At 70.5% G+C, this 224,132-nt stretch carries 205 protein-coding genes and 3 pseudogenes (2 of these 208 only partly in view); 107 read left to right on the forward strand and 101 right to left on the reverse strand.

Going from position 1 to position 224,132, the window contains the following annotated elements; translation table 11 throughout:
• Together ABZ840_RS00285 and ABZ840_RS00290 are read right to left on the reverse strand one after the other, a co-directional pair.
• Positions 1-673, reverse strand: partial view of a sugar ABC transporter permease gene (locus ABZ840_RS00285; protein ID WP_361550808.1) — the 5' portion only. It extends 221 nt beyond the left edge of the window; the window shows 673 of its 894 coding nt (coding positions 1-673); its start codon is at positions 671-673; the stop codon falls past the left edge of the window.
• Between the two features lie 41 nt (positions 674-714).
• Positions 715-2,022, reverse strand: coding sequence for an extracellular solute-binding protein (locus tag ABZ840_RS00290; RefSeq protein ID WP_361550811.1), 1,308 nt, complete (start codon positions 2,020-2,022; stop codon positions 715-717).
• 141 nt (positions 2,023-2,163) lie between these two features.
• On the opposite strand from ABZ840_RS00290, the gene ABZ840_RS00295 reads away from it, so the two are divergent.
• Complete coding sequence (locus ABZ840_RS00295; protein WP_361550814.1) at positions 2,164-3,264, forward strand: LacI family DNA-binding transcriptional regulator; 1,101 nt, start codon at positions 2,164-2,166, stop codon at positions 3,262-3,264.
• Between the two features lie 66 nt (positions 3,265-3,330).
• Complete coding sequence (locus tag ABZ840_RS00300) at positions 3,331-3,621, forward strand: hypothetical protein (RefSeq protein WP_361550817.1); 291 nt, start codon at positions 3,331-3,333, stop codon at positions 3,619-3,621.
• 124 nt (positions 3,622-3,745) lie between these two features.
• On the opposite strand, the gene ABZ840_RS00305 is transcribed toward ABZ840_RS00300, so the two are convergent.
• Entirely contained in the window at positions 3,746-5,920 is a 2,175-nt protein-coding gene (locus ABZ840_RS00305) for an MMPL family transporter (RefSeq protein ID WP_361550820.1), read from the reverse strand.
• A 130-nt stretch (positions 5,921-6,050) separates the two neighbouring features.
• Positions 6,051-6,599, reverse strand: coding sequence for a helix-turn-helix domain-containing protein (locus ABZ840_RS00310; RefSeq protein ID WP_361550823.1), 549 nt, complete (start codon positions 6,597-6,599; stop codon positions 6,051-6,053).
• A gap of 560 nt (positions 6,600-7,159) precedes the next feature.
• Here ABZ840_RS00310 and ABZ840_RS00315 point away from each other — a divergent pair.
• Together ABZ840_RS00315 and ABZ840_RS00320 are read left to right on the forward strand one after the other, a co-directional pair.
• Positions 7,160-7,444: a hypothetical protein gene (locus ABZ840_RS00315; protein ID WP_361550826.1), complete on the forward strand. Its 285-nt coding sequence runs from the start codon at positions 7,160-7,162 to the stop codon at positions 7,442-7,444.
• Between the two features lie 293 nt (positions 7,445-7,737).
• Entirely contained in the window at positions 7,738-8,580 is an 843-nt protein-coding gene (locus ABZ840_RS00320) for a phosphotransferase (RefSeq protein ID WP_361550829.1), read from the forward strand.
• Positions 8,581-8,597: 17 nt separating this feature from the next.
• On the opposite strand, the gene ABZ840_RS00325 is transcribed toward ABZ840_RS00320, so the two are convergent.
• From ABZ840_RS00325 to ABZ840_RS00335, 3 genes are all read right to left on the reverse strand, one after another.
• Entirely contained in the window at positions 8,598-9,266 is a 669-nt protein-coding gene (locus ABZ840_RS00325; protein WP_361550832.1) for an O-methyltransferase, read from the reverse strand.
• Between the two features lie 80 nt (positions 9,267-9,346).
• Positions 9,347-9,646, reverse strand: coding sequence for a hypothetical protein (locus ABZ840_RS00330; RefSeq protein WP_361550835.1), 300 nt, complete (start codon positions 9,644-9,646; stop codon positions 9,347-9,349).
• A gap of 194 nt (positions 9,647-9,840) precedes the next feature.
• Positions 9,841-10,788 (reverse strand): SDR family oxidoreductase, encoded by a 948-nt coding sequence (locus ABZ840_RS00335; RefSeq protein ID WP_361550838.1) that lies wholly within the window; start codon positions 10,786-10,788, stop codon positions 9,841-9,843.
• A 126-nt stretch (positions 10,789-10,914) separates the two neighbouring features.
• On the opposite strand from ABZ840_RS00335, the gene ABZ840_RS00340 reads away from it, so the two are divergent.
• A complete protein-coding gene (locus ABZ840_RS00340; protein WP_361550841.1) occupies positions 10,915-11,469 on the forward strand; it encodes a TetR family transcriptional regulator in 555 nt (184 codons plus the stop codon).
• A 33-nt stretch (positions 11,470-11,502) separates the two neighbouring features.
• Here ABZ840_RS00340 and ABZ840_RS00345 read toward each other — a convergent pair whose 3' ends face one another.
• Entirely contained in the window at positions 11,503-12,498 is a 996-nt protein-coding gene (locus ABZ840_RS00345) for a hypothetical protein (protein WP_361550844.1), read from the reverse strand.
• A 180-nt stretch (positions 12,499-12,678) separates the two neighbouring features.
• The gene (locus tag ABZ840_RS00350; protein WP_361550847.1) at positions 12,679-13,152 is read right to left on the reverse strand and encodes a hypothetical protein; all 474 of its coding nucleotides are present in this window, start codon (positions 13,150-13,152) and stop codon (positions 12,679-12,681) included.
• A 275-nt stretch (positions 13,153-13,427) separates the two neighbouring features.
• Between ABZ840_RS00350 and ABZ840_RS00355 the strand changes: the two genes are divergently transcribed.
• Complete coding sequence (locus ABZ840_RS00355; protein ID WP_361550850.1) at positions 13,428-14,393, forward strand: helix-turn-helix transcriptional regulator; 966 nt, start codon at positions 13,428-13,430, stop codon at positions 14,391-14,393.
• A gap of 393 nt (positions 14,394-14,786) precedes the next feature.
• The gene (locus tag ABZ840_RS00360; protein ID WP_361550853.1) at positions 14,787-15,524 is read left to right on the forward strand and encodes a GAF and ANTAR domain-containing protein; all 738 of its coding nucleotides are present in this window, start codon (positions 14,787-14,789) and stop codon (positions 15,522-15,524) included.
• A gap of 78 nt (positions 15,525-15,602) precedes the next feature.
• Here ABZ840_RS00360 and ABZ840_RS00365 read toward each other — a convergent pair whose 3' ends face one another.
• Entirely contained in the window at positions 15,603-16,190 is a 588-nt protein-coding gene (locus ABZ840_RS00365) for a TetR/AcrR family transcriptional regulator (RefSeq protein WP_361550855.1), read from the reverse strand.
• Between the two features lie 107 nt (positions 16,191-16,297).
• On the opposite strand from ABZ840_RS00365, the gene ABZ840_RS00370 reads away from it, so the two are divergent.
• Positions 16,298-16,684 (forward strand): nuclear transport factor 2 family protein, encoded by a 387-nt coding sequence (locus ABZ840_RS00370; RefSeq protein ID WP_361550858.1) that lies wholly within the window; start codon positions 16,298-16,300, stop codon positions 16,682-16,684.
• 21 nt (positions 16,685-16,705) lie between these two features.
• Here ABZ840_RS00370 and ABZ840_RS00375 read toward each other — a convergent pair whose 3' ends face one another.
• A complete protein-coding gene (locus ABZ840_RS00375) occupies positions 16,706-17,953 on the reverse strand; it encodes a cyclopropane-fatty-acyl-phospholipid synthase family protein (RefSeq protein WP_361550861.1) in 1,248 nt (415 codons plus the stop codon).
• A gap of 259 nt (positions 17,954-18,212) precedes the next feature.
• Here ABZ840_RS00375 and ABZ840_RS00380 point away from each other — a divergent pair, with 259 nt between their 5' ends.
• Both ABZ840_RS00380 and ABZ840_RS00385 read left to right on the forward strand, forming a co-directional pair.
• Entirely contained in the window at positions 18,213-18,803 is a 591-nt protein-coding gene (locus tag ABZ840_RS00380; protein WP_361550864.1) for a sigma-70 family RNA polymerase sigma factor, read from the forward strand.
• Entirely contained in the window at positions 18,800-19,543 is a 744-nt protein-coding gene (locus tag ABZ840_RS00385) for an anti-sigma factor (RefSeq protein ID WP_361550867.1), read from the forward strand. The genes ABZ840_RS00380 and ABZ840_RS00385 overlap by 4 nt, the downstream gene beginning before the upstream one ends.
• Positions 19,544-19,643: 100 nt before the next feature.
• Here ABZ840_RS00385 and ABZ840_RS00390 read toward each other — a convergent pair whose 3' ends face one another.
• From ABZ840_RS00390 to ABZ840_RS00440, 11 genes are all read right to left on the reverse strand, one after another.
• Positions 19,644-20,498, reverse strand: a complete 855-nt coding sequence (locus tag ABZ840_RS00390; RefSeq protein WP_361550870.1) for a DUF1295 domain-containing protein — start codon at positions 20,496-20,498, stop codon at positions 19,644-19,646.
• Positions 20,495-21,748 carry a cyclopropane-fatty-acyl-phospholipid synthase family protein gene (locus ABZ840_RS00395; protein WP_361550873.1) on the reverse strand — a complete coding sequence of 418 codons (1,254 nt, stop codon included), beginning with the start codon at positions 21,746-21,748 and terminating at the stop codon, positions 20,495-20,497. Before ABZ840_RS00395 ends, ABZ840_RS00390 begins: the two co-directional genes overlap by 4 nt.
• Complete coding sequence (locus tag ABZ840_RS00400) at positions 21,745-22,494, reverse strand: DUF1365 domain-containing protein (RefSeq protein ID WP_361552272.1); 750 nt, start codon at positions 22,492-22,494, stop codon at positions 21,745-21,747. Before ABZ840_RS00400 ends, ABZ840_RS00395 begins: the two co-directional genes overlap by 4 nt.
• 62 nt (positions 22,495-22,556) lie before the next feature.
• The gene (locus ABZ840_RS00405; RefSeq protein WP_361550876.1) at positions 22,557-23,813 is read right to left on the reverse strand and encodes an FAD-dependent oxidoreductase; all 1,257 of its coding nucleotides are present in this window, start codon (positions 23,811-23,813) and stop codon (positions 22,557-22,559) included.
• 228 nt (positions 23,814-24,041) lie between these two features.
• The gene (locus ABZ840_RS00410) at positions 24,042-24,686 is read right to left on the reverse strand and encodes a fasciclin domain-containing protein (protein ID WP_361550879.1); all 645 of its coding nucleotides are present in this window, start codon (positions 24,684-24,686) and stop codon (positions 24,042-24,044) included.
• Positions 24,687-24,772: 86 nt separating this feature from the next.
• Positions 24,773-26,365, reverse strand: coding sequence for a molybdopterin-dependent oxidoreductase (locus ABZ840_RS00415; RefSeq protein ID WP_361550882.1), 1,593 nt, complete (start codon positions 26,363-26,365; stop codon positions 24,773-24,775).
• A gap of 86 nt (positions 26,366-26,451) precedes the next feature.
• Positions 26,452-27,459, reverse strand: coding sequence for a GNAT family N-acetyltransferase (locus tag ABZ840_RS00420; protein WP_361550885.1), 1,008 nt, complete (start codon positions 27,457-27,459; stop codon positions 26,452-26,454).
• A 134-nt stretch (positions 27,460-27,593) separates the two neighbouring features.
• On the reverse strand, positions 27,594-29,297 hold the full coding sequence (locus ABZ840_RS00425) for a glycoside hydrolase family 13 protein (protein ID WP_361550888.1): 1,704 nt from the start codon (positions 29,295-29,297) through the stop codon (positions 27,594-27,596).
• A gap of 100 nt (positions 29,298-29,397) precedes the next feature.
• The gene (locus tag ABZ840_RS00430; protein WP_361550891.1) at positions 29,398-30,207 is read right to left on the reverse strand and encodes a carbohydrate ABC transporter permease; all 810 of its coding nucleotides are present in this window, start codon (positions 30,205-30,207) and stop codon (positions 29,398-29,400) included.
• Between the two features lie 35 nt (positions 30,208-30,242).
• Positions 30,243-31,172, reverse strand: a complete 930-nt coding sequence (locus ABZ840_RS00435; RefSeq protein ID WP_361550894.1) for a sugar ABC transporter permease — start codon at positions 31,170-31,172, stop codon at positions 30,243-30,245.
• On the reverse strand, positions 31,169-32,503 hold the full coding sequence (locus tag ABZ840_RS00440; protein ID WP_361550896.1) for an extracellular solute-binding protein: 1,335 nt from the start codon (positions 32,501-32,503) through the stop codon (positions 31,169-31,171). Before ABZ840_RS00440 ends, ABZ840_RS00435 begins: the two co-directional genes overlap by 4 nt.
• Positions 32,504-32,783: 280 nt before the next feature.
• Between ABZ840_RS00440 and ABZ840_RS00445 the strand changes: the two genes are divergently transcribed.
• Complete coding sequence (locus tag ABZ840_RS00445) at positions 32,784-33,818, forward strand: LacI family DNA-binding transcriptional regulator (RefSeq protein ID WP_361550897.1); 1,035 nt, start codon at positions 32,784-32,786, stop codon at positions 33,816-33,818.
• Positions 33,819-33,885: 67 nt separating this feature from the next.
• On the opposite strand, the gene ABZ840_RS00450 is transcribed toward ABZ840_RS00445, so the two are convergent.
• From ABZ840_RS00450 to ABZ840_RS00460, 3 genes are all read right to left on the reverse strand, one after another.
• A complete protein-coding gene (locus ABZ840_RS00450; RefSeq protein WP_361550898.1) occupies positions 33,886-34,254 on the reverse strand; it encodes a DoxX family protein in 369 nt (122 codons plus the stop codon).
• Positions 34,251-34,856, reverse strand: coding sequence for a TetR/AcrR family transcriptional regulator (locus ABZ840_RS00455; RefSeq protein WP_361550899.1), 606 nt, complete (start codon positions 34,854-34,856; stop codon positions 34,251-34,253). Before ABZ840_RS00455 ends, ABZ840_RS00450 begins: the two co-directional genes overlap by 4 nt.
• A 64-nt stretch (positions 34,857-34,920) precedes the next feature.
• The gene (locus tag ABZ840_RS00460; RefSeq protein WP_361550902.1) at positions 34,921-35,898 is read right to left on the reverse strand and encodes a LysR substrate-binding domain-containing protein; all 978 of its coding nucleotides are present in this window, start codon (positions 35,896-35,898) and stop codon (positions 34,921-34,923) included.
• 141 nt (positions 35,899-36,039) lie between these two features.
• Here ABZ840_RS00460 and ABZ840_RS00465 point away from each other — a divergent pair, with 141 nt between their 5' ends.
• Positions 36,040-36,933 (forward strand): EamA family transporter, encoded by an 894-nt coding sequence (locus ABZ840_RS00465; protein WP_361550905.1) that lies wholly within the window; start codon positions 36,040-36,042, stop codon positions 36,931-36,933.
• A 57-nt stretch (positions 36,934-36,990) separates the two neighbouring features.
• Here ABZ840_RS00465 and ABZ840_RS00470 read toward each other — a convergent pair whose 3' ends face one another.
• Positions 36,991-37,449, reverse strand: coding sequence for an Lrp/AsnC family transcriptional regulator (locus ABZ840_RS00470; RefSeq protein WP_361550908.1), 459 nt, complete (start codon positions 37,447-37,449; stop codon positions 36,991-36,993).
• Between the two features lie 62 nt (positions 37,450-37,511).
• Here ABZ840_RS00470 and ABZ840_RS00475 point away from each other — a divergent pair, with 62 nt between their 5' ends.
• Complete coding sequence (locus tag ABZ840_RS00475; RefSeq protein WP_361550911.1) at positions 37,512-38,258, forward strand: AzlC family ABC transporter permease; 747 nt, start codon at positions 37,512-37,514, stop codon at positions 38,256-38,258.
• A complete protein-coding gene (locus ABZ840_RS00480; RefSeq protein ID WP_361550914.1) occupies positions 38,251-38,580 on the forward strand; it encodes an AzlD domain-containing protein in 330 nt (109 codons plus the stop codon). The genes ABZ840_RS00475 and ABZ840_RS00480 overlap by 8 nt, the downstream gene beginning before the upstream one ends.
• A gap of 57 nt (positions 38,581-38,637) precedes the next feature.
• Here the strand turns inward: ABZ840_RS00480 and ABZ840_RS00485 are convergent, their stop codons facing one another.
• The gene (locus ABZ840_RS00485) at positions 38,638-39,588 is read right to left on the reverse strand and encodes an amidohydrolase family protein (protein WP_361550917.1); all 951 of its coding nucleotides are present in this window, start codon (positions 39,586-39,588) and stop codon (positions 38,638-38,640) included.
• 58 nt (positions 39,589-39,646) lie between these two features.
• Between ABZ840_RS00485 and ABZ840_RS00490 the strand changes: the two genes are divergently transcribed.
• A complete protein-coding gene (locus tag ABZ840_RS00490) occupies positions 39,647-40,150 on the forward strand; it encodes a MarR family transcriptional regulator (RefSeq protein WP_361550920.1) in 504 nt (167 codons plus the stop codon).
• Between the two features lie 123 nt (positions 40,151-40,273).
• On the opposite strand, the gene ABZ840_RS00495 is transcribed toward ABZ840_RS00490, so the two are convergent.
• Positions 40,274-41,029 carry a DUF4232 domain-containing protein gene (locus tag ABZ840_RS00495; protein WP_361550923.1) on the reverse strand — a complete coding sequence of 252 codons (756 nt, stop codon included), beginning with the start codon at positions 41,027-41,029 and terminating at the stop codon, positions 40,274-40,276.
• Between the two features lie 205 nt (positions 41,030-41,234).
• Between ABZ840_RS00495 and ABZ840_RS00500 the strand changes: the two genes are divergently transcribed.
• Positions 41,235-42,635: a helix-turn-helix transcriptional regulator gene (locus tag ABZ840_RS00500; protein WP_361550926.1), complete on the forward strand. Its 1,401-nt coding sequence runs from the start codon at positions 41,235-41,237 to the stop codon at positions 42,633-42,635.
• A gap of 18 nt (positions 42,636-42,653) precedes the next feature.
• Here ABZ840_RS00500 and ABZ840_RS00505 read toward each other — a convergent pair whose 3' ends face one another.
• Together ABZ840_RS00505 and ABZ840_RS00510 are read right to left on the reverse strand one after the other, a co-directional pair.
• Positions 42,654-43,424 carry a response regulator gene (locus ABZ840_RS00505; RefSeq protein WP_361550928.1) on the reverse strand — a complete coding sequence of 257 codons (771 nt, stop codon included), beginning with the start codon at positions 43,422-43,424 and terminating at the stop codon, positions 42,654-42,656.
• Positions 43,421-45,319 carry a sensor histidine kinase gene (locus ABZ840_RS00510; RefSeq protein ID WP_361550931.1) on the reverse strand — a complete coding sequence of 633 codons (1,899 nt, stop codon included), beginning with the start codon at positions 45,317-45,319 and terminating at the stop codon, positions 43,421-43,423. Before ABZ840_RS00510 ends, ABZ840_RS00505 begins: the two co-directional genes overlap by 4 nt.
• Positions 45,320-45,605: 286 nt before the next feature.
• Here ABZ840_RS00510 and ABZ840_RS00515 point away from each other — a divergent pair, with 286 nt between their 5' ends.
• Both ABZ840_RS00515 and ABZ840_RS00520 read left to right on the forward strand, forming a co-directional pair.
• Entirely contained in the window at positions 45,606-47,057 is a 1,452-nt protein-coding gene (locus tag ABZ840_RS00515) for a gluconate:H+ symporter (RefSeq protein WP_361550934.1), read from the forward strand.
• Positions 47,058-47,225: 168 nt separating this feature from the next.
• The gene (locus ABZ840_RS00520) at positions 47,226-47,918 is read left to right on the forward strand and encodes a class I SAM-dependent methyltransferase (protein ID WP_361552275.1); all 693 of its coding nucleotides are present in this window, start codon (positions 47,226-47,228) and stop codon (positions 47,916-47,918) included.
• A gap of 177 nt (positions 47,919-48,095) precedes the next feature.
• On the opposite strand, the pseudogene ABZ840_RS00525 reads toward ABZ840_RS00520, so the two are convergent.
• Positions 48,096-48,986, reverse strand: a pseudogene (locus ABZ840_RS00525) (DPP IV N-terminal domain-containing protein); the annotation flags it as partial.
• Positions 48,987-49,077: 91 nt separating this feature from the next.
• Positions 49,078-49,749: a DUF4097 family beta strand repeat-containing protein gene (locus ABZ840_RS00530; RefSeq protein ID WP_361550937.1), complete on the reverse strand. Its 672-nt coding sequence runs from the start codon at positions 49,747-49,749 to the stop codon at positions 49,078-49,080.
• Positions 49,750-49,984: 235 nt separating this feature from the next.
• Between ABZ840_RS00530 and ABZ840_RS00535 the strand changes: the two genes are divergently transcribed.
• Positions 49,985-50,740: a helix-turn-helix domain-containing protein gene (locus tag ABZ840_RS00535; RefSeq protein ID WP_361550940.1), complete on the forward strand. Its 756-nt coding sequence runs from the start codon at positions 49,985-49,987 to the stop codon at positions 50,738-50,740.
• Between the two features lie 94 nt (positions 50,741-50,834).
• Positions 50,835-51,269 carry a glutaredoxin domain-containing protein gene (locus tag ABZ840_RS00540; RefSeq protein ID WP_361550943.1) on the forward strand — a complete coding sequence of 145 codons (435 nt, stop codon included), beginning with the start codon at positions 50,835-50,837 and terminating at the stop codon, positions 51,267-51,269.
• Between the two features lie 250 nt (positions 51,270-51,519).
• Here ABZ840_RS00540 and ABZ840_RS00545 read toward each other — a convergent pair whose 3' ends face one another.
• The 4 genes from ABZ840_RS00545 to ABZ840_RS00560 all read right to left on the reverse strand — a co-directional run bounded on the left by ABZ840_RS00545 (position 51,520) and on the right by ABZ840_RS00560 (position 54,731).
• A complete protein-coding gene (locus ABZ840_RS00545; protein ID WP_361550946.1) occupies positions 51,520-52,344 on the reverse strand; it encodes a class I SAM-dependent methyltransferase in 825 nt (274 codons plus the stop codon).
• Between the two features lie 78 nt (positions 52,345-52,422).
• Positions 52,423-53,067, reverse strand: coding sequence for a LysE family translocator (locus ABZ840_RS00550; RefSeq protein WP_361550949.1), 645 nt, complete (start codon positions 53,065-53,067; stop codon positions 52,423-52,425).
• A gap of 81 nt (positions 53,068-53,148) precedes the next feature.
• Positions 53,149-54,066: an aldo/keto reductase gene (locus ABZ840_RS00555; RefSeq protein WP_361550952.1), complete on the reverse strand. Its 918-nt coding sequence runs from the start codon at positions 54,064-54,066 to the stop codon at positions 53,149-53,151.
• A gap of 104 nt (positions 54,067-54,170) precedes the next feature.
• Entirely contained in the window at positions 54,171-54,731 is a 561-nt protein-coding gene (locus ABZ840_RS00560; RefSeq protein ID WP_361550955.1) for a putative immunity protein, read from the reverse strand.
• Between the two features lie 785 nt (positions 54,732-55,516).
• Between ABZ840_RS00560 and ABZ840_RS00565 the strand changes: the two genes are divergently transcribed.
• A complete protein-coding gene (locus tag ABZ840_RS00565) occupies positions 55,517-55,801 on the forward strand; it encodes a hypothetical protein (protein WP_361550958.1) in 285 nt (94 codons plus the stop codon).
• A 115-nt stretch (positions 55,802-55,916) separates the two neighbouring features.
• Here ABZ840_RS00565 and ABZ840_RS00570 read toward each other — a convergent pair whose 3' ends face one another.
• Positions 55,917-56,501, reverse strand: coding sequence for an XRE family transcriptional regulator (locus ABZ840_RS00570; protein WP_361550961.1), 585 nt, complete (start codon positions 56,499-56,501; stop codon positions 55,917-55,919).
• Between the two features lie 165 nt (positions 56,502-56,666).
• On the opposite strand from ABZ840_RS00570, the gene ABZ840_RS00575 reads away from it, so the two are divergent.
• The 5 genes and pseudogenes from ABZ840_RS00575 to ABZ840_RS00595 all read left to right on the forward strand — a co-directional run bounded on the left by ABZ840_RS00575 (position 56,667) and on the right by ABZ840_RS00595 (position 61,124).
• Complete coding sequence (locus tag ABZ840_RS00575) at positions 56,667-57,503, forward strand: DMT family transporter (RefSeq protein ID WP_361550964.1); 837 nt, start codon at positions 56,667-56,669, stop codon at positions 57,501-57,503.
• Between the two features lie 96 nt (positions 57,504-57,599).
• Positions 57,600-58,307 (forward strand): annotated as a pseudogene (locus ABZ840_RS00580) (phenylalanine--tRNA ligase beta subunit-related protein).
• Between the two features lie 126 nt (positions 58,308-58,433).
• Positions 58,434-59,327: a dihydrodipicolinate synthase family protein gene (locus ABZ840_RS00585; protein WP_361550967.1), complete on the forward strand. Its 894-nt coding sequence runs from the start codon at positions 58,434-58,436 to the stop codon at positions 59,325-59,327.
• Positions 59,328-59,400: 73 nt separating this feature from the next.
• Positions 59,401-60,012, forward strand: coding sequence for a TetR/AcrR family transcriptional regulator (locus ABZ840_RS00590; RefSeq protein ID WP_361550970.1), 612 nt, complete (start codon positions 59,401-59,403; stop codon positions 60,010-60,012).
• Positions 60,009-61,124 (forward strand): DMT family transporter, encoded by a 1,116-nt coding sequence (locus ABZ840_RS00595; RefSeq protein WP_361550973.1) that lies wholly within the window; start codon positions 60,009-60,011, stop codon positions 61,122-61,124. The genes ABZ840_RS00590 and ABZ840_RS00595 overlap by 4 nt, the downstream gene beginning before the upstream one ends.
• On the opposite strand, the gene ABZ840_RS00600 is transcribed toward ABZ840_RS00595, so the two are convergent.
• The 4 genes from ABZ840_RS00600 to ABZ840_RS00615 form a co-directional block, all read right to left on the reverse strand.
• Complete coding sequence (locus tag ABZ840_RS00600) at positions 61,072-61,740, reverse strand: class I SAM-dependent methyltransferase (protein ID WP_361550976.1); 669 nt, start codon at positions 61,738-61,740, stop codon at positions 61,072-61,074. The two genes, ABZ840_RS00595 and ABZ840_RS00600, sit on opposite strands and share 53 nt — an antisense overlap.
• Positions 61,741-61,877: 137 nt before the next feature.
• Positions 61,878-63,233 (reverse strand): S41 family peptidase, encoded by a 1,356-nt coding sequence (locus ABZ840_RS00605; RefSeq protein WP_361552278.1) that lies wholly within the window; start codon positions 63,231-63,233, stop codon positions 61,878-61,880.
• A 248-nt stretch (positions 63,234-63,481) separates the two neighbouring features.
• Positions 63,482-64,651 carry a serine hydrolase domain-containing protein gene (locus tag ABZ840_RS00610; RefSeq protein ID WP_361550979.1) on the reverse strand — a complete coding sequence of 390 codons (1,170 nt, stop codon included), beginning with the start codon at positions 64,649-64,651 and terminating at the stop codon, positions 63,482-63,484.
• Between the two features lie 264 nt (positions 64,652-64,915).
• Complete coding sequence (locus ABZ840_RS00615) at positions 64,916-68,059, reverse strand: BTAD domain-containing putative transcriptional regulator (protein ID WP_361550982.1); 3,144 nt, start codon at positions 68,057-68,059, stop codon at positions 64,916-64,918.
• A gap of 205 nt (positions 68,060-68,264) precedes the next feature.
• On the opposite strand from ABZ840_RS00615, the gene ABZ840_RS00620 reads away from it, so the two are divergent.
• On the forward strand, positions 68,265-68,753 hold the full coding sequence (locus ABZ840_RS00620) for a glutathione peroxidase (protein WP_361550985.1): 489 nt from the start codon (positions 68,265-68,267) through the stop codon (positions 68,751-68,753).
• 26 nt (positions 68,754-68,779) lie between these two features.
• On the opposite strand, the gene ABZ840_RS00625 is transcribed toward ABZ840_RS00620, so the two are convergent.
• The gene (locus ABZ840_RS00625) at positions 68,780-69,448 is read right to left on the reverse strand and encodes a TetR/AcrR family transcriptional regulator (protein ID WP_361552281.1); all 669 of its coding nucleotides are present in this window, start codon (positions 69,446-69,448) and stop codon (positions 68,780-68,782) included.
• A gap of 186 nt (positions 69,449-69,634) precedes the next feature.
• On the opposite strand from ABZ840_RS00625, the gene ABZ840_RS00630 reads away from it, so the two are divergent.
• Together ABZ840_RS00630 and ABZ840_RS00635 are read left to right on the forward strand one after the other, a co-directional pair.
• On the forward strand, positions 69,635-70,309 hold the full coding sequence (locus ABZ840_RS00630) for an SRPBCC family protein (protein ID WP_361550988.1): 675 nt from the start codon (positions 69,635-69,637) through the stop codon (positions 70,307-70,309).
• A 70-nt stretch (positions 70,310-70,379) separates the two neighbouring features.
• Positions 70,380-71,204, forward strand: a complete 825-nt coding sequence (locus ABZ840_RS00635; RefSeq protein WP_361550991.1) for an SDR family oxidoreductase — start codon at positions 70,380-70,382, stop codon at positions 71,202-71,204.
• Positions 71,205-71,287: 83 nt separating this feature from the next.
• Here ABZ840_RS00635 and ABZ840_RS00640 read toward each other — a convergent pair whose 3' ends face one another.
• Positions 71,288-72,553, reverse strand: coding sequence for an MFS transporter (locus ABZ840_RS00640; RefSeq protein ID WP_361550994.1), 1,266 nt, complete (start codon positions 72,551-72,553; stop codon positions 71,288-71,290).
• A 191-nt stretch (positions 72,554-72,744) separates the two neighbouring features.
• On the opposite strand from ABZ840_RS00640, the gene ABZ840_RS00645 reads away from it, so the two are divergent.
• On the forward strand, positions 72,745-75,948 hold the full coding sequence (locus ABZ840_RS00645; RefSeq protein WP_361550997.1) for an amino acid adenylation domain-containing protein: 3,204 nt from the start codon (positions 72,745-72,747) through the stop codon (positions 75,946-75,948).
• Between the two features lie 77 nt (positions 75,949-76,025).
• Here the strand turns inward: ABZ840_RS00645 and ABZ840_RS00650 are convergent, their stop codons facing one another.
• A complete protein-coding gene (locus tag ABZ840_RS00650) occupies positions 76,026-76,919 on the reverse strand; it encodes an alpha/beta hydrolase (protein WP_361551000.1) in 894 nt (297 codons plus the stop codon).
• A gap of 79 nt (positions 76,920-76,998) precedes the next feature.
• Positions 76,999-80,187 (reverse strand): amino acid adenylation domain-containing protein, encoded by a 3,189-nt coding sequence (locus tag ABZ840_RS00655; RefSeq protein WP_361551003.1) that lies wholly within the window; start codon positions 80,185-80,187, stop codon positions 76,999-77,001.
• 309 nt (positions 80,188-80,496) lie between these two features.
• On the opposite strand from ABZ840_RS00655, the gene ABZ840_RS00660 reads away from it, so the two are divergent.
• The 13 genes from ABZ840_RS00660 to ABZ840_RS00720 all read left to right on the forward strand — a co-directional run bounded on the left by ABZ840_RS00660 (position 80,497) and on the right by ABZ840_RS00720 (position 98,526).
• The gene (locus tag ABZ840_RS00660) at positions 80,497-82,302 is read left to right on the forward strand and encodes a condensation domain-containing protein (RefSeq protein ID WP_361551006.1); all 1,806 of its coding nucleotides are present in this window, start codon (positions 80,497-80,499) and stop codon (positions 82,300-82,302) included.
• On the forward strand, positions 82,299-83,087 hold the full coding sequence (locus tag ABZ840_RS00665) for an alpha/beta fold hydrolase (RefSeq protein WP_361551009.1): 789 nt from the start codon (positions 82,299-82,301) through the stop codon (positions 83,085-83,087). The genes ABZ840_RS00660 and ABZ840_RS00665 overlap by 4 nt, the downstream gene beginning before the upstream one ends.
• Positions 83,087-84,112 carry a TauD/TfdA family dioxygenase gene (locus tag ABZ840_RS00670; protein WP_361551012.1) on the forward strand — a complete coding sequence of 342 codons (1,026 nt, stop codon included), beginning with the start codon at positions 83,087-83,089 and terminating at the stop codon, positions 84,110-84,112. The genes ABZ840_RS00665 and ABZ840_RS00670 overlap by 1 nt, the downstream gene beginning before the upstream one ends.
• 34 nt (positions 84,113-84,146) lie before the next feature.
• Entirely contained in the window at positions 84,147-85,784 is a 1,638-nt protein-coding gene (locus ABZ840_RS00675) for a PhpK family radical SAM P-methyltransferase (protein WP_361551015.1), read from the forward strand.
• Positions 85,781-87,562, forward strand: coding sequence for a non-ribosomal peptide synthetase (locus ABZ840_RS00680; protein ID WP_361551018.1), 1,782 nt, complete (start codon positions 85,781-85,783; stop codon positions 87,560-87,562). The genes ABZ840_RS00675 and ABZ840_RS00680 overlap by 4 nt, the downstream gene beginning before the upstream one ends.
• Positions 87,559-90,834, forward strand: a complete 3,276-nt coding sequence (locus ABZ840_RS00685) for an amino acid adenylation domain-containing protein (protein ID WP_361551020.1) — start codon at positions 87,559-87,561, stop codon at positions 90,832-90,834. Before ABZ840_RS00680 ends, ABZ840_RS00685 begins: the two co-directional genes overlap by 4 nt.
• A gap of 32 nt (positions 90,835-90,866) precedes the next feature.
• A complete protein-coding gene (locus ABZ840_RS00690; protein ID WP_361551023.1) occupies positions 90,867-91,583 on the forward strand; it encodes an alpha/beta fold hydrolase in 717 nt (238 codons plus the stop codon).
• Positions 91,580-94,402 carry an amino acid adenylation domain-containing protein gene (locus ABZ840_RS00695; protein ID WP_361551026.1) on the forward strand — a complete coding sequence of 941 codons (2,823 nt, stop codon included), beginning with the start codon at positions 91,580-91,582 and terminating at the stop codon, positions 94,400-94,402. The genes ABZ840_RS00690 and ABZ840_RS00695 overlap by 4 nt, the downstream gene beginning before the upstream one ends.
• A gap of 84 nt (positions 94,403-94,486) precedes the next feature.
• Entirely contained in the window at positions 94,487-94,699 is a 213-nt protein-coding gene (locus ABZ840_RS00700; protein ID WP_361551029.1) for an MbtH family NRPS accessory protein, read from the forward strand.
• Between the two features lie 12 nt (positions 94,700-94,711).
• Positions 94,712-95,479: an FkbM family methyltransferase gene (locus tag ABZ840_RS00705; RefSeq protein WP_361552284.1), complete on the forward strand. Its 768-nt coding sequence runs from the start codon at positions 94,712-94,714 to the stop codon at positions 95,477-95,479.
• Between the two features lie 2 nt (positions 95,480-95,481).
• Complete coding sequence (locus tag ABZ840_RS00710; protein WP_361551032.1) at positions 95,482-96,699, forward strand: cytochrome P450; 1,218 nt, start codon at positions 95,482-95,484, stop codon at positions 96,697-96,699.
• 205 nt (positions 96,700-96,904) lie between these two features.
• Positions 96,905-97,312, forward strand: coding sequence for a YciI family protein (locus tag ABZ840_RS00715; protein WP_361551035.1), 408 nt, complete (start codon positions 96,905-96,907; stop codon positions 97,310-97,312).
• Positions 97,313-97,377: 65 nt separating this feature from the next.
• On the forward strand, positions 97,378-98,526 hold the full coding sequence (locus ABZ840_RS00720) for a DUF6596 domain-containing protein (RefSeq protein WP_361552287.1): 1,149 nt from the start codon (positions 97,378-97,380) through the stop codon (positions 98,524-98,526).
• A gap of 40 nt (positions 98,527-98,566) precedes the next feature.
• Here the strand turns inward: ABZ840_RS00720 and ABZ840_RS00725 are convergent, their stop codons facing one another.
• The 3 genes from ABZ840_RS00725 to ABZ840_RS00735 all read right to left on the reverse strand — a co-directional run bounded on the left by ABZ840_RS00725 (position 98,567) and on the right by ABZ840_RS00735 (position 100,518).
• Positions 98,567-98,728 carry a hypothetical protein gene (locus ABZ840_RS00725; protein WP_361551038.1) on the reverse strand — a complete coding sequence of 54 codons (162 nt, stop codon included), beginning with the start codon at positions 98,726-98,728 and terminating at the stop codon, positions 98,567-98,569.
• Between the two features lie 192 nt (positions 98,729-98,920).
• Positions 98,921-99,709: a MerR family transcriptional regulator gene (locus ABZ840_RS00730; RefSeq protein WP_361551041.1), complete on the reverse strand. Its 789-nt coding sequence runs from the start codon at positions 99,707-99,709 to the stop codon at positions 98,921-98,923.
• Between the two features lie 23 nt (positions 99,710-99,732).
• The gene (locus tag ABZ840_RS00735) at positions 99,733-100,518 is read right to left on the reverse strand and encodes an alpha/beta fold hydrolase (protein WP_361551044.1); all 786 of its coding nucleotides are present in this window, start codon (positions 100,516-100,518) and stop codon (positions 99,733-99,735) included.
• 120 nt (positions 100,519-100,638) lie between these two features.
• Here ABZ840_RS00735 and ABZ840_RS00740 point away from each other — a divergent pair, with 120 nt between their 5' ends.
• Both ABZ840_RS00740 and ABZ840_RS00745 read left to right on the forward strand, forming a co-directional pair.
• Positions 100,639-101,031: a hypothetical protein gene (locus ABZ840_RS00740; protein WP_361551047.1), complete on the forward strand. Its 393-nt coding sequence runs from the start codon at positions 100,639-100,641 to the stop codon at positions 101,029-101,031.
• Between the two features lie 258 nt (positions 101,032-101,289).
• Positions 101,290-101,664 carry a hypothetical protein gene (locus ABZ840_RS00745; RefSeq protein WP_361551050.1) on the forward strand — a complete coding sequence of 125 codons (375 nt, stop codon included), beginning with the start codon at positions 101,290-101,292 and terminating at the stop codon, positions 101,662-101,664.
• A 390-nt stretch (positions 101,665-102,054) separates the two neighbouring features.
• Here the strand turns inward: ABZ840_RS00745 and ABZ840_RS00750 are convergent, their stop codons facing one another.
• Together ABZ840_RS00750 and ABZ840_RS00755 are read right to left on the reverse strand one after the other, a co-directional pair.
• Positions 102,055-102,444, reverse strand: a complete 390-nt coding sequence (locus ABZ840_RS00750) for a RidA family protein (RefSeq protein WP_361551052.1) — start codon at positions 102,442-102,444, stop codon at positions 102,055-102,057.
• Between the two features lie 68 nt (positions 102,445-102,512).
• Positions 102,513-103,400 (reverse strand): LysR family transcriptional regulator, encoded by an 888-nt coding sequence (locus tag ABZ840_RS00755; RefSeq protein ID WP_361551055.1) that lies wholly within the window; start codon positions 103,398-103,400, stop codon positions 102,513-102,515.
• Between the two features lie 109 nt (positions 103,401-103,509).
• Between ABZ840_RS00755 and ABZ840_RS00760 the strand changes: the two genes are divergently transcribed.
• A complete protein-coding gene (locus ABZ840_RS00760; protein ID WP_361551057.1) occupies positions 103,510-104,439 on the forward strand; it encodes a PhzF family phenazine biosynthesis isomerase in 930 nt (309 codons plus the stop codon).
• 87 nt (positions 104,440-104,526) lie between these two features.
• A complete protein-coding gene (locus ABZ840_RS00765) occupies positions 104,527-104,976 on the forward strand; it encodes a nuclear transport factor 2 family protein (protein ID WP_361551059.1) in 450 nt (149 codons plus the stop codon).
• 36 nt (positions 104,977-105,012) lie between these two features.
• Here the strand turns inward: ABZ840_RS00765 and ABZ840_RS00770 are convergent, their stop codons facing one another.
• Entirely contained in the window at positions 105,013-105,555 is a 543-nt protein-coding gene (locus tag ABZ840_RS00770) for a kinase (protein ID WP_361552290.1), read from the reverse strand.
• Positions 105,556-105,927: 372 nt separating this feature from the next.
• On the opposite strand from ABZ840_RS00770, the gene ABZ840_RS00775 reads away from it, so the two are divergent.
• Positions 105,928-106,545 carry a GNAT family N-acetyltransferase gene (locus tag ABZ840_RS00775; RefSeq protein WP_361551062.1) on the forward strand — a complete coding sequence of 206 codons (618 nt, stop codon included), beginning with the start codon at positions 105,928-105,930 and terminating at the stop codon, positions 106,543-106,545.
• Positions 106,546-106,579: 34 nt separating this feature from the next.
• Here ABZ840_RS00775 and ABZ840_RS00780 read toward each other — a convergent pair whose 3' ends face one another.
• Together ABZ840_RS00780 and ABZ840_RS00785 are read right to left on the reverse strand one after the other, a co-directional pair.
• Positions 106,580-107,512, reverse strand: a complete 933-nt coding sequence (locus ABZ840_RS00780) for a mechanosensitive ion channel family protein (protein WP_361551065.1) — start codon at positions 107,510-107,512, stop codon at positions 106,580-106,582.
• 370 nt (positions 107,513-107,882) lie between these two features.
• On the reverse strand, positions 107,883-108,152 hold the full coding sequence (locus ABZ840_RS00785) for a hypothetical protein (protein WP_361551068.1): 270 nt from the start codon (positions 108,150-108,152) through the stop codon (positions 107,883-107,885).
• A gap of 408 nt (positions 108,153-108,560) precedes the next feature.
• On the opposite strand from ABZ840_RS00785, the gene ABZ840_RS00790 reads away from it, so the two are divergent.
• Entirely contained in the window at positions 108,561-109,214 is a 654-nt protein-coding gene (locus tag ABZ840_RS00790; protein ID WP_361551071.1) for an ATP-dependent endonuclease, read from the forward strand.
• 92 nt (positions 109,215-109,306) lie between these two features.
• On the opposite strand, the gene ABZ840_RS00795 is transcribed toward ABZ840_RS00790, so the two are convergent.
• Positions 109,307-110,470, reverse strand: coding sequence for a lactate 2-monooxygenase (locus ABZ840_RS00795; protein ID WP_361551074.1), 1,164 nt, complete (start codon positions 110,468-110,470; stop codon positions 109,307-109,309).
• A gap of 118 nt (positions 110,471-110,588) precedes the next feature.
• On the opposite strand from ABZ840_RS00795, the gene ABZ840_RS00800 reads away from it, so the two are divergent.
• From ABZ840_RS00800 to ABZ840_RS00820, 5 genes are all read left to right on the forward strand, one after another.
• Complete coding sequence (locus ABZ840_RS00800; protein ID WP_361551077.1) at positions 110,589-111,638, forward strand: Lrp/AsnC family transcriptional regulator; 1,050 nt, start codon at positions 110,589-110,591, stop codon at positions 111,636-111,638.
• 494 nt (positions 111,639-112,132) lie between these two features.
• On the forward strand, positions 112,133-113,716 hold the full coding sequence (locus ABZ840_RS00805) for a tetratricopeptide repeat protein (protein WP_361551080.1): 1,584 nt from the start codon (positions 112,133-112,135) through the stop codon (positions 113,714-113,716).
• Positions 113,717-113,735: 19 nt separating this feature from the next.
• Entirely contained in the window at positions 113,736-115,007 is a 1,272-nt protein-coding gene (locus ABZ840_RS00810; RefSeq protein WP_361551083.1) for an MFS transporter, read from the forward strand.
• Positions 114,994-116,859: a prolyl oligopeptidase family serine peptidase gene (locus tag ABZ840_RS00815; protein WP_361551086.1), complete on the forward strand. Its 1,866-nt coding sequence runs from the start codon at positions 114,994-114,996 to the stop codon at positions 116,857-116,859. The genes ABZ840_RS00810 and ABZ840_RS00815 overlap by 14 nt, the downstream gene beginning before the upstream one ends.
• A 207-nt stretch (positions 116,860-117,066) precedes the next feature.
• Positions 117,067-117,441 carry a VOC family protein gene (locus tag ABZ840_RS00820; RefSeq protein WP_361551089.1) on the forward strand — a complete coding sequence of 125 codons (375 nt, stop codon included), beginning with the start codon at positions 117,067-117,069 and terminating at the stop codon, positions 117,439-117,441.
• Positions 117,442-117,515: 74 nt separating this feature from the next.
• Here the strand turns inward: ABZ840_RS00820 and ABZ840_RS00825 are convergent, their stop codons facing one another.
• Both ABZ840_RS00825 and ABZ840_RS00830 read right to left on the reverse strand, forming a co-directional pair.
• Positions 117,516-117,836: a hypothetical protein gene (locus tag ABZ840_RS00825; protein WP_361552293.1), complete on the reverse strand. Its 321-nt coding sequence runs from the start codon at positions 117,834-117,836 to the stop codon at positions 117,516-117,518.
• Positions 117,837-117,966: 130 nt separating this feature from the next.
• Positions 117,967-118,713, reverse strand: a complete 747-nt coding sequence (locus tag ABZ840_RS00830) for an SDR family oxidoreductase (protein WP_361551092.1) — start codon at positions 118,711-118,713, stop codon at positions 117,967-117,969.
• A 265-nt stretch (positions 118,714-118,978) separates the two neighbouring features.
• Here ABZ840_RS00830 and ABZ840_RS00835 point away from each other — a divergent pair, with 265 nt between their 5' ends.
• Together ABZ840_RS00835 and ABZ840_RS00840 are read left to right on the forward strand one after the other, a co-directional pair.
• The gene (locus tag ABZ840_RS00835) at positions 118,979-120,193 is read left to right on the forward strand and encodes a low temperature requirement protein A (RefSeq protein ID WP_361551094.1); all 1,215 of its coding nucleotides are present in this window, start codon (positions 118,979-118,981) and stop codon (positions 120,191-120,193) included.
• Positions 120,194-120,654: 461 nt separating this feature from the next.
• Positions 120,655-121,944, forward strand: coding sequence for a hypothetical protein (locus tag ABZ840_RS00840; RefSeq protein ID WP_361551097.1), 1,290 nt, complete (start codon positions 120,655-120,657; stop codon positions 121,942-121,944).
• A gap of 43 nt (positions 121,945-121,987) precedes the next feature.
• On the opposite strand, the gene ABZ840_RS00845 is transcribed toward ABZ840_RS00840, so the two are convergent.
• From ABZ840_RS00845 to ABZ840_RS00855, 3 genes are all read right to left on the reverse strand, one after another.
• On the reverse strand, positions 121,988-122,281 hold the full coding sequence (locus ABZ840_RS00845) for a hypothetical protein (protein ID WP_361551100.1): 294 nt from the start codon (positions 122,279-122,281) through the stop codon (positions 121,988-121,990).
• A complete protein-coding gene (locus ABZ840_RS00850; RefSeq protein WP_361551103.1) occupies positions 122,278-122,553 on the reverse strand; it encodes a hypothetical protein in 276 nt (91 codons plus the stop codon). The genes ABZ840_RS00845 and ABZ840_RS00850 overlap by 4 nt, the downstream gene beginning before the upstream one ends.
• A gap of 200 nt (positions 122,554-122,753) precedes the next feature.
• A complete protein-coding gene (locus ABZ840_RS00855) occupies positions 122,754-123,185 on the reverse strand; it encodes a nuclear transport factor 2 family protein (protein ID WP_361552296.1) in 432 nt (143 codons plus the stop codon).
• Positions 123,186-123,329: 144 nt separating this feature from the next.
• Here ABZ840_RS00855 and ABZ840_RS00860 point away from each other — a divergent pair, with 144 nt between their 5' ends.
• Positions 123,330-123,899, forward strand: coding sequence for a PadR family transcriptional regulator (locus ABZ840_RS00860; protein ID WP_361551106.1), 570 nt, complete (start codon positions 123,330-123,332; stop codon positions 123,897-123,899).
• A gap of 13 nt (positions 123,900-123,912) precedes the next feature.
• Here ABZ840_RS00860 and ABZ840_RS00865 read toward each other — a convergent pair whose 3' ends face one another.
• Positions 123,913-124,602, reverse strand: a complete 690-nt coding sequence (locus ABZ840_RS00865) for an FCD domain-containing protein (RefSeq protein ID WP_361551109.1) — start codon at positions 124,600-124,602, stop codon at positions 123,913-123,915.
• Positions 124,603-125,029: 427 nt separating this feature from the next.
• Here ABZ840_RS00865 and ABZ840_RS00870 point away from each other — a divergent pair, with 427 nt between their 5' ends.
• The 5 genes from ABZ840_RS00870 to ABZ840_RS00890 all read left to right on the forward strand — a co-directional run bounded on the left by ABZ840_RS00870 (position 125,030) and on the right by ABZ840_RS00890 (position 129,341).
• Positions 125,030-126,787 carry a 2-isopropylmalate synthase gene (locus ABZ840_RS00870; protein ID WP_361552299.1) on the forward strand — a complete coding sequence of 586 codons (1,758 nt, stop codon included), beginning with the start codon at positions 125,030-125,032 and terminating at the stop codon, positions 126,785-126,787.
• Between the two features lie 113 nt (positions 126,788-126,900).
• A complete protein-coding gene (locus ABZ840_RS00875; RefSeq protein ID WP_361551112.1) occupies positions 126,901-127,194 on the forward strand; it encodes a metalloregulator ArsR/SmtB family transcription factor in 294 nt (97 codons plus the stop codon).
• Positions 127,191-127,577, forward strand: coding sequence for a VOC family protein (locus tag ABZ840_RS00880; protein ID WP_361551115.1), 387 nt, complete (start codon positions 127,191-127,193; stop codon positions 127,575-127,577). The genes ABZ840_RS00875 and ABZ840_RS00880 overlap by 4 nt, the downstream gene beginning before the upstream one ends.
• A gap of 191 nt (positions 127,578-127,768) precedes the next feature.
• Complete coding sequence (locus tag ABZ840_RS00885) at positions 127,769-128,281, forward strand: hypothetical protein (protein ID WP_361551118.1); 513 nt, start codon at positions 127,769-127,771, stop codon at positions 128,279-128,281.
• A 100-nt stretch (positions 128,282-128,381) separates the two neighbouring features.
• The gene (locus tag ABZ840_RS00890; protein WP_361551121.1) at positions 128,382-129,341 is read left to right on the forward strand and encodes a hypothetical protein; all 960 of its coding nucleotides are present in this window, start codon (positions 128,382-128,384) and stop codon (positions 129,339-129,341) included.
• Positions 129,342-129,508: 167 nt separating this feature from the next.
• On the opposite strand, the gene ABZ840_RS00895 is transcribed toward ABZ840_RS00890, so the two are convergent.
• Genes ABZ840_RS00895 through ABZ840_RS00910 form a run of 4 tightly spaced genes read right to left on the reverse strand, consistent with a single transcriptional unit; the run spans position 129,509 to position 134,906 of the window.
• A complete protein-coding gene (locus ABZ840_RS00895; RefSeq protein ID WP_361551124.1) occupies positions 129,509-130,921 on the reverse strand; it encodes an MFS transporter in 1,413 nt (470 codons plus the stop codon).
• Positions 130,922-130,941: 20 nt separating this feature from the next.
• Positions 130,942-132,627 (reverse strand): amidohydrolase, encoded by a 1,686-nt coding sequence (locus ABZ840_RS00900; protein WP_361551127.1) that lies wholly within the window; start codon positions 132,625-132,627, stop codon positions 130,942-130,944.
• Positions 132,628-132,642: 15 nt separating this feature from the next.
• Positions 132,643-134,331: an urease subunit alpha gene (locus ABZ840_RS00905; protein WP_361551130.1), complete on the reverse strand. Its 1,689-nt coding sequence runs from the start codon at positions 134,329-134,331 to the stop codon at positions 132,643-132,645.
• Positions 134,328-134,906 carry an urease subunit gamma gene (locus ABZ840_RS00910; protein WP_361551133.1) on the reverse strand — a complete coding sequence of 193 codons (579 nt, stop codon included), beginning with the start codon at positions 134,904-134,906 and terminating at the stop codon, positions 134,328-134,330. The genes ABZ840_RS00905 and ABZ840_RS00910 overlap by 4 nt, the downstream gene beginning before the upstream one ends.
• Positions 134,907-135,034: 128 nt before the next feature.
• Between ABZ840_RS00910 and ABZ840_RS00915 the strand changes: the two genes are divergently transcribed.
• The 7 genes from ABZ840_RS00915 (at position 135,035) to ABZ840_RS00945 (ending at position 142,030) form a co-directional block, all read left to right on the forward strand.
• Positions 135,035-136,255, forward strand: coding sequence for a helix-turn-helix domain-containing protein (locus tag ABZ840_RS00915; RefSeq protein ID WP_361551136.1), 1,221 nt, complete (start codon positions 135,035-135,037; stop codon positions 136,253-136,255).
• Positions 136,256-136,290: 35 nt separating this feature from the next.
• The gene (locus ABZ840_RS00920) at positions 136,291-136,761 is read left to right on the forward strand and encodes a hypothetical protein (protein WP_361551139.1); all 471 of its coding nucleotides are present in this window, start codon (positions 136,291-136,293) and stop codon (positions 136,759-136,761) included.
• Positions 136,758-137,240: a MerR family transcriptional regulator gene (locus ABZ840_RS00925; protein WP_361551142.1), complete on the forward strand. Its 483-nt coding sequence runs from the start codon at positions 136,758-136,760 to the stop codon at positions 137,238-137,240. Before ABZ840_RS00920 ends, ABZ840_RS00925 begins: the two co-directional genes overlap by 4 nt.
• Before the next feature lie 5 nt (positions 137,241-137,245).
• A complete protein-coding gene (locus ABZ840_RS00930; RefSeq protein WP_361551145.1) occupies positions 137,246-137,656 on the forward strand; it encodes an ACT domain-containing protein in 411 nt (136 codons plus the stop codon).
• 187 nt (positions 137,657-137,843) lie between these two features.
• A complete protein-coding gene (locus tag ABZ840_RS00935; RefSeq protein WP_361551148.1) occupies positions 137,844-140,582 on the forward strand; it encodes a SpoIIE family protein phosphatase in 2,739 nt (912 codons plus the stop codon).
• Between the two features lie 144 nt (positions 140,583-140,726).
• Positions 140,727-141,593 (forward strand): ribonuclease BN, encoded by an 867-nt coding sequence (locus ABZ840_RS00940; protein WP_361551151.1) that lies wholly within the window; start codon positions 140,727-140,729, stop codon positions 141,591-141,593.
• A 167-nt stretch (positions 141,594-141,760) separates the two neighbouring features.
• On the forward strand, positions 141,761-142,030 hold the full coding sequence (locus ABZ840_RS00945; protein WP_361551154.1) for a hypothetical protein: 270 nt from the start codon (positions 141,761-141,763) through the stop codon (positions 142,028-142,030).
• A 35-nt stretch (positions 142,031-142,065) separates the two neighbouring features.
• Here ABZ840_RS00945 and ABZ840_RS00950 read toward each other — a convergent pair whose 3' ends face one another.
• The 5 genes from ABZ840_RS00950 to ABZ840_RS00970 all read right to left on the reverse strand — a co-directional run bounded on the left by ABZ840_RS00950 (position 142,066) and on the right by ABZ840_RS00970 (position 150,342).
• A complete protein-coding gene (locus ABZ840_RS00950; RefSeq protein ID WP_361551157.1) occupies positions 142,066-144,402 on the reverse strand; it encodes a LuxR C-terminal-related transcriptional regulator in 2,337 nt (778 codons plus the stop codon).
• A 761-nt stretch (positions 144,403-145,163) separates the two neighbouring features.
• Positions 145,164-146,129, reverse strand: coding sequence for an alpha/beta hydrolase (locus ABZ840_RS00955; protein ID WP_361552302.1), 966 nt, complete (start codon positions 146,127-146,129; stop codon positions 145,164-145,166).
• A gap of 210 nt (positions 146,130-146,339) precedes the next feature.
• Positions 146,340-147,998, reverse strand: coding sequence for an ATP-binding cassette domain-containing protein (locus ABZ840_RS00960; protein WP_361551160.1), 1,659 nt, complete (start codon positions 147,996-147,998; stop codon positions 146,340-146,342).
• Between the two features lie 484 nt (positions 147,999-148,482).
• Positions 148,483-149,928: an argininosuccinate synthase gene (gene argG, locus ABZ840_RS00965; RefSeq protein ID WP_361551163.1), complete on the reverse strand. Its 1,446-nt coding sequence runs from the start codon at positions 149,926-149,928 to the stop codon at positions 148,483-148,485.
• 99 nt (positions 149,929-150,027) lie between these two features.
• The gene (locus tag ABZ840_RS00970) at positions 150,028-150,342 is read right to left on the reverse strand and encodes an SMR family transporter (RefSeq protein ID WP_361551166.1); all 315 of its coding nucleotides are present in this window, start codon (positions 150,340-150,342) and stop codon (positions 150,028-150,030) included.
• A 229-nt stretch (positions 150,343-150,571) separates the two neighbouring features.
• On the opposite strand from ABZ840_RS00970, the gene ABZ840_RS00975 reads away from it, so the two are divergent.
• The 3 genes from ABZ840_RS00975 (at position 150,572) to ABZ840_RS00985 (ending at position 153,356) form a co-directional block, all read left to right on the forward strand.
• Positions 150,572-151,291, forward strand: a complete 720-nt coding sequence (locus ABZ840_RS00975; protein WP_361551169.1) for a GPP34 family phosphoprotein — start codon at positions 150,572-150,574, stop codon at positions 151,289-151,291.
• 367 nt (positions 151,292-151,658) lie between these two features.
• Positions 151,659-152,816, forward strand: coding sequence for a selina-4(15),7(11)-diene synthase (locus tag ABZ840_RS00980; RefSeq protein WP_361551172.1), 1,158 nt, complete (start codon positions 151,659-151,661; stop codon positions 152,814-152,816).
• Positions 152,817-152,945: 129 nt separating this feature from the next.
• Complete coding sequence (locus tag ABZ840_RS00985) at positions 152,946-153,356, forward strand: RidA family protein (protein ID WP_361551175.1); 411 nt, start codon at positions 152,946-152,948, stop codon at positions 153,354-153,356.
• Here the strand turns inward: ABZ840_RS00985 and ABZ840_RS00990 are convergent.
• A pseudogene (locus tag ABZ840_RS00990) lies at positions 153,311-154,304 on the reverse strand (SDR family NAD(P)-dependent oxidoreductase). The gene ABZ840_RS00985 and the pseudogene ABZ840_RS00990 sit on opposite strands and share 46 nt — an antisense overlap.
• A gap of 181 nt (positions 154,305-154,485) precedes the next feature.
• Positions 154,486-155,094 (reverse strand): helix-turn-helix domain-containing protein, encoded by a 609-nt coding sequence (locus ABZ840_RS00995; protein WP_361551178.1) that lies wholly within the window; start codon positions 155,092-155,094, stop codon positions 154,486-154,488.
• A gap of 129 nt (positions 155,095-155,223) precedes the next feature.
• On the opposite strand from ABZ840_RS00995, the gene ABZ840_RS01000 reads away from it, so the two are divergent.
• From ABZ840_RS01000 to ABZ840_RS01015, 4 genes are all read left to right on the forward strand, one after another.
• Entirely contained in the window at positions 155,224-155,625 is a 402-nt protein-coding gene (locus tag ABZ840_RS01000) for a DUF4345 domain-containing protein (RefSeq protein ID WP_361551181.1), read from the forward strand.
• Between the two features lie 81 nt (positions 155,626-155,706).
• Complete coding sequence (locus ABZ840_RS01005) at positions 155,707-156,627, forward strand: GNAT family N-acetyltransferase (protein ID WP_361551184.1); 921 nt, start codon at positions 155,707-155,709, stop codon at positions 156,625-156,627.
• 147 nt (positions 156,628-156,774) lie between these two features.
• Positions 156,775-158,226 carry a glyceraldehyde-3-phosphate dehydrogenase gene (locus ABZ840_RS01010; RefSeq protein ID WP_361551187.1) on the forward strand — a complete coding sequence of 484 codons (1,452 nt, stop codon included), beginning with the start codon at positions 156,775-156,777 and terminating at the stop codon, positions 158,224-158,226.
• Positions 158,227-158,427: 201 nt separating this feature from the next.
• Positions 158,428-159,132: a restriction endonuclease gene (locus ABZ840_RS01015; RefSeq protein WP_361551190.1), complete on the forward strand. Its 705-nt coding sequence runs from the start codon at positions 158,428-158,430 to the stop codon at positions 159,130-159,132.
• A gap of 6 nt (positions 159,133-159,138) precedes the next feature.
• On the opposite strand, the gene ABZ840_RS01020 is transcribed toward ABZ840_RS01015, so the two are convergent.
• Positions 159,139-160,233, reverse strand: a complete 1,095-nt coding sequence (locus ABZ840_RS01020) for a M20 family metallopeptidase (RefSeq protein ID WP_361552305.1) — start codon at positions 160,231-160,233, stop codon at positions 159,139-159,141.
• A 282-nt stretch (positions 160,234-160,515) separates the two neighbouring features.
• Here ABZ840_RS01020 and ABZ840_RS01025 point away from each other — a divergent pair, with 282 nt between their 5' ends.
• The 7 genes from ABZ840_RS01025 (at position 160,516) to ABZ840_RS01055 (ending at position 170,737) form a co-directional block, all read left to right on the forward strand.
• Positions 160,516-163,065: a hypothetical protein gene (locus ABZ840_RS01025; protein ID WP_361551193.1), complete on the forward strand. Its 2,550-nt coding sequence runs from the start codon at positions 160,516-160,518 to the stop codon at positions 163,063-163,065.
• Between the two features lie 126 nt (positions 163,066-163,191).
• A complete protein-coding gene (locus ABZ840_RS01030; RefSeq protein WP_361551196.1) occupies positions 163,192-164,367 on the forward strand; it encodes a substrate-binding domain-containing protein in 1,176 nt (391 codons plus the stop codon).
• A gap of 140 nt (positions 164,368-164,507) precedes the next feature.
• Complete coding sequence (locus tag ABZ840_RS01035) at positions 164,508-165,839, forward strand: sugar ABC transporter substrate-binding protein (protein WP_361551199.1); 1,332 nt, start codon at positions 164,508-164,510, stop codon at positions 165,837-165,839.
• 26 nt (positions 165,840-165,865) lie between these two features.
• The gene (locus tag ABZ840_RS01040; protein ID WP_361551203.1) at positions 165,866-166,849 is read left to right on the forward strand and encodes a sugar ABC transporter permease; all 984 of its coding nucleotides are present in this window, start codon (positions 165,866-165,868) and stop codon (positions 166,847-166,849) included.
• Positions 166,846-167,706, forward strand: coding sequence for a carbohydrate ABC transporter permease (locus ABZ840_RS01045; protein WP_361551206.1), 861 nt, complete (start codon positions 166,846-166,848; stop codon positions 167,704-167,706). The genes ABZ840_RS01040 and ABZ840_RS01045 overlap by 4 nt, the downstream gene beginning before the upstream one ends.
• A gap of 29 nt (positions 167,707-167,735) precedes the next feature.
• Positions 167,736-168,755: a hydroxyacid dehydrogenase gene (locus ABZ840_RS01050; protein ID WP_361551209.1), complete on the forward strand. Its 1,020-nt coding sequence runs from the start codon at positions 167,736-167,738 to the stop codon at positions 168,753-168,755.
• Complete coding sequence (locus ABZ840_RS01055; RefSeq protein WP_361551212.1) at positions 168,752-170,737, forward strand: DUF2264 domain-containing protein; 1,986 nt, start codon at positions 168,752-168,754, stop codon at positions 170,735-170,737. Before ABZ840_RS01050 ends, ABZ840_RS01055 begins: the two co-directional genes overlap by 4 nt.
• Positions 170,738-170,945: 208 nt before the next feature.
• Here ABZ840_RS01055 and ABZ840_RS01060 read toward each other — a convergent pair whose 3' ends face one another.
• Positions 170,946-171,185 carry a DUF5133 domain-containing protein gene (locus ABZ840_RS01060; protein ID WP_361551215.1) on the reverse strand — a complete coding sequence of 80 codons (240 nt, stop codon included), beginning with the start codon at positions 171,183-171,185 and terminating at the stop codon, positions 170,946-170,948.
• A 293-nt stretch (positions 171,186-171,478) separates the two neighbouring features.
• Here ABZ840_RS01060 and ABZ840_RS01065 point away from each other — a divergent pair, with 293 nt between their 5' ends.
• Positions 171,479-172,303: an RNA polymerase sigma factor SigF gene (locus tag ABZ840_RS01065; protein WP_361552308.1), complete on the forward strand. Its 825-nt coding sequence runs from the start codon at positions 171,479-171,481 to the stop codon at positions 172,301-172,303.
• Between the two features lie 138 nt (positions 172,304-172,441).
• Here ABZ840_RS01065 and ABZ840_RS01070 read toward each other — a convergent pair whose 3' ends face one another.
• On the reverse strand, positions 172,442-173,737 hold the full coding sequence (locus ABZ840_RS01070; RefSeq protein ID WP_361551218.1) for an aromatic acid exporter family protein: 1,296 nt from the start codon (positions 173,735-173,737) through the stop codon (positions 172,442-172,444).
• A gap of 353 nt (positions 173,738-174,090) precedes the next feature.
• Here ABZ840_RS01070 and ABZ840_RS01075 point away from each other — a divergent pair, with 353 nt between their 5' ends.
• The gene (locus ABZ840_RS01075; protein ID WP_361551221.1) at positions 174,091-174,816 is read left to right on the forward strand and encodes a L,D-transpeptidase family protein; all 726 of its coding nucleotides are present in this window, start codon (positions 174,091-174,093) and stop codon (positions 174,814-174,816) included.
• A gap of 161 nt (positions 174,817-174,977) precedes the next feature.
• On the opposite strand, the gene ABZ840_RS01080 is transcribed toward ABZ840_RS01075, so the two are convergent.
• Positions 174,978-176,267, reverse strand: coding sequence for an MFS transporter (locus ABZ840_RS01080; protein WP_361551224.1), 1,290 nt, complete (start codon positions 176,265-176,267; stop codon positions 174,978-174,980).
• Between the two features lie 60 nt (positions 176,268-176,327).
• Here ABZ840_RS01080 and ABZ840_RS01085 point away from each other — a divergent pair, with 60 nt between their 5' ends.
• Entirely contained in the window at positions 176,328-177,077 is a 750-nt protein-coding gene (locus ABZ840_RS01085; protein ID WP_361551227.1) for a helix-turn-helix transcriptional regulator, read from the forward strand.
• Positions 177,078-177,126: 49 nt separating this feature from the next.
• On the opposite strand, the gene ABZ840_RS01090 is transcribed toward ABZ840_RS01085, so the two are convergent.
• Positions 177,127-178,590 (reverse strand): aromatic amino acid ammonia-lyase, encoded by a 1,464-nt coding sequence (locus ABZ840_RS01090; RefSeq protein ID WP_361551230.1) that lies wholly within the window; start codon positions 178,588-178,590, stop codon positions 177,127-177,129.
• Between the two features lie 167 nt (positions 178,591-178,757).
• Here ABZ840_RS01090 and ABZ840_RS01095 point away from each other — a divergent pair, with 167 nt between their 5' ends.
• Positions 178,758-180,149 carry an MFS transporter gene (locus tag ABZ840_RS01095; RefSeq protein ID WP_361551233.1) on the forward strand — a complete coding sequence of 464 codons (1,392 nt, stop codon included), beginning with the start codon at positions 178,758-178,760 and terminating at the stop codon, positions 180,147-180,149.
• A 7-nt stretch (positions 180,150-180,156) separates the two neighbouring features.
• On the opposite strand, the gene ABZ840_RS01100 is transcribed toward ABZ840_RS01095, so the two are convergent.
• Positions 180,157-180,930: an SUMF1/EgtB/PvdO family nonheme iron enzyme gene (locus tag ABZ840_RS01100; protein WP_361551236.1), complete on the reverse strand. Its 774-nt coding sequence runs from the start codon at positions 180,928-180,930 to the stop codon at positions 180,157-180,159.
• A gap of 360 nt (positions 180,931-181,290) precedes the next feature.
• On the opposite strand from ABZ840_RS01100, the gene ABZ840_RS01105 reads away from it, so the two are divergent.
• Entirely contained in the window at positions 181,291-181,962 is a 672-nt protein-coding gene (locus ABZ840_RS01105) for a hypothetical protein (RefSeq protein ID WP_361551239.1), read from the forward strand.
• Between the two features lie 49 nt (positions 181,963-182,011).
• On the opposite strand, the gene ABZ840_RS01110 is transcribed toward ABZ840_RS01105, so the two are convergent.
• Together ABZ840_RS01110 and ABZ840_RS01115 are read right to left on the reverse strand one after the other, a co-directional pair.
• On the reverse strand, positions 182,012-182,452 hold the full coding sequence (locus tag ABZ840_RS01110; protein WP_361552311.1) for a DUF2267 domain-containing protein: 441 nt from the start codon (positions 182,450-182,452) through the stop codon (positions 182,012-182,014).
• 157 nt (positions 182,453-182,609) lie between these two features.
• Positions 182,610-183,041, reverse strand: a complete 432-nt coding sequence (locus ABZ840_RS01115) for an Hsp20/alpha crystallin family protein (RefSeq protein ID WP_361551242.1) — start codon at positions 183,039-183,041, stop codon at positions 182,610-182,612.
• Between the two features lie 183 nt (positions 183,042-183,224).
• On the opposite strand from ABZ840_RS01115, the gene ABZ840_RS01120 reads away from it, so the two are divergent.
• Positions 183,225-183,878, forward strand: a complete 654-nt coding sequence (locus tag ABZ840_RS01120; RefSeq protein ID WP_361551245.1) for a type III effector protein — start codon at positions 183,225-183,227, stop codon at positions 183,876-183,878.
• Between the two features lie 78 nt (positions 183,879-183,956).
• On the opposite strand, the gene ABZ840_RS01125 is transcribed toward ABZ840_RS01120, so the two are convergent.
• Genes ABZ840_RS01125 through ABZ840_RS01135 form a run of 3 tightly spaced genes read right to left on the reverse strand, consistent with a single transcriptional unit; the run spans position 183,957 to position 186,220 of the window.
• On the reverse strand, positions 183,957-184,535 hold the full coding sequence (locus ABZ840_RS01125; RefSeq protein WP_361551248.1) for a TetR/AcrR family transcriptional regulator: 579 nt from the start codon (positions 184,533-184,535) through the stop codon (positions 183,957-183,959).
• A gap of 51 nt (positions 184,536-184,586) precedes the next feature.
• Positions 184,587-186,023, reverse strand: coding sequence for an amidase (locus ABZ840_RS01130; protein WP_361551251.1), 1,437 nt, complete (start codon positions 186,021-186,023; stop codon positions 184,587-184,589).
• Between the two features lie 5 nt (positions 186,024-186,028).
• Positions 186,029-186,220, reverse strand: coding sequence for a hypothetical protein (locus tag ABZ840_RS01135; protein ID WP_361551254.1), 192 nt, complete (start codon positions 186,218-186,220; stop codon positions 186,029-186,031).
• A gap of 294 nt (positions 186,221-186,514) precedes the next feature.
• Here ABZ840_RS01135 and ABZ840_RS01140 point away from each other — a divergent pair, with 294 nt between their 5' ends.
• Both ABZ840_RS01140 and ABZ840_RS01145 read left to right on the forward strand, forming a co-directional pair.
• The gene (locus ABZ840_RS01140; protein WP_361551257.1) at positions 186,515-187,402 is read left to right on the forward strand and encodes an MBL fold metallo-hydrolase; all 888 of its coding nucleotides are present in this window, start codon (positions 186,515-186,517) and stop codon (positions 187,400-187,402) included.
• 168 nt (positions 187,403-187,570) lie between these two features.
• Positions 187,571-188,179 carry a dihydrofolate reductase family protein gene (locus ABZ840_RS01145; protein WP_361551260.1) on the forward strand — a complete coding sequence of 203 codons (609 nt, stop codon included), beginning with the start codon at positions 187,571-187,573 and terminating at the stop codon, positions 188,177-188,179.
• Positions 188,180-188,223: 44 nt separating this feature from the next.
• Here ABZ840_RS01145 and ABZ840_RS01150 read toward each other — a convergent pair whose 3' ends face one another.
• Entirely contained in the window at positions 188,224-188,991 is a 768-nt protein-coding gene (locus ABZ840_RS01150; RefSeq protein WP_361551263.1) for a methyltransferase domain-containing protein, read from the reverse strand.
• A 157-nt stretch (positions 188,992-189,148) separates the two neighbouring features.
• Between ABZ840_RS01150 and ABZ840_RS01155 the strand changes: the two genes are divergently transcribed.
• Positions 189,149-189,664, forward strand: a complete 516-nt coding sequence (locus ABZ840_RS01155; RefSeq protein WP_361551266.1) for a hypothetical protein — start codon at positions 189,149-189,151, stop codon at positions 189,662-189,664.
• Positions 189,665-189,693: 29 nt separating this feature from the next.
• On the opposite strand, the gene ABZ840_RS01160 is transcribed toward ABZ840_RS01155, so the two are convergent.
• From ABZ840_RS01160 to ABZ840_RS01170, 3 genes are all read right to left on the reverse strand, one after another.
• Positions 189,694-190,527, reverse strand: coding sequence for an aldo/keto reductase (locus ABZ840_RS01160; protein ID WP_361551269.1), 834 nt, complete (start codon positions 190,525-190,527; stop codon positions 189,694-189,696).
• A gap of 151 nt (positions 190,528-190,678) precedes the next feature.
• Positions 190,679-191,473, reverse strand: a complete 795-nt coding sequence (locus ABZ840_RS01165) for an SDR family oxidoreductase (protein WP_361551272.1) — start codon at positions 191,471-191,473, stop codon at positions 190,679-190,681.
• Between the two features lie 252 nt (positions 191,474-191,725).
• Positions 191,726-192,679 (reverse strand): LysR family transcriptional regulator, encoded by a 954-nt coding sequence (locus tag ABZ840_RS01170; RefSeq protein WP_361551275.1) that lies wholly within the window; start codon positions 192,677-192,679, stop codon positions 191,726-191,728.
• A 172-nt stretch (positions 192,680-192,851) separates the two neighbouring features.
• On the opposite strand from ABZ840_RS01170, the gene ABZ840_RS01175 reads away from it, so the two are divergent.
• Positions 192,852-193,973, forward strand: a complete 1,122-nt coding sequence (locus ABZ840_RS01175; protein ID WP_361551278.1) for a PrpF domain-containing protein — start codon at positions 192,852-192,854, stop codon at positions 193,971-193,973.
• A gap of 136 nt (positions 193,974-194,109) precedes the next feature.
• Positions 194,110-195,363: an SLC13 family permease gene (locus tag ABZ840_RS01180; protein WP_361551281.1), complete on the forward strand. Its 1,254-nt coding sequence runs from the start codon at positions 194,110-194,112 to the stop codon at positions 195,361-195,363.
• A 36-nt stretch (positions 195,364-195,399) separates the two neighbouring features.
• Here the strand turns inward: ABZ840_RS01180 and ABZ840_RS01185 are convergent, their stop codons facing one another.
• On the reverse strand, positions 195,400-195,816 hold the full coding sequence (locus ABZ840_RS01185) for a helix-turn-helix domain-containing protein (protein WP_361551284.1): 417 nt from the start codon (positions 195,814-195,816) through the stop codon (positions 195,400-195,402).
• Positions 195,817-195,976: 160 nt separating this feature from the next.
• Between ABZ840_RS01185 and ABZ840_RS01190 the strand changes: the two genes are divergently transcribed.
• The gene (locus tag ABZ840_RS01190; protein ID WP_361552314.1) at positions 195,977-196,873 is read left to right on the forward strand and encodes an NADP-dependent oxidoreductase; all 897 of its coding nucleotides are present in this window, start codon (positions 195,977-195,979) and stop codon (positions 196,871-196,873) included.
• A 259-nt stretch (positions 196,874-197,132) separates the two neighbouring features.
• Positions 197,133-198,587: an NADP-dependent phosphogluconate dehydrogenase gene (gene gndA / locus ABZ840_RS01195; protein WP_361551287.1), complete on the forward strand. Its 1,455-nt coding sequence runs from the start codon at positions 197,133-197,135 to the stop codon at positions 198,585-198,587.
• A 41-nt stretch (positions 198,588-198,628) separates the two neighbouring features.
• On the opposite strand, the gene ABZ840_RS01200 is transcribed toward gndA, so the two are convergent.
• A complete protein-coding gene (locus ABZ840_RS01200) occupies positions 198,629-199,138 on the reverse strand; it encodes an aminotransferase class I/II-fold pyridoxal phosphate-dependent enzyme (protein ID WP_361551290.1) in 510 nt (169 codons plus the stop codon).
• Between the two features lie 147 nt (positions 199,139-199,285).
• Between ABZ840_RS01200 and ABZ840_RS01205 the strand changes: the two genes are divergently transcribed.
• Entirely contained in the window at positions 199,286-200,086 is an 801-nt protein-coding gene (locus ABZ840_RS01205) for a hypothetical protein (RefSeq protein ID WP_361551293.1), read from the forward strand.
• Here ABZ840_RS01205 and ABZ840_RS01210 read toward each other — a convergent pair.
• Complete coding sequence (locus tag ABZ840_RS01210; RefSeq protein WP_361551296.1) at positions 200,013-200,780, reverse strand: DeoR/GlpR family DNA-binding transcription regulator; 768 nt, start codon at positions 200,778-200,780, stop codon at positions 200,013-200,015. The two genes, ABZ840_RS01205 and ABZ840_RS01210, sit on opposite strands and share 74 nt — an antisense overlap.
• Positions 200,781-200,852: 72 nt before the next feature.
• Between ABZ840_RS01210 and ABZ840_RS01215 the strand changes: the two genes are divergently transcribed.
• The gene (locus ABZ840_RS01215; protein ID WP_361551299.1) at positions 200,853-202,124 is read left to right on the forward strand and encodes an MFS transporter; all 1,272 of its coding nucleotides are present in this window, start codon (positions 200,853-200,855) and stop codon (positions 202,122-202,124) included.
• Between the two features lie 82 nt (positions 202,125-202,206).
• Here ABZ840_RS01215 and eno read toward each other — a convergent pair whose 3' ends face one another.
• On the reverse strand, positions 202,207-203,490 hold the full coding sequence (eno, locus tag ABZ840_RS01220; RefSeq protein ID WP_361551302.1) for a phosphopyruvate hydratase: 1,284 nt from the start codon (positions 203,488-203,490) through the stop codon (positions 202,207-202,209).
• 166 nt (positions 203,491-203,656) lie between these two features.
• Between eno and ABZ840_RS01225 the strand changes: the two genes are divergently transcribed.
• A complete protein-coding gene (locus tag ABZ840_RS01225; RefSeq protein ID WP_361551305.1) occupies positions 203,657-204,079 on the forward strand; it encodes a MarR family transcriptional regulator in 423 nt (140 codons plus the stop codon).
• Positions 204,080-204,204: 125 nt separating this feature from the next.
• On the opposite strand, the gene ABZ840_RS01230 is transcribed toward ABZ840_RS01225, so the two are convergent.
• From ABZ840_RS01230 to ABZ840_RS01240, 3 genes are all read right to left on the reverse strand, one after another.
• Complete coding sequence (locus tag ABZ840_RS01230) at positions 204,205-205,476, reverse strand: aminotransferase class I/II-fold pyridoxal phosphate-dependent enzyme (RefSeq protein ID WP_361551308.1); 1,272 nt, start codon at positions 205,474-205,476, stop codon at positions 204,205-204,207.
• A gap of 166 nt (positions 205,477-205,642) precedes the next feature.
• Entirely contained in the window at positions 205,643-206,296 is a 654-nt protein-coding gene (locus tag ABZ840_RS01235) for a response regulator transcription factor (protein WP_361551311.1), read from the reverse strand.
• Positions 206,297-206,327: 31 nt separating this feature from the next.
• The gene (locus tag ABZ840_RS01240; protein WP_361552317.1) at positions 206,328-207,482 is read right to left on the reverse strand and encodes a sensor histidine kinase; all 1,155 of its coding nucleotides are present in this window, start codon (positions 207,480-207,482) and stop codon (positions 206,328-206,330) included.
• A gap of 291 nt (positions 207,483-207,773) precedes the next feature.
• Between ABZ840_RS01240 and ABZ840_RS01245 the strand changes: the two genes are divergently transcribed.
• On the forward strand, positions 207,774-208,331 hold the full coding sequence (locus ABZ840_RS01245) for a heme-binding protein (protein ID WP_361552320.1): 558 nt from the start codon (positions 207,774-207,776) through the stop codon (positions 208,329-208,331).
• A 64-nt stretch (positions 208,332-208,395) separates the two neighbouring features.
• Here ABZ840_RS01245 and ABZ840_RS01250 read toward each other — a convergent pair whose 3' ends face one another.
• Positions 208,396-208,920, reverse strand: coding sequence for a nucleoside deaminase (locus ABZ840_RS01250; RefSeq protein WP_361551314.1), 525 nt, complete (start codon positions 208,918-208,920; stop codon positions 208,396-208,398).
• Between the two features lie 159 nt (positions 208,921-209,079).
• Positions 209,080-209,712 carry a GntR family transcriptional regulator gene (locus tag ABZ840_RS01255; protein WP_361552323.1) on the reverse strand — a complete coding sequence of 211 codons (633 nt, stop codon included), beginning with the start codon at positions 209,710-209,712 and terminating at the stop codon, positions 209,080-209,082.
• A 600-nt stretch (positions 209,713-210,312) separates the two neighbouring features.
• Between ABZ840_RS01255 and ABZ840_RS01260 the strand changes: the two genes are divergently transcribed.
• The gene (locus ABZ840_RS01260; protein ID WP_361552326.1) at positions 210,313-210,894 is read left to right on the forward strand and encodes an ankyrin repeat domain-containing protein; all 582 of its coding nucleotides are present in this window, start codon (positions 210,313-210,315) and stop codon (positions 210,892-210,894) included.
• Between the two features lie 100 nt (positions 210,895-210,994).
• Here the strand turns inward: ABZ840_RS01260 and ABZ840_RS01265 are convergent, their stop codons facing one another.
• Positions 210,995-211,492, reverse strand: a complete 498-nt coding sequence (locus ABZ840_RS01265; RefSeq protein WP_361551317.1) for a nucleoside deaminase — start codon at positions 211,490-211,492, stop codon at positions 210,995-210,997.
• A 143-nt stretch (positions 211,493-211,635) separates the two neighbouring features.
• On the opposite strand from ABZ840_RS01265, the gene cynR reads away from it, so the two are divergent.
• Together cynR and ABZ840_RS01275 are read left to right on the forward strand one after the other, a co-directional pair.
• A complete protein-coding gene (gene cynR / locus ABZ840_RS01270; RefSeq protein ID WP_361551320.1) occupies positions 211,636-212,550 on the forward strand; it encodes a transcriptional regulator CynR in 915 nt (304 codons plus the stop codon).
• Between the two features lie 122 nt (positions 212,551-212,672).
• Positions 212,673-213,506 (forward strand): NAD(P)H-binding protein, encoded by an 834-nt coding sequence (locus tag ABZ840_RS01275; protein WP_361551323.1) that lies wholly within the window; start codon positions 212,673-212,675, stop codon positions 213,504-213,506.
• 30 nt (positions 213,507-213,536) lie between these two features.
• Here the strand turns inward: ABZ840_RS01275 and ABZ840_RS01280 are convergent, their stop codons facing one another.
• Positions 213,537-214,850 carry a multidrug effflux MFS transporter gene (locus ABZ840_RS01280; RefSeq protein ID WP_361551326.1) on the reverse strand — a complete coding sequence of 438 codons (1,314 nt, stop codon included), beginning with the start codon at positions 214,848-214,850 and terminating at the stop codon, positions 213,537-213,539.
• A gap of 77 nt (positions 214,851-214,927) precedes the next feature.
• Here ABZ840_RS01280 and ABZ840_RS01285 point away from each other — a divergent pair, with 77 nt between their 5' ends.
• The 3 genes from ABZ840_RS01285 (at position 214,928) to ABZ840_RS01295 (ending at position 219,540) form a co-directional block, all read left to right on the forward strand.
• The gene (locus ABZ840_RS01285) at positions 214,928-215,467 is read left to right on the forward strand and encodes a MarR family transcriptional regulator (protein WP_361551329.1); all 540 of its coding nucleotides are present in this window, start codon (positions 214,928-214,930) and stop codon (positions 215,465-215,467) included.
• 29 nt (positions 215,468-215,496) lie between these two features.
• Positions 215,497-216,246 carry an Asp/Glu racemase gene (locus ABZ840_RS01290; protein ID WP_361551332.1) on the forward strand — a complete coding sequence of 250 codons (750 nt, stop codon included), beginning with the start codon at positions 215,497-215,499 and terminating at the stop codon, positions 216,244-216,246.
• A gap of 159 nt (positions 216,247-216,405) precedes the next feature.
• Positions 216,406-219,540, forward strand: a complete 3,135-nt coding sequence (locus tag ABZ840_RS01295; RefSeq protein WP_361551335.1) for a glycoside hydrolase family 2 TIM barrel-domain containing protein — start codon at positions 216,406-216,408, stop codon at positions 219,538-219,540.
• Here ABZ840_RS01295 and ABZ840_RS01300 read toward each other — a convergent pair.
• On the reverse strand, positions 219,537-220,418 hold the full coding sequence (locus ABZ840_RS01300; protein WP_361551337.1) for a LysR family transcriptional regulator: 882 nt from the start codon (positions 220,416-220,418) through the stop codon (positions 219,537-219,539). The two genes, ABZ840_RS01295 and ABZ840_RS01300, sit on opposite strands and share 4 nt — an antisense overlap.
• Before the next feature lie 171 nt (positions 220,419-220,589).
• On the opposite strand from ABZ840_RS01300, the gene ABZ840_RS01305 reads away from it, so the two are divergent.
• Positions 220,590-221,453 (forward strand): EamA family transporter, encoded by an 864-nt coding sequence (locus ABZ840_RS01305; RefSeq protein ID WP_361552329.1) that lies wholly within the window; start codon positions 220,590-220,592, stop codon positions 221,451-221,453.
• A gap of 11 nt (positions 221,454-221,464) precedes the next feature.
• Here the strand turns inward: ABZ840_RS01305 and sbnA are convergent, their stop codons facing one another.
• The 3 genes in view from sbnA to ABZ840_RS01320 are tightly spaced (at most 52 nt apart) and all read right to left on the reverse strand, a layout consistent with a single transcriptional unit that may run on beyond the window.
• Positions 221,465-222,451: a 2,3-diaminopropionate biosynthesis protein SbnA gene (gene sbnA, locus ABZ840_RS01310; RefSeq protein ID WP_361551340.1), complete on the reverse strand. Its 987-nt coding sequence runs from the start codon at positions 222,449-222,451 to the stop codon at positions 221,465-221,467.
• 52 nt (positions 222,452-222,503) lie between these two features.
• Positions 222,504-223,574 carry a 2,3-diaminopropionate biosynthesis protein SbnB gene (sbnB, locus tag ABZ840_RS01315; protein WP_361551343.1) on the reverse strand — a complete coding sequence of 357 codons (1,071 nt, stop codon included), beginning with the start codon at positions 223,572-223,574 and terminating at the stop codon, positions 222,504-222,506.
• Positions 223,571-224,132 carry the 3' portion of a TauD/TfdA family dioxygenase gene (locus tag ABZ840_RS01320; RefSeq protein ID WP_361551346.1) on the reverse strand. It continues 440 nt past the right edge of the window, so only the last 562 of its 1,002 coding nucleotides appear in the window; its start codon lies off the right edge, out of view — the gene reads right to left on this strand; it ends in the stop codon at positions 223,571-223,573. The genes sbnB and ABZ840_RS01320 overlap by 4 nt, the downstream gene beginning before the upstream one ends.

Here is a 224,132-nt window from a genome sequence, read left to right on the forward strand (position 1 = left end):
GGCCGCCCACCACCATCAGGATCATGGACGTGATGATGCTGTTGCGCAGCTGCGGCAGGGTGATGTGGAAGAACTGCCGTACCCTCCCGGCGCCGTCTATCTGCGCGGCCTGATAGAGGACCCGAGGCACCGCGCGGGCCGCACCCTGGTAGATGAGCGTGTGCAGCGGTGTGAACTGCCAGGCGCTCACGAAGGTGAGGACGCCGATGGCGCTGCTCTGTACGCCGAAGAGGTTGCCATCGCCGAACAGCCATTCGGCGTGTGCGGGCACACCGAAGTTGGGGTCGAGGACGGCGCGCCACAGTACGGACACGGCCGCGGCCGACAGCAGCAGCGGGACGAAGTAGATGGCGGAGAGGATGGCCCGGTTGCGCTGGTGGCCCGCCGCCCAGACGCCGAGCAGGATGCTCAGCGGTGTCTGTACGGCGACGCCGAGCCCGGTGAGCAGGACGCTCAGCCAGAGGCTCTTGAGCATGACGGGGTCCTCGAACAGCTTGCTCCAATTGTCCAGCCCGGTGAATCGCGGGGCGCTCAGCCCGTCCCAGTGGGCGAAGGAGAGCACGGCGACCAGTACGAGCGGGAGGAGCGCGAAGAGGCCGAAGAAGACGGCGGCGGGTGCTGCCCAGGCGAAGCCCGGCCGGCTGACGCCGGTGGCGGTGGGGGCGGGGGTCATGAGAGGGGGTCCATGGGGGTCCAAGTCGAGGCGAGACGGGATCAGTTCGTGGGAAGGGCCTGCATGGCCTTGATGAACCCGTCCTCGTCCAGCCCGCCGTTGAGGAACTGCTGGACGGCCTGGTGCATGCCGACGGTCGCCGTCTGCGGGTACGCCTGGTCCCAGGAGAGCTGGAAGGCGGGCGCCTTCTCGACGTGTTCGTACTGGTAGCGGGCGAAGTCCGGGTCGGCGGCGGTGTCGAGGAACTTCTCGGTGGTCGTGGTGGTGGGCAGGTTGCCGATGCCGAGCTGCGCCTTCACGAACTCGTCCGAGTACTGGAGCTTCAGGAACTCCGCGACCGCCTCCGGGTGCTTGGTCTTCTTCAGCACCGAGTAGAAGTTGTTGGTGTTGCCGACGAGATTGTCCGCATCGCCCTTGCCCCCGTCGACGGACGGGAAGGTGCCGTAGCCGAGATCCTTTGCGGCGAAGTCGGGGTGGCTGTCCTGCTGGGTGGAGTACTCCCACGAGCCCATCAGCTCGAATCCGGCCTTCCCCGTGGCCAGGAGGGTGGGCGAGCCCTGGTCGGTGAACTTCACCGAGTCGTAGTGCGTGCCGAAGGCTCCGGCGTCCCGCAGGTCCTTGAGCATCCCGAGGGCCCTCTTGCTGTCGGCGCTCGCCCAGGCGTCCTTGTCCCCGCCCAGCGCCTTCTGGAAGAGCCCGGGTCCGGCCACCCGGTCGTAGAGGTACTCGAACCACATGAGCGTGGGCCACTTGTCGCCGCCGCCCAGGGCGATCGGCGTGACGCCCTTCGCCTTGAGGGCGCGCACCGCGGCCAGCAGGTCCTCCCACGTCCTGGGCGGTTCGACACCGGCGTCGCGGAGGACCTTCTTGTTGTGGAACAGCAGCACGGGCTGGGTGCCGCGCATGGGGATGCCGTACGGCTTCCCGTTCACCTCCGCGCTGTCGAAAACGGCGGGGAGGAACTTCTCCTTCAGGTCCGGGTCCTTGCTGACGAAGCCGTCCAGCGGCATCAGAAGGCCGGCGTCGACGAAGGGCTTGATGCTGCCGCCGCCCCAGTTGAAGAAGACGTCCGGGGCCTGCTCGCTGTTGATGATGGTCTGCAGCTTCGCCTGGTAGTCGGCGCCCGGAATGGTCTCCAGGACGGCCTTCACCTTCGATGTCTTGTTGAAGGTGGCGATGATCCGCTTCTCCACCTTGTTCGCGCTGTCGCCGTAGACCAGTACGTGGATCTTGCCGTCGTCCCTGCCCGCCGACTCGGCGCCCCCGCCGCATGCCGACAGGGTGAGCGTCAGGGTCAGCGCCGCACCGCCGACAGTGGCGTTCCGCAGCAACCGGGTACGTCGTCTCATCGCCCCCACCTTTCGAAACTTTTTCGACACTAATTCCGAAACTTGATGGGTCGGGACGCTAGGACTCCCCGCTCCAGCGGGTCAACCCTCGGTAGGCGAGTTATCAACTCGTGACGCTGCGCGCGGGGTTGCCGGTGCTCTATGCTCCTCACCATGCGCGATGACGAGGAGTCGGGCCGTGTCACCCTGGCCCAAGTGGCCGAACAGGCCGGGGTTTCCCTCTCGACAGTTTCGAAAGTCCTGAACGGGCGGCAGGACGTCGCCGCCCCGACCAGGCTCAAAGTGGAACGTCTGCTGGAGGCACACGCCTACCGGCGTACGACCCGCTCGGCTCAGGAGGCGCCGCTGATCGAGCTGGTCTTCCACGAGCTGGACAGCATCTGGGCGATGGAACTGATCCGCGGAGTGGAGAACGTGGCCAAGGCGCACCAGGCCGCCGTGGTCCTCACCGAAAGCGGAACCCGGCAGGCCCCCGGCCCCGACTGGATCGAAGGGGTGCTCCAGCGCCGGCCGCTCGGCGTGGTCCTGGTCTTCTCCGCCCTGCCTGCCGAGGTCAAGGAGCAGTTGCGCTCGCGCGCCATACCCTTCGTCATCATCGACCCCGCCGGCGATCCCGACCCCGACGTACCCTCGGTGGGCTCGGCCAACTGGAGCGGCGGGCTCGCGGCCACTCGGCATCTCATCGAGTCCGGCCACCGCCGCATCGGCATCATCACCGGCCCCGAGGACATGCTCTGCTCGCTGGCGCGCCTGGACGGCTACCGCTCGGCGATGAGCATGGCGGGCCTGGAGATCGATCCCGATCTCGTCCTGTACGGCGACTTCCACGTCGAGGGCGGCTACGACGGGGCCATGAGACTGCTGTCACTCCCCCGGCCACCGACCGCCCTCTTCGCCGGCAGTGACCTCCAGGCCCTCGGCGCGCTGGAAGCCGCCCGCGTCAGCGGCCTGCGCGTACCGCACGACCTGTCCGTGGTCGGCTACGACGACGTCCCCGTCGCCCGCTGGTCCAGCCCCGCCCTGACCACCATCCACCAGCCCCTGCGGCACATGGCCGAGGAGGCGACTCAGATGCTGCTGCGCATACGGGCCCAAGAGCCGGTCACGACAAGGCTCGAACTGGCCACCAGCCTTGTCGTCAGGAACAGCACGGCCCCGCCACGAGACGGTGGCGCCGAAGGCGAGGGCGAAGGCGCGGGCGCAGGCGAGGGCGCAGGCAACTGCGAAGTCGACGACGACTGACCTCAGTGAAGAGAGCCGGGGGGCCGGCACGGTAGCCACCACCGTGAGGCGGCTACCGTGCCGCCCATGACCCACGACATCCCCTCCCGGACTCCGCTGACCTTCGAGGAGGAGGTCCGCGCCCGGACCGCCTTCGCCGACTTCCTCGTACGCGAACTGGCCGCACGCGGCACAGTGCGCTTCCCCGCACACGAACCGGAGGAGCGCCGCCGCCTGCTGGACCTCGTGCCCGCCCTCAGCAACGCGCTGGGCACCGAGGTCGACTGCACACCGGAGGACGTCACGGCCATGCGCTTCACCGTCCGCACTGTCCGGGCCGTCCAGGCCGGCCACGACCAGGCACTCGACCGGCCCTGAAAAGGCGCGTGCCCTCGCGGTGAGCGGTGCTGCGCTCACCACGAGGGCGGTCCTTCAGGAGCGGGCCGTCACGAGTAGGCCGTCACGAGTAGGCCGTACGGTGACGGTGGCCTGCTGCCGGTCCTCAGACCCGTACGTCCTCCCGTTCGCGCTGCGCCGGCACGGTCCGCTCCAGCAGCTTCTCGCCCTCGATGTCGAGGTTGGGCAGGGCCCGCTGCAGCGGACGGGGCAGCCACCAGGCGGCGCGGCCGAGAAGCGCCATCACCGCCGGGACCAGGGTCATCCGCACGATGAAGGCGTCCACCAGGACACCCACGGCCAGTGCGAAGCCGATCGACTTGATGATCGGGTCCTCCATGAACACGAACCCGCCGAACACCGATGCCATGATCAGGGCAGCGGCGGTGACCACGCGCCCGTTGTAACCCATGCCGTTGACGGTGGCCTGGGAGGCCTCGGCGCCGTGCACGTAGTCCTCACGCATGCGGGAGACGAGGAAGACCTCGTAGTCCATGGCCAGGCCGAAGAGGATGCCGATGAGGAGGATCGGCAGGAAGCTCACCAGCGGTCCCGAGGTGTCGAGGCCGACGAGCCCGGCGAGGTGGCCCTGCTGGAACACCGCGACGGTGATGCCGAACGTGGCTCCGACGGTGAGCAGGAAGCCCAGTGCCGCCTTGAGGGGCACCAGGATGGAGCGGAAGACGAGCATCAGCAGCAGGATGGACAGGCCGACCACCAGCAGCAGGTAGACCGGCATGGCGTCCGCCAACTGCTCCGACACGTCGATGCCCAGCGCCGTCATACCGGTCAGGGAGACCTCGGCGCCCTTGACGCCCGCTACGTGGTCGCGGATGTCGTGCACCACGTCCTCGGTGCCGGCAGCGGTGGGCCCCTCCTTGGGGATGACCGCCAGCAGTGCGGTGGTGCCCTCCTTGTTGAGCTGCGGCGGAGCGACCGCGAGCACCCCGTCGGTGCTCTGGATCTTCGCTGCGACCTGCTTGACCGCGGCACCCGTCGACGCGGCGTCGTCGCCGGAGACGACCGCCATCAGCCGGCCGTTGAAGCCCGCCCCGAAGCCCTCGCTGGTGAGGTCGTACGCCTTGCGCGCCGGCGAGTCGCTCGCCGCGGTGCTCGCGTCGGGCAGTGCCAGTCGCATGTCCTGGGTCGGCAGCGCGAGGGCACCGAGGCCCACGACCCCCACCAGGAGCAGCGGGATGCGCGCGCGGAGGACGGTGCGGCCCCAGCGGAAGCCGAACGCTTCCTTGGTGCTGCTGGTGCTGCTGGTGCTGCCGCTCGCCTCGCCGTTGCGCTGCTTGCGCGGCAGCACCCGGTGCCCCACGAAGCCGAGGACTGCCGGCAGCAGGGTGAGGGCCACCAGTACGGCGACTGCGACGGTGCCGGCGGCGGCCAGGCCCATGACGGTGAGGAAGGGGATGCCGACCACGGCGAGGCCCGCCAGGGCGATCACCACGGTGGCACCGGCGAAGACGACGGCGGAACCGGCGGTCCCGGCGGCGCGGCCCGCGGCCTCCTCGGGCTCCGCGCCCTCGGCGAGGAAGTGACGGTAGCGGGAGGTGATGAAGAGCGAGTAGTCGATGCCGACGGCCAGCCCGAGCATCAGCGCCAGGATGGGCGCGGTGCTGGTGAGTTCGATGACGCCGCTCAATGCGTACAGGCCCGCCATGCCGGCGCCAACGCCGATGAGGGCGTTGAGCAAGGTCATGCCGGCGGCCACAAGCGAGCCGAAGGTGATGACCAGCACCACGGCCGCCACCAGGACGCCGAGCACCTCGGTGGAGCCGACCTCCACCTTGTTGGTCATCACCTCGCCGCCGTGCTCGACCTGGAGGCCCTTGACGTCGGCGCCGGCCTTCTCGAACTCGGCCCGCTGAGCGTCGGTGACTTCCTGGGCGCCGCTGTCGAACTGGACCTGCACCAGGGCGTACCGGCCGTCCGGGGATATCGACTTGGCCTTGAAGGGATCGACGGCCGCGGTGACGCCGTCCACCTGTGCGGCCTGCTCGACCACCGGGGCGACATCGGTGGGCTTGAGCTTCTCACCCTTGGGGGCGGCGATGACGATCGAACCGGTACCGCCGCTGGCCTGCGGGAACTCCTTCTTGAGGGAGTCCATGGCCCGCTGTGACTCGGTGCCCGGCATCTTGAACTGGTCGGTGGTCGAGCCGCTGAAGGCCGCTGCCGCGCCGCCCAACAGGGCGAGCAGCAGCAGCCAGAGCGCGACGACGCGCCCGCGGCGGCGGAAGGAGAACCGGCCTAGCCGGTGCAGCAAGGTCGCCATTGCAGAAGGTATCTCTCTGTTGCAGGTTCACCGGGGTGGTGGTCGAGCTGTTAGAGGTTCATACGGGGTGGTGGTCGGGCTCTCGCAGATTCATGCGGGGTGATGGTCGTTCATTGGGGGTGGTGGTCGTTCATTGGGGGTGGTGGTCGAGCGCCCGCAGGGCGCTGCGGATCATCTGGGTGCGCAGCGTCTCCTGCGGCACCGGAACATCGCTGGCGCTGGTCACGAAGACCGCACCGATCACCATCCAGGCACCCACCACAGCCTCAGGCTCCTCGCTGTGTCCGGCCAACGCCGTCAGCAGCCGCTCGGTGAGACCGGGGACGCCGGAGAGCGCGGAGTTGTTCAGCATCTCGGGAAGGTCGCTGAACAGGAGCTTGACCTCACGCCGGTATCGCAGTGCGAGGTCCACATAGCCGGTCACGGCAGGCTCCACCGCCTGCTCCCCCGTCAGGCCCATCAGGTCCTGGTCGAGTTGGGCCAGTGCCTGGCCGGCGGGCGTCAGCAACTCGGTGAGTATCGCGTCCTTGCTGGCGAAGTGGTACAGCAGCGAAGCCTTGGAGCAGCCCACCTCGGAAGCGATGTCATGGAGCGACGTCCCCCGGTACCCGTGGATGACGAACAGCCCGAGCGCCGCCTCCAGGATGTGCCCGCGCAACGCGGATGCAGTCCGTGCCATGACCCAACAGTAACTGTCCGATCGGTCAGACCTGACCGATCGGACAGCTTCCCGCTGTGGCCTTCACCACCCCGGCCCAATCGAAGGCATCCCATTGCGCAACCGAATGCACCCCAGGCTCGGATGGCCGACCTCAGCGGAAACGGCGCTTCCGACGCCTGCTCAACGGCTGAGATCTATGCTGTGACCTGCGACGGCTTGTGACCTGCGACGGCTGGAGCATTCATGACCGAGATGATCGACATGCCCGACTTACGGAAGGCGCACGACACCGCTCGCGCGATCGCCACAGCTGCCCTCGGACGAGACCCCGGCCCCATGACCACCGCCGAGAGCAGCTCCCATCACGTCTACGTTGGCTCGCACGCGGTCGTGAAGCTCATCGGCGTGGACGACCACTCGCGCCTGAACCGCGAGATCGCACTCGCACCCCACCTGCCCACCGGCCTCACCACCACGCTCCTCGGCAGCGGGCTCCACCAGCTGGATACGCACGACATCCGTTACGCCTGCTACGCCCGCGCGCCTGGGGACGGCCCCCCGGCATCGGCATGCCTGGCGTGGGCAATGCGGCCGCACGCTCGTTGGCGGAGGAGGCAGTTCAGCAGCTCACTCGACTGCACAGCTGGGTGCCCGAGAGTGACATCGAACAGGTGCTGAGAAAACCTCTCGACCATGGCGGCTTCACCGGCCAGACTGCGCTCCATGCCGAAATGGAGGACCTCGCCGCCCTGGACCGGCACGTGACCGTACCCCGCCCGCTGCTCGACGGCTTGGCGGCGATCGCGAAACGCGCGCCGCTGTACGCACAAACCGCCGTCCCGGTGCACGCGGACTGCCATTAGGACAACTGGCTCGTATGCGATCTGAGCGTGACGCCCCTGCTGAACTTCGAGTGGGCCCGCTTCGGCGAACCGGCCGACGACTGGTTCTTCTTGGCCCGGTTCAGCGGCCCCCACATGGAGACCGTTCTCGACGTCATCTCCCGGGCGGCGACGAGCTCACCGGAAACCCTCCGAGCAGAATGTGAGAACTCGTCGTCGGGCGCTACTGGTGGCGCGAGGCCCGGTAATTCCAGAGGCCCGGTAATTCCAGCCGCAGCAAGTGATTCAACAATGAGGGACAACGGGAGAACGGTATGGAGCCATGGGAACTCCGCCGCGCGGTTGCGGCAGGCCGAGCAACCGCTTTGGAGCTGGGCCTTCAGGTCGACGAGGTCACCGTCGTCCACAACTCGGACCGCGTCGCGCTCCGCTTGACTCCTTGCGACGTTTTGGCGCGGGTCGCCCCTTCGGCGCATCTGACTGATTCCGAGTTTGAAGTAGAGGTCGCCCACCATCTCGCCCAAGTCGACGCTCCAGTGGCTGAGCTCGACCCACGGGTAGAGCCTCGAGTCCATCTGCGTGACGCCTTCGCCATTTCACTCTGGACCTACTACGAACCTCTGGGCTCAGAGATCGCGCCGGCCGACTACGCGGACGTGTTCATGCGGCATCATGCCGCCCTGCGCCGGATCGACCTGAACGCACCACATTTCACCGATCGAATCGCCGTCGCACTCGGAGAGGTGAACGACCGGGAGCGCTCCCCCGACCTCCCCGACGCCGACCGTGAACTCCTGAGCAACACGCTGGGTGGGCTGAGCGCCGCGATCGGCATCGACAAGGCGGGCGACCAGTTGCTGCACGGTGAGCCGCATCCGGGCAACCTCCTGAATACGAGGAGAGGGCCACTCTTCGTGGACCTCGCCACAGCCTGCCGTGGGCCGATCGAGTTCGACCTGGCCCATGCCCCCGAGGAGGTGGGGGAACACTATGCGGGGGCTGACCACGACCTGATTCATCGATGCCGCGCCCTGAACTGGGCGATGTTCTCGGCCTGGCGCTGGCGCCGGGACGACCAAATGCCTGACCGGGACCGATGCAGAGCAGAAGGGCTCAACCAGGTTCGTGCTGCACTCGATCGCTCCGGACTGAGCTGACTCGCATCGGACAGCTCCTAGGCGATGACTCGCGCCAGGGAGAATCCGTCGTAACCCTTGCTGCCCACCGTCTGCAGCGCGGTGGCCGACAGTTTCGGGTGCTCGGCCATGAGTTCCAGGAAGCGGCGCGTCCCCTGCACCCCTGCGTCGGTGCTGTGGGCGTCGGCGACTTTGCCGCCGCGGACGACGTTGTCACCGATGATGACGCTGCCGGGCCGGGTGAGCTTCAACGACCAATCGAGGTAATGCGGATTGTTGGGTTTGTCGGCGTCGATGAAGACGAAGTCGAAGGGCTCGGCGCCCTCGGCCACGAGGTCGGCGAGGCTGTCGAGCGCCGGGCCGACGCGGATTTCAGTACGGTCCGCGAGGCCGGCGCGGGCGAGATTGGTACGGGCGACCTCGGCGTGGCGGGCGTCGTATTCCAACGTGACAAGGCGGCCGTCGGCGGGCAGGGCGCGGCCGAGCCAAATGGTGCTGTAGCCGCCGAGGGTGCCGATCTCCAGGATGCGGCGGGCGCCTTGCATCTGGGCAAGAAGATGCAGCAGCTTGCCCTGATTCGGGGCCACGTTGATATGGGGCAGGCCGGCGGCGTCGCTGTCGCGCAGGGCGGCTTCCAGTACCTCATCGGCGGGTGCGAGCAGGGAAGTGAAGTAATCGTCGACTGCGGTCCACTGCTGCTGGGACATGGATTCCTTTCACTTGCTCAGTCAGCTTCGCAAAGAAAGCTAGCAGAAGGGCGGGGAGTGCTTGGGGTGATCGGGGGCGATCACCCTGGCTCCTGCTTCTGATGCGCCTTCGGGTGCAGAAGGTAGTGGTACATCACGCTCGCGCACTTGTCGCGGCTTCGGTAGGCGACATCGTCGGTGAGTTGCAGGTCCGGCGAGATTTCCTTGATTGCGCCGTCAGAGTTGGTGTAGAGCGGATGCCATAGGAGTTCGACAGCAGGGTTGAGTTCCTGGATGATGCGCAGCTGCGGGATCTCTTGCGCGATCAGAACGCTGTCCAGCGCTCGCGCCTTCCTCCCGCTCCTGCACTCGACTCGACCACCTTCCGAGGCGTTCGCCATCCCTGTCTTCCTGGTCTTCCTAGCAGGACACCTGGGACTTTCCAAGAAGCGAAAGGGCATGAGTGTTTGCCCAGTTGGACGTACGAGCAACCCTCAAGAACACGGCTGCGGCACGTTACGTTCCACTGGGGCACACCGTTTCGGAGTAGCCAGCTCGGAACGGCCGGCACTGCCGACGCTGTCTCCTACTCAGGTCACTGGCGGAAGTAGTGCCCCTTGTCGATGTCCTCCAGAAGGCCCGGCTGGGTCGGCTGCCAGTCGAACTGCTCGCGGGTGAGCGCGCTGGAGGCCGGCTGGTCGGCGGCCATCACCATGGTCAGCCAGCCGAAGTGGTCCTGCGCCTCCTCTACCGGGATGGAGACCACCGGCAGGTTCAGGTGGCGGCCGATGACCTCGGCGATGTCGCGCAGGGCCACGCCCTCATCGGCGACGGCGTGCAGCGTCGAGCCCGCCGGAGCCGACTCCAGCGCCACGCGGAACATGTGCGCGGAGTCGAGGCGGTGCACGGCCGGCCAGCGGTTGGTGCCGTCGCCGTAGTAGCCGGCCGTACCTTTGTCGCGGGCGGCCTGGATCCAGGTCGCGATGAAGCCGTGGTCGCCTTCGCCGTGATTGGTGCGCGGCAGCCGTACGACGGAGGAGCGGACGCCGCGGTCGGCGAGGCCGAGCACGTACTCGGCGGTGGCCATGCGGACCACCATGCCGGCGGCCTCGGGCGGTACGACGTCGAGGGGCGGCAGGTCGTGCCCGTCGCGCTCGGTCGCCACGCGGCCGGCCGCCACGGGCGTGCCGGAGGCGAGGACGAACGGCTTGCCGGTGTCGGCCAGCGGTGCCGCCATCGCCTCGACGGCGGTGCGGTCCGCTTCGGCGGCGGCCATGAAATCACCCTGCGCGAAGGCGACCTCGTGGTCGAACGCCAGGTGGATCACGCCGTCCGCCTCGGCGGCCGCCGCACGCAGCGTGTCGAGGTCTTCGAGCGAGCCGCGGACCACCTCGGCTCCGGCCTTGGCAAGGGCGTCGGCGGATGCTTCCGAACGAGCGAGCCCCACCACTTGGTGGCCCCCGTCGATGTGGCCCCCGTCGATCAGGGCGGGGACGACGGCGGAGCCGATCCAGCCGGATGCACCGGTAACGAAAACACGCATGGGAAAAGCCTCCTCATTCAGTCACTGTCAGTGCCGCCGGGCAGACGGCACCCATCGAGACGATGACAGTCACTGACATCAGGCTAGCAGTGATGTCAGGGGCTGACATCACGTACGATCCGAGCCATGGGTAGATGGGAGCCGAACGCGCGCGGACGCCTGGAGCAGGCGGCACTTGAGCTGTACAGCGAGCGCGGGTACGACACGACCACCGTGAGGGAGATCGCCGAACGCGCCGGCCTCACGGAGCGGACCTTCTTCCGGCACTTCGCCGACAAGCGCGAGGTGCTGTTCGGCGGGACTGCCCTGCAGGACGGTCTGGTCGCCGCCCTCGCCGAGGTCCCGGACGACGCGGCGCCGCTGGACGCGGTGGCCGTCACGCTGGAAGCGACCGCGGGGCAGTTCGATGAGCGCCGTGAGCTCGTCCGGCGGCGGCAGGCCGTCATCGCCGCCCACGCCGAACTCCAGGAGCGCGAGCTGATCAAGCTCGCCGCGATCGCTGCCGCGCTCACCGGGGCCCTGCGCGACCGCGGCACCGCGGAACCGGCCGCCGGCCTCGCGGCCGAGACGGGCGTGGCCGTCTTCAAGGTCGCGTACGAGCGCTGGCTCGCCGACCCGGACGAGCACAGCTTCGCCCAGCACCTCCGCGATGCGTTCGATGCGCTGAAGGCGCTGACCTAGGCGGTTTTGTTGACGCGATCGCCTCCGTCTGTGTCAGGCCTTGGCGTTGACGTTGGCCGACAGACGATTCGTCATGTCCTTGTAGGCCGGGCCCGCCTGGTCGTTGCTCTCGTCGTGCATGCGTAGCAGGTACGTGTACATCGCTGCCACGCACTTGTCCCTGCTGGTGTACTGGGCGTCGTCGGCGAGGCGGAGGTCCGGAGTGATCTCGTGGATCTTGCCGTCGGGCGTGGTGTACAGCGGGTGCCAGACCAACTCGACGTTCGGGTTGAGCTTCTGGAGCTTGCGCAGCTGCGGGATCTCCTGTTTGACCAGCACGCTCGAGGGGTCGTACGCGCGCATGAACACGTGCACCGGGCCGGTTGCGTGACTGACGTAGGCGACGGAAAGGGCGTTCCACAGCTTGCCCTGCAGCCTCCAGTCGGAGTGCAGCTCCAACTGGTCCACCACCGCTCCCAGCGGGCTGAACTCCAGCGGCGCGTGGCCCTTGGACTTGGCGTACTTGCTGGTGTCGAAGCCGCCGGACCACAGGGCCATGGAGCCCTGTCCGATCTTCAATTTGTGGCCGAGGAAGGCGACCAGCTCCTTGAACCAGGTGTTGGACGCGCGCAGCTTGCTGGCGGACTGCTTGCTGAGCGAAGGATCGGCGGACTGCTGGTTCAGGTCACTCTGCTCGCGCAGGCCGCCGAGGATGAGCTGCCAGGCCGTCTCCGTCTCGGCCTCGGCGCACCCGGCCGTCTGCATCAGGCTCTGGAACACCGGCCATTCCGGGTGCTGTTCGGCCTTGCCCGCGTAGTGCTCCGTCGGCGCGTTCGCCGAGGGTTTGCGCCGCTGGACGGGCGCGGCGGCGCCGGCGGAAAGAGCGCGCATGACGGCCGTGTTACCGGCGGTGCGCTGCAGCGCGGTGACCGCCGCGGGGGTCAGTCGGCCCTTTTCGGCCGGGGGCGAGGTCTGTGCGGGCGGCTCGGGCTTGCAGGACGGCGCGGTGCGCTGCGGCGTGGCGTGCGTGTGCGGTGCGCGGTCATGCATGTGTGCCTCTGCCCCTCGGTCGCGGAGAGGCACAGAGTAGTGCGGCGATTCGGCTGCGGGTAAGCGTCGTCGGGGCACGACTGTCTGCCCGCACGACGGCTGCGCGTGACCCCGCTCGCACACCCGCGCCTCACGGCCCCGTCCACGCCCCCCGATCCAGCCTGATCCAAGCGAAAGACCTCAGTTGGTGATCGTGATGGACCGGAACAGTTCGCGAGCGCGCTCGCAGAATTCTTCGATATCCGTGGTGTTCGGCTCGTCCCCGGCCGCCATCATCCGGGCCTGGAGCTGTTCGGCGCGGAGTCCGCCGTAGCGGGACCGCACCTCCGCGGTTACGGGCTGGACCGCGATGTGCAGGTGCTTGCGCGCGTCGTGGCCGTGCGACCACACGCAGACGTACGTCTGTTCAGGCCGGCACAGCGTTTCGACGACATGAGCGGTATCGCGCAGCAATGGGCCGAGCTCCGCCGCTGCCGTGTCGTCGAGTTCCGCGACGGCCACGACGTGCTCCCGCGGGCCGACGATCAGAGTGCCGAGGTTCATCGGGCCGACGACGTGGTTGACCACCCAGGCGGTGGTTTCGTGCAGTACTCCGCCGGGCAACTCCCGGCGTCCGGCGAGGAGATCGCAGCCAAGGCACCCCGTCACATCCATGCGTACCAGCCTATACAGGGCCCGCAGCCGGCCGGCGGGGCATCGCGCAGCGGGCGGGCAGCCTGCGGGGCGACGCTGGTCGTCCCGGCTGTTACGGGAGTTTACGGAAAGTCATCCGCTGGACCTTCCGGCGGGGCATAACGTGGATATGTCGACGTTGCCCGACGGGCAAGAAAGAAATTGGCCGCTGGAGGGAGGCGGTCGTGTCCCTCCTCGCACTCCCGTCATCACACGTCACACACCACACGCTCCCTGACTGATCGATGGATATCGCGATGGAAACGTTCGATTTCGACAGCGATGATTTGGAGCTCACCGAGGAGTTCCTCAGCACGGCCTACACCAGAATGCAGATCGGCGGTGACGCCGAACGGACCCGGGCGCAGGTTTCACGCGGTGTCGTGGGGCCGGTCAGCGTGGATCAGCTCGAGTTCGACTACGACATGAGTCACGACGCCAACGTCCTGGACAAGATCTGTCTGGGCAGCCTGCAGTCCGGCACCATCGTCCGCCAGTTCTTCCCCGACGGGGAGGAGGGCTCCTTCGGTCCCGGGGACGTGTTCGTGTACACGCCGGAGGGCCACAGGTATGCCGGTGTCATCCGGAGTGCCCGCTACAACCTCATCATGTTCGACCCTCATCTGCTGACCAGGGTGGCCGCCACGGTTCCCGGCCGGAGGCCCGAACCGGTACGGCTGACCGGCGACCGGCCGGTGTCGTCGGCCGCCGCCCGGCACCTGCAGCACACGATCGCCTACCTGCGCGACGGTGTCTGCAACGACCCGGTCGCGCGCGACCAGCCACTGATCGCCTCGACCGCCTCCCAGTGCCTGGCGGCCAGCGTGCTGAACACGTTCCCCCATACCGCGCTGACCGACCCCACCATCGATGACCGCAACGACGCGCACCCGGCCACCGTCCGCCGCGCCGTCGCGTTCATCGACGAGCACGCGCACACCGATATCAGCGTGGCCGACATCGCCGTAGCCGCCCACGTCAGCATCCGCACCGTGCAGTGCGCGTTCCGGCGTCACCTGGGCACCACCCCCATGGGCTACGTGCGCCGGGTCCGCCTCGCCCACGCCCACGCCGACCTGCTGGCGGCCGACCCGACGGGCGATGTCACGGTCACCGCCGTCGCCACACGGTGGGGCTTCTTCCAGACCGGCCGGTTCGCTGCCGCCTACCGCACCGCGTACGGCTGTCTGCCGCACGAGACTCTCCTGCGCCGCGGTGCGTGATCTTCGCCGGGAGTGACGGGTGCCCCCGATCCGAGGCTGAGGGGCCGCCGGTCACTCCCGGTGGGTGGGCCGCCGGGCTGCGTTTTCTGTACAACCGTCAGCGCCAGGCGCGTTTTCTGCATGGCATGTCCCTGCGCTGCGGGGCTTGACTTGGAGCGTGAAGCAGACGCCGGACGTGGCCGCTCCCGCCGGGGGCCGGTGCCGCCGGCGGACGGACATGGTCATGGCCCGCACCGCGCGCACTCGCCGCAACGCCTCTCAGCCCGCCATACCGTCAGCGAACGAGCCCGGGTGTGGGAGTCGAGCGCCACGGGCCATTCCGACGGCCGTGCTGGTTGATCGGGCGGGGCGAGGAACGTGGCAGTGAGCCCCCAAGAATCGAAGGACTTCCCGATGCCTACCACGGACCGTGAAACGTTGGTAGCTGAAGCCGTGCTCGACCTGGCCACCCGCACGTACGAGTGTGACGTACTGGACCTCCTGCACGACCTCACGGCGTACATGGTCAGCCTCCTGGGCGTACGTGCGGCAGGGGCGACGATCTCGAACGAGGCAGGAAAGGTGGACTACCTCACCGCCTCCGACGAGATGTGCAGGCAACTGGAGGAAGAGCAGCTCGAACTGGATGAGGGCCCTTGTGTGGACAGCACGCGCAGCGGCACCGTACTGGCCCCGGTCGCGTTGCACCCCGCAGGCCCCGTCGTACAACGCTGGCCACGTTTCGCCCCTCGTGCGCTGAGCCTCGGCATCACGAGCGCCGCCGCCGTACCGCTGCGCGCCGGCGAGCACACGGTCGGTGCGGTGAATCTGATGAGTACGGCCCCCTTTCCGCTGACGGAGCGGGACTTGCGTCTGGCACAGACGCTGGCCGATGCCTTTGGGGCCTGGTTGCGCCATCGGCAGGTGCTGCGCACCAAGGACGAGATCGTCAGGCAACTGCAGAGGGCGCTGGAGACCCGCATCGTGATCGAACAGGCCAAGGGTGTGCTGGCGTCGCGACTGGGGATCGGCGTGGACGAGGCCTTCGTGCGGCTGCGTTGCCACGCCCGCGCGCGACAGCAGAAACTCAGCGACCTCGCCAGTCGCATCGCACAGGGTGCCATGCCGTGCGGACTCGACGTGGCACCCTGACGCACGCCGGTGTTCCTCCAGGTACCTGCAGGGGGGGCGCCGTTCGCCGGGAGGCTCGGAGTCGGTGTACGGGGACGCTCAGTGCGACGGGATCGCGTCGCAGAGTTCGTCGCAGAGTTCTGCGACGAGGCGTCGTGCGTAGTTCTCGCCCGTCTCCGGGATCGAGAAGACCACCCGGAAGTAGAGGGGGGCCACCACGCGGTCCAGCACTCGGTCCAGTCCGGGGGTGTCCTCGCCCCGCCGGGCCGCGGCGTCCAAGGCGGCCTGGAACCGGGTGCTGACGCGCTGCAAGCACTCGCTCAGTCCGGCCCGGCGGTCATCCACGTCCGGCGCCACTTCGGCGCGGAAGAACGCCACGCCTCCTGGGCGGGACAGATCGGTGAGCGTCCACACCGCCGCCCGTTCCAGATCCGCTCGGAGGTCTCCGAGCAGCTCCGGGGTCGCCTCGTCCGCGCGCTGGGCAGCGACATCCGCCAAGAGGGCGGCGGTTGTCCCCCAACGGCGATAGACCGAACTGGGGTTGACGCCCGCGCGGCGCGCCACCGCGGGGAGGGTCACCTTGTCGGCGCCGATTTCCTGCACCAGGTCGACCGTCGCCCGGTGTACGGCAGCGCGTACACGGGCGCTCCGGCCTCCGGGGCGGCTGTCTTTGCTTTTGGCGGGCATCCTTCCATCTTAAAGCAAAGAATTGCGCTTTAAGGGTGACCCTCGCTAGCCTGCTTAAGGCAAAGACCTTTGCTTTAAAGCTTCGGCAAAGCTCCCGTGGAGGAAACATGTCCCAGTACGAGGCCGCCCACCAGCTCGGCGAGAGGTTCCACGCCTTCCTCACCGCCGGTGACTGGGACGGCATCCGGACGCTGCTCACCGATGACGCCACCTGGACGCTCCCCGGCGACAACACCATCTCCGGTACGGCCGACGGCGCTGACGCGGTGGTCGAGCGGGCGAAGAAGATCGCCTCCTACGGCCTCCGCTTCGAGTTGCTGCACATCCTGGTCAGCCGCGAGAACATGGCCTTGTCCCTGCACAACACCGCCCGCCGGGGTGACGTGCGGCTGGACGAGTACCTGTCCACGGTCTGCCGGCTGCGCGACGGGAAGGTCGCGGGTATCGAGACCTACCTGTCCGATGTCGCCGGTATGAACGCGTTCTTCGTCTGAGGCGCGCGCCCCGCTCTCCCCTCACGTGCCCTCGTCCGGGCGTACGGCAAGGAACTGGTCGACGCCCATGCGGCGTTCCTCGAAGGCGAGTCCTCCGCCTGCGAGGTACAGCCGCCAGACACGCGCGGTTTCCTCGCCGACGAGGGCGACGAACTCGGGCCAGTGCTCTTCCAGGGTGTCGTGCCAGGCCCGGACGGTGCGGACGTAGTGCTCGCGCAGCGATTCCACCGTACGTACTTCCAGGCCGGCGCCTTCCAGCAGGCCGATGGTCTCCCCCATGGGGCGCATGTGCATGTCCGGTGCGATGTACGTCTCGATGAACGCTCCCCCGCCCGGCGCCTGCCTGCCCCGCGACATCTGCTGGACCAGCACCCTGCCGCGCGGGCGCAGCGCCCGGTGCAGCAAGGCCGCGAAGGCGGGGTACTCGGCGTCGCCCACGTGCTCGCCCATTTCCACGGTCGCCACCGCGTCGTACGCCCCGCCCTCGATGTCGCGGTAGTCGCGGCACTGGACGTCGACCAGGTCCGCCAGACCCCGGTTCCTGGCCTGCTCGCGTACGTGGTCGGCCTGTTCCCGGGCGAGGGTGACCGCGGTGACCTCGACCGTGTACCGCTCGGCGGCGTACAGGGTGAGCGAGCCCCAGCCGCAGCCGATGTCCAGCAGCCGGTCGCCGGGGCCCAGTGCGAGCTTGCGGCAGATGAGGTCGAGCTTGTCGCGCTGGGCGTCGGCAGCGGTGTACGCCGGATCTTCGCTGGTCCAGACGGCGCAGGAGTAGGCCATGGTCTCGTCCAGCAGCAGGGCGTAGAAGTCGTTGGACAGGTCGTAGTGGTGGCTGATGGCCGCGCGGTCGCGGCGCTTGCTGTGGAGTTCGCCGCGCAGGCGCGCCCGGGACGCCGGGGCAGGCGGTGGCGGGCCGAGCGCGCCCAGGGCCAGTGCGGTGGCGGCGGCGCGTGCCCGGTCGGTGAGACCGAGGCGGGGCGCTCGCAGGCCCCGGTCACGGGCGGCCTGCCACATGGTCCGCAGTCCGTCGGTCAGGTCTCCCTCGATGTCGAGGTCGCCGGTGAGGTACGCCTCGGCCAGGCCGAGCTCGCCGGGCTGCCACAGCAGGCGGCGCAGCGCGCGCCGGCGTCGTACGACGACGACCGGGGCGTCCAGTGGGCCGGCCTCGCTGCCGTCCCAGGTACGCAACCGCAGCGGCAGGGGGCCTCCGAGGGCTTTCTCCACGAGCGGGAGCAGGCGCTGCGCGGCGCCCCGGGTGACTGACGGCATGGGGATGCTGCCTCCTCGATGTGCGGCGTTCGTCTACTCATTCGGAGCCACGGGCGTCGCGGATGGGTCATCAGCCCCGGCCGTCCTGACTGTCTCGGCCGTCCCGCCCCCGCCCCGATCCCCCGGTCGTCGGTTTTCGCGACCAATCCAGTCACGTCGCGGCTCCGAAGCAATGACGTGGGAGACATCTGCGTGTCCGGATGGCCGGACGGCCGGGCACGGCGGTGTGATGTGAGGCGGCACCGAGCGAAGGAGCGCAATGGGAGCGCCAGAGGTACGGGGAGGGCCGGGGTCCCGGCCGGCGGGGCACGACGCGGAGGCGTTGCTGGCCGCGGTCGCGCTCGGTGACCAGGAGGCGTTCGGGCTGCTGTACGACGTGGTGAGTGGGCCTGTGCTGGGTCTGGTGACGCGGGTGCTGCGGGATCCCGGGCAGTCCGAGGAGGTCACCCAGGAGGTGCTGGTGGAGGTCTGGCGCACCGCGGCCCGCTTCCGCCCGGACAAGGGCAGTGCGATGACGTGGGTGCTGACGATGGCACACCGGCGGGCGGTGGACCGGGTACGGGCGTCGCAGGCCAGGACCGAGCGGGAGAACAAGGCGGCGCTGCTGGAGCGGACGCCGGCCTACGACGAGGTGAGTGAGCAGGTGGAGGCGCGGCTGGAGGGCCAGCGGGTACGCCGTTGTCTGGGCGCGCTCACCGAGCGGCAGCGTGAATCGGTGACGCTGGCCTATTACCGCGGCCTGACCTACCGGGAGGTGGCGCAGCTGCTGGCGTTGCCGCTGGGGACGGTGAAGACTCGGCTGCGGGACGGGTTGATCCGGCTGCGCGACTGCCTGGGGGTGACGGCATGAACGACGCCGACCTGCACACGGCGACGGGCGCCTACGCGCTCAATGCGCTCCCGGACGACGAGCGTGTTCAGTTCGAGCGGCACCTGCGGGAGTGCGCGGCCTGCCGGCAGGAGGTCGCGGAGCTGACCGCCACGGCCGCGCGGCTGGGGCAGGCCGTGGCCGCGGTGCCGCCGGCGGAGCTGAAGGGCCGCGTACTGCAGCGCATCGCCACGGTGCGTCAGGAGCCGCCCGCGGTGGGCGGTGACCGCTTCTCCGGGCGGTCCTGGCGGCGCTCGCTGCCGCGGCTGGCGCTGGCCGCGTGTCTTGCCGCCGCCGCGGCGTTCGGTGGTATCGCCGTCTGGCAGCACCAGGAGGCCGAGGAGGCGCGCTCGGCGGCCCAGCAGCAGGCGGCGGAGCTGGCGGCAGTGCTGGCCGCGCCCGATGCCCGCGCGTCGACCGGCAAGCTGGGTGACGGCGGCACCGGTACGGTCGTGGTCTCCCAGACGCGGAACCGTGCGGCCTTCGTCGCCTCCGGCCTGGCCGACCTGCCCGGCGGCAAGGTGTATCAGCTGTGGTTCAACGACGGCGGGACGATGCGTTCGGCCGGTACGTTCAGCGCCGCGCGGGGTGCGGCCGCCACGTTGCTGGACGGGGACGTCGGCAAGGCCTCCGGCATGGGGGTGACGGTGGAGCCGGCCGGCGGCTCCCGGGAGCCCACGACCCGGCCGATCGCGCTGATGGACTTCCCCGCCCGGACCTGACGCGCGGACGCGCGAAGTGGCGGACGGAGGGACGCCGGCGCACTGCCGCCGGCGTCCCTCCGGCCGCCCGCCACTCCCCCGCCTGTGACTCCCCCGTCCGTCACTTCCGTGCGCGGGGTGGCAGGGGGAAGAATCCGCTGGTGCGGGCCGCGTACTCGGCGTAGCCCGGACGCTCCGCCATGTGCCGCTCCAGCAGGGCCTTGCCGCTGCCTCGGGTCAGCAGGAAGGTCATGACCACGGGTGAGAGGACGGTGGCGGCGGCCACCGCGAGGTCTCCGCAGGCGAAGAGGAACAGTCCCCACCAGACGCAGAAGTCCCCGAAGTAGTTGGGGTGCCGGGTCCACGCCCACAGGCCACGGTCCATGATCTTTCCCCGGTTGGCCGGGTCCGCGGTGAAGCGTGCGAGCTGGTGGTCGCCGACGGCTTCGAAGAACAGGCCGACCAGCCACAGGACCACCCCGGCCGCGATGAGCGCGTACGGCGCTCCGCGGACGTACTGTGCGGCCTGGACGGGCAGGGAGACCAGCCAGACGAGGGCGGCCTGCAACAGGTAGACCATGCGGAAGGCGTAGGCGTTGCGGTTGCCGGGCGCCTTGGCCAGCATCTTCTCGTACCGCGGGTCCTCGCCCTTGCCCCGGCCGCGCCGGGCGATGTGGCCGGCCAGCCGCAGCCCCCAGATCACCGTGAGCGCGGTGACCAGCAGCCGCGGGCCGGCGTCGCCCTCGCCGGCCGACATGCCGTACGTGGTCAGGGCCACCGCGGCGAACGCCAGGCCCCAGGCGATGTCCACGATCCGGTGCAGGCCCCGGCGCAGTGCCACGGCGAACGTGACGAGCAGGACCGCGAGTGCCGCGCCGGCCGCCACCGCCAGGTTGAGGGCGAAGGCGCTCCAGGGGAAGGCGTCCGGGGCGCCCGCGGCGTGCAGGAGGAAGGCGGGTGTGGTCGGGTCGCTCATCGGCGAAGCCCTTCGTGGGTCAGTCGGAGTTGGTGCACGTCGATGTAGCCGGCGCGGAAGCCGGCCTCGGAGTAGGCGAGGTAGAAGGTCCACATCCGGCGGAACACGGAGTCGAACCCCAGCTCGGCCACCTCGCCTTCCCGGGCCGTGAAGCGTTCGCGCCACAGCCGGAGGGTCTCGGCGTAGTGCGCTCCGTAGGGCGTGCAGTCCGTGACGCGCAGTCCGGCGGCTCGGGCGTGGTCCTCGATGGCCGTCAGGGAGGGCAGCATGCCGCCGGGGAAGATGTACTTCTGGATCCAGGTGTGGGTGTTGCGGGTCGCCCGCATCCGGTCGTGGGGCATGGTGATCGCCTGCAGGGCGATGCGGCCGCCGGGCCGCAGCCGCCCGGCGAGCGTGGCGAAGTACTGGGGCCAGTACTCCGCGCCGACCGCCTCGATCATCTCCACGCTGACGACGGCGTCGAACCGTCCACGTACATCGCGGTAGTCGCACAGCTCGACGGTGGCGCGTTCCTCGTGCCCGGCCGCGCGGATGCGCGCCAGCGCCAGGTCCCGCTGCTCGGCCGAGAGGGTGACCGAGTGGACGTGGCAGCCGCGCTCGGCGGCGCGGACGGCCAGCTCGCCCCAACCGGTGCCGATCTCCAGCAGCCGGGTGCCGGGTCCCGCGCCGGCCAGGTCCAGCAGCCGGTCGATCTTCTCGTGCTGTGCCTCGGCCAGCCCTTCCCAACGGGCGGGCAGGGCATCGAAGACGGCCGCGGAATAGGTGAGGGTGTCGTCCAGGAAGAGGGCGAAGAGGTCGTTGGAGAGGTCGTAGTGGTGGTGGATGTTGGCCCGTGCCCCCTCGGGAGTGTTGCGCCGGCCGGCCGGCTGCCGCAACGCCCAGAAGCGGCGCAGGCGTTGCAGTGGCGCGGGGACGAGGGTGGTGACGTGGTCGGCGAAGACGCGTACCACTCCCACCAGGTCCTCGGCTTCCCACTCCCCCGCCATGTAGGACTCCCCGAAGCCGGTCAGGCCGCGGGCGGCGGTGCGTCGGAAGAAGGCGTCGGGGGCCCGTACGGTGAACACCGGTCCGCCGAGGCCGAGTTGTTCGTGGGCGCCCAGGTGCACGGTGAGCGGCAGTCGGGCCAAGGCATGGCGTACGAGGCGCTCGCCCACGTCTCTGCGGGCGGTGGAGCAGGGCGGCAGCGCGGCGACATCGGGCCATCGCCGGGGGTCGACGGCCGCGGCGGTGGGGAGGGCGGAGAGGGTCACTGCATACCTTCCTGGAGGTCGTGCGGAGGGCAGGGCTGAACGGGCAGGCCACGTCGCCACAGCCGGATGCCGTGGAAGCGGATGCCGAGGGAGACGGCGGCGGTGGACCAGGGGTGACGGGCGGCGGCGCGGAGCAGGTCGGCGGTGCCGGCGGGGCGGCGGACGCCGCGTACGGTGGCGGTCAGCAGGTGGGAGCCCTCGATTTCGAGCCGCACGCTGAGGTCGAGCCGCTCGCCGGGGACGGGCAGCCGCATCCGGTATGCGCCGTCGACGCCGAAGAACGGCGACACGTAGAACTCCTTGTCCGTCCGGCTGCCCTGCTCGGCCGTCCGTGGTTCGAGCAGGTAGCAGTGGCGCTGGCCGTAGGTGTTGTGCACCTCGGCCACCACGCACCGCAGAGCGCCGTCCGGGGTGTGGCACCAGTACACGGACAATGGGTTGAAGACATGGCCGAACACCCGGGCGTGCGCCAGCATCAGCACCGGGCCGCCGCGGAGTTCCACACCGCGCGCGGCAAGGAACGCCTCGAGCCCGTCCCGGATCGTGTACCGGGCGTCCTTGGCGTCCTTGGCGTCCTTGCGGCTGCCGCCCGCGAAGTGGTCACGGGCCTCGAAGCGGGCCAGCGGACGCAGAATCCGGGGCAACCGGGGCAGGGCATCGAGGTCCACCAGCCACAGGTAGGTGCGCTGCCGGAAGGCATAGCGCCGCGGCCGGGTGCGGACGTGCGTGATGAGGCTGGGATACAGCGCCGGGGTGCGGGCAGCGACGCCGCTCGGCCGGCCGGCGGTGCGCGCCGCAGATGCAGTACTCACCACTCCACCCCCAGGGCCCGGGCAGCCGCGACGCCGGAGCGGCAGCCGTCCTCGTGGAATCCCCAGCCGTGGTACGCGCCCGCATACGCGGTGACCGGGCCGCTCAAACCGGGCAGCCGGCGCTGGGCGGCGACGGACTCGGGCGTGTAAACGGGGTGCTCGTAGGTCATACGGGCCAGCACCCGGTCCTGTGCGACACGCTCGCCGCCGTTGAGCGTGACGACGTACCGCTCGGGCGCGTCCAGCCGCTGGAGCCGGTTCATGTCGTAGCTGACCAGCACCTGATCGGCACCGGCCCGGCACGAGGGCATCAGGTAGTTCCACGAGGAGGCGGTCGACGCGCGGCGTGGCAGGAGAGAGGTGTCGGTGTGCAGCAGCGTGGCGTTGCGCGAGTAGCGGAAGGCTCCCAGTACCGCCTGCTCGTCGTCGGTGGGGTCCGCGAGCAGGCGCAGTGCCTGGTCGGGGTGGACGGCGATCACCACGGAGTCGTAGCGAGCGGTGGTGCCGTCCTCGGTGGTGATCCGCACGCCGTCGCCGGTCCGGCTGACGGCCCGCACCGGTGCGGAGGTGTGGACCGTGTCGAGTTGCTTGGCGACGCGCTCGACGTACGCACGGGAACCGCCCGTCACCGTGCGCCAGGTGGGCGAGCCGCCGGTGGAGAGCATGCCGTGGTGCGCCAGGAACCGGAAGAGGTAACGCGCCGGGTAGCGCAGGGCCGTCGTGGCATCGCACGACCACACGGCCGAGACCAGCGGCGTGAGGAAGTGCGAGATGAAGTAGGGCGAGAAGCGGCCCTCGGCGACGAAGGCGGCCAGCGTCCGGTCGTGCTGGACATCGTCGTCGAGCAGCCGGCGGGCTCGTGCGTGGAAGCGCGGCACCTCGGCCAGCAGCCGCAGGTAGCGTCCGCTCACCGCGTTGCGAGGGCGGCCGAAGAGCCCGCGCGGGCCGCGGGCGCCGGCGTATTCCAGGCCGCAGCCCGCGCACCGCACCGACATGCTCATCTCGGATTCCTGGGTCGCCACCCCCAGCTCGTCGAAGAGTCTCAGCAGGTGGGGGTAGGTGCGCGCGTTGTGCACGATGAATCCCGAGTCCACCTGGTGCACCCGGCCGTCGGACGAGGCCAGGTCGTGGGTGTGGGCGTGGCCGCCCAGCCGGTCCGCCGCCTCGTACAGCGTCACCTCATGGGCGTCGCGGAGCACGTAGGCGGCTGTCAGGCCTGCTATTCCGCTGCCCACCACCGCGGTGCGCACCATCGGCATCCGTCTCCTCCAAGGCCACGGCGGCACCGGATGCACCGCCTGTTCACCCGGGATTCGGAGCGGACGGCCGGACGGATTGGTCGCCTCGTCGCAGCAGTGCGGCCGGGCGGGCGCCCCGCGCAAGGGCGTCCGCCCGGCACCGGCCGGTGCATCACTGCGTCGGCGGTCGAGGACTCATTTCGTCGACGGCCGAGGCCCGCACTTCTTCGACAGCACAGGCCCTCACTTCGTCGGCATCAGCACGTTGTCGACGATGTAGACGGTGGCGTTCGCAGTGGGCACGTTGCCGCAGACCACGTTCGAGACGTCGTTGACCTTGTACGACGTGCCGGAACCGGAGGTGGTGAGCTTGCTCTTCTCCAGCGTCGGGTAGCTGCCGTTCTCCAGCTGCTGCGGAGTGAGCTTCTGGCCGACGACGTGGTACGTCAGGATCTTGGTCAGCATCTCCTTGTCGTTCATGACCTTGTTCAGCTGGTCCTTGGGCAGCTTGTCGAACGCGTCGTTGGTCGGCGCGAAGACGGTGATGTTCTCGGCGTTGTTCAGGGTGTCGACCAGACCGGCCTTCTTCACCGCGGAGACCAGGGTGGACAGTGCGGGGTTGTTCGACGCGGCGGTGGCCACCGGGTCCTGGGCCATGCCGTCGAAGCTGCCCTTGCCCTCCTTGGGGACGGTGGAACAGGCCGGACCGAAGGGTCCTGCCATCGGATCCATGGACTTGCTCGTGGATCCCTTGGGCGCGGAGGAGGAGCCGGAGTCCGACGCCTTCTCTTTGCCGCCGTCGTCGCTGGAGCAGGCGGCCAGTGCGACGGGGAGGACCGCTGCCGCGGTGACGGCGAGGACGGTACGGCGCATACGCAGAGTGTTCATGATGCTCTTCTCCTGAAGGGAAGTGGTGGGTGGTACGGAGGTGTACGTGGACTGGCCTCAAGGGCCGCCCTCAGGGGCTGTTCGGGTCAGGTCACGGTGACCACCACCGAGTGGTGACCGGACGCCCCGTCAGGAATGGGGCGGGCCCGTGCGGTGGTCTGGGTGGCGCCGGTGCGGTCGGTGGCGCGAACGTGGAGCGTGTGGGTGCCGGGCTTGGCCGGCCACTGCCACATCCACTGCCGCCAGGTGTCGACCGGGCCTTGCGCGGCGAGCTGTGCCTCCTGCCAGCCGCCGCCGTCCACCCGTACTTCGACCCGTTCGATGCCCTTGTGCTGTGCCCAGGCCACGCCGGCGACCACGACGGTTCCAGCCTTCAGCGAGGCGAACGGCCTGGGCGTGTCGATCCGCGACGCGGTCTTGATCGGCGCCTTGCGCGCCCACTTCCGCTCGACCCAGTACGTGTCGTACGCCGCGAAGGTGGTCAGCTCCAGCTCCTGGAGCCACTTGCACGCCGAGACGTAGCCGTACAGGCCGGGCACCAACATGCGCACGGGGAAGCCGTGCTCGAAGGGCAGGGGCTCGCCATTCATGCCCACGGCGAGCATCGCGTCGCGGCCGTCCATGACCGTCTCCACCGGCGTGCCCAGGGTCATGCCGTCCACCGACCGGGCCACCAGTTGGTCGGCGCGCCCGCCTTGGGAGGGCGGCCGTACGCCTGCTTCCCGCAACACCTCGGCCAGCGGTACGCCGAGCCAGCGGGCCGAGCCGACGTACGGGCCGCCGACCTCGTTGGAGACGCAGGTCATGGTGATGTCCCGCTCGATCAGCCGGCGCCGCGACAGGTCGTCGAAGTCCAGCGTGAGGGGGTTACGCACCCCCTGGCCGTGGATGCGCAGCCGCCACTTTCCGGCGTCCAGGCGCGGCACCGTCAGGGCAGTGTCGACGCGGTAGAAGTCCCGGGTGGGTGTGCGGTACGGCGTCAGGCCGGGGAGCTTCAGGTCCACCCCGCGCGGCAGGCGCGGCGCCGGAGAGCCGGGGGCCGGCAGCCTGATCGCCGCACGGCTCGCCTCGGCATCGACGGCCGCCGAGGCATTGAGCCGCCACCCCCACAGCCCGGCACCGGTCGAGAAGGCGGTGACGGCACCGGCCGCGACCAGGAAGTCTCTGCGTCCCGGCGCCGTGGCCTCAGGTGCTTCCCCGGCAGCACTCCCGCCCTGCGCCTCCCCCTCCGCCGACAGCCGCCCGAGGAGCACGTACAGCACTGCTGCTCCTGCCACGGCTCCCGCCAGCGACGGCACCGCGTCGACGACACCCGCCGCGTCCGGCCGCCCTGTCGCGGCGGCGCCCCCGACGATGCCGAAGATCAGCACACCGGCCGATGCCCGCCGCCGGTACCGCAGGCCCAGCAGCCCCAGAGCGGCGGCGAGGACGGCGAGTACGCCGAGGATGCCCAGCTGCAGCACCAGCTTGTCGTTGGTCCCGAACTGGCGGATCGCCCAGTCCTTCACCGCGGCCGGGGTTTGGTCGATGACCGCGCCGCCGACCGCCGTGACCGGGCTCGCTGCCGGCCGTACGGCGACGGACACCAGTTCCGCCACGGCCAGCGCCGCGTAACCGGCGACCAGCCCGCCCAGCGCAGCGAGGATCCGGCGCTCGCGCACTCCGTTTCGCTCGTTCACACCCCTTGTTCGGAGCGGCACCGGCGCCGGATTGGTCCTCCGTCACCCCGAATCGGCCAGGGGCCGGCGAGGCGACGACCGGGGTGTCAGGAGGGGCGCGCCGCCTCCAGCGGACGGGCGTAGGTGACGGACTCGCGTTCCACCACGAACCCCGACTCCTCGTAGAAGCCCAGCGCGCCCGAGGGGTTGGCGGTGTCCACGGTCAGCGACACCGAGTCGTACCCGGCGTCGCGCGCCGCGCGGAGCACTTCCCTCAGCAGGGCCGGTGCCGCACCGCGGCCGCGGTAGGCCCGCCGGGTTCCCAGGTAGCCGACGTGGCAGTCCCGGCTGCCCGTTACGGCCGTCTCCGCCGTGCTCTCCTCCGCCAGGAGGTACGCCGCCACCTCCGCGCCCGCCACCAGCAGCCGCGACATCGCGGGCCGGAATGCCTTGGCTCCGGTGACCCAGGTGCGCCAGTCGGTCGCGTCGAACGGGGTGAAGTTCCAGTGGTCGCGGAACGCGTCGTTGTGCGCGAGCCGGGTGGCCTCCGCGTACGCGGCGTCGTACGGCACGAGGCGGGTGCCCTCGGGGGCCGGGCGGGGCTCGGGGCGGCCGCTGCCGGCCAGCGGCTGCTTCATGTCGAACCACCAGCGGGTCGGCGTGTACCCGCGCCGCGCGGCGAGCTTCTTCAGGTCCTCCTGCCCGGCCATCCCTTCGAGCAGCAGCTCACCCTTCATGGCCGACAGCTCCGCGTCCGCCGCGTGCCGGGCCTGGGCGCGGGCCTCCAGCCAGGCGACGAGCCGGTTGCCGATGCCGCGGTGCCGCCAGTCGGGATGGACCGCAGCGTCCCCGTGGAAGCGCGCCACGTCCACCGCTCCGTGCGGTGTGTGCAGCACGGCGTACGCGGCCAGGTGCGGGCCGTCCCACAGCCCCAGGCTGTCCTCTTCCGGCTCCAGCTTGGGGTCGGACAGCACCTCCAGCAGTTCCTCGGCATCGGCGTGCTCGCCGGTCGCGTCGACGCGCTCGACTGCCTGCTGAAGCTCCAGCCAGGCCGGGACACAGTCCTTGCTCAGAGGCCGGGCCTCCAGGCTCTCCGCGGGAACCTGACCTCCCATGTCGACCGCTCCTTTCACCTGGTCGCGCCTGTCCTGGGACCTCACTCTTACAAGATCCCCGGGACGGCGCGACCGGGTAAACGCCCGCCGGCTCCGGCGTCGCTTCGCCGGGCCCCGGAGCGACGCCGGGTCTCTCAGCGCTCGCCGCGCAGCCAGACCGTGGTGTCCGGGGGCAGCAGGCCGTCGGTCAGCTCTCCGCTGGTGAGGAGGGTTTCGCCGGCGGGCAGGGGTACGGGCCGGCCGGAGAGGTTGGCGAGGCACTGCCAGCCCGTGGAGCGGGCGAAGTGGACGAGGTCGGCGGTGCCGTCTCCGGCCGGGCCGTCCGCCGCCGTCTCGTCCGGGGCCGAGAGCCATTCGAGCGACTCGTCGCCCTGCAGCTCGCGCCGGAGCCGCAGGGCCGCGCGGTACAGCTCCAGTGTGGAGCCCTCGACGCCGTCCTGGGCGGCCGCCGACAGCTCACCGAAGACGGGCGGCTGCGGCAGCCAGGCCCCGCCGGACCCGAATCCGTACGAAGTGCCCTCCGGGGTCCACGGCAGCGGCACCCGGCAGCCGTCCCGGCCCTTGCGGGTGTGCCCGGTGTTCTCCCACACCGGGTCCTGCAGCGCCTCGGCGGGCAGGTCGGCGACCTCCGGCAGGCCCAGTTCCTCGCCCTGGTAGACGTAGGAGGAGCCCGGCAGCGCCAGCATCAGCAGGGTCGCGGCGCGGGCCCGGCGCAGCCCCAGCTCCGGGTCGGGGGCCGGGTCCTTGCCGCCGCTCAGCAGCCAGGCGTCGGTGTCGGTGCCGAGGGGCAGTGCGTACCGGGAGGCGTGCCGTACGACGTCGTGGTTGGAGAGCACCCAGGTCGCCGAGGCGCCCGCGGCGGCGGCCGTGGCCAGCGACTCGGTGATGACCTTGCGGAGCGTACGGGCCGTCCACTCCGCCTGGAGGTACTCGAAGTTGAAGGCCTGCCCCAGCTCGTCGGGGCGGGTGTAGAGGACGCGCCGGGAGTTCTTCACCCAGGCCTCGGCGACCGCCATCCGCGGCGGGGTGTAGGAGTCCAGGACGAGCCGCCAGTCCCGGTAGATCTCGTGCACCTCGTCCCGGTCCCAGTGCGGGTGGGTGCCGTCCGGCAGCAGGTCGTGGTCGCCCTTGAACTGGTTCTCGCCCATGTCCCGCAGCGGCTCGGCGAGGTCCTTGGCCAGCCCGTGTGCCACGTCGATGCGGAAGCCGTCCACCCCGCGGTCGGACCAGAAGCGCAGTGTGCGCCGGAAGTCCTCGCGCACCTCTTCGTTGCTCCAGTCCAGGTCCGGCTGCTCGGGTGCGAAGAGGTGCAGGTACCACTGCCCGTCCGGCACCCGCTGCCAGGCGCTGCCGCCGAACCGCGAGACCCAGTCCGAGGGCGGCAGCTCACCGTGCTCGCCGCGCCCTTCGCGGAAGACGTACCGGGCGCGGGTCGCCGAACCGGGCGGCGACGCCAGCGCCTCCTGGAACCACACGTGCTGGTCCGAGGTGTGGTTCGGCACCAGGTCCACCAGTACTTTCAGGCCCAGCCGGTGCGCCTCGGTGACCATCGCGTCGAAGTCGGCGAGGGTGCCAAGCCGCGGGTCCACGTCGCGGAAGTCGGCCACGTCGTATCCGCCGTCGGCCAGTTCGGACGGGTAGAAGGGGCTCAGCCACAGCGCGTCCACGCCGAGGGTCGCGAGGTGCGGCAGCCGGCCGGTGAGGCCGGGCAGGTCGCCGATGCCGTCACCGTCGCTGTCGGCGAAGCTGCGCGGATAGACCTGGTAGATGACGGCCTGCCGCCACCAGTCGGGGTCCTGCGAGGAGGAGTCGAGGGAGGACGGGGCGTTGGTGGTCACGGGTGCTCCTTCGCGGTGCGGATCGGATGCCTCGACGGGCGGGAGGCCTGGTGCGAATCGGAGGACTGCTGCGGATCGGGCGAGAAGAGTGGCGTGCCGGTCATCCCTTGACCGCGCCGTCGGTCAGCCCGGACAGTACGGCGCGCCGGAAGATCAGGACGAGGAGGGCGATCGGCACCGTCGCGGCCATCGCCCCGGCGAAGATCGTCCCGTACGGGATCTCGTACTGGCTGCTGAAGAGGGCGATGCCCACCGGCACGGTCCGGTAGGAGTCCTCGCTGTTGAACGTGAGCGCCATCAGGAACTCCGTCCAGGTGGCGGTGAAGGTGAACACCCCGGCCGTGAACAGTGCGGGCCGGGCCTGCGGCAGGATCACCGACAGCAGTGTGCGGGTCGGCCCCGCGCCGTCCACCGTCGCCGCCTCCTCCAGCTCGTACGGGATGCTCAGCAGCGAGTTGCGGAGGATCCAGATCGCGAACGGCAGGTGGAAGGCGGTGTACGGGATGATCAGGCCCCAGTAGCTGTTGAGCAGGTCCAGTTCGCGTTCGACCAGGTACAGCGGGGTGACCACCGCGATGGTCGGGAAGACGGAGATCATCAGCAGTACGGTCATCACGGGGCCGCGCCCGCGCATGGGTGTGCGGGCCAACGCGTAGCCGGCGAACAGTCCGAGCCCGAGGACGATGGCGGTGGCGCTGACGGCCACCACCGCGCTGTTGAGCAGGTAGCGGTCGAATCCCGCGAAGCCCAGCGCCTGGCGGTAGTTGGCGAGCGTGGGGTGGAGCGGTACGGGGGTCGGCGGCAGGGCGCCGTTCTCCCGTGCCGTCTTGAACGACGTCACCGCCATCCAGAGCAACGGCAGCGCGGTCACGGCGACCAGTACCAGCGCCCCGAGGTTCACCACGTTCACGTACCGGCGCACTCCCGTGCGCCTGCGGCCGCGCCTCATGCCGCACCCCCTTCGTCGACCTGGTTGCGGAACATCCGCAGACACAGCAGGCAGCACACGATGACCAGCACGCCCGTACTCGTGGCGATCGCCGCGCCCATGCCGATGTCGAGGTTCTGGAAGAGCGTCTTGTAGCCGAGCACGGCGAGGGACTGGGTGGCCGTGCCGGGACCGCCCTGGGTGAGCACGAACGGCAGGTCGAAGATCCCGAACGCCTGGAGGACGCGGAACAGTACCGCCACCGACACCACCGGTCGCAGTGCGGGCAGCACGATGTTCCAGAAGGTGCTCCACGCGCCCGCGCCGTCCACCTCGGCCGCCTCGTACCGCTCCTGCGGGATGCGCACCAGCCCGGCCAGGATGATCACCGCGACGAACGGCGTGGTCTTCCAGATGTCCGCGACGGCCATACCGGTGATCGCGGGTACGGGCGTGCCGAGGATGACCGGCGGCTGGTCGAGGACCAGCCCGAACAGCCAGGTCACGGCGCCGAAAGTGGCGTCGTAGAGGAAGTCCCACAGCTGCGCCGAAACCACCGTGATCAGCGACCAGGGGATGAGCAGCAGCGCGAGGATCCAGCCGCGTCCGGCCTCCAGCCGGTCCAGCAGTATCGCCACCGCGATGCCGAGGGCGATCTCCACGGCCACCGTCACCAGTGTGTATCCGACCGTGAAGGCCAGCGCCTCCAGCCAGACCGGACTGGCCAGCATCGTCGTGTAGTTGCCGAGCGTCCATTCCTCGACGCGGAGGCCGCCGAAGGTGAAGCGGACCTTGCTGAAGCTGAGGACGACGGAGTAGAGGATGGGGAAGATCGTCACCAGCGCGATCACCACGAGCGCCGGGGTGGTGTAGAGCCAGCCGGTACGGGCGCGTCGCTTCGCGAGGCCCACCGGAGGACGCCCTGTCGCCGAAGGGGTGTCCGTCACAGCGCCTCCCCGCGCAGCGCTGCCCGGAGGTCACCGCGGGCGCGGGCCAGTGCCTGCCGGACGCTCGTACCGCCGCTGAGCACTTCATTGACCGGTGTGAACACCGCCTTGCTGACCATGGGGTACTCCGGGGTCCGGGTCGGCCGGGCGACCAGCCGTACGTCGCGGGCGAGCGCGAAAGCGGGGTTGGCAGAGCGCGCGACGGCCTTGCCGTGCAGCTGGGACAGCAACGGCGGCAGAACGGCCGCCTCGCGGGCGAGGATCGACTGCCCCTCCTCCTCGGCGAGGAAGCGGGCGAACGCCAGGGCCGCGCCGAGGTTGCGGGAGTGCGGGTTGAGGTAGTTGCACCAGCCGCCCAGGCAGCTGCGGCCGCCCGTGCCGCCCTCGAAGCCGGGCCGTCGCATCACCCCGATCTTCCCCGCCACCTGCGAGGACGCCGGATTGTCCGCCACTCCCCAGGCGTACAGCCAGTTGCGCAGGAACACCGACCGGCCGCTGGTGAAAGCATCCAGGCTGTCCTGCTCGACGAAGGTCGTCACCGAGGACGGAGTGACCCCGCGGGTGATCAGTTCGCGCAGGTACGACAGGGCCCGCACCCCCGCGGGACCGTCGAAGGTGACCTTGCGGGCATCGGGGGAAAGGATGCTGCCGCCCGCGTCGGCGACCAGCTCCGCGACGTTCGCGGTCAGCCCCTCGTACACCGTGCCCTGCCAGACGAAGCCGAAGTCGGCGTCGCCCGCCCGCTGGATCTTCGTGGCGGTGGTCGCCAGCTCCTCCCATGAACCGGGCGGCCGCAGCCCGTGCTTGTGCAGCAGATCCGTGCGGTAGTACAGGAACGCCTCGTCGAGGTAGAGAGGAAAGGCATACACCTGGCCCTGGTACGTCAGGGCCCGGACCAGCTCCTCGGGATAGCGCTGCCAGTAGCCCTTCGGCAGCAGCGGATCCAACGCCAGCGCCAGCGAGTTCTCCGCGAACTGGGCCGGCCAGGCCAGGTCGCCCATGTACACGTCCGGCGACGGGCTGCCGCTCGCCACCTGTGTGGTGAGAGCCGCGCGGGCCACGTCCGTGGTCGGCGGCGAGGCGATCAGCCGCACCGTGATGTTGCGGTACTTCCGGCGAAAGGCACTGATGAGGACGGGCCGCAGGTCACTGCCGTCGCGGGCCGCGACCCGGCCGGCCCACCAGCGGATGGTGACCGGGCCGCGCGGTACGTCGGTGGCGTGCGAGAGGTCCGGCCCGCGGGCCGCGGCACGTCCGCAGCCGGTCGCGGCGGCCAGCGGGACGGCGGCCCCGGCGGTGGTTCTGAGGAGTGATCTGCGGCTCAATGGCATGACGATGCGCTCCTGACCGAGGGAGAACGCCGAGGGGAGGGCGATGAGGGAAGGGCGCGCTGAAGCGTAGCCCCTTGGGGGGGGTGCTCCTGACAACGCTTGCACGCTAGGGACGGCCTCAGGGGCTGTCAATGGCGCGCGCAGCAACTGGGGAAGGCGTCCTCTCGCACGAAGAAGCAGGCAGATTGGCCGAGTTGCCGCGGATTGCCGGACCCCTCCCGGTGATAACGCTGTCACCGGTCGGGTCCATGTGCGCTACACCTGTGCTACATTCCGGGGCATGCCTCCAGCGCAACGCCACCCCACCATGGCCGACGTGGCCGAACGGGCGGGGGTCTCGGTCTCCACGGTCTCGCGGACCCTGCGCGGCCTCTCCACCGTCTCGGACGAAGCCAGGACGAGGGTGGAGGCGGCAGCCGGCGAGCTGTCCTTCGTGATCTCCCGGCAGGCGTCCAGCCTGGTCACCGGGAAGACCGGTACGGTCGCCGTGCTCGCGCCCACGCTCGGCTCGTGGTTCGTCGGACAGGTGCTGCGCGGCCTGAGCGAGATACTGCGCGACGCAGGCCTGGACCTGAAGGTCTACAGCGTCGGCGACCTCGCCGAACGCGCCGCCTTCTTCGACCGCCTGCCGGCCCGCCGCAACGCCGACGCGCTGCTGGTCATCTCCTTCGACCTGACCGAGGAGGAGTTCGCCCGGCTGGACGGGCTGGGCGTCCCGGTGGTGTACGTCAGCCAGCACGCACCGGGCCGGGCCAGTGTGTACGTCGAGGACGTCGCGGCGGCCCGCGGCGGCACCCGCTACCTGCGCGGGCTCGGCCACCGCCGGATCGGCTTCGTCCGTGCCGCCCCCGACTCCGGCTTCACGTGCAGTTCGCGCACCCGCCTGTTCGGCTACCGCGAGGCGCTGACCGAAGCGGCGCTCCCCTACGACGAGGACCTGGTGGTCGCCACTTCCCGCGGCCGGCGCGCCACTTCCGAGGCCGTCGGGCAACTGCTGTGCCTGGCCGACCCGCCGACCGCGGTGTTCGCCGAGACCGACGAAATCGCCATCGAGGTGCTGTCGGTGCTGCGCTCCTCCGGCATCGCCGTACCCGACCGCCTGTCCGTCCTCGGCTTCGACGACCACGACCACGCGCAGTGGCTGGACCTCACCACCATCGCCCAGCCCGCCACCGAGGTCGGCCGCGCCGCCGGCACCCTCGCCCACACCCTCATCGACGACCCGACCGCCGACCCGGCACACCACGTCGTACTGCCGACACACCTGATACCGCGAGGCAGTACGGGCCCGCCCCCGGAGTCGGAGCCGGAGTGAGGTGCTGCTGTCCCGACAACCCCCGTTCGCCAGGACAGCACCACCGCACCGGCCCGCACCGACGCGCTCAAAGCCCAGGAACGACATAGGACACGATGAGCGCGAGCGTAGAGAGTGCGAGCATGCCGAGACAGTTGAGCCAGAACTCCGACTTCAGGAAACGGGCTCGGATGTGCGCGACGGCCGCCGCGAGGAAGTAGCAGATCACGCCGGCGTTGGCAGCCACGCCGATGCCGGCCACGTAGATTCCGGTGATGAGCCCCGCGGCCGCGAGAAGCTTGATCACGACGAGCGTCCACCACCAGTCCTCGGGGAACCTGACCCCTTCGAAACAGGCACGGATGAAGGCCGGCGGGCGGATGGACATGGCAGCGTCCCCGGCAAGGATGCACGCGAGCACTGCCTGCGGCCACCACGGGTCGGGAAGCACGGTCACGTCTGCTCGCTTTCCTGGTTCTCGGTGAGGAATTCCACGACGGAGACGAGCTCTTCGACGGGCCCGTTCAGGTCGTCCCCTCCGGCCCCTGCCCCGACGAAAAGAGTGCCGAGGTAGGCGAGGTGGATCGCGGTCGCGCCACGAGCGGCGGCATCCGGAGCGAAACCGCCGCGCGCGAGGACGTCACTGATCTCGCGCCGCAGCACCGCGGCGAGTTCATGGAAGACACCCGCCTCGTGTTTGCCGGTCACAAGGGCCGCCGCGTACTGGCGGGCGAGCCCGGGGTCGCTGGAGAAGAGAGCGACGAACGGCTCGAACAGGGCAAGGATCTCATCGACAAGACGCCCGTGGGCAGCGGCAGTTCGGCGCAATTCACCGTCCTCCGCTCGCGCCGCTTGCAGGGCCGAGATACGCCGGTCAAACAGTTCGACCAGGATCGCCGCCTTGTCCCCCACCGCCATCACGGTGCCGACGCTCACGCCCGCATCCGTGGCAATCTCCCGGATGGTGGTGGTCTCGAACCCGCGGGCAGCGAACAGCTGCTCCGCCGCGCCCAACACTCGCTCGCGGGTGGCTTCCCGCTGCTCGCCGCGCGAGGTCATGCCGCCCGCAAATGAACACGTTCACTGAACATGTTCAGACCGTAGTGCGGTGGGCTCGTCCACGTCAACTACGAGTCCCCCTACCGTCGTCGGCAGCGCCTCGCCCCGAACCCTCATGTCCCACCTGCGAGTCGTCGAGCCGTACGGCGCGGGTGGCGGCGTCCCGTAGCGCCACCAGCCCGCGGGCGATGCTGTCCTGACCCTCACTGCCGCGGCGTACGCAGGTCAGAACGCGGCGTGCGGGCCTGGGGTCGCCATGCACCGGTACGCGCACCACGGCCGGGTGGCCCGAGGTGGACACCAGGCGCGGCACCAGGCAGACCCCGAGACCGTGGGAGACCAGCGACAGCACTGCCTGCCACTCGTCGGCGTGGTGGGTCATGCGGGGTGCGAACCCTGCCGCGGTGCACAGCGCCCGCGTCAGCCGCTCCTGGTCGTGGTGTGCGGATATCCACTCCTCCGTGGCGGCATCCAGGAGGGTGACACCGGCGCGACCGGCGAGGGGATGCCCGGCGGGTACCACCAGGTCCTGCAGCTCATCGAGCAACGGCTCCTGGACGAACCGGGGGTCGTCCAGCGCCGGGCTGTCCGCCAGCGGCGTCAGCACGGCGATGTCCAGCTGCCCGGCCAGCAGCCACTGGAAGCTCTCGGCGGTGTCGGTCTCGCTGAGGCGTGTTTCGACCGGCTCGTCCGCCGCCCGCAACTCCTCCGCGACGGGTGCCAGCAGGGCCCCGACACTGGACGCGAAACCACCGATCCGCAGTGTGCGGTAGGGGCCGGCGGCATGCCGGCCGAGGTCGGCCCTGACCCGTTCCCACTGTGCGTACAGCTCGTCGGCGTGGCCGAGCAGCACGTGCCCGGCGTCGGTGATGCGTACCTCACGGCCCTCACGCCGCAGCAGGTCGACACCCACCTCGCCGGCGAGCTGACGGAGCTGCTGGGAGACGGCGGACGGCGACAGGTTGAGCGCCGCGGCGGTGGCGGTGACCGTTCCCTGGTCATGCAGGACACGCAGGGTCTGAAGGAGTCTCAGGTCAATCATGCGTCAATCATGCGGGCATTCAACCATCCGGTGTGACCGCACGATTCCCTGCGGAAATCTGCGATGGACCCGCATGGTTGAGAGCGGCAGGCTGGCCTCATGGCTGGACGTCACGACGCCCTCGTGAGGGCGGATACCGTCATGCCGGAACCGCGCGAGCGCCATGTGCGCAGCGTTCCGGCACCCGCGTTCGTGCTGGCGAGTGTGTGCAGTGTTCAAGTGGGCCAAGCCCTCGGCAAAGGGCTCTTCGGCACCGTCGGTAGCCCGTGGGGAGTCGTCGCGCTCCGGCTGTCCTTCGCCGCGGCCATACTGCTGGCGGTGTGGCGCCCCCGCCTGCCCGCGCAACGCGGCGACCTCCTCCTGATCCTCGCGTTCGGCACCGCGATAGCCGGCATGAATCTGGTGTACCCGGCGATGCGTTACCTGCCCCTCGGCGCGGCGGTGACGATCCAGCTCACCGGTCCCCTCGTGGTCTCGCTCCTCGCCGTACGCCGCTGGCGCGACGCCGCCTGGGGGCTCCTGGCGGTCCTCGGCCTCGTCCTCTTCACCGATCCCGGCTCCGCCCGTTCCCTCCCCCTCGCCGGGGTGGTCTTCGCGGTGGCGTCCGCCGTCTCCATGGGGACGTACCTGGTTCTCAGCCGACGGGTCGGTGCGCGCCTGCCCGGTGGCGGGCCGCTGGCCCTGGCTGTCGCCTGGGCCGCACTGCTCACCCTGCCGGCCGGCGTGGCCTCCAGCGGCACCCGTCTCCTGTCCCCCGAAGCCCTCGCCACCGGGCTGGGCGTGGCCGTCCTCTCGGCAGCGGTGCCCTACTCCCTGGAGTTCACAGCGCTCCGGCGACTCCCGGCAGGCGTCGTCGGTGTGCTGCAGAGCCTGGAGCCCGTGGTGGCCGGCCTGGCGGGGATGGCCCTCCTGGCGGAGACGCTCACGGTGCCGCAGTGGGCGGCGGTCGGCTGCATCAGCCTCGCCTCGATCGGCACCGTCACCGGCGCCAACCGGAGAGGGGGCAGAGGGACACGAAGGAGGGTTTCCCTCTAGCGGGCTGCGCTGCTGCTGCGCAGGCGGTGGCCTTCCCCTTCGCAGCCGGCTCGGCGTTCAGCCGTCCGCCTTGATGGTTTTCATGGTGAGGTGCGATTCCAGACGCAGTACCGCGGGCAGGCCGCTGAGCTTTCCGGTCATGAAGCTTTCGTAGGTGGCGTGGTCGGCGACGGCGACCCGGAGGAAATAGTCCGGGCGGCCGTACATCCGCCGGAACTCGATGACCTCCTCGTAGGAGGCCACGGTGGCCTCGAAGTCCTGGACGGTCTTGCGGTCCTGGGCGTAGATCTCGACGTCGATGAGCACCTCCAGCTCGCGGCCCAGCGCCGCGGGATCGATGACGGCCCGGTAGCCGGCGATGATGCCCGCCTCCTCCAGGCGCTTGACCCGGCGCAGGCAGGGCGGAGGGGTCAGGCCGACTCGTTTGGCCAGCTCGACGTTGGACAGCCGCCCGTCCTGACTGAGGTGCAACACAATTTCTTGGTCTACGGCATCCAGTGCGCTTTCATTGCTCATCTGAAGATCATAAGCCCTTGATCGGCAACCAAATAAGGCGATCACTTTCCTAAAATGTCGGCATGCGAATAAGTCCCACCCTTGCTGACGCGCCTCAGCCCGCCGCCGCTCCCCCGCCGCCGGAACGGTCGGCGGCGCGGGCCGCTTTCCGGGACTGCGCGTCGGTGGGCCTGGGCATGCTGCCGCTCGGCCTCGCCTTCGGAGCGCTCGTGATCCAGTCGGGGCTCGACTGGTGGTGGGCAGGGCTGTCCGCGGCGTTGATCTACGGCGGCTCGTTCGAGTTCCTGCTCATCGGCATGGTGACCGCCGTCGCGCCGCTGGCCTCCATCGCCGTGGCGGCCTTCCTGGTGCAGGCGCGGCACGTCTTCTACACCCTGTCGTTCCCCCTGCACCGCGTACAGGGCCGCCTCGCCAAGACGTACAGCACCTTCGCGCTCACCGACGAGGCGTACGCGCTGACCTCCACCAAGCAGTCCCGGGGTTGGTCCAGCCGGCGCATTCTGTGGCTCCAGTTCTTCATGCACCTGTACTGGGCCGGCAGCGCGGTCACCGGAGCACTGGTCGGCTCCCTCATCCCCGACAGCGTCACCGGGCTGGACTTCGCACTGACCGCGCTGTTCGCCGTGCTCGCCCTGGACGCCGTCCGCGACCTGCGCGGCGACCTGCCCACCCCCGTGCTCGCAGCCCTCTGCGCACTGGCCGCCCGGCTGCTCTTCCCTCACGAGATGCTGCTGGCCGCCTTCGCCTTGTTCGCCGCCGGACTCCTGGCACGCCACCTCGCCACCCGCAGGAAGCCCACTCATGCCTGACACCAGCTACGCCGTCGTCGCGATCCTCGTCACCGCCGCCGTCACCTGGTCCCTGCGTGCCCTGCCGTTCGCCGTCCTGGCCCCACTGCGGGCCAGCACCACCGTGCAGTACCTCAGCACCCGTATGCCCGCCGGCGTGATGGTGATCCTGGTCGTCTACTGCCTGCGCGACCTCCCCATCACGCAGTCGCGCGCCATCGCCCCACTGGCGGCCCTGGCCGTCACGATCGGCCTGCACCTGTGGCGCCGCAACGCCCTGTTGAGCATCCTCGCCGGCACGGCCGTACACGTGGCGCTGGCCAGCACCGTCTTCGCCCACTGAGCCGGACACCACCGCCACCGGCCTCCCCTGCCGGCCCCGGCCCACCAGGGCGACGCGTCAGCCGGCGAGGCGGGGGAAGAGCACCTCGGCGTTGCCGCGATTGATGGCGTCGGCCTGGCCGGGAGCGTAGTCCGGGTAGGTCTCCAGGTAGTGGTTGTAATACGAGCCGGCGTCCTGGGGCGCGAAGGGCCAGTCGCTCCCGTACAGGACATGGCCGGGCTCGGCGAAGGCGAGCAGGGCCGGCAGGGCGCTGGGGCTGGCGGACAGTGCGGTGTCGAAGTAGAACCGCTTGAGGTCGCGCAGGATGTCCTCCTCGCTGCGGTCCGGGGCGACGACGGTGGAGGTCAGCCCCGAGAAGCGGTAGGCGGCGTACGGGAGGAAGCCGCCACCGTGGGAGAGGATCACCCGCACGTTGCAGTACCGGTCCATGACGCCGTTCAGCACCAGGTTGAGTGCGGTGCGCGTGGTGTCGAAGACGTAGTCGGCGAGCGGGGCGGGGGTGCCGGGCAGCAGGGGCATCGGCGGCTGGGCGGGGTGCACGAAGACGTTGGCGTTGCGGCGGTCGAGTTCGGCCCACAGCGGCTCGAAGTCGGGGTCGCCCAGGTAGCGGCCGTGGACGCTGGACATCAGCACGACACCGTCGGCGCCCAGCGTGTCGAGCGCGTGGACGGCCTCCGCCACGGCGGCGTCCACGTCGGGCAGCGGGATGCTGGCGAAGTGGCCGAAGCGGTCGGGGTGGTCCTTGACGACTTCGGCGCCGTACTCGTTGACGGCGCGGGCGAGAGCGCCGGCGTCCCGGTCGGTGTCGAGGTGGACGCCGGGCGCGGTGACGGACAGGACGCCGGCGGCGATGCCCTGCTGGTCCATCATCGCGATCGCGCCGCTCGGGCTCCACGCCGGGATGGCCCAGCCGCCGGAGTCCAGGCCGCGCGCGGCGAGGGCCGCGGCCCAGACCGGCGGAACGATGTGCTGGTGGACGTCGATGCGGGCGGGAAGGGCGAAGGCCATGATTCCGAGCCTCCTAATCATTAGCTTGCTAATAAATACATTGAGTAAGCTAACAATCATGCGAGACACAAGCAAGCGCCGAGGTGAGGACCAGCGGAGCCCCGCCCCCGACGGGGAAGGCATCGAGGAGCTGGCGCGCGCCGCTGACCAGCTCTTTTACGCGATGCGTCGCTCACGCGCCGCCACCGTCGGCCAGGCAGCGGCCGGGCTGTCCATGGCCCAGGTGGCCCTGCTGGATCCGCTGACCGAAGACACCCGGGGCGAGGGACTGCCGGTCGGCAGGCTCGCCGCGGGCGCCGAGGTCAGCGTCCCCACCGCCACCCGCATGCTCAAACAGCTCGAAGCCGGCGGCGTGGTCACGCGGCGCCGCTCCGCGCACGACGAGCGCCAGGTGCTGATCCGCCTCACCGACGAGGGCGCCGACCGCCTGGCGGCAATGCGGGCGGAACTGCGGGGACGCCAGTTCCAGGCCCTGTCGCACTTCACCCCGCAGGAACGCCGCGACCTCACGGCGCAGTTGCACCGGCTCGCGAGCATCATCGGCGAAACCGCTTCCCGCTGATCGGCGAACCCACTTCGTGCTGATCGGCGAAACCACTTCACGCTGAGGGCGCCGACGCGGCTCGTCCCCGTACCGGCCCATGCCCGCTATGCCCGCCCATGCCCGCTCATCCCGGCAGTGGTGTCACCACATGATGGCGTCGTCCATCGACTGCTGCCAGTAGGTGACCTTGAGGGAGTCGTCGATGTAGACACCCTTGGCGGGCAGTGCGGGGTGGGCGCCCGTACCGACGCTCTCATTGCCGGAGCGGCCGTGGAAGTAGACGGTCAGGGACTTCTCGGTACGGCCGTGCTTGCCGCTGCCGTCGGTGGGCGACAGGTTGACGGAGGCGTAGCCGGACTCGCCCGGCTCCAGCGTGACGACGGCCTGCGGCTTCGAGTCCTCGATGACCGGCGGCACCGACTGGGCCTCGCCGAAGCGGACTGCCGGGTACTGGTAGAGGAAGCACCTCTTGCTTCCGGTGTTGGTGACCGTCAGCAGCATGTGGTTCACAGGACGCTTCAGCGGGGCGGCGACCGTCCTGGTGTTGGAGCCCTGGCAGGTGACGGCCTTGCCGGCAGCCGTACCGGAACTGCCGGTACCGGCCTTGTCGTTCTTCGATGCCGCAGGAACGTCCGTGGCCTGCTTCGAACCGGCGGATGCGGACTTGGCGTCGTCGTCGGAGGACGAGGACGAAGACGAGGAGGAGGACGAGGCGGAGGACGAGGCGGAGCCCGGCTCCGTGCCGGTGGTGGGAGAGGCGAGCGAGGCGGCGCCTGCTGGCGCGCCCTCGGTCTGTACGCCCGACCCGTCGTTGCACGCGGTCAGGGAGAGGGTGGCGAACGCGACGGTCGCGGCGGCGGTCAGCAGGCGGGTGCGGGAGATACGGACGCTGGACATACGAGTGGGCCCCTTCGGCGGTGCGGTGGGTGTGGTGCTTGGATGACCGCAGCTTGTGGGGTGATCCGTCCCAAGCGCCACGAAGAGCGGGCAGTTGGGGACGCTGGAACGCGAAAACGGGCTGTGACCAGGGGAAACGGGAAGGGTCTGGAACGCGGGAATGGGACGTGCCGGGCCGTTCGGGGGAAGGGGAAGGGGAAGAGCAGTGTCAGGGGCAACAGGGTCCGCGGGAGCGACGGGAACCGCCGGGGAGGCGGAGGCGTTCGCGGAGCTGCTGCGGGGGTTCAAGGAGCGTTCGGGGCTGAGTTACGGGGCGCTCGCCAAGCGGCTGCACATGAGCACGTCGACGCTGCACCGCTACTGCAACGGCAGCGCGGTGCCGACCGACTACGCGCCGGCCGAGCGGCTCGCCCGGATGTGCCGGGCGAGCCCTGAGGAATTGGTCGAGCTGCACCGGCGGTGGATCCTGGCGGATGCGGCGCGGGGACGAAAGGTGCTCCCCGTATCCGCGGCAAGTCCCCTATCCGCCGCGAGTGAGGAGCCGGTCGTCGAACCGGAGAGCGGGAGCACTGTGTCCGCTGCCTCCTCCGAACCCTCCGCTGCCTCCGGCCCCTCTGACTCCTCCGATTCCTCCGCTGCTTCCGGTGCCTCGGCCGCTTCCGCTGATTCCGCTGATTCCGCTTCCGAGCGGCCTCGGCGGCGGCGCACCGCGCTTGTCGCTTCCGTCGCCGCGGCCGCGGTGCTGGGCGCCGGCGCGCTCGCCCTGGCCCTGCCGCCCTCGGGCGGTGACGGCGGCGGCGGTGACCAGAAAGCCGCCGGGGCCGCCACCCCGACCACCGACACCAGTTCCGCGCCCGGAAGCGGTGACGGCCGCCGCACGAAGGACAAGCGGCCGTCCGCCTCGGCGTCCTCCTCCCCGTCCCGGAACGGAAAGACCGACAAGCCTTCCGACTCGGCGGCAAAGGCCCCCGCGCACAAGGGCGGTGGCGCCGCCGGGGACACGGACGGCGTACCGGTCAACGTCGCCACCCGCCCGTACGTCTACGACACCCCGTGCAGCCAGCACTTCCTCGTCGACAGCGAGCCCGAGCAGGTCGGCCCGCCGGCCGGCGAGCAGGACGCGCCTCGCTGGGCCGCCGCCTACGGCGCGGTCTCCTCCGGGGAACAGCGCGTCGCCCTCACCGTGCAGGGCACCGGAAAGGACACCGTCGTCCTGGAGGCACTGCACGTACGAGTCGTCGCGAAGGGCGCCCCGCTCGCCTGGAACGACTACTCGATGGGCGTCGGCTGCGGTGGCAACGTCGGCACCAAATCGTTCGACATCGACCTCGACAACGGCAGCCCGCACGTCACCGTCAAGAACGGCCAGCGCGACTTCCCGTACAAGGTCAGCGAGTCCGACCCGGAGGTCTTCTACGTCAGCGCCCACACCAAGGCGCACGATGTCCGCTGGGACCTGGCCCTGGACTGGTCCAGCGGCGACCGCCACGGCACCGTGCACATCAACAACAAGGGCGCCCCGTTCCGCACCAGCGCCGACGCCGGACGCCCGGGCTACGACTACCCGCTGGGCGGCAGCGAGTGGATCGAGCGGGAGGAGCAATAGTCGCTTGGAGCAGGACTGTCACAGGTGGTGATACTCCTGCTCCGGGCGGCCCGCCGCGCCGTAGCGGAGGCGCATGCGCAGCCGGCCGCGTGTGACGAGGTCGGCGAGGTAACGCTGTGCCGTGGCGCGTGAGACGCCGATCTGGGCGGCGACCTCGCCGGCGGAGAGCGGGGCGCCCGAGCTGTCCACGGCGGCCAGGACCAGTTCCCTGGTCACGGTCTGCGCGGCGGCCTGCCGGTTGCGGCTCGCGCGCGGGCTCCTGAGTGCGTCGAAGGCGTTGTCGATCACGTTCTGGTCGAGCATCTCCGCGTCCGTCAGCTGCCGGAACCGGGCGTACCCGCGCAGCTTTTCGGAGAGCAGTCGCGGCGGGAACGGCTTGATCAGGTACGCGAGCGCGCCCGCCGACAGCGCCTTGCGGACGGTTTCGCCCTCGGCCGCGGCGCTGAGGACGAACACGTCGCAGGAGAGCTCGGCCATCAGCTCGATGCCGGAGCGGTCGGGGAGATAGCGGTCCACCAGCGCGAGGTCGACGGGGTGCGTGGACGCTTCCTCCAGCGCCGCGCGCGCGGAGTGCGCAGTACCCACGACGGTGAAGCCGGGGGTCTCGGCGACCAACGACGCGTGCAGATCGGCGACGCGGAAGTCGTCGTCGACGACCAGTACGGAGAAGGGGGCTCGCCGTTCCTCACGTTCCCGGTGAACTCTGCGGTCCTGGTCCTCACGGTGGGCGTGGTCTTCGCGGCGGTCGTGGTCTTGGTGCCGGCTGTGGTCTTCGCGGTGGTCGTTCATGTCCGGTCTTTCGCGGGCAGGGTGTCGGGGTGGCGTACGACGTGGGGCAGGCGGGCTACGAAGACGGCGCCGCCGGTGACCCGGTCGTGCTCACCGGGCAGGTCGGTGGCCTCGGCACCTTCGGCGGTCTCGGAGGCGGTCGGCGGGCCGCCAGGGTCCGTGAGCCGGATGTCTCCCCCGCGGCCCCGCGCGATCTGCCGGATGAGGGAGAGGCCCACGCCTCGCCCGCCGGGCGCCGACGCATGGTCCTTCGTCGAGATCCCCTCCTCGAACAGGGTGCCGGCCAGCTCGGCCGGTACGCCGTCGCCGCTGTCGGCCACCGTGATGTGCAGGTCCGATTCCACCGTCATCAGCTCCACCTCGACGCGCGGCGGGCGGCGGGTCCCGTCGCGGGCGGCGTCGAGGGCATTGTCGATCAGGTTGCCGAGCACGGTGGTGAGGTCGACGCGTGCCGTCACCGGCCCGTCCACCCAGGTGGCGCCGCCGAGCAGCAGCGTCACCCCGAGTTCGCGCGCCTGGGCGGCCTTCGCCGACAGGATGGCGCTCAGGTACGGATCCTTGACCGTGTCCAGGCCGGGGAGTGCGGCGCCGGGGGCTTCGAGTGGGCCACTGCCGCCGGTGTCGCCGATGTCGCCAGGGCCAATGCTGGTGGCGGTGCCAGTGCTGGTACCGCCACTCCCGCCGGTGCCGAGCAGGCTGTCGATGTAGTCCGCGGCCTGTTCGGTGTGCCCCTGGTGCAGCAGCCCGGACAGGACGTGCAGGCGGTTGGCGAACTCGTGCCGCTGCGCACGCAACGCCGAACTCATCGTCTGTACGGCGTCGAGCTGGCGGGTCAGGGATTCGACGTCGGTGCGGTCCTTGACGGTCAGCAGTGTGCCGAGGTCGAGGCCGTCCCGTTCGACCCGGCGGGCCGAGACCACCAGCACCCGCTCCCCCACCACAGCCATGACGGGGCGCCCTTCGGGTTCGCTGACCACCTCCAGAACGCGCGGGGTGAGCCCCAGCCGGTCGAGCCGGGTGCCGGGCTCGGCCGGAGTACCCAGCAGTCGGCGTACCTCGTCGTTGGCGACCGTCACCCGCCCGTACCCATCCACGGCGAGCACGCCCTCCCCGATGCCATGGACCACCGCCTCCTGCTCCTGGACCAGGCCCGCGAGCTCTTCGGGCTCCAGGCCGAGGGTGAGCCGTTTCCAGCGCCGGGCGAGCAGGACCGAGGCTCCGATGCCCAGCAGCAGCGCGGCCACGAGCCAGCCGACGCCGCCCCACAGCACTCGGGCGGCCTGGGCATGGACGGCGGCCACGGAGACGCCCACGTTCGCCTCGCCGACGACACGGGACAAGCCGGGGGCGCGTACCGGCACCTTGGCGACCACCTCCTCGCCGAGGTGCGCGCGGTGCACGGCGAGTTCCTCGCGCCCGGACAGCGCCCGGGAGGGGGCCGTACTCACCTTCTTGCCCAGCTCGGAGACGTCGGGGTGGGCGAGCCGGATGCCCCGGTCGTCGGTGACCACGACGAACAGCGATCCGGTGCTCTTCCTGACCGTCTCGGCCCGTTTGCGTACCGCGTTCGCTGCGAGTGTTGTGCTGCTTTCGTGTGCGGCGCCCTGCCCCGGACGGTCGTTGGTTCTGGAGTACCGGGCGGCCCCGGCCCGTACGGTCGGCTCCGAAGCCACGGTACGGGCGATGGCGAGGGCCCGCTGCTGGTACTGGCGGACGAGCCGCTGGTCGGTGTCGTACGCGAAGGCGCCGAAGGCCGAGGCGAGGACGGCCACGACGACCACGCATTGCAGGAGCAGCATCCGGGTCCGCAGCCGTACGCGCAGTCTCGGGTGGCGGCCGGGGCCCGGCACCGGTGACCGGGACCGGCGACGGGAGCGGAACGGGTAGTGCTTCACCGGCCCCACGGTAGACGCGAGCGGAATCCACCCGTCCGGCGGCCGCGGCCTCCGGCCCGACAGGCTGTAGCCGAGCACACCGCCGAGCACGCCGCCGTGCACACAATGAGCAGAAGTGGCAGAACGCGGCTATCGCGGGCTGTGCACGAATTCTGGAGCGCCGCCGCGACGGCCGATAGCTTCCCGCAGGTCAGACGGAACGTGATCAGCAGGAGAAGCGAATGACAACACGCCGCGCAGAGCCGCGCGCGAGTGCTGCACGCACCCACGCCGAGGGGGCGCCCAAATGGTGACGACGCATACCTGGACGCTGCTGATCACGCTCGCGGGTGCCATCGTGGCCCTGATCGTGCTGATCAATTCCCGGCTGAAGTTCCACCCGTTCATCGCCCTGATGCTGGTCTCCATCGTGGTGGCCGTGGTGTCGGGCGAGTCCACCGAGCAGATCGCCGAGTCGATCGAGAAGGGCGCCGGCGGCATCCTCGGCGACGTCGGCATCACCCTCGCCTTCGGTGCGATGCTCGGCAAACTGCTCGCGGCCTCGGGCGCCACGGACAGGATCGCCCGGGCCATCATCGACCGCGCGGGAGAACGCTCGCTCCCCTGGTACATGGCGGGCGCCGCATTCGTCATCGGCATCCCGATGTTCTTCGAGATCGGGCTCATCGTGCTGCTGCCGCTGATCTTCAGCGTGGCGCAGCGGCTGCGTGCCAGTGGAAAGCACACCGGCTCGCCGTACGTACTGCTCGCCACCCCGGCCATCGCGGCGCTCGCGACGCTGCACGGGATGGTGCCGCCGCATCCGGGTCCGCTGATCGCCGTGGAGGGCCTGCACGCCGGCCTCGGCACCACGATTCTCATCGGCCTCGTGTGCGCGATACCGACGGTCATCGTGGCGGGCCCACTGTACGGGCGGTGGGTCGCACCGCGCCTGGCGGTCGACCCGGACCGGGAGCTGGTCGCCCAGTTCACCGGCGGCGCTTCCACGTCCACATCCGATCGGCCCGAGGAGTCCTTGGCTCAGGGGGACGACCGCTCCTCTCAGGGGGACGACCGGTCCTCGCACCAGAACGGCGTCCCGGTGGGCCGGGCGCTGGCGGCCGTACTCGTACCGGCCGTCCTGATGCTGCTCCGTACCCTCGGCGAGCTGACCCTCGGCGAGTCGTCCGCGCTGCGCCATGTGCTGGACTTCGCGGGCGAGCCGGTGATCGCGATGTTCGCCGGCTTCCTCTTCGCGCTGTTCGTGCTCGGTTACCGACGTGGTACGTCGCCGGAGGCCACGCGTCAGGCGCTCACGGACAGCATCAAGTCCGTGGCGGGCATTCTGCTGATCATCGCCGGTGGCGGCACGTTCAACCAGGTACTGGAGGACTCCGGCATCGGCAAGGCCATCGAATCGGTGGCCTCCGGCGCCCATCTCAACCTGCTCGTCCTGGGCTGGCTGCTGGCCCTGCTGCTGTCGTTCACGACGGGCTCCGCAACCGTGGGCATCGTCGCGGCGACCGGCATCCTGACTCCCATGGCGCAGCACATGAGCAGCGTCGAGACCTCCCTGCTCGTGGTGGCGATCGGCGCCGGTTCGATCGGCCTGAACTACGTCAATCACGCGGGTTTCTGGCTGGTCAAGGAGTCCTTCGGAATGACGCTCGGCCAGGCGACGAAGTCACACACCATGATCCAGACCATGGTCAGCGTCTGCGGCCTCCTAATGGCCCTCCTCATCTCCGTGTTCGTCTGAATCTCCGTGTTCGCCTGACCCCCGCGGTCAGATCGGCATGCTGCCTTTCCCAATGGCTCAATGGCCCAATGGCTCAATGGCCCAATGGCTCATCAGCCCAACGGCTCGACGGCGGGACGGCCCGGCAAGTCGCGGGAACGGTCACGGCGCGTGAGCCGTTGGAAGGGCATGGAGCTGAAGATGCGAGCGGGGCATCAGGCGACGGGGCCTGGCGCGATAACTCCTGACGGCTGTGCGGTGGAGCTGTATGCGCGGCTTCCCATCGGGCCCGAGCCCGACGTGATCGCCGCGGCGGTGCCGGCGGGGGCACACATCCTCGAACTGGGCTGTGGCGTGGGGCGAATGACCCACCCACTCCTGGAGCGGGGCTTCACGGTAACGGCCGTGGACGAGTCCCCGGAGATGCTGGAGCGGGTCCGCGGGGCGCGCACGATATGCAGCCCGATCGAGGACCTCGATCTCGGTGAGACGTACGACGTGGTGATGCTGGCGTCGTTCCTCGTCCACGCCGGGAGCGTCGAGGAACGGCAGGCCCTGCTGCGCACCTGCGTGCGGCATGTCGCTCCGACCGGCTGTGTGCTGATTCAGCGGGAGGGCGAGGACTGGCATACCGACGTCCCTCGTGAGCGCGTCGACCCCGCCGGCTTCACCGTCCGGATCGTGTCCTCCGAGCCGGTCGGTGACGGGGTGCGCTCGGTGCATGCGGAGTACGAGTTCCCGGACGCCGGCTGGACCCAGACGTTCCTCTCCCGGCCCCTGACGAAGGATCAGTTCGAGGAGGCACTGGCGGAGGCAGGCCTGAGGGTGGACGCGTACCTGACGGAGGACCGGATATGGGTCCGCGCGATTCCTTCGGATTGACGCACTGGAGTCCACCGCCCACCGTCCCACCGCCCCTCCGGCAGCTCCGGCAGCTCCGGCAGCTCCGGCAGCCGGCATGGTGACGATGTGGTCCAGCACGTCATCCGTGACCTTGGCGAAGCCGGCTCCGTCCATGCCGACCCGGCACACCGTACGCCGGTACGGATCCTGGTCGCGGGGACGGCTGAGGTAGTAGACGGCCGAGCCGTCCGGAGCCCACCATGCCCACTTGCTCGTGATCGGCGACAGCACCGGCATGAGCAGCGGCTCGGCCTGTACGCGGACCACCGTGCCCGCGGCGACGTCCAGCACGACCAGTTCGGCCTGCGGAATGCTCTCGTCCCCCGCGTAGGCGTACCGCTGGGTGTGCAGGTGGGGCGCGCCGCCGTCGGGCGGCCTGGCCTCCACGAGGTGGGTCTGCTGGACGCGGCGCTCATCGGTCCGATGCGCCAGCACCTTCGTCGAGTCGGGCGACCAGGCCACAGCGGGCGGCAGGTGCGGCAGACCGATCTTGCGCAGCAGGGTGGGGTTGCTCGTGGATTCCGGGCCGGAACCGTACTGGTAGCCGGGCTCTCCGTCCGTGGTCAGCGCCCATTCGCGGCCGTCGGACAGCGAGCGCGCCCACAGGTGGTGCCCCCGCTGGGACACCGCCACCTTCTTGTCGGGTGACAACACCTCCAGCGGGTTGCCCGGCGGTATGAACTCGGCCCGTTCGCAGGTGTAGCTGTCCAGGCAGCAGCGCCAGTGCTCGCCGAACGCGTCGAACTCCACGGCTTTCCCGGCCAGTTCGATGGCCATGAAGGGCAAGCTCTCGGGGTCGGCCCGCTGCCCGGATGCGGCGGTCAGCGCGGCGGCGAGCAGGGCATGATCGAAGGCCGGCTCGCGGGTCCCCGCTGCCGGGTCGACCAGGACGAACCGTCCGCCGACACCATTGCTCACCGCGTACCAGAAGCGGGCACCACCATCGATCCACTGCGGCCTGACCCTGTCGCCGACGACGAGCTCGCCGGGGCGGGCGGGGCGGCGGAGGAGTTGCTCCGCCGCCTGGTAGTCCTGAGTGGAGCTCATTGTCGTTGCCCTTCCTCGGTGTCGCTTATGGGCACGGTGGCGCCAACACGGCAGTGGCGGCGAGGGAATGGAAGAGCTCAGGTGAGGGCGCTCAGAGGCTGCGGGCGGTGACGTTGCCGTAGGCGGTGGTCGCGTGGATGTTCAGCCCGGCGGCGGGACCGTCAGTGTTGTTGAGCGTGTTGTGGATCCGGCCGTAGGCGGTGCCGGCGTCCAGAACCGCGGAGACTCCGCGGGCGGCGCCGATGAAGATCTCGCCGTGCTCGGTGCGCAGCGTGACCTTGCCGCGTACGGCTTCGGCGATGTGGAGGTCGCCCTTCTGGCTGCTGATCTCGGCGGGGCCGCCCAGCCGGCCGACGGAGATGTCACCGGCGAGAAGGGCGAGGCGGGCGCCTTCGGTCTCGTCGAGCTTGACCGATCCGTGCGCGCCTTCGAAGGTGACGTCGCCGAGCCGTCCCACGCCCCGGAACTCGGCACTGGCCGCCTTCGCCTCGATGCGGGAGCCGGCGGGCAGTTGGACGGTCACTTCGACGGCTCCGGGGTTACCGAGGCTCCGGCCCTGCGCCGCCGGGGATTCGATCCGCAGAACGCCGTCGCCGTACGCGACCTCGACCCGCTCCGCCGCCTTCACGTCACGGCTCTTCGAGGCGTCGGCGGGCAAAACCTCGACCGCGGTGTCGGCCCGGTCCGCAGCGACGAACCGGATGCGTCCCGCGGGGATGTCGAGAACGGCGGAGATCGGGGTGGGGGTGTCGAACTTCTGCATGGTGCCCTCCTGCAACTCGGCCCGTATTCGGATCGTTTCTGATGTACGAAACGCTACGTTGCATTCACGACCCCGGCAATAGATTTGTTGCACCAATCCTCCATTCCTCCAGCTAGACGCCATACATTTGTTGCAATGGCTTAAACGTTAACGCAACTCACGGCGTCCGTGCGTTGCAACAACTTGAAGGTGAACGCTATGGTGAGGGCACTCACGGAGCACGAAGGAGATTGCGATGCCGGGCGGCAGGCTCACCCAGCAGGAACGTCAGCAGATCGCGCTGGGGCTGGCCGACGGCCTCGCGTACGCCGAGATCGCCAGAGGCCTTGACCGTCCGACCTCGACCGTCACGCGCGAGGTGATGCGCAACGGCGGCCCCACCGCCTACCGCGCCGACCTGGCCCACCGCGCCACCGAACGCCGCGCCCACCGGCGCAGGCGGGCCACGCCCCGCGACGCGGAGACACCTCCGCAGGTACACGGACGCGACGCCGAGGCGGTGCGCGAGTACGAGGAGGTGTTCACCACCGTCCTCATGGCTTCGGGCCTGCCCAAGATGATGGCCCGAGTGCTGTCCTGCCTCACCATCACCGACGCCGGCAGCCTGACCGCATCTGAACTCGTCCGGCGCCTGCAGGTCAGTCCGGCGTCCGTCTCCAAAGCCATCGCCTATCTCGACAGTCAGGGGCTGATCCGCCGGGAACGCGACGCGTCCCGCCGCGAGCGCTACGTCGTCGACGACGACGTCTGGTACCAGTCGATGATGGCCAGCGCCCGTGCGACCGCCCACCTCGTCGATATCGCTCGGCAAGGTGTCGGCGTCCTCGGCGCCGACACCCCGGCCGCCACCCGCCTGGAGAACATCGCCCGCTTCAACGACTTCGTCTCCGAGAGCATCGCCCGCGCCGCGGAGCAGGCCCGCGAGATCCTCCACACCAAACCCGAGACTCCCTCGGACGGCACCACCGAAACAGGTGAAGAACGCGGATAGGCCCCGCCGAACGCACAGTCAACGCACAGTTGAGGAAGCAGGAAGCCCAGCCCAGTTCGGGGACGGATTGGACCCATCGGTAGCCTGTACGACCATGATGCGCGCTTGGATCCTGCCGGTGGTGCTTGTGCTCTGCGGCTCGGTCGCCGCGCTTGAGCGGGCCTTCGGGGGGAGCCCCGGCTCAGCCGCGGTACTCCTGCTGGTGTTCGTACTGCTCGCAGGCGTGACCTCTCCCCTGGTCTTCCCGAGATCGGTTGGTGCGCTGGAGGCACAACAGCGGAGCGCGGGCGACGGCCGGCCGGTCGTTTTCTGGCGGCCGGGCTGCACGTACTGTCTGCGTCTGCGTTTCCGGTTGGGGCGTAGAGCCCGCCAGTTGCACTGGGTCAATATCTGGCGTGACCCGGCCGGCGCGGCAGCGGTCAGGGAAGTCAACGACGGCAATGAGACCGTGCCGACTGTCGTCGTGGGCGGCCAATCGCACACCAACCCCGATCCGGCATGGGTACGGGAACAGCTCTCCCCGAGCTGAGAGCGTCAGCGCGCCTTCGCGGTGGATGCGCGGTGGATGCGCGGTGGATGCGCGGACGTTGAGCTGCGGCGGGGTCACGGTCGGCGGAGGAGGTGTGTCCTCCTCCGCCGAGGTGACGGAAGAGGCTGAGGGCGGCAGCGCGGCCCAGGTGGTCCAGGTCCTGGCGGATGGTCGTCAGCTGCGGGTGGAGCAGTTGGCCGACGGGCAGGTCGTCGTGGCCTCAAGGTCACGCGGCCAGGCGGTCGTGTGGTCACGCAGGCCGTCGGGCGAGGAAGACGAATTCTCGTCCTGGCCGATCCGGAGCGTCCCTGATCTCTTCGACGACATACCCCTGGGCCGCGAGTTCCGCCTCCACTTCCTCCCGCTCGGCAAAACGCATCGTCGAAGTGGAGGTCAGCACGTCATCACGCGGGTCGTTGCTCGGGGCGTTGCTCGGGTCGTTGCTCGGGTCGTTGCTCGGCTCATCGCCCGGGCCGTTGCTCGGACCGTCGCCCGGGCCGTCGCCCGGTGGGAACACGTAGGTCCATCGGACGGTCACCAGAGGTCCGCTGACGTCCATCAGGTCGATCCAGGTCTCGACCGGCCCGACCCCCGGAATCTCCGTCACGCGGTGCGACGCCTCCCGATTCCAGGTCTCCCAGATCCGCTTCGCCGGGTTCCGGGTCTCGAATACGAGATGCCCGCCCGGCCGGAGGGCATCGTATGCGCCGCGCAGGGTCTTCTGCCACTCCTGCGGGTCGTCGATGGCGGGAGCGACGTTCGCCGTCATGGTCACGAGGTCGACCTGAAGCGGCGGGAGCGCCGTCACATCACCGCAGATCCACTGCACGCGGTCGCTCCCCGGCTTGCCCTTGGCCACGTCAACGGAGGCCCGGGCCGGATCGAGCCCGATGACTTCGATGCCGCGCTCGGCCAGCAGGAGAGCGAACGACCCCGTACCGCAGCCGATGTCGAGGACCCGGCGAGCGTGGAAGTCCTCCGCCACACCGAGGTATGTATCGAGATCGCTGCGGTCGGGATAGAGCGAGTCATAGACCGCGGCCAGCCGCGGGTGTCCGTATTCCTCGTCGGCCATGCGCTCGAAGATATAGCAGGCAGGGCTCAACAGCTCGCCGAATTCGGCACCTTGGGAATTCGGCACCTAGGGTCGCGGTCAGTCGGTACGTCCCGTTGTCGCCACCGTCACTCCCAGGCCGATCATCGCGAGGCCGCCTGCCCCACCGACCATCGACAGGCGGCGATCCGAGCGGGCGAACCAGGCGCGGGCCGCCGAGGCGCCGAGCCCCCACAGGGTGTCGGTGATCAGCCCGATGGTGATCGGAACCAGGCCCAGCACCATCATCTGGAGCGGAACACTTCCTGCCGAGTGGTCCACGAACTGCGGCAGCACCGCGGCGAAGAAGACGACGCCCTTCGGGTTCGTGACACCTACGAGAACGCCGTCCAGGATCGTGCGGAGATCACCGTGCCGTTCACCGGCCGGCGCCACCATGCCGGCCGCGCGCATCTCCTTACGGTGCCGGATCGCCTGTACGCCCAGGTAGACGAGGTACGCAGCGCCTGCCAGTTTCACGCCCGTGAACACTGCCACCGAGGTCGCCACCAGCGCGCCGAGGCCCCAGGCCACCGCGAGCACCAGAACGTAGGAACCGATCAGGTTGCCGAGGACCGTCTCCAGCGCCGTCCGGCGGCCGTGCGCGAGAGCCCTGCCGACGACGAACAACACGCTCGGTCCTGGGATCGCGATCACCAGTAGCGACATCGCCGCGAACGCGAGAACGCTCTCCGTGGACACCATGTGCTCCGCCACCCCTCAAATTGCTTCGCTCTGCTCTGCCAGGCGCTTCAACGCATTCAATCAGCGAGGCTTCAGGACACGTCAGGTCAGGTCGGTCGACTCGGTCCGCTCGGTCGGCTCGGTCGGCTCGGTCGGCTCGGTCGACTCGGTCGACTCGGTCAGGCGGTTCAGGCGGTCGCGGTGTGACGGGGACAGGGACACTGACAGGTGGAGGTGTTCCGCAGCGAGATTCTCCTCCAGGTGAGCGATCCGGCCGGTGCCCGGGATCGGGAGCATGACCGGTGAGTGGCCGAGGAGCCAGGCGAGCGCGACCTGCGTGGGCGTGGCGTCGAGCTCGGCCGCTACGGCCGCAACCTCGGCTCGCGCTCCCGACTCTCCCCAGGCGACAGTGCGCCACGGCAGGAACGCGATGCCTGCCGCTTCGCAGGCCGCAAGCACCGGTTCGTGCTCACGGTCCAGGAGGTTGTAGCGGTTCTGCACGCTCGCGATGTCGACGATCCGCCGCGCCTGGTCGAGTTCGTCGACGGTGACCTCGGACAGTCCGATCCGGCCGATCTTGCCCTCGGTCCGCAGCTCTTTCAACGTACCGATCTGGTCGGCCAGCGGCGTGTCCGGATCGATCCGGTGCAGTTGAAGCAGCTCGATCCGCTCGACCCGCAACCGGCGCAGCGCCTGCCCTACCTGGTCCCGCAGCACCGCCGGCCGGCCATCGAGCTTCCAGTCACCCGAGGGACCCGACCGGGCGACGCCGACCTTGGTGGTGATCACCAGCTCGTCCGGATACGGGTACAGAGCCTCGACCAGAAGTTCTTCGTTGGCTCCCCCGCCGTACAGATACGCGGTGTCGATCAGTGTGATTCCCAGCTCCACGGCCCGCCGCGCCACCGCGAGAGAGGTATCGCGAGCCGGCCCCGGATCTGTCGACAAGTGCATGGCCCCGAAGCCGAGCCGTCGTACTTCCAGATCCCCACCGATACGGAACGCCGTCGCCGATGCCACGCGCTCTCTGCTCCCCTCGCCGACGCCCACTTATCCCCTCTCCCCTCACGCCCCGCGCAATGTGCAACGCGCAACGCGCAACGCTGTCAGCGCAGTTGGGCGATTCATTGGCCCTCCGGCATGACGACCGCCCGGGTGCGGAGGTCAGCGTCCAGCGTGCGGATCAGCTCGCCGACTCGACCGCCGCCGGCCGGTGCCGCCGGGAAGCGTGCGAGTACGTCCACGACGGCCGGCGTCGCGCGAGGCAGTGCCTGCTCAAGATGTGCGGCACCAACGGTCCGATCGTCACCGGCGGCGAGCTCGGCCGCCCTGGCCGCGTGAGCTGCTGCTCCGAGGATGTGCTTGACCTGGGTGGCCTTGACCAGCGGGTGCAGGTAGGCGGCGCCTGCCGCCGACATCGCTGCCCACGCCGCCTCACGTGCGGCCGCGGTTTCCACGCACTTGGCTGCCTTCAATGCCGCCCATGCGGCGTCGCGCAGGGCTTTCCCCCGCTCACCGCCCCGAGCGAAGTCCCACGCGGTATCGATCGCTTCCCGCGGCCGTGAGTCGTCCGGCTGATCGGTCTCGAAGATGTCGAGCACCACCTCCGCGCACGCCGCGGCGAACGCGGTGACCGCACGAAGATCCTGCTTGCTCAGAACAATCTCAGTTGTCTCCCCTGCCATGGGCCCATCTTCGGCCATCGCGCCACCTGGTACGCCGGTCGCCGGCTTCCGGGCCGTGGGGCCAAAACACGAATCCGTCCGTCCGGCGGTAAGCGGGACGGACGTTGCGTTCGCCGTCGTGCTCGCTAGCAAATTGGCCATTGATCGGGCTTGTGTTTGAAGATGCCGGTTCACCGGTTGGAGTGACGCATGATCGGTCGCTTGGCGGCTGGTGCTCTGGTGGGTGGCGAATGGGCTGACCAGGGGCCTGGGGCCGGTGTTGCGAAAGGTGGTTTCTCCGGGGTGGCCGGTTCCCTGCCCGGGCGCCCGTCGACCCGTTGTGCGGGGCAAACGGTCACCGCTTCGCTGTCGTGCGCCAGGACCAGTTGTGAGTGACCCCGGCGTTACCGGCGTTGCTGGAGCAGTGGCTGCCGGGACCTCACCAGCAGCCGCCTCACTCCGGCTCCGGGGGTACTCCTCTGGCCCGCCCCACCCATCCGCCCCTTGAATTGGAGCACTGTGCACGCACGTATCGTCCTTGCCGTGCCCTTCGCAGTCTTACGGCGAGCCGTCGATCTGCTGACGGCCGCGGCTCAGCTCACGGCATGTCCTGTGCCCGCAGCTGTCGTCGCCCAGCAGCACTGCTGGCACCTCCAGCCCACCACTCCCCCGACCGGATTGCGGCCCGTGGCCCGTACAGGCGATCGCCATCGTCCGTAACGACCCAGAGCGCGCCCGACTCCCCTGACGGTGAGGTCGGCGTGACGTCCCGATGCCCTGATGCCCCGCTGCCTACGCTGACGCGTATGGAACTGGAGCAGGAACTGGCCCCTGAGCAGGAACTAATCCCTGGGCAGGAGCTGGAGATTCCGTTGACCGGGGGCCGGATCACCGAGGGGGCCCGCCGGTGGTCGACCGCTCAGATCACCGCCGCGGCGCGACTGCTCCGCCGGCTGCACGACGCCACCGCCGGTACGCCGGTCGCCGGTGGCGAGGAGACGGTGTGCCACAACGGCTTCTCCCCGCTGAACGTCACCTTCACCGTGCCTTCCTCGACGAGTACGGACTTCACCTGGAGATCGACTGGCTGAAGGCAGACGCCGACACCATCTACCAAGGCCTGGCGAGCAGCCACTGACGGACGGGCCGGCGGCCAGTCACACAGGTCAGGCGAGCGAGCCGAGCAGGGTACGCAGGTCACACAGATCAGGTTGTTGAAGCGGGGCCCGGCGGCAGGTGGACCGTCATGATCAAGTGGCAGGTCTCGTTGCCCGCCCCGCGGTAGGCGTGCGGGGCGTCGCCGTCGAAGGTGGCGGTCTGGCCTGCTTCGACGGTGTGCTCGGTGCCGTCGACGATCAGGGTCATTCGGCCCGCGGTGACGCTGACGGTTTCCACCACGCCGGCCTGGTGCGGGTGGCTGGGGTATTCCTCTCCCGGTGCCAGTTGCCAGCGCCAGACCTCGACCGGCGCCGGGCCGGACGTCGTCAGCATGAGCCGGGCCTCGCTGCCCTGCGCTCCGGCCCACAGGGGCATGACCGTATCGGCAGCCACGACACGTACGCGGCCATCGGCGGGCCCCTCCAACAGCGCCGAGACCGAAATGCCGAGGGTGTCGGCCAGCCGGACCAGGGTGGCGAAGTTCGGGTTGCCCTGGGCCTTCTCCAGCGCCACCAAAGCCCCCTTGCTGACCTTGGCACGGCGGCCGAGTTCATCCAGCGACAGGCCTGCGCGGGTGCGGGCTGCTCTGACGTTGTGCGCCAGTGTCCGCAGGGCGGCCTCTGCCTCGGCCATCCGATCACCATCCTCGCGAGTGGGTCAGTGCATCAGTGTGTGGGTCAATGCATCAGCGTTCAGTGCATGGGTCAGCGCAATGAACCTTGCGGTCGGTTGGTTGACATCGACCGGTCGTTTCATTGTACGGTCTGGTCGTTCCACTGTCACAGTAAGGGATGTACCGTGATCGCTCTGCTGCTGGCCCTTGGCAGCTCCCTCGCCTACGGATGCGCCGACTTCTTCGGCGGCCTCGGCGCCCGAAAAGCACATGTGCTGCGGACCGTGTTGATCGCCGCCCCGGCGAGCCTGGTGGTCGAGCTGCTGCTGTGGCCGGTACTCGGCGCTTCCTTCAGCCCCGGCGCCGTCGGCTGGGGCGCCGCGTCCGGAGTCGCCTCGGCCACCGCGTTCGTCCTGCTCTACCGGACCCTGGCGATCGGCCCGATGAACGTGCTCTCGCCGGTGACCGCCCTGGTCTCCGCCGCACTGCCCGTCGGCGTTGGCCTGCTCCAGGGCGAGCATCTCGCCACCGCCGGGCTGATAGGCCTGCCTCTCGCGCTTGTCGCTGTCGTACTCGTCAGCGCCGGGCACGGTGCGGGCGCCGTGCGGCCCTCCCGTACGGCGCTGCTGCTGGCCTTCGGCGCGGGTGCCGCCATCGCCCTGCAGCTGGTCTGCCTGCACCAGGCGCCCTCCGACAGCGGGGTGGCTCCGTTGATCATCGGCCGGTCGGTCTCCTCGGCCGTCACCCTGGCCGCGGCCGCCGTGATGTACCGCAGGCTGGGCTCCGAACGGCCCGCGTACGCGATGTCGGCGGCCGCGGGTGTGCTGGACTCGGTGGCGAACCTGCTGTTCCTGCTCGCCTCCCGCAGCGGCGACCTCGCCGTCGTCGCCGTGATCACCGCCCTCTACCCGGCCGGCACGGTCCTGCTCGCCCGCGGTGTCCTCGCCGAACGCATCCACCGCGGCCAGCTCGTCGGACTGGGCACCGCCGCCGTCGCCGTCAGTCTCCTCGCCCTGACCTGAGCCGATCCCTCCGCAGCTCACCCCATCACGCGCCCCATCACGCCCCACCGAAAGCCCCCCCGCCCCTCAACACAGACAAGAAACGGAAAGTCGCCCATGCCCGCCTTCCGCCTCTCCCCCGCCGTCGCCGATGCCTTCCCCGACACGCTCATCGCCCTGGTCACCGTCGCTGGCCTGCGCGGTCACGAACCCTGGCCGCATACCGCCACGGCGCTGGAGGAGCTGGAGCGGCAGGTCGCCGACGGCGCCTGGCAGCCCGCCGCCGAGACCGACCCCCGCATCGAGGCCTAGCACACCGCGTACCGCTCCTTCGGCACCAACCCCCGCCGGATCCGCCCCAGCGTCGACGCGCTCGGCCGCCGCCTGGCCAAGAAGGGCACGCTGCCGCGCATCAACGCGGCCGTCGATTCCTACAACGCCGTCTCCGTCCGGCACGGCCTGCCCGCCGGCGCCTTCGACCTGGACCGCGTCACGGGCGACGTCGACATCCGGTACGCGGACGGCAGCGAATCCTTCACGCCGCTCGGCGAACCCGACACCGTCGAGCACCCCAAGTCCGGCGAGATCATCTACGCGGACACCACCGGAGTTCTGACCCGCCACTGGAACCACCGCGACGCCCACCGCACCCGCGTCACCGAAGACTCCACGTACGTCGTCTTCGCCCTCGAAACGCTCCACGCGAACCGCGACGGCCACCATCTCAAGGCCGCCGCCGACGAGTTGCAGAGCCTGCTCACCCCGCACACTGCGCAGACCACCGTGCACTACCTCAGCCCGGCACACCCCCAGGCCACCTTGTAAGGCCTCTCCCCGACCCCGCCTCCGCCACGGAGGCGCCAGGTCCTGACCTGCCTGCGGGACTCTGCGGGACAACCCCATGCCGTAACCGCATGCACCTGCCCGCTTCCCGCACCCCAGGGAGAATCCGTGTTCACCGGCCTGAGTGCCTTCCCGCTCACCCCGATCACCGAGGACGGCGTCGACGAGAAGGCGTTCGCCGCGCTGGTCGGCCGGCTCGCCGCTGCCGGGGTCGACTCGATCGGGGCGCTGGGCTCCACCGGGTCGTACGCCTACCTCACCCGCGAGGAACGGGCCCGCGCCGCTCGCCTCGCCGTCGAACACGCCGAGCGGACCCCGGTCATCGTGGGGATCGGCGCGCTTCGCACTCGGCACGTGCTCGAAGCGGCCGAGGACGCGCAGAACGCGGGGGCCGCCGGCGTGCTGCTGGCACCGATGTCGTACCACCGTCTCACCGAGGACGACGTGTTCGGGCTGTTCAAGGACGTGACGGCCAACCTCTCCGTGCCGGTGGTGGTCTACGACAACCCGGGCACGACCCACTTCACCTTCACCGACGAGCTGTACGCGCGGGTGGCCGAGCTGCCGCACGTGGCGTCCGTCAAGATCCCCAGTGTGCCGGCCGACCCCGAGGCCGCCCACGCCCGCGTCCGGCAGCTGCGGCAGATCCTGCCCGGGACGGTGACCGTGGGGGTGAGCGGCGACGCCTTCGCGGCGACCGGGCTGAACGCCGGCTGCGACGCCTGGTACTCGGTGATCGCAGGCACCCTCCCCGAGCCGGCCCTGGCCATCACCCGGGCCGCACAGGCCGGCGAGCGCGACCGGGCCCAGGCGGAATCCCGACGGCTGCAGCCGCTGTGGGACCTCTTCGCGCAACACGGCTCCCTGCGCGTCATCGCCGCCACGGCCGCGCAGCTGGGACTCACCGCGCCCCGCAACCTCCCCCTGCCGCTGCGCGGCCTGGCCTCCGAAGATCGCGCACACGTCGCCGACGTGATGCGACGGCTCCGACTGCACACCTGAAACGCAGGCAGGGCGAGTATTGGGTAGGCAGGTATTAGGTAGACTGACCTACCTAATATCTGGAGGGAGCTCGATGAGCGACGACGCCGGCACCGCCACGACACCGCCCCGCAAGCGCCGGGTGCCCGCGCGCGAGCGGCTGCTCGACGCCGCGGCACGCCGCTTCTACGCAGACGGCGTGGCGGCGACGGGGATCGACACGATCACCGCCGAGGCGGGCGTGGCGAAGATGAGTCTGTACAACAACTTCGCCTCCAAGGCGGAGCTGGTACGGGCGTACCTCGACGCGCGGCACGAGGAGTGGCTGGGCCTGTACCGGCAGCGGCTGACGGCCGCCCGGGACGGTCGCGGCGGTGTACTGGCCGTCTTCGACGCGTACGTCGATCACGCGGCTTCCGCCCATGAGCACGGCTTCCGGGGGTGCGGTCTGCTGAACGCGGCGGCCGAGCTGCCCGCCGGGGACGAGGGACGGGCCGTGGTGCGCCGGCACAAGGAGGAGGTCGAGTCACTGCTCGCCGGGCATGTCGAGGAACTGCTGCCCGGACGGCCGGAAGAGGCGCGCGCGGTGGCGGAGCATCTGGCGTTCCTGCTGGAAGGCGCGATGGCGCGCGCCGGCCTGGAGGGCGCGGGTACACGCCTGGAACATGCGCGGACGATGGCGGCGAACCTGCTGGACCGGCTGTGACGCGACCCGCCGGACGTGCGGCCGGCTCGGTGGGCGTGGGGTCGTTGTGCGTGCTCGTGGCGTCGGTGCTGTGGGGCACCACAGGCACCGCGGCAACCTTCGCCCCGGGAGTGGGCCCCCTGGCGATCGGGGCCGTCGCCATGGGAGTGGGCGGACTGCTCCAGGCCCTCATAGCTGCTCCCCGCATCGCCCGGGAAGCGCCTGGCCTGCGCGCACATCGTGGTGTGGTGGTGCTCGGGGCGGTGGCGGTCGCGGCCTACCCGCTGGCGTTCTACAGCTCCATGCATCTCGCCGGGGTCGCCGCCGGCACCGTGGTGTCGATCGGCTCGGCCCCGCTCGCCTCAGCCCTCATCGAGCGTGTCGTGGACGGGCGCCGTCTCACCCGCCGCTGGATGACGGGCGCCGCACTGGGCCTGTCCGGGACGGTGCTGCTGTGTGCGGCAGAGGCGGCGGAAGTGGCCGACGCGCAATCCGGCCCCGGGGCCGGATCTGTCGGTGCGACCGTGCTCGGGGTGGGGCTGGGCCTGGTGGCCGGGCTCACCTACGCCCTGTACTCCTGGGCGGCCCACCGCCTGATCCGCCGCGGTCTCACCTCCGGCGCGGCGATGGGTGCGGTGTTCGGGCTGGGCGGACTGCTGCTCCTGCCGGTACTCCTGGTCACCGGTGCCCCGCTGCTCGACTCGTGGTCCAATGCGGCCGTCGGCGCCTATATGGCCCTGGTGCCCATGTTCCTCGGTTACGTACTGTTCGGCTGGGGTCTGGCGCACGTCCCGGCGAGCACCGCGACCACGCTCTCGCTGCTGGAACCCGCCGTCGCTGCCGTGCTGGCCGTCCTGGTCGTCGGTGAACGCCTGCCGCTGCTGGGGGCGGCCGGCATCGCCCTGGTCGTCGGCTGTCTCGCTGTACTCACCACCCCGACCCGCACCACTCCGAAGCGCCGTACGGTCGCGACGAGACCGGCCACCGGCGCCCGGCGACAGGACACGCCTCAGCCCGACCACCCTCCCGTATCGGTCTCCGTCCCCGACTCCACCCCCGACGCCAACTCCGCCGCCCCGGCTACCGGCGGAGGTAGTGGCGAAACAGCCCGTCGGCGCCGCCGTCCGAAGTGAGACGAAAACCGCACCGGTGCAGCATCCGGTCGGCCTGTTCCATCGGGAACACCCGGTACCGGGAGCGTTGGTGTGCCACGACGGTGTCCTCGCGCAGGACGAAGTAGTCCTTGGTGAACCGTCCGTTGCCCTCGTCGTGGAGGTCCTGGGCGTACATCAAATCGCCGGGCAGTGGCCGCCTGTACGGGCGGTGCGCCGCTTGGACGGCCAGCAGCAGGCTGCCGCCCGGCTGGAGGACGGCAGCAAGGTTCTCCAGCGCACTGATGTTGTCCTCGTCCTCCACGAGATGGCTGCTCAGGCCGATTCCGTCCTGGTCCCGCACGCAGAGCCACACGCCGCCGACCGAGAAGGCGACATCAAAGCCGGCCGGCGCGTCCATGTTCAGGATGTCCTGCCGCAGGAGCCGCACCCGGCCGCCGAGCCTGGCCCGTGCCTGCGCCAGCATGCTTTCGGTGTGGTCGATGCCGGTGAGCCGCAGATCCCCAGGGCTCGCCGCCAGCAGCTTCTCGCACACCAGCCCCGTGCCCACGCCGAGTTCCAGGACGTTCCTGCGCTCGCCGAGGTGGGCCAGTAACTCTTCGACGTAGGCGTCGTAGTCGTAATACCCAGAGGTCATGATGAGGTCGTAGTAACCCGCAATCCCTGCATAGGAATTCTCCACCTTCCCACGCTACCAACGGTGGACGTACCTTCCTACGGCGACTTTGAGCCCCGACCTCTGCGAAACTCGAAACATGGCCACTGTGCTCGCGGCTATCTCAGCAGCCCCTGGTTCCGGAGTGCCGCGACGGCCGTGTCGAAGGCCGAGTCGCGGTTTTTCGCGAACTCCTCCTCGGTGAAGACCGGGGTGCGAATGTGCGGCGGAACGCCGGTACCGTCGAAGGTCTTCCCCTGATTCGTCAGGAACTTCTCGTTCGGCAGCCAGACCGCCATCCCGTTGGGAAGCCGACGGTCCAGGGTGTCGGAGAAGACGCCTTGCGTGGGCTCCCCGATGCGAATCGTCCGGCCGGGCCGGTCGATGAGGGCCTGGGTGAAGGTCTCTCCCGCACTGACCGTCGACCCTCCGATCAGCAGGGCGATCGGGCCGCTGTAACGGTGGGTTCCCTGAGCGGGACGTACCGGAATGGGCTGCGGGCGCGTGTACTGAGTGCGCTTCCGGTAGGCGAGGTACGGCGAGTCGGTCAGCCGCTCGGCGATGCGCAGGCCGAGGGCATCGGAGCCGCCGCCGTTGATGCGCAGGTCGATGATCAGCCCCTGGAGAGAAGCCGTGCGCCGGGCGGTGAAGACCGCGTCCAAGGCCTTGTCGAGCTCGGCCTCCTGGGCCGCGTACGAGGGATTCTGTTTGTTGTAGGCGGCAAAACCGGAGATGCGCAGATATCCCTGCCCGCCGGGCAGGTCCGCATAGCTGATCCGGCCGTTCGCGAATTCCCGTGGCTTCTCGCCCTTGAGGTCACGCTGCACGATATGGGTTTTGGCCTTCACGTCCAGTTTTTCGCTGGGCATGCTGGTGCCGGGGCGGACCTGGGCGAAGTGCCGGTCCCCGTCGAAGACGGCGACATGCGCGTCGTACAGCGGCTTCACCATCCTGCTGAAGAGGGCGAAGAGTTCGCGTCTGGTCGTATCGAAGTGCACCTTGGGGCGGTATGCCTTCCGTACGGCATGCAAGTCAATGCCCTTGGCGGCGAAGAAGGGGTAATTCTCCTCGAAGGACTGCCAGAAGACGTCGAACGTCGTCACAGGGTCCTTGGGCGTGGGGTGCTGACATGCCGCTGGGAGTTTCGCGATCCGCCGTAGTTCTCGGTTTCCCGCCGACCCGGCGACGTGCAGCGACCCGGTCGGCCGGACGGTGAGGACCGTTCCGTCGGCGGCGCTGTACTCGCGGTGCCCCGTCTCCTTCGCGGAGTCGCCCTTCAGGCAGCTCACCGCCGTCGTCTGGTATTCCTGCAGTCGCCCGTCCGCGATCGACAGGACGGTGCCGTAGCCCTTCACGCGCCAGACGCCGTCCACAGTCGGCCGCTGTCCTGCCTCGGCGGGCCCCATCGGCCCGGCTGCAAGTGTCAATGACAGAGCCACGATTGCCGCTGCAGCCGTGGAATGTGTGAGCCGCACAGTCATTCTCCCCCTGGAAGCGATCCGTCATGGACGCATTCTGTTCTGGACGCCATTCGCGTCGCGGAATCCACCCTCGCCGACCGGCCCGCCCGGGAGACATCCGGCGGGCCGGTCCAATCAATGGGGGGATATCCCCCGGGGGAGCAACCTTGCGCTTGCACATCGGCTTCGCACGCCGAGTAGCCGAGCAAAGGTACCGGCCCGGCCCCGGCACCCTTTGTGGGCGGCGGGGCCGGGACTCGCTGCTACAGCCCCTCGACCGGCGGGATGCCGAACTGCGCCTCGATGGCCTTGAACATGACCTTCCAGGTCTTGAACTCGGTGTTGGTGTGTACGGCGATCACCTGCTCGCCGTCGGGGGTGCCGACGACGACGAAGTGGGACCCCTGCATGCTGCCGCCCATGCCACGCAGCGGCAGCCCGCCGGTCACTGCCGGGTCCAGCTCGAACACGCCGAGGCCGTAGGTGGCGTGGGGCATCCAGTGGCCGCCCTCGGTGGAGACCATGGTCCACATTGCGCGGTGCTGGGCCGGCGGCAGCAGACTGCCGGAGGCGAACGCGCGGAAGACCTGGATCATCTCGCTGGTCGTGGAGACGGCGTTGCCGGCCGACCAGGCCCAGGAGCTGTTGTACTCGGTCGTGTCGAGGAGCGGGAGGCCGGGCTCCTCGTACATCGACTCCCAGTTCTCCGCGGTGATGTCTCCGGGGGCGACGCCCTCCTTCATGAACAGTCCCGAGTACGCCCTCGGGTACGGCGCCGGGAAACCGGTGTCGTCCGCGGGACGCACGTAGGTGTGCGTCAGGCCGAGGGGGTGGACGATGGAGCGCGCCACCTCCTCCTCGTAGCTGTTGCCGGTAACCTCCTCGATGATCATGCCGGCGAGGTAGAAGCCGCCGTTGGAGTAGGCGAAGGCCGCGCCCGGCTCGCCCACCGGAGGCTGGGACACCGTCAGCTTCAGCAGTTCGTCCTTGGTCCAGGAGTCGAAGCGGTGCTCGGCGAACGCGGAGCGGGTGGCGTAGCGCTGTGACAGCTCCGGCGCGAGTCCGGTGATGAACAGACCGCTGGTGTTGTTGAGCAGGTGCCTGATGGTGATCTTGGTGCCGTCGTAGCCGTTGACGTTGTTCAGTACGCCGGGCAGCCACTTCTCCACCGGGTCCTCGAGGCTCAGCCTGCCCTCGGCCTCCAGGTGCAGCACCGCGGCCGCCGTGAACGACTTGGCCGCACTGCCGATGTGTACGTGTTCGCCCTGCTGGCGCGGCCGGCCGGTCTCGATGTCGGCCACGCCTGCGGAGCCGAACCAGCTGCCGTGCCCGTCCCGTACCTCGGCAACGATGCCCGGCACGTCCACCTCGGCCACCGTCCAGTCGAGCATCTGCTGAACCTTCTCGCGCCCGGTGCCTGCGGAGTTCGTCATGTCGTTTCCTTCCCAGGGCGCTGCCGGTCCCCCACGGGGCTGCCCCGGCGTCCGCCCGTCCGCCTGTTTTTCGGTACGTGGACGACGGTGCCGGTCGGCAATGACCACGCTCTGATCGCCTACTGACAGGCCGGGGCGCTCCCTGTCAGAAGCCGTGAGTCCCTGTCAGAAGCCGTGAGTCACTGTCAGAAGCTGTGCACTTCAGTCAGAAGCCGTGGGACGCGTCAGGAGCCACGCACCGCTGATCAGAGGCCGTGGGGCGCGTCAGCCGTCGCCGGCCGCACGGCGCAAGCAGTCGAGTGCCTCCTGTCGCGGCATGGCGGCGCCACGGTCGTACGCCGCGGCGTACTCCGTCCGGCCGAGCGCTCGCGCGAGTTCGTCTGCCAGTACGCGGAGATCCGGGTCGCCGTCGTCGAAGGCGCCGCGGACGGCCTGGCTCATGCCGAGTGCGGTGGCCGCGCCGGGCGGGTCTCCCTCCGCCAGCAGCAGCCGGGCCAGGTGTTGGGCCGCGGGGGCGACGTTGCGGTGGGCGAAGGCCGCGCGCACGACTCCGGGCAGCAGTTCACGCGCCCGTACGGCCTCGCCTGCCGCCAGCAGGTTCGCCATCCGCGCGGGTGCGATCCAGTCCTCCACCGCCTCGTCGGGCAGGGAGGTCTCGCGGCCGAGCGCCGCTGTCAGACGCAGTTGCTGGTCGGCCCGTGCCGGCTCTCCCGCGCGACGGTAGAGGTCGGCCCGGCAGACCAGGGCCGCGATCCGCAGGAGGTCGTCGCCACGGTCCTGGGCTGCCTGCTCGGCCGTGTCGATGTCCTGCCGCGCGCCCGCCAGGTCGCCGCCGCGCATCCGTTCGGCGGCGAGCCCGAGGCGGTACTGAACCTCGTCCTGGGGCACGAGTGCGAGCGCGCGCCGGTAGGCGGCGATGGCCTCGTCGTGCTCCCCCTGGACGGAGTGGACCTGCGCCACGCCTGCCAACGCCATCGCCGTGCACAGGTGGTCGCCCACCGCTTCGAACTCGCGGAGGGCACCGGCCGCCGCACTGGCGAGGCCCTCCCACTCACCGCGGTCGTGGTGCAGGAAGGCTTCCACAAGGTACGTGCACGCGATGGCCCACCGGTCCCGGCGCCCGCGTATCTCCCGTATCAGGCGCCCGACCAGCTCGTCCAGGCCGAGCAGACAGCCCGCCGGAAGGACGGCCAGCAGCACCGTCGGATGGCTCTCCAGTGCCCCGGTGCGGGCACAGTCCTCGATCAGGGCACGCACCCGCTCGGCGTCGGGGGTCGGGCTTCCGGTGCCGGCCAGGAGATGGATCGCGGTGAAGGCTGCGCGCGCGTCCGCCGGCAGTGTGTCGCCCAGCTCGCACGCGTCGGCCAGCAGGGCCTCGGCCCGTGCGTCGTAGCGCAGCGAGTTCCAGTACCAGTACAGGGGGCCGAGGAGCCGGGCCACTGCGTCGGCATCGCGTCCGTCGAGGGCCGTCCGCAGCGCGAACACCATGGTGTCGTACTCGGCTGCGAAGAGCGCGAACGACTCCTGCTGCCGGACGGAGCGCAGCAGCGGCTCGTGTTCCTGGGCCATGTCGGCGTAATGGCGGACGAGCCGACCGCGGACCGCTTCCCGTTCGCCCGCCTGAAGGAGCTGCTCGGCCGCGTACGCCCGGACGGTCTCCAGCATTCGGTAACCGGCTTCGGCAGCTTCGGGCATCCGGTCCCCGACCCGTTCCACCAGGGACTTGTCGACCAGCGAACCGAGTACGTAGGGGACGTCCGCGGCAGACAGCAGCCCGTCCGGCCCCGTCGATCCCTCCAGCCCCTCCGACCCGTCCGCCCCGTACACCCCGTCCGCGCAGATCGACTCGACGGCCTCGGTCCCGGCCGGGGCGGGGAAGACGGCCATCCGCCGGGCCAGGGCCTTCTCCTGGCCGGTCAGCAGCTCCCAGCTCCACTCGATCACCGCGTGCAGGGTGCGCTGGCGCGGCTGCGCCGCCCGGTTCCCCGTGGACAGCAGCCGGAACCGGTCGTCGAGCCGTCGGGCGATCTGCTCGGCGCTCATCGACCGCAGCCGAGCCGCGGCCAGTTCGAGGGCGAGCGGCAGCCCGTCGAGCCTGCGTACCACCTCGCCCACCGCTTCCATGGTGGTCCCCTCGGGTGTGAAGTCGGGGCGTACGGCCATCGCCCGCTCGACGAAGAGACGTACGGCGGCCGACTCGGCGGCCTCGGCCGGATCCGCGCCCTGGCGAGGGAGGGGCAACGGTCCGAGGCGGCAGAGTGTCTCGCCCATGACCTCCAGCGGGCCCCTGCTGGTGGCCAGGACGGTCAGGCGGGGGCGTCGTTCCAGCGCACGCTGCGCGAACTCGGCGACGGCGTCGACAACATGCTCGCAGTTGTCCAGTACGAGCACCGCCTCCCCTCCCCCGAGCAGGTCGACCACCTGCTCCAGTGGCTCCTTGGGACTGTCGCCGGGAGGCCGCGGCGTGTTCGGCGTGCTGAGCGCACCCAGCACCGCGTCGACCACCCCGTCGGGGTCGTATGCCCCGGCAAGCGGTACGAGCCAGAGCCGGCCCTGCCGGTAGGTCCGGTGCCGGGCCGCTGCCTCCACGGCGAGCCGGGTCTTGCCCACGCCACCGGGGCCGACGATCGTGACCAGCCGGGCGGCCGCCATCAGCCCGTCCAACAGCGCCAGCTCGCTGTCCCGGCCGATGAACGAGGTCAGGCGGGCGGGCAGCCGGCCGGGTGCCGGACCGGGCGGCGGGGCGGACGGCCGTTCTTCGCCGCGCAGCACGGCGAGATGGGCCTCCTGAAGCTCGGCCGAGGGGTCGACACCCAGCTCGTCGGCGAGTCTGCCGCGGATGTCCTCGAACGCGGCCAGCGCGTCGGACTGCCGGCCCGCCGCGTGCAGGGCGCGCATCCGCAGCGCGGCCAGCCGCTCCCGCATGGGATGTTCCGCCGAGGCCGCCTCCAGGTCAGCGAGGGGCTGCGCGTGGTGGCCGAGCCGCAGCTGCGCATCACAACGGTCCTCCAGCGCCGCGATACGCAGGTCCTCCAGCCGGGCCACGGCCGGGCCGGCGAACGGGGCCTGCCGTACGTCGGCCAGCGCCGGTCCCCGCCACAACGCGAGCGCCTCGCCGAGCAGCGAAGACGCTTCCTCGGGCGCCCCCGCGGCGAGCTCCCGCCCGCCCCGCGTCACCAGCGCTTCAAACCGCGCGGCGTCTACGCACTCCGTCGGCACCGCGAGCCGGTAGCCGGTGCCTGCCGACTCCAACACCCCGCAGTCGGGCAGGGCTTTGCGCAGCCGGTACACCAGCACTTGCAGCGAATTGAGCGCGTCGGCGGGCGGGCAGGTGCCCCACAGACCGTCGATGAGCGCGGCGGACGACACGCTGTCGCCCGCCGCCAGCGCCAGCCGCCCGAGCAACATGCGCGGCCTCGGGCCCCCGATGCCGATCGGCGTCCCGTCATCGTCAAAGGCCCGAACCGGCCCGAGCACCGCTATCCGCATCCCCACCGGCCCAGTATCCCGGACGTGCGCCCCGTCCCCGGCGGCAGCGGCGCACTAGGGTGGGCCGCCGGGATCTTCCCGCACCGCACACCACACACCGCACACTCACGCACCAAGGAGTCTCATGTCCGTCTTCGACATCAAAATCGACGCCCTCACCGGCGGCTCCGCCGACCTCGCCCAGTACAAGGGGTCGGCCGTGCTGATCGTCAACGTCGCGTCCCGATGCGGTCTGACCCCGCAGTACGCGGCCCTGGAACGGCTTCAGCAGGACTACGCGTCGCGTGGTTTCACCGTGCTGGGCGTCCCGTGCAACCAGTTCATGGGCCAGGAGCCGGGTACGCCCGAGGAGATCGCCACGTTCTGCTCCACCACGTACGGCACCACCTTCCCGATGACGCAGAAGACCGACGTGAACGGCGACGACCGGCACCCGCTCTACACCGAGCTCGCCGACACCGCCGACGCCGACGGTCACACCGGTGACATTCGCTGGAACTTCGAGAAGTTCCTCATCGCCCCCGACGGCACCGTCGCCGCGCGCTTCGCTCCCCAGACGGAGCCCGAGGCCGCCGAGGTCACCGCGGCCATCGAAGCCGTCCTCCCCCGCTGACGACCACAGTCGGAACCCCGCCCTGATCAGCGAGCGGTTCCCTGGCCGGGGGTTGCCAGTAGGTCATCCAGTTCGGCGGTGAACAACAGGGCGGGGTCGAAGCCCATGTTGGCGAAGTGGCCGGCGAGTTCCAGGGACAGTACGCCGTGCAGCCGGGTCCAGAACGCCAGGGCCCGGTGGAGAGCCGGGGGCGGGGCCGGGTGGTCGGCGGCCCAGTCCCGGTGGTCTTCCAGGTGGGCGCTGAAGGACGAGGCGGGGCCGTCCGAAGCCGCCGTCGTGCACGCGTCGAGCAGCGTGGTCATGATCTCGTCGGAGATGCCGGTGATGTCGTCGGGTGCGCGGTAGCCGGGGACGGGGGTGCCGTAGATGAGGAGATACCGCTGGGGGTCCGCCAGGGCCCAGTCGCGCAGGGCGTGCGCCAGTCCGGCCAGGTCGGCGCCGTTGGCGGAGGCCCCGCGCAGGGTCTCGGCGAGGCTTCGGTAGGCCTCCCGGATGAGTTCGGTGATCAGCTCATCGCGGCTGGCGAAGTAGCGGTACAGCGCGGGGCCGCTCATCCCCATCTGTTTCGCGATCGCGTTGAGGGACAGCGCGGAGGCGCCCGCCGTGGCGATCTGCTCCCAGGCGTGCTGCTTGACCTCCGCACGTACCTGGTTGCGATAGCGCTCCCGCGGCGTGCCCGCGTCCGTCTTCGCCACGGCCTGCCACTCCCCCTTCATGCGGCTGAACGCAGCCACCTCTCCTGCAGCTACTGCTTCGAAATTCAGTTAGAGGCTATCACCGACCTGTTGACCCTTCACCGCCATGGCGTTATACCTTCTAACGAACGCGTGAAGCTGTATCGGAGCTTGTATCGAAGCGTCTCGACCGACGAGGAGAACGCCATGCCCGACACCAAGTCCCGCACCAGGTCCGGGATCCGCCGCCCCCGCATACACACCGCCCTGTTCACCGTCCCGTTCGTAGCCCTCGGCTTACTCGGCACGGCTGCCGCACCGGCCGGTGCCACCACCGCACACCCCGCCAAGTCCCTTACCTGCCGCGGGCAAGGCGTCGTCCCCAACGCCCTCGTCCGCCACCGGACCGAGACCGTGATCCACGCACCGCTGCGTACGATCTGGAAGCTGCAGACCGACGTGGAGCGCTGGCCGTCCTGGCAGGACACGATCACGACCATGGAGCGCCTCGACCACGGGCCGTTCCGGAAGGGTTCGGCGTTCCGGTGGACGACGCCGGTGCCGCCCAACCCCGCGACGCCGACCACCAGCCTGGAGATCACCTCTACCGTCGAGCAGCTGAAGCGCCACTCCTGCATCCGCTGGACCGGCCCCGCGGTCGGCGAAGGACTGCGCATCAACGGCGTCCACGTATGGAACTTCACCAAGGTCAGGGGCGGCGTCCGTGTGAGCACCGAAGAGACCCACACCGGTGCCGAGGTCGAATCGGATGTTCCCACCGCCACCAAGATTCTGCGTCAGGGCCTCGAAGCGTGGCTGCGCGACCTCAAGGCGGTCGCCGAGGCACCGAGGAGCACCACATCCGTCCGAACAGCCCCGTAGGCATCACTTTGCATCCTAGGATTCCGGTGATCTTCCTATCTTCCTACGCGACGTCCTCAAGGGGCTGTGTATGCGACTGGCAGGCAAGACGGCACTCATCACGGGAGCGGCGCGGGGCATAGGCCGCGCCACGGCGATCGCGTTCGCACGGGAGGGGGCGGATTTGGTGCTGCTCGATGTCGCCGAGGACGTGCCCGGCTGCCCATATCCGCTGGGTACGAGGAGCCAGCTGTCGGCCACCGCCGAGGAGTGCCGTGTGGCGGGTGCCTCGGTGCTCGACGTCGTCGGTGACGTACGGGACGGCGGGGAGCTGCAGAGCGCCGCGGACAAGGCTCTGGACCGTTTCGGTGCGATCGACGTGCTGGTGAACAACGCCGGTATCGCGGCGCCCTCGGGGCGGCCGGTGCACGAGATCGCCGAGGAGGAGTGGAGTCTGATGCTGGACATCGACCTGTCCGGCTCGTGGCGGGCGATGCGGGCGGTGCTGCCGGCGATGGTGGCCCAGCGCTCGGGGAGCGTCATCAATGTCTCGTCGACCGCGGGCATGGTGGGGTACCGCTACTTCGCGGCGTACGTGGCCGCCAAGCACGGGCTGATCGGTCTCACGCGCGCGGCGGCGCTCGATTACGCGCCGCACGGCATCCGGGTGAACGCCCTGTGCCCCGGCTCGGTGCGGGACGAACCGGCTCTGGAAGGGCGGATGCTGGTCGAGATCGCCCGCTGTCTCGACGTACCGGCCGCCGACCACGAGCGCACCTTCGCCACGGACCAGCCGATGAACCGCCTGGTGGAGGCCACCGATGTGGCGTCCACCGCGGTCTGGCTGGCCGGCGACGACTCCCGGCAGGTCACCGGGACCGTGGTGCCGGTGGACGGTGGATTCACCGCTCGCTGACGGCGGATTCACGTGCGCGGCAGTGGATTCACCGTGCGCTGAGAAACCCGGCAGCTGCACCGCCGACACGGGGCGGTGGGTCGTCAGGCCCCCTCGGCGGCGCCGGCACGCTGCTGTGCCACCGGCTGCGGTTCCGGCGCCGCGGTGGTCGTGGTGCGCAACGCGCGGGAGCACAGGGCGGCAATACCGGTCGCGGTCATGGCTGCCGCGCAGACCAGGACCGCCGTGGTCGCCGTGGTGAGCCGGGCCAAATTGCCGAGGACGTTGTTCATGGCGAGCAGGGACACGCTCTGCACCAAGGTGAGCAGCGCCTGCATCCGGGACAGATGCGAGTGAGGGGCGCTCATCAGCACGAGGGGGCCGATGTGCGAGGCGAACAGGCCCGAACCCGCGCCGACCAGGAGGGCCGCGGGGATGGCCACGGCCGGTGAGACGACGAACATGGCCGTGCCCGCCGCGGAGACCAGCATGCCCGCGGTGGCGGCCAGCCCGGGGCGCGGCAGGGTCCCGCGGACCATCACGAAGAGACTGACGGCGAGGAGCCCCAGGCTCTGCACACCGAACACCACTCCGGTCCGTCCCGCGCCCCAGCCCTGGTCCCGGGCGAGCAGCGGCAGCAGCAGCGGGATCACCGGCAGCAGGAAACCTGCCACTCCGCCGGTGGCGATCAGCGCGGGCCGCAGGACGGGGTCCTTCCAACCGACGGCGATCCCGTCCAGCGCGTCGTGCAGGAAGCTGCCGCTGCCCTTGGCCGGCGGGATGTCGTGGATCGGGCGGATGGCGATGACGATGACGAGGACCACCGTGAACGTGGCCGCGTTCAGCAGCGCGGTGCCGGTGAGCCCGCCGGTGGCGACCAGGAAGCCGCCCAGCGGTCCGGCGATGAAGGTGACCAGTTGGGCGCCGCCCTGACGCATGGCCAGGGCGCGCGGCAGCGACTCCTGGCCCACGAGGCGCAGCGGCATGGACCCGGAGGCCGGAAGGTAGAAGGCATCGTTGATCCCCACCAGCACCCCGGCGGCGACCAGCAGCCAGACGGCGGGCCCGGACTGGTGGGCGAAGACCGCGAGGGCGATGGTGCCGACGAGCATCACGCTGTCCCCGGCGATCATCACGCGCCGGGCGCCGAAGCGGTCGCCGACCGTTCCCCCGACGATCAGGAGCAGGACCCGGGGCAGGTTGATCGCGGTGAGCACCAGGCCGGCCACGGTGCCGCCGTGGGTGGCCGCCGCCCAGCCGAGGGCGAAGTACAGGACCGCGTCCCCGAGGATCGAGGTGAGTGCCCCCGAGAGCCAGACATAGTAGGAGCGCGGCAGCGGGCTTGTGGCCCGGTCTTCGATTCTGGTCACAGCAGCCGACCCTGCCACAACAGCCGCGCATCACAGGGGAAAAAGGCCATCACCGGCCTCAGGGGACACAGTGGCGCAGGTCACTGTGAAGCGGGCTTGCCGTGGCGGGCGGGGGTTGATCCACTGTGGAGGCCCTTGTGGGCAACAGCCGTCTGTCCGGCCCCGCCTGAGCTGTGCAACCGGAGGGCATCATGTCGCGCGACGACACGTATGAAGACGTCACTGCCTGGCTGCGCACGCGCCCGCGCAGGGCCGCCCTGCCGTACGCCGACCGGTCCCGCCCGCTGCTCGTGTCGAGTGCGCAGCGCCGGCTCTGGTTCGATCACCAACTGCGTTCCCAGAAGGCCACGGACGGCGGGACCGTCTACCACTCCACGCTGGCGCTGCGACTGCGCGAAAACATCGACGTCGCGGCTCTGCGTGCGGCATTGACGGCAGTGACCGACCGGCACGAGGCGCTGCGCAGCCACTTCTCCCTCACTCCGGAGGGCGAGCTGTGCCAACTCGTGGACGACGCAGGGACGGTGGACCTGCACATCGAGGATCTGACGGACGCGCCCGGGACGCGGCGGGCACGGATGGCGGAGTTCTTCGCCGCGGAGTTCGACCTGGAGCACGGACCGTTGCTGCGGGCGGGATTGTTCAGCACCGCTCCGCGCGACCATGTGCTGTTACTGGTGATCCACCACATCGTGACCGACGGCTGGTCCATGGACCTGCTCCACCAGGAACTCGCCGAGCTGTACGAGGCGCATACGCGACAGCGCCCCGCCGAGCTTCGGGACCTGGCTTATCAGTACGCGGACTTCGCGGCCTGGGAGCAGTCGGATGCCGACGGGGGCATCTTCGCCGAGGATCTGGCGTACTGGCAGCAGCAGCTCGCGGGTGCGCCGCAGGTGATCGACCTGCCGGCCGACATGCCCAGGCCGGGCGAGCGCACCTACGCCGGTGGATGCCATCGCTTCGCCGTCCCGCCGGCTGTCGTGTCACGGATCGAGCAGGTCGCCCGGGACTGCGAGGCCTCGACGTTCCAGGTGCTCTTCGCCGCCTACCAGTTGCTGCTGGCGCGCTGGACCGGGCGGCCCGACCTGATCGTCGGCTCGGTGGCGGCCAACCGCCGTTCCGCGGCGACCGAGCCGATCATCGGGCTCTTCGCCAACGTCCTTCCGGTGCGCGGGCACATCGACGAATCGGAGTCGTTCGCCCGGCTGGTCGGCCGTACCCGGGACACCGTGCTGGACGCCTACGACCACCAGGGCGTGTCCTTCGACCGGATCGTCGAGGCGGTGGCACCGGCCCGTCAGACCGGCCACAGCCCGCTCGTCCAGACGGTGTTCACGCTGGCCGAGGCGGTGCCCGGGGCCGCGTCCGAGTGGGGCGAGCGCGTGGAGTTCCGGGACACCACCCGTACCCAGTTCGACCTGTCCTTCGCCGCCGGTCCCGATGGTTCGGGGGGCCTGCTGGTCGACGCCCACTTCGCCGCCGACCTGTTGCGTCTCGACTCGGTCGAGCGGCTGGCCCGTCGCTTCGTGGCGTTGCTGGACGAGGTGTCGCGACGCCCGGGCGAGCCGTTGTCGCGGTTCGCGACGGTCACCGCCGAGGAGGCCGCCGAGCTGGAGCGCTTCGCCACCGGCACACCCGGTACGAGAACCACCACACCGACCGTGCTCGACCTCTTCGAGCGGCAGGTACGGGAGCGGCCGCACCAGGAAGCCGTGACCGACGGCACGACCCGGCTCACGTACGCGGAGCTCGGGGCGGAGGTGGAGCGCATCGCCCGGCTGATCACGTCCCGCGGGCTCGCCCCGGCCACCCCCGTGGGAGTGTGCCTGACACGTTCGGCGTCCCAGGTCGCGGCCCTGCTCGGCGTACTGCGCGCCGGAGCCGTCTACCTTCCGCTGGACCCCGCGTACCCGGCCGATCGCCTGACGTACCTACTGCGGGACGCGGGCTGCCCGCTTGTCCTCAAGGATGCCAACACGCCCGACCTCCCCCGGCCCGCACACGTCGAGCTGCTGGACGTCTCCACCGCGGCCCCGGCCGACGCGCCCGCCGAGATCGCGCCCGTACGGCTCGGGCAGCCCGCCTACCTGATCTACACGTCCGGTTCCACCGGGCAGCCGAAGGGCGTCCTGGTGACGCACGAGGGCATCGGCAACTTCGTCTCCTGGTACGTCGACCACTACGGCCTCACCCCTGACGACCGACTGCCCCAGCTCGCAAGCCCCGGCTTCGATGCGAGCCTGCTGGACACACTGCCCGCGCTGGCGGCCGGGGCGGTCCTGGCGGTCCTGCCGGACGAGGCCCGCCTCGATCCGGGCGGCCTGTGGTCGCGGCTGGACGAAGCAGGCGTCACGGTGGCGTTCCTGACGACCCCGCTGTTCGCAGCAGCGGCGGCGGAGCCACCCACCGCCACAGGCCTGCGCGCCGTACAGACCGGCGGCGACAGCCTCGCCCATGTGCCGGCGGGCCTGCCCTTCACGCTGGACAACCTCTACGGGCCCACCGAGTGCACCATCGCCGCCACCAGCGGCCGGCTGGATCCGGGACTGCCGGTGCACATCGGCGGCCCGCTCCGCGGCATGCGGGCACGGGTACTGGACGACCGGCTCCGGCGCGTTCCCGTGGGCACGCCGGGGGAACTGTTCCTCGCCGGCCCCGGCATCGCACTGGGCTACCTCGGCCGCCCCGGACTCACCGCGACCCGCTTCCTGCCCGACCCCTGGGCCTCGGACGGCGGCAGGATCTACCGGACCGGTGACCGGGCGCGCCGGTGCGCCGACGGCCGGCTGGAGTATCTGGGCCGCACCGACGCGCAGCTGAAGATCCGCGGCCACCGCATCGAACCCGGCGAGATCGAGGCGGTGCTGAGCGGCCACCCGGGCGTGCGGGAGGCCGCGGTGGAGCCGCGTACGGCCCCCGACGGCGAGGCCGCGCTGTGCGCCTACGTCAGCCTGCGCGCCGACGTGGCCGTGGCGGCCGTCCGTGAGCACGCCGAGCGGGCGCTGCCTGCCTGGATGCGTCCGGCGGCCTACACCGTGCTGCCGGAGCTGCCGCTGACGGCCAACGGCAAGGTCGACCGCGCGGCCCTGCCCCACCCCGAATTCCGCACCGCAGCGGCCTACCGGCCGCCCTCCGGCCCGGTGCAGGAACTGGTCGCCGAGGTGTGGCAGGAGGTGCTCGGGCTGGACCGGGTCGGCGCGGACGACGACTTCTTCCGGATCGGCGGCCATTCGCTGCTCGCGACGCGGGTACTGTCCCGGCTCTCCGACGCCACCGGCTGCCGGCTGCCGCTCCGCGCCGTATTCGACCACCCGGTACTGGAAAGCCTCGCCCACGAGGTGGAGGAAACGGTGATCAGCGCGGCCATGGCGGCCGGGGAGGGGATCGACTAGGGCCGCCCGGGAAGACGGTTACGTGCGGAGCCGGATAATGGGGCAGTGGGATTCCAGCGCCGCGAAGAGTACGTCCGCTACCCCAAGCCGATCGCCGACTGATCCGACGGAAGTCCTTCGTTGACCGGGCGGGCGAGGAAGACGCGCAGTGCCTCGGCGAGCGTCTCCTTGTCGTCCAGCCATGGGTAGTGGCCCGCTCCCGGCTGGACGAAGCTTTCGCCGTGCGGGAAGAGAGCCGCGAGCTTCGCTCCCGTGGCAGGGGTGGGGAACGGGTCCAGCTCTCCGGTCACCACCAGGACCGGCGTGGTCAGCGTCGCCGCTGCCGCCCTGGTGTCGTCCGGATCGACCGTGATGCCGGCGTAGAAGCCCGCCGCCGCGGGCGGGGAGAGCTCGTGCGTCTCCGCCCGGGCGTGTGCCTCCGCGGCCTCGTCCCAGCGGCCGTAGAAGAACGGTGCCGCCCGCTCCCGGTGGGGCACGCTCTCCTCGATGGTGGCGGAGCCGGTCCATGCCTCCAGCGCACTGCGGGCGCCGGCGTACCACTCCTCGTGTGACCGCAGGGCCAGGGCCTCCTCGAAGTCCTCGACGCCGATGCCGACGGCCCTCGTGCTCGGGCACACGAGGACCAGCCGTGCGACGCGCTCCGGGTGGCGGAGCGCGTACAGCAGGGCGGTGTTGCCGGCCGACGAGTGGCCCATCAGGTCGATGCGCTCCAGCTTCAGGTGCACGCGCAGCGCCTCGATGTCGTCCACGAGCCGCTCGAAACGGTACGAGTCGGGGTCGGCCGGTGCCTGGGAGGCGCCGGTCCCCCGGTTGTCGAGGATCACCGTGGAGCGCCGCCCTGCCGCACCGGCGAGACCCGCGAGGTACGCCCCCGCACGGCCCGGCCCCCCGGGCACAACGACCAGCGGCGGGCCGTCGCCGTGCACCTGGTAGGCGAGCCCGGTCCCGTCGGCTGCTGCGAACTCCGGCATGCTGCTGTCTTCCTCGCTGTGCGGTGTCGGGCGGCTGAGCTGTGCTACGCGGTGTCGGGCAACTGTCGCGGATGGTCCGTCAGGCCTGCGCTGCCTCCGCCGCGAGCCGGTCCAGTTCGGTGGCGAGCGCGCCCACCGTCGGCTGGGCGTACAGCAGACGCATCCGCAGCCGCAGACCGGTCTCCTTGCGCAGCAGCGACACCATCTGCGTGGCGACCAGTGAATGGCCGCCCAGCTCGAAGAAGTTGTCGTCCACCGTGCGCACGGGACGTTCCAGGACCTTGCTCCAGATGTCCGCGACCAGCCGCTCGGAGGGGGTCGCCGGCGCCGCCCCGGACTCGGCCTCGTCGTCGGTGCTCTCCTCGACCAGCTGCGCGAGGGCGGTCTCGTCGACCTTTCCGGTGGGGGTGAGCGGCAACCGGTCCACGCGGACGAGGTGCGTGGGCACCATGAAGTCCGGCAGCTCGGCCTGCAGCACCGTACGCACCTGGGCCTGGAGGTCGTCGCCCGCTGTTTCGTCGGGGACGAGGGCCAGTCCGAGAGTGGGCGCGAGCGGGTCGGGCACGGTGAAGACGGCAGCACTGCGCACGCCCGGTACGGCTGCGGCGCGCCGCTCGATGCCCGCGGGCTCCACGCGGAAGCCACGGACCTTGATCTGCTGGTCGGCCCGGCCGACGAACTCCACCGTCCGGTCGGCCCGTACCCGCACCAGGTCGCCGGTCCGGTACATCCGGCCACCGCCGTACGGGTCCGGCAGGAAGCGCGCGGCGGTCTGTCCGGGCAGGTTGCGGTAGCCGCGCCCGACGCCCTCCCCCGCGATGAACAGCTCGCCGGGGGTGCCCGCGGGGACGGGCTGGAGGTAGCGGTCCAGCACCCGGATGCGGTAGTTGGGCAGCGGCCGCCCGATCGTGACCGGGTCGTCGCCCGCCTGGGAGTCGGCCCAGGTGGCGCAGATGGTGGTCTCGGTGGGGCCGTACGCGTTGATGAAGCGCCGGCCGCCCGACCAGCCGTCGACGAGCGCCTTCGGGCACGCTTCACCGGCGACGATCACGGTTTTCGGCCCGGTCCCCTCGGCCGGCTTCGGGTGTGCTGCCAGCAGCGAGGGCGTCGTGGTGACCAGGTCGGCCCGGCCGTCGAAGACACCGTCCGCATCGTCCAGCGGGTCGGCGAGGACGACGCCCCGCCCATGAGCGAGCGGCAGGAGCGTGGACCACAGCCAGCCGTCGAAGGCGGGGGCCAGCACGTTCGCGCCGAGCCCCTCCTCCGGCGGGGTCAGCCCGGCGACTGCGGTGACGAGGTTGGCGACGTTGCGGTAGGTGATGCCGACGCCCTTGGGTTCGCCGGTCGTACCGGACGTGTAGATGATGTACGCGAGCGCGTCGGGAAGGTGACCGGCCGGGCGTGCTTCGGTGTGGTCGGCGAGCGCCGGGGACGCCGGGTCGATCACCGGGAGGTGCTCACCGGCCAGGGGTGAGGCGGCGTCGGCGACGAGTACGGAGACATCGGCGTCGCGGACGATGCCGCTGAGGCGGTCCTCGGGGTGCGTGGGGTCGAGCGGTACAAAGGCCGCGCCCGTCTTCCACACCGCGAGCAGGGCCGTGACCAGGTGGCGGGAGCGCCCCAGGTGGACGCCGACCGACCGCTCGGGGCCCGCGCCGTGTTCGCGGAGCGCGGCCGCCAGGGCGTTCGCGCGCCGGTCCAGCTCGCCGAACCCGTAGTCACCGTCGGGGGCGCGCACCGCGAGGCGGTCCGGGGTACGGCGCGCGGCCTCGGCCACGAGCGCGGCCACGTTCAGGTCCGTGTCGTAGGTGACGGTGGGGCCGTCGAGCACCGCCTCGTGCGGTGTGCGCCCGGTCAGGCGGGCCATGGGGGTGTCCGGCTCGGCGACGAGTGCGGTCAGGGTCGCGAGGTAGTCGGCGGCCAGCTGCCGGGCCGTCTCGGCGTCGAACAGGTCGCTGTCGTAGACGAGTTCCCCGTGCAGCTCGTCGCCTTCCGGCGCGACGGCGAGGACGAGGTCGTAACGGCTTGAGCGGCCCGTGACCTGGTGGGGTTCCATGGCGAGCCCCGGCAGCCGGCGGCCCGGCGCGGCGGAGTTGTTCAGCGAGAAGGCGACCTGGACCAGGGGGTTGGCCGCGGTGGAGCGCTCCGGGGCGAGCAGCTGCACCAGGTGGTCGAAGGGCACGTCCTGGTGCTCCATGGCGGAGAGCACCGTCTCCCGTACCTGCCCGAGCAGGTCGCCGAAGGAGCGTTGCGGATCCGTGCGGACCCGCAGGGGAAGCGTGTTCACGAAGAAGCCGATGAGCGGTTCGAGCTCGGACAGTGCCCGCCCCGCCACCGGGCTGCCGATCACCAGGTCGTGCCTGCCGGAGCGGCGGGAGAGCAGGACGCAGTACGCGGCCAGCAGTGTCATGAACGGCGTGGCCTTCTCGCGTGCGCTCAGCTCCTCCACGGCCCGTACCGTCGCGGCGTCCAGCCGCAGGGGTGTCCAGCCGGCCCGGTGGCTGCTCAGGGCCGGGCGGGGGCGGTCGGTGGGCAGGTCGAGCACCGTGGGCGCACCGTCCAGGGCGCGCAGCCAGTGGTCGATGCCGGGCTGCAGAGCGCCGTTGTCGAGCCGGGTTCGCTGCCACGCGGCGAAGTCAGGGTATTGCACACGCAGTTCGGGCAGCTTCGGATCGGCGCCCTCGTGCAGTGCGGTGTATCCGGCGGTGAGTTCGCCCAGCAGTACGTCGGCGGACCAGTCGTCCATCACCAGGTGCGGGACGACGAGCAGCAGGACGTGCTCGTCGGACGCGAGCCGGAACAGCCGGGCCCGCAGCAGACGCCCCTCGGTCCAGTCGAAGGGCTCGTACGCCGCGGCCTCGATCAGTGTCCCCGCATCGCCTTCGCCGGAACCGGCTGCGTCGGTCACCGTACGGTCGAAGACATACGGTTCACCGACCGTCTGCAGCAGGTCCGAACCGTCCTCGTGGAATGCGGTGCGCAGTGCCTCGTGGCGTCGTACCAGCAGGTCGAGCGCTCCGAACAGCGCCGGCACATCGAGTTCGCCGGTGAGGCGCCAGGCGAACGGGATGTTGCGGTCGCCGGTGACCTCTTCCGCCTGGTCCTGGAACCAGAGTCGGCGCTGTCCGGAGGACGTGCGCAGGGGGCCGGAACGGTCGGCCGCGGGGATGGCGGGGCCGTCGCCCGGCCCGCGCCGGTCCGCCAGCCAGCGCTGCAGAAGCCGCGTCCGGGCGTCCGTGTCGCCGGCCGGTTGCTGGGACGAGCTCATGCGGATCCTCTTCCCCTGGGTGGTGCGGAAACGAAACCGGAGTCCCGGACTGGTGCGCTCGGAGCCGTACCGGCCTTCCGGAGCAGCAGGAACTGGCCGGAGAAATGCGCTGCCCCGGCGGGCCGCCTGCGGAAACGCCAGATCGGGGGCGGAGCACCCCGCAGATTATGCCGGGCGTAGAGGACATACAAGACTAGTCATCCTCCGACTCGATGATGATACTGAGCCCCAGCGCTCACAAACTGAGCTTGTGACACTTTCGTCCGCCCATAAGGCGGCCGGGAGTTGCGGGGGAAGGGTAGCTTCACCTTGACTGACCAACAGCCGGCCTCGCCGGGCGACCTCCTTCAGACGTGGCTGGACCACACGGAGGACGCACCACCCACCGCTGTCGTGCCGCTCGCGGACCGGACCGCGCCCTTGCGTGCCTCACATGCCCAGCAGGGCATGTGGCTGACCCACGAGGTCGCCGGGGACGACGACCGCGCACTGACGGCTCCGCACGGCTACCGGCTCACCGGTCCCCTCGACGTGGACGCCCTGGCGGCGGCGTTCGGCGCCGTACTCGCCCGGCACGAGGTCCTGCGTACCCACTTCACCCTGGAGCAGGGGCAGTTACGCCAGGTCATCGCCGCTCCGAGCGCCTTCGCCCTCGTTCCGGAAGAGGTCGCCGACGAGGCCGAACTGGCCGAGATGCGTCGCGCCTTCACCCGGGAACCGTTCGACCTGGCACGCGACCCGCTGCTGCGGGCCCGGCTGTTCCGCCTCGCGCCGGACGACCACGTCCTGGTCGCGGTCTTCCACCACATCGCCAACGACGGCTGGTCGATGGACATCTTCCACCGCGAGCTGGCGGCGCTCTACGCCGCGGCGGTGAGCCTGCCGTCGGTCACCGACCCCGATGTCCTCGCGGACGTCGCCGAGCTCCCCGAACTGGCCGTCCAGTACCCGGATTACGCCGCCTGGCAGCGCGCGCTCGCCGATGACGAGGGCGAGCACGAGGCCGCGCTGGACCACTGGCGTGCGCGGCTCTCCGGCGCTCCTGCCCTGCTCAGCCTGCCCACCGATCGGCCGCGTCCGCCGTTCCGCTCCAGCATCGGCGGCCGGGTCGAGCACGTGGTGCCGCGCGCCACCTCCGCCGCGGTCGGGGACCTGGCCCTCGCGCAGGGCACGACGCGTTTCGCGGTGCAGTTCGCCGCCTTCCAGGCGCTCCTCGCCGCCTGGTCGGGCCAGAATGACCTGGTCACCGGCATCACCACCGCGAACCGTGCGCTGCCCGAGACGGAACCGCTGATCGGGTTCTTCGTCAACGTCCTGCCGATCCGGGCCGCATGCACTCCCGACGAGCCCTTCGCGGATTTCCTGGCCCGCACCGGACGCGGCCTCATCGACGCCTACAAGCACGATGACCTGCCGTTCGAGCTGCTGCTGGAGAAGCTGGACCTGCCGCGCTCCGCCGGCCACAACCCGCTCGTCCAGGTCACCGTAGCCTCCCATGAGGAACTCACCACGCCCATGGCACTGCCCGGCGTGACCGTCGAGCACCTGCCGCCGGAGGACCTGGACGTGCAGGAGGACCTGACCCTGTACCTGACCTCCGGTGACCAGGACGTACGCGTCCACCTGGCGTTCCGTACCGACCTGTTCGACCGGTCCACGATCGACGAGCTGGGCCGGGCGTATCTGCGGCTCCTCGACTCCGCCGCGGCACACCCCAGCCGCACACTGCGGGAGCTGACGGACGGAGCCGCCGTACCGGGCGCGACGCGCCGCACCGGCGAGCCCGTTCCCGGGACCGCACCCGAGACGGCTGCGGGTACCGCTCCCAAGGGTCCGGTGGAGGAGCTGGTCGCCGAGGTCTGGAGCGCGGTGCTCGGCTCCGGTGCACTGCATCGCGAAGCCAATTTCTTCCTGTGCGGCGGCACTTCGCTCGCGGCGACCCGGGTCGCCAACCGCCTCTCGGAGGAGACCGGGCTCCGCATCCCGGTCCGAACGATCTTCAAGCACAGCGGACTCGCGGCGCTGGCGGAGCACCTGACCGCTCTCATCCGAGAAGCGGCCGGTCCACCGGCCGACGGCCCCCGGACAGCAGCGGGCCCGGGAGCCGGCACGTGAGCGCGCCGCCCGGCGAGGCGGCGGAGAGCAGGGAGGAACAGCGGTGGCTGTGGGACACCCGTCCCCGTACCGCTGCGGCCACCGCCACTCTCGTCCTCCTGCCGCACTCCGGCGGCTCCGCGCAGGGTTACAGCGACTGGGCACGCTGGCTCCCCAGCGACGTACGTGTGGTCGCCGCGCAGTACCCCGGGCGCGGGGCGCGCTACGGCCAGACGCCCGCGACCGACATCGCCGCCCTGGCGGACCCGCTCGCTGAGGTACTGGCCGGGCTGGACACCCCGGTCCACGTCTTCGGTCACAGCCTGGGCGCGCTGGTCGGCTTCGAGGTGTGCTGGCGGTTGCAGCGGGCCGGCCGCCCGGCCGCCGCGTTCCACCCGTCCGCCGCGGCGGCGGCACATGTGCACCGCGCAGCATCGACGTCCCCCACCGAGCTCACCGACGACGAACTCCTGGCGCTGCTGAAGGAGCGGGGCGGGGTGCCGGAGGACCTCTTGCTGGAGCCCGACCTGATGGACCTCGTCATGGACGCCTGCCGCACGGACATGGCCGTCACCGACAGCTACTCCTACGGCGGCGCGGACCGGCGGCTGGACTGCCCGGTCGTCGCCTTCGGCGGCGACCGTGACTCGGCCGTACCCGTCGACCGGCTGGAGCGCTGGCGGGAGCTGACCACCGGCACGTGCGAGGTCCATGTCCTTTCCGGTGGCCACTTCTACCTCCACGACCACATGGCCACCGTCACGGCGGTGGTGCGTCAGCACCTGAAGGAGCGGAGACCCCTCTGATGAAGCCCGACGCCCTCGCCCCCACCGGCCTGCCGGTCCGGCTGGACCCCGGCAAGCCCCCTGTGCTGACCACACCCACGCTGGACGATGTCGACGCGGCGCGCGCCTGGCTGGCCGAGCACCGTACGGCGATCCGTGCGGAGCTGCTGCGGCACGGGCAGCTGCTCCTCCGCGGGCTGCCGATGCGCCGGCCGGAGGAGTTCGCCCGGCTGCGGGACGTGCTGGTCCAGGAGCGGGCCGCGTACCGGGAGAAGGCCACGCCCCGCAGCTCCTACGGCGAGGACGTGTACTCCTCCACCGACCTGCCGCGCCAGCAGGCCATCCACCTGCACAACGAGAACAGTTACACGCTGGACTTCCCCGGCCTGCTGCTGTTCGGCTGTCTCCAGGCCCCCGACGAGGGCGGCGCCACCACCGTTGCCGATGTACGCGAGGTCCTCGCCGCCCTCCCGGCGCCGCTCGTCGAGCGCTTCCGGGCGCACGGATGGCTGCTGACACGCCACTACCACGAGCACGTCGGCCTCCCGTGGCCCACCGCTTTCGCCACCGACCGCCGCGAGGACGTGGAGGAGTACTGCGCGCGCAACCTGATCGGCTGCGAGTGGGTGGGCGAGTCCTCGCTGCGCACCGCTCAGCGCCGGTCGGCCCTGGTCCGCCACCCGGTGACCGGGGAAGAGGTGTGGTTCAACCATGCCGCGTTCTGGAGCCGCTGGTCCCTGGACGAGGAAGTCCTGGACGTACTGGAGATGACGTACGGCGAGGACGCCCTGCCGTTCGACACCGCCTTCGGGGACGGCACCGCACTGACCGAGGACGACGTACACACACTCAACGCGGCGTACGAGGCGGCCACTCGCCGCGAGCGCTGGCAGGTGGGCGACCTGATGCTCGTCGACAACGTCCTGTCCGCCCACGGACGCGACGCCTACGAAGGCGAGCGGAAGATCCTCGTCGCCATGGGAGAACCTGTCGCGCTCGACTCGTGCGCACCGACCGTGCCGCCCACGCCCCACGCCATCGCCTGATCGCCGCCCCCACGACCCTTGGAGCATCCACCAGATGCCGGAACTCGACTGCGTCGTCATCGGCTACAACGAGGGCGACTTCCAGGACTACCGCCTGATGTGCGAGCGGAGCGGGAAGAACTCGCCCGAGTGGCAGATCTACCGCAAGGAACATCTTGAGATCGACGGCCGTCCGATGCCCTGGATGGACGCCCTCAACACGCTGCGCAACAAGGCCACCGGACGCAACGACCGCTATCACGTGGGTGAGGTCTTCAACCTCGCCAGCCTGTACCTGACCAACTTCCTGCGCCGGCACGCCATCCGCACCGAGACGGTGTCGCTGTTCGGAGCCGAGCAGGAACGACTCGCGGAGCTGCTCGCCGGACGGCCGGCCGTGGTGGCCGTCACCACCACCTTCTACGTCAACATCCTCTCGGTCATCCCGGTCGTCGAATTCGTCCGCAAGCACTCGCCCACCTCGCACATCGTCGTAGGCGGCCCGCTCGTCGACAATCTCTGCCTCGACGGCATCACCGACGAGGTCCAGGACCTCTTCCACGGAATGGGTGCGGACAGCTACGTCCGCGAGTCGCAGGGCGAGCACGCCCTGGCGGAGCTGTGCCGGGCGGTCCTCGGCGGAAAGCCGCTGGACAGCGTGCCGAACCTGATCACCTGCCCCGAGGACGACTGGGTCGCGAATTCCCGCAAGCCCGAGACGAACGACCTGGACGCCTGCGCGATCGACTGGGGCGCCTTCACACCCGAGCAGATCGGGACGACCGCGCAGACCCGTACGGCCCGCAGCTGCGCCTTCAAATGCAGCTTCTGCGACTACCCCACCCGGGCCGGCGCGCTGACGACCGCGTCGGTGGAGACCGTCCGCAAGGAACTGCGGGCGATGGCCGAACTCGGCGTGCGCAACGTGGTGTTCGTCGACGACACGTTCAATGTGCCGCCGAAGCGGTTCAAGGAACTGTGCCGCATGATGATCGAGGAGGACCTCGGCCTCGACTGGTACTCCTACTTCCGCTGCTCCAACGCGCGGGACGAGGAGACCTTCGACCTGGCGGCGGCGAGCGGCTGCCGCGGTGTCTTCCTCGGCATCGAGTCGGGGGACGCCGACATCCTCGCCAACATGAACAAGCTGGCGCAGGACTCGCAGTACCGGGCCGGCATCGCCCGGCTGAAGGAACGTGACATCACGACCTTCGCCTCGATCATCGTCGGATTCCCCGGCGAGAACGAGCGCACGATGCAGAACACCATCGACTTCGTCAACGAGACGGGCCCGACGTTCTGGCGCGCCCAGCCCTGGTGGGGCAACCCGCGCTCCCCCGTGTACCGCAACAAGGAGGTCTACGGCATCGAGGGCGCCGCGTACGACTGGTCGCACGCGACGATGACCTCGGCCGAGGCGGCCGCCTGGTGCGACACGATGTTCGACCGGGTGACGGAGTCGGTGTGGCTGCCGCTGTACGACTTCGACTTCTGGTCGCTGCCGTACCTGGACGGCAAGGGCCTCGGCGTCGACCAGCTCGTCCCGCTGCTGCGCACCTCCCAGGAGCTGATGCGCGAACGCGACGGACAGCACCCGGATGCCGGCCGGCTCGCCGCGCTGAACGAACGGCTGGCCAAGGACGTGGCGGCCCTCGACATGGCCCCCGCGCGCTTCTCCTGGAACGCCTCGTGAGCTGCGGCGTCCACACCGTCATCAGTGCGGCGGCCCGCGCCCACCCGGAGCGCCCGGCCGTCGTCACCGACACCGGCGAGCTGTCCTACCGGGAGCTGGAGGAACTGTCCGATCGGCTCTGCGCGCGGCTCGTCCGCGACGGCACACCCCGGCAGTCCGTGGTCGGCCTGCACTTCAACCGGGGAGCCGAGCTGGTGGTGGCGCTCCTCGCGGTCCTCAAGGCGGGGTGCGCCTACCTGCCGCTGGATCCGCGCCACCCGGCGGACCGGCTGCGCCACATGCTGGCGGACTCCGGTGCGCGCCTGGTCCTGACGGGGCCCGGCCTGCAACCGCCCGCGGCCCCGGTGCCCTGCACCGAGGTGGACGTAACGCGGCCGCTGCCACCGACGGGCACCGCGGATACGCGGAGCGTGCGGCCCGAGGAGACGGCGTACGTGCTGTACACCTCGGGCACCACCGGCCGGCCCAAGGCGGTCGAGATCACCCACGGCAACGCCGGACATCTGCTGCGCGGTCTGGAGGCGACGGTGCTGCGGGACGTCGGGCCGTCCCGGGTCGCCTGGAACGCGAGCGCGTCCTTCGACGCCTCCGTCCAGCAGTGGATCCGTCTGTGCCGCGGCGACACCCTGGTCCTGCTCGACGAGGAGACCCGCACCGATCCGCAGGCCATGGTCGACCACCTCGTCCGGCACGCCGTGACCGACCTGGACGTGGTCCCCTCCCACCTCGCCCAGCTGACCGCACCGCTGGCCGCCGCCCGCCTGCCCCTGCGCCTGCTGGTCGGCGGCGAGCCGATATCGCACGCGCTGTGGGCCGAGCTGCGCCACCTCGCGGACACACAGGGGCTGCGGTCCTGGAACGTGTACGGCCCGACCGAGTGCACCGTCGACGCCACGGCCGCACCGGTCGACGGCGACCTGCCGCACCTCGGGGACCCGCTGCCCGGGGTGCGGTGCCACGTCCTGGACCCGCGGTTGCGGCCGGTGCCGGCGGGCGAGGTCGGCGAGCTGTACCTCGCAGGACCGGGCGTCGGACGCGGTTACCGGGGCCTGCCCGGCCGCACGGCGGCAGCGTTCCTGCCCGACCCGCTGTCCGGCGACGGCGGCCGGATGTACCGCACCGGAGACCTGGTCCGGCGGCACCCGGACGGCCTGCTGGAGTTCGTACGGCGCCGGGACCGCCAGGTGAAGGTGCGCGGCCATCGGGTCGAACTCGGCGAAGCCGAGGCGGCGTTGGCACCCCTTCCCGGCGTGGCGGGTACCGCGGTCGTCCTGCGCGAGGACCTGCCGGCCGGGCCCGGGCTGGTCGGTTACGCGGTGCCCGCGCCCGGGGGGACCCTGTCCGGGCCGGAGCTGCGCGACCGGTTGCGCGATCTGCTGCCCACGCACCTGGTCCCGGCCACCGTCGTGGTGCTCGACGCCCTCCCCGTGGGCGTCAACGGCAAGGTCGATCACGCGGCGCTGCCGCTGCCCGCGCAGACCACCGACCCCACTGCGGAGTTCGCCGAGCCGCAGGAGCCGGTGGCGAAGGACATCGCGCTGATCTGGGCCGAGGTACTGGGCCGACAGCGGATCGCGGTCACCGACGACTTCTTCGACCTCGGCGGTGACTCACTGGCGGTCGGCCGCGTCCTCAACCGCTGCCGGGAGCGTCTCGGAGTGCGCATGCGGCCCAGGGCGCTCTTCGAGAACCCGACCCTTCGCGGCTTCGCCGCGGCTGTACGTCACGAGACCGCACAGGTCCGTCCGCTACCGAGCAACCAAGGAACCGCCTCGTGAGTGACCAGCATGCGCAGCCCGCCGTCCTGACCCGCGTCGATCGGGACGGCCCGACACCGGCCTCCTTCTCGCAGGCGCGTCTGTGGTTCGCGGACAAGATGGGCCGGCGCGGCCTGGAGTTCGTCTACCCGTACGCGCTGCGGATGAGCGGACCCCTGGACGTCGACGCGCTGGCCGGCGCCCTCGACGCGGTGGTCGCGCGGCACGAGACGCTGCGCACCACCTTCACCTCCCGGGACGGGGAGCCGTTCCAGCTGGTGCACGAGCCGTTCTCGCTCGGCCTCGCGGTGACGCCCGTCGAGCCCGGCGCGGACGAGAGCGCCGATGCGGCGCTGGACCGGGAGATCCGCGCCGCGGTGGACCTGCCGTTCGACCTCGTGCGGGGGCCGGTGCTGCGGGCCCGGCTGTTCCGCCTCGGTGCCGAGGAGCATGTGTTCCTGCTGGTCATCCATCACATCGCCACCGACGGCTGGTCGATGGACGTCGTCTTCCGGGAGCTGAGCACGGCGTACGCGGCGCTGAGCGCGGGCAACGCACCGGACTTCCCGCCGCTGCCCGTCCAGTTCGCCGACTTCGCGTCCTGGGAACGGGCGCGCTTCGCGGCCGGTGAGTTCGCCGAGGACCTGAAGTTCTGGCGGGCGCACCTGGACGGCTGCCCGGACGTACTGGCCCTGCCCCTGGACCGGCCGCGCCCCGATGCCCAGTCGTTCGCCGGGCGCTGCCGGTCGTACGAGGTACCGGCCGAGTCGTCCGCTGCCCTCGGCGCGCTGGCGAAGGAGTCCGGTGCCTCGACGCACATGGTCCTGCTCGCCGCGTTCCAGCTGCTGATCGCCCGCTGGTCGGGCCGGGACGACTTCATCGTCGGCATGCCGGCGGCCAACCGGGAGACGTCCGAAACGGAGGAACTGGTCGGGTTCTTCATGAACCTGCTGCCCCTGCGTGCCCGCGTCGACCTGGCCGGTACGTTCCGCGACCTGGTGGCGGCGGCGCGCGAGTCGTCACTGGACGCGTACGACCACCAGGGCCTGTCCTTCGACCGACTGGTGGAGGAGATCGCGCCGGAGCGGACCCTGGCCCACAACCCGCTGGTGCAGATCGCCTTCAACATGGAGAAGCAGCCGCAGCCGGCCATCGACGGCGTCCGGGTCGCGGCCCTCGACGTCCAGCCGGACATCACACGCTACGACCTCGCGGTGGACTACATCGTGCAGCCGTCGGGAGGACTGCGTTTCGACTTCTACTACGCCAGCGACCTGTTCGAGCAGCGCAGCATCGACGCACTGGCCGGGCGCTTCGCGTTCCTGCTGCGTACGGTGACCGCCCGGCCCGACACCCCGCTGGCCCAGCTGCCCGTCCAGGACGCCGAGGCCGAGGCCCGTACGCACGCCCTGGGCGCGGGCGCGCCCTCGGCCGGCGAGACGATCCCGGTGCTGGAGCGCTTCCGGGCCGCGGTGGCGGCGAATCCGGACGCGGCGGCGGTCATCGACGGGGAGACCACGCTGTCGTTCGCCGAGCTGGACGCCAGGGCCGAGGCGATCGCCCGGCTCGTGACGGCACACGGGGTGGCCGCCGACACGGTGGTGGGACTGTGCCTGCCGCGTTCGGCGGGGCTGCTCGCCGCGATTCTCGGCGTGCTGCGCGCCGGTGCCGCCTACCTGCCGCTGGACCCCGGCTATCCGGCCGAGCGCCTGGCCCACATGGTCCGGGACAGCGGTGCCGGGCTGGTGCTCACCGCGGACGCGGGTACGGAGGCGGAGGCGTTGGCAGACGCGGCGGCCGTCGTCCCGCTCGACAGTGCCGTCCCCACGGACGACACACCGCTGCCCACGGCTTCGGCGCACACGGACGACGCACCACTGCCCACGGCTTCGGCGCACACGGACGACGCACCACTGCCCGCCCCGTCGGCACACCCGGACCGGGCCGCGTACATCATCTACACCTCCGGTTCCACCGGGCGCCCCAAGGGAGTTCAGGTCGGCCGTCGTGCCCTGGCCGGGCTCCTGGCCGGACTCGAACAGGCCGGAGTGATCCGTGCGCCGGGCGGACGCGTCGGCTGGAACGCCAGCCCTTCCTTCGACGCCTCCGTCCAGCAGTGGGTACGGGTGTGCCGCGGCGACACCGTGGTCATCCTCGACGAGGACCTGCGCCGCTCCCCCGAGCGACTGGCCGAAGCCGTGGCAGAGCAGCGCCTCACGGACCTCGACCTGACGCCGTCGCACGCGGCGCACCTGCTGGACCCGTTGGCCAAGATGCTGGCGCCGGGCAGCGGCCTGCGCCTGTGGATCGGCGGCGAGCCCCTTCCCGCCGCGCTGTGGCAGAAGCTGAGCGCGCTGAGCGACACGGGTGTGCTGGAGGCAGTGAACGTCTACGGGACGACCGAGTCGGCTGTCGACACCACATGGGCACTCGTGGCAGGCGCCGGGGAGCCGCATCTCGGCAGTGCGCTGCCCGGCCAGCAGATACGGATCCTGGACACCGCGCTGCAGCCCGTCGCGGTGGGCACCCCCGGCGAACTGTTCGTATCGGGCCCGTCGTTGGCGCACGGCTATCTGGGCCGTCCGGGCCTCACGGCATCCCGCTTCCTGCCCGACCCGTGGGCGTCGGACGGCTCGCGGATGTACCGGACCGGTGACCGGGCCCGCTGGACCTGGGACGGCCGGCTGGAGTACCTCGGGCGGAGCGACGAGCAGGTGAAGATCCGCGGCTACCGGATCGAACCGGGCGAGGTCGAATCGGTCCTGGCCGAGCTGCCCGACATCCTCGACTGCGCGGTGGTACGCAGGGAGCAGGACGGCGAGGCCGTGCTCGCGGCCTTCGTGCGCACCACGCCGGACACACCGGTGAAGCGGCTGCGCGAGCACGCCGAAACCCGCCTGCCGGAGTGGATGCGCCCCTCGACCTACACCGTGCTGGACGACATGCCACTGACCCCCGCGGGCAAGGTCGACCGCAGGGCGCTCACCGAGCTGAAGCCGTCGGCACCGGGCACCGCCGAGCCGGCCGGGCCCGAGCAGGAGGCACCGCTCACCGCGACCGAAGAGTTGTTGATCCGCATCTGCCAGGAGGTCCTGGGAGTGGAGGGCCTGCGGCCCACCGACCACTTCTTCGAGGCCGGCGGGCATTCGCTGCTGGCCATCCGGGTGGTCGCCCGGCTCAAGCGCCAGGCCCGGCTGGTCATCCCGATGACAGCGGTCTTCGAGAACCCCGTACTGCGGGATCTGGCGGCCTACATCGAAGACACCATCCGCGAACGCCTCGCCTCCTCGTGACCCTGCCCGCTCCTGAGATCACTGGAGTGTCCATGACCTCGATCCCGATCCTGTGCCTGCCGTACGCAGGCGCGGGCGCCACTTTCTACCGGGGCTGGCCGGAACCGCCCGCGGGCATCAGCATCGAGCCGCTGCAGCCCGCCGGCCGCGAGGAGCGGTACCACGAGGACCCGTACACCAACCTGGCAGCGGCGATCGACGACCTTTCGCAGGCGGTCGCCGCCTTTGCCCGCAGCGGCCCGTACGCCCTGTTCGGCCACAGCTTCGGCGCGCTACTCGCCCTCGAACTGGCCCGGCACGCGTATGCCAACGGTGTCCCCGGGCCGGTCCGGCTGATGGTCAGCGGCTCCGCCGCGCCGGGCGTCGCGCTCGGGCGGGACTCCGCCGGCCTGGACGACGACGCGTTCGTGGCCCAGGTCGAGCAGCTCGCCGGCTATGTGCACCCCGCGCTCGCCGACCCGGACCTGCGCGAAGTGGTACTTCCCGTGCTGCGTGCAGACGTCACCCTGCACGAGTCCTACCGGCTCGCCGACGGCCCGCCGCTGCCCGTACCGATCACGGTCTTCCGGGGTGCCCGGGACCACCTGGTCACACCGGAGGACTGCCGCGGCTGGGCGGACATGACGACGGCGGACTGCGCGACGGTCGAATTCCCCGGCGGCCACATGTACCTCGCCGAGGACCCGCAGCCCGTGCTGCAGGCGATGGCCGGACTCCTCGCGCCCCGGGCAGTGGCGGAGCGCACGTGAACCGGGCCACCTCCCTCGTCCTGCGGGCCCTGCGGTCCCTCCCCGCCGCCGACGTCGAGGCCCGGCTCGGCGCACTCGGGACCGTCCGGCCCGGCACACGCGCCCCGGTGCTGTGGACGGAGACCCTGCCGTACGCGAGCGACGACGCACGGGCCGACGCAATGCGCCGACGCACCGCCTCCCGCCCGATCGTCACGGAGGGCACGCCGGTCCGGGGCGTCCTGCTGACGTACGCCGACGGCGTCCAGGACCTGGTGGTGAGCGCGCACCCGGCCACACTGGACGAGAGCGGACTCGCCGACCTGGCCTGCCTGCTGGCCGGCGAACACCGCGTGCCGCCGCCTCCGGCGACGGGGTGGCCGCAGCCGCCTGCGCCACCGCCTGCCCGGGAGGCGGCCGATCTCCCGCTGGACTGGGCGGCGGGCGCACTGTCCGCGCTGCCCGGTGCCCGGGAGGTGCTCACCGTGCGGGTGGGAGCGGAGAGTGCCGAGGGCGGGGCTGATATTGAGTACGACGAGGGCATGAAGGCCGCCGTCACCGCCGCGCTGTCGGTGGCGCTGGCCCGCAGAACCGAAGGCGCGGCCGTACACCTGACGGTGCGTCGGCCAGGACCGGACGCGGACGCCAACACCACGGCCGCCGGTCCGGAGCAGCACGCACCGGAGCAGCAGCGCGAGCCGGCGCCGGACCAAGGGCTGGAGCTGCGGCTGCCCACTCCCCCCGCTACACGGAAACGGCTGGCAGCGGCGGGCTTGCGGCTGCTCCTGCGGTCGCCCGTGCCGACCCCCGCGACGCTGGCGTTCTCCCTGGACCACGAGCCCAACAGGACCGATGAAGCCGACGAGCCCGACGCCTGGCTCCTGACTTGCGACTACCGCGCCGACATCGTGGCTGCCGAGGCCGTGCGGTCGTTGCTCACCGAGGTTCGGGACCATGTCGGCGGGACGGCGTACGCGGCCACGACGCCTGTTGCCACGGCGGAGTCGGTACCGATGGCAAGGGCCACCATCCACGAGCTGGTGGCCGCCATGGCCGGGGAACAGCCGGATGCCGTGGCGGTCACCGCACCCGGCGAGGAAGGACTGACGTACCGCCGGCTCGTCGATCGTGCCGCGGAGATCTCGACCCTCCTGCGTGCCCGGGGAGCCGGTCCGGGCCGGCTCGTGGGTGTCTGCCTGCCACGCGGCACCGAACTGATCGCCGCCCTGCTCGGCGTGCTGATGTCGGGCGCCGCATACGTGCCGATCGACCCGTCGTACCCCGAGGACCGGCTGCGGTACATGGCGGAGGACGCGGGGCTGACCCTGGTGCTCGCCGACGAGCCGCGGCCGGCCTTCGCGGGGGTCCCGCACGTCGCACCGCCGCCTCCCGCCGACGGGTCTGTGCGGCAGGACAACGACGATGCGCACGGGAATCGGGCCGCCGGGCCGGAGGATCCCGCCTACGTCATCTACACCTCGGGGTCGACGGGCCGGCCCAAGGGCGTGGTCGTGGAGCACCGCAACTTCGCCGCCCTGCTGACCGCGACCAGGGACGAGTTCCACCTGTCCGGCAGCGATGTGTGGACCTTCTTCCACTCCTTCGCCTTCGACTTCTCGGTCTGGGAGATCTGGGCCTGCCTGGCGACCGGGGGCCGGCTGGTCGTCGTGCCGGAGGACGTCGCCCGGGTGCCGGAGGAGTTCCGGGAGCTGCTGCACACCCAGCGCGTGACCGTGCTCAACCAGACCCCCTCGGCCTTCGTGCAACTGCTGTCCACCGAGGGTCCCGGCGCGTCCTCGCTCGCCGTACGGCTGCTGGTCTTCGGCGGCGAGCCCCTGGACTCGCGTCTGCTGCTGCCGTGGTTCGACGCGCACCCCGAGGAGCGGTGCCGGGTGGTCAACATGTACGGGATCACCGAGACGACCGTGCACTGCAGCTGGGTCACGCTGACCCGCCGCGACGCCCTGGCAGGGAGCCGGTCCATCGGGACCCCGCTGCCCGGCTGGTCGGTCCATGTCCTGGATCCGCACGGGCGACCGCTGCCGGCCGGGGTACCGGGCGAGATTCATGTCGGCGGCGCCGGAGTAGCGCGTGGCTACCTGGGCCGTCCCGGCCTGACGGCCCAGCGGTTCCGCCCGGACCACCTCGCGCCGCGGCCCGGAGCGCGGCTCTACCGAAGCGGCGACCGGGGGCGGCTGCGCCACGACGGCCAGCTGGAACACCTGGGCCGGCTCGACGGGCAGGTGAAGGTACGCGGGTACCGGATCGAGCTGGACGAGATCAGGAACCTGCTGCTCGAAGCACCGGAAGTCCGTGCCGCTGCCGTCGTCCTGCGCCACCGCGGCGCCGCCGAGGACGCGCACCTGGACGCGTACGTCGTGGGCCCGCAGGCCGACCCGGACGCGCTGCGCGCACATCTGGAGCGGGTGCTGCCCGCGTACATGGTGCCCAGCACCCTCACCCGGATCGAGCGGCTGCCGGTGACCGGGAACGGGAAGCTGGATGCCGCCCGCCTTCCGGAACCAGGGACGCCACCGGTCCCGGACGAGCCGACGCCCGGTGCCGGCTCCGGCTCCGACTCCGACACCGATCTTGCGATACGGATCTCTCGCATTTGGCAGGACGTACTGGGTTCCCCGGTCACCGCGGACGACAACTTCTTCCTGTCCGGCGGGAACTCCCTGCTGGCGATCCGCGTCATGGTGCGCCTGCGCGAGCAGGGGATCGACGCCCCCGTACGCGAGCTCTACCGCAACCCGACCGTCAGAAAGCTGAGCCTGGCACTGGCCGAAGTGACCGCAGCGGCCGAAGTGACCGCAGCGGCCGAAGCGGCTGGGTAGCGGGCCCCGTCACGACCGCCCCCTACCCACCAACACACCGTCACACGACACCACCGCCACACCACCACACCGAAGGAACCGCAGATGAGCGACAACGGCCCCGAGCGCTGGACCGTCCTGATCAACGCCGAGGAACAGTACGGCCTGTTCCCGGCCGAGCTCCCCACCCCCGGTGGCTGGCGTCCGGCCGGCTTCAGCGGCACCGAGGAGGAGTGCGTCGCTTACGTCGACGAGCACTGGACCGACATGCGCCCGCTGAGCCTGCGGCAGGCCCTCGCGGACGGATCGGCGGCCTAGCGCGTGCAGCAGATGAACCTGCCCAACGGGCTCATGGTGTCCCACGTCAGCTCGGGCGAGACGGCCCTGCTCTACCGGGACATCTTCGCCGAGCGCTGCTACATGCAGCACGGGATCACACTGTCGCCGGGGGGCACGGTGTTCGACGTCGGCGCCAATATCGGCATGTCGGCGCTGTTCTTCCACACGGAGTGCGCCGGCCTGACGTTCCACTGCTTCGAGCCGGCACCCATCCCCTACACCGCGCTGAGCACCAACCTGCAGACGCACGGCATCCAGGGGACGGCGACGAGGTGTGCTCTGTCCGACTACTCCGGCACGGGCCGGCTGACGTACTACCCCGACTCCACCGTGATGTCCGGCTTCCACGCCGACGCGGCGTCGGAAGCAGCCCTGACCAGGTCCTTCCTGCTGCGCAGCGGCTTCGACGAGGAGGACGTGGAGGACATGCTGGCGGGCCGCCACGAGGTGCTGGAGATCGAGTGCCCGGTGCGCACCCTGTCGGAGGTGATCGCGGAGCGCGGAGTGACCTCGATCGACCTGCTGAAGGTGGATGTGGAGAAGAGCGAGCTGGAGGTGTTGCGCGGGCTGGACGAGGCGGACTGGCCGAAGGTCCGGCAGGTCGTCGCCGAAGTCCACGACCTGGACGGCACGTTGAAGGCATTCACCTCGCTGCTTGAGAAGCACGGGTTCGGTGTGGCCGTGGAACAGGACGCACTGCTCGCGGAAACGGAGATCTACGAGGTCTTCGCCGTACGAAAGGCTGGTAAGGCGGGATGAGGGTGCCGGACACACTCGATCCGACCACCGTCGATGTGGCGGACCCGGCCCTGTACGAGGGCGGGGACCCGGTGGCGCTGTGGGCGCGGCTGCGCGCCACGACGCCCGTCTTCTGGAACAACCACCCGCCGGGCCCCGGTTTCTGGGCCGTCATGTCGTACCGGCCCGCGCTGGAGGTCTACCGCAACACCGACGCCTTCACCTCCGAGCGCGGCATGCGCATCGACTCGGATCCGGCGGCGGTGCAGGCCGCGGCGGGCAAGCAGCTGATCGTCACGGACCCGCCGACCCATCCGCGGCTGCGCCAGCTGATGAACTCCGCGTTCCTGCCGAAGGTCGTTTCCGGCCTGGAGGCGTCCATGCGCCGGGTCATCGAACCGCTGGTGGAGCAGGCACTGCGCAAGGAGACCGTGGACTTCGTCAGCGAGGTCGCCGCGGTGCTGCCGGCGGCGATCATCTGCGACATCATGAACGTGCCGCAGGCGGAGCGCGCGATGATGATCGACCTCACCAGCACGGCCTTCGGCGCCTCGGTGGGCGGCGACGGAAAGTGCCCGGTGAGCGCCCTGGAGAAGACCGAGGCCCACTCGGAGATCTTCCTCTACTACACCGAGCTGGTGGAGGAACGGCGACGCAATCCCGGCGACGACGTGGTCAGCGCCCTCATCCAGGGCGATCTTGACGGCCGCTCCCTGACCGACGAAGAGGTACTCCTCAACTGCGACGGGCTGCTGACCGGCGCGAACGAGACCACCCGCCACGCCTCGGCGGCCGGGCTCCTGGCGCTCATCGAAAACCCCGACCAGTGGCAGCGGCTGCGCGAGGGCTCGGTCGCCATCGACACGGCCGTCGACGAGATCCTGCGGTACACCAGCCCGGCCCTGCACGTCGTCCGGGTCGCCAAGAAGGACGTCGAGGTCGGTGGGCAGCAGGTACGTGCGGGGCAGGCCGTCGCCATCTGGAACTCGTCCGTCAACCGGGACGAGACGGCATTCCCCGACCCGGACCGCTTCGACCTGGGCCGCACCCCGAACCGCCACCTGACCTTCGGCATCGGCCCGCACTTCTGCCTCGGCGCACCGCTCGCCCGCGCCGAGCTGAAGGTGCTGCTCGAAGTGCTCGCCGAGAAGGTGACCCACCTGGAACTCGTCGGCCCCGTAGAGCGCCAGCGCTCGAACTTCATGTGGGGCATCGAACGCCTCCCGGTCTCCCTGCGCTGACCCGGCCTGCCTGGGCCCCGCACACGCGGGCCCCAGGCACGAGGCGGCCCGACACCACGCGGGAAGTGGCTTCCCCGCTCCGCCCCGCCCCCTCCCCCGAATTTTTTAGAATTCGGACGACACGATGTCGAGAACGCGTGACCGGCTCCGTCCCCGAGGTGAACGCGACCACAATGGGCCGCACCCAGCACCGAGGAGAACCATCATGGCCAAGTACCTGCTGCTGAAGCACTACCGCGGCGCCCCGGCGCCGGTCAACGACGTGCCGATGGATCAGTGGAGCCCGGAGGAGATCTCGGCGCATGTGCAGTACATGAACGACTTCGCGGCCCGGCTGGAGAAGACGGGCGAGTTCGTCGACGGTCAGGCGCTCGCCCCCGAGGGCGCGTGGGTCCGCTACGACGGCGAAGGGCGCCCGCCGGTCACCGACGGACCGTTCGCGGAGACCAAGGACCTCATCGCCGGCTGGATGATCATCGACGTCGACAGCTACGAGCGCGCCGTCGAGCTGGCCGGGGAGCTGTCGGCCGCCCCCGGCGCGGGCGGCAAGCCGATCCACGAGTGGCTGGAGGTTCGCCCGTTCCTGACCGCGCCGCCCACCATCACGGAGTGACCCCTCAGGTGTCTGATCAGGTGTCTCCTGAGGACTCTCCTCATGGCTCTCCTCAGGACTCTCAGCTGGACGAGGTCCTGCTCAGGAGCCTCACACCGGGTGTCCTCACCGTCCTCGTCCGCCGCGGAGCCGACTTCGCGGCGGCCGAGGACGCCGTGCAGGACGCGCTGGTCGAGGCGGTCCGCGTATGGCCCACCGGCCCTCCGCGTGACGCGAAGGGCTGGCTGATCACCGTGGCCTGGCGCAAGTTCCTCGACGCGACCCGGGCGGACACCGCCCGCCGCCGGCGCGAGGATCTCGTCGACGAGGAGCCGCCGCCAGGCCCTGCGGTCTCGGTGGACGACACACTCCAGCTCTACTTCCTGTGCGCCCACCCGTCACTGACACCGTCGTCCGCCGTCGCGCTCACGCTCCGCGCCGTCGGCGGGCTCACCACCCGCCAGATCGCCCAGGCATACCTGGTGCCCGAGGCGACGATGGCGCAGCGCATCAGCCGCGCCAAGCGCACCGTCTCCGGTGTCCGCTTCGACCGCCCCGGCGACGTCGCCACCGTCCTCCGCACCCTCTACCTCGTCTTCAACGAGGGCTACTCAGGCGACGTCGACCTCGCCGCCGAAGCCATCCGCCTCACCCGGCAGCTCGCGGCCGCGATCGACCACCCCGAGGTGGCGGGGCTGCTCGCGCTCATGCTGCTCCACCACGCCCGGCGCGCCACCCGGACCGCGCCCGACGGCAGCCTGGTACCGCTCGCCGAGCAGGACCGCAGCCGCTGGGACACCACATCGATCGCCGAGGGCATCGGCATCCTCCAGGCCGCGCTCGCCCGTGACCGGCTGGGCGAGTTCCAGGCCCAGGCCGCCATCGCGGCGCTCCACGCCGACGCGCCCACCGCCGAGGAGACCGACTGGGTGCAGATCGTCGAGTGGTACGACGAGCTCACGCGCCTGTCCGACAGCCCCGTCGTCCGCCTCAACCGCGCGGTCGCCGTGGGCGAGGCCGACGGTCCCCGCGCCGGCCTGGCAGCCCTCGCGGCCCTGAACGACGACACCCTCCCCCGTCACACCGCGGTGGCGGCCTACCTCCACGAACGCAACGGCGACCTGGCGACAGCAGCCCACCTGTACGCCGAGGCGGCCCACAAGGCCCCCAACCTCGCCGAACGCAACCACCTCACCCGCCAGGCCGCCCGCCTGAACACGCACCGAAGCGCCTGAGAGGCTCGATACCGCTGGCCTCATCCACGCGTTCGTCTCGTCAGTCGGTCACCCAGGTGATGTCTCGGGCGTCGATGAAATAGCGGCCGTCGAAGCACAGGAAGACCTTGCGCTGGGTGTCGTTGTCCGTCGGCCATGTCATGTTCCAGCACACAACGATTCCGCCCTTGTCGAGACCGGGGAAGAAGAGCAGCCCTTCCATGCGCTCAGGCTTGCCATGGAGGGGGTGTCACTACTGAGCCGGTGGGGGGGGGCCTGAGCAGGTGATCGGAACCTCCGACGGGATCCCACAGGGCGGCTGGGGCGCGGCAGCCGGCCGCGCCCCACAGTCACCGCTGTCGCCACCGTTACCGTTACCGCTACCGCTACCGCTACCGCTGACAGCCCACCGCACCTACCCCCGCCGGCTTCTCTCCGGTCCCACACGCCCCAGCCTGGTCCAGCCGGTCCAACCGCGTTCTGTTAGCAGTTCGATCAGTCGGCGGGCCGGCGGCACGGTGTCGAACGCCAGGGTGTCCATCAGCTCGACGAGCGGAACCTCGATGTCGGCGTCGTCGACGTACTCCTCACCCCGTTCGTCGGCCACCTCCGTGACGTAGGCGGCCAGTTTGTCGGCCAGCCCGACCAGCTGCGGGTCATCGTCGGTGTGGTCCAGCGCCTGCCCCAGAGTGAGATAGAAGCCGACGAGCCGCGGGTCGGCGATCTGCTCCCGCTTGCGTGCCACCCACTCCGGTACTCGTTCGGGCGAGTGCGCGGCCAGCGGGATCCAGCCGTCGCGCTCGACCTGGACGATCCGCTCGTCGACCCCGAGCACACGCAGCAGGTCGAGATACTCGACGACCTCCGGAGGCAGCACCAGGTTGTCCCCGGCCTCGAGGCGGGCGATCCGCTTCCGATGCCGCTGCCGCTCGCGGATCTCCTCCCTCAACCGCCTGTCGATGTCCGCGACCGCCGCGGCGAACTCCCCCTCGTCGGCCTGCAGCAGCTCCCGTACGCGCGCCAAGGGGACCCCGGCCTCTGCCAGGGTCCTGATCTTGATCAGCTCGACCACGGCACGCCCGTCGTACCTCCGGTAGCCGGAGTGGTCCCGCTCCGGCTCCGGCAGCAGCCCTTTGGCGTGGTAGTGCCGCACCGCGCGTACCGTCACTCCGGCATACGACGCCAGCTCGCCGATGGTCAGCATCGCTCCAGTCTCCCAGGGCCGGCTCAAGCCGCGGTCCGTTCTCCGATCAGTGCCGCGATCTCCGGGGCGTGAGTGAATACCAGTCGGTGGTCGGCGTCGAGCCAGGACACGGAGGTGCGCGGACGCTCACGGAGAAGCCGCTCGATGCCGGCCCGCCAGAGCCGGTTGTGCCGCGGCGCACGCCCCCCACTGCTGTCGCCCGCAATAGCAGTCGACATGATCATGCTGATGGGGTGGGCGATCCCCCGGTACTGATCCAGGAGGGTGGACCGCACCACATCGATCTCCAGATTGAGGCGGAGAGTGTCCGGTGCGGTGAGCCTCATTTGATGGCCGTGCCTGCCCTCCGCCATGGCGCGGAACTCCGGCAGGTCGATGTCGGTGATGAACGGTTCGGGCAGTGGATTCGCCCCGTCGATGAGGACAAGCCCGGCGACGGCGTCGGGAAACCCGGCGGCGTAGTGCACAGCCAGGTCCGCGCCCAGTGAGTACCCCACGAGCACAGGCGCCGCGGGCAGGTCGACCTCCGCCATCACAGCAATGAGATCACTCAGGAACGCGTCGAACGAGTACCGGTCGGCGGTCGAAGCGAGCCCGTGCCCTCTGAGGTCGAAGGTCACCACGTCGTGCTCCCGCCGAAGGAGCGTAACCAACTCGTGCAGGTCGGACTGTGTCGAGTTCAGCCCAGGACACAGCACCAACGGGCGTCCCCGCCCGCCGCGGGTGACCGGGATCGTGACGCCGTCGTGGTGAACCGTAAAGCGCCGACCGGCAATGGCGGTCGCGTCGTTGTCCTTCATCGTCGTCATACCGGCCACTCTGCGAGGCTGCCCCTGCGTCAGGGGCAACTGCATCAGGATCAACCACTCCCTCGGATCAGGATAATGAGGTGATCACCACCGCACCGATGCACCTCTTTGGGGGCCCACATGACACCCAGCCGCTGGCTGACCGCCATCCTGAGCGCACTGCTCGGCACGACGCTGCTGCTGGCCGCACCCACAACGGCGATGGCCGCCCAACACTCCACCGAGCAGAGGCAGTCGGAGTCGGCGAGCACCATGCACACCACCGCCGTAGCCGCCTCGGCCCACGGCTCGCACGTCCACAAGCACTCGGGCTCCACCGTCCACCGCCCCACGACCAAGACGGTTCACAAGGTGTCGGTGAGCAAGGAGAAGCCGACGAAGAAGAAGCGCGGGTTCTTCAAGAAGCTCGGCATCTTCCTGGTCGTGCTCCTGATCCTCTTCATCGTGGTCGTGGCGCTGCTGATCTGGCTGCTCGTCCGCTTCGTACGCAAGGCCTTCCGCCGCCGCGCCTGACTCACCGCGGCCTGACGCACAACTCCGCCTGACCGCCTGACGGGCTGTCGGGCGGGCCGTCCGGCCAGCGGCTACCCCACCACCGATCCCGCTTATACCAGTAGTCACACCGGTATACCCCCACTTTCACTAAAGGTCGAGTAAGCGTTGTAGGCGCGGTATGTCATGCAGCATTCTTGTTGCGACAGGGACGCAGTTGTCGCGTCGTCCCAACGGGGCGGCGCGGCACGTCGCGTCAGGGGAGAACCAGGGGGAAACATGCGAAAGATCGCCAAGGCCGCTGCGCTGACCTTTGCAGTGGGTGCTCTCGCCACGGTCGGGATGTCCACTGCCAACGCCGCCCCGGCAGCGGGCAGCCTGCGCGGCTGCCCCTCGGGGGCCGTCTGCGTCTATCCGCAGAACGCCGGGTGGAACAACGACCGCCCGTCGCTGGTCTTCTACAGCTACGGGGCCCACAACCTCAGCAACCAGGTCGGCCAGCACTACGTCCTGAACAACCAGACGGGCGGCGCGACGGCCCGCACCTGCACTGGCTACAACGGAACGGGGGACTGCCAGGGCTACATCCAGCCCGGGTACTACGTGGACAAGGACCTGACACCGATCAACTCGATTCTCCTCGTCCGGCCGTAACAGCAAGCGCCTGACGCTGACGCGCAAGGACGTCCGCTCGGGCCGATCCCTTCCCGGATCGGCCCGAGCGTCGCCGTTCCAGGGACCTCAGGCTGCCGCCGCCAGAGCACTGATCCCAAGGGCGAACAGAGCCACGGTCTTGGCCACTTCGGCGGCCACATGGAACAGCTGGGTGCGGGAGCGCGGCAGTGTCACCAACGGCGACGGCCGCGACCACCACAACAGCCAGCAGCACCTCAACCGCTTTGAGTGTTCGGAAGACGATCCGCCCGATGCCGAGCCCGATCGGAATCGTCACTCCAGGGCCACGCTCTTCCTACCTCCATCATGGGGAATTCCATGGACCTCTGGGGAAATCCGGGGAATCCTCTGTCTCATCAGGCGGCGCTCCTACGCAGTGGCCCGCCGCGCGTACACCTCGATCTCGATCTTCATACGGGGATCGGCAAGTCCGCAGACCAGCATCGTGGCTGCCGGCCGTACATCACCGAAGCAGCGGCGCAACACCGGCCAGCAGGGCTCGAATTCCTCACGGTCGGGCAGCAGGTAGCGCACCCTCACCACGTCGGCGAAACCGCACCCCGCCTCGGTCAGCGCGGACTCGATATTGCGAAGACACTGCTCGGCCTGCTCCACCACATCGTCGGAAATGGACATGGTGGTGTAGTCGAAACCGGTCGTCCCGGACACATGCACCCACTCGCCGTCGACCACGGCACGGGCGTACCCGATCTGTTCCTCAAAGGTCGATCCGCTGAGAATCGCACGTCGCTCTGTCATGCACCGAATGCTAAGTGCCCAAGCCGTCCCACGTGCCTCAAGCTCCCCACGCAGATGCCCCATACCCCCTACCCACGGAAATGGCGTACGACCTGAGCTGCGACGGCGCGCGCAGCGCGGGAGGGGTGGCGGCGGCGATGGCGAGCCAGATGGACGGAAACCTCGGGGAGAGCGGGGCCGGATACTGCGGTGAGGCGGCCATCGCGTAGCGACTCCGCCACATTGGCGCGCGGGAGAACGGTCAGCCCCAGCCCGGCCGCAACGCAGGCGCGAGCCGCTTCGATGCTGCCGAACCGCGTCAGACGGGGCTGGGTGCCGGCGACCGCCAGTAGACGTTGAGCAAGCCAGTCGCTGTAGGAACAGCCCTGTTCGTGGAGGAAGAAGCTCTCCTGCGCCAATTCCTGCCAGGAAGCGGGCCGTTCGCGGCCGGCGAGCGGATGGCTCGGGGCGCACAGCAGGACCAGGGGCTGGCCGGCGATGCGTTCGGCCGTGAGATCCGGGTGGTCGACCTGGTCCTCCAGAAAGAGAGCGCAGTCCAATCGCCCTGCCCGCAGTCCTTCCACGGCGGAAACCGTGCTGCACGGCTGCAGGTGCACCTCCACGTCCGGGTGGAGGCTGCGCAGCGCCGCAATCACAGTCGGCAGGTGGGCCGAGCACAGGGTCTCCCCCGCGCCCACCACCACCGTCCCAACGACCGGCCCGTCCTCAGCAGCGGCGGCGAACAGACGCGACTCGGCCTCCAGGACCTCTTCGGCCAGGGTGAGCAACCGCCGGCCGGCGTCGGTGAGCAGCGCGCCTCTGGCAAGCCGGTCGAAGAGCCGGGTCCCCAACGCCTTCTCAAGGGCCTTGATCTGCGCTGTGACCGTGGACTGTGCGAGCTGCAGCTCAGCAGCGGCGCCCGTGAAGCTTCCCGACCTGGCGAGCGCGGTGAAGGTCTGCAGCAGTCGAGTGTCCATGCCCGAAGGCTAGCAAGCCATCGTAGGACCCGATCGATTCGATCCATAACTATCGTTGGTATTAATGCCTTCCGAGCGGGAGTATGAAGCCATGACAGCTCCTGAAGCCATGACTCACCCTGACAACACGACCTCCACGACCGATGTCGCTACCGATGTCGCTGTCCTGCGCTACGCGGCATTCACCTCCCACCCGGACGGCGGGAACCCGGCCGGCGTTGTCCTCGACGCCGCCTCGCTCGGTGAGGAGCAGATGCTGGCGATCGCCGCCGAGGTCGGGTACTCCGAGACCGCATTCGTCACCTCCCGGGACGAGCAGCGGCGCCGGTTCACGCTGCGCTACTTCAGCCCCCTCGCCGAGGTGGCGTTCTGCGGGCACGCCACCGTTGCCACGGCGGTGGCTCTCGCCGGACGCATAGGGCCCGGTGACCTGTCCTTCGACACCCCGGCCGGCGAAATCAACGTAGCCACCGTGGCCGACGGAAACGGTGCCGTACGGGCAACGCTCACCAGTGTCCCCACCCGATCCCGTCCGGCGCAGGCCGCCGAGGTGGACGCCACACTCTCGGCCCTGAGGTGGGACACAGCCGACCTCGACTCGGCACTGCCGCCGCATGTTGCCTTCGCCGGTAACGAGCACCTCATTCTCGCCACCGGCTCGCGAGCCCGGCTGGCCGACCTCGATTACGACTTCGAAGCGCTCGCCAAGGTGATGCGGGCCTACGGCTGGACGACGGTGCACCTGGTCTGGCGCGAGAGCGACAGCCACTTCCACGCGCGTGACCCGTTCCCCATCGGCGGCGTTCCCGAAGACCCCGCCACGGGAGCGGCGGCAGCCGCATTCGGTGGCTACCTGCGTACGCTCGGCCTGGCGCCCACAGCCGATGCGATCACCATCCGCCAGGGCGAGGACATGGGACGCCCCAGCGACCTCACCGTCGCCGTGGCCCCGGACGACGCCCGGGTACGCGTATCGGGCTACGCCGTACCGATCCCCACTACTACGGATCTCGCAGGGAGTCGCCCAGGTCAGCGGTGAGCGCCCAGCACCCCCATACAACGAGGTCCGGACAACGAGGTCCGATTGCTGCCAGCGCGCTCGCCTCTCGCCGAGCACGCTGACGGCATGACGACCTCCTCCAGCACCGACTCAGTGACCGTCCTTACCCACATGTACGCGGCCGAGGCGCAGTACCTGGCCGCCGGAGGCCCCGACAAGGCCTCGTTCGACCTGCTCGCGCCCTACTTCGCAGCCAACGTCGAGCTGCACCAGGCGGACGGCCTGCCGTATGGCGGTACGTGGCGTGGCCACAGCGGCATGCGGCAGTTCTTCCGCACGATGGGAACGGTGTGGGAGTCCTTCGACATGGTGGAACAAGAGTTTCTTGCCACCGGTGAGACTGCGGTCGTCCTCACGCAGGTGCACGCTCGCGCCCGCGCCACCGGCCGTGAACTCAGCTTCCCGATCCTTCAAACCATCAAAATCAACGACGGCCGGATCACCGAGGTCCGTCCGTTCTACTGGGACACGCGCGCAATCGCCGACACCTGCGCCGTTCCGGCACCGACCGTCTGACTCCCGCAGTCTGACTCCCGGCACCGACGCTCGATGTCAGCGATCCAGCGCAGGCAGGTGGGCCAGGCCGGTGTCGAGCATGATGCGGCCGACGGTCTCGTGGAGGGCGCTGTCGGCGTCGATGACGGTTTCGATGCCACCGGGCAGAAGGTCGAGCGGCCGGTACCAGTCACGCAGCTCCGCTTCGCCGCACGTCATCGGTGGCTTGGTGTGGTGCCGCGCCAGCGTCTCCTCGAAAGGCACGTCCGGAGAGAAGCCGTGCGTCGGGCCGCGATGGTCCGCACGCAGCTGGGCGAGCATGTCGCCGTAGTGGTCGGCGTACAGGGTGCTCTCGACGACCACGTGGTACCCGACGTCCAGGGCGTAGCGGGCGGTCAGGTCGATCAGGCCGACGTTCGCCGCTCCCGGGCGGTCGCGCTCGCGCAGGACGACACGGCGGAGGTTGTCCTGCGCGACCAGGGCCAAACCGCGACCGAACTCCTCTCGAAGGCCGGCCGCGACCGACGACTTGCCCGATGCGCTGTTGCCCCGCAGGAACACGAGCCGGGTTTCCTCAGTGCCTACCGTCACGCCGTTCACGGTATCGGCCGCCACTGACACCGCCGGTCTCAAAGACCGTCGGCCGTACGTCAACTCACTATGGCCCAAACGCCCCAAGCCACGAGCGCCACCACCGCCAGAACTCCGAGGACAACACTGCCCACGCCGACCCTGCCGGCCCGCTCTTGCTCCATGCGCTTTTCCGCCAGGAAATTCTCGGCGTCCTCGGGCCTCCGAGTCCTCACCCACTGCCCGCTACCCAGGTTCATGCCCTCACCCCTCGCGTCTCGATCTTCGCCTTCTCCCCTGCCCGAACGCGTCGCTGCCATGCGTTCCGTAGGCGGGCAGGCATTCCCCGGCGCTGAGCGCGCGCGGCCCGACATCACCGCAGCGTGCGGTAGGTTGCCCGCCATGGCTGAACTCGGGTTCGTCGCCTGGCCGCCTGCCCCGATACGGACCGCGCGGCTCGTGCTTCGCGAGTCCGAGGCCCGGGACCGTGCGGCGTTCATCGAGCTGTTCGCCTCGCCGGAGGTGGGCATCTACATCGGCGGCCCTCGACCGCGTGATGAGCTGGAAGGCGCGGTGCCTGAGGCCTCTGGGCGACGCCCCGGTCTTTTCGTGGTCGACCTCGACGGAGCGATGATCGGCATGATCACGCTCGATCGGCGCGACGCAGAGCGTCCGGGTCACGTGCGTCCTGATGCCGGGGAGACCGAGCTCGGTTACCTGTTCCTGCCCGAGGCGTGGGGATACGGGTACGCCGCCGAGGCGTGTGCAGCGGCGCTGGAGTGGTTCGCCGACACGCTTCCCGGCGACCCGGTGGTGCTCTGCACCCGGACCGCCAACGACCGCGCGATGCGCCTCGCGGCGAAGCTCGGGTTCACCGAGGTGGAGCGGTTCGAGGAGTACGGCGCCGAGCAGTGGTTCGGCGTGTGGACAACACCCGCAATGAACTCACGGCAGCCCGGAGGACCGGCCTCTCGACCATGCGAGGACCGGTCCGACGAGCAGCAATCGCCGCAGCTGTGATGAGCTGCGGCGACGATGACCGGAGGGTCAACGGTCAACGCTGCGACGGCAGCGAGCCCTTGTCCGCATCGTCCGTGAGCAGTCGGATGGTGCGCTGCGGGAAGTGGATGTCGATCCCCGCCTCGTCGAGGGCCTTCTTGACTCGACGGCGCAGCTCGCGGGTGACTCCCCACTGCTGCAAGGGCACCGTCTTCACCGCGAGCCGTACGACGACACCGTCAGCGTCCAGCGACTGGACGCCCCACACGGAGGGGTCCTCGAGCAGGAGGTCGGTGAAGGCCTCGTCCTGACGCATGGCCTGCGCGGTGTCCTCGAGGACGCGGTAGACGACGTCAAGGTTGGCTTCGTAGGCCACGGGGACGTCCAGCACGGCACGCGCCCAGTCCTGGCTGTCGTTCCGGACGCGCAGGATCTCGCCGTTGCGGATGTGCCAGAGACCGCCATTGAGATCCCGTACGTGCGTCAGCCGCAGGCCGATGTGTTCCACCTCGCCGATGGCCTCACCGAGGTCGACCGAGTCGCCGACGCCGTACTGGTCCTCGATCATGATGAGGAGACCGGACAGATAGTCGGCGACCAGGCTCTGCGCGCCGAAGCCGATCGCCAGGCCGACCACGCCGGCACTGGCCAGCAGCGGGCCGAGCGCGATACCCACCTGGTCGAGGACCATGGCGACACCGAGCAGAGCCAGGATGATGGTGACGGCGCTGCTGAGCACGGCGCCGATAGTGCGAGCTCGCTGCTCGCGCCGTTGCGGAGCGCGGGAGCGATCACGGTGCAGGACCAGAGGGCCGCGCCCCGACGACCGCGACGGCCTGGAGCTGGATTCCTCGGCGGCCGGCTCCAGCACATGCTGCACGACCCGGGAAATGGCCCGCCTGGCCACCCATCGAATCAGCGCGAGGACGATGATGATCAGTGCGATGCGCAGCGGTATTCCGACCAGGTCTGCGGTGTGTTCTTCCATCCAGCCGGACCATGGGGCGGCCAGAGTCGTACCTGCATCCAGGGCTGACTGAGCAGGTGGGTGGGGCGTCGGCACTGCGGACTCCGTTTCTAGAGGACATGGGTCGTGGCGCCGCCTACCCACTCACAGGCAAGCATGATCATCGAATGGGCACGTAGTACGACCGAATCAGCGAGCGGAGTGCGACAGTCGCGGCAAATCACCCGGTCGGGTGTATCTGATTCCGGCAGCAGTGGGCACTCGCGCCCTGCACGGGGTCGGCCGTGCGTCACGCGCTCGGGGGCCGCACGCCGTGCACGGATGACGTCGGGGCGGCCGGCCCCCTCCCCCGCCGGACGCCCCGCGTCACTCCACCTCACGCCTGTTCTCGTCAGATGTCGACGACCTGGCTTGCGCAGTCGCCCCACGGGCGGCTGGACTCGGTGTAGTACTTGCCGTGCGCGGGCGATGTGACGGTCGGCTGCAGACGGGCCCCGTCGTTGCGGCCCGTGACGCGGGTGATCTCCTCATCCGGGCCCCACGCCACGACACGGTAGATCGAGACGATGACCGTCTGTGAGCCGTCGCCGGTGCGCCAGCTGATGCCGGAGACGTTCCCGCTCCCGTCCTCATGCCGGCCGGGTGGGTACACGGTGGTCACGTCCGTACCTTCTCCGCACGTCACAGGGGCTTTCGGTGCGGCAGACCGGGCCGCGCTGAGCCCGGTATTGCCCAGCACCAGGGCCGTTACCGCCCCTGCCAGTAGCACGACGCGTGTCAGTTGCTTCGTGCGTGTCGATCGCTTCATGCGTGTCGATTGCTTCATGTGGTACCCCCGTAGCCACAGTCCGGCAGTGCGATTTCCGCACCGCCTGGTGAAGGAATTCCCTTCGGACGGTAGGTAGTTCACTCGGTACGGGGCAACGAAGTGCTCACATCGTTGCCAAGGCGTCAGATACGGCACTGGAACGGCGCAAAGGGAACGGATAGGTCCACGGCGCCGGGTACGTCCAGTGGGGTCGGCGGATATTCCGGTGCCGTGCCGTCGGCCGAAGTGCAGACTCGTCCCATGGCGGATATGCGAGCGTTCCGGGACGCGGTCACTGGTTGGGCGGCCGGCGGCCCCGGTGGGCCGGCGAGTGATCTGGCAGTGCAACTGGGAGTGCGGACGGCGGTACTGCTGGAAGGCCCGAGTGACGTCGCGGCCGTCGAGGCGCTGGCCGAACGGCGCGGCCGGGACCTGGACGCCGAGGGGGTGTGCGTCGTACCGATGGGCGGGGCGATGAGCGTCGGCCGCTACGCCGAACTCCTCGGGCCAACCTGCCTTGACCTGCGCCTGGTTGGCCTGTGCGACGAGAACGAGCAGCGCTTCTACGACCGTGCCCTGGAGCGGGCCCAAGCAGCCCGGGCAGACCAGGCAACCCAGACAGCATCAGCACCACACGGGCACATCTTCGTGTGTGTGAAGGACCTGGAGGACGAGCTCATCCGCACGCTGGGCGCAGCAAGAGTCGAGGAGATCGTCCAGGCGGAGGACGACCACCGCGCCTGGCAGACCTTCCTGCACCAGCCCGCGCAGCACGGCCGTCCCCGGCAGCAACAGTTGCGCCGCTTCCTCGGTACGAAGAAGGGCCGCAAGATCCGCTACGGCCGCCTCCTCGTCGAGGCCCTCGGCCCCGGCCAGGTGCCGGCCCCACTCGACGATCTCCTCACGAGCCTGTGACCGACGACCGACGACCGACCGCCACGTAGGGCGTCGGGCCCCCTCCCAAATGCGGGCGCCCTCCTGAATCCAGGTCCCCACCTGCGGTGTTCTCAGCCCCCCAAACGCCGCAAGGCCTCCACCGTAAGGTCCGCCAAGGTCGGATATCCGTCGACGGCCATGAGGAGGTCGGCCTCGGCGAGCAAGGCGCGCAGTACGTGGACGATGCCGTCGGCACCGTCGAGTGCCAGGCCGTAGGCGTACGGGCGGCCGACTCCCACGGCGGTCGCGCCCAGGGCGAGGGCCTTGATGATGTCGGCTCCGGTGCGGATGCCGGAGTCGAAGAGTACGGGCAGGTCCCCTGCGGCCTCGGCCACGCCGGGCAGGCAGTGCAGCGCCGGCAGTCCGCCATTGGCCTGCCGGCCGCCGTGATTGGAGCAGTAGATTCCGTCCACGCCTGCGTCCTTCGCACGGCGGGCGTCGTCGGGGTGGCAGATGCCCTTGAGGATCAGCGGCAGGTCGGTGATCGACCGCAGCCAGGGCAGGTCGTCCCAGGTAAGAGGGTTGCCGAAGATCTGCGCCCAGTGCATCACCGCGGCAGCCGGGTCGTCCTCGGGCGACTTGGCCAGGCGCGAACGGAAGACCGGGTCGCTGGTGTAGTTGGTCAGACAGTGTCCGCGCAGCTGGGGGAAGTTGCTGACGGCCAGGTCGCGGGGGCGCCAGCCGGTGATCCAGGTGTCGAGGGTGACGACGATGCCCTTGAATCCGGCGGCCTCGGCCCGGTGGACCAGGCTCTCGGCCAGCTCCCGGTCGGTCGGGGTGTAGAGCTGGAAGAAGCCGGGGGTGTCGCCGAACTCGGCGGCCACCTGCTCCATCGGGTCGACGGTCAGGGTGGAGGCGACCATCGGTACGCCGGTTCGGGCGGCGGCACGCGCGGTGGCGAGGTCGCCGTGGCCGTCCTGGGCGCACAGTCCGATCACGCCTACGGGCGCCATGAACAGCGGCGAGGGCAGGCGCATCCCGAACAGGTCGACGGACAGGTCTCTTTCACTCGCCCCGACCAGCATGCGCGGGACGAGTCCCCACTGCTCGAAGGCGGTGGCGTTGGCCCGCTGAGTGTGCTCGTCCCCGGCACCGCCGGCGACGTAGGACCGCACGGAAGGGGGCATCGCGGCCTGCGCCAGCGGTTCCAGCTCGGCGTAGGTCATCGGCAGCCGCGGCACCACCCCGTGCAGCCCGTGGAAGTAGATCTCGTTCTGGTAGTCGGCATACGCCATGCTCCGGCCGCCCTCCTGCTCCCCTGGCCCGCCACATGCGAACCCTCGTATCCCACAGTGCAAGACTGGCCACCAGGAAGAGGTAGGACGCAGGATTCTCGCCTGGAGCTGGATACTGATGCAGGAAGATGCGACTCCGCTGAGCGAGGACGACCTTGCACTGATCCACGCTCTGCAACTGCGGCCAAGGGCCTCATGGACCGATCTCGGCCGCGCCCTCGGGGTGGACCCGGTCACCGTCGCCCGCCGCTTCAACCGTCTTGGTGAGCGCGGTTCGGCCTGGGTCGGGCTCTCTCCCGGCCCCCGCATGTTCGACCAGATGTGTCTCTCGTTCGCACAGATCGACTGCGCTCCCGGCGCCACCACCGTCGTAGCTCAAGCCCTCAGCGACCATCCGCACATGCTCACCCTCGAACGCTCCGCAGGCGACCACGACATCTTCGCGACCGTCGCCACCCGCGATCTGCCCACCCTCTCCCGTTACGTCCTCGACCTGCTCCCCCACGTCCCCGGCATCAACGCCGTTCGTACGCGGATCGTCACCCACATGTTCACCGAGGGCGGCCAGTGGCGCATCGCTGCCCTCGCCCCCGACCAACGCGCCCGGCTCACCGCGCCGTCGGCCACCCAGCCGCCCCGTACCGGCCCCAGCGACATCACCGCCTTCGACCGCGCCCTCCTCACCCATCTGGCTCGCGACGGGCGCGCCTCCTACCAGGCCCTCTCCACTGCTCTGGGTGTCAGCCTGTCCACCGCCAAACGCCGCATCGAGCAGCTGACCCGACTCGACGTCCTGCGGTTCCGCTGTGACTTCGCGCGCCCCCTCGGCGGCTGGCCCGTAGCCATCACCTTCTGGGCCAAGGTTCCGCCCACCGACCTGCCCGCGGTCGGCCATGCGCTGATCCGCCTGCCGGAAATCCGTAACTGCGCCGCCGTCAGCGGCCCCCACAACCTCATCGTCCAGGCCGGCCTGCACTCCGTGGACGATGCCATGCGTCTGGAGTCCCACCTCGCCGGCGCCCACCCAGGGCTGGACATCGTGGACCGCGTCATCACCCTGCGCCACGACAAACTCCTCGGCCGCCTCCTCGACCCGTACGGCCGCTCCACCGGCATAGTCCCACCCGACATCTGGGCCGAGCCACACGAAGCGCCACCAACCCCGTAGACGCCTGAGAGCCCCCGGGGTGCACGCCCCCGGACGCTGCCTTCGCCACCCCGGCGCCCTCTCCCGCCCCTCGCGAATAGCACTGCCTGCAACGCGACTTCCCGTTCCCCGCCGACTTGGCCGTGCCGCATCGCAGTGCACCCGCAGCCCGGAGGTGACCAGCGACTTTATAAGTGCTTTGCTTTTCCCAGAAGCGTTTCACCAAACGCGCGTTTTTTACTATCGCAATTAGATCTTACTTCAACAACGTCTCTACTGTGATCCACATCACACGCGGGAATGCAAACTTCCGGTTGCTCGGCTCGATAGAACGCGCTTAACTCCAGACGTCCGGCAATGACTGTCGGCCAAAAAGAGGAGGTTTGAATGAAGCTCATCAAGGCCGCCCCGAAGCCCAAGAAGGTCAAGTTCTCCGTGATGTACAACGCTTCCTGATTCGGCAGAGCCGAACACTTGCGGGGGTCGCACTGAATGCGCCCCCCGCAAGAGTGTGAATGGATTCCGGAGAGGCGGGGACAATGGAGCGCATTACAGTTGCGGCCGACCGTTCTATTGTGGGTTTCGGTCCGGTCAAAGCTCTGATCGGCACGGTGGATACATCCATCTGGCCGCGCGAGGCCCTGATCGGTCTTCGCCTCATCTCACCCGAGGATCCCGCCGGTAACGCAGTCAGAAGCGAATCAAGTCTGACCGACGCAGCTCAAGCCCATGAGCGCATCCGCTTCTTCCTGAGGGACCGGCTCAACCGCAACTTCCGTGATGTCGCACGCGCCTACCTCGACTCAGGCGGCGCGCCCCTTGTCGAGGTCACGAACGCCGAGCACCTCGATGCGGGCAGTCGGGCCTTTTTCGAGGTCATGGGCAACGTGCCGGATGTCCGCGTCACCCTCCGGCTGGGCGCCGCGGGAGACGAAGGTGCAGTCGGCGGTGCCGAAGCCGGCGACGAAGGGGGCCAGGCCTGGCGCCCCACGGCAACGGAGACCCGCATCGATGCCCTCGCCCAGGCGCCCGCGCTCGACGCGACGGAACAGGACTTCCTGTACGAGCAGGCAGTGGACCTGCTCGGCGTGGGCGACAGCTGGAGCGCCGTACGCATTCTCGAAGCACTCCTGCGGCACCGGAACACGCCGGCCGTCTGGGGGCGCCTCGGTCTGGCCCACGCCATGCTCGGCCGCACGCTGGAGGCGGAGTTCTGCTACTTGCGCTGGTGCGAGGATCCCGATCCCGTCGGCGCGGCGGGCGCCCATTACGGGCTCTCGATGCTCTATGCCCGCCACCACCCCACCCACCTCCGGTCTCTTGACCGTACGGCACAACACCTCGAATTCGGGCACGAGATTCTCCAGAAGGCGCCGTCCGATACGCCGGACCTCGAATTCCATCGGGTTTTCAACCGGAATGGTTACGCCCTCGTAGAATTCAGGCGAGGACGCGTGCAGGAAGCAGTCCAGCACCTTACCGAGGGAATCGAGAAGCTACGTTCCGGCTCGGGCAAGCATCATATGCATCAAACCGTTCTGATCTACAATCTGGCGCAGTGCTACCGCCGCTCCGGGAATCTCCCGATGGCCATCGAAACGTACGAGAAGCTGCTGGCCGTCGACGGAAACATGCCCGAGTACCACATGGAACTCGCACACTGCCACCTCGACGCCGAGTCCTTCGAATCGGCGCTCGACGCCCTGAACACAGCGCGTGAGCTGGGCCCCTCCATCACCGAGGTGCATTCCCTCCTCGGCTACACCCACCTGCAGCTGGGCCTTACGGAGGAAGCCGTCGCCTCGTACCACCGCGCTCACCTCTGTGCGCCTCGGTCCTACGACACCTTCTACGACTACGTGTACGCCCTCGCCGAGGCCGGACGCAGCGCGGAGGTGCTCGCCGTTGCCACTGGCCGGCCCACGCACGACCTCACCCCCCAACAACACGGCAGCCTCTTGACGTTGGTGGCGGAACAGCACACCCTCCTGGGGAACTGGGCCGAGGCACGCGACGCACTCGAACACGTCCTCCGGCTGACTCCCGACCACCCCGACGCACGCACCAACCTCGACCTGGTCGTCGAAGCCATGGCGTGAGCAAGGCATGCCCCTGACGATGAAACCCACTTCTGCTGCTCTCCCCACCACGCGCGTACGGGGAGCCCGCCGTCTCGCCGCCTTCACCTTCCTCTTCTTCACCGGGATGTGGCTGTCCAAGACAGTTCACCCCCTGTACTTCGAACGCCACGACCATCTGGTCCAGTTCGGACTGTCCTACACCGCCATGGCCATCGCGGGTACGACGTCGGTGGCCATCGGCCGCCTGGCCGACCGCTCGGGCCCGCGCCTGCTCATGGCGGCGGGCGGAGTGCTGTACGCGACGGGCATGGCCCTGCGCGTGGTGCACGCCAGCCCACTCGTGGCCGTACTCTCCGGAGTCGTTGCCGGCTTCGGCGCCTGCTCGGTCTTCATCGCCCTCCGTGTCTGGATTCTCTACAACACCGACGAGGACCAGCGGACCGGCATCGTCTCCCGCCGCGAATTCATGAACCAGGCGGGCATGGCGATCGGGACCGGTTCGGCCGGCGCGCTCGCGGCCTTCATCGGCACCGGCGACCGCGGCTACGTCGCCGTACTGCTCCTCGCCGCCGGCTGCGTACTGGCAACGCTGCTCTTCATCCCCCCGACCAAGCCCTCCCCGCACACGGCGTCCGACGGCCCCGACAGTCCCGACAGTCCGGAGGGCAAAAAAGCCTCGCGTCCACGACTCTCGGACCTGTTCACCCACCACCGCGGGATGGCCATCGGCGTCACCGGCCTCGGGCTGCTCATGGGCTTCTACGTCAGCCTGCTGACTCCATACCTTCCGCTGCTGCTGGCCGACCGGGGCGTACCGCTCGCGTGGGTCGGTACGGTCCTCGCCATCGCCAGCCTGGTCCGCCTGCTGGCCGCCTCGCTCGCCGGGCGCTACCTCCGCCGGCGCAACCCCCTGGCCCTCTTCCTCGGTGCCGAAGCCTGCTGCGCCCTGACCACGCTGTGTCTCGCCCTGGTCACCAGCCCGTGGATCGCCGCACTGGCACTGGCGCTGCGCGGCGCGTTCCTCCTCGGCGCCACCGTGTCGCAGGAGCTGCTCCAGCTCAACGCCTTCCCCACAGCCCTCGCCGGAGTGTTCTTCGGCCTCGTGCAGAGCGCGTTCCTTGCAGGCGACTCCCTCGGTGGTGCCCTCGGCGGCTGGCTCTACCACTCGCTGGGCAGCTCACACACCGTTCTCATCGCCACAGCACTGACCGTCGCCAACGCCGTCCTGGTGCCCGCCTTCTACCGCTCGGTGAAGAAGCACTCCACCACTGACGTCACCACCGGGACAGCCGTCGATGTCCCGGCCTGAGCTTCTCTTCGCCGAACGCCGGCACACCCTCCTCACCTGGGACAACGGGCCGGTTCTCGGCCTGCTCCAAGACGACGGAGTGGTCCAGGTCAAGCGGCCATCGGGGGACGGGCTTCCCGGTCGACACCCCAACCGGGAAATAGAGAGCGTATGCATCGCTCTCGACGGCGACGCGGCGCTCTACACGCAAGCGGACGAGGTATTCACCTGCTTCCACCTCGACCCGCCATTTCTGACCGTGGAAGAACACCACCTCGACGGGACGAAGGACGCCTGGCAGGTGGCCCTGCCGGACGGCGCAGCCTCCTGGACGCTCACCGATGTCCTGGCCGCACGCACCGAGACCGGCTCCACCTGCTATCTCCTCACCGTGCAGGATGCGGACGAGGCCGTTCTACTGATCCGGGCAGCCCGCGGAGCAGCCGTACGCGTCCACCGCCCGCGGAACCCCGGCGAGGTGGTGCACTGGGCCGATGCGGCCAACGTGGTCGTGCTGCGCGAGGAACAGGGCCCGTGGCCGCCGCTGCTCCATGCTGAGCCGTTCAGCACGACGCCCCGCCCATTCAGCACCACAGGGACCCAAGACACCACAATCTACGACACACCCCACCGCGCCACATGGCTGGACGGCACCACCCATCAGGCCCTGATCGCCATCAATGTCCCCGAAACGCCCAGCCTCGCCGTCTGGGACCTCGTCTCGGGCAGCCTCCGGGACCTCGGCCACGCACCGGTGTCCGACGCGCGCTTCTTCCTCGACAACCCCGACCACGCGCTCCTCATCACAATCCGTCAGGGAACCGATCGAGCCCACCGCCTGGACCTCACCCGCAATGCCGTCACCGAAGTCCCCACTCCGGGCTCCGGCCGGCTGCAGTTGCGTACCACCGCGCCGCACGGCATCGGCCTGCACGGTCTGTCGACCACGGGCGGCACCCGTACCTGGTGGATAGGCCCCGACGGCGACGCCCAACAGTCCCCCGGCGCCGTCCCACCCGATCCGGACCTACCGCCCATCACCCACACCTGGCTGGGCACCCACACCTCGCTGGATACTCACACCTTGCCGGGTGCCGTCCCCGCACTCATCCACAGCCCGCCCGCACGCCCCACCTCACGACCCACATCACGACCCACCTCAGCCGTCATCAGCCTGCACGGCGGACCGGAGTCCCTGGAGCGCGACGAACTCCGCTGGGACGGCCTCTACCGGCACCTCTTGCACGATGACACCCTCGTCATCGCCCTCAACTACACAGGTTCCACCGGCTACGGCGCCGAGCACCTGCGAGCGCCGTGGCGTCGCTGGTCCGAGAGCTTCGCAGCCGATCTGGCGTCCTGCCTGGCCCTGACGCGAGAACGCGGTATCCCACCACACCGCACGGCCCTGCTCGGCGGCAGCTTCGGCGGATCGCTCGCCCTCCTCGGCTGCGTACTCGAGCCCTCGCTCGCCGGCGCCGTCGCGGCCGCGCCCATGACGGACATCGTCCGCCAAGCGGCACGTGCCGGCGAAGCGTCCCCGCACTACACCGCATGGTTCGCCGAGCGCTACTCCCTCACCGCCGCGACCCCCGCGGAGCGCGTCTTCGACCCGGCGCACCTCACGACGACGACACCACGGCAGCGCATCACCATCCTCCACGGCGAGAACGACGAAGTCACCAGCTACCAGGACAGCGCGAACCTGGTCGCCCGCGCGCTCGCCAAGGAATTGCCCTGGACTCTTCTCAGCGACGATTCCGGTCACACCCCCGACACAGCGGCCACGGCCCGCCTCCGCCACGACCGCATCCTCCAGTCCCTGCGCGAAACCCTCGCCCTTGACGCCGGCAGCCGCTTCCTCAGCCCCTAATAAAACGTTGTCACGGAAACTCCGAACAACTACCGTTACCGACGTGAACACCGGACCGGCGTCAAGCCACTCACGGATCGGCCACCCGGTGGACGGCTGATCGCACAGCGGGTGCACAGGCACCCCCTCAGTTCGGCACGCGGACCTCCCAGTGCTCCTGCACCGGACGAGTCCGAGTCAATGCCGAACCACAGTGAGGACAGCTGAGTGACAGCCACGTTCAACCACACCATCATCGCCGCCAAGGACCGCAACAAGTCCGCCCGCTTCTTCCGCGAGTTGCTGGAAGTGCCGGAAGCGCCGTCCTGGGGCCCCTTCACCAACATCCAGCTCGCCGACGGCGTACTGCTCCAGTTCGCCGAGCCACCGGTCGAGATACAGATGCAGCACTACGCGTTCCTGGTCGATGACGACCTGTTCGACCGGGCGTACCAGCGGCTGTGCGATCACGACGTCGAGCACTGGGCCGACCCGCAGATGCGACGCCCGGGCGAAATCAACAACGGACACGGCGGCCGCGGCGTGTACTTCAAAGACCCAGCAGGCCACGCCATCGAACTGATCACCCGCCCCTACCTGTAACCGGGGCGGGGCCGCGGATATGGCGCCGTGGTCAGCACACATTGCTACCGACCATGGCGCCATGCCCTACTGCCCTACTGGGTCCCAGGGCTGTCCAAAAAGCCGAGCAGCACCGCGGCCTCCGCGCGGAGTTGGGCTGCTCGGTCCGCATGCGCGGGGGCGGTCAACTGCGCTGCGGCATCCAGGCGTTCGGTGGCCTCGGCGCGTACGACGTCCGCCACGTCGCGCTCGCTCAGCTCGCGGCGTTCTCGCTCCGTGGCGCCGGCTCCTGCCGGCGAATGCTCAAGGGCCACGCCTCGAAGCTCCGCTTCGTCCACCGGCGCCGCTTCGGCGTTGTCCAGCGCGGAGAGCGTGGCGCGCAGGGCGCTCACCGCGGTCCTGTCGCGGGCGCGCATCGCTTCCGGCAGTGCTTGACGCATACGGAGACGCAGAGACATGCCGGTGACTTTATGGGCGCCCATCCGGCGCCACAATGCAATTACGTTCGGGGGGGGCACCGCTGCTTGCCTCCTCGGCTTATCCGTATCAGGCAGCGAAGCCGCCGTCCGCGGCCACCGTGGCACCGGTGACAAAGCCCGCAGCCGGGCTGGCGAGGTGTGCCACCACGTCCGCGATCTCGGCGGGTGCCGCATAGCGGCCGAGAGCGGTGAAGCCCCGGATGGTCTCGGCGTTGGGGCCGTCCGCAGGGTTGGCCGCAGTGTCGGTGGGTCCGGGGTGTACGAGGTTGACCGTGATACCGCGGGGGCCCAGGTCTCGGGACAGCCCCTTGGTCAGGCCGGTCAGTGCCGTCTTGGTCAACGCGTACAGGGTGAAGCCGGGGAAGACCGAGCGCTCGGCTATGTTGCTGCCGATACTGATGATGCGTCCACCGTCCTGCATGTGTCGGGCCGCCGCCCGGGCGGCGAGATACGGTGCACGGACATTCACCGCGACCGCATGGTCGAACTCCTCCTCGCCCAAATCCTCCAGGGGGCCGACGAGGAAGGCCCCCACGTTGTTCACGACGATGTCCAACCGGCCCAACTCGGCGACGGTCCGTTCCACGGCCCCGGCGGCGGCCTTCGCGTCCGCGTTGTCGGCGCGGATGGCGAGTGCGCGACGGCCCAGGTCCGCGATCTGCTTCGTCACCAGAGCGGCGCTCTTCTCATCCTGCTGATAGGTGAAGGCGACATCGGCCCCGCCGGCCGCCAGCCGTACGGCCACCGCCGCGCCGATCCCCCGGCTTCCGCCGGTCACAAGCGCTGTTTTCCCTGCGAATTCGTTGGTGTCCATGGCTTCATCCTGATCGCCCCCGCGACGGGAAACCGGCGGGATTCAGACCTCGGATTCCGCAGCGTGTCCGCTCACGCGGAGTTGAGGAGCCCGGTGACTCCCGCCGTGACTCCCCCACAAGGGGATCAGGGGGGCACTCACCGGCCATACGGGTGGCCCTGCGGATGGCTGTTGTCGTTCTGCCGGAGGGGGCTGTGGGTGTGTACGCGGTCGGTCATTACCGTGGCGGGCGGGCAGCTTACAAAACACCTCGGGAGAGACGGATATGAGTGGAAGCGACGGTGCTGTGGAGCGGATCGGACCGCTGCGGCGGGTGATGCGTGGGCGGGATCCGGAGGAGGAGCATCGGGCGTCGACGCCGTTGGAGCTGTTGTTCGACCTGACGTTCGTGGTCGCGGTCTCCCAGGCCGCAGCGCAGCTTCACCACGCCCTGGTCGAGGGCCATGTCGGTGCCGGCCTGGCCGGGTACGCAGCGGTGTTCTTCGCGATCTGGTGGGCGTGGATGAACTTCACGTGGTTCGCCTCCGCCTATGACACCGACGACGTCCTCTATCGACTTCTGACGTTGTTGCAGATGGCCGGCGTACTCGTACTGGCCGCAGGGGTTCCCGCCGCTTTCGAGCACAGCGACTTCTCTGTCGTCGTGATCGGTTACGTCATCATGCGCGTCGCCCTGATCACGCAGTGGATCCGGGCCGCCGCCGAGCACCCGGGCGGCCGGCAAGCCGCCCTGCGCTACGCCACCGGCATCGTCGTGGTGCAGGCAGGATGGATCGCCCGGCTCTGGGCGACGGGAGTCTGGGCCCCTGTCACGTTCGTGGTGCTGGTCGCGGCGGAACTCGCCGTACCGGCCTGGGCCGAGTATCACGGGAGGGCCACTCGCTGGCACCCGGAACACATCACCGAGCGGTACAGCCTGTTCACGATCATCGTGCTCGGCGAGGTCATTCTCGCCTCGCTCGCGGCCGTGCAGTCGGCCGTGTCCGCTCATGGTCTGACCACCTCCGTACTGCTGATCGCGATCGGCGGACTGATCCTGGTCTTCGCACTGTGGTGGATCTACTTCACCGGTAGCGACGCCCGCCTCGGCACTCTCCGCACCGCCCTGACCTGGGGGTACGGGCACTACGTCGTCTTCGCGGCGCTGGCCGCGCTCGGTGCCGGGCTGGAAGCCGCGCTGGATGCCGCCGAGCACCACGGGCATCTGTCCGCCCAGACCGCCGGGCTCGCCGTGGCCGTCCCCACGGCGATCGTGGTGCTCGTGCTCGGCTTTCTGCATTGGACGACCGGTACCGGTGCGGTGGGCCATGGGCTGCTGGTGGTGGCGGGTGTGCTCGTGGTGCTGGCCCTTGGGTTCAGTGCGCCGGCTGTCGGCCTGGGCGGGGCCGTGCTGGGTATTGGGCTGGCCGTCGCCGCGACCCTGGCCGCCAACCTGACGGTCTTCCGGCGTCGGACGACTGCCATGGGGCGCACGGCCTGAGGGAAGGGGAAGCGAGGTTCCATGGACAGGCACGTGCGCATTCACTTCGGCGTGGGCGGCATGGCTGTGCGGCGCAAGGAGCATGCCCTCAGAGGTGCCCCTTCGTTCGTTCCGCCCGGGGGCGTTGTCGTGTAGATGTGGAGGCGGAGTGAGCTGCGCGTATGGGAGCGGAGCGCTGGTTGAAGGAGGGGCCTGCCGTGCACCGGCACCAGGAGCAGGAAGGCGCCGGCAAGGCAGCCGTTCCGTACCGTCGGCCGGCGGCCCGTGGCGTGCCGGCTCGGGAGTCCGCACCGGTCTCGTCGCGCGGTGGGAGTCCCTCGGCAGTCGCGTTGACGGCGCTGCAGCGTACGGCGGGCAACGCTGCCGTGAGCCGGTTCGTAGGAGAGTTGCGGGGCCGTTCGGAGACCGCCGCACGGGAGCCACAGGGCCGTTCGGAGGCCGCTGCGCACTCCGCGGGCCCCGTGGTGCAGCGTGCTCCCGCGGACGACCTGGTGCACGACCCGAAGACGTTCCTGTCGACCTCCGCCCTCGCCCTGGATTTCACGCTGGGTATGCAGAACCGGACAGGTGGGCTGCCCCTGGACCACCACGCCTTCGTGGGCCGGATGGGCAAGTGGAATCGGCACTGGTTCGTTCTCGTACCGGACACCCGGCGCGCGAAGGAGGGCAGGCCCTCGTATCTGCTCACTCCGGCCGTGGAGAAGTACGTGCAGGCGTTCGGTGACACCGACGAACTGCTCGCCCCGCTCTCCGGGCACCGGGAGCTGCCCTCGGTGCTGCCCGATCAGGCCTACCTTTCGTCCTTCTACGTCCCCTACCTGAGCGGGGGGACCGCGGCCCCGGACACTTCCGTGGGCCATTCGCAGATTCCCAAGGATGCCGGGAAGCAGGGGCACGGTTCGGAGTTCGTGTTCACCGCCACGATGAACGGTTGCGCCTTCGCCCTCACCGGTGACGCCCAGGACGACCGCTTCACCGCCTGGCACTACCAGTCCCCCACCAGCCTGAGCAACCGCGACCACGCCCGCGACTTCCGCCGCGACCGCCGGCCCTCGGACTGGTTCGGTACGGAGGAATACGAGAGCCCCGAGCAGGAGGGGCTGTTCGAGACGACGAACATGCTGTGGAACGGCCCGGCGGGCTGGGAAGTACTCAGCCAGGAGACCGCTGTCTCCGCGCACGACATGAACGATGCCCGCATCGCGGCGTTCCGCAGCCGCCCCCTCCACATGGGCCCGGGGCAGGAGGCCGCGTACACCGTCCGAATCTATACCGGGCTGGCGCGGACGCAGCTCCAGAGGTTCATGAGGTCGCTCGACCAGGCGCGTAACGGTGCCGGGAACAGCGAGCAGCTGCGAACGCTGGAGAAGCACGTCTTCAAGCCGCTGGAGATCACCATGGCGGCGGAGCCTCTGGAATTCGCGGGCGCCGGCGCCGCCGATTTCCCTGCGCTCGTCGCCATCGCCGTACGCCTCAAGCAGCAGCGCGCGGAGACTTTGGAGAAGGTCCAGGAGTGGCTCGCGGCGCATCAGGAGGACGCCGCCATGACGCATGAGGGCGGTCTCCTCAACCGCCGTACCAGCGCGGACAAACTCCAGCACCGGCGCAAGAAGATCGCTGCTCTGATCAGCGAGTTCTCCGACCGCGCATGGATCAACGGTCTCCTGGAGGAGGCGACGGATCATCCTGCCGCGGCGCCGTCCGGCGGCTCGCAGAACGACGCAGCCGGAGCGGCCCCTTCTCCCGCGTGAGTGCCCCGCAAGAGAGCCGGTCAGGCAGGCAGCAGCTAGCCGGTCAGCCGAGCCAGAGGAGGTCCGTTACGCGGAACTCACGCAGTTCGGGGTGCAGGGCGTAGCTGATCAAGACCGGTAGGCGGGGTACGTCGACGTTGTGGCGGCCGTCCCCCATCGGCAGGCCGGGAAGCGGCTTGTCCGCGTCGGCTGCGGCGCCGGCCTCCAGCGCGAGAGCGCGAACGAATCGCACGAGCTGGTCGTGCAGCTCGTGGTCGCCGCCCGTGCGCATCGCGTCCAGGACGCCGGCGGCATCCTGGGTGAGCGACACACTCCAGCCCGGTGCGGGACTGCTCACTCGTCACCGCCGACCGGGTGGGGCAGCGAGACCAGGCCGTGGCCGGCGGCAGCGTCGGCCAGGCGCTGTTGGCGGCCGGGCTGCTGGTCGAACATCGCTTCCATCCACCACTTCCGCAGGGTGGCGTTGAGGGGCTCGCCCTCCTCGGCCTGACCGATCTCGGCGTAGAAGGCCATGCGCTTGGCACCGGCAAGAGCGTCGGCCACGGCATCGATGGTGTGCGGGAGCGGGCGGACCCTGGGATCAGCGGGGTGTTCGGGCTGGGCGCTCATGATGTCCTCATGTCCTCCAGGCAGGCGTCGCAGTAAACCGTACGCGGTCGTGGCGCGGTGAGGGGAGCGATACGGGGGCTTCGCCGCACCACTCCGTACTGAGTTGCTGTTCACCGCCGAGTCGACCGGCTCCCCCACCCCGGCTGTCCCGCCGCGGCCCGGGCGGCGGGGCCGGTCGGTCGCTGTCTCCTGCCTCCTGCCTACTGCGCGGAGGGGGCCGGTACGAGGCCGTCCTCGACCAGGCCGGCGAGGACGGCCTCGCTGAGTGCGTGTACGGCGGACTGGGGGCGCACCATGACGGTGAACTCCTTGATCCGGCCGTCGTCGTCGAAGTGCAGCAGATCCACGCCGTGGATCTCCTTCCCGCCCGCCTTGGCGCGGAAGAGCAGTACGGCGGAGTCGGCGGACGAGCCGTCGGTGCTGGTCTGCGCGGTGCCTGTGTAGTCGCCTATGTAACGGAAGTCCTCGAACGTGCGCAGCAGGACGCCGAAGAGGCCCAGCACCATCGGCTTGCCCTCGAAGGGGGTGAACTTCACCGGGCTGTAGAAGCGGATGTCGTCCGTGAACAGGTCATCCAGCGCTGCGTGGTCACGGCGGTCCACCGCAGCACGGAAACGGTCGGCAGGGGTCATGGCGTGCTCGCCCTCCATACTCTTCACCCTCACTCCTCGCAGGTACTCATGATGATGACTATTCATTTTTATGAGTACCATGGATCCTGAGCCCGGAACAGAGCGGCGAGACAGTCGAAACAGTGGGATGAGGAAGGCGATCCGATGGCGCTCAGGCACGCCGTGCTGGCGGCACTGCTCGACGAGGAGCTCAGCGGTTACCAGCTGGCGAAGGCATTCGACCTCGGCGTAGCGAATTTCTGGCACGCGCAGCCGCAGCAGCTCTACGCCGAGCTGACCCGTCTGGAGAAGGACGGGCTGATCGCCGGCCGCGAGGTGGTTCAGGAAGCCAGGCCGAACAAGCGCCTGTTCCATGTCACCGAGGCAGGGCTGGCGGAGCTGGCGGGCTTCACGGCCGCGTCAGCGAAGCCCTCCTTCGTCCGTGACGACCTGCTCGTCAAGGTTCAGGCTGCTGATCACGTCGACACCGATGCACTGATCGCGCAGCTCTCCGAGCGCGCCGACTTCGCCCAGGCCAAGATCGATCTCTTCGGCAAGCTGCTGCGCGGCATGCGCCAGGACCGTACGGAGGAGGAGTTCCTGCGGGACGGCCACCGCATCGGGCCGTATCTGACGTGCTTGCGCGGCCTGGCCTTCGAGCAGGGCAATCGTGAGTGGTGCGAGCGCACCATCACCGTACTGAGGGGAAGGCGGCAGACCCGGGCCCGCGATTGACGCGGGCCCGCCGTCACATCGCCTGAAGCTGGGCCAGCGTCTGCTTCAGCTCTTCGCGCAGCGTCCGCCCAGCCGCTTCGGCGTCTCCCTGGGCGATGGCAGCCACCAGGGCGGCGTGCCCTTCGTCGCCGTGGTTCGAGTTGGCGGACCGCAGGTCGAGCAGCTCCACCAAGTCGACGAGCCCCTGCCGCAGTACGGGTACGAACTCGTCGAACAGGCCGGTGAGTACGGGATTGTGGGCCGCGGCGACCACGGCTCCGTGCAGGGCGATGTCGGCGTCGACGAATTCGGCGTTGCTCGCGTTCGCGGCCCGGCGGCGCTGGGTCAGGGCCGCGTCGAGAGCGGCGAGGTCGTCGTCGGTACGGCGCTCCGCTGCCATCTGGGCGGCTTCGACTTCGATGAGCATCCGGACTTCGTAGACATCGGTGATGGCTGCCCGACGAAGCCGGGTGGGCCAGTCCTCTTCGGGCTCGGTGGCGATGACGAAGACGCCGGCGCCCTGCCGCGCCTGCACCAGACCGGCCCCGGCCAGGGCGCGCAGCGCCTCGCGCACGGTCGAACGGCCGACACCGAGGGTCTTGGCGAGGGTGGTTTCACCGGGGAGTTTGGTACCGATCGGCCAGTGCCCCTCGGTGATCTGGTCGCGCAGGTGTTGCGCGGCCTGTTCCACCAGCGGGCTGGGACGGAGCGTGCCGAGCGGCATCCGGTTGCTACCTCTCTGGTTGCCGATTGGGCGGTTGGGCTGTTGGACGGCTCGGCGTCGGACGGTTGGGCGGTTGTCTGCGGAGCTGAGGTCTGAGGTCCGAGAACGCCAATGTATCCCGGCGACGCATCGGCGCCCCATTCCGGCGATCCCAAACGTCTACACCTCAGCTTGTCTGAGGAGCTGAGGTGTGAGTACTGTACTCGGCATGACGCTGCGTGGGCTCCTTCTTCTTGGCTGCCGCTGCGGGGCTTGACCACTATGTGACCGGCACCCCGCAGCGGGGGTCGGTTGTGCGCCGGTCACCTGGCATACCTCGCTGAAGGAGAACCTCGTGACCGAACACTCTGCTTTCTCTCGTCTGCGCTCCCCCGCCGGGGAGATTCCGCCCGGCGCTCCCGCGTGGAATCCGCAGCGTCCCTCCGCGATGCGCCACGACCGGTACCGGCCGGCCCACGAGCGCGTGCCGCTGCCGGCGATGGAGCAGCGGGACTGGCCGGGCCGCCGCATCGAGACGGCGCCGCTGTGGGTGCCGGTGGATCTGCGGGACGGTAATCAGGCCCTGCCCGAGCCGATGGACACCCCGCGCAAGCGGCGGCTGCTGGATCTGCTGATGGCGATGGGCTTCAAGGAGATCGAGGTCGCCTACCCGTCCGCCAGCCGGACGGACTTCGACTTCGTACGCCATCTCGCCGAGAGCGGTGCGGTGCCGGAGGACGTGACGATCAGTGTGTTCACCCCCGCACGGGCGGAGCTGATCGACCGCACCGTCGAGTCCGTCCGCGGCCTGCCGCGCGTACTGCTGCACATGTACACCCCCAGCGCCCCCACCTGGCGGGACCTGGTCCTGCAGAAGAGCCGCACCGAGCACAAGGACCTGATCCTGCGGGCGGCCGAGCATCTGATGCACCGCGCCGAGACGGAACTTCCCGACAGCGACGTACGGTTCGAGTTCTCCCCGGAAGTCTTCAACTGCACCGAGCCGGATTACGCCCTCGACGTCTGCAATGCCGTCACGGCCCTGTGGCGGGCCACGCCGGAGCGCCCGGTCGTGATCAACCTGCCGGCGACGGTGGAGATCTCCACGCCGAACGTGTACGCGGACCAGATCGAGTGGATGCACAAGAACCTGGACAACCGCGACAGCGTCATCCTCTCCGTCCATCCCCACAATGACCGCGGTACCGGGGTGGCCTGTGCGGAACTCGCCGTCCTGGCCGGGGCGCAGCGCGTGGAGGGGTGCCTGTTCGGCAACGGCGAGCGCACCGGGAACGTCGACCTGGTCACGCTGGCCCTGAATCTGTACACGCAGGGCGTCAACCCGATGATCGACTTCTCTGACATCGACACCGTTCGCGCCGCGGTGGAGGACTGCATCCGCATGCCGCTGCACCCCCGCCACCCCTACGCCGGCGACCTGGTGCACACCGCGTTCTCCGGCACCCACCAGGACGCGATCTCCAAGGGCATGCTGGCCCACGACAAGCAGGCCGCCGAGCTCGGTGTGACCCCCGAAGCCGCCCCCTGGAACGTGCCGTACCTGCCGATCGACCCGGCCGACATCGGCCGCACGTACGAGGAAGTCATCCGGGTCAACTCCCAGTCCGGCAAGGGCGGCATCGCCCACCTGCTGCACGCCCACTACGGCCTGGACCTGCCGCAGCGGATGCGGATCGACTTCTCGCGCACGGTGCAGCAGGTCACCGACGACACCAAGCAGGAGGTGTCCCACAAGGACCTCAAGGAGCTGTTCGACCTCACCTACACCGCCCCGGCCACCTCCGGCCCGTACACCCTCAGCCGGTGGACCTCCCTGCCGCACGGCGACAGCGCGGGCAACGGCGATGGCGACAGCAAGGGCCATGGCGATGGTGGTGATGGCGGCACGCAGGAATTCACCGCCACGCTGGACACCCCCACCGGCCCGAAGGAGGTACGGGGTACCGGGAACGGGCCGCTCGCCGCCATGACCGCTGCGCTGCGCGACGCCGGCATCGGGGTGGACATCCTGTCCTACAGCGAGCACGCCACATCGACCGGCAGCAGCGGCGAGGCCGTGGCGTACGCCCACTGCCAGGTCGCCGGGCGCGGCGACCGGTGGGGAGCCGGGATCGGCACGTCCATCGTGGCAGCCGGCGTGCACGCGATCATGGCCGCCGTGAACCGCGCCCATAGGACGGAGTAGGCGGCATGACAGTACTGGACGGCTGACAGCTGACAGACTGCGGGCCCGGCGCGCGCGACGCGCCGGGCCCGCTCGACTTGATAGGCAAGCCGCGACTTGCCTATGGTGTGGTGGTGTCGGACGATGTCTTCAAGGCCCTGGCGGACCCCACGCGCAGGAAGATCCTCGACGAGCTGACGGAACGGAACGGTCAGACGTTGTTCGAGATCTGCGCGCGGCTGACGACCAAGCACGGTCTCGGATCATCCCGTCAGGCGATCAGTCAGCATCTCGCCGTACTGGAATCGGCGGGTCTGATCGGGACCCGGCGCCAGGGCCGCTATAAGTTCCACGACCTCACCACCGAACCGCTTGAACGCATCGCCGCTCGATGGCTCAAGCCCAATGCACCGGAGAACGGAAAATGAGGATCCACCTGTCGAGCGTCTGCGTCGACGACCAGGACAAGGCCCTGCGCTTCTACACCGAGGTGCTGGGGTTCGTGAAGAAGCACGCGGTCCCGCTCGGCGAGTACCAGTGGCTGACCGTGGTCTCGCCCGAGGACCCCAACGGCACCGAGCTCGTACTGGAGCCGGACGTCCACCCCGCCGTTCGGCCGTACAAGGAGGCGCTGGCCAAGGACGGCATCCCCTTCACCTCCTTCGCCGTGGACGACGTCCACAGGGAGTACGCCCGCCTGCGCGAGCTGGGGGTGGAGTTCACCCAGGAACCGACCGAGATGGGTCCGGCCACCACCGCGGTACTGGACGACACCTGCGGCAACCTCATCCAGATCGAGCACATGAACTGACCCTCCGGCTCAACCACAACACACGGAGCCCTGGACGCGACGCCCCGCCGCGCGCTGTCGCCCGTCGCCGAGGGAGCCCACACGCACGGCGACGGGCGCCATCATGTCGCACACCGCCGACCCGCCCACGCCCCTCGACAAGATCTCGGAAACGGGAGAGTCGGGTGGCGGCTGTTCGGCATGCTGGGGGCATGAGTGACATCGGGGACGCACTGTGGAACGCGGACGTGAGTACGTCCGACTACAGCCAGGCCAAAGAGCACTACCGGCAGGCGATACTCGAGCAGTACAAGCTCTGCGTGGAGATGGCCGATCGGGTCAGTGCGCGGCGCAACCTCACCAACACCTTCTTCCTGTCCTTGAACAGCGCCGTCGTGGCGATCGTGGCGATGGTTCCGACCAGTCGGCTGGCTGGGATGTCGGACTGGGTGCTGCTCTCCGGGCTGCTCATCCTGCTCGCCCAGTGCGCGGCGTGGTGGGTCATGGTCCGCTCCTACCGGCAGCTCAACGCCGCGAAGTACGCGGTGATCGGTGCCTTCGAGGAGAAGCTGCCGGCCTACGCGTACTCCCGGGCCGAATGGGGAGCCCTGGGGGAAGGGCGGGACTGGCGGAAGTACGTGCCGCTGACCCATGTCGAGCAATGGGTCCCTGCCATTTTCTCGGTGTCGTATCTCGTGGCCTTCGCCGCGATCGTCGCCACGTGAACCATCGGGGGCTGTATCGGGGGCAGTAGATGCCGTAACCGGGTCTGACAGAAACGTAGTTGGTGGACCGGCGTTGCGCGAGCGCGCTATGTTCACGCTCATGCGTGGGCGAAAGCTGTGGCGGGGGTTACGGGGGCGCGGCGTCTTCCTTCTCGTGGGCGCCGGGGTGCTCGTGTACTTGGGCATTCAGCTGCTGATCCTGCACCAGCGGAACGGCTTCTACTTCGACCCGATGGCCTTCGGCCGCCCCCTGATCTTCCTGGCCTGGGTCGCGATACCGATCGCGCTGACCTGGGGGCGCTACCGGCGGTCCGCGGAGACGAAGCCGTACCACGAGGTCGTCGGGCCGCTGGTGGGCTCGCGGGAGGAGTACTGCCTCGTCCTGCGGCCCTTCGGCAGCGACGGGGAGGTCGTACTCCCCCACGCGTGGTTCGGCGCCTCGACCATGGAGCAGATCATCGCCCGGGCCACCCGCAAGAGCCTGAAGATGCAGACGTACGCCCTGGTCGACCAGGACCGCCGGCTCGCGCCACCGGGCCCCCGGTGGATGCGTTCACCGCACGACCAGTGGCAGACCGCGGTGCGTACCCTCATCCGCCGGGCCCACTCGATCGTGCTGATCCTGCCGCCCGGGCAGGGCATCCGGGAGGCCCTCAAGTGGGAGATCGAGCAGATCACTCAGCACGGTCTGCAGACCCGGCTGACGGTCGTGCTGCCACCGGCACGGCTCCACAAGGCCGACTACTCGCGGGCATTCACGGACGCCTGCGTGATCATGGCTGCGATGGAAGGGTTCGCCGGTTCCATTGATGACGTGAACTCCCTCCTGGTGCATCAGCTGGAATTGACGCTGCACGAGCGCACGCAGATCGTGAAGTACTGCCGCACCACACCCCACGAACTCGCCCACCTGCGGTGGTGGTTTCCGACGAAGCGACTCCGTCGCAAGGAATCTACGGGCTTCTTCCAGCGGACGCTGGCCACCGCGCTGCAGACGACCGAGCAGGAGCTGTCGGGCCTGAGCTTCGAGTCTCGTTATCCGTGGCGGTCGTCCCCGTGACGCCGCTCCATGGCTTTGCCCCCGCGCCGTCGTCTCCGTAACAGAACACCGCAGCCGGCTGCGCAAGCAATGCGGTGCAGGGCAGATCGGTGCAGTGCAGTGCAAATGCGCAGCCGGCTGTCGGCGTGCCAAGAGGGCAGGTGGTGGGGTGCCCGGCCCCGGAGTCGTCACTCAGTGGGTGACGTACTCACCACGTCGTCCCGTACGCGCAGTCGTTCGCCCAGGAGGCCGCCCAGTGCGGTGAGCAGGGCGATGATCACCAGCAGCAGGGCCGCGGGCCACGAGGTGGATCCGCCGGCCGCGTCCAGCAGCGCGGTGGCGAGGAAGGGGAGGAAGCCCGTCAGTGCGCCCGCGAGGTTGTAGGCCAGGGCCACGCCGCTGTAGCGCAGGTTCGCCGGGAACAGTTCGGTCAGCAGTGCGCCGGAGACGGCGTACGTCACCGCGATCAGGCCGATGCCGAGTGCGATGGCGAGCACGACCACCGCCGGGTTCTTGGTGTCGATCAGCCAGTACAGCGGGAAGGCGCACACGGCCGTGATGAGGCCGCCCCACACGGTGACCCGGCCGGGGCCGATGCGCTCGGCCAGCCGGCCCATGGCGAGGATGACCACGATCTCCACCCCGGCCGCGACCAGCGTCGCGTTGACCATCAGGCTCTTGGGCAGGCCCAGGGTGCCGGTGCCGTAGCTGATGACGAAGGTGGTGAGCAGGTAGAAGCCGCCGACGCCGAGCAGTGCGGAGGCGATGGCCACCAGCAGCCGGCCCCACGCCTTCCGGAACACCTCCAGTGCGGGCACCTTGGCGCGCTGGTCCTGCCGGAGGAGTTCGTCGAACAGCGGTGATTCCTCGACCTTGCGCCGGATGTAGAAGGCGATGGCGGTCAGGGGGAAGGCCAGCAGGAAGGGCAGGCGCCAGCCCCAGGAGTCGAAGGAGGCGGACGGCAGCATCAGTACGAGTGCGAAGGCGCCGGAGGACATCAGTGTGCCGACCGGGGAGCCCACCTGCGGGAGTACGGCGTAGCGACCGCGCTTCTCGGGCGGCGCGTGCTCGACGGCGAGGGTGACCGCGCCGCCCCACTCGCCGCCGACGGCGATGCCCTGGAGGAGGCGCAGCAGGACCAGCAGGAGCGGCGCGGCGATGCCGATGGTGGCGTAGCCGGGGAGTGCGCCGATGAGGCCGGTGGCGATGCCGATGCCGATCACGGTGATGAGCAGTGCGGGGCGTCGTCCGATGCGGTCGCCGAGCCAGCCGAACAGTACGGCGCCGATGGGGCGGGCCGCGAAGCCGACGCCGAAGGTGGCGAAGGCGGCCAGGGTGGCGGTCGCGGGGTTGAGGGAGGTGAAGAAGAGCCGGTCGAAGACGATGGCGGCGGCGGTGCCGAAGAGGAAGTAGTCGTACCACTCCAGCGTCGTGCCGACGAAGGCGGCGAAGGCCACGCGTCCGGCGTCCTTGCCGGTGACGACGGCGGTCGTGGTGCCGGACGGAGGCTCTCCGGTGGCGCCGGCTGTGCTCCGTGACGGCTGGCCGGTGCCGTCGGCGGCACCCGGTGGGGGGTGGCCGGTCTCGTCGAGGTGGTTCATGAGGGGCTCCTTGGGGACGGTCACGCGGCGGAGCGTGCGCGGGCGGGGGCGGGGGGAGGTCCGGTGACGGAGGTGTGGTCCGTCAGGGTGTCGGCGCCGTGCACGCAGGCGCCCGCCACGAAGGTGGCCAGTACGTCGATGGCGCCGATGCGGCCGGCGTCCACGGCGGTGGGATCCTCGGCCAGCAGCACGAAGTCGGCGTGTTTTCCGGGTGCCAGGCTGCCGCGTCGGTCCTCCTCGTGGCTCGTCCAGGCGGCGTCCAGGGTGTAGGCGCGCAGCGCCTGTTCGGCGGTCACCCGCTCGTCGGCGCCGAGCAGCAGGCCGTCGCGGCTGAGCCGCTGCACCATCGACTGCATGCCCAGCAGCGGCGCGCCGGGGGCGACCGGGCGGTCCGAACTGCCCGGGACGCGCAGTCCGTGTGCCAGGAAGGAGCGGTGCCGGTAGAGCCAGCCGATGCGTTCGGGGCCCAGCGCCTCGGCCATGGTGTCGCCCACGGCGTGCAGGAAGTGCGCTTGCGGTACGGGGACCACGCCGAGTGCGGCGTAGCGTTCGAGCTGGTCGGGGCGTACGACGCCGGAGTGCTCGATGCGGTGGCGTACGTCGGGCCGGGGCGTGCTCGCCTGGGCCTCGGCGAAGGTGTCCAGGGCGAGGTCGATGGCTTCGTCGCCGATGGCGTGGGCGGCGATGCGCCAGCCGGCGCGGTGTGCGGCGACCATCAGGGCGCGCATGTCGTCGGGGCTGTCCTGGTAGACACCGCCGTGGTCGTGGCCGCACAGGGGCTCGGTGACGGCGGCGGTGCGGCCGATCAGGGAGCCGTCGAGCCACAGTTTCACCGGTCCGATGCGGAGCCGGTCGTCGCCGAAGCCGGTGCGCAGGCCCAGGTCGAGGCCGGTGGTGGTGTGATCGTCGGCGTGTGCGGCGAGCGGGTGGAGGTTGTCGCCGGCGACCATCAGCTCGACACGGACGGGCAGGGTGCCGCGCTCGCGGGCCAGTTGGTAGGCGGCGGCCTCGACGGGGCTGCGCCCGATGAGGCCGAGTCCGATGCCTGCCTCGGTGACATGGGTGAGGCCCTCGGCGGTGTACGCGGTGGCTGCCTTGCCGATGGCGCCGGCGAGGTTGTCGAGGGAGACGGGCAGGGTGAGCGAGGTGACGAGGTTCTGTGCCCGTTCCTGCAGCAGTCCGGTGGGGGTGCCGTCGGCCTCACGTACGACGACGCCGCCCTCCGGCTCGCGTGCGGTGCCGTTCAGTACTCCGGTCCGGTCGAGTACGGCGCTGCTGACGGCGCACATGTGGCCGGAGCGGTGCTTCAGCCAGACGGGTCGGCCGCCGCCGGCCCGGTCCAGGGCGGTGCGGTGCGGGTGGCCGCCCATGACGGTGTCGTCGTAGCCGGCGCCGATCACCCATGCGTCGGCGGGGAGGGTGGCGGCGCGGGCGGCGACCGCGTCGTAGAGCGCGTGCAGGGTGGCCGCGGCGGAGAGGTCCAGTTCGTCCAGCGACTGCCCGTACCAGGCCATGTGGTTGTGCGCGTCGGCGAAGCCGGGGACGACGGTCGCACCGCGGCAGTCGAGTGTGGTGCGTGCCGGGAGGTCCGCGATGTCCTCGTCGAGGCCGACGACGCGGCCGGCCAGCACGCCGAGGGTGTGTGCGGTGGGCCGGTCGTCGTCGACGGTGCGGATGCGGGCGTGGGTGAGTTTCAGATCGAGCATGCGTCTTCTCGGACCTCAGGCCAGGTTCTGCAGCCGGGTGAGCGGGAGCTCGGCGGCGCGGTGGATGTCGACGGGGCGGCCGTCGACGAGGACGGAGTCGGGTGTGGTGGGCACCTGCACGTCGGGCACGGCGGTGTTGGCGATCATGTCGGCCCGGCTCAGGCCGCGGGAGTTGCGCAACGGGGCGTAGCGCACGCCGCGCGGCAGGGCGTCGAAGGACTGCTTGTCGTCGAGGCACTGCTGCGAGACGAATACCGTGGACAGGCGGCGCGGCGCGGCGCCCAGGCCGCCGAAGTACGGCTTCATCACACGCGGTTGGGTGAGCCGGGTGGATCCGGAGCCCGAGCCGGTCACGCCCCAGGCGACGAAGCCGGACTTCAGGACCAGTTCGGGCTGCGCGCCGAAGGTTGCGGGGCGCCAGAGCACCACGTCGGCGAGGCTGCCGGGGCGCAGCGAGCCGACGTCGGCGGCCATGCCGTGGGCGATCGCCGGATTCAGGGTGATCTTCGCGAGGTAGCGCAGCACCCGCGCGTTGTTGTTGACGTCGGGGCCCGTCTCCCCCGCCAGCATGGCCTGCACATGGGCGAGTTGCCAGGTGCGGCGGGCGGTCTCGGCGATGCGGCCCATGCCCATGGAGTCGGAGTTGACGATGGAGATGGCGCCCAGGTCGTGCAGTGCGTTCTCGGCGGCGATGGCGTGCTCGCGCAGCCGGCTCTGTGCGATGGACAGGTCGCTGGGTACGTCGTGGTGGCCGCGGTGCACCGTGAGCGTCATGGGCAGCAGTTCGGCGGCGGTCGCCGGGGTCAGCGGCAGGGTGGGGGTGGTGGAGGAGGTCAGCACGTGCGGCTGGGAGACGATCTCCAGCAGGTCGGGGTGACCGCCACCGCCCTCCACGTGGTACGCGTGCACGGTCCGGCCGCCGGTCGCGTCGAGGGTGTCGGCGAGGTAGCCGGACTCATTCAGGGTATCGGTGTGCAGGGCGACGGGCAGGTCCGCCTGCTCGGCGACGCCGAGGCAGGTGTCCACGATGCGCGGGGTCGCGCCCCAGTCCTCGTGGATCTTGAAGCCGCCGGCCCCGGCCAGTACGGCGCGCTCCAGCAGTTCCTGCGAGGAGCTGGAGCCGCGGGCCAGGAAGGCGACGTTGATGGGTGCGTCGCGCCAGCCCTCGATGAGGCTGTGCAGGTTGTACGCCGGGTTCGCGCCCACGTCCCAGACCCCGCCGATACCCATGCCCACCAGCGAGGTCACGCCTGCCGACAGCGCCGCGGGCACCACTTCGGGGCTGGAGAGGTGTACGTGGGAGTCGACCACACCGGGGGTGGCGATGAGCCCTTCGCCGGTGATCATCGCGGTGTGGGAGTCGACGACGAGCTCCACACCGTCGGTGGTTTCGGGGTTGCCCGCACGGCCCACTCCGACGATCCGGCCGTCCTTGATGCCGATGTTGGTCTTCCGGATGCCGATCAGCGGGTCCATGACCAGCACGCCGAGGACGACCATGTCCAGCGCGCTCTCCCGCGGTGCGCGGGAGGCGACGAGCAGGCCGTCGCGTGCGGTCTTGCCGCAGCCGCCCAGCAGCTCCTCGCCGGGCTCGGTGTCGTCCGCCTCGACACGCACCCACAGGTCGGTGTCCGCGAGACGTACCCGGTCACCGGTGGTCGGGCCGTACAGCGACGCGTACGCGCGCCGGTCCAGAGTGCTCATCGGCTGCCTCCTCGTGCCACGATCTCGACGTCCCGCGTCTCGCCCGCCGCGAATGCGGCCGAGGTGCCGGCCGGGATGTCCAGCCGGTGACCGTGCGCGGCCTCGCGGTCGAAGACGAGGGCGTTGTTGGTCTCCTCCAGCGGGAAGTGCGAGGAGACCCAGACCGTGCGCGGGCCCTGGTTGGTGACCGTCAGTGTCCGGCGCGGACGGTCGGGCGCCAGCTCGACGGCACCGTCGGCGGTCAGCACCGCGCCGGGGCCTGCGGGCTCGGCCGGGCCGAACGGTTCGGGGATGTGCACCAGTGAGGTGCCGTGCGGGAAGAGCGCCTCGACCTGGATGCTGGGTACCGCAGCGGCCACGCCCGGCAGCAGTCGGTCGCGGGGTACGACGCCCGGCGCCGCGGCGACGACCTCCTCCAGTGGCAGACCGTCCCAGGCCATCTCCAGCACCTCGTCACACACCAGTGCCGTCGCTTCGGTGGCGCCCAGCAGCGCACCGCGGGCCAGCCGCCTGCGGGCCAGCTCGGCAGCGGAGAACAGCAGCAGACGCTCCTGTTCGCGTGGTGTCAGATGCATTGGGCAATTCCCCTCAAGATCACGTCTGCCGTGGTCGGCGAATCCCGGGCGTGATCAGCAGAATGCCTGGTGAAACCGTACTTGAACAATGGTGGAATGCTTCGGGTTCGCCGCCGCATAATGGGCAGATGCACAATCCATCCGGATGGCCCACCGACCACCGCATGCACGCGCCCGTGCCACCGGTGCTCCGCACCCTCGCCCGGGACTGCCTCGACGACCTCGACACACTCGTCGAGCGCTACGTCGACGAGGTCGCCCGGCTGGACAACTACGAGGACGTCGTCGACCGGACGGACCTGCGCGACACCGGCCGCACCTGCTACGAAATGCTGCTCCGCCTCATCGGCGGCCTGCCCGTACCGGACGACCTGCTGCTCACCCCCGTACGGCTCGGCCGCCGCCGCGCCCACCAGGGCGTGCCGCTGGACCGGCTGCTGCAGGCGATCCGGATGGACTTCCGCGTGCTGTGGAACGCCTTCCTCGAACGCACACCGGCCCCGGCCATGCCCGAGCTGACCGAGGGCGCCGTACGGGTGTGGGAGGCCGTGGAGTACCACACCGTCCACGCCCACGCCGCCTACCTCGACGAGGTCGCCGTACTGGCCCGCGAGCGCGCACGCGAGAAGGCCACACTCATCGGCCGCCTGCTGTCGTCCGACGGCCGCGACCCCCAGCTGCTCGCCCAGACCGCAACCCTTTTGCAGGTGGACATCGCCTGCGACTTCGCCGTCGTCGTTGCGCCACCGGAGTCGCAGGCGCGACTGCGCGAGGTCATGGCCTCCCACACCACCGACCGCGGCACGCACCTGCAACAGCACCACGGCATGTTCGTCCTGATCACCGCGCTCCCGCCCGGCGCCGACGGGCCGCCCACAACAGCCTGGCTGGAGGGCGTACCGTGCGCCGTCGGCCCGGTCGCGCACGGCCTGGCGCAGGTACCCGACATGGTGCGGGTCACCGAGGCGATAGCCGCCGTGCTGGAACCGGCGACGTCCGGCCCGGTGACCCTCGCGGACTCCTGGATGCCCGTGGCCGTCGCCCGTCTGGGCCCGACCGCGGCCGTACTGGCCGACTCCGTCCTGGCCGGTCTGGAACCACTGCCCGCACACGAACGCGAGCGGCTCCTGGAGGCCGTCACCACCTACTGCGACACCGGCTCGGCGACCGCCGCGGCGCGTGAGCTGTACTGCCACCGCAACACCGTGCTGAACCGGCTGACGCGCTTCGCCGAACTCACCGGCTACCACCCCACGCGCCCCGCCGAGGCCGCCACGGTCCTCTTCGCCCTGCACTGCGCGCGGCCCGCGCGACGGCCCGGCCGCGTGACGGGCAGTACGCCGGCTTGACCTTGCACCGCGGTGCAAGGTGCAGCGTTGCCCGCATGACACACCCGCGCACGACACACCCGAACCACCGCCCGTGGACCGGTCCCGCCCGGATCGGTGCCCTCTACGACCTCGCCGTCGCACCGGTCTTCACCACTCCCTGGACCGCCCGGCTCGCCATCGACGGACTGCGTTCCGTACACACCGCCCTTGGCCTGCCCGGTCCCCCACCCGGTGACTACGGACCGGAACACCTGCTGTTCGTCACGTTCTTCGGCGTACTGGTGACGATGTGGGCGGTGGTCCGCCTGGTCCGCGGCGACGCCGTGACCACGGCCGCCGACGCCGCAGGCCGCATGGCCTTCGCCTTCCTGATGACGGTGGCGATGATCAACGGCGCGAGCACCGTGCTCACCGTGTTTCTCGCCGTCGAGATCGGCTTCCTGCTCGCACAGGGGCGGCAGCTGTTCCGGGCAAGGCAGCGGCACACACGTACGCTCCACGTCCGGGAGACTGTGTCCCGATGACGAAGACGACGATGACGCCCGCCGCAGCTGCCCGCGCCGCCGGCGTGCCGTTGAGCACCCTGCGCTACTACGAACGGCGTGGCTTCCTCACCCCCGCACGTGACCCGCACTCGGGCTACCGTCGCTTCTCACCGGACGACGTCCGCCGCGCCCGCTTCGTACAACGTGCCCAGCGGCTCGGCTTCGGCATGGGAGACGTCGCGGCGTTTCTGGCGCTCTCTCAGGAGGGCGTCGTCGCCTCCCCGCACCTGCGCACCGTCATCGACGCCAAACTCGCGGACCTCGACGCGCGCATCGCCGACCTCGTACGGATGCGTACGGCGCTGGCAAGCCTGGCCGACGGTGCAGCGGAGGGCGACTGCGCGTGCCCCGTCGAAGCAGCGCTGACCGATACGGGGGCGGAGGCAGGGTCTGTCGCACAACTACCGGAGAACTCCCCGAGCCCCGAACGGTCAGCATGTGCGCAGCCCGTAAGGTGAGGGTCGTGGCTGGTGAGAGCGATCTGCAGACGTTGCTGAGCGGGATGCGTCCGGAGCTGAATGCGGGCCACTACGTGTTCACCACGGTCGAGGGCGGGGTGCCTTCCGGCGTCTCCCCCGTGGCCACCGTCGCCGAGGACGAAGGTCTGACCCTCGTGGCGCGCCGGGAGGAAGCCGACGCGGCAGGGCTTGTGTACGAGTACGTGGCCGGCTGGATCACCTTGCGTGTGCACTCCGCGCTCGAAGCGGTCGGGCTGACCGCCGCGGTCTCGCGAGAGCTCGCCGACGCCGGACTGAACTGCAACGTCATCGCCGGATTCCACCACGACCACCTCTTCGTGCCGTACGAGCACGCCGAGCGGGCGATGGCGGTACTGGAGGACCTGGCGCGGCGCTCCAGGGCAGGCAACGGCTGAGCCGATGCTCCTCGGTCGCCCGGCAGTGGCCTCGGTCGCCCGGTGATGGCCTCGGTCGCCCGGCAGTGGCATGGGTGCGGCCATCGGCGGGGACCTCTCCGCCAGGTGGCGGATCTCCGCGAGTGTGCCGGTCGGACACTCGCGGCGGACCGAGACCCACGGCAGTCGGGTACAGCACACTGCCGTCATGGGTCACAGCAACCGGCCGGAGTCGGTGTCCTCGCAGACATTTCCGTCACGGCCGGAGAGCGTGGCCTCGGCTCGGCGGTTCGTTCGGAGTGCGCTGGAAGGCGTTGCCTCCGAGGTGGCGGAGAACGCCGCCCTGCTGGTCAGCGAGCTGGTGACCAACGCCGTCCTGCATGCGGCCACCGCGGTCGAGGTGTCGGTCCGGCTCCTCGACCACACGGTGCGAACGGAGGTCAGCGACCTCCGGCCACGCCGGGAGCTGGTGCCGCAGGGCCACTTCCCGCATGCCACTTCGGGGCGGGGCCTGAAGATGGCCGAGCAGCTCGCGTCCCGGTACGGCGTCGAAACCGGCGAGGACGCCAAGACGGTGTGGTGTGAACTGTGGCTCGACGGAGGGCAGCCACCGCCCTCCGGATGGCGAACCGCGGTACCGGCTGCTTCCTCCCCCACCCGTACGGTGACACTCGTCGACCTGCCGGGCGCGCTGTACGTCGCGTCCCAGCAGCACTGCCACTCCCTGCTGCGCGAACTCACCCTTGCCGCGGCCGCCGGAAAGAGCTTCGGCGTGCGCCCGGAAGACCTCGTCACCGCGCACGACACGAACAATGTGATCAGCGCCTGTGTGGCGGCCGAATGGGAACAGCAGCCCTCGGCCCCGAACTTCCACACCGTGCGACTGGCCTTCCCGGCCGATGCCGGGCCTGCCGTGCGCACCTTGCGCCGCGTGCTCGACACCGCCGAGGAGGCGGCCCGCGACGAGCGTCTCCTCACCCTGCCGGCACTCCCCCAGATCCGTGCGTTGAGCCATTGGCTGCTCGATGAGCTGGCCGGCCAGCTCGCCGGCGGCCCACCCACCGCGTGGACCGTGATGCCCCGCGAGCCGAGCGCAAGCCCGTTGGAGCCGGCGCCCTGGGACGCCGGTCATGCGACGGCCGGCAGCACTCCGACCATCGCCGCCGACGACGACAACCGGATCATCGCCGCGAACGGCCCCGCCGCGGACATGCTCGGCTGGCAGGCCGACGAACTCATCGGCCGGCGGCTCACGGACCTCATCCCGGACCACCTGCGGAAGCGTCACGTGGCGGCGTTCGCCTCCCTGCTGCTCACCGGTCGGCCCCGCATCCTGGGACGCTCGGTACCACTGCCCGCACTGCACCGGGACGGCCGGCTGGTCCCCGTGCGGCTGTTCATCCAGACGCAGGAGACGGCCGACGGCCGCCCCGTGTTCGTCGCCCAGCTCACGCCCCGGACGGTGCTCCCGCCCCCTTCGCCGTACGTCCCCGAAGAGGACCGGGACGAAGCGGCGCAGGCCGCGACCGGGACGCGGGAGCAGGGCGAGCCGCAGGAGCGGGAGCAGGTCAGCGAGCAGGAGCGGGGCGGACCGAGGGAATCGGGTGCGCCGGAGGCGCCTGCGCTGCCGGACACACCGGAGCATGTCACAGAGCGGAGTGACAGCAAGGCCGGCGGTTCGGTGCTGGAGCGGCAACTCCTGCTCCTGGCCGACATCAGGGACGCGCTGAGCGGCACCACCGACCTCAAAGAGGGACTGCAACGCGTGTGCGGGATCCTCAGCCGGCAACTGGCCGGCTGGTGCGTGGTGGACCTGCTCGACGAGTCCGGCCAGCTGGAGCGCGTGTGCGTCACCCACCGCGGCCCCGAGTCACTGCCCACCGAGGTGAGTACGGGCAGGCTGCCGGCACTGTCCGAGAGCGCTCGGGGCCCGCTGGGCCGGGTGCTGCGCGGTGCCGGGCCACTGCTGCTCAGCGAGACTCCGCCGCCGCACCAGAGCGGCACTCTCCTGGACACCCACTACGTCGAATTGTTCGAGCGAATGGCAGCGCGAAGCGCCGTCGTCGCACCGTTGCGGGCGCGTGGCGCGGTCTTCGGCGCTCTCACACTGGCGCGTACCCGCGAGGAGCAGCCGTTCACCGAAGCGGACCTTCCCCAGGTCGACGCGCTGGTCCGGAACCTCGCCCTGGGCGTGGAACACGCCCGCCTCTATCAGGAGTCACGGCAGATCGCCCAGCGCCTCCAACGCTCCCTGCTGCCCGTCCTGCCGGACCTCCCGCACCTGGAGATGGCGGCCCGCTACGCGCCCTCCTCCACCGCCGCGCAGGTCGGCGGCGACTGGTACGACAGCTTCGTCGTACCCAACGGACAGACCGCTGTCGTCATCGGTGACGTGTCCGGGCACGACCTGGAGGCAGCCGTCGCCATGAGTCAGCTGCGCAGCATGCTTCGCGGCATCGCCGTCGACCGGCAGGAGCCGCCGCAGGAAGTGCTGCGCCGCCTGGACATGGCGAATCACAGCCTCGACCGGGAAGCGACCGCCACGTGTGTCTACGGCCTCGTCGAGGGTCCCGAGAGCGGGCCGTGGACGCTCAGACACTCCTCGGCCGGCCACCTGCCACCGCTGCTCACCACCGGAGAGGGCGACACATCCTACCTTGAGGGAGGCATGGGGCTGCTGCTCGGCATGGACCCAAACATGCCCCGTCCCGGTGCCGAGGATCCCCTTCCTGCCCACTCGACCGTGCTGCTGTACACCGACGGGCTCATCGAACGCCGCGACGAGTCGCTCGACGTCTCCATGGCCAGGCTCCGCCGGCACACTGCGCCGTTGGCCCGCGAACCCCTCGATGTCTTCTGCGACGAACTGCTCATCGGCCTGAGCGCCGACAGCGCCGACGACATTGCCTTGCTCGCGGTCCGGCCGGTCCCGGCCCCTGACTGTTGATTCCTGATCGCTTGCCGCTTGCCGCTTGTTGCTGCCGACCATTCACCCGCTGCGGGGGATGCCGAGCCGACCGGGACGGCGGCTGAATGGAGGGCGGAGACCGCACAGGCTCTGGGACCCGGGCGGGCGTAGGGGGCGGCGGAGATGGCTGTTGTGTCTGCGGTCTCGGCCATACGCCGTTCGCTGCCCCGCATACGCCGTCTCGTACGCCGTCTCGCCGAACAGTTGAGGAGCGTCAGCGTCCTCGATCTGTCGACCCGGCTCGCGGCACAGGTGTTCCTGACCGCACTGCCCATGCTCTTCGTCATCGCGGCCTACTCCCCGCCGGAGGTGCGGGAGCAGCTGCGAACGACGCTGCGTGACGTACTCGGCATCGAGGGTGTCGTTCTGGGGCAGGTCGAACAGGTCTATGCGGGCAGCGAGCGCGGCTCGGGTGTGTGGGGAGTGGTGGGTGCGCTGCTGACGCTGGTCTCCGCCACGGCGCTCAGCCGGGTGCTTCAGCGACTGTGCGAGCGCTCTTGGCACCTGCCGCACACGTCCATACGGAGCGCGGTGTGGCGGTGGTTCCTGTGGTTGCTCGTGTGGAGTGCCGCATTGGTGTTCCAGGGTGTGCTGCGCAATGGGTTCGGTACAGGTGCGTTGCTGGGATTCCCCCTTCAAGTCGCCGCGGCGATGGGGTTGTGGTGGTGGACCCAGCATCTCCTGCTGGCGGGCCGCGTCGGCTGGCTGCCGCTCCTGCCCGGTGCGCTGCTCACCGGCGCAGGAACGTCGGTGTTCGCCGCCACGTCGAGCTTGTGGATGCCGGGTACGCTGCGGCGAAGCGTGGACCAGTTCGGACTGCTCGGGTCGGTCTTCACCCTCCTGTCCTGGCTGATCCTCTTCTGCACCACGGTGGTGGCCGGCATCGCCATCGGCTACCTGGTGGCCCATGAACGGTCGGTCGGACAGCGGCTCGGCCTTCCGGTGACGGCGATGGACGACCACGAACAATTGCCTCCCTCCGGCCGATGAGCCGAGAGCGCTCGACGAAGGCCGATGAGCGGGGCGGCCTCCGCTGCCGCCGGGGCGTGGTGGCCTCACCCACGTGAGGTGATGCGTCCGCCGGATCGCTGACCGGAAGAATGGGCGACACAGCACGACACAGCGCAACACGGCATGGCCGCGGTGGAGGTGATGCCATGGGCGGGACCGAGCAGGCGAAAGGGCCGCGGGGCGGCGCCGGGTTCGAGATCCGCATTCGCGGCACGGTCGGCGAGGCCTTCAGGGAAGCCTTCGGCGACCTGACGGTCACCCGGCACCATGCTGAGACGGTGCTGCGCGGTACGCGCCTCGACCAGGCCGCGCTCTACGGCATCCTCGACCGGATCCAGGCGCTGGGCCTCGAACTCATGGAAGTACGCCGCCTTCCGCCGACCGAGGAGCCGGGAGCGGCTTCGGGCGGCGGGTGAGCATGGTTATGAGCTGGTGGTGTGGCCGGATGCCGTCACAACAGTTCCCACTCGCGTGCGCGTCGGACCGCTGCCGAGCGCCGGGTCACGTCCAGCTTCCGGTACACGCTCTTGAGGTGCGTCTTGACCGTGTTCACCGACAGATACATCTCGGCGGCGATCTCCTCGGTGGTCATGGTCCGCGCCAGGTATTCCAGCACGTCGCGCTCCCGCCCACTGAGCACTTGGCACTTCGCCGCACCCCGGCTCCCGGCGGACTCCGACGGGGCCCTGCCGGGCTCGACCGCAACGGGCGTACGACGGGGAGTACCCGCCGGCCTCGGCAGCCCGTGCGCGGCGGTGCACGCCAGCCGTACCGCGCGCTCCAGCCCCTCGGTGGGCCACGGGCCCGCCACCGCCGCGCAGAGGTCGCGCACCGCCTCGGCCGTGGGAGCGGCACCGTACTCGCACATGTCTGCCGTCTCGCCTGCCAGCCGGCGCAGGGCGGCAACGGGAGGATCGTACGGCGGCATGCACAACACCGCGTCGACGCGGTTGAGTTCGTGCCGGGCAGCCGCGGGCTCGCCGCGCGCGAGGTGGGACCAGGCACGCACCACGTGAAGTGCGGCCCGGGAACGGTCCGCCGGGGCCCACCCCCGCACCTCTGGGCGTTGCGCGCTCGCGGCCAGCTCGGCGGCGGACCGCGTCCGTCCGCGCACCGTGGCCAGCAGGGCAAGGTCGATGAGGCAGTCGCGCCGCAGCGGACTGTTCTCGTGCGGGCCGATGGCCTTCAACGCCGCGAGCAGTGACTGCTCCGCCCGCTTCAGCCGACCGCAGCGCAGTTCGGCACCGCCACGTACCAAGTGTGTGAAGGCCCGCAGTTCCGGCCGGTGCTCGATGGCTTCCCCCGGAAGCCCGGCACACAACTCATCGACCTCGGCCGCCGCAGCCAGCGCCCACGAAGACTCGACGGGGCACTCCCCCACCACGGCCGCTGTGGCTGCCCTGGCCGCCATACGGATCACGCTTCCCGTCAGACGAGTGGTGACGGGAACCGCCTTCCGGACTCCGTACGGCAGCCCGGCAATCACCGCGTCGGCATTCCGCAGCGCTTCGTAACACCCCTCAACATCCCTCTGCGCGAGCGCCACCGCAGCCGCCAGCAACAGCACTTCGCACCCTCGCGCACCGTCCGCGTCCGTGTCAGGGACCAAACCCCTTGCTGTGGCCGTTTCCGTGGCCGTAGCCGCGCTCTGCGAGAGGCGTCGGAGCAGGTCCTCGGGCAGTGCCTCGCCGGTGAGCTCGAGGATTCGTCCGACCGCCAGCCGCTCGACCGCCACCTGGGCGACGTACGCCGGATCGCCGGCGGCCAGGGCATGCCCCAGCGCCTCGGGCAGCAGGTCATGCCCACCCAGCCAGTCGGCGGCCCGCCGATGGAGCCGCGCGACCCGTTCCGGAGCTTCGTATCGCAGTCGCAGCAGGAGCACATCACGGAACATCCGGTGGTACCGGTACCACCCCTCCCCCAACGGATGCAGGAAGGAGTTCTGGCGTACCAGCACGGCGAACCGGCCATCGGCGTCCGCTCCGGCGACGGCGGCCGCCAGCTCCGCGTTCACCCGCTCCAGGATGCTCGTGACCAGCATCAGATGACGCATGGGGGCGGCTTGGACATCGAGGACTTCCTCGGCCAGATAGCTGACGACCGCCTCCTCGTCGCCGGCGAAGCGCCGCACGAACGCTGCCGGGTCCCGGTGTCCGGCCATGGACATGGCCGCCAACCGCAGCCCCGCCGCCCAGCCCTCCGTACGCCGGGCGAGGCGCCGCACCGCCGAACCGGTGAGGGTGACATCGTGCTGAGCGAGCAGAGTCACCGTCTCCTTCTCGGTGAACGCCAGGTCGTCGGTGCGTAGTTCGGTCAGTTCACCGGCGAGGCGACGGCGGTGGAGGTGCAGCGGCGGGTCCCTGCGCGCGACCACGATCAGCCGCACCATGGGGAACGCGTGCCTGAGCAGGAGTGTCACGTCTTCCGCCGCCGCCGAGCCCGGCGCCGGCTCGAAATCGTCCAGCACGATCACCACGGGCTCGGTGCGCCGCGCCAGGCCCTCCGCCACCCGGGCAGGCCAGGGGCGTCCGCCGGTAGCGCCGGAGGGCGACGCGGTGGCATCGCCGCCTGCGTACACGGGGTCCACGCCGACCTCCCGCAACTTGGCTACCACGCGCGGCCAGAAGACACCCGGCACCTCCTTCCCGCCGTCGCAGGTGACCCACACCACCGGACCCGGCAGGGCCGAGGTGTGCGCCCACTCGGTGACCAGCGCGGTCTTGCCGGCGCCCGGCGGGCCCACCACCACCGTCAGGGGCCCGAGCACCCCACGGGCGAGGCGGGACACCAGGTGGGGCCTGGGTATGAGCCACTCGGGCAGCGGAGGAAAGGAAGGAGCACTTGCAGACTCACCCGTGGACTCGGCCATCGCGGCACCTCACTCTCACGGCAGCGAAGCGGTACGCGGATTCGTGACAGTACGCGGTTCCTGACGGCCACGGCCACCACAACGGCCGCGCCCTCTACGACTGTTCTCCCAAAGGGATCAGGGAATCAGCATGTACTCCGCGGTGCTCGAACCGAACCGTCGAACGCGTCGAACCCCACTATCGTGAGGCGCAGTGGGCAGTGAGCAGTGGGCGGTGCGGAAGGCGATGTGATGAGGACGCGGACCCTGAGGTTCGGCTTGTATGCGGAGGGGGAGGGGGTGGCGTGGGTCAGGGGGATTGTCGATGATGCTGTGGCCGCCCGGAGCGCTCGGGTCGTTGAGGTGATCGTCGCGCACACCGTCTTCGGGAGCGGGATGGCGAGCGCTGAGGCCTACGACTTTCTGGCGGAGCAGTGGGGCTGGGAACACCCTGGTCAGGACAGTGGCGCGCGAGAGCCGGTCGAGCTGAGCGTCCGTTTGGTGTGTTCCCTGCGGACGTGGCGAGCGATTCGCAAGACCGTGGTCAGGTCCTTGTGTCCAGGGGGTATGACGGCCCATGTGTGTCGTGTGCCTTGGATGGCGGCCTGAGACCAAACCGTTCGGGCGGGTGGTGGGGGCGAGGGCGAGACGCTCTCGCCGGCCCGTGCGTCGAAGAGCACCCTCTCCCCCACCACCCGATGTCATCCGTTCAGGATGCGGCGCAGCCAGCGGACGCGGGCGTGGCGGGCGTCGCGGGAGATCGTGGCCTCGGGGGCCAGCTGGTCGAAGCCGTGGAAGCCGCCCGGCCAGATGTGCAGTTCGGCATCGCCGCCCGCCTGCCAGATGCGGGTGGCGTACGTGACGGCCTCGTCGCGGAAGGTCTCGGCCGCGCCCGCGTCGATGTACGCGGGCGCCAGCCCCGACAGGTCCGTAGCGCGGGCGGGTGCCGCGTACGCCGGTACGTCCGCGGTCCCGCTCGCCGTGCCCAGCAGCGCAGCCCAGCCGACGCCGTTGTCGTGGCGGTCCCACAGTCCATGTCCCGCCATCTGCCGGGCGGAGACCGTGTCGTTGCGGTCGTCGAGCATGGGGCACATCGCCAGTTGGCCGAGGATACGGGGGCCGTTGCGGTCGCGTGTCATCAGCGCCAGCGCGGCGGTGAGGCCGCCACCCGCACTGCCGCCGGCGACGACGATGCGCGCCGGATCGCCACCGAGCTGCGTGGCATTCTCGGCGACCCACCGCAGACCCGCATAACAGTCCTCGACGCCTGACGGGTAGGGGTGTTCGGGCGCGAGGCGGTACGCGACGGAGACGACGACGAGCCCCAGCGGCTCCGCCCATTCGCGCAGGATCACGTCCAGGCCGGCACGGTTGCTGCCGCTGATCATCCCACCGCCGTGCACGTGGTAGACCACCGGTGCGTCCGCCGCCAGCCCGGCCGGACGTGCGACGAGGAGGGAGACCTCCGGGGCCCCGGCGGGACCGGGCACACTCCTCTCGTACACCTCGAAGGCTCCGTCGGCGCGCAGCTCATCCAGGGTGGGGTCCGGGACAATCTCGGCCAGCCGCTTCCGCCATTGGGGAACCATGGCGGGATCCGACGGGAACGCGTCCCTCAAGTCGTCCATGCCGCTCAGTACGGCGGCCAGTTCAGGGGCGAAGCGCACCGGGCGGAGTTCCGCCGACCCGCTCGCCCCGTTCCCCTCGCTCGCCTCGCTCCGCACGGACGACGGTGTGTTGCTCATGTACGTGTCTCCTGTGTCTTCCCGCAGGGTTTCTCGTGCGTCTTTTCGTGTGTCTTCGCGCGTGTCTTTGCGTGTGACTTCTCGTCGGTCTCCTCGTCGGTCTTCTCGAAACCGACGAGAAGGGGTACGGGCTCAGTCGGTCGGCGGCGATTCCAGGGCGGCACGGACCTCGTCCTCGCTGGTCTCCCGCAGTTCTTCCTCGACCAGCAGCCAGCGGGTGATGCCGGCCGCCTCCAGGAACGGCAGGTCGTGGCTGGCGATCACCAGGGCACCTTCGAACGACTCAAGAGCGCTGGTCAGCTGCCGTACGCTCGCCACATCGAGGTTGTTGGTCGGCTCGTCCAGCAGGAGAAGCTGCGGAGCCGGTGCGGCGAGCATGGTCGCCGCGAGGGCGGCCCGGAAGCGCTCGCCGCCCGACAGGGTGCCCGCCTGCTGTTCAGCACGCGCACCCTTGAACAGGAAGCGGGCGAGCTGCGAGCGGATGTGGTTGTCGGTGACGTCCGGAGCGGTGCGGGCCACGTTCTCGGCGACGCTCAACTCGTCGTCCAGCACGTCCAGGCGCTGCGGCAGGAACCGCAGTGGTACGTGTGCCGCGGCCGTACCGGACAGTGGGGCGAGCTCACCCGTGAGGGTACGCAGGAGTGTTGTCTTTCCCGCTCCGTTGCGGCCGACCAGTGCGACGCGCTCGGGCCCCTGCACATCGAGGGTGGCGGCGCGCAGCCTGCCGAAGGAGGGTTGCAGTTCGTGCAGGCTCAGGACGGTGCGGCCGGCCGGTACCGCGGTGTGGGGCAGGCTCACCCGGATCTCGGCATCGTCCCGGATCGCGTCCGCGGCCGCTTCGCGACGCTCGCGCGCTTCCTGTAGGCGTTCTTCGTGCAGGCCGCGCAGCTTGTCGCCGGACTCCTGCGCCGACCGCTTGCGTTCGCCGGCGACGATCCTCGGAGCGCGGCGCTGGGCGTCCAGCTTCTTGCTCTGCCGCTGCCGGCGGGCCACCTTGATGCGGGTCTCTTCCAGTTCGCGCTGCTGTCGGCGTACGTCGGCCTCGGCCGCCCGCAGTGTGCGGCCCGCAGCCTCCTGTTGTGTGGTCAGTGCCTCCTGGTACGCGGACCATCCGCCTCCGTACCAACTCACCGACCCCGACCGCAGCTCGGCGGTACGGTCCACCCGTTCCAGCAGGTCACGGTCGTGGCTGACGACGATCAGGGTCCCGGACCGCCAGGAGTCCACCGCCTCGTACAGACGGCGGCGCGCGAACAGGTCGAGGTTGTTGGTCGGTTCGTCGAGGAGCAGGACGTCGGGGCGTTCCAACAACAGCGCCGCCAGGCGCAGCAGTACGGTCTCGCCGCCGGACATCTCGCCCACGGTGCGGTCGAGCCCGAGGTCGCCGAGACCGAGGGAGCCCAGTGTGGCCAGGGCTCGCTCTTCGACGTCCCAGTCGTCTCCGAGCGTTTCGAAGTGTTCCTCGGCCACCTCTCCCGCCTCGATGGCCCGCAGGGCGGTGCGGCGTTCGGCGATGCCCAGCGCCTGGTCGACGCGGAGCGAGGTGTCCAGGGTGATGTTCTGCGGAAGGTAGGCAAGGCGGCCGCCGACGGTCACCGCTCCCCGGGCGGGTTGCAGGTCGCCGGACAGCAGGCGGAGGAGAGTGGACTTGCCGGTGCCGTTGGCACCGACGAGGCCCGTGCGGCCCTTGCCGACGGTGAAGGAGAGCCCGTCGAAGACGGTGGTGCCGTCCGGCCACTGGAAGGACAGGGCGGAGCAGGTCACAGAAGCCTGGGGCGTCGGTCCTGACATGGTGTTCTCGCAGTCGTACGCGGTGGATGGGGACTACGTGTGCGAACACCACGCGGCGACCGGACCGGCGGAAAAAGGGGGGTGCAGCTCTCCGAAGGGCGAGGGACAGCTCAGGCACCGAGGTCGCATGCACGCGGGGGTCACGGACGGCAGAATGGCCGGATACGACGTGACGGGCGTACGGCCGATGCCGTACCGCGTGATGATCGCGAACCTCAGATGCGCAACGTCCACCTCTATCGGAGACAACAGGACTCTAGGACTGTACCTCATAGCTGTGAGTGACCGGCCGGCTGCGGCTACCGGCGTGGATACCGGAGAGGCCGGGGGTCGCGGACATCGGAAAAGCCGGCCCGACGTCCTCGACGCCGAGCCGGCCTTCCGATGTCTCGTTCTCCGCGAGTTCTCAGCGAGTTCTCCGCGAGTGCTCGGCGAGCGTGCCAAGCCCTCGCGGAGAGCATTGGCACCTCGCCGAGAGCGAGGGTCAGTCCGTGCCGAACTCCATCGCGGCGCGGTCCAGCGCCTCGTCTTCGCTGGAGACCTCACCGCGGGAGGCGATGGCCTCGGCGCCGCCCTCCGGCATGGTGCCGATCAGCCCGGTCGCGGCCGCCTGAGCAGCGCCGATGGCGGGGCTGCCGGTGCCGATCAGGCCGATACCCGCGTACTGCTCCAGCTTGGCGCGCGAGTCGGCGATGTCGAGGTTACGCATCGTGAGCTGGCCGATCCGGTCCACCGGGCCGAAGGCCGAGTCCTCGGTGCGCTCCATGGACAGCTTGTCCGGGTGGTAGCTGAACGCCGGGCCCGTGGTGTCGAGGATCGAGTAGTCCTCACCGCGCCGCAGCCGCAGCGTCACCTCACCGGTGATGGCCGCGCCGACCCAGCGCTGCAGCGACTCGCGCACCATCAGCGCCTGCGGGTCGAGCCAGCGGCCCTCGTACATCAGGCGGCCGAGGCGCCGGCCCTCGTTGTGGTACTGGGCGAGGGTGTCCTCGTTGTGGATCGCGTTGACCAGGCGCTCGTAGGCGACGTGCAGGAGGGCCATGCCGGGCGCCTCGTAGATGCCGCGGCTCTTGGCCTCGATGATCCGGTTCTCGATCTGGTCCGACATGCCCATGCCGTGGCGGCCGCCGATGGCGTTGGCCTCCATCACCAGGTCGACGGCGGAGGCGAACTCCTTGCCGTTGATGCTGACCGGGCGGCCCTGCTCGAAGCCGATCGTGACGTCCTCGGCGGCGATCTCGACCTCGGGGTCCCAGAACCGCACGCCCATGATGGGCTCAACGGTCTCCACGCCCGTGTCCAGGTGCTCCAGCGTCTTCGCCTCGTGGGTGGCGCCCCAGATATTGGCGTCGGTGGAGTACGCCTTCTCCGTGCTGTCCCGGTAAGGCAGGTCGTGGGCGAGCAGCCACTCCGACATCTCCTTGCGGCCGCCGAGCTCGGTCACGAAGTTCGCGTCCAGCCACGGCTTGTAGATCCGCAGGTTCGGGTTGGCGAGCAGGCCGTAGCGGTAGAACCGCTCGATGTCGTTGCCCTTGAAGGTCGAGCCGTCGCCCCAGATCTGGACGTTGTCCTCCAGCATCGCCCGGACCAGCAGGGTGCCGGTGACGGCACGGCCCAGCGGCGTGGTGTTGAAGTAAGCACGCCCGCCCGAGCGGATGTGGAACGCGCCGCAGGTGAGCGCCGCCAGGCCCTCCTCGACCAGCGCCTCGCGGCAGTCCACCAGGCGCGCGATCTCGGCACCGTAGGTCTTCGCACGGCCGGGCACCGAGGCAATGTCGGGCTCGTCGTACTGGCCGATGTCGGCGGTGTAGGTGCAGGGGATCGCACCCTTGTCGCGCATCCACGCGACCGCGACGGAGGTGTCGAGGCCGCCCGAGAAGGCGATGCCGACGCGCTCGCCGGCGGGGAGGGAGGTGAGGACCTTAGACATAGGAAGAGTATGCACGATTACGCATTTCCATGCAAAGGCAGGTCCGGGTGTCCGGGTTTTACGTCCCCGAGGGGCGCGAGGCGCGGCCGGGCCCCTGGGTCAGTGCAGCAGCTTCAGTCCGACCACGCCGCCGATGATCAGCAGCAGGCAGACCAGGCGCGCTGCCGTCGCGGGGTCGCCGAGCGCGACCATCCCGTAGACGGCGGTTCCCACGGCGCCGATGCCCACCCACACGCCGTAAGCAGTACCGAGCGGAATGTGATTCACCGCGTACGACAGTCCGCCCATGCTGAGCGCGAGCGCGCCGAGGAAGAGGAGGGAGGGCCACAGCCGGGAGAAGTTCTTGGACGCCTCAAGGGCTGTCGCCCAGACCGTCTCCAGGACGCCCGACACGATGAGTACCACCCAGGCCATGGACCGCTCCGTTCTCCCCGCTGCCCGCGAATGATCAACATCGTCCAGTTCACCACTGCGCGCCGCCGCCCGCGATCGCAAGGCGCGCTACTCCCCCGCCACACACGCGCACCGGAGTACAGTCGGCACGTAAGCGAAGCTCCTGATCAGCGGAAATTCTCATCGTCGGCTACTCGGCCACTCGGCAGCGTGTCGCCGCCGGTGCCGCGCCTCTTACACGGAGCCGTTCATGACCACACCGCGGGACTTGTTGATCGTCGCCTTCGACGTGGCTTCCGGCCATCCGGTGGATCCGGGCGACCTGTCGCTCGCCCTCGCGGGGGCCGAGTTGATCGACCTGCTCGGCGCCGAGATGCTCGTACTGGACGGCGAGCGCATCGTCCCGAGCAGCGCGGGACACCTGGCAGACCGTCAGCTCGACGAGGCCGCTTCGCTGCTCGTCCGCCAGATGCCCTACGAGTCGGTCGACGACTGGCTGTGGCGCCGGGGCCGTGGCCTGTCAGCGGCCTATATGGCCGCCCTGGCCGAGCTGGCCATGGAGAGCCCCGAAGGGACCGCGGAACCCGGAGGCCCGGAGGGAACGGGAGGCTCGGAGGGAGCGGGAGGAACGATAGGAACCGGGGCGGCGGGAGTGCCGGAGGGTGCCACTCGGCATCGCCGCCGCTGGCTCCCCTTCCGGCACCGTCGGTCGGAGCTGGCTGCCGACTCGCCCGCTCGCCGCCACGCAGCCGATCGCCTGGCGTCCGGCGAGCCCGTCCTCGCCGCCCTCGCGGCCGCTGCCGGGGTGCACGATGCACCGGTCCCGGCGGACGACTCCCCGAGTTTTGACAACGAAGCGATCGTGACCGTACTCGCGGCCGTCAACGGGGCAGTGACGGAACTGGAAGCCGTACGGCAGCGCCGCACCATCGAAGCAGCGGCCTTCGACAACATCTGGCGAGGCCAATAGAGGACAGAGGCCGATAGGAGCCAGTAGGGGCCGGGAGAGATCTGGAGAGGCCGGGAGAGGTCAGGAGACCGATCCCCGGGTTGGCGCAAAAAGGAGGAACTGGCCTATCGGCCACTTGCGTCGAGGACCTCACTCAACGAACAGTAGTTCTAAGACGGTCGCTCAACTCCGCCCTCCTGGGGGGAAATCTGCCGGTCAGCACCGTTTTCCTACCGGGCGGTCTGCCCAGTTTACGCGGCACTTACGCGTGACCTTTCCCCTATTGGATCAATGTGCGGTGGCGCATAATATGCGGTCTGTTGATCACACTGGGTGCCCGCGAAGCACCCCGGGGGAGTGACCGAACCGCCTCAGGAGGGCCCGCCAGATGAGTCCGCTGATAGACCCACCGGCCAGCACCCCGACCCCCGAAATACCCCCGCTCTACGCCCCGATTCCGCCCGCCGTCCACCCTCGCCACACGGCCATCGACGCACGGACCGCCGCCTGGGCACGCCAATTCGGGGCCGGCACCCGGCTGAGCGAGCGGCTCGCCGAACAGGACATCGGGGTCTTCGCCGCACGCATCCTCCCGGCCGGTCGTGAGGACGTGGCGCAACTCCTGGGCGATTTCGTGCTGTGGCTGTTCCTGGTGGACGACGGCGTCATCGAGGAGGGAGAGCTCGGCAAGGCGCCGGGCGCGCTCACCGCCGCCCTGCAGCGCCTGTTGTGGGTGGCCGAGAACCCGGAAGCGGATCTGCTGGCCGATGACCCGCTGGCCGCAGGGCTGCGGGACCTGCGGTCCAGGGTGGCGCAGCACGGCACGGCGGGGCAGCTCGCACTGTGGGTCAACGCACTGCGGGAGTACGCCCTGTCGGTGGCCTGGGAGGCCGGGCACCGCGCGGCCGGCAGCGTGCCCGACCTGGAGGACTACACGCTGATGCGGCTGTACGACGGCGCCACCACCGTCGTACTGCCACTGCTCGAAATGGGCTACGGGTACGAGCTGTCACCCCAGGAGCGGGCGCACCCCGCGGTCCGCGCCGCGGCCCAGATGGCCTCCTTCATCATCACCTGGGACAACGACCTCCTCTCGGCGCACAAGGAAGTGCAGGAAGCCGGGCAGACCGGGGGCTACTACCTCAACGTGCTCCGGGTACTGACGCAGCATCACGGCCTGTCCCCCACGCAGGCCGTCACCGAGGCCATCGCCCAGCGCGACCGCGTGATGGTGCACTTCCAGCGCGTGTGCACCGCCCTGGCCTCCCAGTCCGGCCCGCAGCTGCGGCAGTACCTCGACAGCCTGGGGCACTTCGTACGCGCCTCGCTGGACTGGGGCATCAGCAGCCACCGTTACACCACACCGCACGATCCGGCGGCGCTGCCCCATACGTTCGCGTCGATGCCCACCGACGCGCGGGCGGAACCGCTGGACATCAACGCCACCTCCTGGTGGTGGGACCCGCACCGCCTCCGCCTCAGCCCCTCCGCACGCCGCAACCGGCACCTCGCCGACCACGGCGCGTTGCTGGCGGCTCCGGCGTAGCGGCCGGTGCGAGCCCCGGCAGAGGCAGCCGGCCCGGGGAAAATTGCGTCGATTGACGAGCGCGTCTTTGGCAGGGTCGTGGACGCCCTGCCAAAGACGGCAAGGGAATGTCGACGACAAGGAATGTCCATGCCCCGCGCCGTGACGTTGATCCGCTCCGCCGCCCTGTCCGACGTTGCCGAGTACGCCTACGCGGCCACCGCTCCCGCCGAGTCCCGGCTGATCTTCCTCGCCGGAGCCTGCCCGCTGAACGAGGACGGCTCCACGGCGGCCATCGGGGACTACGCAGGCCAGGCGGCCAAGGCCGTGGAAAACATGCGAACCGCCCTGGCGGACTCCGGCGCCGCGCTGGACGACGTCATCAGCACGCGCGTGCTCGTCGCCTCCCACCGGCAGGAAGACCTCGTGACGGCGTGGGAGGTGGTGCGGGACGCGTTCGGCGAGCACGACGTTCCCAGTACGTTGATGGGCGTCACCGTACTCGGCTACAGGGATCAGCTCGTAGAGATCGAGGCCGTCGCCGCCGTGCTCGATTCCTGAGCCGGGAAGTACGGCTCCGATCCGACCAGTTCGCGACTGGCCTCCCAGAGGCGGGCTGCCACCGCAGTGTCCGCGTAGTGGCCCTGGACGGGTGCGAGCCGGGGGCGGCCGCGCAGGCCGAACACTCTCGGCTCCCACAGCTGCCCTCCCCTCACCTCCGGGTCGAGGACGGCACGCACCATGGGCCACGCACCGGCGTCCTTGCCTTGGACCAGCAGGCCGGCGGGCAGGCCGCGCAGCCGGTCGCCGGCGCTCCTCTCGTGCACCGGCGGGCGTGAGGGCGTCAGGGAGTCGAGCGCACCGCCCGGATGTGCCACCACACTCAGTACCGTGCTGCCGGCCGCCCGCAGCCGCCGGTCGAGCTCGAAGGCGAAGTACATCTGGGCCAGCTTCGACCGCCCATAGGTGCGTTTCGGCCGGTAGTCCCGAGTGGACTGCAAGTCCTCCAGGTCCAGCCGCTCCGACCTGGCCGCGAAGCTGCCGACGGTTACGATGCGGCCCGCCGGCGCGGCCGACAGCAGCGATGCCAGCCATCCGGTCAGGGCGAAGTGACCGAGGTTTGATGCCGAACATGAACTCGTGACCGTCCTCGGTGACCTGCCGCGGCGGGTCGTCGAGCGCCACTCCGGCATTGAGCACCACCGCGTCCAGGCGATCCAGCTCCAGCGCTTCGGCAGAGCTGCGCAGGGACGTCAACTCGGCCAGGTCCAGACGGAGATGGCGCAGCCGGGCACCGGGCACGCGGGCGCGAATCGAGTCCATTGCGGCCCGGGCCTTGTCCGTGTTCCGGCTGCCGAGGACGACCGTGGCCCCCGCTCCGGCGAGCTGCTCCGCGACGAAATACCCGATGCCCGCATTACCCCCGGTGACGAGGATGTTGCGCCCTTCCGCCCGCGGGAGTCGATGGACGTCCCACTGCTGGGACTTGGATGGGGATACGGACGGCATATGGCGACTCCTCGCGTGCGGGACTGCGGAGTGGGAAAGCGATGGAAGGAAGGGCCAGCAAGATCTGCTCTGAACATCGCAGTCGTCGCCGACAGATCCCCTACAGCGCGGTGCCCCCGCCGATAGGCCGCCGATACCGCACCGCAGCCCCGGGGACGGCATGCCCCGCTTCGGTGGCGTGTCAGTGCGGCCAGTCCGGGGCGGGGTCCTCGTCCAGGAGAGGGCGGATGGCGCCCAGTACGGCGCCGATGCATACGTCGCGCAGTTCGGCGCGGGTACAGGTCTCCTCCGTGAGCCAGTCCACGCACAGCACCTGAACGAACACCAGCCAGCTCTTCAGTACGCCCGACACCGCCGCTCGGGTGTGGTCATCGGTGAGCGCGAGCGCGCCGAGCAACCGCTCCCGCAGGGCGTCGAGTTCGTCGGCGATGATCGTCTGGATCAGGCGGTCGCCGGCCAGCACCCGGTTCGCCGCGAGCACGGTGTTGCGGTTCTCGGCGAAGTACGCGATATGGGCGTCCAGGCCTTCGGTGAGCTGCTCGACCAGGGAGTCGGCCGGGTCGAGCCGGGTCTTGGCGAGCAGCTGCGCGGCCACCTGTTGGTAGAGCGCGGCGAAAAGGTCCCGCTTGCTCGGGAAGTGGCGGTAGAGCAGCGCGCGGGAGACGCCGGCGCGCTCGGCGACATCCTCCATCAGCACTTCGTCGTACGGCTGCGCGGCGAAAAGCTGGGCGGCGACGGCGAGGAGCTGGGCACGGCGGTCGGCTGGGCTGAGGCGCTGACGAGAAGACACAGCCGCATGTTAGTTGACACGCGTCTACTAGTGAGCCATAGCTTAGTAGACACGTGTCAACCAGACGCGACCGACGGCCGGACGCGACCGACGGCCAGACACAACCGAAGGCGGGAGAAGGGGCGGAACATGACCAGAGGCAAGGCGCTTCGCGGGCTCGTGCTGGTGATGGGGTACGCCTGCGTGGCGATCGGACTGTTCCACGTACTGCTCGGCAACGCGTCGATCCCGGGCGCGGGCTCGGCCGGCCCGACGATCGACAGCCTCGGACGGTTCTTCGGCGCGATCTTCACCGGGTACGGGCTCGCCTGGCTCTGGGTGGCGCGGCAGTCACCGATCCCCGCGACGGCGGTGCGGTGGCTGGCCGCGGTGTTTCTGCTGGGCGCGATCGGGCGCCTGCTGTCACTCGCCGTACATGGATGGCCGCACTGGTTCCAGGTGGTACTGACGGTCATCGAGCTGGTGCTGCCGCCCCTGTTCTTCTGGCTGGCGAACGCCGAGGAGGGAGTACAGGAGAGGGCGGGGCAGTGAGGCCCCCTGACTGAGGCGGGCCCCCTCGCGCCGGCCACCGGCCTTTACCCCATCACCATTACCTGACTAAGGTCAGAGAATATGACGGAGCAGGCAGAACAGGTAGGGCAGAAAGAACAGGTACGGCGCTTCAACCGGACGGTGGCCGAGCGGGTGGGCGTACTGCACGACCACTATCTCGGGGGTGCACGCCCCTACGGCCAGGCGCGGCTGCTCTGGGAGATCGACGACGAGGGCACGCAGGACATCCGCAGCGTACGGGCCCGGCTGGGCCTCGACTCCGGTTACGTGAGCCGGCTGCTGCGGGCGCTGGAGCGTGACGGCCTCGTCGCCGTCGAGCCCCACCCCCGCGACCGGCGGGTGCGTACCGTACGGCTCACCGAGGCCGGGCGGGCGGAGCGCGCCCTTCTCGACGACCGCAGCGACGCGCTCGCCGCATCGCTCCTCGCCCCGCTCGATGCCCGGCAGCGGGACCGGCTGACCTCGGCCATGGCGGAGGTCGAGCGGCTGCTGACCGCCTCGGTGGTCTCCGTGGAAGTGCTCGACCCCGACCACCCGGACGCCGCGCACTGCCTGCGGGCCTACGCCGCCGAGCTGCAAGAGCTCTTCGACGGCGGCTTCGACCCGGCAGGCAGCCTGCTGCCCGACCCCGGCGAGCTGCGCGCGCCTCGCGGTCTGTTTCTCGTCGCCCGGCTGCATGGCGAGCCGGTGGGCTGCGCGGGGCTGAAGCTGCCGGCCGGAGCGCCGGCCGAGATCAAGCGACTGTGGGTCTCTCCCCGCGCCCGGGGGCTCGGCCTGGCCCGGCGTCTCCTGTCCGAGCTGGAGGAACGCGCCGTCCAGCACGGCAGCGACCTGGTGCGGCTCGACACCAACAAGGCCCTGGAAACGGCCACGCGCCTGTACCGCTCCAGCGGGTACACCGAGGTCCCCGCCTTCAACGACGAGCCCTATGCGCACCACTGGTTCGAAAAGCGGCTCATCCCCGGAACACAGCAGAAGTAGACACATGAGGCGGGAGGCATAGACGCAGGAGGCAGGAGGTCGCAGCTGCGGTGACCGGCCACCCCGCCTCTCACACGGGACCGGCGTGATGATCGAATGTGGGTCGGGTTACCATATGAGCACCGCCTAGCTCGAAAGATAAATCCTGTGACTGTCAACGATGACTCGTTCACCAACTGGAAGACTCGCGAGGAGATCGCGGAGTCGATGATCCCGATCATCGGGAAGCTGCAGAGGGAGCGGGACGTCACCGTCCTGCTTCACAGCCGCTCCTTGGTGAACAAGTCGGTGGTCAGCATCCTCAAGACGCACCGGTTCGCCCGGCAGATCGCGGGTGTGGAACTCTCGGTCACCGAGACGATGCCGTTCCTGCAGGCTCTCACCACGCTCGATCTCGGCCCTTCGCAGATCGACCTCGCGAGGCTCGCCGAAACCTACAAGGCCGACGACCGGGGTCTGTCCGTCGAGCAGTTCACCGCCGAGGCGGTCGCCGGGGCCACCGGTGCCAACAAGATCGAGCGCGGCGAGGGCCGTGACGTCGTCCTCTACGGCTTCGGGCGCATCGGCCGCCTGGTCGCGCGCCTCCTGATCGAGAAGGCCGGCTCCGGCAACGGCCTGCGGCTGCGCGCCATCGTCGTGCGCGGCGGTGGCGACCAGGACCTCGTCAAGCGCGCCTCGCTGCTGCGCCGCGACTCGATCCACGGCCAGTTCCAGGGCACGATCACGGTCGACGAGGAGAACGGCGCGATCGTCGCCAACGGCAACACGATCAAGGTGATCTACGCCAACGATCCCTCCGAGATCGACTACACGGCGTACGGCATCAACGACGCCATCCTCATCGACAACACCGGCAAGTGGCGCGACCGCGAGGGCCTGTCCCAGCACCTGCGCCCCGGCATCGACAAGGTCGTCCTGACCGCGCCCGGCAAGGGTGACGTGCCCAACATCGTGCACGGCGTCAACCACGACACGATCAAGCCGGACGAGCGCGTCCTGTCCTGCGCCTCCTGCACCACCAACGCGATCGTGCCGCCGCTGAAGGCGATGGACGACGAGTTCGGCGTGCAGCGCGGTCACGTGGAGACCGTCCACTCGTTCACCAACGACCAGAACCTGCTGGACAACTACCACAAGGCCGACCGCCGTGGCCGCTCCGCGCCGCTGAACATGGTGATCACCGAGACCGGTGCCGCCTCGGCCGTCGCCAAGGCCCTGCCGGACCTCAAGGCGCCGATCACCGGCAGCTCGATCCGTGTGCCGGTGCCGGACGTCTCGATCGCGATCCTCAGCCTGCGCCTGGGCCGCGAGACCACCCGCGACGAGGTCCTCGACTACCTGCGCGACGTCTCGCTCAACTCGCCGCTGAAGCGCCAGATCGACTTCACCACGGCCCCCGACGCCGTCTCGATGGACTTCGTCGGCTCGCGCCACGCGTCGATCGTCGACGCCGGTGCCACCAAGGTCGACGGCGACAACGCGATCCTCTACCTCTGGTACGACAACGAGTTCGGCTACTCGTGCCAGGTCATCCGCGTCGTCCAGCACGTCTCCGGGGTGGAGTACCCGACCTACCCGGCGCCGGCCCCGGTGGCCTGACGCCCGCCCCACTCCGTACGGCGGCCCCAACGGCTGATCCGGGGCCGCCGACCTGACCTGGGGACACAGCAGGTGACAGGTGACGAGGTCCGGACAGCCCGAACGCCGGGCGTCCCACGGGAAACTGAAAGTGCAGCAGTAACTCGGCTCATCCAGGGCACTTGAAGAAAACGATCTTCGTCCAGCCCTGGAGAGCGCCCCATGGTCACACCGATTCGCCGGCCCCGCCCCGTCACCCGCCGCCCTGCCTTCAGCCTGCGCCAACTCACCGTCTGCTTCGGGCTGATCGCCATCGGCATCGTCGGTATCGGCCTGATGCTGAGAACGGGCCTCGACGGTGCGGCTCGCCATCCTGCGACGAGCCTCGTCGTGGTGTTGCTGATCGGGGCGCTGGTCTTCGGGGTCCTGCGCTTCCGTCCTCGCGGAGGCCGCGTCCGTCACACCGGCGCATCGGGCGATATCGGTCTCGACGAAGACGTGGCCGACGACGAGGCCGAGCTCGAAGTCGAAGAAGCGGGGCGCGTGGTGGACTACGCGGCCATGGGCGCCGACGAGTTCGAGAGCGCGGTGGCCGCACTGTGCGAGCGGGACGGCTGCTTCGACGTCCAGGTCGTCGGTGGCGCCAACGACCTCGGCGCGGACATCGTGGCCACGGCGCCGGACGGCCGCACCATGGTCATTCAGTGCAAGCGCTACGCCGAGACCCACCGGGTCGGCTCGCAGGACCTCCAGCGCTTCGGCGGCACCTGCTACACCGTCCACGGTGCGGATGTCGCGGCGCTCGTCACCACCAGTACGTTCACCGACCCCGCCCTGGAGTACGCCGAACAGTGCGGCATCCTCTGCTTCAGTGGTACGGAACTGATCGACTGGTCCGCCGGCACCGGGCCCGCACCGTGGAACTGACGATGCTCAGGCGTGTTGGATCGCGTCCACCAGACCGGCGATGAGCTGTGCCCGCTCGGTCATGGCCGCGACCACCAGGTACTCGTGGTCGGCGTGAGCGCCGCCACCGACCGCGCCGAGGCCGTCGAGCGTCGGTACGCCCAGGGCGGCCGTGAAGTTCCCGTCGCTGCCGCCGCCGACCGCCTTGCCCGGCAGGCCGGGTACGAGTCGCTGGGCCACGGTGAACAGGTCGGCCGATGCCGACTCGGGCATCGGAGGACGGCCGACGGCCCCCTGTACCGCGATCTTCGCCTCGGGGAGGTGCGGAGCCAGTGCCGCGAAGGCCAGCTCGATGCGGTCCTTCTCGTCGGCCGTCTCGACCCGGACGTCGACGATGACGGTGGCCTCCGCCGGTACGACGTTGTCCAGGGTGCCGGCGGAGGCGACGGTCGGGGTCACGGTCGTGCCGATGTCGGGGCGGCCGAGTGCCGCGATGTCCAGTACCTGGTGTGCCGCCTCGACCAGGGCGTTGACGCCGGCCGCCGGCTCCAGCCCGGCGTGCGACGCACGGCCCGTGATGGTCACCTGAAACGTGCCGCAGCCCTTGCGCCCGGTCTTCAGGCCACCGTCGTCGGCCGCGCCCTCGGCCACGAGCACCGCACCGCAGGCGAGCGCGCGTTCTTCGATGAGCGCGCGCGAGGCGTGGGACCCGACCTCCTCGTCGGCGGTCACCAGGATCTCGACACCTGACCGGTCGTCGAGCGATGCCACGCCATGAACCGCCTGCACCAGGCCGCCCAGCATGTCGAAGACACCGGGCCCGGTCGCGTGGCCGTCCTCGACCTTGAACGGGCGACGGGCGAGGGTGCCCAGCGGAAACACCGTGTCGTGGTGTCCGAGGATGAGTACCTTGGGGTCGCCGCCACCCGACCAGTGGACGTGGGGCCCGGCTTCGCTCTCCACGAGGCGGGCCCGGCCGCCGAGGCGGTTCTCGATGAATGCGGCGACCGCGTTCGCCGATGCCTTCAGGGCGTTGGTGTCGCGCGACGGAGACTCGATCTCGACGAGCGTCCTGAGGTCCTCGAGCATGGCGTCGACACTCACATCGACAGTGTTGTGCATCGTCACGCCGCCAGCGTACAAGGACGCCGTCGCGGCGATCAGCGGTGGCCCTCCCTACGAGTTCGGAAGTTGAAGTCGGATGCCTTCGATGGCCGCCTGGACCCTTGACGAGTCTGCCGAGGAGGGCTAGCTTCGCCGAAATTCTCGTAGGGGAATGATCCTCCGACCCCTCCCCTTTCTTCAAAAGGTGAATACATGGTGCGTGGGCGAAAGCGTGCGAGAACAGGAGCGATCGGCGGTGGGCTGATCGCTTTGGCCGTAGTGGCGTCCTCCGGTGTCATCGTGTCCCCGGCCGGTGCGGCGGGGTCGGCAAACCGGGTCGACTCGGCCGCCTCTGGTGGAGGTCCCGAGGGGTGCGGGGAGGTCGGGGACAGCGGGCGGTTCGCGGACGGGACCGGGAGGGCGACGCTCACGATCGTCGATGTCGCCGGTTCCGGGGACGACTGCCTGCGGACGTACAAGCTGGTCAGCGCGGGGGCGACGAAGGAGACGGAGGAAGGGCGGACCGAGCGGACGTTTCGTGAACGGGCGGGCCGGCCGACGCTGCGGTCCGGCTCGGTGTTGCTGGACGGGCTGTACGCGATGGCGCACGACGAGGCGGTGCAGAACGCGACCGACCGGCTCACCGACGGCTCGTACAACAACGGCAAGCCGGTCGACTGCCCGGGCGGCTGCTACATCACCGGCAAGTCGTGGACGTACGTGTGGACGCGCGATGTCTCCTACTCGGCGGACCTGGGGCTGACGGCCGCCGATCCGGAGCGGATGCGCAACACGCTCGCGTTCAAGCTCAGCGACCGCCGGGACGGTTCCGGGGACACGCAGATCATCCAGGACACCGGTACCGGCGGCAGCTATCCGAGCTCCACCGACCGGGTGGTCTGGGCGCTGGGCGCGAGCGAGATCCTGGACTGGCTGCCGGACGCGGACGGCGAGCGCACGGCCTTCGCGGCGAAGGCGTACGACGCGATCCGCAACACCGTCGAGCACGACCGCAACGTCGTCCACGACCGGTCGGACGGGCTCTACAAGGGCGAGCACTCCTTCCTCGACTGGCGCGAGCAGAGCTATCCGGACTGGACGAAGGACGATGTGGCCACCATCGCCACCTCGCGTTCGCTGTCGACCAACGTCGCCCACTGGGCGGCCATCGACGCCGCGGCGCGCCTCGCGGCCGGCGCGGGGGATGCCGCGGCCGCCGCGAAGTACCGCGGTTGGGCCGGCCGGCTCGCCTCGGCGATCCGGAGCAAGTTCTGGCTGCCGGAGCGGGGACAGTTCTCCCAGATGCTCACCACCGAGCTCGACACCGCGCCGGCCGACCGGTACGACGCACTGGGCACCTCGCTCGCCGTGCTCACCGGTGTCGCCACGCCACGGCAGGCCCGGGAAGCCGTCGCCAACTACCCGCAGACGCCCTACGGGCCGTCCGTGCTGTGGCCGCAGCAGCAGGGCGTACCGGCGTACCACAACAACGGCATCTGGCCTTTCGTCACCGCGTATCTGATGCGCGCGGCCGCGAAGACCGGGAACGACGGGGTGGCCGCGCTCCAGGCGCGGTCGTTGGTGCGTGGAGCCGCACTCTTCGGCACGAACAAGGAGAACATCAACCTCCTGGACGGTGGCACCAAGACGGAGATCAACTCCGACCGGCAGCTGTGGAGCGTCTCGGGGATGCTGTCGATGGTGCAGCAGAGTCTTTTTGGCATGGATGCGCGGCCGGACGGGCTGCATGTGCGTCCCTTCCTGCCGGCCCAGGTGCGCAACCAGTACTTCCGTGACAGTGACCGGGCCGCGCTGCGGAACGTGAACTACCGCGGACATCGGCTGGACATCGCGCTCGACCTGCCGAAGAGGCCCGCCGCGAAGGGGGCGTACCGGGTCAGGTCGCTGAAGCTGAACGGGAAGCGGCTGCCCGCCGGCGCTCCGATCACCGAGAAGATGCTCGGCGAGGGCACCTCGAAGCTCGTGATCGAGCTGGGTCCGCCGCGGGCAGGTTCCGCTACGCCTGCCCCCGAGCCGGTGAACATCGCCTCGAAGGAGGCGCTGTACGGGCCGAGGACACCGGCCGTGGACGGCGTCGAGGCCGATGGGGACGGCCGGATGCGGCTGTCCGTGGACATCGGTGCGGAGGACGCTTCCCGCGTCACCATGGACGTGTTGCGGGACGGCAAAGTGATCGCCGAGGACCGGCCCGTCACCGGCGGAACGCAGACCTGGACCGATCGCACCGCCACTGATGCGGCGGACGTCTCGCACTGCTACAGCGTCCGGCTGCGCTACACCTCCAGCGGCAACACCTCGCAGCACGCGGAACCGCGGTGTTACCGGGGGCCGGGCGACGAGCGGGTCATCAAGGTCACCGGCGCGGACTTCGATGTCGTCGGCGGGCGCCGGGCCCACAGTGAGCACGGTGTGTACTACGCGGACTGGGGCACCGCGCCGGGCGACCGGATCACGGCCCGCATCAGGCCCGAGGCCAGTGGCGAGTACCGGCTCCAGGCGGACGCGGCGGTCGGCGGCGCGATCAACACCGGGGTGGCCGGCGGCATGAAGATGCTGCGGGTCATCGATGACGCCACGGGCCGCCCGGTCACCGAGCAGGTCATCGCCCTGCCCAACACCGGGAGCTGGACGGCCGTACGTGGCTCCACCTACGCCGCGGCACGGCTGCGCGAGGGGCGGACGTACCGCGTGGAGCTCGTCCAGGATCCGCTGGCGGTCAACATGAGCTACTTCTCCGCCAACGCGCTCTACAACGACACGCGGAGCGGGCCGTCCAACTACAGCGATGTGTACGCCATCAAGGCGTTGCTGAAGCGGCGCACGCGGTAGGGAGGGACACACAACAGGGAGGGACGAGGCCGTACAGGGTACGGAGGCGCCCGGCCGTCTCGTGCGGAGCGGTGCTGATCGTTATGCTGCCGCCGAACGCTCAAACGCACACACAGGGGGCGGGGCATGCGGGAACCGGTGGAACTGCGGCGGCAGCGCATACTGGCCGTTTTGAGGTCGCGCGGCTCGGCACGCGTCGCCGACCTCGCGGCCGAGCTGGAGGTCTCGGTGGTCACCGTCCGCCGGGACGTCGAGGAGCTGGAACGTGCCGGGAAGCTGCGGCGCGGGCACGGGGTGGCACGTTCGCTCGTGCCGGCCGAGGAAGCGGGTACGGGTGCCGCCGCGGCGGTGGCGACGGGCGGGCGGCCGGGCGAGGACTCGTCCCCGGCGATCGGCCTGGTGGTACCCGAGCGGCACTCGTACCTCTTCGAGACGCTGCACGGGGCGCGTAGCGTGCTGGAGGAAGCCGGCATGCGCATCGCGCTGCACATCGCGCCTGCCGTGTCCGGTGGCGAACGCCCCATGGTGGAGCGGGCGTTGGCGAGCGGCGTGCGGGGGCTGCTGATCGCGCCGCGGTGGCGCGGGCGGGGCGCGGAGGAGGCCGACTACGGCTGGCTCGGGGCGCTGGACGTACCGACCGTGCTGATGGAGCGCCGTCCGCTGCCCGGCAGTGCGCTGCACGCGCTGGACTCGGTCTGCTCCGACCATTGGTACGGCGTGCATCTCGCCGTCGAGCATCTGGTGGCGCTGGGCCACCGGCGGATCATTCTGGCCGCGCGGGACGACAGCCCCACGGCCCGGGCGGTGCGTGCGGCGTTCACCGCGATCGCGGCGGAGCGGACGGAGATCGAGGACTGGGCGGTGACGCTGAGTTCGCCGACCGCGGTGCCGGAGGCGGCGGAGCGCGAGCGGTCCGGGGCGGAGGACGGCGGTCGGGCGCAAAGCGGTCAGGAGCAGCCCGATGTTCTGGAGCTGGTGCGTGGCCGTGGTGCCACGGCGGCGCTGCTGCACGGGGACGTGGACGCGTTGATGCTGGTTCAGCGGTTCCAGGAGGCCGGGATACGGGTGCCGGAGGACTTCTCGGTGGTGGCGTACGACGATGTGGTCGCGGCGCTGGGCAGTACGCCGCTGACCGCGGTGTCGCCGCCCAAGACGGAGGTCGGGCGGGCGGCGGCGGAGTTGTTGCTGCACCGGCTGAAGCCGTCTTCCGGGGGACGTCCGGCACCCGTACGGCGCATCGAGCTGCTGCCGGATCTGCAGGTCCGCGGCTCGACCATGCGGCCGGCCGGTGCAGGTGAGTGAGTGGTCGTCAGGCTTCGTGCTCGCTGACCCTCCCTCAATGATCGTTTGACCGCTTTATTTTCTTCTGATCGCTCTATTGACCGGGTTCTGTTGCGCCGATCACTATTCCCGTGTCCCGAAACGAGCCGCGGGAGGCACGCATGCCGGGTCAACAGAGCCGTAGATCCGTTCTCGCTGTGCTCGCCGCCCTGTCCGTGTCCGGTGTGAGCGCCTGCACCGGCAGCGGCGGCAGACAGCCGCGCACCACTGGCAAGAGCACCACTCGCGTCACCTTCTGGTCCGCGCTGCGCGGCAGCCAGGAAGTGGTGGACGCGTTCAACCGCACACACGATCACATCCAGGTGGACTTCCAGCAGGTTCCGGCCGGTGGGCAGGGCGGTTACGCCAAGCTCAGCAATGCGGCCCGCGCCGGGAACGCGCCTGACGTGGCCACCATCGAGTACCCCCAGGTCCCCGGCTTCGCCATCGACGGCGTCGCCCGGGACATCACCGACCTCGTCGACGACGAGCTGCGCGGCAAGCTGCTGCCGCAGGCCCTCCAGCTGACCACCTTCGACCGCCGGGTCTTCAGCGTCCCGCTGGACGTCGAGCCGATGGTGCTGCACTACCGGACGGACCTCTTCCGGGAGTACGGCCTGGACGTGCCCGCCACGTGGGACGACTTCGAGGAGGCGGCGCGGGTGGTGCGGAAGCGCGCACCGGACCGCAGGCTGGCGCTGTTCCCCACCGACGGCATGACGCAGTTCGCCGCGTGGTCCTGGCAGGCGGGCAGCCGCTGGTTCGACACCTCGCGCGGCGCCTGGAACGTCTCCATGGCGGATGCCCCCAGCCGGCGGGTGGCCGACTACTGGCAGCGGTTGTACGACCAGGACCTGATCTTCATGAATCCCACCGAGGGCACGCGCGGCACCGCCCAGGTCGGCCAGGGCCGGCTGCTCGCGCGGCTCAGCGGCGCCTGGGACGCCGGCGCGCAGATGAACGCCCACCCGCAGCAGGCGGGCAAGTGGGCCATCGCGCCCCTCCCCCAGTGGGACACCAAGCGACCGGTGAGCGCCACCCACGGTGGTTCCACCTTCGCCATCACCAAGGACTGCCGGAACCCCGAGGCCGCGCTGGAGTTCATCAGCTGGCAGGTCACCCACCCCGACGCGCTGCGCGCCCGGCTCTCCAGCGGGACCAGCAGCCAGTTCCCCGCGGCCCCCGGGCTGATCGAGGTGGGCCGCAAGGCATTCGACCGCCGTTACTACTCCGGCCAGGACATCTACGCACTCTTCCGCGACCAGGCCCGGCTGATAGACGACCGGTGGACGTGGGGGCCGCGGATGACGGCGACACAGAAAGTCATGCAGGACGGGTTCGCCCGTGCCGCCGGCGGCCAGGGCACGATCATCGACGCCGTACGCGAAGCCCAGCGCGGCACCATGCCCGACCTCAAGGCCCTCGGCCTGGCCACCACCGCACGCAGCAGCTGACGACCGTCAGAGAGGCAGGTGACACCATGACCACGACCACAACCACCACGGACACCGTCGCACTACCGGACCGGGCCGCTGCCCCGTCCGCCGCCGCCCAGCGGCGCGGGGCACGAAGGCGACGGCTCGGCGCGTGCGGCGTGCTGATGACGCCGTTCTTCGTCCTGCTCGTGGCGGTCTTCCTCATCCCCGTCGGCACCGCCGTATGGCTGAGCTTCTTCGGCGCCGACCAGCCGGGGCTCGGGTTCGGTCCGGAGCGGACGGTGTTCGTCGGGCTGCGCAGCTACGCCGCCGTCCTCACCGACCCGACCTTCCTCGGCGGCCTCGGCACCGTCGCCGCGTACTGCCTGGTCTACATCCCGCTGATGGTGGTGTGCGCCCTGGGTCTCGCACTGCTGCTGGACTCGGGTGCGGTGCGGCTGCAGTCCTGGGCGCAGCTGGCGCTGTTCCTGCCGCACGCGGTGCCCGGCATCATCGCCGCGATCATCTGGCTGTACCTCTACACCCCCGGCATCAGCCCGGTGATCGAGCTGCTGGCGCGCGGGGACATCACCGTCGACTTCCTCGGTGTCCACACCGTCCTGCCCTCCATCGTGAACATCGCGGTGTGGAGCAACCTCGGCTACAACACCATCATTTTCTACGCCGCGCTCCAAGCGGTGCCGCGTGAGGTGATCGAGGCGTCGGTGGTCGACGGCGCGGGGCCGGTGCGCACCGCGTTGCAGGTCAAGACCCCGCTCGTCCGGTCCTCGGTCGTCATGGTCGCGATGTTCACACTGATCTGGGGCCTGCAGTTGTTCACCGAGCCGATGCTGCTGGGCCAGCAGACGCCGATGATCAACTCGCGGTTCACGCCGAGCATGTACATCTACGACGCCGCTTTCAACCGCAACAACTACAGCCTGGCGGCGGCCGCCTCGGTGATCCTGCTCATCTGCACCATCGCCCTGTCCTACGGCGTGACCCGCTGGACCAACCGGTCCGGTGACAAGCAGGAGGCCGCCCGATGAGCACCCACTCCACCGCTCTGCACCCCCGGATGCTCGGCCGCGGTGCCGTGAACGCCGTCGTCGGGGTGTGCGTGCTGTACACCCTGCTGCCCGTGCTGTGGCTGGTGCTGGCCGCCGCGAAGAACCGTGAGGCGCTCTTCAGCAGCGACCTGCTGTCCCTCGGCGACTTCTCGCTGTTCGCCAATCTGGGCGATGTGTTCGCCATGGACGGCGGGCTCTACAGCCGCTGGTACGGCAACAGCCTGCTGTACGCGGTGGTGGGCGCGGCGCTCGGCGCGCTGATCAGCATGGCCTGCGGCTACGCCTTCGACAAGTACCGCTTCCGGCACAAGGAGAAGCTGTTCGGCCTGGTGCTGGCCGCCGTCATGGTGCCGCAGACCGTCCTCGCCCTGCCGCTGTACCTGATGGCGTCCGGCGTGGGGCTGGTGAACACCTTCTGGGCGGTCTTCATCCCCGTCCTCTTCAACCCCTTCGGCGTCTACCTCGGCCGCATCTTCAGTCAGGGGTACGTGCCCGACGAGGTGCTGGAGGCGGCCCGCATCGACGGCGCCGGCGAGCTGGCCATGTACTTCAAGGTCGCCCTGCGCATGCTCGGGCCCGGTCTGGTGACCGTGTTCCTCTTCCAGCTCACCGCGATCTGGAACAACTTCTTCCTGCCGATGGTCATGCTGTCCGACCAGGATCTGTATCCGGTGAGCCTGGGGCTGTACACGTGGAACAGCTCGGCGACCGTCTCCCCCGAGTACTACCCCGTCGTCGTCATGGGCTCGCTGCTCGCGGTGCTGCCGCTGATCCTCGCCTTCATGATGCTGCAGCGATTCTGGCGCTCGGGGCTGACCGCCGGAGCGGTGAAGTAAGCCCGCGTACGACAAGTCGAAGGAGTTCCATGCCCGACGCCCGTCGCCGGCCGCGCGCCGCGCTCGCCATGAGCCAGGACGCCGCCACGGCCGTCTTCGGCCCGGACGAGACGGCGGCCCTCGCCGCCGTGTGCGAGCCGGCGCCCTTCCCCGTACTGGACGACCTGACGACCGAACGGGCCCGCGCGGTCCTCGCCACGACGGAGGTGCTGGTCACCGGCTGGGGCTGTCCGCCCGTCGATGACGCGGTGCTGGCCGCCGCGCCCCGGCTGCGGGCCATCGCGCACTCGGCGGGCAGCGTCCGCAACCACCTCACCGAGGCCTGCTGGGATCGCGGCATCGAGGTCTCCTCGGCAGCGGCGGCCAACGCCCTGCCGGTGGCCGAGTACACCGTGGCGATGACCCTGCTGGCGAACAAGCGCGTCCTGGAGCGCGCCCGCGACTACCGAGCCACCCGCAGCCGCGACAACTGGCTGCACACCGACCGCTCGATCGGCAACTACCGCAGGACGGTGGGGATTTGCTCCGCCTCGCTGATCGGGCGGCGGGTGATCGAACTGCTGCGCCCGTACGACCTTCAGGTCCTGCTCTACGACCCGTACGTCACCGAGGCCGAGGCCGCGGAGCTGGGCGTGCCGACCGTCGGTCTCGAGCAGCTGTTCGCGGCGAGTGACGTCGTCAGTGTGCACACGCCGCTGCTGCCCGCCACCCGGGGCCTGGTCAGCCGCGAGCTGATCGGCCGGCTGCGTCCCGGCGCCACACTGATCAACACCTCGCGGGGCGCCGTCGTCGACCAGGACGCACTGACCGACGCGGTGGCCTCGGGCCGCGTCCACGCGGTCCTGGATGTCACCGAGCCCGATCTGCTGCCCGGTGACCATCCGCTGTGGGACTGCGAGAACGCCCTGCTGACCCCGCATCTGGCCGGCTCCCAGGGCAACGAATGGCGCCGCCTCGCCGAACTGACGGTGAGTGAGGTGGCGCGCTGGGCCGCGGGCGACGGCTTCGCCCATCCCGTACACCGCGAAAGGCTGGCGTTCCTGGCATGACCGATGTCCCCGGCACCCCCGCATCCGCCCGTAGCGGCCACTTTCTGCAGCTGCCGCCCGAGGACCGCACGCTCAGCCCGCACACCGGTTACACCCGCGCCCACTGGGAGGCCGCCGCCGACGGGCTGGTCGACGCCGCCTGGCGCTGGGCCACGCCCGGCGGGGCGCTGCTGGACCTGCCGGGCCGGCCGTCCCGGTCCGGGGTGCGCTCCGACGGCCTGGAGGGATACGCCCGTACCTTTCTGGCGGCGGCGTTCCGCGTCGCGGGCGCGGGCGGCGCCGATCCGCACGGCTTCCTCGGCCGGTACGCGGACGGGCTTACCGCCGGCACCCGTACGCCGGGCCGTGCCGACGCCGAGTCCTGGCCGCTGATCCTCGACCATCACGTGCAGGGCCAGCCGATGGTGGAGTCGGCCTCCGTCGCGCTCGGCCTGCGGCTGACCCGGCCGTGGCTGTGGGACCGGCTCGACAGCGGCATGCAGGACCGTGCCGAGGAGTGGCTGCGCGGCGCCCTGCGGCACACCCCGGCGCCCAACAACTGGTACCTCTTCGCCGTCACGGTGGCCGGGTTCCTGGAGTCGGTCGGCCGCGGTGACGCGGAGACCCGGCGGGCCATCGAGCGCGGGCTGCGCCTGCTGGAGACGTGGTACCGCGGCGACGGCTGGTACGCGGACGGCGACGGCCGCGCCTTTGACCACTACAACGGCTGGGCGCTGCACCTCTATCCGGTGCTGCACGCCCACCTCGCGGACGACAAGACCATGCTGGACCTCTACGGGCCCCGGCTCGGCGAACACCTGGCGGGCTACTCGCTCCTCTTCGGCGGCGACGGGGCCCCGGTCCACTTCGGCCGCTCGCTGACGTACCGCTTCGCCGCCGGCGCCGCGGTGGGCCTGGGCGCGCTGACCGGGCACACTCCCCTCTCCCCCGGCGTCTCCCGCCGGCTGCTGAGCGGTGCGTTGCGCTACTTCGTCGCCCGGGGCGGGGTCGGGGCCGACGACGGACTGCTCAGCCTGGGCTGGCACGGGCCGCACGACGCCTCCCTCCAGACGTACTCCGGGCCCGGCTCGCCGTACTGGGCGTCCAAGGCGTTCGTGGCACTCCTCGCGCCGGCCGGCGATCCACTGTGGACGGCCACGGAGGAGGCGGCGCCCGCCGAGGGCGCGGACCGGGTGCTCGCGCTTCCCGCGCCGGGCCTGCTCATCCAGACCACCGGCGCCGACGGCATCGCGCGGCTGCACAACCACGGCAGCGACCACGTCCGTCCGCACGAGGGTGACACCGCGGCCGTGCACGACGTGCTCTACGGGCGGTTCGCCTACTCGACGAGCACCGGCCCTGCCGCTCCCGGGAATGTGCCCGACAACCATCTGTCGGTCGAGGCCGGCGGGCGGGCGTCGCTGCGCTGCCGGATCCAGCCGCTGGGCGCCGGGGGCGGCGACGGGTGGGGCTGGGCCGCCTCCTGGCACCGCCCGGTGTTCGCGGCCGGGCCGCCGATGGTGCCGGGGCTGGAGGTCCGCAGTGTGACGGTGGTGCGTGGCCGGTACGAGCTGCGGGTGCACCGGGTTGCCGGGTTGCCGTACGGGGCGCGGATACGCCAGACGGGCTGGGCGACGGGCCCGGAGCAGGCACCGGGTCTGGTCTCGGAACTGCACGGGGTCCACGGCTGGGCGGAACGGGACGAGGCACGCGCACCGCAGGGCACGGCGTTCACGCGCTGGGCGGTGATCCCCCGGCTCAGCACGGCTCCCGTCGAGGAGGCGGACGCGACGGTGGTCGTGGCGGCCGTCGCCTCACTGTCCGGGACGTCCGGGTCCGCACAGGCCGAAGGTGTGCCGTTGGCCGAGGTCGTGTCGGTGGTGTCGGCGGACTCCGGCGGCGAGGCGATCGCGTTCCGGTGGGCCGACGACGGGTCGGTCACCCGGGTCGCCTTCGCGCCGCTGACCGTCGAGCACGGCGGCTCGGCGGACCGCGACAACTGACCGGAATCCGCACGGAAACGACGCCGGCCCCCGCCTGAGAGGCGGGGGCCGGGCCGTTCCGGAGCGCCGGGCAGGCCTTGCACCTGCATCTCCCCGCAGGAAGCGGGGCGTCTTTCCTTGGACTACCGACGCGGGGCGTGCCGCCTGAGGTTTCTCTGCGGCGCGCTCAAGATCAACTGTAGCACCTTGAGCGGCCGCTCCTCACCACTCAGGCCGTGAGCGCCACATCGGAAGGTGTGGCCGCCGCGATCTCGGCACGGGCCAGGTGGCGTTCGGCCACGACGAGGGCGTCCTCCGGCGTCCGCGTGCCGGTCGAGACGCACAGCGTGTAGGTGATGTCCTCCAGGCGCCGGGCCGTCTCGTAGGAGCCCTGCTCGGAGTGGAGGACCTGGAGCTCCTCGTACCGGGCGACGAGATTGCGCAGTGTCTCGGGAGACGGCAGCAGCACTACAGCACCTCTGTTCAGTCATGAGCGGGCGGGTGTCACACGTGTACCCCGATCGCACGAGATATCTCATGTACCACCCGCACTTGCCGCCGACGGACGTTCTCGGATACCTGTACTCGGATTCGTGCATCAGAATTCGCGAAGAGATGCATAGAATCCTTGAGCCCGGGCAGACGACGCTGAGACTTGAGGTCAGGATGAACATTCGGGAGGGTGGAAGCATGACGACGTCGCCGGCGGTGATGGATACCGAGGAACAGGTGACCGCGGGAGCCGAGGGCGAGTCCCTGGCCATGGACGCCGGACTGCCGTGGGTCGAGGAAGCCGCCAAGGTGGCGCCGCAGGACGCCAGGGCACTGTCGAAGCTGTTCTTCGAGCGGCTGACCCAGCTCGAAGAAGGCACCAGCGAGTACCAGTACGCGCGCAACACCTTGATCGAGATGAACCTCGCCCTGGTGCGCTTCGTGGCGGGACGCTTCCGCAACCGCGCCGGGGACACCGGGCAGATGGAGGACATCGTCCAGGTCGGCACGATCGGCCTGATCAAGGCCATCGACCGGTTCGACCTCTCGCGGGGCACGGAGTTCCCCACCTTCGCCGTGCCCTACATCATGGGTGAGATCAAGCGGTTCTTCCGCGACGCGACATGGGCCGTGCACGTCCCGCGGCGCCTTCAGGAACTGCGCGTGGAACTGGCCCAGGCCAAGGAGCGCCTCGTCAACGCGCTGGACCGGGACCCGACCGTCGCCGAACTCGCCACCGAGCTGAACATCGGCGAGGAGGAGGTCATCGAGGGCCTCGTCGCGAGCAACGGCTACACCGCCGGTCCCCTCGACGCCCCGGACGACGGCCCCGACTCGGACGGCGAGGGCCGCAGCCTCACCGACGTCCTCGGCGAGACGGACCCCGCCCTGGAGCTGGTGGAGAACATCCACGCGCTGGGCGGTCTGCTGCACGAACTGGAGGAGCGGGACCGCCGGATCCTGCACATGCGGTTCGGCCAGGAGATGACCCAGTCTCAGATCGCGGGCGAGCTGGGCATCTCGCAGATGCATGTCTCCCGGCTGCTGACCCGCATCCTCACCCGCCTGCGCCGGGGGCTCCTCGCCCACGGCTGACGCGTCCGGCGGGCTCGTTCCCGCCGGATCCCGCCGCCGCGGTGCCGTCCGTCTCGTCCCCCGTGCGAGACGGACGGCACCGCGGCGGCCGTATGCCACACCTCCCGCCACTCCCTCGGCTGTCGGCTGCCGGCCGCCTCAGTGGTCGACCTGGTACTGGATCACGTCGCAGGTGTGCTGGAACTCCTCCATCAGGCGGGTGGCTTCGACGACCAGGACGCCGTAGGGGCGTTCCGGGTCGGTGAGCGGCAGTCCCTGCCGCTCGGCCTCTTCGGCCACCTGCTCACGGCACCGCTGGGCCTCGTCCGCCAGGCGGCACAGCTCGCTCGACTGGTCCGCCAGTGACTCCTCCTCCAGCCCCGCCAGCACCGAGGCGATGGCGGAGATGGACTCCAGGAACCGGGCGTAGCACGTACGGAAGCCACTGCCCTCCGCATTCTCGGTGCCCTCGCGCCCCTCCTCGCGGTCCTCGCGCCAGCGGTCGAGGCTGCGGGTCAGTGAGGCCATCTGGTACAGGGTCCGCTCCAGCGCCTCCATCACCGACGCATACCCCTCGAAACTGCTGGGGTTGCGGTAGCCCCGCAGCAGGCGCCGGGGGTTGTAGTACTGGCTCTCCTGCGCCGTGCGCAACCCCGACCTCGCCTGGGTGATCAGCCCTTCGGCCCGCGCCGCCCGGGACCGCCACTGCTCGGTGCGCTCCCGGTCCAGGTCGCCGTCGCGCAGCGCCGGGAAGACGTCGCTGACCAGGTCGCACAGGGCGTGCGCGAGCGTGCGGATGCCGTACTCGGCGCTGCGGTACCGTATCGGCGGGAACACCGCGAGGTTCACCAGCACACCGACACCGCAGCCGATGAGCACGAGCAGGATGATCTGCCCGAGCTGGGTCAGCTTCTCGGTGTTGGACGTGGCGGCGGAGTAGGTGGAGAAGGCGAAGAAGGCCGCGGTGGCGACCTGGGAGCGCTGCGCGCCCAGCGCCGGCCAGCGGCCGATGGTCAGCGCGACGGCGGCGACCAGGGCGAAGGTCAGCACGTCGGGCCCGGCCAGGAAACCCAACGCGGCCTGGACGGCCACACCGGCCGTCACGGCGCCCACGTACCGCAGGGACTGCACGACCGACTGGTAGACCGTGACCTGCATGATCAGCACGGCGGAGAAGGGCGCGAAGGCGGGCGACTGCGCGTTGAGCAGGTTGTAGGAGATCACCCAGGCGACCGTGGCGGCCAGGGTGCTCTTGCCGATGAGCAGCACGGTGTGCCGCTCGTGTCCCGCCGAGCCGACGGCTCTCCCCCACCACTGCCGGATGCGCGCGATCCGGCCCAGGTCGGCCGTCTGCCGTCGTGACGCCGCCTGGCGACCGGTCCGCCCGGTCGTCTCCCCGGTTCCCGTCGTGCCCCTCGTCTCCGTGTTCTTCAGCGGTCTGCTCCCTCCGGGCATCCCCGCGGGCCGGCCCTTTCCCGATGCCGGCCCGCGGTCCTCAGTAGTTCATTGACCCCCGGTACCCGGCCGTACCAAGGGCACCCCTGATCACTGCGCCATGTGGCCCACGTGACACCCGAGGCCGCTCGTCGCCAGGGCTCCTGTCGACGTGCCGCCGGGGCGGACGTGTCTCGTGCGCCTGTTCGGGCTCGGTGGGTCAATTGGGGCTCCATGTTCGGTAATTGGCGCTTTTGCTGGGCGATGGACATCTAATGTGAATGTGCGGTGGCTCATGAGGTCTGCATGGCCTCAGCCGTCGCAGTCATTCGTTGGGGGACGCCTGGCAGGTGTCGAGAAGAGAGTGGTGATCCATGGCACGTACGAAGAGTCGAATACCTCGCGGACGGCGGGGCATCGCGTACGCGGCGGCGGCCGGAGTGCTGTCGCCGCTGCTGGTGGTGGGGCTGCCCGCGGCCTCCGCGCAGGCGGCCTCCGGGTCGTGGTGCGGTGGGCTGCAAGGGCCGTACCAGAAGCAGGCCGAGAGATTCCTCGGCCGGAAAGCGGACGGCAGACAGTCGGTCGGTGACTGCCGGGCGATCCGTGATTTCCAGCGGGCACACGGCATTTACCCGCAGTACGGGTATGCCGGGCCGGTGACCTGGGACGTCATGAAGCTGGTGAAGAAGCAGAAGGCGGCCGGCAAGAACCCCAACCGGGCGGGTCACTGCCCGGTGAACAAGGGGCGGATCGCCTGTGTCGACCTGACCCGGCAGCTCAGCTGGATCCAGGACGGCCGCAAGCTCGTCAAGGGTCCGGTCCCGGTGCGTACGGGACGCAACAAGCACGAGACGCGCACCGGACTGCACCGCGTCTACTGGCGGCACAAGGACCACGTCTCCACGCTCTACGACGTGCCGATGCCGTACAGCCAGTTCTTCGACGGCGGCGAGGCGTTCCACGCCATCGACGGCAGTGTGTGGTCGGCGCCGGGTTCGCACGGCTGTGTCAACATGCGGACCGCGGACGCCAAGAGCTACTGGAAGCTGCTGCGGAACGGCGACGAGGTCTACGTGTACGGGCGCAAGGCCGGGACGTGAGGACCGGTCGGTAGCCCGCGGGCCTCGTCCCGTGGGCCGTGCTGTGGGCCGTCCCGGAGTTGCGGGGCGGCCCACGAGCATGTCGGGGGGCGGACGACCGGCCGGTCCCGCGCACCGGCCACTGGCATGTCGCGGTGGTCAGCGGGGTGAAGTCGAGGTGTTCAGCGGGGTGAGGTCGAGGTGGGTGACGGGGTGCCGGCCGCCTCGGTGGCGCCCGGGCGCATGGTCGCCTCGGGAATTTCGGGTTCTTTCAGGGAACGCAGGAGGAGCCAGCCCAGAGCGGGCATCGCGATCAGGGGCGCGAGGGCGGTCTGCAGTGTGGTGGCGTCGGCGAGAGCACCGATGAGGGGGCTGGCGACGCCGCCGATGCTGACGGTCAGGCCCAGGGTGACGCCGCTGGCGGTGCCCACGCGCCGGGGCAGGTAGTCCTGGCCGAGGGTGACGTGCAGGGAGAACGGCACGTACAGGCCGGCCGAGGCGAGGACGACGCACACGTAGAGCAGCGGGCCGGGGACGAGGACGACGCCGGCCACGGCGAGGACCGTCAGCGCGTAGGACCACTGGACGACCGGGATGCGGCCGTAGCGGGTGGCGAGCTTCCCGCCCGCCACGGTGCCGACCGCGCCGCCGAGGTAGAGCAGGAACAGCGCGGCGGTGCCGGAGACCTCGCCGCCGCCGGTGCGCTGCCGCACGTACAGCGAGATGAATGCGCTGAGGCCGACGAAGACGATCGAACGGCACACGATGGCGCCCGACAGCTTCGCGAAGGACGACCAGTCGTCCCGGGCGGTCACCGGAGCCCGGCCCGCACTCCCGGTACCTGGCGCGGTCCCCTTACCGGCCCCGGTCGTCGCATCGGCGGGCGCCGCCATGCCGCGCAACGCGGCCACGCACAGCACCGCTCCGGCGAGGGCGGGCACGACGAGGAGCGGCGAGGCGTGCAGGCCGCCGGTGGCGACGACGGCGGAGACCGTCAGGGGCGCGGTGGCGAAGCCGAGGTTGCCGCCGAGGGAGAACCAGCCCATGGCGGTGTGACTGCCGCGGCCGGCGGCGGCGCGCGCCACGCGGGCGGCTTCCGGGTGGTAGGCGGCAACTCCGATGCCGGAGACCGCCACCGCCGCGAGGGTCAGGGGGTACGCGTCGGAGACGCCGGCGAGCGCGACACCGGCACCGCCGACCAGTGTGCTCACTGGCAGCAGCCAGGGCATGGACCATTTGTCGGTGAGCGCCCCGAACAGCGGCTGCACCACCGAGGACAGTACGGAGGCGGCGAGGACGAGGCCGGAGGCGGCGGCGTAGGTATAGGCGCGTTCGGAGACGAAGAACGGCACCAGCGCGGCGACCGCGCCCTGGTAGATGTCCACGCAGGCGTGTCCCAGGGACAGCAGCGTGAGGGGTCCGGTACGGCGTGCGCTTTGTGCGGAGCGTCCGCTGCGCAAGATCTTGTTCATGGGCACCCGCCCATCGTCACCACGGCCGGGCCTGGCGCGCTTCCGATAAAGTGCCATGTCATGCCGGATATCCGCCACGCCCCTGAGGCGCCCACCGTGACCCGGGTGCTGGCCCCCGGAGAGTCCATCGACGCCCACCGGCACGACGAGCACCAGATCGTTTACGCGGGCTCCGGCGTGCTGGCCGTGACCACGGACGCGGGGACCTGGTTCGCGCCCGGTACGCAGGCCATCTGGGTACCGGCCGGCTGCGTCCACGCGCACCGCGCGCACGGTCAACTCGCGCTGCATCTGCTCGGTCTGCCGCCCGACACCAATCCTCTCTGCCTCGACGCCCCCACCGTCCTCGACGTCAATCCCCTGCTGCGCGAGCTGATACTCGCGTACACCAGGGGTCCGCAGGACAACAGCCCGGAGCGGCGGCGGCTGCGCGCGGTCCTCCTCGACCAGTTGCGCGCCTCACCGCAGCAGCCGCTCCAGTTGCCGGCGCCCGCGGACTCCCGCCTCGCGGCCGTCTGCGACCTCCTGTACAGGAACCCGGCGGACCCGCGGACCCTGGCCGCGCTGGGGACCGAGGTGGGTGCCGGCGGGCGTACGCTCAGCCGGCTCTTCCGGGACGAGCTGGGCATGACGTTCCCGCAGTGGCGGACCCGTCTGCGGCTGTACCACGCCCTGCGCATGCTGGCCGACGACCTGCCGGTGACGGCGGTGGCCCACCGCTGCGGCTGGTCCTCGACCAGTGCCTTCATCGACGTCTTCCGCCGCGCCTTCGGCCACACGCCGGGTACGCATCACCGCGGCACCCTGTAGCCGGTCGGAACGAGGGTGGTCGCAACGGCGGTGGTCAGAACGAGGGTGCTCAGAACTCCGAGAAGTCCCCGATCAGGGCCTCGGCCGCCTCGATCTCGCCACTGAGGGGGTGGTCCTCCTCGACGTGCGGCAGTCGCTCGGCGGCCGCCGCGAAGGCACTGCCCACGGGGGCAGCCGGCAGGTCCTCGCCGGAGAGGCGCAACGCCCGTACCGCTCCGATGAGTTCGCAGGCCAGGACCGTGCGGTAGGCGGCGACGGCCGAGGTGGTGGTGCGGACCGCCTGGGTGGAGAAGCTGGCGTGGTCCTCCAGGCCGCGCGAGATCACCGCGGTGCCGAGCGTGACCGGAGCCGCGGCGTGCCGGAGCCGGCCGAGCGCGTCGTGCGCGACGTACTCCAGGATCATGATGCCGGAGCTGCCCGCGGGGCCGGCGGCCAGGAACGGTGACAGGCCCGTGAGATCGGGCTCGACCAGGTCGCTCAGGCGCGCCGCTGACAGTTCGGCGGCATGGTGCAGTGCGGCGCGCAGGCCGTCCAGCGCGAGCGCGAGGTAGGCGGTGGAGAACTGCCCGTGGTGGTGGATCTGCTCGGCGTCGATGTCGATCAGCGGGTTCTCGGCGGCGGCGTTGACGTCGATGGCCAGTACCCGTTCCAGTGCGTCGGCCGCGTCCAGGGCCGGCCCGTGGACCTGCGGGAAGGCCCGCAGCCCGAAGGGGTCCTGGAGGCGCCGTCCGGCGGGTGCGTCGGTGCCGAGGCCGAGGATGCGGCGCATCTCGGCGGCGCAGTACAGCGATCCGTGGTGTGGCCGGGCGGCGTGCACGACCTCGGAGAACGCCTCGGGCGAGCCGCCCAGCGCGCGGTAGGAGAGGGCGGTGATGACATGGCTCGCGCGCAGCAGCCGCCGCAGGTCGTGCCAGGCGAGGACCGATTCCGCGAGGGTGACGGCGTTGCTGGAGATGAAGGCGAGGGCGTCGCCGGGGCTGATGGGCACCGGGTCCAGTGACCGCCCCGCCCAGGGCCGTTCACCGGCGAGGGTCAGCGCGATCTCGGCGAGGGTGGTGAGGTCGCCGGTGCCGATGGCGCCGCGGGCGTGCACCGAGGGCAGCGCGTCCTCGCGCAGTGCGGTTTCGAGCGCGCGGAGCAGCCGGGGGTGTACGCCGCTGCCCGCCGCGGCCAGTTGGTTGAGGCGGACGAGGAGCCCTGCGCGTACGACGTCGTCCGGCAACGGCTCCCCGCTGCCGCCGGCGTGACTGCGCAGCAGACGGAGGCCGTGCTGGTCGGCGGAGTCGGCGGCGACCACGGCATGCCGGTTGGCTCCGACGCCGGTGGTGCGTCCGTACACGGCTCGCTTGGCGCCGCTGTCACGGGCGATCTCGTACGCACGCCCGGCGCGCTTGAGGGCATCGTCGTCCACATGCACCGGGACGCCGTTCCGCGCGACGCGGACGATGTCGGCGCAGGTCAGGGCGGTACCGTTGATGCGGAGGGAGGTGCTGAGGGTCGTACTGTCCGGCATGAAGCTCCCTTGACAAGAAGTTATTCATTGCGCAGGGTGCATGAAACTCTTCATTCGCTTTCTTGGCAAGAGCAGTTCCCACAGGTCGCTGCCGGTGGCCTGTCCCTCCATCCCGCCCGACGCCGCCGGAGCCGCGGCGTCCCCCTGATCGGAGAGCTTGTCGAGCCATGCCGGACGACCGGACCCTCACCCCAGCCGCCGATCCCGAAGCCGCCGAGTCCGCCGCTGATCCCCCAGCCGCACCGGCCCGCGCCACGGCGACCGACACCTTCGACGATGTCCCCCTCAACCGCTTCCATCTGAAGATCACCGCGCTGACGTTCGGCGCGAACTTCTCCGACGGCTACCAACTGGGCATCATCGGTATCGCGCTCACCGCCATGGCGCCGCAGATGCACCTCGGCTCCATGTGGCAGGGGCTGATGGGCGCCTCGGCCCTCATCGGCATCTTCGCCGGCAGCATCGCCATCGGCTGGGCCGCCGACCGCATGGGGCGGCAGCGGCTCTACATGCTCGACTTCCTGCTGATCGCCGTCGCCTCCGTGCTTCAGTTCTTCGTCACCGGTCCGGTGGAGCTGTTCGTCCTGCGGCTCCTGATCGGCTTCGGCATCGGCGCCGACTACGCGCTCGGCCCCACCCTCGTCGCCGAGTTCGTACCGCGCCGCTTCCGTGGCGGCCTGCTCGCCTCGCTGACCTGTATGTGGACCGTCGGCTACATCGCCGCCTTCTTCTTCGGCACGTACCTCATCGGCCTCGGCGGCGACTCCTGGCGATGGCTGCTGGCCAGCAGCGCCGTGCCCGCCATCGCCGTCCTGCTGATGCGTCTGGGGACGCCCGAATCGCCGCGCTGGCTGCTCAGCAAGGGCCGGACCACCGAGGCCCGGGAGGTGGTCACCCGCTACGTCGGCAGCCACATCGACTTCGACGCGTTCGCGGCACAGCAGCACACCGCGGAGCGACGCGCCTCCTACCGCGAGCTGTTCGGCGCCGCGCACTGGCGGAACACCGCGTTCGGCGTACTGTTCTACAACTGCCAGGTGATCCCGTACTTCGCGATCTACACCTTCCTCCCGCTGGTCCTGGTCAAGATCCAGCTCAATGGCTCCGGCTTCTTCAGCGAGGCCCTGCTCAACTCGTTCCTGCTGCTCGGCGGCGTCGTCGGACTGTGGCTGGTGGCCAAGCTGACCCGGCGGCGGCTCACCATCGGCTCGTTCATCGTGCTCGCGCTGTCGCTCGCGCCGATGGGCATCTGGCCGGACGCGCCGGCCGCACTGCTCTTCCCGCTGTTCCTGGTCTTCACCTTCACCATGTCGGCGGCGACCAACCTGGACCAGGTGTACCCGCCCGAGCTGTTCCCCACCGAGCTGCGCAGCTCGGGCGTCGGCCTGCTGAACGGCATGAGCCGCGTCGGCTCCGCCGTGGGCACGTTCCTGCTGCCGGTGAGCCTCGGCTCGTTCGGGTTCGCGCCGACCATGATGGCGCTCACCGCCATCCTGGTGATCGGCGCGGTGATCTCCGTGATGTGGGCCCCGGAGACGAGCGGAGCGGCCCTGGACTGAACCGGCCTCACACCGGAGGGCGCGCCGGACCGGTGCGCCCTCCCCCGCCGGGTTCCTGTCCACCGTCGAGTACCTGTCCCTCGCCGGATGCCTGTCCCCGGTCGTCGACGACGGACCGTGCGACGCGGAACCCCACGTCGTCCACCTGGTAACTCGGGTGGCTGCGGCGCCGCGCCGAGGCCCGGCAGCTCCAGTGCTCGTCGAACCAGCCGCCGCCGCGCAGCACCCGGTACGTGCCGTAGACCTCGGGGTCGTAGAGGTCCCAGCACCAGTTCCACACATTGCCGAGCATGTCGTGCAGGCCCCACTCGTTGGGGCGCTTGCCGCCCACCTCGTGCAGGCGCTCCTGGGAGTTGCCGCGGTACCAGGCGATCTCCTCGAGCGGTCCGTAGTGCGGGCCACTCGTCCCGGCGCGGCAGGCGTGCTCCCACTCGGCCTCGGTCGGCAGCCGGTACCCGTCGGCGGACGCGTCCCACTCGCACTCGGTGTCACGGGCGGCGTCCTGCATGCGGTAGGCGGGCTCGAACCCGTCGCGCAGGGACAGCGCGTTGCAGAAGCGGACCGCGTCCCACCAGGAGACGCCCTCCACGGGCAGCCGGTCCCCCTGAGCGCTGCCGGGCCGCGCGCCGGTGACCTCCGCGTACAGCCCCTGGGTCACGGGGAATGCCGCGATCCGGTACGGCGCGAGCCCGACCGACCAGGTGCGCTCCGTACGCCGGTCCGACAGCGTCACCTCGCCCGGCGGGACAGCGACCAGCTCGTCCCCCGCGTGCTCCCCCATGAACACTCTCCGTCCGCTCGAACTCCACTCGTTGGTGGAGTACATCCCGCCGTTCCGTGCGTCGGTGTTCCCACCGGCCGCCTGTCATGATCTCCTGATCCGGCACGGCAGGGCGACTTCGGTTGAAAAAGCAGCCGGTCCCTGCCACGTACCGGACTGTGGGAGCCGTTCCGCTCCGCAGGCCGCGTACCGCGCTGCCCGGCCCCGACGGCCTACCGCAGCCTTCCGACACAGCACCGGCTTGATGTCACAGGCCACTCGGGCCGTACATCGGGCTGTCGTCTTCCGCCGGCAGTACCGGCGGCCCGTCCAGGCACCCGCCGGCGACCGTGGCCGGTGGCAGACGACGGAGAGACAACAGTGGCAGAGGGATACTCGGTTGCGGACCTGGCGATGGCCGACTGTCTGCACGAGATCAGCGCCGGCCGGCTGCCGCTGCACGCGTGTGCCGACGTCCTGGGGCTGGACGGTCTGGCGCTGCTGCTCACCACCGACACGGGCCTGCCGGAGCCGATGCGCGTCCATGGCCCGCTGACCGCACCACTGGAGGATCTCCAGCTCGTACACGGACAAGGGCCCAGCTCGGATGCCGCCCAGCACGGCATGACGGTCCTGGCTCCGGACCTGACCGACCTGTCCGCCTCGCGCTGGACCGGCCTGGCACCCGACATCCACGACCTGGGGGTGGGTGCGGTCTTCGCCTTTCCCCTGCGCGTCGGGGCCATCAGGATCGGCGCCCTCAGCGGCCACCGCAGAGCACCCGGCATCATGGCTCCACCACAGCTCAGCGGCGCCGACGCCCTCGCCGACGCCGCCGCACATGCCGTACTGCGGCAGCAGTCCTGGCTCTCGGACCAGGTGGACCTGCCCTTCGGCGCGGCGCATCGGGCCGCCGGCGTGCTCACCGTACGGCTCGGCGGTGTCTCCCTCGAACACGCCTGGCTGCGGCTGCGCGCCCACGCCTTCCGCCACGACCGGTCGTTGCTGGACACCGCCGATGCCGTACTGCGCGGCGGGCTCGCCGACCTGTGAGCCGACGGGCTGCCGGGAGGGGGGCCGGCAGCCCTGGTCCGGGGCGGGCTCAGGCCGCCTGAGGCTCGGCCGTACGGGGTGCGGCCGCCGGGGCCTTGGACGCCTGGGGAATCTCGGGGCGTCCGAACAACGGGGCGTAACCGGAGGGGAGATGGGCCAGAATGCGGGCGAGGAGATCGCGGCCCGCGAGAGCGGCCACCGTCGTGAGGACGGCCCCGGTGTCCCACCGGGTGGTGGCCGGGCTGCCGCCGGTACGGGCGGCGAGGTCCTTGACGAAGCCCCAGCCGGTGAGCGGCTGCGGGGACGGGATCTGGCCCGTGAAGGTAATGGCGGCCTCCAGAGGCAGGCGCGCGGCCAGTTCGACGCGTTCGTCGCCGGTCAGCTGCCGGCCCAGCGCGGCCAGTACGGCCTGGACGGCTTCCTCGGCGCGTTCCCGGGTCGGATAGGCACCTTCGTACCGGACTTTCTCCAGCATCAGCTGATAGGTCATCACCGTGTTGCGCCGGGCCGGGGCGGGCTGGGGGTGCATCGCTGTCGCAGGCGCCTTTCTCATGATTCCGTCCGTTGTCTGCTGTTGTTTGCTGTTGTCTGCCGACGTGTTACCGCTGCGGGCGAGTTGATGCGCCGCAATGTGCGGGAGTGGCGGCTCAGGTGGAGAGCTGCTTGTCCGTCGAGCCCCTGCGGACGGCGACCTTGCGGGGCTCGGTGCGCTCGGCGACCGGGATGCGCAGGGTCAGCACCCCCGCGTCGTAATCAGCCGTGATGTGCGCGGTGTCGAGGGTGTCGGCCAGGACCAGCCGGCGGGAGAAGACGCCCAGCTGCCGTTCGGACACGTCCATCCGGACCTTGTCCCCGTCCGCCACCGGCCGGCGCTCGGCCTTGACGGTCAGCACGTTGCGTTCGACATCGATGTCGATGGCCTCCGGCGCCACGCCGGGCAGATCGAACGCCACTACGTACGCGCCGTCCTCGCGGTACGCGTCCATCGGCATCGGCGCCGGGCGTGACCACGTACCGGAACCCATCAGGTGCTGGGCGAGCCGGTCGAACTCACGAAAGGGATCGGTGCGCATCAACATGTGGATACACCTCCAGAGGGCTCAGGCAGTTACTGCCAATGCGCTTCACCTGACACCGTTGTAGCATGTCATCGGAACGATGACAAAGAGAGTGTCGTCCAGAGGACGACACTGCGATCGGCCGGCCGCGGAAGATGCCGGCCGACAGCCGACGAGGGTGCCGCCGAGGAGAACGAGAAGGTCATGTCCCCCGCCGATCACACCAACCCCGCCTCCTTCCTCGCCGCCGCGGCGGCGCTGGAGGCCATCGAGGACGCCGTCCACACCGCCCAGCACAGCGACACCGAACCGTCCCCCTCCCCCGCCGACGGACCGGAACGGGCGCTGGCCGCCCTGCTGTTGCTGCGCCAGGTACGCGAACAGCTCGCCGGCTGGGAGACCGGACTGATCGAGACGGCCCGGCACGCGGGCGCCAGCTGGGCCGACCTCGCCGAGCCGCTCGGCGTCGCCAGCCGTCAGGCCGCCGAACGCCGTTACCTGCGGCAGCGCCCCGGGCCCGCCGGCACCACCGGCGAACAGCGCGTCCAGGCCACCCGCGACCGCCGCGCGGCCGACCGCAGCGTCACCGCCTGGGCCCGCGACCACGCCGCCGACCTGCGCAGCCTGGCCGGCCAAGTCACAGCCCTCACCGACCTCCCGGCCGCCTCCCGCACTCCCCTGGCGCGCCTGAACCAGGCCCTCGCGCACGACGACCCGGCCACCCTGCTCGCTCCGCTCACCGCGGCCCGGCCGCACCTCCAGCGGCGCCATCCCGACCTCGCCGCCCGCATCGACACGCTGACCACGCGCACCGATCAGCTGCGCGACGACAGCAACAGCCGGCGCGGCCACGGCTGAGAAGCCCGGCGCGGCGACTGTGGCGGCAGGCCGACGCGCCCACCGCCCGTGCGGGGAGGCGGGGCCGCGCGGTTGCCGTTACTTCCCGGCGTCCGTCGTGAAGCGGGCGAGGAGAGTTCGGGCCAGACCGCGGGCGTAGGCGGCGTCCAGCAGGCCGGGGCGGAAGAGGATGCGGTACATCATCGGCGCCACGAGATGGTCGAGGACCGTCTCCACATCGGGCGCCGGCTCCCCTCGCCCGACGGCACGGTCCAGGAGCACGGCGACCTGCTCGGCGGCGTACGCCGAGCACTGTCCCGCGTTGCCGCCCTCCCGGTCCCCGGCCACCGCGTCCTGGATGTAGGCGCGCCCGGCCGCCGAGGACATCTCCTCCAGCCACTCCACCGACCAGGTCTCCAGGTCCGCGGCCAGGCTGCCGTGGTCGGCGGGCGGCCCCTCCGGGCGCAGCCGCTCCACCGCCACGTCGGACAGCAGCACCTGGAGGTCGCCCCAGCGCCGGTAGATCGTCGAGGGAGTGACCTCGGCGCGCGCCGCGATCAGCGGGACGGTCAGCTCGGCGCGGCCGCGTTCGGCTTCCAGCTCCCGTACGGCCCGGTGCACCGACTCCTGTACACGCGCGCTGCGCCCGCCCGGGCGGCTCTTCGGCTTTGCTCCCATCCCCTCACCTTAACCACCTTAACGCTGAATCTTTGCTTCAAGGTCGGGCGATCACGCGGGTCCGGACGGGCCACCGACGAGCGCGTGCCCCACCACGTCCGCCAGCGGGGCCGGCCCGAAGGCCCGCTCGTACGCGTCCGCCGCGTCCAGCAGCGCCGCTTCGCCGTACGGCCGCCCGATCAGCTGCATGCCGATCGGCAGCCCTGCGCTGTCGGCGCCCACCGGCAGCGACAGCGCGGGCAGCCCGGTCACATTCGCGGGCGAGCTGAACCGTACGTACGCATCGGCCACCCCCTCGACCGTGCCGTCCGGCCAGGTGAACGCCTGCTGCCCGGCCGATGCCGCGGTGGCCGGCACGGACGGCGCCGCGATCAGGTCCACCTGCCGCAGCAGCCCTTCCCATTCCCGCCGCATCAGCGTGCGGGCCTGCTGCGCGCGGAGGTGGTCGACGGCCGGCAGCAGTGCGCCCGCTTCCAGCAGCACCCGTACGTCGTCCCCGTACAGCTCGGGCGCCCCACCCAGCTCCGTGGCGTGGTAGGCGGTCGCCTCCGGCACCATCAGCCCCCAGTGGGCGGCCTGGATGTAGCGGTGCAGCGGGACGGCCACGTCCACCAGGGTCGCGCCGAGACCGGCCATGCGGTCCAGCGCGGTGCGGACGGCGGCCTCCACCTGGGGATCCACATGGTCGAAGAAGTAGTCGACGGGGACGCCCACGCGGACGCCGCGCAGATCCGGCTCACCGTGGGCGCGCTGTTCGCCGTGACCGTTGCCGCCGTTGCCCCCGCGTCCCTGTCCGTCCGGGCCGGGGTCGGCGATGGCGGCCAGTACCAGCCCGGCATCCCGCACCGTGCGAGTGATCGGGCCGACGTGGTCCAGGGACCAGGACAGTGCCGCCACCCCGTCCCGCGGCACCGTTCCGTACGTCGGCTTGAGCCCGACAGCCCCGGTGAGCGCGGCCGGGACCCGGATCGAGCCGCCGGTGTCCGTGCCGAGCGCGAAGGTCGCTGACCCCGCGGCCACCGCGGCGGCCGACCCGCCGCTGGAGCCACCCGGCACCCTGTCCGGCGCCCACGGATTACGGGTCTGAGGCGTCGTCAGCCCGTAGGCGAACTCGTGCGTGTGCGACTTGCCGAGCAGCACCGCCCCCGCCTGCTTCAGCCGCGCGGTGACGGTGGCGTCCCGCTCCGGCACCCGGCCGGCGCGTACGGCGGAACCGGAGGCGGTGACCACGCCCGCGGTGTCGATCAGGTCCTTGAGCGCCATCGGGATGCCGTGCAGCGGGCCGCGGTACCGCCCGGCGGCGATCTCGCGTTCCGCGGCGGCGGCCCGCTCGCGCGCCGGCTCCGCCGTGACGGTCGCGTAGGCGCTCACCAGCGGCTCCGTCTCCTCGATGCGGGCCAGGAGGGAGTCGATCAGTTCCACCGGGGAGAGGCGTCGGTCACCGATCGCGCCGGCCGCCTCGGTGAGGGAGAGCTCGTAGGGCTGCACGGGGGTCACCGCCCGTCGGGGAGGTAGACGGCGGCGGGCGGCACGTCCGCGAGGTCGAGCTCCCGGAGGCGGCCGACCACGGCCAGGATGTGGTCGGCCGTGGCGGCGACGGCGGCGTGCCGGTCATCACGCAACGGGATTCCCGCACGCTCGGCCGCCTCGGCGGCTGTCCGCGGGGTGTGGGGAGGAAGAGACATGGCTGATTCGGGTCCTTTTCGGGGTTCGTTCGGAAAGGGCGTCGGACGGGGGACATCGAGCGGAAGGGCGTCGAGCGGAAGGGCGTCATGCCGCAGCAACTGGGCAGCGCGGACGGGGCGGCGCCAGTACGTCCGTCTTGGACCGTCCGGGACCTCCGGGACCATCCGGGCCCGTCCGCCGTACGGACAGTAGGACGCCGCGGACCACTAACGCAAACCGTTTGCTTTAGTGGCTTCGCGAGTCTACCGTTAACGCAACTTCTGCGCTTTAAGGCGCCCGACCCGAGGAGCCGCATGCCCGCCCCCGTCTGGACCATCGGCGATATCACCGTCCACCGCATCGACGAGACCGAACTGCCGCCCGAGACCGGCCCCTGGCTGCTCCCCGGCGCCACCCCGGACGTGGTCGCCGCGGCCCCCTGGCTGCGCCCCGACTTCGCCCGGCCCGATCACGGCCTGCGCCTCGCCAGCCACTCCTTCGCCGTACGCGCGGGCGGCCTGCGCATCCTCGTCGACACCGGCATCGGCAACGGCAAGGACCGCGCCAACCCCGCCTGGAACCACCTGAACACCGACTACCTCACCCGGCTCGAAGCGGCGGGCTTCCCGCCCGGCTCCATCGACCTCGTCGTCCTCACCCACCTGCACACCGACCACGTCGGCTGGAACACCCGGTACGACGAGGACGAAGGGGCGTGGGTGCCCACGTTCCCGCGCGCCCGGTACGTGGTGGCGCGCGACGAGTGGGCGTACTGGTCGGCCGCCGAACTGGACGCGGCACGCCGCCAGATGTTCCGCGACTCCGTCCATCCGGTGTACGACCACGGCCTGCTGGACCCGGTCGACGTCCCCGCCGCCGGAGCGGAGATCGCCCCCGGCGTCACTCTCGTCCCCACTCCGGGACACACTCCCGGCCAGGTCGCCGTCCGGCTGAGTGATGCCGGGCAGTCGGCCCTGATCACGGGTGACTGTGTCCACCACCCCGTCCAGTTCGGCCGCCCCGACCTCTCCAGCTGCGTCGACATCGACCCGGCACAGGCCGTCGCCACCCGCCGTGACCTGCTCGCCTCGCTCGCCGGGACCGGCACTCTCGTCCTCGGCAGCCACTTCCCGCCGCCCACCGCCGGCTACCTCCGCCCCGACGGAGCCGGCTACCGCCTCGACCCGGCACCCGCGGGTTAGGACGCCGCGGGACATCGCGAAGGTACGACTCCGGACTCCGCGCCCGTCCTCCCCGCCCCGGCCGCGCACGAGCGCAATGATGGGCGGGTGGAGAGCGCACCGGGGCAGTACGGCGGACAGTCCGGTCCGTCGCCGCACCCGGCGCGAGACAGAGGAGCGAGTGGTCCGATGCGCATCGTGGTCAGTGAGTTCATGAGCCTGGACGGCATCGTGCAGGCGCCGGGCGGTCCGAAGGAGGACGTCGACGGCGGGTTCGCCCACGGCGGCTGGTCGCACCCGTTCTTCGACCCGGAAGTGATGGGCGGCGCCATCGACGCGGCGATGGGCCGGGCCGGGGCGCTGCTGTTCGGACGCCGGACGTGGCAGACGATGGCCGGGGCGTGGCCCGAGCGGGCCGGCGACCCGTTCGCCGACCGGATGAACGCCATTCCGAAGTACGTCGTGTCCCGCACGCTCGGCGACGACGAACTGACGTGGCACAACACCACACTCATTCCGGGCGACGACGCTCTCGCCCGCATCCGGGAGCTGCGCGGGACCGACGGCGGCGACCTGTGGGTCATGGGGAGCCCCACGCTCGTCCGCACGCTCCTGCACGAGGGCCTGGTGGACGAACTCCTGCTGATGATCGAGCCGGTACTGCTCGGCGGCGGCAAAACGATCTTCCCGGACGACGGTGCGCTGCGCACGTTCGAGCTGGTCTCGTCCGTCACCAGCGGCACGGGCGTCCAGGTGTGCACGTACCGGTCGGCCTCCGGGCCCGCAGCCGAGAGCTGACGGGTCCAGCGTCCTCACCGCGCGGGAGCGAACCGGCGTACGGCTCAGGAGCGCGCCGCCACCAGCAGATCGACCAGGTAGGACTCCTCCACCGTGCCGTCCGGGAAGAGTTCGCGCAGACGCGTGCGCTCCTCGGCGAGGAAGGCCCGGGTGGCCGCCTCGCCGAGGACGAGGAACGCCGAGTGGCTGGTCACGTTGGCGAGATGGGTCTCCAGCGGGACGGTACGGGTCCACTGGAGCCGGCGGCGCGCGAAGCGGAGCCCCGGCCGGCCGAGTCCCGCGAGCCGGGCGGCGCGGCTGTCGTCGGGGCGCGCCGCGGCGGGCGGGGCCACGCCGCAGTGGCGCGCGATGCGGTCCTTCTGCGCGCCGATCCACGGGACGTCCGTATCGCCGAGGTTCCACCAGACGGCGAGCGCGCCGTCCGGCCGCAGGACCCGCAGCGCTTCGGGGACGGAACGGTCGGGGTCGGTCCAGTGCCAGGACTGCGCATAGGTGATGAGGTCGCGGGAGGCATCGGCGAGGGGCAGTGCGTTGCCGTCACCCCGGACGATCGGTACGCCGGGGAGCGTCCTGGCGAATTCGGCGGCCATACCGTCGCCGGGCTCCACGGCGACCACCTCGGCGCCGCGCTCGCGCAGTAGCGCGGTGGCAATGCCGGTGCCCGCGCCGACATCGGCGACACGGGAGCCCGCGAGGGGACGCCCCGTGAGTTCTTCCACCGTGTCCAGGAGAGCGGCCGGATAGGAGGGGCGGTTCGCGCCGTACTGCGCGGCGGCCGCGTTGAACGAGTGGGCGCGTGAGGTGGCGGTCATCCGTTCATTCTGGCGATGCATGCCACTGGCCGGCAGGAGGGGCGGCCCACCGTCCGGCCGACATAGCGGTCACCATCCGAACGGAAAAGATCGGGCAAAAAACGTAAACCTTCCGCCCGCCCACGTCACGACCCATTCGAACGGGCGTTGAGCAGGTGTGACCCTCTCTGTCGACCATGAACAGCGGTACCCCGTACCCGTCGCGCTGCCCTGCCATCTCTGCCCCGAGCCCACGCCCGCCCTGCCCGAGCTCGCGGTGGCACTCCAGCCCGCGATCGGCCCCGAGCGCACGGTGTGGCTGTGCCGGTTCTGCCAGGAGACGCGGCCGGGCCGCGACCACCCGGAGCTGGGCGGCGCGGACTGGAGCTGGCGGAGTCTGAACCGCGGGGCCACCGCTCTGCGGGCAGACTTCGCCGCGGGGCAGTGGGTACCGCTCCCGGAGGAGCACCGGTTCGCCGAGACCCTGAACGGATGCCACTGGACGGAGTCGGCGGTACGCGACCTCCTCCACCGTGCCGCCCCCGCCCTCCGGACCGGGAGACTGGTACCCCTCCTTCAGGACGCCCTCACGGTAGTCCTCGCCCACGTACCGGCCACCGACGTATCCCTACGAGAGGTACGCCGCCTGATCACCACCCTGACCCCGGACACCCACCCACCGGGCACCTCCTGAGCGAGACACCCGGGGGCGGCGACACTCCGTCAGTTGAGGGTGTCGGGGTCGGGACCCGTTCGCATGCCCTGGTCGAGGGCGGTGATGGCGTCGATGTCCGCGTCGCTCAGGGTGAAGTCGAAGACGTCGAGGTTCTCGCGGATGCGGGCCGGGGTGACCGACTTGGGGATCACGACGTTGCCGATCTGCAGGTGCCAGCGCAGCACGACCTGGGCGGGCGTCTTGCCGTGCCGCTCCGCGATGGCCGTGATGGCCTCGTCCTTCAGCAGTGCGCCCTGCGCGAGCGGGCTCCAGGCCTCGGTGGCGATGCCGTGCTGGGCGTGGAAGGCGCGCAGTTCGCTCTGCTGCAGGCCGGGGTGGAGCTCGATCTGGTTGACCACCGGGACGATGCCGGAGGCGTCCAGCAGCCGCTGCAGGTGCGCGGGCTGGAAGTTCGACACGCCGATGGCACGGGTGCGGCCGTCGGCGAGCAGCTTCTCGAAGGCGCGCCAGGTGTCGAGGTACCGGTCGCGGGCCGGGGTCGGCCAGTGGATCAGGTACAGGTCGACGTGGTCCAGGCCCAGCTTGGCCAGCGAGGCGTCGAAGGCCGCCAGCGTGGCGTCGTAACCCTGGTCGTCGTTCCACAGCTTGGTGGTGACGAAGAGGTCGTCGCGGGCGATGCCGGAGGAGGCCAGCGCGCGGCCGACGCCGGTTTCGTTGCCGTAGACGGCGGCGGTGTCGATGCTGCGGTAGCCGGCCTCCAGGGCGCTGGTGACGGCGGCGGTGGTCTCGTCGTCGGGGACCTGGAAGACACCGAAGCCCAGCTGCGGCATGGCCACACCGTTGTTCAGCGTCACGTTCGGAATCGATGTCGAGGGGTTCATGAGGGGGTGCAGTCCTTTCGCACGGTGGTCGGTCGTCGTCCGTGCAGGTCGGTACGGTTCGTCGGTACGGGTCCGGCAGGGCGGGCTCGTCCCTACGGGCTCGCCAGTGCGGGCCCGTCGGTGCGGGTCCGGCAGGGAAGCTGCGGGCTCGTCAGGGAATCAGGGTCGGTGCCACGCCGCCGTCGACGCGCAGCGCCGCGCCGGTGGTCGCGGAAGCGTGCTCGGATGCCGCATACACGGCCAGCGCGGCCACTTCCTCCGGCCGGATGAGGCGGCCGAGGAGCGAGGTGGGCCGCTCCTGCCGGATGAAGGCGGCCTCGGCCTCCGCGAAGGAGGTGCCGGGGCCGACCCGGTCGGCGATGAACTCCTCGACGCCGGGGGTCAGTGTGGGGCCGGGCAGGACGGAATTGACGGTGACACCGGTGCCGGCCAGCTCCTGCGCCATACCGCGCGAGACGGCGAGCTGGGCGGTCTTGGTCATGCCGTAGTGGACCATCTCGGTCGGCGTCATGACCGCCGACTCGCTGGAGATGAACAGCACCCGGCCCCAGCCCCGCTCGGCCATCCGCGGTGCGTAGTGGCGGGCCAGCCGGATGCCACTGAGCACGTTGACGTCGAAGAAGCGCTGCCATTCGGCGTCGGGGATCTCGAAGACGGGGGTGGCGGAGAAGATGCCGGTGTTGTTGACCAGTACGTCGCCGTCGGGGACCGCCTCGATCAGGGCGTCGGTGCCCTCGGCGGTGGACACGTCGGCGGCCACCGCGCGGACCCGGTCGGAGCCGGTCTCCTTGACGATCTCCTGAGCTGCCTGGGCGGTGCGGCTCTCGTCGCGGCCATTGACGACGACCGCGGCGCCGGCACGGGCGGCGGCCACGGCGATGGCACGGCCGATGCCCGCGGTGGAGCCCGTGACGATCACGGTACGGCCGGACAGATCGATATGCATGGGACAACCCTTCCTTCGACACGCGCCCTGGTTCGGATGCGCCACCTCAAGATTTAACACGCGCATGCAATTATTGCGAACGCAGGTAAAACGCTAACGCATCCTCTTGTCCGTGAGCACACTGGCCGCGCCTAGACGCATCAGGACGCCGGTCGGCAGAAGTGCGCAGGCCGACGGAAGGGCGCCGGCCGACGGAAGGGCGCAGCCCTGACCAGCCCGGCTACCGGGAAACGCAGGAAGTCGCCGACCCGCTCAGCCCCGTCGGACCGCGCCGAGCTGGGCGCGGTGCAGGCCCGAGGAAGCGAAGCGCTGTGCCACTACGCGCAGGACGCGGGTCATCGCCTGGGCGGGCGGGGTGGTGGGCCGGGCCTGGGCGTGGGCGAGCAGGATGCGGCGGGTGGGGGCGGGCACGTCGGAGGCGAAGGGGAGCAGGCGGACGTCGCTGCGACGGCTGGTGAGGGCGAGCCGCGGTGCGAGGGCGATGCCCAGCCCGGCGGCCACCATGGCCTGCGCTTCTTGGTAGTCGTGCGACGCGTAGGCGATACGCGGCTCGAACCCGGCCTGGCGGCAGCTGCGGCGCAGCACATCGGCGACAGGGTGGTTGTCGGCTCGAATGATCCATTCCTGGTCGGCCAGGTCGCTCAGGCGCACGGAAGGATGAGTACGCAGGGGCGAGTCCGCGGGGACCACCAGCACCGTGGGGTCGTCGAGCAGGTGGGTGAGGGCGAGCGCCGGGTCTTCGAGGCGGTTCCAGTCGTAGTCCCACAGCAGCGCCTGCTCCACCTCGCCGGTGTGCAGCATCTCGCACAGCTCGGACAGGACGCCCGCGCGCACTTCGATGCGTACCTCGGCGTGCCGGCGGCGGAAGCGGGTGAGGGCGAGCGGCAGGAGCGAGGCGCTCGCGGTGGGGAAGGAACCGAGCCGCAGTGTGCCCTGGTCGAGGTCGGCGAAGGACTCCAAGTCGGCCTGGGCGGCGCGCAGCTCGCGGCGGATGACCTGCCCGCGTTCGGCCAGCGCGGAGCCGGCCGGGGTGGGGCGGATGCCACGGGGCAGCCGCTCGATCAGTGGTTGTCCGGCCTCGCGCTCCAGCAGGGACATCTGCTGGGAGGCGGCGGAGGTGGTCATGCCCATCGCCTCGGCCGCGGCAGTGAGGGAGCCGCGTTCGGCGGCCTCGGTGAGCAGCAGGAGATGGCGCACGTTCAGCATGGCGCTGAGTTTAGCTGAGCTAAACCCTGGTGAAGTTGACTGCCATTGTGCCCAAGTCGCACCTCTGCGAAGGTCTTCGCATTCGCCGGAGGGGTTCACCGATTGGCAACGCGCCCGTAACCGTTCTCCGGACCTTCCCAGCGCCCGCGTTGATCGAGAAAGAGCCTCAGACGTGCACACTCCCGCGACCCTGGTCCGCGGTGGCACCAGCAAGTGCTGGCTGTTCCACCAGGTCCATGTCCCCGCCGAACTCGGCGCACTGGAGAAACTGCTGGTCGCCGCCTACGGCGCCACCGACCCGGTGGAACTCGACGGGGTCGGCGGGGCCACCCCCACCACCTCCAAGGCCGCGATCGTCAGCGCCTCACCCGACCCCGGAACGGACATCGACTACCTCTTCGCCCAAGTCGGCATCGGCACCGGCTCGGTGGAGTGGACGAGCAACTGCGGCAACTGCGCCACCGGCGTCGCCTTGTACGCGGTCGCGAAGGGCCTGGTACCGATCACCGGGGACCGGACTCGTGTGGTGATGCGCAACATGAACACCGGCGCGGTGCTCGAAGGACTCGTGGACACCACCGGGGGCGTGGCGCACGACTTCGGCGAGCAGACCGTACCGGGCACCCGCGCCGGTGGGGTCGCGGTCGGCCTCACCTTCCGTGACCCGGCGGGCCGTACCACCGGCTCCCTGCTGCCCACCGGACTGGCCGCACAGGAGCTGCGCGTCGGGGCCGCTGACCCGGTGCTGGTGAGCATGGTGGACGCCGGGGCGCCGGTCGTTCTCGTCGAGGCCGCCAGTGCCGCACGCACCGGCTCCGAGACCTTGGAGCAGATGCGTACCGACGCACCCTGGCTGCGCACCGTCCGGCACGCGGCCGCACCACTGATGGGCCTGATCGAGCCGGGCGAGGAACCCGGCGACGCGGTCCCCAAGGTGGGGCTGGTCGGCCGGCCGGTCGCGTACACCACCACACTCGGCGAACGCGTCGCGGCCCAGGACTACGACGTCTCCGTACGCATGCTCACCATGAACGCCCCGCACCCCGCGATCGGCCTGACCTCCGCCGTCGCCGTCGCGGCCGCGGCCCTGCGCGAGGACTCCGTGGTCTCCCGGGCCGCGGGCCGCACTGCCGGTGAGTGGCTTCGTCTGGGCACCCCCGCCGGTGTGATCGCGGTGCGCTGCTCGGACCTGCGGGACGGCCTGCCGGGCCGCGTCACCGTGCAGCGGGCGGCACGACTGCTCGCCGACGCCCGTATCTACGTACCGGAGTCGGACCGGCCGCAAGCAGCCTGACCCGGGTTACCGGCCTGGGTAGCTGCCCCGGGTTACCTGCCGGGTATCCGGCCCGCGTTGCCGGACCGGGTTGACCTCGCGCCCTCAGGGCGCGCTCCTCCCCTCCCCCCTCCCCCCCCCCGCACCGAGGACAATGATGTCTACTGAAGTGATCTCCATAGGCGCGCTGCTGGTGATGTTCGTGGTCGGCACCATCCTGCCGATCAACCTGGGCATCCTCGCCTTCGTCGCCACCTTCGCCGTCGGCACCGTCTCGCTCGGCCTCACCGAGGACGAGATCTTCGAGGGCTTCCCGGTGGAACTCTTCGTGACCATCGTCGGAGTCACGTATCTCTTCTCCGTCGCTCGCCGCAACGGCACCATCGACTGGCTCGTCGCGGCGGGAGTGCGGCTGGTGCGAGGCAAGGTGGCGCTCATTCCCTGGGTGTTGTTCCTGGTGGCCGCGACGCTCACGGCGTTCGGCACGTTCACCCCGGCCGCCGTCGCGCTCCTCGTACCCATCGCGATGGACTTCGCCCACCGCTACCGCATCAACCCGCTGGTGGCCGGAATGATGGTGATCAGCGGCGGGCACGCGGGGGCCTTCTCGCCCCTCGCCGTCTCCGGTGCCCTCGTCCTGGGGCTGGTCGACGACACCACGCTGCACGTCTCGCCCGTGACGCTCTTCACCGCCAGCTTCGTGATCAACCTGCTGCTGTCGCTCCTCACGTACGTACTCCTCGCCAAGCGCCCCGCCCCGCTGGCCGGGACGGCGCACGAGACGGCCGACGGCGAGGACCCCGCCGCGTTCGGCAGACCCGACTGGCGTCAGTGGCTCACCCTCGGCTGTCTGCTCGCGCTGGTGGTCGGCGCGCTCGGCTTCCGGCTGGAGATCGGCTTCCTGGCCCTGGTGGCCGGCGCGCTGCTGGCACTGGTGGACATGGAGCGGCAGGAGAAGGCCGTGGACGGCATCAGCTGGTCAACTCTGCTGCTGGTGGCGGGCATGATGACGTACATCGCGATGCTGGAGAAGGCCGGCATCATCGAGGACATCTCCCAGCACGCCGCCGGCCTCGGTGCCCCGCTCGTCGTGGCCCTGGTGCTGTGTTTCACCGTGGCCATCACCTCGGCCTTCGCCTCCTCCACCGCGATCCTGACCGCGATCATTCCGCTCGCCGTCCCGCTGCTGCTCTCCAGCCACCTCAGCGCGGCCGGTCTGATCGCGGCGCTCGCGGTGTCCACCACGATTGTCGACACCTCACCGTTCTCCACCAACGGCGCCCTCGTCCTCAGCAACGCCCGCGGCATCGACACCCGCCGCTTCTACCGCCAGATCATCAGCTACACCGGCGGCATCGTCGCGCTCGGTCCCGTCGTTGCGTGGGGAGCGCTGGTCCTTCCCTGGTCATAACAACAGCAGGACGGCCCACATGTCACTCAGGCGGCTTCAGGTTCCCCTGGCCGCTTGCTGGTCGAAGCGGGAGCGGTTCTGGGAGATCTCGTCGTGGTGGGTACCGGCCCAGTCGATCAGCGCGGTGACGGCATCGAGCAGCGTGCCGCCGAGCTCGGTCAGTGCGTACTCCACACGCGGAGGCACCTCGGGGTAGGCGGTCCGGGTGACCAGACCGTCACGCCGCAGCTGACGCAAGGTGTGGGTGAGCATGCGCTGGGAGATGCCCGGGATGGAGCGCTGCAGGTCGGTGTAGCGCAGGGGGCCGTTCTCCAGCGTGCCGATCACGAGTACGGCCCACTTGTCCCCGGCCCGCTCGACGATCTGGCGGATGGTCTCCCCCTTCTCCGCCGGCCAGCGCGAGCAGGGCCCGGACGGGGCAGCCGCCCGGCCGGCGTGCGACTCGGCTTCCATCGCAGGCTCCGTTCCGTTGCGCACACGCGTGTGCCTTTTGTATCGGCATCCATCCTGACCCACGATGGGGCTACGCACTAAGCGTAAGAAACGATGTCATAGCCGTGCGACCGGCCACGGACCGTTGACGAGCGCCGTACCGAGGAGGAAGACCATGCTCATGCGTGCCGCGACCGTGTCCCGCTTCGGCGGGCCCGAGGCAGTCGAGATCACTGAGCTGCCGGTGCCCGTTGCGGGCCCTGGGCAGGTACGGATCAAGGTGGCGGCCGCTGCCTTGAACCCGGTGGACGCGGCCATGCGGGCCGGGGTCTTCGGCAGCGACGGCGAACGCATCGGGCTGGGCTGGGACGTCGCCGGCACCATCGATGCCGTCGGCGACGGTACGGACCGGTCGGTGGGCGAGCGCGTCATCGGCCTGGCCACGGGCCACCGCACCCCGCTGGGCACCCACGCCGAGTACGCCGTACTCGATGCGCACGCCGTCGCGGCCGCCCCCGCCACCCTGGACGACACCCACGCAGCGGCACTGCCACTCAACACATTGTCCGCGCTCCAGGCACTGCAGATGCTGGCACTGAGCCCCGGTCAGAGCCTGCTGGTCACCGGTGCGGCCGGTGGCGTCGGGGCCCACGCGGTGGAACTCGCCCACCACAGCGGGGTAAAGGTCACGGCATCCGCCTCCGCCGGCGACCAGGCGTTCCTCCTCTCCCGCGGCGCCGACCATTTCCTCACCCGCGGCCAGGCGCCCGTGGCTGCCGGCTTCGACGGTGTGCTCGATGCCGCGTCGGTGGGGCGTGACGCGCTCGCCGCGGTCCGCGACGGCGGCACCTACATCGGTCTGTGGCCCGGTCAGGAACCGGAGACCGAGCGCGGCATCCGCATCGACGCCCTGGACGTACGAGCCGACAGCGCGCAACTGGCCGAGCTGTCCCACCTCGCCGAATCCGGCGTGGTCATGGCCCGCGTCGCACAGACCTACCCGCTCGACGCCGCAGCCGCAGCCCACGCACGGCTGGCCGAAGACGGCCTGCGCGGACGCATCGTTCTCGTCCCCTGAGGCCTACCCGCACGCGTAACTCGTGATCGTTCCCCGCGTTGGTCTGCTGGGGACCGCCCCCGGTCATGCCTAGCGGCGGCGGGGTCGCCCCGGCAGATCGGATCCCTCGGCTCGTTCCGGTCGCTCGGCGCTGGCGAGGCGGCTCGACGCGCTTGCGGCGCTCGGCGAGGATGGGCGCGGTGTCACCGTCGGCATCGGCGCACCTCGACGTGGCCGTCAGGAAGGCGCTCCGCGCACTGTCCGAACGAGAGAGGCCCACATGGACACGCACACATCGGTAGCCAATATCGGCGTCGTCGGACTGGCGGTGATGGGTTCGAACCTGGCTCGCAACCTCGCCTCCCGCGAGGGCAACACCGTCGCCGTTTACAACCGCACCTACGCCCGTACCGAAGAACTGCTCGCCGAGCATCCTGAGGCGGGGTTCGTCGCCGGTGAGTCGATCGACGACTTCGTGGCGTCGCTGGCGAAGCCACGTACCGCGATCATCATGGTGAAGGCCGGTGCGGGCACGGACGCGGTGATCGACCAGCTCGCCGAACGCTTCGAACCCGGCGACATCATCGTGGACGGCGGCAACGCGAACTTCAACGACACCATCGCCCGGGAGAAGCGGATCGCGCCCGCCGGCATTCACTTCGTCGGGGCCGGCATCTCCGGTGGCGAGGAGGGCGCGCTCAAGGGCCCGTCGATCATGCCGGGTGGCTCGGAGGAGTCCTACCGGACGCTCGGGCCCATCCTCGCCTCGATCGCGGCCGTCGCCGAGGGCGAGCCCTGCGTCACTCACGTAGGGACCGACGGTGCCGGCCACTTCGTGAAGATGATTCACAACGGTATCGAGTACGCCGACATGCAGTTGATCGCCGAGGCGTACGACCTGCTGCGCACGGTCGGCGGGCTCCAGCCGGCCGCCATCGCCGATGTCTTCGCCGAGTGGAACAGGGGCTCGCTGGAGTCGTACCTCATCGAGATCACCGCTGAGGTGCTGCGCCAGGTCGACCGCGCCACGGGTGAGCCGTTCGTCGACATCGTGCTCGACCAGGCCGGCTCGAAGGGCACCGGCGTGTGGACGGTGCAGAACGCGCTCGACCTGGGCATCCCGGTGGGCGGCATCGCCGAAGCCGTCTTCGCCCGCTCCGTCTCCGCCAAGCCGGCACAGCGCGAAGCGGTGCAGCGAGTCGTCACCTCGCGGCCGGCAGCGCAGAGCGTCGACTCCTCCTTCGCCGACGACGTGGCCAAGGCGCTCTACTCCTCCAAGGTTGTCGCCTACGCGCAGGGCTTCGACGCCATCATCGCCGGCGCGGAGAAGTACGGCTGGGACATCCACAAGGACCGGATCGCCAAGATCTGGCGCGGCGGCTGCATCATTCGCGCGCAGTTCCTCAACCGCATCGCCGAGGCCTACGACGAGAACCCGGACATCGCCACTCTGCTCGAGGCCCCCTACTTCGCCCAGGCCGTCGCCGACGGCGAGGCCGCGTGGCGTCGCGTCGTCGCGACGGCGGCCCTCTCCGGCGTACCGATCCCGGGCTTCAGCTCCGCGCTCAGCTACTACGACTCGCTGGCAACCAAGCGCCTCCCCGCCGCCCTCGTACAGGCTCAGCGCGACTTCTTCGGCGCCCACACCTACAAGCGCGTCGACAAGGACGGCACGTTCCACACCCTCTGGTCCGGCGACCGCACCGAAGTCGAAGTCGAGGGCTCCAGCCACTGAGGTCGAGTCGAGTACGCCGCCGGCGCACCGCCCACCGGCTCTCAGGCGATCCAGTGAGGGCGTCGGCGGGAGGAAGCAGGCCGGGACTGGGCGGCCGGGAGGGCGGTGGCCAGGCGGTGTGCGGCCTCGCGGAGGGTGTCCGGCGGAGCGGTGTAGGGAATGCGGAGGCGTTGTTCGAAGAGGCCCGGGTCCGTGGCGAAGTGGGCCCCACTCTCGATGCGTACGCCGTGTTCCCACGCCTGCTCGGCGAGGGCCGTGGCGATGGGTTCGCCCAGGTCTGCCCAGAGCGACAGGCCGCCGGGCGGCAGGTGCCAGCGCCACTGCGGGAGGTGTTGGGTCAATGCCTGCGCCAGAGCGGCTCGTTGGTCTCGGAGCTGCTGGAGACGGTCCGGCAGGAGTGCGTCGGCGCGGTCGAGCAGGTCCAGGGCGAGGAGCTGGTCCAGGACCGAGCCGCCCATGTCGGTGACGACCCGCTGACCGGCGAGTTCCGTCACGAGCCCGGCGGGCGCGCGCAGCCAGCCGATGCGCAGGCCGGCCCAGTGGGTCAGCAAATGCCGATGCCTAGGAGGGCGGAGACGCGTCAGCCATACCATTCTTCCGGGATTGGCCATGGGAACCGAGCCGATCACTGTACAGAGTTGCTCGCAATGGCCGGCCACGAGGGCGCGGCACACGGATGCATTGCGGAGGCGACGGGCATGGCACGGCAGCAACAGGGACAGGGACAGCAGGGGAAACGGCTGCGACTACGGGGGGACTTGCCCCCGCTCACCTGTCTCTCCCTCCGCGAGCGGCCGTTGCGGCGGCTGACTCAGCTGTTCGTCGGCCTCGCTCTGTACGGCTTCAGCCTGTCGGTGCTGGTGCGGGCCTCGTTGGGCGTCAATCCGTGGAGCGTGCTGTACGAGGGGCTGGCGGAGCGTACGTCCCTGAGCTTCGGCACGGTCAGTGCCGTACTGGGCGTTCTCGTCCTGGTGTTGTGGATTCCTCTCAAGCTGCGGCCGACGTTCGGCACGGTCGCCAACATCGTCGTGCTGGCGGGCTCCGCCGACCTCGGCCTCCTGCTCCTCCCCCAGCACCTCGGGCTGCCGGCCCGGATCGCGCTGCTGGTCGGCGGGGTGCTCCTCAACGGACTGTCCGTGGCCGTCTACGTCGGGGCACGCCTCGGCCCGGGGCCGCGGGACGGGCTGATGACCGGCACCGCCGCCGTGACCGGGCGTTCTCTGCGGCTGGTCCGCACTCTGATGGAGATCACCGTGCTCGCGGTGGGCCGGCTGCTCGGCGGGACCGTGGGAGCGGGGACGGTGCTGTACGCGTGCGTGGTCGGGACGGTCACGCAGTTCTGCGTGCCGTGGGTCGCGTACCGGGGTGCGGTCACACCTTTTACGTACCGGGGTGCGGTCACATCTTCTACGTACCGGGGTGCCGTCACACCTTCTGTACCGTCACGCCCTCGGCGGTCAGGGCGTCCGTCTCCTCGTCCGGTGCGGACTCGTCGGTGATGACGGTGTGCAGGGCGGAGACCGGTGCGACGAGGGCGAGGGCCGTGCGGGAGAGCTTGTCCGCCTCGGCGACGGCGATGACGCGGCGGGCCGAGGCGATCGCGGTGCGCTTGACCGCGGCGTCCTCCAGGTCGTAGGCGGTCAGGCCGGTCGCCGCGGTCAGGCCGCAGCAGCCGATGACCGCGGTGTCGAAGCGGAGCGCGGTGAGCGACGCCTCGGTCAGGGGGCCGGTCAGTGCCAGCTCGCCCGGTCTGGGGCGGCCGCCGGGGACGAGCAGGGTCAGGCGTGGCGCGCCGGTCAGCGCGTTCACCGCGTGCAGGGACAGCGGCATCACGGTCAGCCGCCGGGATTCCAGTACGCGGGCGACCTCCAGGCAGGTGGTGCCGCTGTCGAGGACGACGGACTCGCCATCGGTGAGCAGGTCGGCGACCGCCGCGGCGATGCGCCTCTTGGCGGCGATGCCCTCCTGGGCCCGTAGTGCGAACGGCGGCTCCTCGCCGCGCAGCAGAAGACTGCGCGCGCCGCCTCGGTAACGCTCCAGGACGCCTTGGCCGGCCAGTGCTTCCAGGTCGCGGCGGATGGTCATCTCCGACGCGCCGGTCAGCTCGGCCAGTTCGGCGACGCCCATCCGGCCCGCCTCGCGTACGGCCTCGGTGATGCGCCTCAGCCGGTCTGTGCTCGCTGTCGTTGCCACCCTACGATAGAACACCCAAGATGTTCGTAAAGCAAGCTTACGAACATTGTGTTTGTTCGATAGGTTCGCCGCATGGAGAGATCTCTGCGGTACGGCCGAGTGGCCACCTTCGCCTACTTCGCCCTGAACGGCTTTCTCCTGGGCATGTGGATCGTCCACATCCCCACGATCGAGCAGCGGACGGGGATCAGCCACGCGGTGCTGGGCTGGCTCCTGCTCCTGCTCGGCCTGGGAGCCTTCGCGGGCATGCAGATAGCCGGGCCGCTCACCGATCGGCTCGGCGCGCGGACCGTTGTGCCACTCAGCGCCACCCTGTGCAGCGCGGCCGTCGTCCTGCCGGGCCTGGCCGGCAGCGCCTGGGCGCTCGCCGGCGCCCTGCTGCTGCTCGGGCTCGGCAACGGCTGCCTCGACGTGAGCATGAATGCGCATGCCGTGCAGGTCGAGCGGGGGTACGGCCGCCCCGTGATGTCCGCCTTCCACGCCACCTTCTCCATCGGCGGCGTCCTCGCGGCGCTCATCGGTGCCCGCACGCTGAGCTGGGGCTGGAGCCCCGCGGCCACCCTCGGCGGGGTGGCACTGTTCGGCATTGTCGCGGCCGGTGCCGCGACCGGCGGACTGTTGCGGCCGGAGCGCACCGGGCCCAGCGCCGCCGCCGGGGCGGACGCTGCCGGGACGGCTTCGGACGCCGGGACGGCTGCTGCCGGCACCGGGCCGACTTCCGGCACCCAGGCGGCTTCGCGCACCGATACGCCGCGCCGCGCCCGGACGCCGCGGCGTATCTGGTTCATGGCCGTGCTCGCGCTGATGCTGATGCTCTGCGAGGGGGTGGCCAACGACTGGAGCGTGCTGCATCTCAAGGACGTACTGGACGCGCCGGCCGCCACCGCGGCCTTCGCGTACGGCGCCTTCGCCACCGCCATGACCGTCGGCCGGTTCCTCGCGGACCGGGTGGCGGGCCGGTTCGGCGCGGTGGCCGTGCTCCGCTACGGCGCCGCGCTCGGCGGGATCGGCCTGACGGTGGCGGCGCTCTCGCCGTGGGTGCCGCTCGCGCTGGTGGGCTGGGCCGTCTTCGGGACCGGCCTGTCCGGCTGCATCCCGCAGCTGTTCAGCGCGGCGGGCCACGCCGACCAGGACGCGGCCGGGGTGAACGTCTCACGCGTGGCCGGGCTCGGCTACCTCGGCATGCTCGCCGGGCCCGCGGTCATCGGGCCGCTGACCCACCTCGCCCCGCTCAACCTCACGTTCCTGCTGCCCGCCGCCCTGTGCGCGGTCGCCGCCTGCACCGCCGCCGTACTGCGCACCCCGGCCCCGGCCGCCGTCCACGCGCAGGCCGACGCGGCGTGACCACCACCGCGTCGGCCTCCGTCAATGACGGAGCACGGAAATGACGAAGCACGGAACCGTACGCTCCGCCGCCGGTCGGGCGTTAGTGGCGCAGTCGCAGCGCCTCCGTACCCGCGTACTGGGCGCTGTCGCCCAACTCCTCCTCGATACGGATGAGTTGGTTGTACTTGGCGGTGCGGTCGGAGCGGGACAGTGATCCGGTCTTGATCTGGCCGCAGCCCGTGGCCACCGCCAGGTCCGCGATCGTCGTGTCCTCCGTCTCTCCCGAGCGGTGCGACATGACGACGGTGTAGCCCGCGCGGTGGGCGGCGTTGACGGTGGCCAGGGCCTCCGTCAGGGTGCCGATCTGATTGACCTTCACCAGGACCGAGTTGGCGACGCCGGAGCCTATCCCCTCGCGCAGGAGGGTCTCGTTGGTGCAGAACACGTCGTCGCCGGTGAGCTGGCAGCGCGCACCGACCCGTGCGGTCAGCTCCCGCCACCCCGGCAGGTCGTCCTCGGCCATCGGGTCCTCGATCGACACGATGGGGTACGCGTCGATCAGCTTGGCCAGGTAGTCGGCGTTTTCGGCGGGCGTGCGCCGCACCCCTTCCCCGCTGTAGTCGTAGACGCCCTCGCGGAAGAACTCGGACGACGCCGGGTCCATCACCAGGCCGATGTCCGTGCCCGGCCGGTAGCCCGTGCGCTCGACGGCGGCCACCACGAAGTCGAGGGCCTCCTCGGCGGTACGCAGGGCCGGTGCGAAGCCGCCCTCGTCGCCCACGCCCGTGGAGTGCCCGGCGGCGAGGAGGTCGCGGCGCAGGGTGTGGAAGATCTCGGACCCCATCCGCACGGCCTCGGCGAAGGTCTCCGCGCCGATCGGGGCGATCATGAACTCCTGGAAGTCCAGGGGATTGTCGGCGTGCGCGCCCCCGTTGACGATGTTCATCATCGGTACGGGCAGCAGCCGGGCGTCGGAGCCGCCGAGGTAGCGGTAGAGCGGCAGGCGGTGCGCTGCGGCCGCGGCCTTGGCGGCGGCCAGAGAGACTCCGAGGATCGCGTTGGCGCCGAGCCGGGACTTGGCGGGGGTGCCGTCCGTGGCGGCGAGCACGGCGTCGAGGCCGGCCTGATCCTCGGCCTCGCGGCCGGTGACGGCGACTGCCAGCTCCGTGTTGACGTGGCGTACCGCCTGGTCGACGCCCTTGCCGTGCCAGCGTGCGGGGTCGCCGTCGCGGAGTTCGACGGCCTCGCGGGCGCCGGTCGAAGCGCCGGAGGGGACCGCGGCCCGGCCGATGGATCCGTCCGCCAGTTCCACATCCACTTCGACGGTGGGGTTGCCCCTGCTGTCGAGGACGCTGCGGCCGGTGACGGAGGTGATGGCTGTCATGGGAGCCCTTCCCGTTGTCGCATGCCGGGGTTCGGCTGCGGCGACGGTGGCGCGGAACCCGGCGCAGCGCACTCTACAGCAATGCTGTGCAGTTGTGCTGTTTAGCTGTGCTGTTCAGTCTTGCTGCGCAGTTCTGCTGTGCAGCCGTGCTGCGTTAAAATTCGGTATGCCTCTTCCGGAATCCGCCGCCGTCGCGGCCGAACTGCGCACTGCGATGGGAAAGCTCACGCGGCGCGTGAAGCTGGAGGACCAGATGCCGCTCGGCCAGGTGGCCGTCCTTGGCGCGCTGGACCGCAGCGGTGCGATGACGACGAGCGAACTGGCGACCGATCAGCGGGTGCGCCCGCAGTCCATGGCCCGAGCCGTTGGACTCCTCATGGAGCAGGGGCTGATCACGCGTCGGGCGCATCCGACCGACGGCCGCAAGAGCCTGGTCGAGCTCTCCCCAGCGGGGCAGACACTGCTGGAGGAGGAGCGGGGACGCCGGGCGGACTGGCTTGCGCGCGCCATTGACGCGGAGCTCACCGGCGAAGAGCGGGAGTTGCTCGCGCGGGGAATCGGGCTGGTGGAGAGGCTCGCGGCGCACTAGCACCGGGGCACCGGCCACGCTTCCTGGCCTAAATGAACTGCGGGGCTGCGCCCTCCGAAGAACGCAGCCCCGCAGGACTGTGGAGGACGCAGCCCCGCAGGACTGCCAGTAGTGGCGGGAACGGCTCAGGCGGCGCGCTGCTCGTAGCCGACCAGGCGGACGCAGGTGGCGAGGCCCTCGATCGCCTGCTCCAGTTCGGCCGGGCTCGGGTAGCTGGGGGCGATCCGGATGACCGCGTCGCGCGGGTCGTTGCCGTACGGGTGGGTGGCGCCGGCCGGGGTCAGCACGATGCCGGCCTCGGCGGCGCGGCGTACGACCTCCTTGGCGCAGCCGTCCGGGACGTCGAGGGTCACGAAGTAGCCGCCCTTGGGGGACGTCCAGGTCGCGAGGCCCGTGCCGCCGAGCTCGGCCTCCAGGATCCGCGCGACCGCCTCGAACTTGGGCTGAAGCAGGGCGCGCTGGCGCTCCATGTGGGCCCGCACCCCGTCGGCGTCGCGCAGGAACAGCACGTGGCGCAGCTGGTTGATCTTGTCCGGGCCGATCGACCGCTTGGAGTTGTTGGCCAGGAGCCACCGCACGTTCTCCGGCGACGAGCCGAAGAAGGCGACGCCCGCACCCGCCGCGGTGATCTTCGAGGTGGAGCCGAAGACGAAGGCCCGGTCGGGATTGCCGGCCTCGGCGCAGGCCGCGAGCAGGTCGGCGATCTCGACGGGCTCGTCGGTGAGGTGGTGTGCGGCGTACGCGTTGTCCCAGAAGATCCGGAAGTCGGGGGCCGCGGTCGGCATGGCGGCGAGCCGGGCCACGGTCGCGTCGCTGTAGCTGTCACCGGTGGGGTTGCTGTACTTCGGTACGCACCAGATGCCCTTGATCGCGGGGTCCTCGGCGACGAGCCGCTCCACGACATCCATGTCCGGGCCCTCGGGCGTCATCGGCACCGTGATCATGTCGATCCCGAACCGCTCGCAGAGCGAGAAGTGCCGGTCGTAACCGGGCACCGGGCACAGGAACGCGATGCGCTCCTGGTCCGCCCACCGCGACTCCGCACCGGGGACCACGCCCAGCAGGGCGTGCACGAGGCAGTCGTGCATCAGCTCCAGGCTGGAGTTGCCGAGCGCGAGCAGCTGCGCGGCCGGCACCCCCAGCACCTCGGCGAATATCTCGCGCAGCTCCGGCAGGCCCTGCAGACCGCCGTAGTTGCGTACGTCCGTGCCGTCGGCCGCGGTGTGCTGCCCGCTGCCGGGCAGGCTGAGCAGGCCCTCGGCGAGGTCGAGCTGCTCCGGCGCGGGCTTGCCGCGGGTGAGGTCGAGCGAGAGCCCGCGTCCGACGAGGTCCTGGTAGTCCTGGCGGGCACGGTCGAGAAGGCCGGTCAGGGCGTCGGGGCTGAGCTCGGTGGTCATACGGTGTCCTCTCCCGGGTGGCGCGCTTGCTCACGGTGCGTGATCTTCGGCGGATGACGCCTGCCGAGGATACAAAGCCGGACGTCGGACGGCCGTGGCGGCCGTCACCCGCACCGTGTCCGGAGACCTGTGACCGGTAATCGGCGTGCCGGGTCGCTCCCGCGGCTCAGGGCAGCAAGCGCTGTTCCTTGGCGACCGCGACCGCGCCGGCCCGGGTGTCGACGCCGAGCTTGTCGTAGATGCGGCCGAGATGCGTCTTCACGGTGGCCTCGCTGATGAACAACGTGCGCGCGATGTCGCGATTGCCCAGGCCGTGGGCGAGCTGGCCGAGGATGTCCAGCTCGCGTGCGGTGAGGGAGGGGCGCGGGCTGCGCATACGGGCCATGACCCGGCCCGCGACGGGCGGCGACAGCGCGGTGCGGCCCTGCGCGGCGGAGTGGATCGCGGCGAACAGTTCCTCGGGCCGTTCGGCCTTGAGGAGATAGCCGGTGGCGCCGGCCTCGATGGCGCGGGTGATGTCCGCGTCGGTGTCGTAGGTGGTGAGCACCAGCACGTACGGGGCGCCGTCCTGGAGCGCTGTGATGCGGCGGGTGGCCTCGACGCCGTCGATGCCGGGGCCGAGCTGGAGATCCATGAGGACCACGTCCGGTACGAGCTTCGCAGCCAGCGCGACCGCCTCCTCGCCGCTGCCGGCCTCGCCGACGACCTCGATGTCCGGCGCACTGCCCAGCAGAGCGAGCAGCCCGGCGCGTACGACGGCGTGGTCGTCGCAGATCAGCAGCCGTACGGGGGCCGGGGTGGCGCAGGGCGACGTACTCACGGGTGCTCCGGAGGGTTCAGGGGTCAGGGGCTCAAGGGGTCATGGGGTTCAGTGGGATCGAGGCGGAGAGGACAGTGCCCTCGCCGGGGGCCGACTCGATGGTCAGGGTGCCGCCCGCCTGGCGCAGCCGGGCGCGGATGGCGGGCAGGCCGTGCCCCCGCAGGTCGTGGCGGCCGGCGGCGGAGTCGGAGGTGGCAGCGGGGTCGAAGCCCCGGCCGTCGTCCGCGACGTCGAGCACGATCTGGTCGTCCAGGCAGGTCAGGGTGAGGGTGGCGGTCGTCGCACGGGCGTGCTCGCGGACGTTGGCCAGGGCGCCCTGGGCGATGCGCAGCACGGTTGCCTCGACCCGGTCGGGCAGCGCGGTGGGCGTGCCTTCGATGTGGCAGCGCACGGTCAGCGCGTCCGTGCTCTCCCGGGTGGCGAGCGTGCGCAGCGCTTCGGTGAGGGAGCCGCCGTCGGCCAGGTCGGCCGGTGCCAGGTCGTGGACGAAGCGCCGGGCCTCGGCGAGGTTGCGTTCGGCCACCGCGGCGGCCGAGCGGACATGGCCGCGGGCCTGTTCCGCGTCCGAGAGCCAGATCCGGTCGGCGGCCTGGAGAAGCATGCGCTGGCTGGAGAGGCCCTGGGCGAGCGTGTCGTGGATCTCCATCGCGAGCCGCTGGCGCTCGGCGAGGGTGCCTTCGCGGCGTTCGGTGGCGGCCAGGTCGCGCCGCGTGCGGACGAGATCGTCGATCAGCGCGCGCTGGCGGGCCGACTGCCGCTGCATGTGGACGAAGACGGCGGTGGCGACAGCGGCCACGGCCGGCGGCGCGAGCAGCAGGTTCGGGTCGGCCCAGCCGGCCAGCTTCAGCTGGGCCGCGACGACGAAGACGGTGAGCAGCGCGACCAGGGCGACGGCGGCGCGCGGCGGCAGCGTACGCAGCCCCGTGTACAGCAGCGGCACCGCGCACCACGCGAAGCTCGGCGCGAGCACCACCAGGACCACCCAGACCCCGACGACGAGGGTAAGCCAGGTCAGCCGGGTCAGCCTGCGGGGCGTGAGCCGGCCCCGCAGCGCCGGTACGAGGACGTACAGCACAGCCAGTACGGCCGACAGCGCGATGATCCACGGCGTACGCGGCTCTCCCGGGTGCCGGACCAGGAACCGGACCAGCGAGGCGCCGAGCAGCACGAAGAACGCGGCGTGCATGACGGTGCCGAGCCAGCCGGCGTCGGGATCGGCCACGGTGTGCTGCCGGTGCGGTACCGCCACCTCCGGGCCTCCTTCCAGCAGGTCCCACGCCCGCGCGGACGTGGCGTACGTCCAGGGTGGCCCCGCGGGGGCGGGTGCGGGGTCAACCGATCGGATGACCCCGGCGTCGTCCGGTCCGCCCGGTGGGTGGAGCCGGTGGGCCGACGCCCTGCCGCCGGTCCCGGACCCAGGATGGATCACGTCACCGGACATCACACACCACACTCTGGAGTCGTTCTCATGAAGCACGTGAAGAAGGTCTCGAAGCGCACCCGTCTGGTCGCCGGTACGGCCGTCGCCGCCGCGCTGGTCGCCGGTACGGCCGGTGCCGTCTCGGCCCAGGCCTCCCCCGCCGCTGACCAGGCCGGTGCCGCCGCGAAGACCGAAGCGAACAGCGGTGGGCTGGTCAACTCCACCCACCTGGGCATCGACACCGCCGTGCAGGCGGCGCAGGGCGCGCTGAAGGCAGCGAAGAAGGAGAACCAGCGGGTGTCCGTCGCGGTCGTCGACCGCAACGGCAACACCCTGGTCACCCTGCGCGGTGACGGTGCGGGCCCGCAGTCCTACGAGGCGGCCGAGAAGAAGGCCTTCACCGCGGTCTCCTGGAACGCGCCCACCTCCGAGCTGACCAAGCGCCTGGAGTCCGCGCCGACCCTCAAGGACATCCCCGGGACGCTGTTCCTCGCGGGCGGCACCCCCGTCGCCGCGAAGGGCGCCCCGGTGGCGGGCATCGGTGTCGCGGGGGCGCCCAGCGGCGACCTGGACGAGAAGTTCGCCAAGGCCGGGGCCGCGGCCATCGCCGAGTAGGCGAGTACCGCCGTCGCCGAGTGAGCCAGTGCCGCGTCCGGGCCGTGCCACCGGAACGGGCGCGTCAGCCGGCGGCCTGCGGGCCCGTACGCCGCATGGTCCGGAAGCGGTGGTGCAGTTCACGCATCCGGCCGGCCAGGCCGGGTGCGGGCCCCTGGACCGGCAGGCCGGGTACGACGTCCTCGATGGGGAGGCACCGTACCGGGCCGTCCGGTACGCCCAACTCCGCCAGCCAGTCAGCGAGTTGGGCCGCGGAGTGGGCGTACACGATGCGCCCCAGGCCGAGCCAGCCGTGCGCGGCGGAACACATGGGGCAGTGTTCCCCTGAGGTGTAGACCGTGGCCGCGGCACGCTGCTGCGGCGTGAGGTGGGCCCGCGCCCAGTGGGCCAGCTCGATTTCCGGGTGCTTGGTGGCGTCATCGAGGCTGTGCACCCGGTTGCGGTCCTCCGCCAGGACCTCACCGTCGGCACTGACGAGCAGCGAACCGAACGGCTCGTCCCCCGCCCGCAGCGCCTCCTCCGCGAGCTGGACGCACCGCTCCAGGTGCCGGAGGTCGGTCTCGGAGAGGTCTGTTCGGGTGTGCGTCATGGCGGTGGCTGCTCCTCGGTCGGTGGACGATCGCTACTCTGCCCGACCCGCGCCGACAGCGTCCAAGACGCACCGGCAATGGCGGCCATCGATGCCGTCCATGGCTGCCGCGGTATGGACGTCGGCTGCCACGATGACGACATCGTCGCGGGGGGGCACTCACACCGAGACAGCGCGGAGGGCGGCCGTCCGGCTGTCCCGTACGTGGACGAGCGTCAGCGCCGCCGCGGCGTCCGCGTCCCCGGCGGCGATCCGCTCGTACATGGCGCGGTGCTGCACGCGCATGTGGTCCGGCTCCGAGTTGAGCCCGAACAGCAGCCGCAGCTGCCAGCTGAGTCGCGCCATCGTGCGCGCCAGCAAAGGGTTGCCCGACAGCGCCACGATCCCGTCGTGGAACGCGGTATTGGCCACCACCTCCAGCCCCGGCTCCCCGCCGGCCGCCGCCGTCTCCGCCCGCTCCAGGGCGGACCGCAGCCCCGCCAGCAGCGGCGGCTCGTCCGGCGCCGCGCCCGCCACCCGGCGGGCGGCCAGCCGCGACGCCTGAATGGCCAGCGGCTCCCACACCTCGTAGAGGTGCTCCACGTCCGTACGGTCCAGCCGCCGCACCCGTACGCCGCTGTGCGGCAGCAGCTCCAGCAGGCCCTCGGCGACCAGCCCGCGCAGCGCCTCCCGCACCGGGACCCGCGACATGCGCAGCTCCTCCGCCACTTCGCGCTCCACCACACGGGCGCCCTGCGGGTAACGGCCGTCGATGACACGCTCGCGGATGGCGTCGCGCGCGCGTTCGCTCAAGGGAACGCGTTCGGGCTCCGCCGCTGCCGGCCGTTCGCCGTCGGCCCGCCGGCCGGTTCGTGCCGCCACGTTCGTATCCCTCGCCCTTCGCGGTACCCGGCTGCCTCTTCCCCCGAGCCGGTCACCCCGCAACGATATGCCGCCCTCGGCACACCGTGAGCGTACGGGCCCGTGTGCGCATCAGCCGATCGGCCGACCCGGCCGTCCTCCCGTACGCCGGGCACGACCAGCCGCTCCGCCAATCCGCCGGAGGGGCGGAGGGGGCGAGGATGAACGCACCGCACCGCAACGCAACGCACCGAAGCGATCCGGGTCAGCCCACCGCTCAAGGAGGCACACCACACCATGTACCGAGGGACAGGAACAGGGGCAGGGGCAGAGGCAGGGATGGCGAAGCGCATCGCAGGGGGGCGACGCAAGCGCCGTGCCGCCGTCGTTGCCGGCGCCCTGCTCAGTGGGGTGGCGCTGCTCGCGGGGTGCGCGTCGCCGCCCGAGGACGACAAGGCCGGGCATCACAAGCCGACGGCCGCGGGGACGTCCCCTTCGTCCGCCGACTCCGCTTCGCCCCGGCGGTCCCCCGGCCCGGCGGCCGACCGCGCGCTGCTCAAGGCCGCCCGGACGGGCGACGCGCCGGCCGTGCGCGCGGCCCTCGACCGCGGTGCCCGCGTCGAAGCGCGCGACGCCAAGCGCCGCACATCACTGCTGCTCGCCGCGACCGGGGATCACATCGAGGCGGCCGAGGCGCTGGTCGAGGCGGGCGCAGACCCCGACGCACTGGACTGGCGGCACGACACCCCGTGGCTCGTGACGGGGGTGACCGGCAGTGTGAAGATGGCACGGGTGCTGGCGGCGGCCGAGCCCGACTACACCCTCGTCAATCGCTACGGCGGCACCTCCCTGATCCCGGCGTCCGAACGCGGTCACGCCGACTACGTGCGCGAAGTGCTGACCAACCCCGACATCCGTATCGACGTCGACCACGTCAACCGCCTCGGCTGGACCGCGCTGCTGGAGGCCGTCATCCTCGGCGACGGCGGCCGGGACCACCAACGGGTGGTCGAACTGCTCCTGGACGCGGGAGCCGATCCCGGCCTCGCCGACAAGAAGGGAGTGACCGCCCGGCAGCATGCCGAGAACCGTGGCTTCACGGCCCTCGCGCGTCTGCTGCCCGCGCGCGGCTGAGGCAGTGCGGGCACCATGCGCGCGGCGGACCGGCCGGCGGTCACTCGGTGGGTAACCCCGTCACGCGGAGGAGGCGCCCGTCACACGGTGGGAACGCCCGTCACGCGGTAGGAACGCCCGTGACGCGGCCCTCGCCGCCGTTGTGCTGCTGCCAGACCTTGTACACCTCGACGGCGTCCTCGCGGGGCTCGTACCGCATCGGCAGCCGCCGCTCGTCCCAGTTCTTGGCGAACTCGCCGTAGAACGTGGCGAGTTCGAAGTACTTGCGGTCGTCCACGTAGTGCGGCTCGTAGGCCTCGCGGGTGGTGAGGAAGACGACCTCGTCCGGGCTGCAGTAGTACAGCGCGCCCAGGCACATCGGGCAGGGCTGCGCGAGGACGTAGATGACGGTGCCCGTCAGGTGCTCGGTGCCCAGCTTGGTGCAGGCCTCGCGAATGGCGAGGACCTCCGCGTGGGCGGTGGGGTCGTTGGTCTGCGCGACGCGGTTGGGGCTCTCGGCCAGGATCTCGCCGTCCTTGACGATGACGGTCGCGAACGGGCGGCCGCCCTCCTCGACGTTCCGGCGGGCGATGTCGATGGTGCGCTGCTCGAAGTCCATGAGGGTCCTCCGGGGTGGTGGAATGGGGATGTCGGACTCTTTTCACTGTGCATGAGCAGCAGCTATAGCGTCCAAGACGCGCCGCGCATCACTGCTATCGATGACACCTATACATCCGTCCGGCTGGCCTATAGTGAGCCGCCATGAGGCCGGAACTGCGTCATCTGCGCTATCTGCTCGCCGTCGCCGAGCACGCCAACTACACCCGCGCGGCGGAAGAGCTGCACATCTCCCAGCCCACCCTCTCCCAGCAGATCAAGCAGCTGGAGCAGGCGCTCGGCGCACAGCTGCTGGACCGCACGGGCCGCACCGTACGGCTGACCGACGCAGGGACCGCGTACGTCCACTACGCACGGCGCGCCCTGCGCGATCTCGCGGCGGGCGAGCGGGCGGTGCTCGACGTGCAGGACCTCTCGCGCGGTCACCTGCGGCTGGCGGTGACGCCGACGTTCACCGCCTACCTGACCGGCCCGCTCGTCGCCGGCTTCCACGCGGCGCATCCCGGCATCACACTGAACGTGCAGGAGATGACGCAGGATCGCATCGAGGCCGAGCTGCTGGCCGACCGCCTCGACCTCGGCATCGGCTTCACCACCGCGGATCCGCCGGGGTCGCACCTGCCGGGGATCAGTGCGGCGACGCTGTTCACCGAGACGCTCAGCCTCGTCGTCGGGCCCGAACACCCCGACGCCGGGCATCAGGGTCCGCTCCCGGTGCGCGCACTGCACGACCGGCACCTGGTCCTGCTCAGTGCGGAGTTCGCGACCCGCCGGCAGATCGACGCACACTTCGCGGAGCACCGGGTCCGCCCGTACATCGCGGTGGAGGTGAACTCCCTCAACGCGCTCACCGAGATCGTCCGGCGCACCCCGCTCGCCACAGTCCTGCCCGACGCGATCACCCGTGAGCACGCCCGCCTCTCCCCCGTCCCCCTCACGCCCGCGCTCCCCTCCCGTACGGCCGCCCTGCTCCGCCGCGAGACCCCCTACCAGAGCGCGGCAGCCCGCGCCTTCACCCAACTCCTCACCCAATGGCCGCCGTCACCCAGCACTCCTTGACCCCACTGCGCACGAGTCCACCCCCACCGCGCACGAGTTGACCTCAACTGCGCTTGAGCTCCTAGCGTTCCCGTCAGCCCGTCAGTGGGACGGGGAACAGCCGAAGACGGGAGAACGTGGTCGTGATTCTTGTGACGGGGGCCACCGGGAACACAGGAAGCGCTCTGCTCGGGGAGTTGCGGGCGTGTGGCGCCGGGCCGGTACGGGGACTCACTCGTGATGCCTCGCGGGCTTCGTTTCCCGACGGGGTCGAGGCCGCGGTGGGCGATCTGGCCGATACGGCTTCGCTGAAATCGGCGCTGGACGGCGTGCGTTCGCTGTTTCTGGTGCCCGGCATGGGGTCGGACGCGGACGTACTCGCCGCCGCTGAGCAGGCGGGGGTGGAGCACGTCGTGCTGGTGTCGTCGATCACCGCGCAGAGCCATCCGCACCTCGGGCCCGCCGAGGCGAACCTGGCCGTCGAGCGGCTGCTCGCGGGCACCGGCATGGCCTGGACGGTGCTCCGGCCGACGCAGTTCGCGTCCAATGCCCTGTGGTGGGCGGCGACGGTCCGCGCCCGGGAGCCGGTCCGGCTGCCGTACGCGGACACCGGGCTGCCGACGATCCATCCCGCGGACATCGCGTCGGTGGCACGGGTGGCGCTCACCGAGCCGGGGCATCGCGGCCGGACGTACGCGCTGACCGGTCCGGAGCGGGTGACGGCCCGGCAGCAGGTGGCGGCGATCGGTGCGGTGCTGGGTCGGGAGGTGCCGGTCGTCGAGGTCGGCCGGGCCGAGGCGCACCGGCAGTTGGCCGCGTTCATGGGCGACGAGTCCGCGGATGCGGTGCTCGACGTGACCGGTGGGGACATGAACGAGGAGTTGCTGCGGGTGCGCGACACGGTGTCGCGGGTCACCGGGGCCCCGGCCAGGACGTTCCGCCAGTGGGTCACGGAGAACGCCGACGCCTTCCGCTGAGGCATCGGCGGGAGCCGGTACGACGGCGGCTCAGCCCGTGGTCTCGCCGCCCGTGGCTTCGCCGTGGCGTTGCCACGGGCGGACCAGGGCGATCAGGCAGAGGGCCGCCGCGGCCAGTGCGCTCAGCATGATGACGGCCATCGGGGCGGAACTGCCCTCGCCGAAGGCGCCCACCAGCGGCGATGCCGCCGCGCCGAAGAGGAACTGGAGGCCGCCGAGGAGGGCGGAGGCCGCGCCGGGTGCCGCGCGGCCCAGCGTCTGACCGAGGCTCATCGTCGCGGGGAAGGTCATACCGACGCCGCCCAGCGTCAGGAACAGGCAGATCCAGGTGCCGGCCAGGGTGCCGCCGACCGTGGCCAGCAGCAGAACCTGCGCCAGTGCGCCCAGTACCGAGAGGCAGACTCCCGCGGTGAGCAGGGTGTTCAGGGGGACGTGGCGGCGGGCCAGCTTCCCGAAGACCGCGCCGGCGATCAGCATGGCGATGGCGTTGCACGCGAAGATCAGTGAGTAGACCGTGGCGGAGACGCCGTAGAGGTTCTCGAAGACGAAGCTCGACCCGCTGATGTAGGCGAACAGGGCCGCCGCGCTGAAGCCGAGAACGAGCACGTACCCCATGAACGCACGGTTGCCCAGCAGCGTGCCCATCGCGCGGAAGGTGCCGCCGATGCCGCCGCTGTGGCGGCGCTCGGGCGGCAGCGACTCCGGGACCTTGGCCAGCACGGAGAGCAGCAGGATCACGCCGATGACGGCCAGGACGACGAAGACGGCGCGCCAGGTGGAGACGGAGAGGATGGCGCCGCCGACGACGGGCGCCGCGACGGGTGCGACGCCGAGGATCTGGGAGAGCAGGGCGAAGTACCGCGGGATGTCCGGGCCGTGGAAGCGGTCGGTGAGGACCGCGCGGGCCAGCACCATGCCCGCGGCGCCGCACACTCCTTGCAGGAACCGGGCCGCGGTCAGCACCTCGATGTTGGGTGCGACGGCGCAGGCCAGGGAGAGCACGGTGAAGCCGATGCCGCCCCAGATGAGGAGTCGGCGCCGCCCGAGGCCGTCGCTGATCGGGCCCACCAGCACCTGTCCGACGACGAGGCCGGCCAGGCACGCGGTCATGGTGAGCTGGACGGCGGAGCTGCTCGCGTGCAGGGACTCGCCCATGGACGGGAAGCCCGGTACGTACATGTCGATGGCGAGCGGGGCGACGCCGGTGAGCGCGCCGAGGACCGCGATCAGTGCGCCCGCGCGCTTGCGCGGCGGCCCGTCGAGATCGGCGGCAGCGGCCGCGTCGGCGGCGCGCGCGGGCGCGGGCGCGCCGGAGGTACGGGAAGAGGGAGACGGGGATACCATTCAAGAACGGTAACCAATAGTTCACCGGTTTACAAAGTTCCCTGGCTTACCAAGCTCGTCTCCGAAGGAGTGCGTCCGTGCTGCCCCTCCCCCCGTCCGTGGTCCGCGAGCAGTGGTCCGCGCACAACCCCGGCCTGGACACCTCTCCCATGGAGGTGGTGGCGCTGCTCAAACGGATCGTCGCCCTCTTCGACGAGGCGGTGGAGCCGCTCTACGACGGCGCCCCGCTCACCAATCCGGAGCTGGACGTGCTGGTGCCGCTGCGGTACGCGGACGAGCCGGCCATCGCCCGCCGCCTCGCCGACAACATGGGCATCTCCCGGGCCGGCATGAGCAAGGCCCTCGCCAAGCTGGAGAAGCGCGGCTTCATCGAGCGCGCACCCAACCCGGCCGACCGCCGGGCCGCGCTCGTCACCGTCACCCCCGCGGGCAAGGAAGCCATCGACGGCCTCTTCCCGCGCCAGCTCGCCGTGGAAGCCGAACTGCTCACGGGGCTCGGCGAGGACCGGGCCAGGGTCGTGGAGGCGCTGGCGCTGCTCGCCGGAGTCATGGAGCGCCGTCTGTCCGAGGGCCCCATCGCCCCGGACAACAACACCGGGACCACTCCTCCCGAGTGATCGGCGCCGCCCTCCCTGGCCTCGATGTCATGCGAGACGGCGCGGAAGAAGCGAGCACGGCCGGGCGGCGGCGGGTCGGCGTGGTGGCCTCCTTCGACTTCACCCGGCGGGCGGAGTTGTCGCGGTGGGTGCCCGCGGGGGTGACATGCTCGTTGGCCTTCACACGGCCGGTGCCGTACGAGGACAACTGGCAGCTGGCCTCCCGGCTCGGCCGGCCCGGGATGCTCGCGGAGCCGCTGCGGGAGTTGCGACGCTCCGCCGACGGCATGCCGGAGGCCGTGGCGTACCTCTGCACGGCCTGCAGCTTCGCGGGCGGCGTGGCAGGTGAGGCCGCCCTGCGTGCGGGCATGGCGGAGTACGGGGTTCAGCACGCCCTGACGACCAGCGGCGCCGCCGTCGAGGCACTGCGGGCGGTCGGCGCCCGCCGGGCCGCTGTGGTCCATCCGTACCAGGCACCCGTGGACCGCGCGCTGGCCCGCTTTCTGGAAGCGTCCGGCTGTGAAGTGACCGGCCTGACGGCGCTGGGGCTGGCGTCGGTCGGCGAGGTGTACGGCGTCCGCGCCGAGCAGGTCGTGCGGGCGGTGGCCGCGGGTGACCGGCCGGAGGCGGATGCGGTGTTCGTGAGCTGCACCGCTCTGCCGACGTACGACGTTCTGCCGGCCCTTGAGGAGCGTCTCGGCAAGCCCGTCATCAGCGCCAACCAGGCCACCGTCCGGGCACTGTTGCGTGCCGTCGGAGTGCGGGCGTGCGGTGCCGGTCAGCGGCTTCTGGCGCACTGATGACGCGCTGACGGCCGGGAGCCCGAGAGTGACGCGAAGTCCCGCCGCCTGCGGTTAGTTGAACAGTTTTGTTTTGTTCGTTGACATATACCAACAGGAGTCGACAGACTCAGCGCGTTCGGCTGCCCCGTCCCCCTCACGGATCACCGGAAGGCACACATGGCCATCTCACGACGCGCGGTTCTGGGCGGAGCCGGCGCCTCCTTCGGCGGAGTCCTCGGTGCACAACTGGCAATGGGTCCCACGGCCTCGGCGGCCGGGCGGGCGGAGCCGGTGGCGGACGAGGCGCTGGGCGCGCGGCGGGAGACCGACCTGCGCCACGGGTGGCGGTTCGCGCTCGTCAATACCACCGGCGAGGAGGCGCCCCGGCCCGCCGACGACGATCCGGCCTGGCGCGAGGTGGACGTGCCGCACGACTGGAGCATCGGCCTGGACCCCGTCAAGGACGACCGCACCACCGCGGGCTCCGGCTACCTCCCCGGCGGGCTCGGCTGGTACACCAAGACCTTCACACTGCCCGCGAGGACAGCGGGGAAGCGGATCTCCGTCGAGTTCGACGGCGTGTACATGGACGCGCAGGTGCACTTCAACGGCCGACTGGCCGCCACCCACCCGTACGGCTACACCGGGTTCGCCGTGGACGTCACCGACCTGGCGCACACCGACGGCCGGACGGCGAACACCCTCTCCGTGCGGGCCCGCAACCAGGTGCCCAGCAGCCGTTGGTACTCCGGCAGCGGCATCCACCGGGACGTACGGCTGATCGTCACCGATCCCGTGCACATCGTCCGGCACGGGGTCACCGTCACCACCCCGGACCTGGCGCGGCACGTCGCGGCGGGCCGTGCCGCGATCCATGTGGCGGTGGCCGCCGTCGGCTCGGCGGGGAAGACGGTGCGCGCGGAGGTCACGGCGACGGTACGGGACGCGGACGGGCGGCGGATAGCGTCGGCGTCCGCCCCCGCCACGCTCGGCGGCGATCCGTCCAGCACCTCGCTGGACCTGCGCATCGACCAGCCCCGGCTCTGGTCGGTGCGGCGGCCCCACCTCTACACCGTGGACACCCGGATCACCGTCGGCGGCCGGACCGTCGACGAGACCAGCACGTCCTTCGGGCTGCGGTGGACCACCTTCGACCCCGAGCACGGCTTCGCGCTCAACGGGGAGCGGATGAAGCTCCAGGGCGTCAATCTCCACCACGACCTGGGGGCGCTGGGCGCCGCCTTCCATCCGGCCGCGGCCCGACGGCAGTTGGAGCTGATGCGCGAGATGGGCGTCAACGCACTGCGGACCTCGCACAATCCGCCGGCGCCGCAGTTGGTCGCGCTCTGCGCGGAGCTGGGCATCATGCTGCAGGTCGAGGCGTTCGACTGCTGGCGCACGCCGAAGAACCCGTACGACTACGGCCGCTTCTTCGACGAGCACAGCGACGCCGACATCAAGGAGATGGTGCACGCGGCCAAGAACTCGCCCGCCGTGGTGATGTGGTCGATCGGCAACGAGATCCCGGACAGTACGAGCGAGGCCGGGGTGGGGATGGCCGAGCGGCTGATCGCGGCCGTGCGGTCGGTCGACACCACACGGGCCGTGGTGATCGGCTCGGACAAGTACCGCAGTGTGCCGAAGGACGGCTCACCGCAGGACCGCATCCTGCGCATGCTGGACGGCGTCGGGCTCAACTACAACACGGCCGCCTCCGTCGACGCGCTGCACGCGAAGTACCCGGACACCTTCTTCTTCGAGTCGGAGAGCTCGTCGAGCACGTCGACCCGCGGTGTGTACGAGAGCCCGGGACAGCTCAACACCGGGGAGAACTACACGCCCGGCCGCCGCGGTGCCTCGTCGTACGACAACAACCTGGAGTCGTGGACGATGAGCGGCGAGTACGCCCTGAAGAAGGACCGCGACCGGGAGTTCTTCGGCGGCCAGTTCCTGTGGACCGGCATCGACTACATCGGTGAGCCGACGCCGTACGACGACGTCTTCCCCGTGAAGTCCTCGTTCTTCGGCGCCGTCGACACCGCGGGGTTCCCCAAGGACCAGTTCTCACTGTTCCGCAGCCAGTGGAGCCGGACACCGATGGTGCATCTGGTCCCCATGGACTGGACCGGGCACCGCCCCAAGGACGAGGTGACGGTGTGGGTGTACACCAACGCGGACAGCGTGGAACTGTTCCTCAACGGCCGCTCGGTGGGTGTCCGCCGCTTCGACCGCAAGAAGACGGCGGACGGGCGTGAGTACCTGGAGACGACCGAGGCCACCGGGGACGACAAGACCGTCACCTCGGGCCCGTACCCCGGCAGCTACACCAGCCCCAACGGCAGCGCTGGCCGGCTCCACCTCACCTGGCGGGTGCCGTTCGAGCCGGGCAAGCTCGTGGCGGTGGCACGGCGCGACGGACGGGAGGTCGCCCGCGACACACTGCGCACCGCGGGCGAGGCAGCGGCGGTGCGGCTGACGCCGGACCGCAAGGAGGTGGCCGCCGACGGGAGCGGCCTGGTCTTCGTCACGGCCGAGGTGACCGACTCCCGGGGCGTCCTCGTGCCCGGCGCCGGCCACGCCCTGACCTTCCGGGTGACCGGCGGCCGGCTGCTCGGCGTCGACAACGGGCAGCAGGAGAGCGCCGAGAACTACGGCTCGGCCGTACGGACCGCCTTCCACGGCAAGGCCCTCGCGATCGTGCGGCCCGCCGCCGGGGCCTCGTCGGTCACGGTCACCGCACGGGCGGACGGGCTGCACTCCGCCTCGGCCCGGATCTCGGTCACGGGACGGCGGCCGGCCGCTGCCGGGGCCGCGGCGTCGGCGTCGGCCGCAGCGACGGGTGGGCGCGAGGCCGCTCCCGGCGCTCCGGCCGCGGACGCGAGCTTCTCCGGCGCGCCGGACACCGTGCCCGCGCGGATGCTCGACGGCGACCCGGGCACCGGCTGGTCGAACCACTACCGCATGGCGGCGACCGGCCTGCTGCCCGCCTTCAGTGCGGCGCGCGCCGCGGACTGGGTGGCGGTGACCTGGTCGCGCCGCCGCGAGGTGGCCGGCGTCGAGGTGTCGTTCACGACGGACGACGACACCTACGCACTGCCCGCCTCGCTCACCGTCAGCCACTGGGACGGCAGGGAGTACGTGCCGGCGGACCGCGTCCGCGTCGACTGGGCGGACGCCTCGGACTCCCCCACCCGTGTCACGTTCGATGCCGTGCGGACGACGCGGATCAGGCTCGACCTGACGAGCCGTCACCCCGGGAAGGCGAACGGAGCCCTGCGCATCGTCCGCCTCACCGCCACCGACGCGTCCTAGCCCGCGCGCCGCGCCCTGCGGGTCTGCCCCTCCCGGTAGAGGTCCGCCAGCAGGGCGACCGCGGCGTGCGTGGCCGGGTGGGGGTCGTGGCGCCGCCATATGAGGTGGACCGTGACGGGCGGGGCGTGCCGCAGCGGGCGGAAGACGACGCCGTCGCGGCGGTACTGGCCGGCCGTGCTCTCGGGGGTGATGCCGATGCCCCGCCCGGCGGCGATCGCCGCGAGCCAGTCGTCGACGTCCCGGGTGTGCTCGATGACGGGACGGCCGTCCGCCGGCCACAGCTCGGCGGTGGTGGTGCCGGTGCGCCGGTCGGCGAGCACGGTACGGGTGGCGGCGTCGGCCAGCGGGATGGAGCGGCGGGCCGCCCACGGGTCGTCCGCCGCCAGCGCGCAGTAGCGCCGCTCCTCGCCGACGGCGGCGCTGGCGAAGCGGTCGGCGTCGAAAGGTTTGCGTACCACCGCCAGGTCGCACAGCCCCTCGGCCAGGCCACCGGTGGGCGAATTGGTGCGGATGAGGTGCAGCTCGATGTCGGGGTGCAGGGCGGCCCAGCGGCGCTGGTACGCGGTGGTGTGCCGGCCCATCGCCGACCAGGCGTGGCCGATGCGCAGCCGGGTGTGACCGGTGGTGGCCTCGCGCAGGAGGTTGTCGGCGTCGGCGAGCAGCTGGCGCGCGCGGGCCAGCACCTGCACGCCGGCGGTGGTGGGGGTGACGTTCCGGCTGGTGCGGTGGAGCAGTTGCACCCCGAGGACGCCTTCGAGCGCGCTGAGGTTGCGGGACACGGCGGCCTGGGAGATCCCGAGCTCGATGGCGGCGTCGGTGAAGCTCCCGGCGTCGACGATGGCCACGAGGCACCGCAGGTGGCGCAGTTCCATATCCATGACTCCAGCGTATAGATAACTCCTCGCATGCATTTTGCGTATGCGGGCGGGCGGCACATGCTGCGGTGCATGACACTGAGCCGCAGTGGAGAGGACCTGTCTCGCGCCGCCGCCGGGAGCCGTGCGGCGCCGTCGCCCTCCGGGCCGGACCGCCTGGTGGGAGCGGCGCTGATGACCGGCAGCGGGCTGGCCAACCAGGTCGGCGCCGCGACCGCAGCGCTGGCCTTCCCCGTCATCGGCCCGGCCGGTGTGGTGGCCGTACGGCAGTGGGTGGCCGGTGTGCTGCTGCTGGCGGTGGGCCGGCCGAAGCTGCGGGCCTTCACCTGGCGGCAGTGGTGGCCGGTGCTCTGTCTGGCGGTGGCGTTCGCCACCATGAATCTGTCCCTCTACACCGCGATCGACCGGATCGGGCTGGGACTGGCGGTGACGCTGGAGTTCTGCGGTCCGCTGGCGGTGGCACTGTCCGCGTCCCGCCGCCTCACCGACGGCCTGTGCGCACTGGCCGCGGGGGCCGCCGTGGTCGCGCTGACCCGCCCCCAGCCCAGTACGGACTACGCGGGCATCGGGCTCGGCCTGCTCGCGGCGGCGTGCTGGGCCTCCTACATCCTGCTCAACCGGACGGTGGGTGCCCGGCTGCCGGGTACGGAGGGGTCGGCGGTGGCGGCGGGCGTGTCCGCTCTGCTGTACGTGCCGGTCGGGATCGCCGTACTCGCGCACCGGCCGCCCACGGTGAGCGCGGTGGCGTACGCGGCGGCGGCCGGAGTGCTGTCCTCGGCCGTGCCGATGCTGGCCGACCTGTTCGCGCTGCGCCGGGTCACGACCCGGTTCTTCGGGATCTTCATGAGTGTCAATCCGGTGCTGGCCGCACTGGTGGGCTGGGTGATGCTGGGCCAGGCACTGCACTGGATCGACTGGCTGGCCATCGGGGCGATCGTGGCGGCGAACGCCATCGGTGTGCTCACCTCACCCCGGCCGGAAACGCGGTCACCGGCCCCCTGCGGCAGCGGGGCCGGCGATCGCGGTGTCAGCGCCTGACGGCGCGGTGGTCAGGCCGAGCGGGTGCCGGCCGTCAGCTCGTCGGGGCTGAGGACGTCCTCACCGTAGAGATCCTGCAGCCAGTTGGTCTGGTAGATGGTGTCGAGGTAGCGCTCGCCGAGATCCGGGGCGATGGCCACCGCGGTCAGCTCGCGGTCGTCCTGGCGCGCCAGCCAGTCGGTCGCGCCGCTGACCACCGTGCCGGTGGAGCCGCCGAACAGGAATCCGGCGCGGGCAAGGCGGTGGCAGGCGCGGACGGTGTCCGCCTCCTCCACCTGGATCACCTCGTCCACGTAGGACTCGTCCAGCAGCGCCGGGCGGACACTGGTGCCCAGGCCCGGGATCATCCGCCGGCCCGGAGGGCCGCCGAAGGTGACCGAGCCGACGCTGTCGACGGCGATCACCCGCACCTTGCGGCGCCACTCCCAGAAGTAGCGCGCGCAGCCCATCAGGGTGCCGGTGGTCCCGGCCCCGACGAACAGCACGTCCAGGTCGGGGAACTGACGGGCGATGGCGGGTGCGGTGGTGCGGTAGTGCGCCCGCCAGTTGCCCGGGTTGGTGTACTGGTTCAGCCAGACGTACCGCTCGTCGGAAGCGCACAGAGCACGCACGTAGTCGATCCGCGCGCCCAGCCAGCCGCCGTGGGCGTCCGGCTCGGCGATGAGGTGCACCTGACTGCCCAGGGCCTCCATCATCCGCCGGGACGACAGATTGCACCGCGGGTCGGTGACGCACACGAACCCGTAACCCTTGCTCGCCGCGATCATGCTGAGTGCCACGCCCAGATTGCCGGACGAGGACTCCACCAGGACCGACCCCGGCATCAGCGCACCCTCGCGCTCCGCGGCCTCGACCATTTCCGCCGCGGCCTTCAGCTTGATCGACCCGGCGAAGTTGAAGCCCTCGCACTTCAGGAACAGTGGCTGTCCGAAGGTCGACCGCAGGTCGACGTAGAGCTCTTCCTCATTGAACTCCAGGGGAACGGATATGACTGGCACGATGACCCCCTCATTTGATGACCCCCCATGTGCGGCCGTAGGAACCGGCCGCTCATCCGTACCGGCGCAGCTCGTGGAAGAAGCCGTCGATGACGTGCAGCTCCCCCGAGCGGACCACCTCGTCGTAGACGTACTTGCCGACCGCCAGGTCCAGGACCCCCAGTCCGAACGGCGAGAAGACCAGCGGGCGGCCCGCCGGCGGCCGCGCCTTCCCCGTCATCACCTCGGCCAGCGTCCCGTGCAGGAAGTCCCTGCTGCCGGAGAGCTGTTCGGCCAGGTGCGGTGAGGTGTCGGCCTTCAGGCAGTGCTCGACGTCGTCGACGATGTTGGCAGAGGCGAGCACGATCTGCGGCGCGAGGTCGCGCAGCGAGACGTGCAGCACCAATGGATGGTGTGCGAACCACGACACGTCCGTGATGTGCGGCCGGCCGGCGACCGTGGCGAAGATGACCAGGTCGCTCAGGCGGATCAGCTGCTCGGCGCTGTCGTGGATGGTGATGTGACCGGTGGTGCCGGACTGTTCCAGATACGTACGGAAGCCCGCCGCGCTGTCGGCGGACACGTCGTGCACGCCGATCTCCTCGAAGTCCCAGCCGGTGGCGGCCAGGAACGTGTGGATGTAGCGGGCGATCAGGCCGGTGCCGAAGAACCCGACGCGTACCGGACGCGGCCGGCCGCGGCTGAGCCAGTCGGCGGCCGAGGCCGCCGAGGCGGCCGTCCGGGTGGCGGAGATGATGGAGCTCTCCAGGCACGCGAACGGATAACCGGTGTCGTGGTCGTTCAGGATCAGGACCGCCGAGGCCCGCGGGATGCCGGCCGCCACGTTCTCGGGGAAGCTGGAGATCCACTTCAGGCCGTCCACCCGCTCCGGGCCGCCCACCGAGGCCGGCAGCGCGATGATCCGGGAGGACGGGCGGTCCGGGAACCGCAGGAAGTACGAGGGCGGGTTGACCGTTTCGCCGGCGTCGTGCAGCCGGTAGGTGGCCTCCACCAGGTCGACGATCTGCCGCTCGCGCCCCTGCAAGGCGTGCTGGACCTGGGATCCGGAGATCACCGCGAACGGCGGCACACCCGTCGGCCCCTTCCCCTCGGACCGGGCGGCGGCGGAGTCGATGGTCGTCATCGGGCCGTCACCTCGACCGTGGGCTTGCAGTCGGCGAGCCGCACCGCGTCGGCCATCGCCACCAGCACCTCGCGCGGCCCCTCGAAGGGGTCCCGGCTGTGCGCGGTGCGGACGTTGTCCACCAGCAGCAGATCGCCGGCCTGCCACGGCTCCCGTGCGGTGTGCTTCTCGTACAGGTCGGTGAGCAGTTCCACGATGTCCTTTCCGATCGGGTCCCCGCCGCCGAAGCGGGTGTTGAACGGCAGTCCTTCGACGCCGTAGTCCCCCACCAGGTACTCGTGCACGTCCGGGTCCATGGTCCATTCGTTCAGGAAGGCGACCTGGTTGAACCAGCAGCGCTCGCCGGTGACCGGGTGGCGTACCACGGCACTGCGGCGCTGACTGGTGCGCAGACCGTCGTCCGGCTGCCACGCGAAGCTGATGGCGTTGGCACGGCAGTACCGCTCGACCTCCGCGCGGTCCTCGGTGCCGAAGGCCTCCCGCCAGGGCGCGCCGATCTCTTCGTTGTAACTGCGGGTGAGGAGCCAGCCCTCCTTCTCGAACCGTTTCACCAGCTTG

This window comes from Streptomyces sp. NPDC047117 (assembly GCF_040643545.1).
In the GTDB taxonomy this organism is placed as follows: domain Bacteria; phylum Actinomycetota; class Actinomycetes; order Streptomycetales; family Streptomycetaceae; genus Streptomyces.

What these genes read in the sequence shown, in the direction of transcription:
- ABZ840_RS01045 (WP_361551206.1), top strand. Translation starts at nt 166,846, where the DNA reads ATGAGCACCCACTCCACCGCTCTGCACCCCCGGATGCTCGGCCGCGGT.
- ABZ840_RS01050 (WP_361551209.1), top strand. Translation starts at nt 167,736, where the DNA reads ATGCCCGACGCCCGTCGCCGGCCGCGCGCCGCGCTCGCCATGAGCCAG.
- ABZ840_RS00560 (WP_361550955.1), bottom strand. Translation starts at nt 54,731, where the DNA reads ATGGCAGGGGAGACAACTGAGATTGTTCTGAGCAAGCAGGATCTTCGT.
- ABZ840_RS00800 (WP_361551077.1), top strand. Translation starts at nt 110,589, where the DNA reads ATGCAGGAAGATGCGACTCCGCTGAGCGAGGACGACCTTGCACTGATC.
- ABZ840_RS00700 (WP_361551029.1), top strand. Translation starts at nt 94,487, where the DNA reads ATGAGCGACAACGGCCCCGAGCGCTGGACCGTCCTGATCAACGCCGAG.
- ABZ840_RS00850 (WP_361551103.1), bottom strand. Translation starts at nt 122,553, where the DNA reads ATGAGCGCCCAGCCCGAACACCCCGCTGATCCCAGGGTCCGCCCGCTC.
- ABZ840_RS00350 (WP_361550847.1), bottom strand. Translation starts at nt 13,152, where the DNA reads ATGGATGTGACGGGGTGCCTTGGCTGCGATCTCCTCGCCGGACGCCGG.
- ABZ840_RS00620 (WP_361550985.1), top strand. Translation starts at nt 68,265, where the DNA reads ATGTCCGTCTTCGACATCAAAATCGACGCCCTCACCGGCGGCTCCGCC.
- ABZ840_RS00495 (WP_361550923.1), bottom strand. Translation starts at nt 41,029, where the DNA reads ATGTCCAGCGTCCGTATCTCCCGCACCCGCCTGCTGACCGCCGCCGCG.
- ABZ840_RS00670 (WP_361551012.1), top strand. Translation starts at nt 83,087, where the DNA reads ATGAAGCCCGACGCCCTCGCCCCCACCGGCCTGCCGGTCCGGCTGGAC.
- ABZ840_RS01290 (WP_361551332.1), top strand. Translation starts at nt 215,497, where the DNA reads ATGCGAGACGGCGCGGAAGAAGCGAGCACGGCCGGGCGGCGGCGGGTC.
- ABZ840_RS00870 (WP_361552299.1), top strand. Translation starts at nt 125,030, where the DNA reads ATGCGCCACGACCGGTACCGGCCGGCCCACGAGCGCGTGCCGCTGCCG.
- ABZ840_RS01300 (WP_361551337.1), bottom strand. Translation starts at nt 220,418, where the DNA reads ATGGATATGGAACTGCGCCACCTGCGGTGCCTCGTGGCCATCGTCGAC.
- ABZ840_RS01280 (WP_361551326.1), bottom strand. Translation starts at nt 214,850, where the DNA reads ATGGTATCCCCGTCTCCCTCTTCCCGTACCTCCGGCGCGCCCGCGCCC.
- ABZ840_RS00675 (WP_361551015.1), top strand. Translation starts at nt 84,147, where the DNA reads ATGCCGGAACTCGACTGCGTCGTCATCGGCTACAACGAGGGCGACTTC.
- ABZ840_RS00960 (WP_361551160.1), bottom strand. Translation starts at nt 147,998, where the DNA reads ATGTCAGGACCGACGCCCCAGGCTTCTGTGACCTGCTCCGCCCTGTCC.
- ABZ840_RS00295 (WP_361550814.1), top strand. Translation starts at nt 2,164, where the DNA reads ATGCTCCTCACCATGCGCGATGACGAGGAGTCGGGCCGTGTCACCCTG.
- ABZ840_RS00310 (WP_361550823.1), bottom strand. Translation starts at nt 6,599, where the DNA reads ATGGCACGGACTGCATCCGCGTTGCGCGGGCACATCCTGGAGGCGGCG.
- ABZ840_RS00600 (WP_361550976.1), bottom strand. Translation starts at nt 61,740, where the DNA reads ATGACCTCTGGGTATTACGACTACGACGCCTACGTCGAAGAGTTACTG.
- ABZ840_RS00645 (WP_361550997.1), top strand. Translation starts at nt 72,745, where the DNA reads ATGTCGCGCGACGACACGTATGAAGACGTCACTGCCTGGCTGCGCACG.
- ABZ840_RS00335 (WP_361550838.1), bottom strand. Translation starts at nt 10,788, where the DNA reads ATGCGTGTTTTCGTTACCGGTGCATCCGGCTGGATCGGCTCCGCCGTC.
- ABZ840_RS00470 (WP_361550908.1), bottom strand. Translation starts at nt 37,449, where the DNA reads ATGAGCAATGAAAGCGCACTGGATGCCGTAGACCAAGAAATTGTGTTG.
- ABZ840_RS00535 (WP_361550940.1), top strand. Translation starts at nt 49,985, where the DNA reads ATGCCGGGCGGCAGGCTCACCCAGCAGGAACGTCAGCAGATCGCGCTG.
- ABZ840_RS00300 (WP_361550817.1), top strand. Translation starts at nt 3,331, where the DNA reads ATGACCCACGACATCCCCTCCCGGACTCCGCTGACCTTCGAGGAGGAG.
- ABZ840_RS00910 (WP_361551133.1), bottom strand. Translation starts at nt 134,906, where the DNA reads ATGCATCTGACACCACGCGAACAGGAGCGTCTGCTGCTGTTCTCCGCT.
- ABZ840_RS00365 (WP_361550855.1), bottom strand. Translation starts at nt 16,190, where the DNA reads ATGCCCGCCAAAAGCAAAGACAGCCGCCCCGGAGGCCGGAGCGCCCGT.
- ABZ840_RS00370 (WP_361550858.1), top strand. Translation starts at nt 16,298, where the DNA reads ATGTCCCAGTACGAGGCCGCCCACCAGCTCGGCGAGAGGTTCCACGCC.
- ABZ840_RS00565 (WP_361550958.1), top strand. Translation starts at nt 55,517, where the DNA reads ATGGAACTGGAGCAGGAACTGGCCCCTGAGCAGGAACTAATCCCTGGG.
- ABZ840_RS00755 (WP_361551055.1), bottom strand. Translation starts at nt 103,400, where the DNA reads ATGGACACTCGACTGCTGCAGACCTTCACCGCGCTCGCCAGGTCGGGA.
- ABZ840_RS00490 (WP_361550920.1), top strand. Translation starts at nt 39,647, where the DNA reads ATGCGAGACACAAGCAAGCGCCGAGGTGAGGACCAGCGGAGCCCCGCC.
- ABZ840_RS00320 (WP_361550829.1), top strand. Translation starts at nt 7,738, where the DNA reads ATGGAGCCATGGGAACTCCGCCGCGCGGTTGCGGCAGGCCGAGCAACC.
- ABZ840_RS00880 (WP_361551115.1), top strand. Translation starts at nt 127,191, where the DNA reads ATGAGGATCCACCTGTCGAGCGTCTGCGTCGACGACCAGGACAAGGCC.
- ABZ840_RS00480 (WP_361550914.1), top strand. Translation starts at nt 38,251, where the DNA reads ATGCCTGACACCAGCTACGCCGTCGTCGCGATCCTCGTCACCGCCGCC.
- ABZ840_RS01125 (WP_361551248.1), bottom strand. Translation starts at nt 184,535, where the DNA reads ATGGGAGCAAAGCCGAAGAGCCGCCCGGGCGGGCGCAGCGCGCGTGTA.
- ABZ840_RS00980 (WP_361551172.1), top strand. Translation starts at nt 151,659, where the DNA reads ATGAGTCCGCTGATAGACCCACCGGCCAGCACCCCGACCCCCGAAATA.
- ABZ840_RS01005 (WP_361551184.1), top strand. Translation starts at nt 155,707, where the DNA reads ATGACGGAGCAGGCAGAACAGGTAGGGCAGAAAGAACAGGTACGGCGC.
- ABZ840_RS01205 (WP_361551293.1), top strand. Translation starts at nt 199,286, where the DNA reads ATGGCACGGCAGCAACAGGGACAGGGACAGCAGGGGAAACGGCTGCGA.
- ABZ840_RS00735 (WP_361551044.1), bottom strand. Translation starts at nt 100,518, where the DNA reads ATGACGACGATGAAGGACAACGACGCGACCGCCATTGCCGGTCGGCGC.
- ABZ840_RS01190 (WP_361552314.1), top strand. Translation starts at nt 195,977, where the DNA reads ATGCGTGCCGCGACCGTGTCCCGCTTCGGCGGGCCCGAGGCAGTCGAG.
- ABZ840_RS01180 (WP_361551281.1), top strand. Translation starts at nt 194,110, where the DNA reads ATGTCTACTGAAGTGATCTCCATAGGCGCGCTGCTGGTGATGTTCGTG.
- ABZ840_RS00945 (WP_361551154.1), top strand. Translation starts at nt 141,761, where the DNA reads ATGGGCGGGACCGAGCAGGCGAAAGGGCCGCGGGGCGGCGCCGGGTTC.
- ABZ840_RS00905 (WP_361551130.1), bottom strand. Translation starts at nt 134,331, where the DNA reads ATGAGCACTCTGGACCGGCGCGCGTACGCGTCGCTGTACGGCCCGACC.
- ABZ840_RS01265 (WP_361551317.1), bottom strand. Translation starts at nt 211,492, where the DNA reads ATGGACTTCGAGCAGCGCACCATCGACATCGCCCGCCGGAACGTCGAG.
- ABZ840_RS01165 (WP_361551272.1), bottom strand. Translation starts at nt 191,473, where the DNA reads ATGCATATCGATCTGTCCGGCCGTACCGTGATCGTCACGGGCTCCACC.
- ABZ840_RS00810 (WP_361551083.1), top strand. Translation starts at nt 113,736, where the DNA reads ATGAAACCCACTTCTGCTGCTCTCCCCACCACGCGCGTACGGGGAGCC.
- ABZ840_RS00545 (WP_361550946.1), bottom strand. Translation starts at nt 52,344, where the DNA reads ATGGCCGACGAGGAATACGGACACCCGCGGCTGGCCGCGGTCTATGAC.
- ABZ840_RS01080 (WP_361551224.1), bottom strand. Translation starts at nt 176,267, where the DNA reads ATGAACAAGATCTTGCGCAGCGGACGCTCCGCACAAAGCGCACGCCGT.
- ABZ840_RS00775 (WP_361551062.1), top strand. Translation starts at nt 105,928, where the DNA reads ATGGCTGAACTCGGGTTCGTCGCCTGGCCGCCTGCCCCGATACGGACC.
- cynR (WP_361551320.1), top strand. Translation starts at nt 211,636, where the DNA reads ATGAGGCCGGAACTGCGTCATCTGCGCTATCTGCTCGCCGTCGCCGAG.
- ABZ840_RS00530 (WP_361550937.1), bottom strand. Translation starts at nt 49,749, where the DNA reads ATGCAGAAGTTCGACACCCCCACCCCGATCTCCGCCGTTCTCGACATC.
- ABZ840_RS01145 (WP_361551260.1), top strand. Translation starts at nt 187,571, where the DNA reads ATGCGCATCGTGGTCAGTGAGTTCATGAGCCTGGACGGCATCGTGCAG.
- ABZ840_RS00835 (WP_361551094.1), top strand. Translation starts at nt 118,979, where the DNA reads ATGAGTGGAAGCGACGGTGCTGTGGAGCGGATCGGACCGCTGCGGCGG.
- ABZ840_RS00885 (WP_361551118.1), top strand. Translation starts at nt 127,769, where the DNA reads ATGAGTGACATCGGGGACGCACTGTGGAACGCGGACGTGAGTACGTCC.
- ABZ840_RS01015 (WP_361551190.1), top strand. Translation starts at nt 158,428, where the DNA reads ATGGTCACACCGATTCGCCGGCCCCGCCCCGTCACCCGCCGCCCTGCC.
- ABZ840_RS00940 (WP_361551151.1), top strand. Translation starts at nt 140,727, where the DNA reads ATGGCTGTTGTGTCTGCGGTCTCGGCCATACGCCGTTCGCTGCCCCGC.
- ABZ840_RS01160 (WP_361551269.1), bottom strand. Translation starts at nt 190,527, where the DNA reads ATGAACCCCTCGACATCGATTCCGAACGTGACGCTGAACAACGGTGTG.
- ABZ840_RS00915 (WP_361551136.1), top strand. Translation starts at nt 135,035, where the DNA reads ATGCACAATCCATCCGGATGGCCCACCGACCACCGCATGCACGCGCCC.
- ABZ840_RS00520 (WP_361552275.1), top strand. Translation starts at nt 47,226, where the DNA reads ATGGAGCTGAAGATGCGAGCGGGGCATCAGGCGACGGGGCCTGGCGCG.
- ABZ840_RS00570 (WP_361550961.1), bottom strand. Translation starts at nt 56,501, where the DNA reads ATGGCCGAGGCAGAGGCCGCCCTGCGGACACTGGCGCACAACGTCAGA.
- ABZ840_RS00460 (WP_361550902.1), bottom strand. Translation starts at nt 35,898, where the DNA reads ATGATTGACCTGAGACTCCTTCAGACCCTGCGTGTCCTGCATGACCAG.
- ABZ840_RS01225 (WP_361551305.1), top strand. Translation starts at nt 203,657, where the DNA reads ATGCCTCTTCCGGAATCCGCCGCCGTCGCGGCCGAACTGCGCACTGCG.
- ABZ840_RS00650 (WP_361551000.1), bottom strand. Translation starts at nt 76,919, where the DNA reads ATGCCGGAGTTCGCAGCAGCCGACGGGACCGGGCTCGCCTACCAGGTG.
- ABZ840_RS00290 (WP_361550811.1), bottom strand. Translation starts at nt 2,022, where the DNA reads ATGAGACGACGTACCCGGTTGCTGCGGAACGCCACTGTCGGCGGTGCG.
- ABZ840_RS01075 (WP_361551221.1), top strand. Translation starts at nt 174,091, where the DNA reads ATGGCACGTACGAAGAGTCGAATACCTCGCGGACGGCGGGGCATCGCG.
- ABZ840_RS01250 (WP_361551314.1), bottom strand. Translation starts at nt 208,920, where the DNA reads ATGACGCACACCCGAACAGACCTCTCCGAGACCGACCTCCGGCACCTG.
- ABZ840_RS00730 (WP_361551041.1), bottom strand. Translation starts at nt 99,709, where the DNA reads ATGCTGACCATCGGCGAGCTGGCGTCGTATGCCGGAGTGACGGTACGC.
- ABZ840_RS01230 (WP_361551308.1), bottom strand. Translation starts at nt 205,476, where the DNA reads ATGACCACCGAGCTCAGCCCCGACGCCCTGACCGGCCTTCTCGACCGT.
- ABZ840_RS00805 (WP_361551080.1), top strand. Translation starts at nt 112,133, where the DNA reads ATGGATTCCGGAGAGGCGGGGACAATGGAGCGCATTACAGTTGCGGCC.
- ABZ840_RS00760 (WP_361551057.1), top strand. Translation starts at nt 103,510, where the DNA reads ATGACTCACCCTGACAACACGACCTCCACGACCGATGTCGCTACCGAT.
- ABZ840_RS00615 (WP_361550982.1), bottom strand. Translation starts at nt 68,059, where the DNA reads ATGTTGCTCGGGCGGCTGGCGCTGGCGGCGGGCGACAGCGTGTCGTCC.
- ABZ840_RS00390 (WP_361550870.1), bottom strand. Translation starts at nt 20,498, where the DNA reads ATGAGCGACCCGACCACACCCGCCTTCCTCCTGCACGCCGCGGGCGCC.
- ABZ840_RS00345 (WP_361550844.1), bottom strand. Translation starts at nt 12,498, where the DNA reads ATGCATGACCGCGCACCGCACACGCACGCCACGCCGCAGCGCACCGCG.
- ABZ840_RS01065 (WP_361552308.1), top strand. Translation starts at nt 171,479, where the DNA reads ATGGACGCCGGACTGCCGTGGGTCGAGGAAGCCGCCAAGGTGGCGCCG.
- ABZ840_RS00340 (WP_361550841.1), top strand. Translation starts at nt 10,915, where the DNA reads ATGGGTAGATGGGAGCCGAACGCGCGCGGACGCCTGGAGCAGGCGGCA.
- ABZ840_RS00610 (WP_361550979.1), bottom strand. Translation starts at nt 64,651, where the DNA reads ATGACGAACTCCGCAGGCACCGGGCGCGAGAAGGTTCAGCAGATGCTC.
- ABZ840_RS00375 (WP_361550861.1), bottom strand. Translation starts at nt 17,953, where the DNA reads ATGCCGTCAGTCACCCGGGGCGCCGCGCAGCGCCTGCTCCCGCTCGTG.
- ABZ840_RS00305 (WP_361550820.1), bottom strand. Translation starts at nt 5,920, where the DNA reads ATGGCGACCTTGCTGCACCGGCTAGGCCGGTTCTCCTTCCGCCGCCGC.
- ABZ840_RS00970 (WP_361551166.1), bottom strand. Translation starts at nt 150,342, where the DNA reads ATGGCCTGGGTGGTACTCATCGTGTCGGGCGTCCTGGAGACGGTCTGG.
- ABZ840_RS00325 (WP_361550832.1), bottom strand. Translation starts at nt 9,266, where the DNA reads ATGTCCCAGCAGCAGTGGACCGCAGTCGACGATTACTTCACTTCCCTG.
- ABZ840_RS01150 (WP_361551263.1), bottom strand. Translation starts at nt 188,991, where the DNA reads ATGACCGCCACCTCACGCGCCCACTCGTTCAACGCGGCCGCCGCGCAG.
- ABZ840_RS01215 (WP_361551299.1), top strand. Translation starts at nt 200,853, where the DNA reads ATGGAGAGATCTCTGCGGTACGGCCGAGTGGCCACCTTCGCCTACTTC.
- ABZ840_RS00860 (WP_361551106.1), top strand. Translation starts at nt 123,330, where the DNA reads ATGGCGCTCAGGCACGCCGTGCTGGCGGCACTGCTCGACGAGGAGCTC.
- ABZ840_RS01070 (WP_361551218.1), bottom strand. Translation starts at nt 173,737, where the DNA reads ATGCCCGGAGGGAGCAGACCGCTGAAGAACACGGAGACGAGGGGCACG.
- ABZ840_RS00355 (WP_361550850.1), top strand. Translation starts at nt 13,428, where the DNA reads ATGGAAACGTTCGATTTCGACAGCGATGATTTGGAGCTCACCGAGGAG.
- ABZ840_RS00455 (WP_361550899.1), bottom strand. Translation starts at nt 34,856, where the DNA reads ATGACCTCGCGCGGCGAGCAGCGGGAAGCCACCCGCGAGCGAGTGTTG.
- ABZ840_RS00780 (WP_361551065.1), bottom strand. Translation starts at nt 107,512, where the DNA reads ATGGAAGAACACACCGCAGACCTGGTCGGAATACCGCTGCGCATCGCA.
- ABZ840_RS00420 (WP_361550885.1), bottom strand. Translation starts at nt 27,459, where the DNA reads ATGGGAGGTCAGGTTCCCGCGGAGAGCCTGGAGGCCCGGCCTCTGAGC.
- ABZ840_RS01110 (WP_361552311.1), bottom strand. Translation starts at nt 182,452, where the DNA reads ATGACCTATCAGCTGATGCTGGAGAAAGTCCGGTACGAAGGTGCCTAT.
- ABZ840_RS01085 (WP_361551227.1), top strand. Translation starts at nt 176,328, where the DNA reads ATGCCGGATATCCGCCACGCCCCTGAGGCGCCCACCGTGACCCGGGTG.
- ABZ840_RS01100 (WP_361551236.1), bottom strand. Translation starts at nt 180,930, where the DNA reads ATGGGGGAGCACGCGGGGGACGAGCTGGTCGCTGTCCCGCCGGGCGAG.
- ABZ840_RS00590 (WP_361550970.1), top strand. Translation starts at nt 59,401, where the DNA reads ATGAGCGACGACGCCGGCACCGCCACGACACCGCCCCGCAAGCGCCGG.
- ABZ840_RS00985 (WP_361551175.1), top strand. Translation starts at nt 152,946, where the DNA reads ATGCCCCGCGCCGTGACGTTGATCCGCTCCGCCGCCCTGTCCGACGTT.
- sbnB (WP_361551343.1), bottom strand. Translation starts at nt 223,574, where the DNA reads ATGACGACCATCGACTCCGCCGCCGCCCGGTCCGAGGGGAAGGGGCCG.
- ABZ840_RS00895 (WP_361551124.1), bottom strand. Translation starts at nt 130,921, where the DNA reads ATGAACCACCTCGACGAGACCGGCCACCCCCCACCGGGTGCCGCCGAC.
- ABZ840_RS00830 (WP_361551092.1), bottom strand. Translation starts at nt 118,713, where the DNA reads ATGGACACCAACGAATTCGCAGGGAAAACAGCGCTTGTGACCGGCGGA.
- ABZ840_RS01115 (WP_361551242.1), bottom strand. Translation starts at nt 183,041, where the DNA reads ATGTTGATGCGCACCGATCCCTTTCGTGAGTTCGACCGGCTCGCCCAG.
- ABZ840_RS00485 (WP_361550917.1), bottom strand. Translation starts at nt 39,588, where the DNA reads ATGGCCTTCGCCCTTCCCGCCCGCATCGACGTCCACCAGCACATCGTT.
- ABZ840_RS01095 (WP_361551233.1), top strand. Translation starts at nt 178,758, where the DNA reads ATGCCGGACGACCGGACCCTCACCCCAGCCGCCGATCCCGAAGCCGCC.
- ABZ840_RS01240 (WP_361552317.1), bottom strand. Translation starts at nt 207,482, where the DNA reads ATGCACGCCGCGTTCTTCGTGCTGCTCGGCGCCTCGCTGGTCCGGTTC.
- ABZ840_RS00920 (WP_361551139.1), top strand. Translation starts at nt 136,291, where the DNA reads ATGACACACCCGCGCACGACACACCCGAACCACCGCCCGTGGACCGGT.
- ABZ840_RS01035 (WP_361551199.1), top strand. Translation starts at nt 164,508, where the DNA reads ATGCCGGGTCAACAGAGCCGTAGATCCGTTCTCGCTGTGCTCGCCGCC.
- ABZ840_RS00330 (WP_361550835.1), bottom strand. Translation starts at nt 9,646, where the DNA reads ATGGCGAACGCCTCGGAAGGTGGTCGAGTCGAGTGCAGGAGCGGGAGG.
- ABZ840_RS00690 (WP_361551023.1), top strand. Translation starts at nt 90,867, where the DNA reads ATGACCTCGATCCCGATCCTGTGCCTGCCGTACGCAGGCGCGGGCGCC.
- ABZ840_RS00740 (WP_361551047.1), top strand. Translation starts at nt 100,639, where the DNA reads ATGACACCCAGCCGCTGGCTGACCGCCATCCTGAGCGCACTGCTCGGC.
- ABZ840_RS00635 (WP_361550991.1), top strand. Translation starts at nt 70,380, where the DNA reads ATGCGACTGGCAGGCAAGACGGCACTCATCACGGGAGCGGCGCGGGGC.
- ABZ840_RS00410 (WP_361550879.1), bottom strand. Translation starts at nt 24,686, where the DNA reads ATGAACACTCTGCGTATGCGCCGTACCGTCCTCGCCGTCACCGCGGCA.
- ABZ840_RS01090 (WP_361551230.1), bottom strand. Translation starts at nt 178,590, where the DNA reads ATGCCGGACAGTACGACCCTCAGCACCTCCCTCCGCATCAACGGTACC.
- ABZ840_RS01030 (WP_361551196.1), top strand. Translation starts at nt 163,192, where the DNA reads ATGCGGGAACCGGTGGAACTGCGGCGGCAGCGCATACTGGCCGTTTTG.
- ABZ840_RS00445 (WP_361550897.1), top strand. Translation starts at nt 32,784, where the DNA reads ATGCCTCCAGCGCAACGCCACCCCACCATGGCCGACGTGGCCGAACGG.
- ABZ840_RS01305 (WP_361552329.1), top strand. Translation starts at nt 220,590, where the DNA reads ATGACCGGCAGCGGGCTGGCCAACCAGGTCGGCGCCGCGACCGCAGCG.
- ABZ840_RS01185 (WP_361551284.1), bottom strand. Translation starts at nt 195,816, where the DNA reads ATGGAAGCCGAGTCGCACGCCGGCCGGGCGGCTGCCCCGTCCGGGCCC.
- gndA (WP_361551287.1), top strand. Translation starts at nt 197,133, where the DNA reads ATGGACACGCACACATCGGTAGCCAATATCGGCGTCGTCGGACTGGCG.
- ABZ840_RS00705 (WP_361552284.1), top strand. Translation starts at nt 94,712, where the DNA reads ATGAACCTGCCCAACGGGCTCATGGTGTCCCACGTCAGCTCGGGCGAG.
- ABZ840_RS00655 (WP_361551003.1), bottom strand. Translation starts at nt 80,187, where the DNA reads ATGAGCTCGTCCCAGCAACCGGCCGGCGACACGGACGCCCGGACGCGG.
- ABZ840_RS00795 (WP_361551074.1), bottom strand. Translation starts at nt 110,470, where the DNA reads ATGGCGTATGCCGACTACCAGAACGAGATCTACTTCCACGGGCTGCAC.
- ABZ840_RS01000 (WP_361551181.1), top strand. Translation starts at nt 155,224, where the DNA reads ATGACCAGAGGCAAGGCGCTTCGCGGGCTCGTGCTGGTGATGGGGTAC.
- ABZ840_RS00715 (WP_361551035.1), top strand. Translation starts at nt 96,905, where the DNA reads ATGGCCAAGTACCTGCTGCTGAAGCACTACCGCGGCGCCCCGGCGCCG.
- ABZ840_RS00900 (WP_361551127.1), bottom strand. Translation starts at nt 132,627, where the DNA reads ATGCTCGATCTGAAACTCACCCACGCCCGCATCCGCACCGTCGACGAC.
- ABZ840_RS00925 (WP_361551142.1), top strand. Translation starts at nt 136,758, where the DNA reads ATGACGAAGACGACGATGACGCCCGCCGCAGCTGCCCGCGCCGCCGGC.
- ABZ840_RS00630 (WP_361550988.1), top strand. Translation starts at nt 69,635, where the DNA reads ATGCCCGACACCAAGTCCCGCACCAGGTCCGGGATCCGCCGCCCCCGC.
- ABZ840_RS00745 (WP_361551050.1), top strand. Translation starts at nt 101,290, where the DNA reads ATGCGAAAGATCGCCAAGGCCGCTGCGCTGACCTTTGCAGTGGGTGCT.
- ABZ840_RS00475 (WP_361550911.1), top strand. Translation starts at nt 37,512, where the DNA reads ATGCGAATAAGTCCCACCCTTGCTGACGCGCCTCAGCCCGCCGCCGCT.
- ABZ840_RS01295 (WP_361551335.1), top strand. Translation starts at nt 216,406, where the DNA reads ATGGCCATCTCACGACGCGCGGTTCTGGGCGGAGCCGGCGCCTCCTTC.
- ABZ840_RS00865 (WP_361551109.1), bottom strand. Translation starts at nt 124,602, where the DNA reads ATGCCGCTCGGCACGCTCCGTCCCAGCCCGCTGGTGGAACAGGCCGCG.
- ABZ840_RS00790 (WP_361551071.1), top strand. Translation starts at nt 108,561, where the DNA reads ATGGCGGATATGCGAGCGTTCCGGGACGCGGTCACTGGTTGGGCGGCC.
- ABZ840_RS00550 (WP_361550949.1), bottom strand. Translation starts at nt 53,067, where the DNA reads ATGGTGTCCACGGAGAGCGTTCTCGCGTTCGCGGCGATGTCGCTACTG.
- ABZ840_RS00825 (WP_361552293.1), bottom strand. Translation starts at nt 117,836, where the DNA reads ATGCGCGCCCGCGACAGGACCGCGGTGAGCGCCCTGCGCGCCACGCTC.
- ABZ840_RS00750 (WP_361551052.1), bottom strand. Translation starts at nt 102,444, where the DNA reads ATGACAGAGCGACGTGCGATTCTCAGCGGATCGACCTTTGAGGAACAG.
- ABZ840_RS00540 (WP_361550943.1), top strand. Translation starts at nt 50,835, where the DNA reads ATGATGCGCGCTTGGATCCTGCCGGTGGTGCTTGTGCTCTGCGGCTCG.
- ABZ840_RS00360 (WP_361550853.1), top strand. Translation starts at nt 14,787, where the DNA reads ATGCCTACCACGGACCGTGAAACGTTGGTAGCTGAAGCCGTGCTCGAC.
- ABZ840_RS00890 (WP_361551121.1), top strand. Translation starts at nt 128,382, where the DNA reads ATGCGTGGGCGAAAGCTGTGGCGGGGGTTACGGGGGCGCGGCGTCTTC.
- ABZ840_RS00815 (WP_361551086.1), top strand. Translation starts at nt 114,994, where the DNA reads ATGTCCCGGCCTGAGCTTCTCTTCGCCGAACGCCGGCACACCCTCCTC.
- argG (WP_361551163.1), bottom strand. Translation starts at nt 149,928, where the DNA reads ATGTCTAAGGTCCTCACCTCCCTCCCCGCCGGCGAGCGCGTCGGCATC.
- ABZ840_RS00975 (WP_361551169.1), top strand. Translation starts at nt 150,572, where the DNA reads ATGACCACACCGCGGGACTTGTTGATCGTCGCCTTCGACGTGGCTTCC.
- ABZ840_RS01040 (WP_361551203.1), top strand. Translation starts at nt 165,866, where the DNA reads ATGACCACGACCACAACCACCACGGACACCGTCGCACTACCGGACCGG.
- ABZ840_RS00505 (WP_361550928.1), bottom strand. Translation starts at nt 43,424, where the DNA reads ATGAACGACCACCGCGAAGACCACAGCCGGCACCAAGACCACGACCGC.
- ABZ840_RS00405 (WP_361550876.1), bottom strand. Translation starts at nt 23,813, where the DNA reads ATGGTGCGCACCGCGGTGGTGGGCAGCGGAATAGCAGGCCTGACAGCC.
- ABZ840_RS00385 (WP_361550867.1), top strand. Translation starts at nt 18,800, where the DNA reads ATGAACGACGCCGACCTGCACACGGCGACGGGCGCCTACGCGCTCAAT.
- ABZ840_RS01120 (WP_361551245.1), top strand. Translation starts at nt 183,225, where the DNA reads ATGTCCCCCGCCGATCACACCAACCCCGCCTCCTTCCTCGCCGCCGCG.
- ABZ840_RS01135 (WP_361551254.1), bottom strand. Translation starts at nt 186,220, where the DNA reads ATGTCTCTTCCTCCCCACACCCCGCGGACAGCCGCCGAGGCGGCCGAG.
- ABZ840_RS01020 (WP_361552305.1), bottom strand. Translation starts at nt 160,233, where the DNA reads ATGCACAACACTGTCGATGTGAGTGTCGACGCCATGCTCGAGGACCTC.
- ABZ840_RS00855 (WP_361552296.1), bottom strand. Translation starts at nt 123,185, where the DNA reads ATGACCCCTGCCGACCGTTTCCGTGCTGCGGTGGACCGCCGTGACCAC.
- ABZ840_RS00935 (WP_361551148.1), top strand. Translation starts at nt 137,844, where the DNA reads ATGGGTCACAGCAACCGGCCGGAGTCGGTGTCCTCGCAGACATTTCCG.
- ABZ840_RS01170 (WP_361551275.1), bottom strand. Translation starts at nt 192,679, where the DNA reads ATGCTGAACGTGCGCCATCTCCTGCTGCTCACCGAGGCCGCCGAACGC.
- ABZ840_RS00515 (WP_361550934.1), top strand. Translation starts at nt 45,606, where the DNA reads ATGGTGACGACGCATACCTGGACGCTGCTGATCACGCTCGCGGGTGCC.
- ABZ840_RS01140 (WP_361551257.1), top strand. Translation starts at nt 186,515, where the DNA reads ATGCCCGCCCCCGTCTGGACCATCGGCGATATCACCGTCCACCGCATC.
- eno (WP_361551302.1), bottom strand. Translation starts at nt 203,490, where the DNA reads ATGACAGCCATCACCTCCGTCACCGGCCGCAGCGTCCTCGACAGCAGG.
- ABZ840_RS00465 (WP_361550905.1), top strand. Translation starts at nt 36,040, where the DNA reads ATGCCGGAACCGCGCGAGCGCCATGTGCGCAGCGTTCCGGCACCCGCG.
- ABZ840_RS00380 (WP_361550864.1), top strand. Translation starts at nt 18,213, where the DNA reads ATGGGAGCGCCAGAGGTACGGGGAGGGCCGGGGTCCCGGCCGGCGGGG.
- ABZ840_RS00440 (WP_361550896.1), bottom strand. Translation starts at nt 32,503, where the DNA reads ATGCCATTGAGCCGCAGATCACTCCTCAGAACCACCGCCGGGGCCGCC.
- ABZ840_RS00725 (WP_361551038.1), bottom strand. Translation starts at nt 98,728, where the DNA reads ATGGAAGGGCTGCTCTTCTTCCCCGGTCTCGACAAGGGCGGAATCGTT.
- ABZ840_RS00765 (WP_361551059.1), top strand. Translation starts at nt 104,527, where the DNA reads ATGACGACCTCCTCCAGCACCGACTCAGTGACCGTCCTTACCCACATG.
- ABZ840_RS01055 (WP_361551212.1), top strand. Translation starts at nt 168,752, where the DNA reads ATGACCGATGTCCCCGGCACCCCCGCATCCGCCCGTAGCGGCCACTTT.